The organism is Rhizobium fabae (genome assembly GCF_003985135.1).
In the GTDB taxonomy this organism is placed as follows: Bacteria; Pseudomonadota; Alphaproteobacteria; order Rhizobiales; family Rhizobiaceae; genus Rhizobium; species Rhizobium pisi.
The window spans coordinates 88,545-312,902 of record NZ_ML133645.1 but is presented as its reverse complement, the minus strand read 5'-3'; the positions used below and the strand labels follow the sequence as shown (position 1 = coordinate 312,902).

The window sequence follows — 224,358 nt, the reverse complement described above, 5'->3', positions numbered from 1 at the left end:
GTGACGGCCGGCATCGAGGAAATCGCTATCGCCGAGCGTTTCGAACGCGCCAACGACGACTACTCCTCGATCCTCGTCAAGGCGCTCGCCGACCGCTTCGCCGAAGCCTTTGCCGAGCGCATGCACGAGCAGGTGCGTCGCGACTATTGGGGCTATGCCAAGGATGAGACGCTCAGCAACGAGGATCTCATCACCGAAGCCTATGCCGGCATCCGCCCGGCGCCTGGTTATCCCGCCCAGCCCGACCACACCGAAAAGGCAACGCTCTTCAAGCTGCTCGACGCGGAAAAAGCCGCCGGCGTGAAGCTGACGGAGAGCTATGCGATGTGGCCCGGCTCGTCTGTATCCGGCCTCTATATCGGCCATCCCGACTCCTATTATTTCGGCGTCGCCAAGGTGGAGCGGGACCAGGTGGAAGACTATGCCAAGCGCAAGGGCATGGAGGTTTCCGAAGTCGAGCGTTGGCTCGGACCGGTGCTGAACTACGTGCCGCGCAAGGTGGACGAGGAGATCGAGGACGCCGCGTAGAGACCCGCTCGCCGTTCTTAATGCGATGAATCAAGAGATGATGAAGCCGGAAAGTGATTCACTTTCCGGCTTCATCATTTTGATATGGTTCGATAATTTTCCGAACTGGCCAGTCGGGCTATGTCACCCCGATCGTCAACTCGGCCACGAAATCATAAGCGTCGCCGCGATAGAGCGAGCGAGTGAATTCCACGGCGCGGCCGGAGCCGAGATAGGAAATGCGCTCGATCGACAGGCCGGCGGCGCCGACGGGGACGCCGAGAAGCTGGGCGTCGGCTTCTTTCATATTGGTCGCGGAAATGCGCTGCACGGCGCGCACGGGGCGGACCTGGAGGCGTTCGAGTTCGGCATAGAGCGAATTGGTGACGGCCGACGGATCCGGCAGGAATTCGCCGGAGACGCTGGCATTTTCGATCGCCAGCGGCTGGTCGTCGGCGATGCGCAGACGGGAGAGGCGCGAAACCTTCACGTCGGCGGCGAGGCCGAGGATCATCATCTCGTCGGGCGAGGGGGTGTGGATGCCCTTGTGCAGCCATTCGGAGCGCGAGGACATGCCGCGGCGCGCCATGTCCTCGGTGAAGGAAGTGAGCTGCGACAGGCGCTGCTCAACCTTGGAGACCGGTTTGGCAACGAAGGTGCCCGAGCCGTGGCGGCGCACCAGCAGGCCATCGGCGACGAGTTCGTCGATCGCCTTGCGCACGGTGACGCGGCTGACGGCGGCAAGTTCGGCGATGTCGCGCTCCGGCGGCAGCGCATCGCCGTGGCCGAGCGTGCCGGTGCGCACGGCTTCTTCGAGCGTGCGGCGCAGCTTGACATAGAGCGGGCCGGTGCCGGCGGCCTGCAGGCGCTCCAGGGACAGGATAGTCGCGAGGTCGTCGCTCATGCCGCACCTCTCTGCCGGTCGTTCAGAAGTTTGACCGCAAGTTCCACCGCGCCATGCAAAGCATCGTTCTTCGGTTTGGCGAGCAGCGGCCTGTAGCGTTCGGAAAGCCACGGTTCATAGGCTTGTGCAAGGCCGCCGAGCAGGCAGATCGACGGGCATTCGGGCCAGAGGAGTGCGTCGAGACTTTCGCCGATCGCCGTTGCGGCATCCGTGACGATGCCGACAGCGACGGCATCGCCGTTTGTCGCATGTTCGAAGACGGCGGGCGCGTAACGGGCGAAATCCGTCGGCCGTGCCGAATGGGCGAATTCGACGATGCGCTCGGGGTCGTTGCCGTATTCGGCCATAACAGCCTCGGTGATCGGCGATGCCGGGCGCACCCGGTCATGGGCGAGTAGTGACCGCTCCATGAGGTCGCGGCCGAGGCGGGCGCCGCTCGCCTGGTCGCCCACGACGAACCCCCAGCCGCCAATGCCATTCAGTCGGCCATCCCTGCGGGCATTATAGACCGAGCCGGTGCCGAAGGCGCCGACGATGCCGTCGGCATCGCCGAGCGCACCCTGGAGCGCGATCAGCGCATCGGTGACGACGCGGCCTTCGGCAAAGGGCAGGGCTCTTTCTATCCGCTGGCCGTAATCCGTGACATTGGCGCCGGCGACGCCGACGACTGATACAACGGAGGAAACCGCTTCAGCGTCGAGCCCCGCATCGCGCAGCGCCTGGCGGGCGGATTCGACGATGTTGAGAAGAGAGTTTTCGAGATTCGACAGGATATTGGCAGGGCCTGATTTGCCGCGGCCGATGACATTGCCGCTCCTGTCCGCCACTGCGGCCCGGCAGCTCGTTCCGCCGCCGTCTATGCCGATTGCAAACTCCGTCATCGGACCTCCGAATACGACTGTTCCCACATGTTTTTAATACAATACCAAAAAAATACCATTTACCAAGTGGGAATGAGGAGGAAAATCAGGCTTTTTATCATATTGATTTTATTGGATAAAATTTTTTAATGAATTTTTGGCGGCGAAAAAGTTAAATTCGGCTGGACAATTGGTATTTTTTTGGCCTTAATTTGATCAAAGGGAACAGCGTTTCGAAGCCCACGAAATCTGGCAGCAAAGCCAAGCCGGAACCGCTTCGAGGATGATTGCAAGAATACCCGCCGGCCCGTGTGGTCAGTGGTTGAGTTCAGGCATCCATCGGCTTTCCCAGTCATTTCGCCACGCCCGGTGCAGGCCACCGGGAAGGCGCGCAGTCCGGCCGCAGGCGATCCGTCTTTGCGTCCGTCGAGCTTTCGGGGCCGGCAGTCGTTGGCGGCCCTCAAGGGGCGTTGGGTGTTTCCTCAAGCACGCCAACCGCTTGTTTCAGATCGAAAACGGCGCCTTCCGGCGCCTGAAAACAGGAGAGGGAAATGAAAAACACTGCTCTGAAAAGCTTCCTGCTTGCCTCAAGCCTGCTGACATCGGCAGGTCTCGTCCATGCCGCCGACGTCACGCTGACTGTGGAAAGCTGGCGTAACGACGACCTGCAAATCTGGCAGGAGAAGATCATCCCGGCTTTCGAAGCCAAGAACCCGGGCATCAAGATCGTCTTCTCGCCGACCGCGCCGACCGAATACAATGCTTCGCTGAACGCCAAGCTTGATGCCGGCTCCGCGGGCGACATCATCACCTGCCGTCCGTTCGATGCTTCGCTCGAACTCTTCAACAAGAAGCAGCTCGTCGACATCACCAGCCTGCCCGGCATGGAGAACTTCTCTCCGGTCGCCAAGGCCGCCTGGTCGACCGACGACGGCAAGTCGACCTTCTGTGTGCCGATGGCTTCGGTCATCCACGGCTTCATCTACAACAAGGACGCCTTCGACAAGCTCGGCATTTCCATTCCGAAGACGGAAGACGAGTTCTTCGCAGCCCTCGACAAGATCAAGGCCGACGGCACCTATATTCCGCTCGCCATGGGCACGAAGGACCTCTGGGAAGCCGCTACCATGGGCTACCAGAATATCGGCCCGAACTACTGGAAGGGTGAGGAGGGCCGCGAAGCCCTGATCGCGGGCAAGCAGAAGCTGACCGATGCCGACTGGGTCAAGCCCTATGAAGAGCTTGCCAAGTGGAAGCCCTATCTCGGCGACGGTTTCGAAGCCCAGACTTATTCGGACAGCCAGAACCTCTTCACGCTCGGCCGTGCAGCCATCTACCCAGCCGGTTCGTGGGAAATCTCGCTGTTCAATACCCAGGCTCAGTTCAAGATGGGCGCCTTCCCGCCGCCGGTTCCGAAGGCTGGCGATACGGGCTACATCTCCGACCATCCGGATATCGGCGTCGCCCTGAATGCCAAGAGCAAGCATGCCGAAGAAGCCAAGAAGTTCTTGAGCTGGGTCGCTTCGCCCGAGTTCGCCGACATCTACGCGAACTCCCTGCCGGGCTTCTTCAGCCTGAACTCCAACCCGGTCAAAATGTCCGATCCGCTGGCCCAGGAATTCGTTTCCTGGCGCGGCCCGTACAAGTCGACCGTGCGCTCGACCTACCAGATCCTGTCGCGCGGCAAGCCGAACCTCGAAAACGAGACCTGGGTCGAATCGGCCAACGTGATCAACGGCACGGATACGCCGGCGGTTGCTGCCGAAAAGCTCCAGAAGGGCCTCGACAGCTGGTACAAGCCGGCCAAGTGATGTGATTGAGGGGCGGCGTCTGCTACCCCTCATCCGGCCTGCCGGCCACCTTCTCCCCGCTTGCGGGGAGAAGGAGACTCGCAGCGACCTCCCAGCCCGACATGACATCTCAGCAGGGCGCGTTCCTTCTCGTATACGGAGAGAAGGTGAGGGTGAGGCGCAACGTATCCATCTGCGCTGCGCCTTGCGGCCAGTCGACTAGAACGGGCAAAAGCCATGAGCCAAACCGACAACGCGGCCGATATCGTCCCGATCAAGCGCCCGGTGCGCTGGCACATCTTCGTCTTCATGCTGCCGGCAGTGATCGTCTATTCCGCCGTCATGGTGCTGCCACTCATCGAAACGCTCAGGCTTTCGCTCTACAACATGGTCGACGGACAGCCGGCCTTCGTCGGCCTTGCGAATTTCAAGGTGCTGTTCGGCGATCCGCGCTGGGCGCATGATTTCTGGAACGCGCTCGTCAACAACCTGATTTTCTTCGTCATTCACATGTGCGTGCAGAACCCGATCGGCGTGGCGCTGGCCGCCCTGCTTTCGGTGCCGAAGCTCAGGGGCGTTGCCTTCTACCGCACGGCGATGTTCCTGCCGACGCTGCTCTCCTTCGTCATCGTCGGCTTCATCTGGAAGCTGATCCTTTCGCCGATCTGGGGTGTCGCGCCCTGGATGCTCGATCTCGTCGGCCTGAAATTCCTGTTCGCACCCTGGCTCGGCAAGCCGGGCTCGGCGCTGATCGCCGTGTCGCTGATCTCCAACTGGCAGTATATCGGCATTCCGATGATGCTGATCTATGCAGCGCTTCTCAGCATCCCCGAAGAGGTGATCGAGGCAGCCGAATGCGACGGCATCACCGGCTGGGCACAGTTCTGGAAGATCAAGCTGCCGCTCATCCTGCCGGCGATCGGCATCATCTCGATCCTGACCTTCGTCGGCAATTTCAACGCCTTCGACCTGATCTACACCGTGCAGGGCGCGCTTGCCGGGCCTGATATGTCGACCGACATTCTCGGCACGTTGCTCTACCGCACTTTCTTCGGTTTCCAGCTGCAGCTCGGCGACCGTTCGATGGGCGCAACGATCGCCACGGTGATGTTCCTCATCATCCTCGCCGGCGTCTCGCTTTATCTCTTCGTCATCCAGCGGCGCATGCGTCGCTACCAGTTCTGAGGAGCGCGCATGTCCAAGGCACGCACATCTCTCATCCGCACCGGCCTCGTGCACCTGGCGCTCAGCGCCTACACGCTGGTCGCGCTGTTTCCCGTGTTCCTGACCATCGTCAACTCGTTCAAGGATCGTGCCTCGATCTTCCGCGAGCCGCTGATGATCCCGACGCCGTCGACCTTCAGCCTCGTCGGCTACCAGACGGTGCTCGGCCAGGGCGATTTCGCCACCTATTTCCAGAATAGCTTCATCGTCACGATCGTCGCGATCCTGCTGGTGCTGCTCTTCGGCGCGATGGCTGCGTTCGCGCTCTCGGAATATCGCTTCCGCGGCAATACGTTGCTCGGGCTCTATATGGCGATCGGCATCATGATCCCGATCCGTCTCGGCACGGTGGCGATCCTTCAGGGCATGGTGGCGGCCGGCCTCGTCAACACGCTGACGGCGCTGGTCCTCGTCTACACCGCGCAGGGCATCCCGTTGGCGATCTTCATCCTGTCGGAATTCATGCGCACGGTTTCGGATGATCTGAAGAATGCCGGCCGCATCGACGGGCTTTCCGAATATGCGATCTTCTTCCGCCTGGTGCTGCCGCTGGTGCGTCCGGCCATGGCGACGGTCGCCGTCTTCACCATGATCCCGATCTGGAACGACCTGTGGTTCCCGCTGATCCTGGCGCCCGCCGAAGCGACCAAGACGGTGACGCTCGGCTCGCAGATCTTCATCGGCCAGTTCGTCACCAACTGGAATGCGGTGCTGGCGGCGCTGTCGCTCGCGATCCTGCCGATCCTCGTCCTCTACGTCATCTTCTCGCGGCAGCTGATCCGCGGCATCACGTCGGGAGCCGTCAAGTGAACCAGGAAAAACCGATCCGCGTCCTCGTTGCCGGCCTCGGCAACATGGGCCGCAGCCATGCGCTCGCCTACCATAACAACCCCGGCTTCGAGATCGTCGGTCTCGTCAACCGCTCGACGCCGGAATTGGCGCCGGAGCTGCAGGCCTACACTGTTCATCCAGACTTCATGACGGCGCTTGCCGAACTGAAGCCGGACCTCTGCTCGATCAACACCTATTCCGACAGCCACGCCGACTATGCTGTCGCCGCCTTCGAGGCCGGCTGCCATGTCTTCGTGGAGAAGCCGCTGGCGACCACGGTTGCCGATGCCGAGCGGGTCGTCGCGGCGGCTGAGAAGGCAGGGCGCAAGCTGGCAATCGGCTATATCCTTCGCCATCACCCGTCCTGGATGAAGCTGATCGAGGAGGCCCGCAAGCTCGGCCCGCCTTACGTCTTCCGCATGAACCTTAATCAGCAGTCCAGCGGCCCGACCTGGGCGACGCACAAGTCGCTGATGCGCACGACCTCGCCGATCGTCGATTGCGGCGTCCATTATGTCGACGTCATGTGCCAGATCACCGATGCGCGGGCCGTCGAGGTACGTGGCATGGGGCTGCGCATGTCGGAGGAGATTGCCGCCGACATGTATAATTACGGCCACCTGCAGGTGCTTTTCGAGGACGGCTCGGTCGGCTGGTACGAGGCCGGCTGGGGGCCGATGATCTCGGAGACCGCCTTCTTCGTGAAGGATGTGATGTCGCCGAAGGGCGCTGTGTCGATCGTCATGGATCCGAACGCCAAGTCGGACGATATCGACACCCACACCAAGACGTCGGTGATCCGTCTGCATACGGCCGAGACCGGCCCGGACGGCAAGTTCATCCGGCCCGACCAGGATATGCGGATGACGGGCGAGCCCGGTCATCAGGCGCTCTGCGACCTGGAACAGGCCTTCATGCTGAGGGCGATCCGCGAGGATCTGAACCTCGATCGCCATATGGCGGATGCAGTGGCGTCGCTGCGCATCTGCCTTGCCGCCGACGAGAGCGTGCGTACCGGTCAGCCGGTCAGATTGTAAGGGAAAACCAGTGGGATCGCTTCAACTCAAATCCATCCGCAAGACCTATGGCACGCATGAAGTGCTGAAAGGCATCGACCTCGAAGTCAAGGACGGTGAATTCGTCATCTTCGTCGGGCCGTCTGGCTGCGGGAAATCGACGCTGCTGCGCAGCATTGCGGGCCTTGAGGACGTTACCTCGGGCGCTGTGGTCATCAACGGCCGCGACGAGACGCTGACGCCACCGGCCAAGCGCGGCATCGCCATGGTGTTCCAATCCTACGCGCTCTATCCGCACCTGACGGTCAAGGACAATATGGGGCTTGGCCTCAAGCAGGCCGGTACGGCCAAGGACGAGATCGACAAGCGCGTCAGCAAGGCGTCCGGCATGCTCTCGCTGGAACCTTATCTGGCGCGGCGGCCGGCCGAGCTTTCCGGCGGCCAGCGTCAGCGCGTCGCGATCGGCCGCGCCATCGTGCGCGAACCGGAACTCTTCCTGTTCGACGAACCGCTGTCGAACCTCGATGCGGCGCTGCGCGTCCAAACCCGGCTTGAGATCGCCCGGCTGCACCGCAGCCTGAAGGCAACGATGATCTACGTCACCCACGATCAGGTCGAGGCGATGACGCTTGCCGACAAGATCGTGGTGCTGAACGCCGGAGCGATCGAGCAGATCGGCTCGCCGATGGAACTTTATAACCGCCCGGCCAATGTCTTCGTCGCAGGCTTCATCGGCTCGCCGCAGATGAATTTCATTGCGGGCGACAAGGTCGGCGATCACAGCGCCAAGACGATCGGGGTGCGCCCCGAACACATGACGCTGTCGCGCGAGCAGGGGACCTGGGCTGCGAAGGTCGTGCATGTCGAGCATCTCGGCGCGGACACGATCATCTATCTGGAATCCGACCAGTGCGGCCTGCTGACGGCGCGCCTATTCGGCGAGCACCAGTATGAGCCCGACGAGATCGTCCATGCGACGCCGGACCAGGCGCACGTGCATCGCTTCGATGCCGACGACCGCGCGATCCGCTGAGCGGCTGACAGAGCAAAAAGCCCGGCCAACGTGCCGGGCTTTTTGCTTCCCGTCGGCGTGCGGGCTCGATCAGCCGAGCACTGGCCGCATGAAGCTACGTTCATAGCTGACGATACTGCGGTTGCGTTTGTCGAGTTCAAACGCGGCCTGGCATTCCGGATCGCTTGCCATGCGCGTGCGATAGTCTTCGTAGGCGGCAAGGCTTGGGAAGGAAAACAAGGCCACGGCAATGTTGTTGGCGCCTTCGGACGGCAGGAAATAACCGTGATGGGTGCCGCCCATCCTGTTGACGATCGGAATCCAGAGCCGGGCATATTCCTCGAATTCGGCAAGCTTGTATGGATCGATCACATAGCGCAGGTGGCAGGTAATCATTGCAATATCCCATCGTGTAAAATGCCAGGCGGAGAGTTGCCCGGCTCATTTTGTTTGCTCAACTTCTGGCACGGAGCCAGGAGCGTTCAAGTGCTTCGCAGTGATGGCTGCATCACATTTTCTGACAGTTCTGGCGGCCTGAAATGAAAAAGGCGCCGCGTCGGCGGCGCCTTTCGGACGAGGTCGTGTTGCCGGATCAGTCGCGGATGATCAGCAGGTCGGCTGCCATGAAGCGCAGCGTCACGGTTTCGCCGGACTGCGGCGGGGTGGTGCCCGGGCTGTTGAACATGTCGAACGAGATGACGTTGCCGCCGACGTTCATGCGGGTGCGGATGACCGAACCCAGGAAGTGAGCCGAGACAACCTGACCGGTCAGCGCGGTATCGCTTCTGGCGCTGTCGGAGAGCGAGCCTGCTTCCGGGCGCAGCGCCAGAGAGATGGTCTCGCCGGCCTTGTGGGCCGCGACCGACTGTTTCAGCGTAATTTTCTGATCGCCGATCTGGATGAGGTTGGTGTCGGGGTCGATGACCTTGGCCTCGATGAGGTTCAGCGTGCCGACGAAGGAGGCGACGAAGCGCGTCGCGGGCGTGTTGTAGATCTCGAAGGGCGAGCCGATCTGGTCAGCCTTGCCGGCATTCATAACGACGATGCGGTCGGAGATCGACAGCGCTTCTTCCTGGTCGTGGGTAACGAAAACAGTGGTGATGCCGAGCTGCTGCTGGATCTGCCGGATTTCCTCGCGCAGCGATACGCGGATCTTGGCATCGAGTGCTGAGAGCGGTTCGTCGAGCAGCAGGACCTGCGGCTTGACGGCAAGCGCGCGGGCAAGGGCGACACGCTGCTGCTGGCCACCCGACATCTGGTAGGGGTAGCGGTCGGCCAGGTGATCGAGCTTGATCAGGCCGAGCATTTCCTTGACGCGGGCGTCGATATCAGGCTTCGGCGCGCCGGCGACCTTGAGGCCGAAGGCGACATTGTCGTGGACCGTCATGTTGGGGAACAGGGCATAGGCCTGGAAGACCATGCCAATATTGCGCTGGTTCGGTTTCAGCGAGCTCTGATCCTTGCCGTTGATGGTCAGCGTGCCGCCGGTCGGTGTTTCGAAGCCGGCGATCATGCGCAGGACGGTCGTCTTGCCGCAGCCAGACGGTCCGAGGAAGGAGACGAACTCGCCCTTCTCGATGTTCATGTTGAAGTTCTTGACGACCTGAACTGGGCCGAAGGATTTCTGAATGTTGGTCAGCGTGAGAAAGGACATGAGTCAGATACCTTAAGCCTTTGCCGGGGCGGCTTTGCCGAAGCGGGAAACGAGGTTGAGCAGGCCCATGCTGAGCCAGGTGATCGAGAAGGCGATGACGGCGAGCGCCGAAGGCTCGTACGCCTTGTTGGCACCGACGAGCTGCAGGTAAGGACCGAAGGCCGGACGGTTGAGCAGTGCGGCGAAGGTGAATTCGCCCATGACGATCGCGAGCGTGATGAAGGCGCCTGAGAGCACGCCGCTCATGACGTTCGGGAAAATGCACTTGAACAGGATGGTCGTCCAGCGGGCGCCGAGGCTCTCGGCTGCCTCCGTCAGGGTGCGGACGTCGATCGCGCGCATGGCGGTATCGACCGCGCGGTACATGTAGGGCAGGGACAGCGTTATATAGGAGAAGACCAGCAGGATGTTAGTGCCGGTCGTCGAACCCGTCAGCGGCAGATAGGACGACGAGTTGTACATCCTGAGGTAACCGAAGACGATGACGATCGCCGGAATGACGAGCGGCAGCAGCGTGATGAATTCGACGACGGGGCGCATCTGCGGCAGGCGCAGCCGCACCCAATAGGCCGTCGGTACGACGAGCAGCATGCCGAAGACGATGGTCAGCAGCGCCATCAGCATGGAATAGCCGAAGGTCTCGCGGAACTGAATGTCCGAGAAGACCGATTCATAGGCATCGAAGCTGTATTCTCCGCGGCGCATGCGCAGCGAAAACTCGATCGTGCCGATCAACGGAATGACGAAATAGGATGCGCCCAGAATGACGGCGATCCAGGCTCCGAGACGTTGAGCTTTCATTTCTGCCACCGTTCGGCGCGCATGCGCAGCATGAGGTAAAGGACATTGGAGACGCCTGTTATAACGATCATGCCGAGCGCGATGGCGTAACCAAGGTTGGCATTGTGCAGGACGTCGCCGCGGATCTGCGCATAGAGCAGGATCGGCACGATGTTCAGCGAGCTACCGGTCAGCGCGAAGGCGGTGGCGATGGCGCCGAAGGCGTTAGCGAAGAGCAGCAGCGTCGTGCCGAGCAGGCTCGGCCAGAGGATCGGCATTGCGACCATCGTCCAGTATTGACGGTTGGTCGCGCCCAATATCTGCGAGGCTTCACGCCATTCCTTCTTCATGCCATCGAGAGCGGGCGTCAGGATCAGCACCATCAGCGGGATCTGAAAATACATGTAGGTGATGGTGAGGCCGAAGAAGGACAGCAGGTTGAAACCGGTGCCGTAGAGATTGAAGCCGAACCATTCGCGCAGGAGGAACGTCACGAGGCCGGTGCGGCCGAGCGTTGCGAGAAAGGCGAAGGCGAGCGGCACGCCGGCGAAATTCGAGGCGACGCCGGAAAAGGTTAGCAGCGTCGAGCGCACGGAGGAGGGCAGACCGCCGAGCACGACGGCCCAGGCGAGAAAGAAGCCGATCAACGCGCCGCCGAGGGCCGACGCCACCGAGACGCGGATACTGATCCAGTAAGCGCTTATGATCGATGGGGTAAAGAGATCGCCGATATTCTTCAGCGTGAGGTCGCCCTCGGGCGTCAGGAACGCGCCTGCCACAAGATAAAGCGTGGGGATGATCAGGAAAAGCAGGGAGAAAATGATGAAGGGTGCAATGCCCAGCCAGTCGATCACACGGTCTCGGTTGATCAAGGGGGCGCTGCTCACCATAGGCGTTGACACGGTGCTCATGGAAAAGCTCATCCTGGGGCGTCGGAGTGAGAAAACCTCCCCGCCTTTTGGGCGGGGAGGCTGGATCGGAGATTACTTGACGGCGGCGCCGACGACGGAATCCCAGTTCTTGGTGATGGCTTCCTTGCCGGCAGCCTGTTCTTCGAGCGTCGGGAAGACAGCCTTTTCATAGGCTGCTGCCGGCGGCAGCTTGTCGAGCAGATCCTTCGGGATCTTGTTCTTCTTGGCAAGATCGTTGAAGCGGATCGGGTGGCAATAGCCCTTCAGCCAGCCGAGCTGACCTTCGTCGGAATAGAGGTATTCCATCCAGAGCTTGGCAGCGTTCGGGTGCGGAGCGAAGGCGGAGATAGCCTGGACATAGACGCCGGCAACGACGCCGGTCTTCGGAACGACGACCTCAAACGGAGGGTTGCCCTTCAGGCTTTGACCCCAGGAGAGAGCATTGTAGTCCCAGGCGACGATGATCGGCGTGGAGCCCTGCGCGAACGGAGCGGCCTTGCCGACGACCGGTACGAAATTACCGCTCTTGTTGAGTTCGGCGAAGAACTTCAGGCCTTCTTCGCCTGCCTTGGCGGCGTTACCGCCGGATGCGGAAAGACCAGCGGCATAAACGCCCTGGACAGCCTGGTTGGCTGTGCGCGGATCGCCAGCGAGGGCGACGGTGTTTGCGTAGTCGCTCTTCTTCAGATCGGCCCAGTCGGCCGGCGACTGCTTGACGAGGTCCTTGTTCACGAGGAACGAGAGGACGCCGTAATAGTCGCCGTACCAGAAGCCGTCGGCATCCTTTGCGGTGTCCGGGATCGAGTCCCAGGTCGATACCTTGTAAGGCTGGATCAGGCCGTCCTTCTTGGCGGACGGACCGAAGGAGAGGCCGACGTCGATGACGTCAGGAGCCTGCGGGCCGGTGTTGCCCTTGTTGGCCTTGATGGCTTCGACTTCGTCGCCCGAACCTGCATCCGGGTTCAGTTCGTTGACCTCGAGGCCATACTTGGCCTTGAAGCCGGCAATGACGTCACCGTAGCCGCACCAGTCGTGCGGAAGAGCGATCGTCGTCAGGGTGCCTTCCTTCTTGGCGGCAGCGATAAGTTCAGCGCTCGGCTCAGCAGCGGCAATCGCGGTCGAAGCCACGATCATCGCAGTAGAAAGTGAAAGCAGTCGAGAAAGGTTAGAGATCACTGTTGTTCTCCTTCAGGTTTCAGTGTCTGGCGATGCTGTTAATGAGCTTGCATGAAGCTTGTGTGACACTTGGATGACGTTAATTTTGCCATGAATGGCAAGCGTTTGCGACAGATGGTTTATTTGCGACAGCGCCATCGGTTTTCGCGAAAAGCCGTCATTGTTTTTCCTTTGTTTTAGCCGCCCTCCTACCCCGGTTTGCGGAAAAGCTTGGTCTGCTCGAACAGGCCTTCCAGCGTCTTCATGCGCTCCTTCGTCTCGTCCCAGGTCGAATTCTGAACAGCCTCGATCAGCGCTTCGACGATGAAGAGAGTGACGACGGAAGAATCCCAGGCGGACGGCGCCTCGATCCGGACGCGGAAGGCATGCCTGGCAAGCTTGGCGGCAGGCGAGCCCCACTGATCGGTGAACACCACGATTTCGGCGCCGCGCTTGCGGGCGGCGGTGGCAAGGCTCACCATCTCCTGCTCGTAGCGGCGGATATCGAAGATGATCAGGACGTCGCCGGCATTCATGTTGAGGACATATTGCGGCCAACTGCTGGAATTCGACGACAGCAGCGTCGTTGCCGGCCGGATCACCTGCATATGAGTGAAGAAATATTCGGCGAGCGCGCCGGTGATGCGGCCGCCGGCGAAATAGAGGCCGCGCTTACGGTCCGACAGCAGCGCGGCGACGTTGTCGAAGGTCGCGGTGTCGAGATCGGTCAGCGTCTGGCGCAGGTTGCCCATGATGGCATCGGCGAAACGGTTGAGGATATGCGTGCCCGGCGCGTTCTGCGCCCAGCGATCGTGCTTGGCTATCGGGTTGGAGATCGTCGCCTCGACTTCCTGATGCAGATGCGCCTGGAAATCGGGATAGCCCTTGAAGCCGAGCTTCTGGACCATGCGCACGACGGTCGGCGTCGAGACGCCGGCATTCTCGGCGATGGTGGTGATGCTGCCGAGGCCGGAAACCGGATAATTGTCGAGAAGGCTTTCCGCCAACTGCTTCTCGGCGCGTGTCAGCACCGCAAGATGCGAGTGGATGACGTCCGAAACCGTCTTCGACGCAGTTGTCACTTGACTTTGCTCCCCGGGATGGTCTGGCGCCACTTTCCCAACCAAAGTTAACAACGCTGTCATAATCCATGTCAACAGCTGTCATGAAAAGAAATTTTCAGCGGATGCTTGACAGCGGTCGAAAGCTGAAGAATTCTTTTCTTATAAATATTTTATTAAGGGATAGGAGTGGCGCCTTTGGTGCTGGCCCAGCCGAAAATCCTCAGCGAAGCGGACGGCGAATGCGTCGGGATCGAGCGTATTGGCGGCCGCAGCCCGGTGCTGCTCGTCTGCGAGCACGCTTCGAACGCGCTTCCTGCCCGGTTCGGCGATCTCGGCCTGTCCAGCGAAGCGCTCTCGAGCCATATCGCCTGGGATCCGGGGGCCTTAGCGGTTGCGCGCGGCATCTCCAAAGCGCTCGACGCCACGCTTGTCTATCAGCGCTTCTCCCGGCTGATCTATGACTGCAACCGTCCGCCGAGTTCGCCCGGCGCCATGCCGGAGACGAGCGAGATCTACGCCATTCCGGGCAACAAGGATCTGACCGACGAAGAGCGCCTTGCGCGCACGGATGCACTCTACGTGCCTTTCCACGACGCCATTCGCGAGCTGATCCGCGATCGCCGGGCGAGGGGGCAGGACAGCGTCATCGTGACGATGCACAGCTTTACGCCGGTCTATCACGGCCGCCAACGCGCCGTCGAACTCGGCATATTGCACGACGAGGACAGCCGGCTCGCCGACCGGATGCTTGATGCTGCGGCCGAGGCGCCGCTCTACCGAACGGAACGCAACGAGCCTTACGGGCCCAAGGACGGCGTGACCCACACGCTGATCCTGCACGGGCTTTCGAACGGCTTGCGCAATGTAATGATCGAGGTCCGCAACGACCTCCTCACAGACGATAGCGGCCAAGGGGTCATGGCCGACTATCTGACAGGACTTCTCCAGCAAAGCCTGGAAGCCTGATAAAAAAGAAGACCCGAGGGAGCAGTTTATCTGCGGAGTCCGCACGGCGCAAATGCCGCGGACAATTGGCACTGGACCGGCCCGCAATCCCGCGGCCGGGCGGCTAACAGGGGGAAGTCATGTCTGACTATACCGATCAGGATAAGACGCAGGACGTCCATGTCCTGCATTCCATGGGCTACGCCCAGGAACTCGAACGGCGTATGAGCTCGTTCTCGAATTTCGCAATTTCGTTTTCGATCATCTGCATCCTTTCGGGCGGCATCAATTCGCTCGCACAGGCGACGTCGGGTGTTGGTGGTGCCGCGATCGGCATCGGCTGGCCGGTCGGCTGCATCATCTCGCTGTTCTTTGCGCTCGGCATGGCGCAGATATCGTCCGCCTATCCGACGGCCGGCGGCCTCTATCACTGGAGTTCCATTCTCGGCACCCGCTTCACCGGCTGGCTGACGGCATGGCTCAACCTGCTCGGCCTCATCACCGTTCTCGGCGCCATCAACATCGGCACGGCGCTCTTCCTCGGCGGCACGTTCGGCGCCCAACTCGGCATTGCGGATGCCAGCGGCGTCGTCTCGCCCGGCATGCAGGTCGTCCTGGTCGTGCTCTTCACGATCGTCCAGGCGGCGATCAACCATTTCGGCATCGGCCTGACGGCAAAACTCACCGACTTCTCCGGTACGCTGATCCTCGTGACCGCGGCCGTGCTGACGATCGCTTGCTTCTATTTCGCTCCGACGCATGATTTCTCGCGCCTGTGGACCTTCACCAATTATTCCGGTGATGCCGGCGGTGCGGTTTGGCCGCATTCGGACAGCATGTGGTATATTTTCGGCCTCGGCCTGCTCCTGCCGATCTACACGATCACCGGCTACGATGCCTCCGCCCACACGTCTGAGGAAACCAAGAAGGCAGCTCTTTCCGTGCCGCGCTCGATGGTGTCGGCCGTCATCTGGTCGTCGCTTGCCGGCTGGGTGATGCTTTCGGCTTTCGTCATTGCCATTCCCGATATGGCCGAAGGCGCCAAGCAGGGCTGGAGCGTGTTCTTCATGACCGTCAACGCCATCATGCCGGCCTGGCTGGTGACGCTGCTTTACATCGCGATCTTCATCTCGCAGTTCCTTTGCGGACTTGCGACCGTTACCTCCTGCTCGCGCATGATCTTTGCCTTCTCGCGTGACGGCGGCCTTCCGGTCGGTTCGAAGGCGCTTGCCAGCGTCAGCCCGAAATTCCGCACGCCGGTTGCGGCGATCTGGACGGGTGCGGCTCTCGAAAGCCTGTTCGTCTGGGGCGCATTGTTCATCTCGGTCGGCGAGGCGAGCCTCTACGTTACCGTGGTCAATGCGACGCTGATCTTCCTTTTCCTGTCCTTCCTCTTCCCGATCGTGCTCGGCATCTTCGCCTATGGCACCAAGAAGTGGCCGGCACCCGGACCGTGGAACCTCGGCAGCGGTGTCTACAAGGCGGTCGGGGTTCTCGCAACGCTCGGCATGATCCTGATCATCTACATCGCGATCCAACCGCCGAACGACAAGGTCTTCGGCGTAACCCTGGGCTTCATAGTGCTGGCGATCGTCATCTGGTTCGCGGTTGAGAACAGACGCTTCCAGGGTCCGCCGATCGGCGACATGATCGCCAAGCGGCAAGGCGAGATTGCCGCCGCGGAAGCCGCTGTCGGCGAAACCGGTACCGTCGCCGTTCCCGGCGAATAATCGACGTATTGAGAAGAAACGGGGCCGCATCCTGTGGCCCCGTCAGCGGTCCAACGAAAAGGCATCCGGCCGGAAAATTCCAGCGATGGCATGCCGTTTCGTTGTCCCGATTTCCGATTTTCCCTTTTCTCGTTCAGGCGGATCAATCATGAGCAGCAGCTACACAATCGACGATCTCAGGAAGGATGTTGCCGAAGGGCGCATCGACACGGTTCTGGCCTGCCAGGTGGACATGCAGGGCCGGCTGATGGGCAAGCGCTTCCAGGCGGAATATTTCGTCGAGAGCGCGTGGAAGGAAACGCACAGCTGCAACTACCTGCAAGCGACTGACATGGAGATGGAAACGGTCTCCGGCTACAAGGCGACGAGCTGGGAGAAGGGCTACGGCGACTATACGATGAAGCCGGATCTGGCGACGTTGCGCCGCATTCCCTGGCTGGAGGGCACGGCGCTCGTGCTCTGTGACGTGCTCGACCATCACACGCACGAAGAGGTCGCCCATTCGCCGCGGGCGATCCTGAAGAAGCAGGTGAAGCGCCTCGAAGACATGGGCATGAAGGCCTACATGGCTTCCGAGCTCGAATTCTTCCTGTTCGACCAGACCTACGAGGCGGCGCAGGCTTCCGGCTACCGCAACCTCAAGCTCGCCAGCGCCTATAACGAGGACTATCACATCTTCCAGACCACCAAGGAGGAAGAGGTGATGCGGGCGATCCGCACCGGGCTGCAGGGCGCCGGCATTCCGGTCGAGAATTCCAAGGGCGAGGCTTCGGCCGGCCAGGAGGAAATCAACGTGCGTTATGCCGACGCGCTCGCCATGGCCGACCGGCATGCGATCATCAAGAACGGCTGCAAGGAGATCGCCTGGTCGAAGGGCAAGGCCATCACCTTCCTTGCCAAGTGGAACTATAATGCCGCCGGCAGCTCTTCCCACATCCATCAGTCGCTCTGGAGCCTCGAGGAAAAGCCGCTGTTCTTCGACCATGCCGGCAAATACGGCATGTCGCCGCTGATGCACAATTACGTTGCCGGGCTTCTCTCCCATGCGAGCGAGATCACCTATTTCCTGGCGCCTTATATCAATTCCTACAAGCGCTTCATGGCCGGCACCTTTGCGCCGACCAAGGCGATCTGGAGCAAGGACAACCGTACCGCCGGCTATCGCCTCTGCGGCGAGGAAACCAAGGGGATCCGCATCGAATGCCGCGTCGGCGGCTCCGATCTCAATCCCTACCTCGCCTTTGCCGCGCTGCTTGCCGCCGGCATCGACGGGATCGAGAACAAGCTCGAACTCGAAGCTCCCTTCGTCGGCGACGCTTACGGCGGCAAGGACATTCGCGAGATCCCGCGCACGCTGCGCGCGGCTTCGGCCGCGATGACGGAATCGGCGATGCTGCGCAAGGCCTTCGGCGACGACGTGATCGACCATTACACCCGAGCTGCCGAATGGGAACAGGAAGAATACGACCGCCGCATCACCGATTGGGAAGTGGCGCGCGGTTTCGAAAGAGCTTAATAGGCATTTGCGGGTTTGCCCCTCACCCTAACCCTCTCCCCGCTTGCGGGGAGAGGGGACTTGCCACACGGATCGCTTGAGAGTGCGGAAAACGGTGCGGCATAACCCCTTCGCCCCGCGAGCAGGGAGAAGGTGCCGGCAGGCGGATGAGGGGCTATGACCCTCGACGAAATTTTTGATCAATACGAGGACGGAAATCGATCATGGCAATGATCCAATGCATTTCACCGGTCGACGGATCGGTTTACGCCGAACGACCGGCACTTTCACTTGACGCTGCCAAGGACGTTGTGGCGCGTGCCCGCAAGGCGCAGAAGGCCTGGGCGAAGCGACCGCTCGAAGAGCGTGTCCAGCTTGTGCTGAAGGGTGTCGCGCGGCTGAACGAGATGTCCGACGTCGTCGTGCCCGAGCTTGCCTGGCAGATGGGCCGGCCGATCAAGTACGGCGGCGAATACAGGGGCTTCAACGAGCGCTCCAACTATGTCGCCTCGATCGCGGCGGATGCGATGGCGCCTGTCGTCGTCGAGGAGAGCGACCGTTTCGAGCGGCGCATCGAGCGCGAGGCGCATGGCGTCGTCTTCGTCGTCGCCCCATGGAACTATCCCTACATGACGGCGATCAACACGATCGCCCCGGCGCTGATGGCCGGCAATACGGTGGTGCTGAAACACGCCTCGCAGACGCTGCTTGTGGGTGAGCGGCTGGTGCAGGCCTTCGTCGAGGCCGGTGTTCCCGAAGACGTGTTCCAGAACGTCTTCCTCGATCATGAGACGACGTCGGCGCTGATTGCCGCGGGCAGCTTCAACTTCGTCAACTTCACCGGATCGGTCGAAGGCGGGCGGTCGATGGAGCGGGCCGCTGCCGGCACCTTCACGGGTCTCGGCCTCGAACTCGGAGGCAAGGATCCGGGTTATGTCATGGAAGACGCCGATCTCGAAGCGGCGGTCGATACGCTGATGGATGGCGCCACCTACAATTCCGGCCAATGCTGCTGCGGCATCGAGCGCATCTATGTGCATGAGTCGCTCTATGACGCCTTCGTCGAGAAATCGGTCGCCTGGGTGTCGAACTACAAGCTCGGCAATCCGCTCGATCCGGAAACCTCGCTCGGGCCGATGGCGAACAAGCGTTTCGCCAAGGTGGTGCGCGAGCAGATCGCCGATGCAGTTTCCAAGGGCGCCAAGGCGCTTGTCGATCCCAAGCTTTTCCCTCAGGATGACGGCGGCGCCTATCTTGCGCCGCAGGTTCTCGTCGATGTCGACCATTCCATGGCCTTCATGCGCGAGGAGACCTTCGGTCCGGCGGTCGGCATCATGAAGGTGAAGAGCGACGAGGAGGCACTGGCTTTGATGAACGACAGCCAGTACGGGCTGACGGCTTCGCTCTGGACCAAGGATGTCGAGCGGGCTGCTCGTCTCGGCCGTGAGATCGAAACCGGCACCGTTTTCATGAACCGCGCGGACTATCTCGATCCGGCGCTTTGCTGGACCGGCGTCAAGGAGACGGGCCGCGGCGGTTCGCTGTCGATCATCGGCTTCCACAACCTGACTCGTCCGAAATCCTTCCATCTGAAGAAAGTCACAGCATGAGCAGCAACATCACCGCAAACTGGAGCTACCCGACATCGGTCAAGCTCGGCCGGGGCCGCATCAAGGAACTGGCCGACGCCTGCAAGAGCCTCGGCATCAAGAAGCCGCTGCTTGTGACCGACCGCGGCCTCGCCTCGATGGCGATCACCAAGAATGCGCTCGATATCCTCGAAGATGCCGGTCTTGGCCGGGCGATCTTCGCCGATGTCGATCCGAACCCGAACGAGAAGAACCTCGAAGCCGGCGTCAAGGCCTTCAAGGACGGCGGCCATGACGGTGTCGTCGCCTTCGGCGGCGGCTCCGGTCTCGATCTCGGCAAGTGCGTCGCCTTCATGGCCGGCCAGACGCGGCCGGTCTGGGATTTCGAAGATATCGGCGACTGGTGGACGCGCGCGAGCATCGAGGGCATCGCGCCGATCGTCGCCGTGCCGACGACGGCGGGCACCGGTTCGGAAGTCGGCCGCGCCAGCGTCATTACCAATTCCGAAACCCATGTGAAGAAGATCATCTTCCATCCGAAGTTCCTGCCCGGCGTCGTCATCTCCGATCCGGAACTGACGGTCGGCATGCCGAAGATCATCACGGCCGGCACCGGCATGGATGCCTTCGCCCATTGCCTGGAAGCCTATTCTTCGCCCTTCTACCACCCGATGTCGGCCGGGATCGCGCTCGAAGGCATGCGGCTGGTCAAGGAATTCCTGCCGCGCGCCTATAGGGAGGGCACCGATCTCGAAGCCCGCGCCAACATGATGGCGGCTGCCGCCATGGGCGCGGTCGCCTTCCAGAAGGGGCTTGGCGCCATCCACGCCCTGTCGCACCCGATCGGCGCCGTCTACAACACCCATCACGGCATGACCAATGCTGTGGTGATGCCGGCGGTGCTGCGCTTCAACCGCGCTGTTATCGAGGAGAAAATCGGCCGGGCGGCCGCCTATCTCGGCATCTCAGGCGGTTTCGACGGCTTCTACGACTACGTGCTGACGCTGCGCTCCGATCTCGGCGTGCCGGAGACGCTGACGGCGATGGGAATCGCCCCCGACCGCATCGACGAATTGTCGGCCATGGCGATCGAAGATCCGAGCGCCGGCGGCAACCCGGTTGCAATGACACTCGAAAATACCAAGGCCCTTTTCCGGGATTGCTTCTGACAATTGAAGGCGGACCTGCAGACTGGCCCGGAAGGCTTTGGCTTTCCTGGCCTTTTTCGTTTCAAGGCATTCCTAATTTTAGGGATGTGAAAAATAACAGGCTGCAATTTCGGCGGGCGCGTTTGGAATTTGTTAACCATGATTGTAAAGGATGGCTTAACCGCACGATGCTCCGAGAGTGCGCAAAAGAGCGATGCCGGCTCGCATCATTGCCTTCCGAGGAACGAACATGCCTGTCATTACTTTCGCAAATACCAAGGGCGGCGCCGGCAAGACGACCGCTGTTCTCCTGCTCGCGACCGAGCTTGCCCGCAAGGGTTACCGCGTCACCATTCTCGACGCCGATCCGCAGCACTGGATTTCGCGCTGGCATGAGATATCAGGTCATGTGCCCAATGTTTCGGTGATCGATTTCGTGACCACGGCCTCGCTGCCGCAGCATATCAGCGAGAACAAGCATAATACCGACTACTTCATCGTCGACCTGCCGGGTGCGCGCAACCCGCTGCTCGCCACCGCCGTCGGCCTTTCCGACCACGTGCTGATCCCGATCCAGGGCTGTGCGATGGATGCGCGCGGCGGCGCTCAGGTGCTCGAGTTGCTGCAATATCTGGACGAGAAGGCCGGCATCAAGATCGGCCATTCGGTGGTGCTGACCCGCGTCAACTCGATGGTGACGACGCGGGCGTTGCAGCTCGTCAAGTCGCTGCTCAGCGAGCGGCACGTGCCGGTGCTTGATACCGCCATCATCGAACGGTCGGCTTTCCGCGACATCTTCGACTGCGGCGGCACGCTGCACACGATTGACCCGACGCGCGTCAGCAATCTCGACAAGGCGCGTGAAAACGCCACCTGTTTCGCCGAGGAAATGATGCGCAAGCTGCCGGTCAAGCTGACGGCATCCGCCCGGATGGCGACGGCAGCCTGACAGTTACCGCATCCTTGAACGACATGCGTCCGGTTCGCACCGCGACGCATTTCGTTTTTCAGGCGCTTGCCGTGCGGGTGCCGTCGTGGAGAGAATGAGCCAGAAGGTCGGAAAGACGCCTTTTGACTTCGGCCAATTCGTCCGACATGCGATTGCGTTGCCGCGGCAAGCCTACCTCGACCACCTCCAGAATGCGTCCCGGCCAAGGGCGCATCACGACGACGCGATCCGCCAAAAAGGCTGCCTCTTCGATATCGTGCGTGACGAGCAGCATCGTCGTGGCATTCACGCGCCATAGATCGATCAGATGATCCTGGAGCTCGACGCGCGTCATCGCATCGAGCGCGGAGAAGGGCTCGTCCAACAGGAGCAACGCCGGCTTCGTCACGAGAGCGCGTGCCAAGGCCACGCGCTGCGCCTGCCCGCCTGATAGTTCCTTGATCCAGCGCTTCTCGTAGCCGCGAAGGCCGATCTTCTCCAGGGCCGCCGATACCTGCTCATCCCGTTCGCGGCTTGCCAGATGACGCAAGCCGAAACCGATATTGTCCGCGACAGTCAGCCAGGGAAAGAGCCGGGGCTCCTGGAAGACGATATTCACCAATGAGTCCGGCTCCCTCAGCAGCCGTCCCTCCAGGCTTATTTCGCCCTGCGTAGAAGCTTCCAGGCCCGACAACATCCTCAGAAGGGTGCTCTTGCCGCAACCCGATCCTCCGATGACCGCGACCAACTCCCCCTTTCCGATATTGAGGGAGAAGTCTTGCAGCGCATGCGTACCGTTGGGATAGATCTTGGATAGAGAGCGGATATCGAGCATGTCAGATCCTGCTTGCATGGCTGTCGCGCCAGCGCAGGAACGGCGCGCTCGCAATCAGAAGCAGACTGTCGGTCGCCTTGCCGACAATGGCAAAGATCAAAATAGCGGCAAAGATCTGGTCCGGTTTTCCGAGTTGCTGACCATCCACCAGAAGATATCCCAGGCCTTCAGATGCGCCCATGAACTCCGCCGCAACGACGAACATCCAACCGAGACCCAAGCCTGCGCGCAAGGCGAGGATAAAGTCCGGAAGGACCGCCGGCAGCAGGATCAGACGAATGAGCTCGAAGCCTGAAAGCCGAAAGACGCGGCCGACCTCGACGATGCGCCTGTCAACGCCGGTAACGGCGCCATAGACCCCGAGATAGACCGGGAAGAAGACGCCCACAGCAATCAGGGCGACTTTGGAAGCTTCGAAAATACCGAACCATAGGATGAACAGCGGCACCCAGGCAATGGAGGGAATTGCCCGCAGAGCCTGCAGGGTCGGATCCAGCAGGCGTGCGAGCAGTTTGGAGTAACCGGTCAGCGCCCCAAGCGCGGTTCCCACCAGCGACCCGAAGGCGAAACCGATCGTCACTCTGCGCAGCGTCGCGCCGACATGTGTTGTCAGATCTCCTGATGCCGACAGCGCATAGACTGTAGAGAGAATTTTCGAGGGTGGGGGCATCAGGCGACCGCCGACTATTCCCGCTCGGACGAGGATCTCCCAGGCGGCAAACAACGCGAGCGGAAACACGATTCCGACGATCGGATGATCGAAAGGCGAAACCCGGCGCCGCCGGGTCTCCCTTGCTGTTTCCGTCTTTTGCCATGACAGCGCGATGTCCACCAATGACATGGGGAATGCTCTTTCTATTGCTTCACTGGCCGAGAGCGGCGGAGGCGTAGCTGGGATCGATCAGCGCCGAGACGGTTTTGGCGACATCGACATCCGCCTTGATGACATCGGCCTTTTGCAAGGCGAGACCCGCGGCTTCGATCGTCTCGCGCTGCGCATCGCCGATCACGGAATAGGTGAGGTTGGTACGCTCCAACTGGCGGTCTATCACGCTATCGGGCAGCTTGGTGGCGGCGACGAGGGCGGCCTTGAGCTTGGCCGGATCTTTCAGAGCTTCGGAGCGCGCCTTCTCATAGGATGCAAGCACGCGTTTGACGAGATCGGGATGGGCGGCTGCAAACTCCTCGCGCACATTGAGCACGCCCCAGCTGTTGTTGTCAGGCTTGCGATAGAAGAGCACATCGCCGTCTTCAATCTCGGCGGAGGCCATGATCGGATCGAGGCCGGCCCAAGCGTCGACGTCGCCACGCTTCAGCGCAAGGCGGCCGTCCGCGTGCTGCAGCAGAACCAGCGAAACATCCTTTTCGGTCAGCCCTGCATCGGCCAGGGCACGCACCAGGAAAATGTGCGGGTCGGTGCCGCGCGTCACGGCGATGGACTTGCCCTTGAGGTCCTGGACCTTGGTAATGCCGGTATCCTTGCGGGTGACGAGCGCGGTCCATTCCGGACGCGAATACACATAGATGGATTTGATCGGGTTGCCGTTGACGCGGCCGATCAATGCAGCCGCACCCGCGGTCGAGCCAAAGTCGAGAGAGCCGGCATTCAGGAATTCCAGGGCTTTGTTGGAGCCTGCGGACTGGACCCAGGTTATCTTGATACCATCCTTTTCGAATTCCTTTTCCAGGATGCCTTCATCCTTCAGAATGAGGCTGACCGGATTGTAGGTCGCCCAATCCACGCGAATTTCCGAGACATCGGCAGCCTGTGCCGTGCCGACGGCGACAAAACCCGCCAAAACGCTCAAAGCCAATCGAACAAGCGATTTCATACGACCTCCAAAATGTTAGGAGGTGAAATCTACAGATTTAATAGCTTTTTTGCGTGCTTTCAGGTTCCAAACTTTAGGACGGCAGAGCAAATTTGAACTGCCGCCGCAGCTCGCGCTAGATTGTTGTGTCAAAAATGCTGTCGGTTACCGACCTCGGCCGGTCCCAGCCGTCTGGCATGACGCGGTGTTTTGGTCAGTCGACGAATTCGACCGTCACGCCCGGCTTGACCATCTTGGCAAGCTCGGTGGCATCCCAGTTGGTCAGACGGATGCAGCCATGGCTCTGGGTGCGGCCGATCTTGGAGGGCTCGGGCGTGCCGTGGATGCCGTAGGTCGGCTTGGAAAGTGCCATCCAGACGGTGCCGACCGGGCCGTTCGGGCCTGGCGGAATGTTGAGGATCTTGTCGTTGACGCCCTGCTGGAAATTGATCTTCGGATTGTAGGTGTAGCCGGGATTGAGAGCGACGCGCTCGACAGTCACTGTGCCCGAAGGGGAGGGCGTGTCGGTGGAGCCGATCGAAGCCGGGTAGGCGGCGAGGAGATTGCCGGCGGCGTCATAGGCGAAGACCTGCTTGCGGCCCTTGTCGGCGATGATGCGGGCGACGTCACCGCTTTTCGGCTCACCGGGATTGACGACCTTGATGACGGTGCCGGGAACGCTGAAATCGGCGCCGGGGTTCATCTCCTTGAGGAAGCCCTCATCCATGTGGAAGCGCTCTGCGAGCATTTCCGTGGTGGAGGTATAGGCGAGCGACGGCAGCAGCGCCTTTTGCGAATAATCTTCCGGGATCTGGGCGACGAAGGGGCCGGCGGCATCGGCCGGGGTGATCGTGTAGCTGACGACGGGCAGGCCGCCGTTCATGCGCAGTTCTTCCAGAATGGCATCGGTGTCGTTCGGGTCGAGCTTCGACCCGGTCATCTGGTCATAGGCATAGATGCCCTTGGTGACGTTCGAGCCCATATGACCGTCGATGACGCCGGGGGAGATGCCGGCGCGGTCGAGGAAGACCTGCAGTGCGACGATCTCGGGCTTCGACTTGTTCTTCAGCGTGATGACGGGCTCTTCCGGTGCCGCCTTCGGTGCGTCGGCGGGCGGAATCTGCTGATCGGGATCGATCGAGGCATAGTCGTCGCCGGGCTGCGGATTGCCGATGCTGTTATCGTTGGGATAGGGCTGCTCGCCGAGCGGCTGGCGTTCGATCGCCGCATCACGCGGGATACCGCCGGTCACGGCCCCGCGCTCGGAGTAACGCGTATCGCCATTGTTACCGTCGTCGGCATAGTAGGGATCGTTGCCGGATTGGTTGCTATAGACCTCGCGGGGGCCGGGGCGCGGCGGATAATAGCCGCGGGCGCGCATCTCGGTGGCGACGATGTTGCCGTAGGCATCGATCAGCACGCGGTTGCCGCTGCGGTCCCGGGCATAGGCAACGCCGGGGGGGAGGTAGTCGAGGATTTCGCCGTTCGGCGTGACCAGCACGACATCGCTCTGGCGGCGGTCGCGGAACTGCTGCGCGCCTGCCTCAGGCGCTGCGGCGGCAAGGGCTGCCAGCACGACCACAAGCGAAAATGCCGATTTCAAAAAGCGATTCACGTCTCAAACCTCGAACGGTGACTGGGCAGACACACACCCGTCAATTTTGACGCTAGTGTGGAATTTATGAAACTGTGCTGAACAAAATATGAAAATCACTAAGATTTCCTTTTACTCATAAACGTTTGCGTTCTTGTGTCCGTTCCGCAAAATCCACCGTTGCGGTGAAAACGCAAGATGGAGGCGGCGCCGATTGACGAAGAGTAGAGCAAAACCTAACCCTACGGCGGCCGATAAATCCTCGAGGAGACTGCGATGATCGAATTTGCCGCCGCAAGCGGGCCGCGCCTGATGCTGGACGAAACATCGGTGCTGGATATCGGCGGCTGCATCATCGACGGCGTCGATATCGCGCCGAAGCGGGCCATTCCCGATGACGGCGATCCGCGAATCGATCATTCGCTTGAAGGCTTCCTCTTCACCTGCGGACCGGACCATATCCGCCACCGCCAGCCGATCCCCGGCCGGTCGGACGGCAAGGTCTATCCGTTGCACGGATCGGCCTCCGGCCATGCGGCGAAGGTGCTGTGGACGAAATTCGAGAACGGCAATGCCGAATGCCGCGCCGATATCGACATCGTGACCGTCGAGGGCCTGTCGCAACGCATCGAGCGGCTGTGGCGGATCGAGGGGGCGACCGGCGAGGTGCGGCTCGAGGACCGCGTCGTCAATACCAGCGACCGGACCGTGCCGACCTTCCTGATGTATCACATGAACACCGGCGGCAAATGGCTGGACGAGGGCACCCGGCTCGAAGGGCGGATGCTTGCGAATGGCGGCTTTCCCTGGACCTTCGGCGAGGAGCCGGGCGGCATTTTCTGCCTCCCCGCGCAGGCGACGGAGGAGGGCTTTGCGGAGGTCCGGCTCGGGCCGATCGCCGCGATCGGCGGCAGGACGCTTCGCGTGCGCTTCCGTGCCGATACGCTGCCTTATCTGCAGGTCTGGCGGAACCAGAAGGCGCCGGCCCATATCATCGGCATCGAGCCCGTTTCGCACCGCTGGGTCTTGCGCGACGAGCTTGAGGCGGCCGGAGAGTTCAACATGCTGGCGCCTGGCGAGAGCCGCAGTTATGCGCTGACCTTCACCTTCCTGTGAGCGAAGTGTTGTTGACGCCTGCCGGCCTGCGTCGTAGACCTTCAGCCCATGATTTTTAGGAGACAGGACGATGGATATTCGCCAGATCGACGATGAATATTCGGTTTCGGGTCAGATCACGCCCGAGGACCTCGACGAGATCAAGGCGCTGGGCTTCAAATCGATCGTCTGCCATCGCCCCGACCAGGAAAGCCCGGACCAGACGCCGTTCTCGGTCATCGAGGCGCGCGCCAGGGAGCTCGGCCTCGATATCGCGCATGTGCCTGTGGGACCGATGGGCGTGACCGAGGAAGCGGTGCAGGGCATGGTCGACGCGCTCGACGAATTCCCGCGACCGATGCTCGGCTATTGCCGCTCCGGCGCACGCTCGACGGCGATCTATCAGAAGACCCATCATATCCGCGGCTAAGCCCGGCTCCGGAGCCCGATTTTCCGGCGCTGTCCCTCAGCGCCGCCACTTTCCATTCACTGAGGAGACTATAATGAGCATCAAGCGTATCGACGTCGGCTCGCGCATGAGCGGCGCCGTCATTCATGGCAACACGGTCTATCTCGCAGGCCAGGTCGGCGAGGGCGAAAGCGTCACGGATCAGTGCAAGTCCTCGCTTGCCGAAGTCGACCGCCTGCTGGCTGCATCAGGCAGCAGCAAGTCGAAGATCCTGCAGACGATCATCTACCTCTCCGATATCGCCTATTTCGCAGAAATGAATGCGGTCTGGGAAAGCTGGATCGATCCGGCCAATCCGCCGGCCCGTGCCACCAGCGAAGCAAAGCTCGCTGCGCCGAAATACAAGGTCGAGTTCATCGTTACGGCAGCGATCGACTGAGTTCGCGTCAGTTCTGTCTCTGAAAGCCGGTGGGGAAACCTACCGGCTTTTTGTTTGAGCGATTTCCGAGAGCGTGCGCGTCGGCGTGATCGCTTCCGGATCGAGCTTGACCTCGATGATCGCGGGCTTGCCGCTGGCGCGCGCCCGCTCGAAGGCCGGGGCGAATTCCTCCGTCTTCTCCACCGTCTCGCCATGGCCGCCATAGGCGCGGGCAAGGGCTGCGAAGTCGGGATTGGTCAGATCCGTGCTGCTGACGCGGCCGGGATATTCGCGCTCCTGATGCATGCGGATCGTGCCGTACATGCCGTTGTTGACGACGACTGATATGATCGGCAGGCCGTAGCGGATGGCGGTGGCGAATTCCTGGCCGTGCATCATAAAGCAGCCGTCGCCGGCAAAGCAGATGACCTCGCGCTCGGGAAAGAGATGCTTGGCGGCGACAGCGGCCGGCAGGCCGTAGCCCATCGAGCCGGAGGTCGGGGCGGACTGCGTGTTGAAGCGGCGGAAACGATGGAAGCGGTGCACCCAGGTCGCGTAATTGCCGGCGCCGTTGGTGAAGATCGTCTCCGGCCCGGTATTGGCCTCCAGCCATTCCATGATCGGCCCCATCTGGACTGTGCCCGGGCCGGTTGCCGGCGGCTTCGACCAGCCGAGATAGGCCTGGTGCATACGCTCGGTGCGCTCGGCCCAGCGCGGCTCGGCCGGCGCTTCCAGATCGGCAAGTGCGGCGACGAATTCGGAGGGTGCGGCGCAGATGGCGAGATCCGGACGGTAGACGCGGCCGAGTTCGGAAGCGTCGGGATAGACGTGCACCAGCGATTGCTGGGGGTAGGGGATATCGATCAGCGTATAGGACGAAGACGGCATTTCCGACATGCGGGCGCCGAGCAGGATGAGCAGGTCGCTCTCCTTGACCTCTTTTGCCAGGGCAGGATTGATGCCGATGCCGACGTCACCGGCATAGCAGGGATGGAGATGATCGAACAGCATCTGCCGGCGGAAGGAGCAGCCGACCGGCAGGCTGAAGCGTTCCGCGAAGCTCTGGAAATCGGCAACGGCATCGGCATCCCATCGCGTGCCGCCGAGGATCACCATCGGCCGCTCGGCTTTCAAGAGGCGCAGATAGAGGTCGTCGATCTGGCTGCGGCCGGGATGAGCCTCGACGCGCGCGTAGCGTCTGGCGCGGGGCGCCTCCACCTCATCGCGCAGCATATCTTCCGGCAGCGTCAGCACGACGGGGCCTGGGCGGCCGGAGGTCGCGATCGCAAAGGCGCGGGTGACGAATTCGGGAATGCGGGCGGCATCGTCGATTTCGCCGACCCATTTGGCGAATTCGGTGAAGGCGCGGCGGAACTCGACCTCCTGGAAGGCTTCGCGCTCGCGCGCTTCCCGCTGCACCTGGCCGATGAAGAGGATCATCGGGATCGAATCCTGTTTTGCGATATGCAGGCCAGCAGACGCGTTGGTGGCGCCGGGGCCGCGGGTGACCATGCAGATGCCGGGTTCGCCGGTCAGCCTGCCCCAGCAATCCGCCATCATCGCCGCTCCGCCTTCCTGGCGGCAGACGAGGACGTCGATATCGCTGTCGCGCAGCGCGTCGAGGACGGCAAGGAAGCTCTCGCCGGGCACGCAGGAGAGGCGCTTGACGCCGTTTGCCTTCAACGCCTCGACGATCAGTTCCCCGCCGGTCTTCTTCATGACGATGCCTTCCTCTCGTACGCGGCGAGTTCCGCCAGAATTTCATCCCTGTGTTCGCCGAGGCGCGGGCTCGGCCTGGTGTAACGCAATGGCGTCTCGGACATGACGACCGGCGTCCTGACCCCCGGGATCATCGTGCCTGCGGCATCCGCAAGATCGATGCGCAGGCCGCGGGCCTGCACCTGCGGATCGGCGAACATTTCCTCGATCGTGTTGATCGCGCCTGATGGAACCGCATTCTCCTCGCAGGCTTTCAGGAGATCCGCCTTCTGCCATTTCAGCGTCTCGGTAGAGATGAGGCGGCGCACCTCGCCGCGATTGGCGACGCGAGCCTTGTTGGTGGAAAAGCGCTCGTCGCCTGACATCGCCTCCAGGCCGAGGATGGTGCAGAGGCGGCGGAACTGGCCGTCGTTTCCCACAGCAAGGATGAGATAACCGTCAGCCGCCGGCACGACCTCATAGGGCGAAATGTTGGGATGAGCATTGCCGAGGCGGGTCGGTGCGGCGCCGGAAATGAGGTAATTCATGTTCTGATTGGCAAGCACGGCCGACTGTACGTCGAGCAGGGCCATGTCGATGAGCTGGCCTTCGCCTGTTTTCAGCGCGTGGATCAATGCGGCCTCGATTGCCGAGACGGCATAGATGCCGGTGAAGATATCGGCGATCGCCACACCCGCCTTCATCGGCTGGCCGTCAGGCTCTCCGGTGATCGACATGAAGCCTGAGATGCCCTGGACGATATAGTCGTAGCCGGCGAAGCTGGCATAGGGGCCGGTCTGGCCGAAGCCGGTGATCGAGCAATAGACGAGCTTCGGGTTCACCTTCCGCAGGCTGTCGTAATCGAGCCCGTATTTGACGAGGCCGCCGAGCTTGAAATTCTCGATCACCACATCGGCGGTGGCGACGAGCCGGCGGACGAGATCCTGGCCTTCGCCGCTCTTCAGGTCGGCGGTGATGGAGCGCTTGCCGCGATTGGTGGCGTGATAATAGGCGGCCGAGAGATTTTCGCCGTCGGCGCCTTCGACGAAGGGCGGTCCCCATTGGCGGGTATCGTCGCCGCCATCGGGATTTTCGACCTTGATGACGTCGGCGCCGAGATCGGCAAGCATCTGTCCTGCCCAGGGGCCGGCCAGCACGCGGGCAAGCTCGATCACCCGGATGCCGGCAAGCGGCGGCTTTTTCGTCACGGTTTCCGTCATATTCCTCCGGAAGGCGGTTACGGCGCCAGCGTCGCCTCAGATGTATCGGATACGGGTCTGGATGCAAAGCGGCGCTCGCGCCAGAGGATGTAGAAGCCCGACGCCATGATGATCATGATGCCGAGCCATTTGACCGCATTCGGAAAGTCGCCGAAGACCAGCCAGGCGAAGATCGTCGCCGATACGATCTCGAAATATTGCAGCGGCGCCAGCGTCGAGGCCGGTGCGGCGCGATAGGCATAGACCCCGAAGATACCAGCGGTTGCCGCCGTGGCGCCGACGCCGGCGAGATAGAACCAGACATTGCCCTGCGGCATGACGGGATCGAGGAGGTCGGAACCCGTTCCCTCGCCGAAGAAGAGCAGGATGGCGCAGAAGAGCAGGCCCCAGACGCCCATCTGGAACTGCATCGCCCAGGGGTCTTCCCTGTGCGAGAGGACGCGCGTCATCAGCACGAAGGTTGCGATGCAGAGCGCGCTGAGGACGGGCAGAAGCGCGACATAGCCGACCTCCTCGAAGCTCGGCTGGATGATCAGCATCGCCCCGAAGAAGCCGACGCCGCAGGCGGTATAGCGCCGCCAGCCGATCGTTTCCTTCAGGAAGATGCCGCCGAAGATCGTCACGATGATCGGCTCGACGAAGAAGATCGCAATCGCGTCGGCGACCGCCATGTATTTCAGCGTGGTGACGAAGGAGATCATCGAGACGGTGATGATCGCGCCGCGGATGGCATGGAACAGGCTCTGGCTCCAGGAGAAATCGGTAAAGCTGCGCCGCCACAGCACGATCGGCAGCATGCAGAGCGCCTGGATGGCGAAGCGGGCGGCGGTGACCTCGGCGGATGGAATGGTGACGACGGCAAGCTTGGAGAAGATATCGATGAGCGGCGAGACCATCACCGATAGAAACATCAGCGCAAGCCCGGTCGTCACTTCGGAGGCGGACGAAACTGTGCGGGAGGAGGTGCTGCTCATGATGGAATCCCTGTGGCTCAGGCTCTTGCGACGGCCCTGGCGCACCAGTCCGCAAAGGCCGCGGTCGCCGCATCCGCGCCGATCTCGTTCAGCGTTTCGTGCCGCATATCCTGATATATCAAGGTGCTGATACGAGAGAAGCCTTGGCCTTTCAAATGGTTTGACAGCCAGAGGATGGCTTTTCCACGCTCCGTTGCTGGATCTTCTCCGCCGCCGACCAGATGGATCGGCATGTCCCGCGCCAGCCGGTCGAGATGGACCTTCTGCGGCGCGCGGAAGGTCATCTCGAAGAGATCGAGCCAGAGGGAGACGGAGGCATCGAAACCGCAAAGCGGATCGGCGACATATTTGTCGACCTCTCCGGGAATGCGCGACAGCCAGTCGAATTCGGTGCGGTGGCCGGGAACGGATCTGCCCCAGGTGCCGAAGGTGAGCTTCGGCAGCAGGCCGCTCGGCACGTCGGAGCCTTTCAGCATGCGCTCGGCAAGGAGGATCGCCTGGGCGGCGCGGCCGGCAAGGCCGACGGCGAAATTCGAATTCCAGACGGCGATGGCATCGAAATCGGCCGGGGCCGTGACCGCCGCGTTGAGAGCGATGAGGCCGCCCATCGAATGGCCGAAGAGGATGACCGGCAGGCCGGGGTGGCGGGAAGCGGCATGGGCGCGCATGGCGATGACGTCGCCGATCACCTTTTCGACGCCGCCGCGCCGGGCAAAACGGCCGATCGGCGCGTCGGGCGCCGTCGTCTCGCCGTGGCCGCGGTGATCATGGGCATAGACGTGATAGCCGCGTGCTGCCATCGTCTCGGCAAAGGCGCGGTAACGTTTGGAATGTTCGGCGAGCCCGTGCGATATCAACAGGATGCCGCGCGCCGGGCCGGCAGCCTCGGCATGATGATAGGCGAGCGACGCCTCCGGCACCGCGAGCCTTCGCGTTTCAGAAAACATGCAGGTCCTCCTTGCGGCAACAGACCAGATCGCCGGGCAAATGCAACAGAGGCGTTTGATTTATCCGATAACAATTTGCGATGCTGTTGCGATTCAGGGTTGCGGGCTTTCGATCTTCATGCTTATTTGTTCCCGTATTGTTCTTTTGGGGGTTGAAATGAGCAGCATGCAGTTGCGTACCTTGGCGTTCGCCTTGTCGATGGTTCTTGCCGGCGCCGCCACGGCGCAGGAGGGTGGCGGGCGCACCCGCTTCATTCTGGCGGCGAGCTGGCAGCCCGCCTTCTGCCAGACGAACCAGAAGAAGGCCGAATGCGCCAGCCAGACCGGTGAGCGTTCCGACGCCACGAACTTCTCGCTGCATGGGCTCTGGCCGATGAAGCAGGATTATTGCGGCGTCAGCGCCGAGCAGAAGGCCGCCGATAAGGACGGCAAGTGGAACGAATTGCCGGAAGTCACGCTCTCGGCGGAGGCAAAGTCGGCGCTCGCAAAGGCGATGCCCGGCACGCAGTCCGGCCTGGAGCGGCATGAATGGGTGAAGCACGGCACTTGCACGAAGATGAGCGCGGAGGATTATTTCGGCGTCGGCATGCATCTCGTCGAGGCGCTCAACGCGTCGGCCGTGCGCGATCTCTTCGCCTCCAATATCGGCAAATCAGTCAAGGCCGATGCGATCAAGGCGGCTTTCGACAAGAGCTTCGGGCCGGGCGCCGGCGACCGCGTCAAGATGAGCTGCCGGCGGGCCGGTAGCGTCAGGGTGATCAGCGAGCTGACGATCGGGCTTTCTGAGGATGCAGGAACGGCGTCTGCGAAAAGTGCCGTGCTCGCCGATCTGATCCAGGGGGCGGGAAAAACCTCTTTCGGCTGCGATGAAGGCGTCGTCGATGCTGCGGGTTTCTGACCGGAAATCCTGAGTAAACCGGGTTTCGGCGTTGCTCGCAGGCGCTGTTTCGCCTACATAGCGGCACGATCGAAGTTTCCCGCCCGGAGCAGCGCAGTATGGCACGTCAGTTCATTTATCACATGTCCGGCCTCAACAAGGCCTATGGCAACAAGAAGATCCTGGAGAATATCCACCTTTCCTTCTATCCGGATGCCAAGATCGGTATCCTCGGGCCAAACGGCGCCGGTAAATCCACCGTGCTGCGCATCATTGCCGGCCAGGACAAGGAATATACCGGCGAAGCCTGGCTCGCCGAAGGTGCGACGGTCGGCTACCTCGAGCAGGAGCCGAAACTCGATCCCAACAAGACGGTGTTCGAAAACGTCATGGAGGGCGTTGCCTCCAAGACGGCTGTGCTTGAGCGCTATAACGAGTTGATGATGAACTATTCCGACGAGACGGCGGAAGAGGGTGCCAAGCTCCAGGATATCATCGACAGCCAGAACCTTTGGGATCTGGAAAGCCAGGTCGAGATGGCGATGGAAGCCTTGCGCTGCCCGCCGCGCGACGCCGAGGTTACCAGCCTCTCGGGTGGTGAGCGCCGCCGTATCGCGCTTTGCCGCCTGCTGCTGTCGCAGCCGGACCTGCTGCTGCTCGACGAACCGACCAACCACCTGGACGCCGAGACGATCGCCTGGCTCGAAAAGCACCTGCGTGACTATCCAGGCGCCGTGATGATGATCACCCACGATCGCTACTTCCTGGATAACGTCACCGGCTGGATCCTCGAACTCGACCGCGGCCGTGGCATTCCCTACGAAGGCAACTACTCGGCTTACCTGCTCGCCAAGGCCAAGCGCATGCAGCAGGAAAACCGCGAAGAGGCAGGTCGTCAGAAGGCGATCAGCCGTGAACAGGAATGGATCGCCTCCAGCCCGAAGGCCCGTCAGGCCAAGTCCAAGGCGCGTATCAAGTCCTACGAGCAACTGGTGGAAGCCGCCGAGAAGCAGCGCCCCGGCGACGCGCAGATCATCATTCCGGTCAGCGAGCGTCTCGGCCAGGTGGTCATCGAGATGGAAGGCATCACCAAGGGCTTCGAGGGCCGTACGCTGATCAACGACCTGTCGATCAAGCTGCCGCCGGGCGGCATCGTCGGCATCATCGGTCCGAATGGCGCCGGCAAGACCACGCTGTTCCGCATGATCACGGGCCAGGAGAAGCCGGACAGCGGTTCGATCCGCATCGGCGAGACCGTGCATCTCGGTTATGTCGACCAGAGCCGCGACGCGCTTGCCGCCGACAAGACGGTCTGGGAGGAAATCTCGGGCGGCGCCGAAATCATCAAGCTCGGCAAGTTCGACATGAACTCCCGTGCCTATTGCGGCGCCTTCAACTTCAAGGGCGGCGACCAGCAGCAGAAGGTCGGCAATCTCTCGGGTGGTCAGCGCAACCGCGTTCACCTTGCCAAGATGCTGAAGGCCGGCGGCAACGTTCTGCTGCTCGACGAACCAACCAACGACCTCGATACGGAAACGCTCGGCGCTCTGGAAAGCGCGCTGGAAGCATTTGCCGGCTGTGCCATCATCATCAGCCACGATCGCATGTTCCTCGACCGTCTGGCCACGCACATCCTCGCTTTCGAAGGCGAGGGCCATGTCGAATGGTTCGAAGGCAACTTCGAGGACTATGAGCAGGACAAGGTCCGCCGCCTCGGCCCCGACGCCCTCAACCCGGGCAGCCAGGCCCACAAGCGCCTGACGCGCTGATCGCAGCAGGGCGCTGGGGGATTTACTCGCTGGGGATATTTTCACGAGAGTTTGGCTGAATACCGTCGCCGCAAAACTTGATTTTGCGGCGACGTAAAATCAATATTGCAGCAGTTGTATATTGCGGCGATTGCAATGCGTGAGATGCCTGGGTGGCGCCTGACTGCGTGTGGCGTGCGTCCTCCCAATTTTCAACGAGCCTAACGATTTTGCTATGGCCCCTGTGAAAAGCGAATTTCCCGCCCTTCTAACTGATCGACTCCACCTGCGTGAACCGGTTTTCGATGACTGCGGCGACGTCCACGACTTGCTTTCGATTCCGGAAGTCACCCGTTTCTCGAACTGGTCGGATGCGCCGAAGAAAGCGCAAACCGAGCGCGTGATGAAATGGATGTGCGGCGCATTCGCCAAGGGAAAGGGCTGCGCGTGGATCATTGAGGACCGCGCCTCAGGACGGTTTTTAGGAAGCATACGGTTCAACAGCATCGATAAGCACTCAAAATGGGCTGAGATCGGCTACGAATTGCACCCATCGTTCTGGGGGAAGGGACTGATGAGCGATGCGGTGAGAGCAGTCGCTCGATGTGGGTTCGATGACTTTTCCCTGAACCGGATCGAAGCCTGGACTCTGCCGGGAAATCCGGCGTCGGACCGGGTTCTGGAAAAAGCCGGGTTCCGGCATGAAGGGACACTTCGCCAGAAGGCTTGGTTCAAGAACGCCTTTCATGATTTTCGAATGTTTGGCCGCCTAGCCGGTGAACTGCCTGACCTGAAAAAATCCTGAATTTAGAAGCAGAACGACCGTCCTTTGCGAGATCGGTGCTCCATATTTTGGCCCGGCATTGACGGTTCGGTCGGTGTTTTTTTGCCCAACGAGCCTTGTCGCAATCTGAGCAGCCAATTTCGCGGAGAGCGCAAATTGACGCTTGCCACCTCCCTTCAAATCACATAAAGATATCTTTATATCTTGATTGGGCTGGAAATGAGCGAACCCTTGAAGCTAGGACTGGATGGGCTGGTGGACGTCTTGAAGGCGGCCGGCGAGCCTACGCGTCTGCGTCTTCTGGCACTTCTCGACGGCGGTGACCTGACGGTTACCGATCTTACCGAAATCCTCGGCCAATCCCAGCCCCGCATCTCCCGCCACCTGAAGCTGCTCGGCGAGGCCGAGCTGATCGAGCGCTACCAGGAAGGCGCCTGGGCTTATTTCCGGCTCAAGCAGGACGGCAAAGCAGCCCTGCTCGTGCGTGCGCTGTTGAAGCATGTCTCCGAGAACGATCCGACCATCCTTCGCGACGGCGAGCGGCTTTCGCAGGTTAAGCGCCAGCGGGCCGAGCGGGCGCAGGCCTATTTCAGCCGCAACGCCGCCGAATGGGACGAGCTTCGCCGCCTGCATGCGGCGGACGAGGAGGTCGATGCCGCCGTCATTCGGCTGCTCGGCAACCAGCCGATCGATTCGCTGCTTGATCTCGGTACTGGCACCGGCCGTATCCTCGAGCTTCTGTCCGGCCTCTACCGCCGCGCCATCGGCGTCGATGCCAGCCGCGACATGCTGAGCGTGGCGCGCGCCAATCTCGACAAATCCCGCATCACCAAGGCGACGGTCCGTCACGCCGACATTCTGAACCTTCCTTTCGAGGGGCAGGATTTCGATCTGGTGACGATCCATCAGGTGCTGCATTTCTTCGACCAGCCGGAAATTGCGATCGCGGAAGCGTCGCGCATGCTTCGGCCGGGCGGCAGGCTCGTGGTCATCGACCTCGCGCCTCACACGCTCGAATATCTCCGCGACGAGCATGCCCATGTCCGTCTCGGCTTTTCGCACCAGGCGATGTCCGACTGGCTGCGCAAGGCCGGGCTCGACGTCGAGCAGGTCGTCGATCTTCATCCGGGTCAGCAGGGCGGGCAGGGATTGACGGTCACCGTCTGGCTCGCGCGCGATCCGAGGCGCCTCATGGCTTCGCAGACGAGCGAAGGCGCCGAACCTACATTTGCCGGGAGAGTATGACATGGCTTTGAAAAACGAAGGACGCGGGCGCAACATCGGGATTTCCTTCGAATTCTTCCCGCCGAAATCGGAGGAGATGGAAGGGCAGCTCTGGGATACCGTCAGCAAGCTGCAGGACTGGGATCCTGATTTCGTGTCGGTGACCTATGGTGCTGGCGGCACCACCAAGGCGCCCACGCTCTCCGCCGTCACCCGTTTCCTTTCGCAGACGCCGCTTGCCACGGCTTCGCACCTGACCTGCGTCGGCGCGACGAAGGAAGAAACGCATCATATGATCGATACGTTTCGCAAGGTCGGCGTAAAGCATTTCGTGGCGCTGCGTGGTGATGCGCCCGGCGGCGCCGGCGCACCCTATCAGCCGCATCCCGGTGGTTACGCCAATGCGGCGGAGCTGGTGGCCGGCCTCAAGTCGGTCGGCGATTTCGAGATTTCGGTCTCCGCCTATCCGGAAAAGCACCCGGAGAGCCGCGATACGGCCGCTGATATCGACATGCTGAAGCGTAAGGCCGACAATGGCGCCGACCGGGCGCTGACGCAGTTCTTCTTCGACAACGACAATTTCGAGCGCTACCTGGAGCGGGTGCGCGCTGCCGGCATCACGATCCCGGTTGTGCCCGGCATCATGCCGATCCAGAACCTGACGCAGTTGAAGCGTTTTGCCGGCGCCTGCGGCGCGGTCATCCCCGCATTCCTCGACGAGCGCTTCGAGGGCTTCGACGACAAGCCCGAGGAGCGGGCGAAGGTCGCGGCCGACGTTGCCGCCGAGCAAATCGAGGATCTCGTTCGGCGCGGCCTCGACGAGTTCCATCTCTATACGATGAACCGCGCGCCGCTCGTTTCCGCCGTCCTCGACAATCTCGGCTTCTCCCGCCGGGCGCAGAAGAGTGCCGGCGCGGCAGCCTGATCCTCTCGGCACGGCTCAAATGTGAAAAGCGCATGTCGGGCGGGACATGCGCTTTTTTATTGGCGGATTGATCAGCTATTGGGGAGTGTAGGCACTATCAGTCATTTCACCTTCGTGATCCGGCTCAGATAAAGAGCATGGACAGGACGAAAACAAACGCTGCACTGACCAACAGAACATTCAAGGATTGCGTGAGTCCCATGTCTGTCTCCTCGCGTTAACCGTCAAATATTATGACCGAAATATGTCGGTTGGAAAGCAGATTCTATGCTGCAGTGCCGAACCGGTCAGTGGATAAATGAAAACGTGATTCTGTAACTAATTGAAATTATTTTATAATTTTGAATAAATTTTTGTTCACAGAATTTAACATGCCGTTAAATCGGGCGATTGCGGATTTACCTATGCGCCCAAAACATGGCGGACGCGCAAGCGGTTGAAAACATAGAGGAACCACAACCGGTTTTCAGGCTGTTCGCGCCAACCGACGATAGGCGCGGCCGTCGAGGATGACGAGGCCGAAACCGATGAGCGCCATTCCGGCGTATTCGGCGGCACTGAGCCTCTCACCGAGAAAGAGTACGCCGAGAAGGATGGCGCTCGGCGGCACCAGAAGCGTGACGAGGGAGGCGTTGGTGGCTCCCGCCGCAGCCATGATCCTGAAATAGAGGATGTAGCCGAAGGCGGTCGATAGCAGCGCCAGCGCCAGGATCGCGAAGATCGCATCGAGCGGCGGTACTGCAAGCGTCCAAGGGCGATCGGCGAGCAGCGACAGCGGCAGTGCGATCAGCGAGGAGGCCGTCAGTTGGCCGGCCGACGTGACAGGGGCGGGGACGTCCCTGAAACGTTTGCCGTAGGTGGCGGCGAAGCCATAGGAGACGGCGGCGAGCACCGGAAGCAGCAGCGCCCAGAGCGGCGCCTCGCTGCCGGTAGAGATGCCGGGGCCGATCAGTACGATCGTTCCGGCGAGGCCGGCGAGGCAGCCTGCGATCTTTGCCGCGGACAGCTTCTCGTCCGATGTGAAGTAGTTGGCGATGAGAACTGTCCAAATCGGCGTGGTCGCGTTCAAAATCGCCGCAAGGCCGGCCCCGATGCGGGTCTGGCCGAAGAAGATCAGCGCGTGCGGGAGCGCATTGTTGATGAGGCCGAGGATCAGGAATTCGCGCCAGCGGGCCTTGAGGATCGGATAGATGTCGAAACGGCCGGCGATATAGATATGCAGCGCCAGCGCCGCGAGGAACAGCCTGAGAAAGACGAGGGTCAGCGGCGGCACATAATGGACGGCGATACGGGCAAAGAAGAAGGAGCCGCCCCAGATCAGGCCGAGCAGGACCAGCAGACCCCAGGTCCAGGCGTTCATTCTGCTTTCCACGCCGCTTCCTCCACCGCAAATCGCATCGCCGCCGGAGTTCGTCGAAAACTGGCGGCTTTCACCACGAAGTCTTAGCGCAAGCGGGAAACGGCGCCACCCGTTTCTTGCGGAACGGATGGCGGAAGACCGTCAGCGATGGTCAGAGAGCGTTGAGAAGGGCAGGGGTCGCCCAGCCGTCGGCCGGCATGCCCAGGCGCTGCTGTTCCTTCTGGATCGCGATACGCGTGCCGGAGCCGAGGATGCCATCGATCTCGCCGACATCATGGCCGAGCGACTGCAGCTTGTTCTGCAGCGTCTTCATCTGGTCGTTGGCGAGCCCTTGTTCCGGTGCGCCCTTGAGATAGGTCGGGGCGCCGGAAAGGCGGGTCCCGAAATAAGCGGCCGAAGTCGTGTAGATGAACGACTTGTTCCACTCGAGATAGATCTTGAAATTCGGATAGGCGATGAAAGCCGGTCCCATGCGGCCTTGCGGCAGCACGAGATCGCCTTCGAGATTGGCGAAGGCGGTGTTGTCGTCGCGCGGCTTGACGCCGAGCGCGAACCATTCGCCTGCTTTCATCGTGCCGCCGAGGCCGGATTTCTCCCAGGGCAGATTATCGGGCACGGTCACTTCCTGCAGCCAGGGCTGACCGCGCTCGAAGCCGAGATGCTGGATGAATTTCGCCGCCGTCAGGATGGCGTCCGGGCCGCTTTGCTTCAGGCGGATGTGGCCGTCGCCGTCGCCGTCCATGCCATAGGCGATGATGTCGCGCGGCAGCATCTGCACCTGGCCGATCTCGCCGGCCCAGGCGCCGGTGTTGGTCGCCGGGTCGAGATCGCCGTGCTGGACCATCTCGATGAGAGCGATCAGCTGCGGGCGGAAGAGTTCCGGGCGGCGGCAGTCGTGCGACAGTGTCACCAGCGCGTTGCGGGTGTTGAAATCGCCCTGGACGGCGCCGAAATCGGTCTCCATCGCCCAGAAGGCGGTGATGACGCCGGAGGGAACACCGAATTCCTGCTCGGCGCGGGCAAAGACGTCAGCATATTGCTTCATCTTCTGGCGGCCGATGTCGAGACGGGCCTGGCTGACGGTGCGCTGCGAGAATTCGAGGAAGGTCTGCTTGAAGACGCCCTGGGCGCGATCGCGGCTCAGGACCTTGGGATCGATCTCGGCGCCGGCAAGCGCTGCGTCGGCGGCTGCCGCACTTGCGCCTGCGGCAACCGCATCGGCCTTGACGCCTTCGAGGAAGGCCGTGAGATCGCCGCCGCAGGGTGCTGCCGGGGCTGTTGGATCTGCGGCCGGGGCCTGCTGGGCGGCCGCGCCGCCTGCAAGGGCGAGGGCAAACAGAAGGGCGAGTGCAGAGCGGCTTGCGAGCGAGCGGTGCATGAATGCGGTCCTTATATCAAACGGATGTCCGTCGCTTTCCCAGAGGAATGTGACGGAAGCAAGAAACATCGAAAGACGTTACTAAGAATTTCTATCCTTGGAAACGGCCGCGACCCAATTGTTCCAGTTCTTTGCGCTGCCGGCAAAGACGTTGATATCGGTCGGCCCCTTGATACCGGGAATAACGCCGGTCGAGGTATATTGCCAGAAGGCCCAGCGGCGGTCGGAATAGGTCACTTCCGGGTGTTTCGCCACAGAGCGGACCCAGAAATGATAGTCCTGGAAGTAGCCGGCGAGATTGTCGCGGTGGAAATCGACCGAGGTATAGATGATCGGGCGCTTGCCGTAGTAAGCCTCCAGCCGGTCCATGAAACGCTGCATTTCGGAGCGCACCGTTTCCGGGTCGGGCCGGTAGCGGCAGGTCTTCGACTCGGCGTTCCATTCGACGTCGAGCACCGGCGGCAGGCGCATGGCCTCCTTCGGCACGTTGCGGATAAACCAGTCGGCCTGCTCGTCGGCCGAAGAGCAGAAATAATAGAAATGATAGGGCGCGTGCGGGATGCCGGCGGCGCGGGCCTCGCGCCAATATTCGTCGAAGCGGGGATCGACCCTGTCTTTGCCTTCCGTCGCCTTGATGAAGGCAAAGCCGACGCCGGAGCTCCTCACCGTGCTCCAGTCGATATCGCCCTGCCATTTGGAAATATCGATGCCATGGATGGCATTCAGCTGGGGATGCTTCGGACCGAAATCCTGCGGATCGGTGTCCTTGAAGCGCATCTTCGGCTTGATCGACGCGGTTTCCAGATAGTCATGACCTGCTGAAGAGCAGCCGGCCAGGAGGATGGCCAAAGGCAGAACGCAAAACAAAAGCCGGCGCATGGGTATCCCGTCGTGAACCGAATGATCTCTTTGCCCCACAGCCTGACCTTCGAATATGACGAGCCCAGCAGAGGAATAACCCTCTTTTCACCATATCAACGTAAAAAATCGGTTAGTTTCAAGCGAATTATGAGCGCTTGCTGATAATAGCCGCCCGCCAGGCATAACCGCCGCCGACGGTTTCGAACAACAATCTCGCGTTGTTTTCATGGGCTTGCGCCTCCAGCACCTCGCGCAGATCGGAGCGCGGGGTGACGTGGAATTTCGCAAGCCAGGACTGCAGCATGCGGCGGAACCAGCGCGGCAGGCCTTCCTGCTGGCCGAAATCGACGATGTGCAACTGGCCGCCGGGTTTGAGCGCGGCGATCGACGCGTCGACGGCGCGTTCCCAATCCGGGATCATCGACAACGCATAGGAGATCAGGATGCGGTCGAAACCGCTGACGCCGAATTCGCGCGGGGTAAACGCGGTGGCGTCGGCGACTCGGAATTCCGGGATCGTCGCCTTGGTGGCGAAGGTCTTGCGCGCCGAGATCAGCATTTCCTGGGAAATGTCGAGGCCGAACAGCTTGGCGGTCGGGAAATGCTTGTGGGCGAAGGCCATGTTGCGGCCGGTGCCGCAGCCGACTTCGAGCAGGGTGCCGCCCTCGGGCACGTCGAGATTGCGGATCGTACTGTCGCGGCCGAGAAGATAATATTTGCGGGTGAGGTCGTAGATATGGCGCTGGTAGCGGTACATGCCATCCATGAGGCTGGCATGTTCACCGCTCTTTTCTGCCGTCTCGGTGCCGACCTTGCTCACGCCTTCTTCCCGTAAATGTGGAAGCCGCCATAAATCGCCGAGCGATCGAGCGCGGTCAGTTCACGCGACTTCTCCTCGAAGTAATCCCACTGGTCGCGGATCGAGGGCGACAGGCGGCCTTCGATGATGCTCTTCTCGGCAGCGGTGCGGAAGATCACACGGGCGCCATCGCGCGCCGTGCGGGTGATTTCCCGCCAGACGTCGTTGAGCTGCGTGTCCGTCATCCAGTCCTGCGCGTCGAGCAGGATATAGCGGTCGCGCGAGGCGGCCGGTTCGCGCGCCAGAAGCTCGGTGAAGCTTGCATGGTGGACGTTGACGCGGTCGACATTGGCGCGGATCACCTCGTAATGCTCCGGCTTCAGATAGGTCGGCAGCGGCCCTTCCTTTTCGGTGCCGTAGCGCCGGCCGAAGGCCTGCCAGGCGAAATAGTTGTCGCTCATCGGGAAATGGCAGGCGAGCTTTTCCAGGCGATGCTTCAGCACCGGCGCGATCGAATGATCGTCTGCAAGGCTTGCGAGCTCGTCATATTGCTGCGGCGGAATGCCGAGGCCGAAAAGCGAGCTCTTGCGGCCGGTGATCCACCGCACTACCGGCTTTTCGAACAAGGGCGCGATCTGTTCGTCGAAGAACTGGCGCTGTTCGCGGATCGTGCGGGTCTTGGTCATTTCGCGCAGCTTGACGCCGTGCAGGCGGGCAAGAAGATGGGCTGCGCCGATGAAGCGGCCGAGCAGGCCCGTTTCATAGATATTGCGGTCGAAGACGGTGACGCGGCGGCGGCCGAACTTGCGGCCGTTCCAGTAGTTGCGGGTCGTCTCGTCGAGCTTGGCGGAGAGGTGCCGGTCGAAGGCGCGGCTGTTCGACTTCTCGTTCGGCATCGCCAGGAAGCGGACCAGATCGGCATGATCGGGGAGATGCTTGAAGGCGGCGAGCTTCAGGCGGTTCAGCGCGATATGGTGCGGGTTGAGATCGACCACGTCGATCGAGGCCGGCGCCTTGGAGAGATAGGCGAGCATGTTGCAGCCGCCGGAACCGATGGTGACGATGCGATGGTTTGGCTTCAGCTCCATCGCCTGCATGTCGAGATCCGGATCTTCCCAGATCTGCGGATAGACGAGGCCGGAGAAGAGAAGGCCGAAGAGGCGCTCGGAAAAACCGTCCTTCGAAAAAGCCTTGTGGCGGAGAAGGGCGTCCTTGAGTTTCCGGTTCTTGCGGAAGCCGGCATCCGGTGCAAATTCTGACATGAGTCTGTCACCTTTTTAGCGTTCAGGGCGTGTAACGCGCCTCTGCTACAGTTTGATGACGCGGGCTGTGGGCCTTCCGTTCTCGATGCATCCTCCTCCTCGGAAAGTGATCGGGGGGATGGGCCTTCTTTGCGCCGCCCTCTTTCCGGCGAGCGCAATTCCTGCTTCTCTCCGGGCATTCGGAGGAATGCCATGCGATTTGTTCTGCGTGTCCTGAAGGCGCTTGCTCTCCTTCTCGTTCTCGTCGTCATCGCCGGCGCCGGCTGGCTCTTCGTGCAGCCGCCGGAGCTCTTGCGCGTCGGGGACGGTTACGCCGCCAAGATCGTCTGCTCGAATGTCTTCATCGCCAGCCGCGAGGCGGACGAGGTGCTTCGTGACGATGTTCAGGCGCCCGGAAATCCGTTGCTGCGGCTGATGCGCGTCGGCGTCGACCGCGACAACGACCGTGTGACGGCGCGTTTCATGGGGCTGTTTGCGCCGAGCTATGCGCTCTATCGCAGCGGTCTCGGCTGCACGACCGTGCCGGACGGCGATTTCGAGGCGGCGGCGAAAGCCGTGCCCTTCGATGCGCCGCCCAGGATGGAGGCAAGCGACGCATTGTGGCCGGAGGGTGAGGGCGCCGGCAATGAGCCGGACAAAACGATCGCCGCGCTGCTGGCCGATGCCCGGTTGGCCGGGCCGACAATGCGGGCGATCGTGGTGGTGCGCAGCGGCCGCATCGTCGCTGAAGCCTATGGCCCCGGCTTCTCGGCGAAGACGCCGCTGATCGGCTGGTCGATGACGAAGACGGTGAATGCTGCGATTCTCGGCCGGCTGATGCTCGACGGCAAGATCTCCTTCGACGACGATCATCTGCTGGCGCAGTGGAAGAACGACGAACGAGCCAGGATCAAGGTGTCCGACCTGCTCGGCATGGAGAGCGGCCTTTCCTTCAACGAGGATTATGGCGATGTCGCTGACGTGACGCGCATGCTCTATCTCGATCCAGACATGGTCTCGCTGCCGGCCAACGCGCCGATGGAGGCCGCACCCGGCCAGCTTTTCCGCTATTCGAGCGGCACGGCCGTGCTCTTGTCGCGTATCTGGATGGACAGGGTCGGCAACGCGCAGGCCGCCTTTTCCTATCCGCATGACGCGCTGTTTTCACCGCTCGGCATGACGAGCGCCGTCTTCGAAGTCGACGCGCGCGGCACGTTTGCCGGCAGCTCCTATCTTTATGCAACGGCGCATGACTGGGTGCGATTCGGGCAATTCCTGCTGCAGGACGGTGTGTGGAACGGCCGGCGGCTGCTGCCGGAGGGTTTCGTCGGCGCCATGCGCACTCCGACGGCGGCTTCGAACGGACGGTATACGCAGGGCCAGGCCTGGCTCGCCCCCGGCGGACCGAGCGCTGCGTTCGGGCTGCCGGAGGATACGTTCTGGCTGACGGGCCATGACGGGCAGAGCATGGCGATCGTGCCTTCCGCCGGGCTGGTCGTCGTCCGGCTCGGACTGACGCCGGGCTGGCTCGGCTATCAGCCGCAGCCGCTTGTCAAGGCGATCCTGGCAGCCTTGCCGGAAGTGGGAGAGCCGCAACAGCAGGCCGGATCGCAATAGCGCACACCAGCGCAGCCATAAGCAGGCTTCGTTTCAGACTTCGTCGTCAGAAATTGCCCGGTTTCAATAATTGCCTTGGGCGACGTCGGTCATGCCCTTGCGCTTGGCGTCGTAATAATAGCCGCGCGCATAGAGGCGGACGGCGTCGTCTTCCTTGTTGTCGGAGACGAGCCAGGCGCCGCGCAGATATTTCGCGGCATATTTGATGTTGGTCTCGGCGTCGAAGAGGCCGCCCGGCGCACCGTCATAGCCCATGGATTTGGCGGTGTTGTACTTGATCTGCATCAGGCCGAAATAGCCGCGCTTGTTATAGGCCTTCGGATTGTAGCGGCTTTCGCGATGGACGATGCGGTGGAGCAGTGTCTCGGGAATTTCGTAGATCTTCGAATATTTCTGGATGAGCTTGGTGACGAAGCTCTTCTCGACGGTCGGCGCGTCGTCGGTGTCGTCGTCGCTGAACATCGGCGGCGCGGTCGGCGGATCGATGGGCCCGGATTCGTCGAAGCCGTAATCCATGGAGCGCGGGGTGGTGTCGACAGCGGCGAGCGCAGCAAGGGCGCTGTTCTGCGGCGTTGCCGCAAAGGCAAGCTGCGTCGTCGGCTGCGCGGGCGTGCCCGGACGCGGCGTCGGCACGACGGACTGGATCGCCGTCATCTCGGGCGTCAGCGGGATTTGTGCATAGGCTGTCGGCTGGATGCCGAGATCGGCGGGCTGGGACGCCGTGGCAGCCGGCATCGCCGTTGCGGTCAGCGAAGGAGTTGTCTGCGTCTGGGGAAGAACGGCGCCGGCCACTGCCTGGCCGGGAGCGCCCTCGGCCGTCGGGATCGCGGCGAGTGTTGCATCCTCGCCGGGTTTCGGCATCGGTATCACGGTTTGAGCGGCTGTCAGTTCGGCCTGGGAGGTGTATTCGACGCTCGAGCACCCCGTTACCACGCCGCAGCAGAGCATCGTGGAAACGACAAGACCGCGTTTTAAGCCGGACAATCCGATCGCTACCATTCCGTCACTTTCGTGAAATCGCGCCGCCCCGGCAGCGTATAAAAGTTACTAAGTACCTTAAGCCCCGCTGACCGCATTAACCTATTCGTGGCTTTCCGGCAACCACGGAATGTTACTAAGCTGCAATACGGCGATACCCGGCCGTTACGGCGCCTGCGGCGATCAGCAAAGTGCCGCCTGTGCGGTTTACGGCGCGCTGGACGCTCGCCTTGCGAATCAGTCCGCGGGCGGCATGGGCGAGAAGCGCATAGGTGGAGGCGTTGAGGATCGCGAGTACGAGGAAGGTCGCTTCCATGATCGCCATCTGCCCGAAAAAGGGCAGGGCGGGGTTGAGGAACTGCGGCACGAAGGCGACGAAGAAGACGATGCTCTTCGGGTTGAGGGCGGTGACGACATAGGCGTGAAGGAAGATCTTGAGCGACTTCTCTTCCGGCAGATTGTCGTTGTCGGCAACCGGCTCGCCGATCACGGGAGCCCGCCAGAGCTTGATTCCCAGCCAGATCAGGTAGGCGCCGCCGATCCACTTCAGGACGGTGAAGAGGGCGGCGGAGGTGGCGAGCACCGCGCCGAGACCGAAGAGGGAAGCCGTCATCGCCGTGAAGTCGCCGAGCGCCACACCGCTCACCGTCGCGAACGCAGTCCTGCGGCCATGACCAAGCGCATAGGAGACGACGAGCAATATCGTCGGCCCCGGTATGGCCAGCATGATGGCGGATGCGGCCGCAAAAGCGACCCAGGCTTCAACCGACATGGTGTCTCCTCCTATTCCTCAGGAAGAAGCAAAGACATCATATTAACGATCCGTCAATCACGCTTCCTTGTATTTCTGCCCTATATTGTCCATGACTTCGGCAAACCATGCCGTCGAAAGGTCGAAAGCCTTGCCGCCCTTGATGCGCGGGAATTCTATAGTGCGCAATTTACCGTTCTGCGCTTCATCGTGACCGGTGACGCCGGAGACTTTATTAAGAGCGCTTTCGACGGCGAGATCGACCATGCTCTGGATCAGCCTGAGGTCGTCGCCATTGGCCGGAGCCGAACGGGCGAAGTAGCCCGATTTCTGCACGAGGGAACGTTCGGCGTCGAGCAGATTGGCGAACTGCTTCTGGAACCATGCGCCGACATTGATCGTGTCGATCTTCACATGACCGAAAGCGTCGCGCTTGACGGTCTCGCCGGCGGCTTCGCGCTCCGCGACGATGGCGTCGAGGCAGGCGCCTTCCGAGACGAAGACGGTGGCATGGCCGGTGCGGTCCATGATGTCCTTCAAGCGGGCGGCCTCGGCATCGAGGTCGAAGGCCATCTCGGGCAGGTAGACGGCGTCGATGCTCTTCAGATGCGCATCCATCATGAGGCCGTCGACATACTGGTTGCGGCTGGTGCGCTGGAGATAGGCGCGAGCGGTGGCGGCCGTCAGCCAGCCGCAATGGCGGCCCATAACCTCGTGGATGACGAGGGTGCGGGGCGCTGCCGTCTGCTCGTTGCTGACATTGTCGAAGAAATGCGCGCCGACTTCGGCGGCCGTCCAGGCGCCAAGCGACTGGCGGATCGGCACCACGTCGTTGTCGACTGTTTTCGGCAGGCCGACGACGGTAAGATTGTAACCGTTGGCGGCGAGGTAGGCGGCAAGGTCGGCAGCCGTGGTGTTGGTGTCGTCGCCACCGATCGTGTGGAGAATGGTGATACCGTCGTTGGCGAGGCGTTCGGCGGCGACCCGGAGCGGGTTCTCGCCTTCCTTGACCAGGCCGCGCTTGACGCAGTCGGCGGCATTGGTGAGCTTGACGCGGCTGTTGCCGATCGGCGAGCCGCCGTAGCGGTGCAAGAGCGGCGCCTTTTCACGCATATCGCGACTGATTGCGATGCTGTCGCCGAGCAATACGCCCTGGTAGCCCGACTTGTAGGCGACGAGGTCGATCTCGGGTGCGACGTCGCTGTAGCGTTCGATGAGGCCGCCGACGGCGGAGGAAAGACAGGGCGCCAGGCCTCCGGCGGTCAGCATTGCGACTTTCTGTTTGGCCATGGATCCCTCCTGCGGTGTTTCTGTGCGGCAGCGTAGCTAGCGCATGGATGCGGCAGGGAAAGGGCCCTGTAAAGTAAAGAATTTACGAAAAACGCGCCTTTCTGCGGCCGCCGACAGCGAAGGCTGATGGAACCGCCGATATAATCGTTTCAAGCCCGGCCTGTGCGTCCGGAAGCTTTTGTGGAAATCGTCGACGTGGCGAACCGGGAGCCATGCGAAGTGGAGCAGGGGCGCTTGCTGCGATGCAATAATTACCGAATTGTGAAAACTGTTTTCGATCCTACGACCAATAGTCGCCTTGCAAAGGCTCGGATTCTTTGGTCAAGCTGTTTGTTATAACGGCAAGCGTGCGAGAGATCTTCGATGTCCTTCTGGGAAAAACTGTTGAATGCCATTGGCAATACCGCGGGCAATGCGCTCTCCGCGGTGGTCGAGGCTATCCGCACGGTTTTCGAAGGCGATCCGGAGACGCGGCGCAAGGTGGCCTTCTCCGTGGCGATCATCGCGCTTTCGGCCAAGATGGCCAAGGCTGACGGCATCGTCAGCGAGAAGGAGGTCGAAGCCTTCCGCGAAATCTTCGAGTTTCCTGCGGACCAGGCAAAGAACGTCGCCAGGCTCTACAATCTCGCGCGCCAGGACGTCGCCGGCTACGAAGCCTATGCCGAGCGGCTTTCTTCGCTCTGCGTTACCTGTGCTGCCAATTGCCCGGTGCTCGAAGACGTGCTCGACGGCCTCTTCCACATCGCCAAGGCCGATGGGCTGGTCCATGAGAAGGAACTGAATTTCCTGCGTCATATCGCCGAGATCTTCCAGATGAGCGAGACCCGCTTCGAGCAGATCGCCGCCCGCCACGTCTTTTCCGGCGGCGATCCCTATAAGGTGCTTGGCGTGTCGCCATCCGACGATTTTCTGACGATCCGCCGCCGCTACCATGGCCTCGTGAGCGAACATCACCCCGACCGGCTGATCTCGCGCGGCGTGCCCAAGGAGTTCCATGTGATCGCCAATGAGCGCATGGCGGCGCTGAATGCGGCCTATGCGGCGATCGAGAAGGAACGCCGCGCCGCATGACCTCTTTCGAGGCCGATTATCGAAGCGCATCCGTGCGTCCATCGCCGAACCATGGCGAGCGGGCGGACGGGCGCGATCCCGATATGATCCTGCTGCACTATACCGGCATGCCGACGCCAGAGGGCGCGCTCGACTGGCTCTGTCGCGCAGAGAGCCAGGTTTCCAGCCATTATTTCGTGCATGAGAACGGTGACGTGGTGCAACTGGTGCCGGAAACGCGGCGCGCCTGGCATGCAGGAAAGAGCAGCTGGCACGGCGAGACGGATATCAATTCGCTGTCGATCGGCATTGAGATCGCCAATGCCGGCCATCCCGGCGGCCTTCCCGACTATCCGAAAGAACAGATCGCGGCGGTGATCGAATTGTGTCGCGACTGTGTCAAACGTTGGTCGATCGCGCCGGAAAGGGTGCTTGGTCACTCCGATGTCGCCCCTGTCCGCAAGGTCGATCCGGGCGAAAAATTCCCCTGGGGCGAGCTTTGCCGGGCGGGTGTCGGGCACTGGGTCGAGCCGGCAAGGATCACCGGCGGGCGCTTCTTCCAGCGTGGCGACGCCGGCCAACCGGTCGAAGCGCTGCAATCAATGCTGTCGCTCTACGGTTATGGCACTGAAATCACGGGTGAATTCTCCGAAAAGACGGCCGGCGACGTGGAAGCCTTCCAGCGCCATTTCCGCCCCGAACGGGTGGATGGGATCGCCGATTTCTCGACCATCGACACGCTGCATCGGCTGCTGTCGGCGTTGCCGCGTTATTCCTGACGGTAGAAGCCGGATTTTTCGGCGGTTTTCCCGTGTTGGGCGAGAAATCTGCCGCGCCACATCATTTCCCTACTATCTCCTCATTGCGATGGTCTAAGAACGCCCGCTGAACAGCGCTCGCGGCTTATTTAAAGTGTAACGACGAGCGCAAAATGAAACGATAAGAATTGCTGCGGACGCGATCAGTCCTTGATCGCGTATGACCGGATGACGGCGAGGCGCGCAGTCCTGCAATTCTTTGGGTCGGAGTAAAGAGACTATATGAAGAATTTGATTATTGGCGCTGCGGCGTGCTTCGGCATGCTGCTGGCAGGGTATAACTTTGCCTCGGCGAATGATGACTGGGGTGTCAGGGCGCAAACCATCTCGCTGAAGACCGTTGATCGCCAGAGCGGCTATGCGATGCCCGACTTCTCCACCGCCGCCGTTCCCTATGCTGCGCTGATCAATAAATATGCCGCTCAATACGACGTCCCCGTCGCACTCGCCCAGGCCGTCGTTCGCGTCGAGAGCAATTTCAATCCGAACGCGCGCGGCAGCGCCGGCGAAATCGGCCTGATGCAGATCAAGCCGGCAACGGCCAGGATGATGGGGTATTCCGGCACGAGGAAGGGCCTGTTCGATCCCGAGACCAATATCAAATTCGGCATGAAATACCTGGCGGCCGCCCACCAGCTCGGCGGCGGCGAGACCTGCAACACCATCCTCAAATACAATGCCGGCCATGCCGCAACCCGTATGAACCCAGTGTCGAAGACCTATTGCGGCAAGGTGCTGGCAATGCTCGACTGAGCACGGCCGCACAAGCGCTTTCGAGAACTCTTGCGGCAATTTTGCGATATGAATCAGTGCGCTTGCCGTGATATCCCAGCTTGAAACGAGGTGGGCCACCTCGCAATGAGGTGGAAATGGCAGTCGATTTCAGGTTCATCGTCATCGGGCGCGGCATGATGGGGGCGGCGGCCGCGCGGCATCTCTCCTCGATGGCCGACGGCATCGCGCTGATCGGCCCGCGCGAGCCGGAAGAGCGAAAGACGCATGACGGCGTCTTCGCCAGCCACTATGACGAAGCGCGCATTACCCGCACCTTCGACGCCAATCTGGCCTGGGGAACCTTCGCCGCGCGGGCGCTCGACCGCTACCGCGAGATCGAAGCAAAGAGCGGCATTTCCTTCTATTCCGAGGTCGGCTGCCTCTATGTCGGTCCTCAGAAGGCCGAGGAGGACTTTTTCCGCGACGCCGTGGCCGTCAGCCGGACGCTCGGCAGCGATATCGAGGCCATCGCGCCGGCGGAACTCGGCCGGCGTTTTCCCTATCTTGCCGTCGATCCCGATTTCACAGGATATTTCGAGCGTAGGCGTGCCGGACATATCAACCCGCGGGCGCTGGTGCGGGCGCAGGTGAGCCTTGCCGAGCAGGGCGGCGTTTCTCTGATCGAAGAAACCGTAACCTCCGTTCGCGACGCCGGTTCGCATGTCGAGGTGACGGCCGGCGGCAAAAGCTACAGCGCCGGGCGTGTGCTGGTCGCGGCCGGCGGCTTCAGCAATTTCCATACGCTGTTGCCGCGCCCTATCGATACCAGGGTGATGGCGCGCACGGTCGTCTTCTACGAAATGGGCGAGCGCGAGATGGCGATCTTCGGCGATATGCCGTCGACCATCGTGCTCGGCGACCGGGAGGAGGACCACATCTATATCCTGCCGCCGGTGCGTTATCCCGATGGCAAGACCTATTTGAAGCTTGGCGGCGATACCGAGAGGCTTTCCTTCCAGAATCTGAAGGATGCCGGCGCGTGGTTTCGTTCCGACGGGAGTGCGGCCGAGCGTGATCACCTCTCGCGCATCGCCCTGCAGCTGATGCCGGAACTTGCCGGCTGCCCTGTTACCTCAGGCCCGTGCGTGGCGAATTTCACGCCGACCGGTTATCCCTATGTCGGCTTCGCACAGTCGCCGCGCATCGGAGTGCTCACCGGCGGCAATTTCGTCGCGGCCAAATCCTCCGACGAACTCGGGCGGCTGGGAGCCGTGCTTCTGGCGGAAGGACGGCTCGGGGATGAGGATTTCGGCCGGGAGCTGACGCCCGTTTTCGCTGCGGCATAACTCCTTAAACCCGAGAAGACGCGCGGCGCTGTAGAGAGGGAAATTCCATGGCAGTCGATTTCAAATACATCGTCGTCGGCCGCGGGCTGATGGGAGCCGCCGCCGCGCGGCATCTGGCGCGGCAGGCCGATGGCGTGGCGGTGATCGGCCCGGACGAGCCTGATGATCGCAGGGCGCACGAAGGTGTCTTCGCCAGCCATTACGACGAGGGGCGCATCACCCGCACCATCGATCCCGACCGCAACTGGGCGCTGCTCGCCAACCGCTCGATCGGCCGTTACGGCGAGATCGCGAGCGAGAGCGGCATCGATTTCTATCGCGAGGTCGGTTGCGTCGTCGTCGCGCCCGATGGAAGCGACTATCTCGCGAGAACCCGGCAGGCCGCCGCCTCTCTCGACGTCGAGACCAGCCTTCTCGACGAGGCAGGGCTGAAAGCCGCCTTTCCCTTCTTCGCCTGTCCATCAGGCAGTGCAGGTGTCTTCGAAGCGAAGGGCGCCGGCCACATCAGCCCGCGCAAGCTGGTCAAGGCGCAGTCGCTGCTGGCGGAAAGGGCAGGCGCCACCGTCATCCCAGATCACGTCATCTCGATCCGCAGCGAGGGCGGGTCGGCTGTCGTTCAGACCGCTGGCGGGCTCACCTATCGCGCCGAAAAGGTGCTGCTGGCGGCGGGCGGATTTTCCATTGCGGAGAATCTGTTGCCGCGACCGGTTGCCATGACGGTTTATGCCCGGACCGTGACGCTGTTCGAGGTCAGTGAGGCCGATGCGGCCCGCCTTGCCGGGATGCCTTCGCTCATTCTCGAAACCCCCGGCTTTCATATCTACCTGCTGCCGCCGATCCGCTATCCCGACGGCAAATTCTACCTGAAGATCGGCGGCGACCCCGACGATCTGATCCTCCACGACGAGGCGGAAATGCGGGCCTGGTTCAAGACCGAAGGGCGTGAGACCGTGCGTGCGCATCTGCAGCGCATCGTCGCCGGCCTCGTGCCCGATATAACGCCGCTTTCGATTTCGACGGCGGCCTGCGTCGTCTCGTATACGCAAGGCGGCTATCCGATGATCGGCTATACCTCATCGCCCGCAATCGCCGTACTGACGGGCTGTGCCGGCACCTCGGCCAAGAGCTCGGACGAAATCGGCAGGCTCGGGGCCGAGCTGCTTTTGTCAGGCAGAATCAGCGGGCAGGGCTACTCCACGGAATTCACACCACAATTTCGGTAAGTAAATTTTGATTTTTATAGCAATTGCGATTTCTCTCGTTTATGGGAGCCCTGCCAGTTGGCCGGGCAGCCGCGCTTTACCAATGCCGAAAGGCGGTAGGGTGAGGAAAGTCCGGGCTCCACGGAAACACGGTGCCGGATAACGTCCGGCGAGGGCGACCTCAGGGAAAGTGCCACAGAAAGCAAACCGCCTGCGTTCGCGCAGGTAAGGGTGAAAGGGTGGGGTAAGAGCCCACCGCGTCTCCGGCAACGGAAATGGCACGGTAAACCCCACCGGGAGCAAGACCGAATAGGGATGACGCGGCAGGCCGAAAGGCCTTCCGGCTGGTTTCCAGGCCAGTCATCCGGGTGGGTTGCGAGAGGCAGCGTGCGAGCGCTGTCCCAGAGGAATGGCTGCCACGTTCCGGTTCACGCCGGAGCCATACAGAACCCGGCTTACAGGCCAACTGGCGATTCATATTTTGTGGCGCAGAGATCCGAATCTTCACCGTAAGTCGCTGAGAGAGGCTGTTTTCAAGCGAATATTCATGCAGCCGCCGGGTGGATTTTTTTGCGGAACCACCACTGCGTGTCCCCTGTGAAGGCGGTCCGCTAACCCTTTGTTAAACTTAACGGCTTATAAATTTTTGATTATGCGTCCGTTGCAAAATGGGCGTATCCCATTGACGCCCATATGGTCCCATGCTATCCCAAATGTGCACTGCATCAGGGCAATCATCTGCCCGTTCATCGCAAAGCAAAGGCGGCTCCCTCTCCGGGAACGTCGGATGGTTTTTTGCTCATTCGGCTTGCGAAGCTGTGCCTGATATTGGGACTTTCGGGCGTCTTTTGGTCCGGATCCCTGCGGGAACGGATGTTTCGTGTCATGAACCGCTTCCTTTCGAACGCGACCAACAGGATCGATGCCAAGGGCAGGGTTTCCGTGCCTTCGGCGTTCCGTTCCGTGCTGGCGCAGCGCAACGTCCAGGAGCTCTACTGCTTTCAGGACTTTGTGTTTCCGGCGATCAGCGTCGGCGGCCCGGATCTTCTCGAAAGATTCGAGCGGCAGATTGCTGCGGAAGACCCGTTTTCGCCGGATGCGAACGAGATGTCGCTTCTGATTCACGGGGGCGGGGTCTTCATGAAGCTCGATGCCGAGGGGCGGTTGATGGTCACGGATTTCATTCGCGACTTCACCGGTATCTCGGACGAAGTGGCCTTCGTTGGTCGGGCGGATCATTTTCAGCTGTGGCAGCCGAAGGCATTTCTGGCGGCGCAGACGCAAGCACGAGGGGAGCGCAAGCTGGCGGGCAAGCGTTCCTGAAAGGACGAGGGAACGGAATGGCGGCGAATCCTGGCGGAGGTTCAACTGATGCCGGTGGCGGACCGGTTCGTCACATTCCGGTTCTTCTCGAAGAGGTGCTCGCGGCTTTGGCACCCGCGCCCGGCAAGCTCATCCTCGATGGCACATTCGGTGCGGGCGGTTACAGCTCGGCCATCCTTGCGGCCGGTGCCGAGGTGATCGCGCTCGATCGCGACCCGACGGCGATTGCGGCGGGTCAGGCGATGGTCGCGGCCCATGGTGGCCGCCTCAGGCTCATTCATTCGCAATTCTCGCATCTTGCCGAGCATGCGCCGGAAAGCGGGCTCGATGGCGTGGTGCTCGATATCGGCGTTTCCTCCATGCAGATCGACGAGGCCGAACGCGGCTTCTCCTTCCAGAAGAGCGGGCCTCTCGATATGCGCATGTCGGCCGAAGGCGTTTCGGCCGCCGACGTCGTCAATCGCGCCAAGGTCGCCGATCTCATCCGCATCTTCCATTTTCTCGGCGAAGAGAGCCAGGCGCCGCGCATCGCGCATGCGATCGAAAAGCGCCGCGAGGAAAAGCCGTTCGAAACGACGCGCGATCTCGCTGGCCTCATCGAACTCGTCACTCCCCGCAAGATGAAGGACAAGATCCATCCGGCAACGCGCGTCTTTCAGGCCCTGCGCATCTTCGTCAATGATGAGCTCGGCGAGCTGGCCCAGGCGCTGTTTGCCGCGGAACAAGCGCTGAAGCCCGGCGGGCGGCTCGTTGTCGTCACCTTTCATTCGCTTGAAGACCGCATCGTCAAGAAATTCTTCTCCGACCGCGCCGGCAAGGCGTCTGGCTCGCGGCACCTGCCGGTCGCTCATGAGCGGGCGGCGACTTTTGCGGCGATCGGCAAGCCGATGGTGTCGGCAAGCGAGGCGGAGGCGGAAGCCAATCCGCGCGCCCGCTCCGCCAAGTTGCGCGCCGGCCTGAGGACGGAGGCCGCGGCCGAGGCTGCCGATATGTCGCTCTTCGGATTTCCCAATCTTGCCACTCTCGGAAAGCTTGGAGGTTGATATGCTGAAAACGTTCGATCTCGTGCTCATTGGCGTCATGACGGCAGCGGCTGCCGTTACCTACACGATCAAGCACCGCGCCGAATTGAAGCTCGAGGAGGTTCATCGCCTCGAAACCGAGATCAAGCTCGAGAAGGATACGATCGACCTTTTGAAGGCCGACTGGGCGCTGCAATCGCAGCCGAACAGGCTGGAGCGGCTGGTCAAGGCCTATAATGACGAGTTGCAGTTGCAGCCGACGGAATCGACTGCGCTCGTGCATGCCAAGGAATTGCCGATGCTGAAATCCGAGGTTCCCGTGCCCGATGTGACGGAGGCCAAGGCCGGCGGCGCGACCGGAGCCGCCGCCAAGGGCGCGACCGTTGCCTCCAAGGCCCAACCCGTTCCGACGGCTGCACCGCGCGGCGCAGCGGAGCCGCGCGGTGCAGTTGATCCGCATGGCGTAGTGGAGCCCGGCGGCGGGGCGGAGGATGACGTAGACGCAGACGAGATCGAAACGGGGTCGGTGGAATAATGTCGTTTCTTTCCCGCATCATGGTCCTGAAGAGCCAGGCGCATTTCTCCGCCGGCGTCTATAACCGTTTCGGCGGTCCTTCCGCCGGCATGGCGATCGAGGGGTCGCGCAAGAAGAAATCCGGACAGGCGAAAAGCCGTGTCGGTCTGCTGATCATGGGATTCATGGGCGTCTATGCCGTCATCGGCGGCCGTCTCGTCGAATATGCGATGAAGGATCAGGAGGTCGTCTCCAGCATCCTGCCGCCCGACCGGCTGATGGCCTCGCGCCCCGATATTGTCGACCGTAACGGCGAGGTGCTGGCCACCGATATCCGCACCGTCTCGCTGTTTGCCGAGCCGAACAAGATCGTCGACGTCGACGAGGCGGTCGAGAAGCTTTCCTCCGTCCTGCCCGAACTCGACGCCAAGGACACCTATAAGAAGCTTTCCCTCAAGACTTCGCATTTCGCCTGGCTTCGCCGGCAGCTGACGCCGAAGCAGCAGAGCCAGATCCTGGCGCTCGGCATTCCCGGCATCGGCTTCAGGCCGGAGAAGCGCCGCTTCTACCCGGGCGGATCGACCGCGGCCCACATCCTCGGCTACGTCAATATCGACAACCGCGGTGTCGCCGGCATGGAGAAATTTATCGACGACCAGGGGCTCGCCGATCTCGCCTCGGTCGGCATGACCAGCGACCAGCCGCTCGAGCCGGTGCGGCTTTCGATCGATCTGCGCGTGCAGAACATCGTCCGCGACGCCGTCGTCAACGCCGTCAACAATTTCCAGTCCAAGGGTGCCGGTGCGGCTGTCATCGACGTGCACACCGGCGAGGTGATCGCCATGGCATCGGCGCCGGATTTCGATCCGAACGATCCGCAAGAGGGCGCCAAGGACGGTTGGCTCAACCGCATGACCAACGGCACCTTCGAAATGGGGTCGACCTTCAAGACCTTTTCGCTGGCGATGGCGCTCGACACCGGCAAGGTGAAGATGACGGACACGTTCGATGCCAGCAAGCCGATCTATATCGGCGGCTTCACCATCCACGATTTTCACGGGCAGCGCCGCTGGCTGAGCGTTCCCGAAATCTTCCAGTATTCCTCGAACATTGGCACGGCGCGCGTCATCGACATCGTCGGCATCGACGCGCAGAAGGATTACCTGAACAAGTTCGGCCTGCTGACGAAGATGCAGACCGAACTGCCCGAAGTGAAGATGCCGAGCCAGCCGCGTGTCTGGAAGAAGATCAATTCGATCACGATTTCCTTCGGCCATGGTGTCTCGACGACGGCGCTGCAGACGGGCGTGGCGGCCGCCGCCCTCGTCAATGGCGGCAAGCTGATCGAGCCGACATTCCTCCCGCGCACGCGCGCTGAGGCCGATGAGGTCGCAACGCAGGTGATCAAGAAGTCGACTAGCGACCAGATCCGCTATCTCCTCGACGTGAACGGTTTCAAGGGCTCCGGCCGCGTCGCCCGCGTGCCGGGCTTTGCCGTCGGCAGCAAGACCGGCACGGCCGACAAGGTCGTGAACGGGCGTTATTCGGCGACGTTGAACTTCAATTCCTTTATCGCCGCATTCCCCATCAACGATCCCAAATACGCCGTGATCACCTTCTGCGACGAGCCGAAGACCGGCGAGAAGCAATATGGTGGAACGATCTCCGCCGGTACCGCAGGCCCGATCGCCCGCGAGATCATCAGCCGTGCGGCCCCCATTCTCGGCATCGAGCCGAAATTCGGGGAGGGCGGTTCGGCCTTGCTGGTGTCTTATTGAATGTGAATGAATACCGACGCCGATTCGCAAGGTGCGGACCGGCTACAAGAGGGAAAAGTGCATTCGATGAAATTGCGAGACCTGGCCGGAGATCAGTTTCCGGAACTTGAAGCACAGCTCGAAGGCCCGGCTGGCCTGCTTGATATTTCAGGCCTGTCTTCGGACAGCCGCAAGGTGGCGCCGGGCAATGCCTTCGTCGCAGTCGCCGGTACCAAGGCGGACGGCGCGGGCTTCATCGCCGATGCTGCCGGTCGGGGTGCTGCCGTCGCGATTGCCTCCCAGGCCGTCGATGCCTCCATTCCGGTGCTTGCGGTCAGGGAACCGCGCCGATTCCTTTCCATCGCCGCCTCGCGCTTCTTCGGCAGGCAGCCCGAGACCATGGTCGCGGTCACCGGTACGGCAGGCAAAACCTCCGTCGCTTCCTTCACCAGGCAGATCTGGGCGCATGCGGGCCATCCGGCCGCGATGATCGGCACGACGGGCGTCGTTTCACCGACGCGCAACGAATATGGTGCGCTGACGACGCCAGATCCGGTGTCGCTGCATCAGTTGCTCGCCGAACTTGCCGGCGAGGGCGTCACGCATGCCGCGATGGAGGCGTCCAGCCACGGCCTCGACCAGTGCCGGCTCGACGGCGTGAAGCTTGCCGCTGCCGCCTTCACCAATCTCGGCCGCGACCACATGGATTACCACCCGACCGTCGAATCCTACATGGCCGCCAAGATGCACCTTTTCGATACGCTGCTGCCGAAGGGTTCGCCGGCGGTGATTTTCGCCGACGATCCGTGGTCGGCGCAGGCGATCAAGGCGGCGGCCGATGCCGGCCACGATGTTCGCACGGTCGGGCGCAAGGGCGATTATCTGACGCTGAAACGGGTCGAGCATTTCCGTCACAAGCAGACGGCCGAGATCCATGTCGGCGACGAAATCTTCGAGGTGGACATTCCGCTGGCCGGCGATTTCCAGGTCGCCAACGCGCTTGTTGCGGCAGGACTTGCGATGTCGACCGGCGTTTCGGCGAAGGTCGCGATGGCAGCGCTTGAGAAACTCGTCGGCGCATCGGGCCGTCTCGAGCTCGTCGGCCATACCAAGGACGGCGCGCTCGCATATGTCGATTACGCCCACAAGCCCGATGCGCTGGAAAACGTGCTGAATTCGGTCAGGCCCTTCACCACGGGCCGCGTCGTCGTCGTCTTCGGCTGCGGCGGCGACCGCGACCGCGGCAAACGGCCGATCATGGGTGAAATCGCCTGCCGCCTTGCCGATGTCGTCATCGTCACCGACGACAATCCGCGTTCGGAGGAGCCGGCCTCGATCCGGGCGGAGATCATGGCGGCAGCAAGCTGCGCCTCGGAAATCGGCGATCGCGCCACGGCGATACGCGAGGCTGTGGGCATGCTGAAATCGGGCGACACGCTGATCGTTGCCGGCAAGGGGCATGAGGAAGGGCAGACGATCGGGAGCGTCACATTGCCGTTCTCCGATCATGCTGAGGTGCGCAAGGCCTTGGAGGAACTGAAATCTTGAGCTGGCTCTGGACGACCGAAGACATGATCGCAGCGATGGCGGGGCGCCCCTTCGGCACTCCGCCTGAAGGCATCACCGGCATTTCCATCGACAGCCGCTCGATCAGCCCCGGCGAGGCTTTTTTTGCGATTAAGGGTGACCGTGTCGACGGTCACGACTATGCGTCCATGGCAATGGCGAACGGCGCTTCCCTGCTCGTCGTCAGCGAAGCGCGACTTCCCGCCATGGGCCGCCTGACGGTGCCGATGATCGTCGTGGAAGACGTGCTTGCGGCGCTCGGGCGTCTGGGGCAGGCCTCCCGCGAGCGTTCGCGGGCGAAGATCATCGCCGTCACAGGTTCCGTCGGCAAGACCACCACCAAGGAGATGCTGCGGCACGTTTTGTCGCCCTCCGGCAAGGTGCATGCCTCCGTCGCCTCCTTCAACAATCATTGGGGCGTGCCGCTGACACTGGCGCGCATGCCTGACGACACGGATTACGGCGTCTTCGAAGTCGGGATGAACCATCCGGGCGAGATCCGGCCGCTGGTGGCGATGATCCGGCCCCATGTCGCCGTCATCACGACGATCGCGCCGGCCCATCTCGGCAATTTCAAGAGCATCAAGGAGATCGCTGCCGCCAAGGCCGAGATCTTCGAAGGGGTCGAACCGGGCGGCCATGTCGTGCTCAACCGCGACAACGACCAGTTCAATTTCCTCGACCGAACGGCACAATCGCTCGGCGTCGAGCATGTCCATTCCTTCGGCCAGCACGCCAAGGCCGAATTCCGGCTCGCCGAATTCAACGGATCGGACGAGAATTCGACACTGTGGCTGACGATTGGTGGCGAGACGCTGGAGGCCGCGATCGGTGCGCCGGGCCGCCATATCGCCGAGAATGCGCTTGCGGCCCTCGGGGTCGTCAGGATCGTTGGCGCCGATATGCAGAAAGCGATCGAGGCGCTTGCGACGCTGAAGCCGGAAAAGGGCCGGGGCAAGCGCCACCGGCTTGCGATCGGCGGCGGCCGCGGCAGCTTCACGCTGATCGACGAGAGCTACAATGCCAATCCGGCCTCGATGCGCGCGGCGATCGCGCTGCTTGCGGCCTCCGAGCCGGCCGGCCGCGGACGCCGTATCGCCGTGCTCGGCGACATGCTCGAAATGGGCGAATATGCCGAGAAGGTTCATACCGATCTCGCAGGGCCGCTGCTTGCGGCCGGCATCGAACATGTCTGGCTCGCCGGAGCCGAGATGGCTGCGCTGAAGGAATCACTGCCGGAAAGCGTCCATGTCGAGTACCGCGAGAACACCAGCGAATTGACGGACTACGTGTTGAACTCGGTCGCTCCGGGCGACGTGTTGATGGTGAAATCGTCTCTGGGCATCGGTTTCGGCAGGATCGTCGCCGCGCTTCTTGACAAGTTCCCGGCATTTTCCGACACGCAACGCGAACTTTGACCGGGTAACAAGGGGCCCTGAATGCTGATCTGGCTTGTCGAACTGTCGGAATATTTCAAATTTCTGAACCTGTTCAGATATATTACCTTCCGCACGGGCGCCGCTCTCTTCACCTCCGCACTGATCGTCTTCCTGTTCGGGCCGACGATCATCAATTCGCTGCGGATCCGCCAGGGCAAAGGCCAGCCGATCCGCGCCGATGGGCCGCAGACGCATTTCAAGAAGGCCGGCACGCCGACCATGGGCGGGCTGATGATCCTTGCCGGCATCATCGGCGCGTCGCTGCTCTGGGCCGATCTTTCCAACGTCTATGTCGTCGCCACGCTGTTGGTGACGCTGGGTTTCGGCGCGATCGGCTTCTATGACGATTATCTCAAGGTGACCAAGCAGAGCCACAAGGGCTTTTCCGGCAAGGCGCGTCTCGGCATCGAGTTCGTCATCGCCGGCATCGCCGTCTATTTCATGATGCGCACCGCCCTTGCCTCGGGAATAGCAGGCTCGACCTTCGGCTCTTCGATCGCCTTTCCCTTCTTCAAAGACTTCATGATCAATATAGGTATCATGTTCGTCGTCTTCGGCGGTTTCGTCATCGTCGGCGCCGGCAATGCCGTCAACCTGACCGACGGCCTCGACGGGCTTGCCATCGTGCCTGTGATGATCGCCGCCGCCTCCTTCGGCGTCATCGCCTATCTCGCCGGCAACGTCGTGTTTGCGAACTACCTGCAGATCAACTTCGTGCCCGGCACGGGTGAGCTTGCCGTCGTGCTCGGCGCTGTCATCGGCGCCGGCCTCGGCTTCCTCTGGTTCAACGCGCCGCCGGCCGCCATCTTCATGGGCGACACGGGGTCGCTGGCGCTCGGCGGCACGATCGGCACCGTCGCCGTCGCCACCAAGCACGAGATCGTCATGGCGATCATCGGCGGCCTTTTCGTCATGGAGACGCTCTCGGTCATCATCCAGGTCGGCTTCTTCAAGATGACCGGCCGGCGCGTCTTCCTGATGGCGCCGATCCACCATCACTTCGAGAAAAAGGGCTGGACGGAGAGCCAGGTGGTGATCCGCTTCTGGATCATTGCCGTCGGCCTTGCCATGCTCGGTCTCTCGACGCTGAAGCTGCGGTGAGGCGGCGATGATCCCGGTCACGACGCTCAAGGACAAGAAGGTCGCGCTCTTCGGGCTCGGCGGCTCCGGCTTTGCCACCGCCCGCGCGCTGATTGCGGGCGGCGCCGAGGTGACCGCCTGGGACGACAATCCCGACAGCGTCGCCAAGGCCTCGGCGGAAGGCATCCGGACGGAGGATCTGCACACTATCGACTGGAGCCAGCAGGCGCTGTTCGTGCTGTCGCCCGGTGTGCCGCTCACCCATCCGAAGCCGCACTGGACCGTCGATCTTGCGCGCGCGGCGGGCGTCGATATCGTCGGCGATGTCGAACTCTTCGTGCGCGAGCGTCGCGCCCATGCGCCGGATTGCCCTTTCATCGCCATAACAGGCACCAACGGCAAGTCGACGACGACGGCGCTGATCGCCCATATCCTGAAATCCTCAGGCTACGACACGCAACTCGGCGGCAATATCGGCACGGCCGTATTGACGCTCGATCCGCCGAAGACGGGCCGTTATTTCGTCGTCGAATGCTCTTCCTACCAGATCGATCTGGCGCCGACGCTGAACCCTTCGGCCGGTATCCTGCTCAACCTGACTCCGGATCATCTCGATCGCCACGGCACGATGCAGCACTATGCCGACGTCAAGGAGCGGCTGGTCGCCGGCAGCGATGTGGCGATCGTCGGCATCGACGACAGCCATTCGGCGCTGATCGCCGACCGCGTCGAGCGGGCAGGCGTCAAGGTGGTCCGCATTTCGCGCCGCAACGTGGTGGCATCAGGCATCTATGCCGAGGGGACCAAGCTTGTTCAGGCCGCCGGCGGCGCCGTGCTGCCCTTCGCCGATCTCGACGGCATCCAGACGCTGCGCGGTAGCCATAATGCGCAGAATGCTGCCGCAGCCGTCGCCGCCTGCCTTGCCGTCGGGATTTCCGCCGACGACATTCGCGCCGGCCTTGCTTCGTTCCCCGGCCTCAAGCACCGCATGCAGCCTGTGGGCAAACGAGGCCGCGTCGTCTTCGTCAACGATTCCAAGGCGACCAATGCCGATGCCGCGGCACCGGCCCTTTCGAGCTATGATCGCATATACTGGATTGCCGGCGGCTTGCCGAAATCAGGCGGCATCACGACGCTTGCGCCCTATTTCCCGCGCATCGCCAAGGCCTATCTGATCGGCGAGGCGGCGGCGGAATTTGCCGCGACCCTCGGCGAAGCCGTGCCGTACGAGATTTCGGGTACGCTGGAGCGCGCCGTCGCACATGCGGCAGCCGATGCGGAACGTGACGAGGCCGCCGCTTCAGCCGTGATGTTATCCCCGGCTTGCGCAAGCTTCGACCAGTATAAGAACTTCGAAGTCAGGGGCGATGCCTTCGTCGGCCACGTGGCGGCACTTGACGGAATGACGATGCTGATCGGTCCGGCAACAGGAGAGAAATGACATGGTAAGCCGCGCGGAACGTGGGCCTCTGGCCGATTGGTTCTGGACCATCGACCGCTTCTTCCTGGCGATGTTCATCTTCCTGATGGGCATCGGCTTCATGCTGTCCTTCGCGGCATCGCCAGCGGTTGCCGAGCGCATCGGGCTCGAGCCCTTCCACTTCGTCAAGCGCCATGCGGCCTTCATGATCCCCTCGATCGCCGTCATGCTCGGGCTGTCTTTCCTGACGCCGCGCCAGGTGCGGCGCACCGCGATCCTGCTCCTGATCATCTCGCTCGCGATGATGGTGCTGGTGCTGTTCGTCGGGCAGGAGGTCAAGGGCGGCAGGCGCTGGATCTGGATCGCCGGCCTTTCCATTCAGCCGTCGGAATTCATGAAGCCCGCCTTCGTCGTGGTCTGCGCCTGGCTGTTTGCCGAACATGCGCGACAGCCTGAGATCCCGGGCAATCTCTTTGCCATCATCCTCTTCGGCATCGTCGCGGCCCTTCTCGTGGCGCAGCCGGACCTCGGCCAGACCATCCTGACGACGGCGGTCTGGGGCGGCATGTTCTTCATGGCCGGCATGCCATGGATCTGGATCATGCTGCTCGGCGTCGGCGGCGCCGGGGGCCTGCTCGGCGCCTATTACGTCTTCCCGCACGTCGCGCTGCGAATAGACAAGTTCATGACCGGCGAGGGCGACACGTTCCAGATCGACACGGCCCGCGAGGCGATTATCCGCGGCAGTTGGTTCGGCCAGGGCCCGGGCGAGGGCATCGTCAAGCGCATCATTCCGGATGCGCATACCGACTTCATCTTTTCCGTCGCGGCCGAAGAGTTCGGCATCGTCTTCTGCATGGCGCTCGTCGCGCTGTTTTCCGTGCTCGTGCTGCGCGGGCTCTCGCATGCCTATCGCGAGCGGAACGATTTTAACCGGTTTGCCGTTGCAGGCCTGGTGCTGCAGATGGGTATCCAGTCTATTATCAATGTCGGCGTCAATCTCGAGCTGCTGCCGGCCAAGGGGATGACGCTGCCGCTGATTTCCTACGGCGGCTCTTCCATGGTGGCGATCTGCGTCACCGCCGGCTTCATTCTGGCGCTGACGCGCCATCGGCCGGAAAAGCGTGCGCAGGACCGGAGCCTCTTCCGCGTCCCGCACGGCATGCCGGCGGAGTAAAAGCTTATGAGCAAGGGCATCGTGCTGCTTGCCGCCGGGGGAACCGGCGGCCATGTGTTCCCGGCGGAGGCGCTGGCCTTCAAGCTGAAGGAGCGCGGCTATTCGGTGCATCTCGTGACCGACAGCCGGGCCGAGCGTTATGCCGGCAAGTTCCCGGCCGAGGAAATCCATGTCGTGCCGTCGGCAACGATCGGCTCGAAGAACCCGGTCGCCGTCGCCCGCTCGCTGTGGACGCTCTGGAGCGGCATGCGGGCGGCGAAAAAGCTGATCCAGCGGCTGAAACCCGTCATCGTCGTCGGTTTCGGCGGTTATCCCACCGTGCCGCCGCTGCTTGCCGCGACACGGCTCGGCGTGCCCTCGATGCTGCATGAACAGAATGCCGTCATGGGGCGCGCCAACAAGGCCCTGGCGCCGCGCGTGAAAGCGATTGCCGGCGGATTCCTGCCCGAAAGCGGCGGTGCTTTCTCCGACAAGACGATTGCAACGGGAAATCCCGTGCGTCCGGCGATCCTTGCCGCGGCCGAACAGCCTTATCTGCCTTCCCGTGCCGGCGAGCCGTTCAATCTCGTCGTCTTCGGCGGCAGCCAGGGCGCGCAATATTTCTCCAAGGCGATGCCGACGGCGATCAGCCTGCTCGACGACGTACTGCGCGAAAGGCTGCGGATCACGCAGCAGGTGCGCCCCGAGGATATGGAGATGGTGCGCGGCTGCGCAGCGCAGCTGCAGATGAGCGCCGATATCGCGCCGTTTTTCAATGATATGGCGGAACGTCTTGCGAAAGCGCATCTGGTGATCTGCCGCTCCGGCGCTTCCACGGTTTCGGAAATCTCCGTCATCGGGCGCCCTGCCGTGCTGGTGCCGTATCCGCATGCACTCGACCATGATCAGGCGGCCAATGCCGCAGCACTCGCCGCGACCGGCGGGGCGAAGGTGATCGTGCAGGCGGAGCTTTCGCCTGAACGCATCGCCTCCATTCTGAGCCATGTGATGAACGATCCGGAAAAGCTTGCCGGCATGGCGGCTGCGGCCAAGCTTGCGGGAAAACCGGATGCCGCGAACTTGCTTGCCGACATGGTTGAGGCTATTGCCGCCGGCAAGACAGTCTCCGAATTCAAGAGGACACGCGTATGAAACTGCCGAAGGCGATCGGTCTCGTCCATTTCATCGGCATCGGCGGCATCGGCATGAGCGGTATCGCCGAGGTGCTGCACAATCTTGGCCATAGGGTGCAGGGATCGGATCAGGCCGACAGCGCCAATGTCCAGCGGCTGCGCGACAAGGGCATCGAGGTCTCCGTCGGCCACAGGGCAGAAAACCTGGGCGATGCCGAAGTTGTCGTCGTCTCGACGGCGATCAAGAAGAGCAATCCCGAGCTCATCGCCGCGCGCGAAAAGCTGCTGCCCGTGGTACGCCGCGCCGAAATGCTTGCCGAACTGATGCGCTTCCGCAATGCGATCGCCATCGGCGGCACGCATGGCAAGACGACGACCACCTCGCTGGTCGCGACCCTGCTCGAAGCGGGCGGGCTCGACCCGACCGTCATCAACGGCGGCATCATCAATGCCTATGGCACCAATGCCCGCATGGGCGAGGGCGAGTGGATGGTAGTGGAGGCCGATGAATCCGACGGCACGTTCCTGAAGCTGCCGGCCGATGTCGCCGTCATCACCAATATCGACCCCGAGCATCTCGACCATTACGGCAATTTCGATGCGGTGCGCGCCGCCTTCCGGCAGTTTGTCGAGAACGTGCCGTTCTACGGCTTCGGCGTCATGTGCCTCGACCATCCCGAGGTGCAGTCGCTGGTCGGCCGCATCGAAGACCGCAAGATTATCACTTACGGCGAGAACCCGCAGGCCGACGTGCGCTTCAAGAATGTGCGCATCGACGGCACGCGCTCGATCTTCGACGTCGAGATCCGCCGCCGCCGTACCGGCCAGGTGATCGAGCTCAAGGGTCTGGTCATGCCGATGCCCGGGCGTCATAATATCTCCAACGCCACGGCGGCGATCGCCGTTGCCAACCGCCTCGGCATATCGAGCGCCGATATCGCCAAGGGTCTTGCCTCCTTCGGCGGCGTCAAGCGCCGCTTCACGCTGACCGGCGAATGGAACGGAGTGCAGATCTTCGACGATTACGGCCACCATCCGGTCGAGATCAAGGCGGTGCTGCGCGCCGCCCGCGAAGCCTGCAAGGGCCGGATCATCGCGGTTCATCAGCCGCACCGCTACAGCCGCCTTGCGAGCCTGTTCGAGGAATTCGCTGCCTGCTTCAACGATGCCGACAGCATCTTCCTCGCGCCGGTCTATGCGGCAGGCGAGGATGCGATCGAGGGCATCGATTCCATGTCGCTCGTCTCGCGCATCAAATCCGGCGGTCATCGCGACGCCCGCTTCCTTGCTTCGGCAGAGCTTCTGCCGCAGATGGTCGCGGAGGTTGCAAAGTCTGGTGATTTCGTGGTTCTGTTGGGGGCTGGGAGCATTACATCCTGGGCAGCGGCGCTGCCCAAGCAACTGGAAGGCCTATCGGGAAAGTCCGCATGAAACAGGTGAATGGGGAAAAGCTTCTCGCGTCTCTCGGAGACGGTGTAAAGGATATCCGCGGTCGTATCACGCCGGATGCCCCCATGGACCGTGTCACCTGGTTCAGGGCCGGGGGGCTTGCCGAGCTGATGTTCCAGCCGCATGACATCGACGATCTCGTCGCCTTCCTGAAGATCCTGCCGGAAGAGGTGCCGCTGACGGTGGTCGGCGTCGGTTCCAACATCCTGGTGCGCGACGGCGGCATTCCCGGCGTTGTGCTGCGCCTATCGGCAAAGGGCTTCGGTTTCGTCGAGCTTGCCGGTGAAAACCGCATCCTTGCCGGCGCCATCTGCCCGGACAAGCACCTTGCGGCAATGGCGATGGACAACGGAATCGGCGGTTTTCATTTCTTCTACGGCATTCCCGGCAGCATCGGCGGCGCGGCGCGTATGAATGCCGGCGCAAACGGCGTCGAGACGCGCGAGCGGCTGATCGAGGTCAACGCGGTCGACCGCAAGGGCAATAAGCATGTGATTTCCAATGCCGAGATGGGGTATTCCTACCGGCATTCCACGGCATCCGCCGACCTGATCTTCACCTCGGTGCTGTTCGAGGGCTATCCTGAGGACCGCGCCCAGATCCGCGCCGAGATGGACGCGGTACGCAATCACCGCGAGACGGTGCAGCCGGTGCGCGAGAAGACCGGCGGCTCGACCTTCAAGAACCCGCCCGGCCATTCGGCCTGGAAACTGATTGACGAAGCCGGCTGCCGCGGCCTCGTCATCGGGGGGGCGCAGATGTCGGCGCTTCACTGCAACTTCATGATCAACATGGAGCAAGCGACCGGCTACGATCTCGAATATCTCGGCGAACAAGTACGCCGCGAAGTCTTCGAGAAAGAAGGCATCAAGCTCGAATGGGAAATCAAGCGCCTCGGCGTCTTCATGCCCGGCCGCGAAGTGCGCCCGTTCCAGGGTGTGACCAGCGAATAAAGGTCATCTCACTGCCAGTTTCAAGCCTTCGCGCGGCGTGACGACGGGCGACCAGCCGAGAACGTCGCGCGCGTGGGATATGTCGACCTGCAGCGAGCCGCAAAGGCGTTGATAGACCGCTTCCTTCCCCACCAGCTTTGTCGCCATGTGCAGCAATGCGGGCGGGAAGGGGAGCAGCACCGGCTTGACGCCCAGCCCTGCGGCAATTCCCTTGATGAGTTCCGGCGTTGAAAGATCCTCACCATCTCCGGCAAGGAAAGTCTCGTTTGCTGCGGCGGGATGCGCCATGCAAGCGATGATCAGGTCGACGAGATTTTGCACCGCGACCAATGTGCGGCGGTTCTTCAGCGAAGCGAAGGGGAGCGGCAGCTTTTTGCGCACAAGGCTGGCGAGCAGGGCGAAGTTGCCTCTTGCACCCGGGCCGTAGACCAGCGGCGGTCGGATGATGACGGCTTCCATGCCGGTGCGTGCCGCGATGTCGCGTAAGCCAATTTCGCATTCCAGCTTCGAAATGCCATAGGGATCGATGGGCTTCGGCGTGTCGTCGTGCCGGAATGGTCGATCGTTCTCTTCGCCGTTGACCTTGATGGTGCTGATGAACACGAACCTTTTTATGCCGGCGCGCGCAGCCTGTTCGGCGAGATTCAAAGTGGCGGCGGTGTTCGTTCGGCGGAATTCCGCAAGCGGATCGGCCGCTTGGTCGTTCATGATGTGAACGCGGGCGGCGAGATGAACGATGACATCCATGCCCTCGAGAGCCGGCGTCCAGTCGGTCGCCTCGGTCATTTCGACAGGAAAATGCCTAATATCCCCAGGGAAGGCGGAGGCCTGAGATCGCGTCGTCACCGAAAGCTCTGAGATGCTCTCCTTGTGCAGTCTTTCGACGAGGGGACGGCCGACGAACCCGGCTGCGCCAGTGATGAGGCATCGCATGATCTTTTCCCTGTGCTGAAGCAGAATTCTGGCTAACCGGAACGGACGATCGCATCAATAAAAAACCGCGGCGATTCACGCTGACGGCCCGACATGCGCAACCGTCCGATCCTTGCGTGAGGCTTGCGGCGACGGCGCTCCCCAACTTGACCGGAATCGAATTGCAGCAGATTCATCCTGAACTTTCTGGTTGAGGTGGAGGGACTGCGCATGCAAAAGAGCCTTGTGGCCGAATTTTTCGGCACGTTCTGGCTGGTCTTCGGCGGATGCGGCAGTGCCGTGCTCGCTGCTGCCTATCCCGAGCTCGGGATCGGATTTACGGGTGTGGCGCTGGCGTTCGGCCTGACCGTGCTCACCATGGCCTGTGCCGTGGGCGGCATATCGGGCGGTCATTTCAATCCGGCCGTTTCCCTCGGCCTTACGGTTGCGGGCCGGTTTCCTGCCGCGCGTCTCATTCCCTACGTCGTCGTGCAGGTGATCGGCGCCATCGCAGCTGCCGCGCTGCTTTATCTCATCGCCAGCGGTAAGGCGGGTTTCGAACTCGGCGGCTTTGCCGCCATATGGCGATCATTCCCCGGGCGGCTATTCGCTGTTTTCGGCGCTGCTGATCGAAGTGCTGCTGACCATGTTCTTCCTGATCATCATCCTGGGATCGACCGGCAGCCGGGTGCCGGCGGGCTTTGCGCCGCTTGCGATCGGCCTCGGGCTGACGCTGATCCATCTCGTGTCGATTCCCGTGACGAATACCTCGGTCAATCCGGCCCGTTCCACCGGCCAGGCGCTGTTCGTCGGCGGCTGGGCGCTGCAGCAGCTCTGGCTGTTCTGGATTGCGCCGCTGGTGGGCGGGGCGCTCGGCGGGCTCGTTTGGAGGTTTATCGACGAGGCCGAGTGACTGCCGGATACAGAGCTATCCCATTGAGCCCGCGCGGTTTTTCCGCGCGGGCTTTTGCATTTCCGCGGATCGGCGGGCCTGTTCGCTCTGATCGCCCCGAAAAAGCGAAGGTTAAAAAATCAGGGGCGCGGCAAGACGGAGTTAACGAAAGTAAACACTTCATTAACCATAATGATGCTCTAATGCGGGCCGGTCGGACAAAGGCCTGAAACGGCGCAGACAGCTTCGCGCAAGCGTCGATTTCAAAAATGTAAGTTATTTTTGGGGGTGTTGATGAGTCGCAAGCATGTCGCTGTCCTGATGGGCGGATTTTCCTCGGAAAGGCCGGTCAGCCTTTCCTCGGGAAAGGCTTGCGCAGAAGCCCTCGAAGCCGAAGGCTTCGATGTGACGGTGATCGATGTTGCCCGCGACGTTTCCGAGAAGCTCGCCGCGCTGAAGCCTGATGTGGTCTTCAATGCGCTGCATGGCCCCTTCGGCGAGGACGGCACCATTCAGGGCATCCTCGAATATCTCCAGATCCCCTATACGCATTCCGGCGTGCTTGCCTCGGCGCTGGCGATGGACAAGGACAAGGCGAAGCTGGTCGCCGCCGCCGCCGGCATTCCGGTTGCCGAATCGCAGGTGATCAATCGTTTCGCATTTCCCTCGACCCATCCGATGAGGCCGCCTTATGTGGTGAAGCCTGTGCGCGAGGGGTCGAGCTTCGGCGTCGTCATCGTCACGGAAGATCAGGCGCATCCGCCGCAGGTTGTGAGCTCCCCCGAATGGCGTTACGGCGAAGAGGTTCTCGTCGAGCGTTATGTCTATGGCCGTGAGCTCACCTGTGGCGTCATGGGCGATACCCCGCTTGGTGTCACGGAAGTGGTGCCGCAGGGACACAATTTTTATGATTACGACTCCAAGTACGCGGCCGGCGGTTCAAAACACGTCATCCCGGCGAAAATTTCACCGAATATTTACCAAAAAATACAAACATTGGCCCTAAGGGCGCATCAGGCAATCGGTTGCCGCGGCGTCAGTCGGTCCGACTTTCGTTACGACGATCGTTTCTCCGAAGACGGCGAAATCATCTGGCTGGAGGTTAATACCCAGCCTGGCATGACTCCAACCTCGCTCGTGCCCGAAATGGCCGGTCATGCCGGCTATTCATTTGGTCAGTTTCTCCGGTGGATGGTGGAGGACGCGTCTTGTTTGCGTTGACGGTCAAGAGAATTGGGCGCCCCAGCCATCATGCCGTGCTTCCGATAGTGGAAGCCGAAGAACGATTCGTACTGCCGCGCCCGTTGCGCCGCGTTACCCGCTTCCTGATCAGCCTCTGCAGCGGCCGCATCCACATTCCGGCTCACGCGGGCACAGTCTCGGCGCTTGCATTCCTGGCGGCGACGGGTCTCTACGGCATGTCGCTCGGCGGTCATACGGAGGCCGTCGCGCAGGCGACGACGACGGCGGCGGGTTTTGCGATCGAGGACGTGAAGGTCTCCGGCAATTCGGAGACGTCGGAAATCGAGATCCTGCAGCTGATCGGCCTTGACGGCACGACGTCGCTGGTTGCGCTCGACGTCGATGCGGCCCGGCAGAAGATCGCGCATCTTCCCTGGGTGGAGAGCGTCGAGGTTCGCAAGGTCTATCCCAAGACGATCGAGGTGAAGCTCAAGGAGCGCCAGGCCTACGCGATCTGGCAGCACGGACAGGAGCTTTCCCTGATCGAGAAGAACGGCAGCGTCATTGCGCCGCTGCGCGACAACAAGTTTTCGTCGCTGCCGCTCGTCGTCGGCCGCGATGCGGAAACGGCAGCGGCCTCGCTCGACGACGCCTTCTCGAAGTGGCCTGATGTGAAGGCCCGCGTGAAGGCCTATGTCTGGATATCAGGTCGTCGCTGGGACCTGCACATGGATAACGGTGTCGTGGTCAAGCTGCCGGAAGATGGCATCGACCAGGCGCTCGCGACGCTTTCGAAGTTCGACAAGCAGCAGCAGCTCCTGGAGCGGGATATTGCGGCGGTCGATCTGAGATTGCCTGACAGGACCGCGATCCAGCTGACGCCGGAAGCGGCGGTCCGCAGGCAGGCGGCAGTGACTGAGCGTACGAAAGAATTGAAGAAGGCGGGGCAGAGTATATGAGCTTATTCGGTTCATCCCATTTCGGATTGCCGCGCCTGAAGCCGCTTTCGTCGAAGCGGTCGCATATCGTTTCGGTGCTCGACATCGGCTCGACCAAGGTGGTCTGCATGATCGGCCGGCTGACGCCGCGCGAGGAAAGCCAGATTCTCCCGGGTCGCACGCACAATATCGAGATCATCGGCATCGGCCATCAGCGTTCGCGCGGCATCAAGACCGGCGTCATCGCCGATCTCGACGCGCTGGAAGGCGTTATCCGTCTCGCCGTCGATGCGGCGGAGCGCATGGCGGGGCTGACCGTCGAGAGCCTGATCGTCAACCTGACGGCCGGCCGCCTGGGCAGCGATATCTACACCGCGACGATCGATCTCGGCGGCCAGGAAGTCGAACTCAACGACCTGAAGAAGGTGCTGTCGGCAGCCTGCCAGCAGTCGCTGCGGCAGGACCGCTCGGTGCTGCATTCGCTGGCGACCGGCTTCTCGCTTGACGGCGAGCGCGGCATCCGCGATCCGCTGGCGATGTACGGCGATGCGCTCGGCGTCGACATGCATGTCGTCACGGCGGAGCGCTCGGCGCTGAAGAACCTCGAACTCAGCGTCAACCGCGCGCATCTCTCGGTCGAAGGCATCGTCGCAACACCTTATGCGTCGGGCCTTGCCGCTCTCGTCGACGACGAGGTCGAGCTCGGCTGTGCCGCGATCGACATGGGCGGCGGCACGACGACGATCTCGGTCTTCGCCGAGGGCAAGCTCGTTCACACCGATGCCGTCGGCCTCGGCGGCCATCACGTGACCACGGATCTGGCGCGCGGCCTTTCGACCCGCATCGAGGATGCGGAGCGGCTGAAGGTCGTGCACGCCTCGGCGCTTCTGAATTCCTCCGACGAGCGCGAACTGATCTCGATCCCGCCGATCGGCGAGGATGATCGCGACCAGCCGTCGCAAGTGCCGCGGGCGCTGGTTTCGCGCATCGTGTCGGCCCGTATCGAAGAGACGATGGAATTGATCCGCGACCGTATCCAGCGCTCCGGCTTCAGCCCGATTGTCGGCAAGCGCGTCGTGCTGACCGGCGGTGCCAGCCAATTGACCGGCCTTGCCGAAGTGGCCCGGCGCATCCTTGCCCGCAACGTTCGCATCGGCCGCCCGATGGGCGTCTCGGGATTGCCGACGGCGGCCAAGGGCCCGGCCTTTTCGACGGCCGTCGGCCTGATGATCTATCCGCAGGTCGCGGACATGGAGACACATGCGTCACAGAGCGGTCTGCTCATGTCGCTTGGGGGAAATAACAGCCGCATTGCCCGCATGGGACAGTGGCTGAAGGAAAGCTTCTGAAGTTTCAGTAATTGGCCGGCGTGGCGATGCGGCCAGAGAGAGAAGGAACAGGTACCATGACCATCAAGCTGCAAAAGCCTGACATCACAGAGCTGAAGCCGCGCATCACCGTGTTCGGCGTTGGCGGCGGCGGCGGCAACGCCGTCAACAACATGATCACCGCTGGTCTCCAGGGCGTCGATTTCGTCGTCGCCAACACGGATGCGCAGGCGCTGACGATGACGAAGGCCGAGCGCATCATTCAGCTCGGCGTCAACGTCACCGAAGGCCTCGGTGCTGGCTCGCAGCCGGAAGTCGGTCGCGCTGCCGCCGAAGAGTGCATCGACGAGATCGTCGATCACCTGAACGGCACGCATATGTGCTTCGTCACCGCTGGCATGGGCGGCGGCACCGGCACCGGTGCTGCTCCTGTTGTCGCGCAGGCCGCCCGCAACAAGGGCATCCTGACGGTCGGCGTCGTCACCAAGCCGTTCCATTTCGAAGGCGGACGCCGCATGCGGCTGGCCGAAATGGGCATCCAGGAACTGCAGAAGTCTGTCGATACCCTGATCGTCATTCCGAACCAGAACCTCTTCCGCATTGCCAACGACAAGACGACCTTCGCCGACGCCTTCGCCATGGCTGACCAGGTTCTCTATTCGGGCGTTGCCTGCATCACCGACCTGATGGTGAAGGAAGGCCTCATCAACCTCGACTTCGCCGACGTCCGCTCAGTGATGCGCGAAATGGGCCGCGCGATGATGGGCACCGGCGAAGCCTCCGGCTCCGGCCGCGCGCTGCAGGCAGCCGAAGCGGCAATCGCCAACCCGCTGCTCGATGAAACCTCGATGAAGGGTGCCCAGGGCCTGCTGATCTCGATCACCGGCGGTCGCGACCTCACCCTCTTCGAAGTCGACGAAGCCGCCACCCGCATCCGCGAGGAAGTCGATCCGGACGCCAACATCATCCTCGGCGCCACTTTCGACGAATCGCTCGAAGGCATCATCCGCGTATCGGTCGTGGCGACCGGCATCGACCGGGCGATGAACGAAGCTGCCGAGCGCAACCTTCAGCCGGCGGCAAGGCCGGTTATCCGTCCCTCCGCGGCTGTTGCTCCGGCAGCGGCCGCAGTTCAGCCTGCCCCCGTAATGCAGGCACCGAAGGCCATCGATCCGATCGCGCAGACCATCCGCGAAGCCGAGATGGAACGCGAGCTCGAGATTCCGGCCCCGCGTGCCGCCGCACCGCTCCAGCAGCCGGTTGCACAGCAGGAAACCTTCCGCCCGCAGAGCAAGATCTTCGCGCCTGCACCGGAAGCTCCGGCCATGCGTCCCGCACCGGTGCAGCAGGCTCCGGCCCCCGTCATGAGCCAGCCGGTTATCCAGCAGCAGCCGATCCGGCAGGAGCCGATCATCCGCCAGGCGCCGGAACCGATGCGTATGCCGAAGGTCGAGGATTTTCCGCCGGTTGTTCAGGCCGAACTCGACCACCGCACGCAGCCGGCTTCGGCGCATCAGCAGGAAGAGCGCGGTCCGATGGGCCTGCTCAAGCGAATCACTAATTCGCTTGGCCGCCGTGACGACGACGCCGTCGCCGCCGACATGACCGCCGCTCCGCCGGCCGCTTCGCAGCAGCGCCGTCCGCTGTCGCCGGAGGCAAGCCTCTACGCTCCGCGTCGCGGCAACCTCGACGACCAGGGCCGCGCGGTTCCGCAGGCCCGCATGATGCAGGAAGACGACCAGCTGGAAATCCCGGCATTCCTGCGTCGCCAGTCGAACTGATCAGGCGAATCGCCGCCGTTTATGCCCGGGATCAAGGTCCCGGGCATTTCCGTTTTGAAGCCTGAAATTTCAGAGCGATTTCAATCATATGACTTCGTAACAAAACGAAAGAAACAGTGATTTGGATTGGAGCGCCGGCGCACGTAAGTATGGTGCAAGGAAACTGCCCCAGGAGTCCCTTCAAAGGCTCCTTTTGCAGAACGAACGATAACCGCGCCGAACGGACAGCCGCTGGTGCGGAAGAATAAAGGCAGAATTAATGGCAATTGGCTTGCTGGGTTTTCAAACGACGGTATCGCGTCCCGTGTCGCTCACGGGCACCGGGGTTCATTCGGGCGCTGAAGTCTCGATCACCCTGAACCCGGCCGAGTCGGATACTGGCGTCGTTTTCCAGCGCCTGCATAGCAATGGCGACATTACCGAACTCAAGGCCGTCTCCTCGCAGGTCGGCAATACCGACCTCTGCACCGTGCTCGGCTTTTCGCCCGTCCATTCGGTTGCGACGATCGAACATGTCATGGCCGCCGTCTATGCACTTGGCCTCGACAATGTGGTGATCGAGGTGCAGGGCGCCGAAATGCCGATCATGGACGGCAGCTCTCTGCCCTTCGTCGAAGCGATCGAACAGGCCGGTCTTGTTTCTCTCGGCGTCAAGCGCCGCTACATCCGCATCACCAAGCCGGTTCGAATCGAACATGGCGGCTCCTGGAGCGAATTCCGCCCCTATGACGGCACGCGGTTCGAGGTCGAGATCGATTTCGAATGCCCGCTGATCGGCCGGCAGAAGTGGGCCGGCGACATGAGCGCTTCCGTCTTCAAGACTGAGCTTTCCCGCGCCCGCACCTTCGGTTTCATGCGCGATGTCGAGCGTCTCTGGGCATCGGGCCACGCACTCGGCTCCTCGCTCGAAAATTCTGTCGTCATCTCGGACGACAACACCGTCATCAACGTCGAAGGGCTGCGTTACGCCAAGGATGAATTCGTGCGCCACAAGACGCTGGATGCCGTCGGCGATCTCGCGCTTGCCGGCGCCCAGTTCATCGGCTGCTATCGCTCCTATCGCGGCGGCCACAAGATGAATGCCAATGCTCTGAAGGCTCTGCTCAGCGATCCCACCGCCTACGAGGTTGTGGAGACGTCGACGCCGCGCCAGCGCGTCGCCGCCCGCGAAATGATCGCGGTCAGCGCGTCGGAATTCGCTCCCTGGTCGGCATGACCTCCAGCATATTCTTAAGACCAGGCCGCCTCTTTCCCGGGGGCGGTTTTTTTATGTGCCGATATGTCTGCAGCGACGGGCCGTCTTTCAGCTGCTCCATTTAAGGAATGGCGCATGAAATCCGATCGCGCAGTTCGGCATCATGCTTTCGCTGCCACAGGTCGGGAAAGAAGATGAAAAGCCGGATATTCCGGCCGCCGCTGCCACAAAAATGCGTTAATGCCTTATCATTGCGTTGCTCTTGATGCACATTTATGGCTAGAAACGCCAGCGAGGCGTGGCTGCCGTGGAGAGAGCGGCGGCAGTGGGGTTCTTTTGAATGGGTTATGCAGGATCTGAAGGTATGATGAAGACAGCGCGCGCTTTGTTGGCATCGCTTCTGGTGCTCAGCGCAGGCGCCTCGATATCCGGCTGCCAGTCGGACCCCGATATCGACATCACCAAGCTCGGTCTCGAAACCGATCCGCCTGACGTGCTCTACACCCAGGGCCTTGCCAACATGAAGGCCGGTAACATGGCCGAAGCGGCGCGCAAGTTCGATGCGATCGACCGCGAGAACCCGTTCTCCGAATGGGCGCGCAAGGCACTCGTAATGAGCACCTTCGTCAAATACCGCCAGGGCCGCCTGGACGATGCGCTTGCATCAGGCAACCGCTACATGGCGCAATATCCGAAGTCCCAGGATGCCGCCTATGTGCAGTATCTCATCGGTCTCACCTATTCCAAGCAGATCGTCGACGTAACGCAGGATCAGCGCGCCTCGGCCAAGACGGTCGAAGCGATGCAGGCCGTCATCGACAATTATCCGAACTCCGAATATGTCGACGACGCGCAGGCCAAGATCCGTTTCGCCCGCGACCAGCTCGCCGGCAAGGAAATGCAGGTCGGCCGCTACTATATGGAGCGGAAGGAATATCTCGCCGCGGTCTCGCGCTTCCGCATCGTCGTGGAGAAATATCCGAACACGAACCAGATCGAAGAGGCTTTGGCGCGTCTCGTCGAAGCTTATTACGCGATGGGCATCGTTGACGAGGCGCAGACGGCGGCTGCCGTTCTCGGCCACAATTATCCCGACAGCCAGTGGTACGCCGATTCCTACAAGCTGCTGCAGACCGGCGGCGCCGAGCCGCGTGAAAACAAGGGCTCGTGGATCGCTGCGGCAGGCAAGAAACTCCTGCTCGGTTCATAAAACCAATGCTGATCCAGCTTTCGATCCGCGATATCGTCCTGATCGAGCGGCTGGATCTTGCCTTCGAGACCGGTCTTTCCGTGCTGACGGGCGAGACCGGGGCGGGCAAATCCATCCTGCTCGACAGCCTGTCGCTGGCGCTCGGCGGACGCGGCGACGGAGGCCTGGTGCGCCATGGCGAGGACAAGGGCCAGGTGACGGCCGTGTTCGACGTCGGCATGGACCACGGCGCCCGCGCGCTGCTGCGTGAAAACGGAATCGACGACGAGGGCGACCTGATCTTCCGCCGCCAGCAATCGGCGGACGGGCGCACCAAGGCCTATGTCAACGACCAGCCCGTCAGCGTGCAGCTGATGCGCCAGGCCGGCCAGATGCTGGTCGAGATCCACGGCCAGCACGACGACCGCGCCCTTGTCGATACCAATGCCCACCGCACCCTGCTTGATGCCTTCGCTGGCCTCACCGACGAGGTTTTAGAGGTGGCCCGGCTTTACCGGCTGTGGCGCGACAGCGAGCGGATGCTGAAGAAACACCGTGAGAAGGTGGAGAGCGCCGCGCGCGAAGCCGATTACCTCCGCGCCTCCGTCGAGGAGCTGGAGAAGCTCTCGCCGCAGGATGGCGAGGAAGACGAGCTCGCGGATCGCCGGCAAAAGATGATGAAGGCCGAGCGGATCGCCGGCGATATCGCCGAGGCCTCCGAATTCCTCAACGGCAATGCCTCGCCGGTGCCCCATATCGCTTCGCTGGTGCGCCGGCTGGAGCGCAAGAGCCATGAGGCGCCGGGGCTGCTCGAAGAGACTGTGGCGCTGCTCGACGCCGCGCTCGACCAGCTCTCCAACGCGCAGATGGAAGTCGAGGCGGCGTTGCGGAAGACAGAATACGATCCGCGCGAACTGGAGCGGGTGGAGGAGCGGCTTTTTGCGCTGAGGGCAGCCTCGCGCAAATATTCCGTGCCGGTTACCGAGCTGCCGGCGCTTGCCGTGCGCATGATTTCCGATCTTGCCGATCTCGACGCCGGCGAGGAGAGGCTTGCGCGGCTTCAGGCCGAAGTCGGGCAGGCGCGAGAGAGTTATGACGCGGCGGCGCGCGCGCTGTCCGACAAGCGTCACCACGCCGGCACGGCGCTCGCCGAAGCCGTGATGGCCGAGCTGCCGGCCTTGAAGCTCGAACGCGCCCGCTTCATGGTGGAGATCACCACGGATGCGGGAGAGGCGCTCGCCGAAGGCATCGATGTCGTTGAATTCCATGTCCAGACCAATCCCGGCACGCGGCCGGGCTCGATCATGAAGGTCGCCTCCGGCGGCGAGCTGTCGCGTTTCCTGCTGGCGCTGAAGGTGGCGCTTGCCGATCGCGGATCGGCGCCGACGCTCGTCTTCGACGAGATCGATACCGGTGTCGGCGGTGCCGTGGCCGATGCGATCGGCCAGCGGCTGAAGCGGCTGTCCGAGCGGGTGCAGGTTCTGTCGGTCACGCATGCACCGCAGGTTGCGGCGCGGGCGGCGACCCACCTCTTGATCTCCAAGGGGCCGGCGGCAGACGGCTCTGAAAAAATCGCCACGCGGGTTGCGACGATGGCGCAGAAGGACCGCACCGAAGAGATCGCCCGCATGCTCGCCGGCGCCTCGGTGACCGAGGAGGCGAGGGCGGCGGCGAAGCGGCTGCTCTCCGGCAACGGCTGATTTCCAGCACTGCCGTCGGTGGCGAGCACCTCGCTTCGCGCTATCCGTAACATTCCGATCAGCGACGATCCGTTGCCATGCGCCTTTTCCATTTCAGCAACGATCCGGATATCAAAGTGTTCGAGCCGCGTCCGGTTCGCATTCCTTCGATCCGTCCGGCAGGCCGGGAATGGCTGAACGGTCCACTCGTCTGGGCGATCGATGACGACCATGACTTCATGTATCTCTTTCCGCGAGATTGCCCGCGCATCCTGATCTGGGCGACACCCGAGACGCCGGAGGCCGAGCGCCGGCGCTGGCTGAGGGATTGCCGAGCCGCAGCCTATGTCGAGCGTCGCTGGCTGGAAAGGCTCGAAGGGGAGACGGTCCATCGCTACGAGTTGCCTGTCGCGGATTTCGAAAATCTCGGCGATGCGGGCATGTGGGTGGCTCGAAAGAAGGTGGTGCCGCTAGAACATGTCGCCAAGTCGCAGCTCGATCGGGAGTTTGCCCCGCGTGGCGTGGAGCTCAGAACGGTCGACAGCCTGCAGCCGCTGAAGAGCCTCTGGGACACCGGCCTGCATGTCAGCGGCATCCGGCTGCGCAATGCGGGCGATTGGGAATAGGCCAAGCAGCCCAATCTTCTCGATAAGGCATGCGCGGCCTCTCTTTTCATCCGGCGATTTTGCTCTAAAAACAATGCAGATTTCTGGCCAGATTCTCTGGAGTGCTGTTCCATGTCCACCGAAGGTTCCGCCGTCGACACGTTGACGTTCGAAGAGGCTGCCGCCGAGCTTGAACGGCTGGCAAAGGAGATTGCGCATCACGATGCGCTTTATCACGGCAAGGACCAGCCGGAGATTTCGGATGCCGATTACGACGCGCTGAAGCGCCGCAACGATGCGATCGAGGCGCGCTTTCCCGAGCTGATCCGTGAGGATAGCCCGTCGCGGCATGTCGGTGCAGCGCCCTCTGTCACCTTCGCGCCGGTCGTTCACGCGCGGCCGATGCTGTCGCTCGACAACACCTTTTCGCAGGAGGACGTGCAGGATTTCGTGGCCGGTGTCTATCGTTTCCTCGGCCGCCTGCCGGACCAGTCGATCGCCTTTACCGCTGAGCCGAAGATCGACGGCCTCTCGATGTCTATCCGCTATGAGAACGGCAGGCTCACGACGGCCGCCACGCGCGGCGACGGCACGACGGGGGAAAACGTCACTGCCAATATTCGGACCATTGCCGAAATCCCGAACGAGTTGCCGAAGGGCGTTCCGGCGGTCGTCGAGATCCGCGGCGAGGTCTATATGGCCAAGAGCGATTTCCTGGCGCTGAACCGGCAGATGGAGGCGGAGGGCAAGCAGACCTATGTCAATCCGCGCAACACGGCCGCCGGGTCGCTGCGCCAGCTCGATGCCAAGGTGACGGCGAGCCGCAAGCTGAAATTCTTTGCCTATGCCTGGGGCGAAATGTCGGAAATGCCGGCCGATACGCAATTTGCCATGGTGCAGACTTTCAAGGATTGGGGTTTTCCGGTCAATCCGCTGATGAAGCGGCTGAATTCGGTCGCCGACATCCTGGCGCACTACGACGAGATCGGCCTTGAGCGCCCGGACCTGGATTACGACATCGACGGCGTCGTCTACAAGGTCGACAGCCTCGAACTGCAGGGCCGCCTCGGCTTCCGCTCGCGTAGCCCACGCTGGGCGACGGCGCACAAGTTTCCGGCGGAGCAGGCCTTTACCGAAGTCGAGAAGATCGAGATCCAGGTCGGCCGCACCGGGGCGCTGACCCCGGTGGCGCGGCTGAAGCCGATCACGGTCGGCGGTGTCGTCGTCACCAATGCGACGCTGCACAATGAGGACTACATCAAGGGTATCGGCAATAGCGGCGAGCGCATCCGGCCGGAGGAACACGATATCCGCGAGGGCGATACCGTCATCGTCCAGCGCGCCGGCGACGTCATTCCGCAGATCCTCGACGTGGTGATGGAGAAGCGGCCGGAGGCGGCAAGGCCCTATGAATTTCCGAAGACATGCCCGGTCTGCGGTTCGCATGCCGTTCGCGAGGTGAACGAGAAGACCGGCAAGATGGATTCCGTGCGCCGCTGCACCGGCGGCTTCATCTGCCGGGCGCAGGCGACGGAGCATCTGAAGCACTTCGTCTCGCGCAACGCCTTCGATATAGAGGGGCTCGGCGCGAAGCAGATCGACTTCTTCTTCGAAAACGAGGACCCGTCGCTGCAAATCCGCACGGCGCCCGAAATCTTCACGCTGGAGAAGCGCCAGCAGCAGTCGCTTACCAAGCTGGAGAATATAGACGGCTTCGGCAAGGTCAGCGTCGGCAAGCTCTATGCGGCGATCAACGAGCGGCGCAGCATCGCTCTCCACCGCTTCATCTACGCGCTCGGTATCCGCCATGTCGGCGAGACCACGGCGAAGCTGCTCGCGCGCTCCTACGGCACCTATGAAGCCTTTGCGATCGCGATGAAGGAGGCCGCACCGCTTTCCGGCGACGCCTGGAGCGATCTCAACGCCATCGAGGGCATCGGCGAAGTCGTGGCGCGCGCCATGGTCGAGTTCTACAAGGAGCCGCGCAATATCGAAGTGATCGGCCGCCTGCTCGACGAGGTGATGCCCGAGGAGGCCGAACAGCCGGTCACCTCAGGCAGCCCGGTCGCCGGCAAGACCGTGGTCTTCACCGGCTCACTTGAAAAATTCACCCGCGACGAGGCGAAGGCGAGAGCCGAAAGCCTCGGCGCCAAGGTGGCGGGATCGGTTTCCAAGAAGACCGACATCGTCGTCGCCGGTCCCGGCGCCGGTTCGAAGCTCGACAAGGCCCGCGAGCTCGGGGTCCAGACGATGGACGAGGACGAATGGCTGGCGCTGATAGGCGGGTAAGCCGAGACTGGCCTGGAGCCTCGCGGTTTACTCAGCGTCATCCTCGGCCTTGTGCCAAGGATCTGCTACCGTTGCAGATGCTCGGGACAAGCCCGAGCATGACGGAAGAGTGCTTGGTTGCCATTGCAGATAAACTAAGGCCGGCATTAGCCTGCCTTTCTGTTTCAGGCTCTCAGCCGCGCCATCGTATAGGCGTCGACATATTGACCGACGCGGTAGCCGAATGAGCGCAGAAGCCCTTCCTTCTCGAAGCCGAACTTCTCGTAGAGCCGGATCGCAACCTCGTTGTCGGTGTAGACGGTCAATTCCAGCCGTTTGACGTCGAGCCAGTCGTCGGCGGCATCGACCATGGCGCCGAGCAGGATGCGGCCGAAGCCGCGGCCGGTGAAGTCGTCATGCACGCCCATGCCGATGCTTGCGACATGCTGCCTGCGTCCGGCGAGGCGATTGAGGCCGCAATTGCCGACGATCTTGCCGTTCAGGGTGACGACAAGGCTGAGCGCGCCCGGCGACGGATTCTCCATGTGCTTGCGAACCTCTTCGATCCGCTGGTACGGCGGCCGCAGGGTGCCGGCCCGGTAGGCCGGCAAATTTATGAGATCGGTGATCTCTTCGGCATCGGAAAGACGTACGGCACGCACGACGACGCCGTCCGGCAGGCGCGCTCGGTCGCGTGCCTCATTCTCTTCGCTGTCAGACATTGGATGCTCTCCTTGGGTTTCAGGAGGAGAGCCGGATTTCGAAAACCCTGCTCGCCTCGGCAGGGTTCTCGGGATGATCGGACGGCTAGTGACGCACCATCGCTCCCGCGTACCCTGGAAGGGTCGTGGCGATATGATGCATGGTTGATGTCACAGAGTTGATCATGTGTGGAAGTTTCCCCATCCGCGTGCAGATGTCAACAGGCCGGAATTTGCCTTCGCTTGCGGCTATGATTATTCCGGTAGGGCAGACGATTCGGATATTTGCTTTGAAGACCATCGCCATCGATTTCGAGACGGCCAACGAGCAGCGCGGCAGCGCCTGCTCGGTCGGGCTTGCCTGGATCGAGGAGGGCAGGGTGACGCGTGTCGAAGAGCGGCTGATCCGGCCGCGCGATATGCGCTTTTCCGGGATGAATATCGCGATCCACGGCATCCGGCCGGAGCATGTCGAGGATGCGCCTGAATTTCCCGAGGTGATGGACGAGTTCCACGACGATATCCGCGGCGCGACGATGATCGCGCACAACGCCGCCTTCGATTTCAGCGTCTGGCGTGCAAGCCTCGATCTCTACCGGCAGTCCTATCCTGAATTGACCTATCTCTGCAGCCTGAAGATGGCGCAGCGGATCTGGCCGCATTTCCTCTCGCATCGGCTGAACCTGATCGCCGAGCATCTCGGTCTGCGCTTCATACACCACAACGCCGCCGAAGATGCGGCGGTCTGCGCGGCGGCGGCGATCGAGATGGCGAAGGCGGTCAAGGCGAAAGCCGTGGAAGCGATCCCGGCGCTGATCGGCATGACGCCGGGGCGGCTGACGGCGAAGGGCTATGCGCCCTGCACCTGCCGCAAGGCCTGAGCCTTCTCCCGCACCAGCGATTTCTTGCAAAGCATGGGCGCATACTTATCTAGAAAGCGCCGATTCAAAGCGATAGAGCGCCTTTGGCACGTCCCGTCGGACGCGCGGCGCTCCAGGGAGCCGCCATGTCCAAGCCGCGCAATCTTTTCCTTGCCGCCCTGTCTTTCCTGGCCGTCTCGGCGGGCGCCGCCCCGGCCGAAGTCGTCGGCAAGGTCGGGGTCGACTGGATCGGCAACGATATCATTGTCGAGGCGGTCTCCGATCCCGAGGTCAAGGGCGTCACCTGCCACGTCACCTACTTCGATCGCAGCCTGATCGACCGGTTCAAGAACGGCAACTGGTTCGAGGATCCGTCCAACAATTCCATCGCCTGCCGGCAGACGGGGCCGATCGAGATCGGCAATATCGACCTGTCCAAAGACGGCAGCGAGGTGTTCCGCCAGGGCATGTCGCTGATCTGGAAGACCCTTGTCGTCAACCGCATCTACGACAAGGCGAACGATACGCTGATCTATCTCGCCCATTCACGCGAGCTCACCGACGGTTCGGCCAAGATGTCGATCTCGACCATTCCGCTCTATGGGCAGAACGTGACCTGGAAGAATGGGAAGCCGTAAAGGGTCTTTGGAGCTTGCGATGAAAAGACCCCGCCCCAAACCCCTCCCCACAAGGGGGAGGGGCTTAACTTGCCGCACCCGCTTTCCAGATCTGCGACGTTTCGGAAGGAGCGAGGCGGGTGCTCCGGGTTAGTCCCTCCCCCTTGTGGGGAGGGGTTGGGGAGGGGTCTTCTTAAAGGCTGATCCGACGCCAGCTTTACCTCCACTCAAACAAAAAGGCCCGGACGAGCCGGGCCTTTGAAACTGGAGATCGGCAGCGCTCAAGCAGCCTGCGTCAGTTCGTCGGCGATAACGGTGTCGAGGTTCAGGAAGCAGACCATGGTCTTTTCAAGCGCGACGATGCCGCGGCAGAAGGCGCGCTGGGCTTCCGGGATGATTTCCGGCGGCGGCTGCAGGTCTTCGCTCTTGATGGTCATCATGTCGGAAACCTGCTCAACCAGCAGGCCGACCAGCTTGCCGGCGATGTCGGTGACGATGATCGCCGAGCGCTCGGAGGGCTCGGTCATCTTCATGCCGAGGCGGCAGGCCATGTCGATGACCGGGATGACCGCGCCGCGCAGGTTGATGAGGCCGAGCACGTAGGGCGGAGTGTGCGGCATCGGCGTCACCGGCGCCCAGCCGCGGATTTCGCGGATGGCCATGATGTCGATGCAGAATTCCTGGTCGCCCAGGTGGAACGAAACGATTTCGAGATAGGCGCCCGACTGCTTGATGGCGTTGTTGTTCATGGTCAGAATTCTTCCCAGTTGTTCCCGGCGGGAGAGGCGATGGCTGTGGCGGCAGAACCGCCGTTGAATGCGCCCGCGACTTTGCCGATCAGGCTGCGTGCGGGAGAAGGTCTCGAATGCGAGGCCGGCGTTGCCTCTCGCTGCGTTTGCCGGGCGGTCATGCCCTCGCCGATTTTGAACTGCTTGACCAACTGCGTCAGGTTTTCAGCGTCGATGGCGAGCCTATGGCTTGCGGCATTCGCCTCTTCCACCACGGCCGCGTTCTTCTGCGTGACCTGATCCATCCGGCTGATCGGTGTATTGATTTCGCTCAATCCAACCGATTGTTCGCGCGCAGAGGTTACGATTGATTTAACGTGTTCGTCGAGCTGGCGAAGCGCTCCACCGGCCGCCGTCACCAGGTCACCACCAATCTTCACTTCCTCGCCGGATTTCCCGATCAAAGCCTTGCTATCCCCACGCCGAGCGTCCTCGGCAGACTTCATGTCAGAACGGCACGAACCGGCCGCACGCACTGCTAAATATAGATATGACGGCTTAAGTCTTTCCTAATGATATGCATCGCGCTATTGCCGGTCGGTCTCGAAAGCAAAGCGTTCAAAACATGATGTTTTTTGATCCGTACTGATGACGGCGCGCAGATTTTGCGAAAACCGCGGCGGTGGTCGCTGAGACAATTAATCACGGGTCAGAAAACATATTCTTGAATTGCGTGCATCTGGTCGAGACTATAATCACCGGAACGCGCAGGGGTGGGCGGCGCATATCCGCCCGGATCGAGGTTCATGCCATGAAGACATTCCGCATCGTCATCTGGGTTGCCGTGCTGTTTATCGCCGGGGTTCTCGGCGTATTGACGCTCTATCCCATGAAATCTCGGGAGGTCGTGGCGGAAGCGCCCTTCGGCGTGCCGTTCACCTTGGTCTCCCAGAGCGGGCAGCCGATCACCGAACAGGCGCTGCGCGGCAAGCCGACGGCGCTGTTCTTCGGTTTCACGCATTGCCCTGAGGTCTGCCCGACGACGCTTTTCGAGCTGAACGGCTGGATGGAGAAGGTCGATCCCGACGGCACCAAGCTGCAGGCCTATTTCGTGACCGTCGATCCGGAGCGCGACACGCCCGAAATCATGGACCAGTACGTTTCCAACGTTTCCAAACGTATCACCGGCATTTCAGGCCCGCCTGACAAGATCGCCGAGGTCATCAAGGGTTTTCGCGTTTACGCCAAGAAGGTGCCGGTCGACGAGAAGAACCCGAACGGCGACTATACGATGGATCACACCGCCTCGGTCTTCCTGCTCGATTCCGCCGGGCGTTTTTCCGGAACGATCGCCTATGGCGAAAACCCGGACACAGCGATAAAGAAGCTGGAGAATCTCGTCAGCAAGGGGTCATAGGGCGCTGGCCCGACCGGCGGCGGGCAAGGAAAACGGGAAAGACCGCCTATCGTGAGTGAAATCCGCCTTTACGTGTCGACGACCGAAAGCAAGGCCGAGGAGATTCTCGACCTTCTGAGCGAGGTCTTCGGCGAAGAAGACTTTGCCATCGGCACCACCGAGATCGACGAGAAGAAGGACATCTGGGAAGCCTCGATCTATATGATGGCCGAGGACGAGGCGGACGTACGTTCCCGCGTCGAAGCGGCGCTGAAGAGCGCCTTTCCCGAGGCTCGGCTGCAGCGCGAAGTCATCCCCGATGTCGACTGGGTGGTGAAATCTCTGGAGGGCCTGAAGCCCGTCAGGGCAGGGCGTTTCCTGGTGCATGGGTCGCATGACCGCGACAAGGTCCGCCCCGGCGATATTGCCATCGAGATCGATGCCGGCCAGGCTTTCGGCACCGGCCATCACGGCACGACGGCCGGCTGCCTTGAAGTGATCGACGCTGTGGTGCGCTCGCGCCCGGTCCGCAACGCGCTCGATCTCGGCACCGGCAGCGGCGTGCTGGCGATCGCGGTGCGCAAGCTCAAGAACATACCGGTGCTGGCGACCGATATCGATCCGGTCGCAACGAGGGTCGCGGCCGAGAACGTGCGCCGCAACGGCATCGCATCCGGCATCGTCACACGGACCGCGCCGGGCTTTCATTCGACGGCTTTTTCCGAGCACGGCCCCTTCGATCTCATCATCGCCAACATCCTCGCCCGGCCGCTGATCCGCATGGCGCCGCAGCTCGCGATGCATCTTGCGCCCGGTGGTTCGGTCATTCTTTCCGGGATCTTGGCCGCGCAGCGCTGGAAGGTGATTGCCGCCTATAGCGGCGCGAGGCTTCGCCATGTCAGGACGATTTGGCGCAATGGCTGGGTGACCATCCACTTCGACCGGCCTTGACGAGGGAGAGAGTTGGGGCTGACGGTGCGGCAATTTCCCTCTTCTACCCAGCGGGGAGAAGATGCCCGAAGGGCAGATGAGGGGGTGAGCGGCGAAGAGCCGCGAATGCGCTGAGCGCAAGCGAAGGGCAATGAATGGTGTGCCGCGCGGCCCCCCTCATCCGCCTGCCGGCACCTTCTCCCCGCCGGGGAGAAGAGGCATGCCGCGACCTCGGTCATTCCACAGGACACATTTCACGTGCCCTCACCAACACAACAAAAAAGGCGGTGCCGATGGCACCGCCTTGGACCGGTCTATCCGGTCAATGCCCGCGAGCTCGAAGGAGGAGGAGCGCTCGAGCGGGCTCTACTGCATTCCAATAGGCCGGTCCGGGAGGGAGGAGACGGACGGGCTTTCAGACTTAGAACGCGTAGCTGGGAGCGCCCTTGTGGCGCGTGGCGCGCTGGCCTGCACCGAGCAGCTTGAGGCTGTCTTCGTTCTGCGGGCGGCGGGCGCCGATGACGTGACGCACGGTCTGGCGTTCGCCAGCCTGCACCGGGCTGCTGTATGCGAAGCGCGAGAGAGAGGCGGTCATTTCAAAAATTCCTTTGTTTGCTGGTTCATCCGAACCGTTCGATGGCGTCTATATAGCTATTCTGAAATCCGGAGGCAGGGGGTTTCGCTCATGGGAGCCATGCGGCTAATGCATAAAGCGTGCCAAATTAACTTTTGCTGTCACAGTTCTGTCAAAATATTGAGCGGGCTCAGCGGTTTCGACTCGTTTCGTCGCTTTTTCTCCCCATCGATTGAAATTTCGCTAACATGGCGACCATCCCATTAACCGGATTCGTCTCAACCATTCGGGTTTCCAGCATGTTCCAGTCCTTCGACGTCACCTCCACGCCGCAGTTCGGCAGGGATCGGGTATCGGCGCTGCGCGCTACTTTCGATTCGCTCGGCATCGACGCCTTCCTCGTGCCGCGCGCCGACGAATTCAACGGCGAATATGTTCCGGCCTGCTCCGAGCGCCTGGCATGGCTGACGGGCTTTACCGGTTCGGCGGGCATCGCGCTCATCCTGCGCACCCAGGCGATCGTCTTCGTCGACGGCCGCTATGTGACGCAGCTTGCCGAACAGGTCGACGGCTCGGTCTTTTCGGGCGGCGATCTCGTCAACGCGCCGCCGCATGTCTGGCTCGCTGCAAACGGAGCCAAGGGCTTGCGGCTCGGCATCGATCCCTGGCTGCATGCGGGCGCGGAGGTGCGCCGTCTGGAAAGGGCGCTTGCGGAGATCGGCGGTACGCTGGTCTTCCTGCCGCACAATCCGCTCGACAGGCTCTGGAGCGACCGGCCGGCCGAGCCTTTGGGCGCAGTCACCATCCAGAATGTCGCCCAGGCCGGCGTGCTGGCGAGCGACAAGATCGCGACTGTTGCCGCCGATCTGTCGAAGAAGAAGCTCGCGGCGGTGCTGATCGCTGATCCCTCGTCGGTCGCCTGGACATTCAACATCCGCGGCGCCGACGTGCCGCACACGCCGCATCCACTGGCGCGCGCCATCATCCATGCCGACGGGCGGGCCGAACTCTTCCTCGACAAGCGGAAGACCGGCATCGAGCCGGAGGCCTATCTCGCGCAGATCTCGACGCAATTGCCGCCCTCGGCGCTGGAGGAGAGGCTTGCCGCCGTTTCCCGGGATGGCGGCCGCGTGCTGATCGACCCCGATATCGCTTCCCATGCGCTTTCCGAGATCATCCGCAAGGCGGGCGGCGAAGTGGTGGAAGGCACCGATCCGGCCAAGCTGCCGCGCGCGGTGAAGAACGACGTCGAAATCAACGGCTCGTCCGCAGCCCACCTGCAGGACGGCGCGGCGATGGTGGAATTCCTCTATTGGCTGTCGCAGGAAAAACCCGGCACGGTGAGCGAGATTGCCGCTGCCGAGCGTCTCGAAGCGGCGCGCGCCCGGGTCGGCCAGAACATGCAGAATCCGCTGAAGGACATTTCCTTCGACACGATTTCGGGTGCGGGCGAACATGCGGCGATCATGCACTACCGCGTGACGACCGAAACCAACCGGATGATCGAGGCCGGCGAACTCTTCCTGATCGATTCCGGCGCGCAATATATCAACGGCACGACCGACATCACCCGCACCGTCGGCATCGGCACGGTGTCGGAGGAGCATCGTCGCTTCTTCACGCTGGTGTTGAAGGGCATGATCGACATCAGCACGGCGCGTTTCCCGAAGGGCACGCGCGGCTGCGACCTCGATCCGCTGGCGCGCATCGCGCTGTGGCGGGCAGGGGCCGATTTTGCTCATGGCACGGGGCATGGCGTCGGCTCCTATCTCTCGGTGCACGAGGGACCGCAGCGCATCTCCAGACTTTCGACGCAGGAACTGCTGCCGGGCATGATCCTCTCGAACGAGCCGGGCTATTACCGGCCCGGCAGCTTCGGCATCCGTATCGAGAATCTGATTTATGTCCGCGGAGCCGAGGAGATCGAAGGCGGCGACATGGCGATGCTCGGTTTCGAGACGCTGACCTTCTGCCCGATCGACCGTAGCCTCGTCATTCCGGAGCTTCTGACCCATGACGAGCTGCATTGGTTCAACGACTACCACCGCCGCACGCGCGAGGCGCTGATGCCGCTGATCCATGATCGCGACGCCAGGGCATGGCTCGAGAACGCGACGCTGCCGCTGGAATATTAGACGAACGGCGTCTGAGCATCGGCGTCGAGCCGGTGCTCAGAGCCCGCCGGCATGGCGCCAGATCATCACGACGATCCAGGCGGCGACCAGCATCCATGTATGCGAGATGCGCAGGCCGACGAAGAGGGCGACGACCAGCGCCAGTTTCGATTCCCAACCGCCGATGAAGAAGGCGGGTGCGACGAGCGTCGTCAGCACGGCGGCCGGCACGGCATTCAGCGCCGCCTCCATGCGCGGCGGAATGCTTTTCATTCGGGTGATGAGGATGTAGCCGCCGATGCGGGTGGCGAAAGTGGCGACGGCTGCGGCAATGATGACGAGCGCCATGTGAAGATCGAATTCCATCGCTCAGACCTCGTGCACTTCGGATTGAAGGGCGTCGGCTTCGAGATCAGGTTCTTGCGGCGGCAGCGGCAGCAGGGCGGCAAGCACGATGCCGGCAGCAGCACCGAGGCTGACATGCCAGGGCGAGCCGACATAGCGATAGGCGAATACGGAGGCCACGGCGCTGACGAGCGCCACGGGCAGGAAATTGTCGCGCTTGCGGAAGCCAAGGACGATGCCGAGGAAATAGGCCGGCAGCAGGATATCGAGGCCGATCGCCTTGGGATCGCCGATGAAGCCGCCGAGCAGGCCGCCGGCGATGCTGGTCAGTATCCAGGGAATGTAGATGATGATGGCGAAGCCGAAATACCAGGCGAAGGTGAGCGGGCGGCCGGCCTCGCCGCGTTTCACTGCCGCGGCAAATTGCGGATCGACGAGCAGGAAGAAGGTGAAGAATTTCTGCACCGGCGTGAAATGGCCGATATAGCGCGCCAAGGCCGCCGAATAGAGCACGTGGCGGAAATTGACGGCGAGAATCGACAGCACGATCAGCCAAGCCTGGACATGGTGGCCGAAGAGCTCGATGCCGACCATCTGGCTGGCGCCGGCATAGACAGTGGCGCTCATGAAGGCGGCCTCGGAGAGGGACATGCCGTTCTCCACCGCCAAGGCTCCGAAGAGAGCGCCAAAGGGCGCCGATGCCAGTGCAACGGCAAAGCCGCCTCGCAAACCTTCAAGAAAGTCGGCGCGATTCATCTGGGTGATCCTGTTGGAAATTCAGGTTTCCCTTATGGTCTATGGCTTGTCACGGCAATTGAATTTCGTTGATTGACCAATCGATTTCGCTGAAGCATCAAGGTCCTGAGCGCTGTCGGCGGAGGGGGGGCATGAAGAAGATCGAATTTTCGAAGGAAGAGAAGGCCGAGATCGTTTCGCGCATCCGTACTTATTTCGACCGGGAACTCGATCCCATCGGCGCGCTGCCGGCGGAATTCCTGCTTGATTTCTTCGCCGAGGAGGTCGGGCCATACTTCTACAATCGAGGGCTGAGAGATGCGCATGCGGCCCTGTTGAGAAGATTGGAGGATGTGGGCGAGGATATTCATCTTCTTGAAAGAGAGGAAAAGTCCTAAAGCGCGTGGCGATCTTTCAGCCTTAGCTTTCCGAAATCAAACCGGAGCCGACACTTAACGCCAAATTATGTCGGTGCCGATACAGTCGTGATCCTTTCGTTCACCGGGTTGCGCGTTGTTTGGCCTTGATTGTTTCTGCTATCGATGAACCTCGATCCGCCAGGCTCGGCAAGGCGTTGATCTTTATGGTCTGGCTTGCGCTGGCGTCTGCCCTTTGCTGGTCCGAAACGGTGTGGCGTGACGAGGTTCGCGCCTTGTCATTCGCCATTCAGGGGGACAATTTCATCGATATGCTTCGGCTGATGCGGGGTGATGGTCATCCTGCCGTCTGGCATATCTTGCTGCGCGCCGCCTACGTCGTGGTCGGCTCACCTGTCGTCCTGAAGATCGTCGCACTGACGATCGCGGCTGCTTCGGCCTATCTTCTTGTTTTCAGGCTGAAGCTGCCGATTTCTATCATGCTGCTATCGTTGTTCGGCAGCTTTTCGATTTTCGAATATGCCGCGATGTCGCGAAATTACGGCATTAGCATGCTGGTGATCTTCCTGATCGTCCTGAGTTGGGAGAAAGGGGCACGCAACGGCATATTGCTCGGCCTGTTGTTCGCCTTGTTGGCAAATACCAACGTCCATTCGGTCGTTCTTGTCGGCGGTTTCCTTGCCTATTGGTTTTTCGATTTGGTTCTGACGCGACCAAGGCCTGCCCTGACGGCATATCGGGCCTTTGCGACAGCCGGCGCCATTGCCGCTGTCGGAATTGTTTTATGTTTCCTGACGGTCTATCCGACCTTCAATGATGCGGCGCAGAACGATCTCAGCGGCGAGAACTTCGCGTTGCTTGTCCTTCGCGCTTTCGTCGCGCCCGGCTCGCATTTTTTGGCGTTCTATCCCGACGCCGTTATAGAACTCGTCGTTGCCTATCCGGTGGCCTCTCGTCTTTTAGCGGCGTTGATGTCCGTGCTGGTCTGCGGCAGCCTGTTGACTTTGGCGAACCGGCTGCCGGCGCTGATCGCCGCCGCGCTGGTTCTTTCGGGGTTTTTGCTGCTTTTTACGCTGGTCTATCCCGGCGGATACCGGCATCAGGCGCTATGGCTGGTTTTCATGATCGCGATCATCGCCTTGACGCAGCGCAAGGCGGCGGGCGATGCTGGCAATGAGGCTGCCAGCGGCATCATAAAGTTCGGGCGTCTGTGCTTCCTGATATTGCTGACGCTGCAGGTCGTGTCCGGTATCGAAAAGGTCAATCGGGCGTTCGTGGCGGAAATACCGCTGAGCCGAAGCAAGGAACTCGGTGCGTTCATTCAATCGCGTCCTGATCTCAAGGACGCGATCATCATGGCTGATCCTGACTATCTCGTGGAAGCCTTGCCGTATTATGTCTCCAATCGCACCTATCTTCTGCGGGAGGAGCGGTTCGGCGCCATCGTTCGATTTACCCGGAACGTCCGGCTTTCGCTGAGCCTTGCCGATATTCTAGAAACCGCCCATCGATTGCAGGAGAGCGAGCATGCGCCCGTCGTCATTCTTCTGTCGCAGCGGCTCGATCAGGTTAGCGCACCCGTTTCCGTGCGTGAAAGTTACGTTTGGTGGCTATCTCTCACGCCTGATGACATTGCTGCCTTCCAGAGCGCGACAAACCTCGTCAGACGCTTCGGCCCGGTTGCCGGAAGCGATGAGACGTACGATGTCTACGTCGTGAAATAAGCAGCCTATTCGCGCAACACGTCCGCGCTTTTGATCACTGCGATGTCGTGGGCGCGCATCTCCTCGATTGCGGCGGCCACACCTTCGGGGGTGATGCCGCGGCTTGCATCTTCGATGAAGCGCACGCGCACGCCTGGCATCATCTCCAGCGCGTCGAGCGCGGAGAATTTGACGCAGTAATCGGTCGCAAGGCCGCAGACGTCGAGATCGGTGACGCCCTGGTCCTCGAGGAAATCGGAAAGGCCGGTCGAGGCATCCCGGTCATTGTCGCGGAAAGCCGAATAGCTGTCGATCCTGGGATCTTCGCCCTTCTGCTGGATCAGATCGATCTCCTCGGATTTGAGCGCGGGATGCAGCTCGGCGTCAAGCGTGCCCTGGATGCAGTGGTCGGGCCACATCATTTGCGGCTTGCCGGAGAGTTCGCCCATCTCGAAGGGGACGGTGCCCGGATGGGCGGAGGCGAAACTGCCATGGCCCGGCGGGTGCCAGTCCTGCGAAGCGACGATCAGATCGTACTTGCCGCTGTCGATCAGGCTGTTTGCGACGGGAACCACCTTGTCGCCATCGGGTACCGGCAGATTGCCGCCCGGACAGAAGCCGTTTTGAATGTCGACGAGCAGCAGCGCTTTCATCAAGGCCAATCCCTTCGCTTTAAATTCAAGATGCAAATGCACTGGATGCATCAACTAGTGAATTTCCGGGCGCGCGCTTGCAAGTGTTAATTCTGGCACTTGCGGTAGTAAGTGGCTGAAACAGAAGGCTCTAATTCAACTATAAGAGGAGTTTTGATTGGTCCGTATGTCGAAATGGAAGGGAAGGTTCTGAAGTAATCAGGAAGCAACAAGCCGTGGCGACGGCGGCAATCGCCGCCAAATTCGGCCCGCTCGCATAGGCGTTTTTTGCGCTGTCGATGATCGAGGCTCCCCCGGCGGAGCCTCATCTCGGCCCGTCAGGCCGCGGTATCGGTTGCTGCGGCGGAAGCGCCGTAGGTATTGCGGTAGGCCTGGAGGGCCGTCTGCATGTCAGTCTGGACCTTGGTGAGAAGCGGATCGCTGTCGCCGGAGGCCTTGATGCTGTTCGGACCGGCGGCGAGGAATTCGGACTCGGTCAACTTGCCGTCGCCATTCTTATCCATCGCGGCGAAGACGCCTTTGGAGGAGGAATCGTTCTGATCGCTGCCGTCGCCCTGATCGTCGCTGTCGTCGGTTTTCTGCATGGAGAGCATCAGCGACAGGATGTCGGCGGTGATCTTCTTGATAACATCGCTGCTCTTGTCGTCGCTGTCCGTGGCGGCCGCGCTTGAGGTCGAGGACTGCGAAGCGGCGGCCAACTCGTCCGCCGAAATCACGCCGTCGCCATTCTTGTCGAGACTGGAAAGCGGGGACTGGTACTGCGTCAATGTGCTGCCGAGGGATGAAACACTGGTCACTTGAACCTCCTTTGAAAAGTTCGTCGTGAAGCCCGCCTTTCATGGGTGGGCAATATCGTCGCTAAGCTGATTTGCGCATAGCGTCAAAGCGAGGTTTTGACAGGGCAGAAGTGCGATTGACGAGGCGGGGCGACGCACGTTAACCTTTCGGTTACCAAAGTTATTTCATTGAAATTGTTGGGTCTATTCGCCGCCGATTTGCTCGGGCGAGCGACAATTTACGCCGCTGGTTGCGTGAGGCGGGCTGTCACAGCTTGCTGGACGGGCAGGGAGCGGTTCGCCCGGCCCCTGTGCCACTGCGGCATTTCGTCCGGCTTCAATAACGTGCTCTGCCAGGTCCACCTTGCCCCCGGTCGCGATTTCTGCCTTTCTTAGCCTCAGAAGCGGGAAGCGAAGTCATGTCCGAGCCCGGTCCAGATGAAAAAATCGATGCGACGTTCCGCAATGGCTCGCTGACGGCGGCCGGGATCATCCTTGGTTTCTCACTCAACTTCATCAGCGTCTGGGTTTCCAATCCCAATGACTGGAGCCGCATCGATATCCTGCCGATGCTGTTCCTCGTCGCAGGCATAGCCATTCAGGTGAAGGTCTTTGCCGATCTGCTGGCGCGAGACTCCCTTGTCGCCGTCAAATATGACCGGTCGCGCAAGCTCTTTTTGATCGGATTGGGAATAGTCGCCGCGGGCATGGGCATCGCGCTCGTCAACGATATTCTCGGGCTTGGAAAGATGCGGATGCTCGGGTGAGCGTTTTCGCGGCGCGCAAATACGAGCTCAGACGCGCTCCACAAATCCGTCCAGTACCCGCTTCTGTCCAGCCCGGTCGAACTCGATCGTCAGCTTATTGCCTTCGATGCCGGTGATGTTGCCGTTGCCGAATTTCAGGTGGAACACGCGGTCGCCGAGGGTGAAACGCGACGGTTCCGACGAGGTGGATTTCGCCACCAGCTCGCCGTCGATCGTGCGCCCTTTCGGGCCGCTTTCGCCATAGCCGATGCGTTCGACGGCGTGGCCGGAGCGGGTGCCCCAGTTGTCGCGGGTGGCGTCTGATTTGTTCGCCTGGGCGCGTTTCCAGCCAGGGGTGGAGTAGGAATTGGCGAAGGGTTCGGCCTTGTCGAAGCGCGACTGGCCGTAGCCGCCGCGGCCGTAACCGCCGTAGCTCTGCTCCATCTCGGCGACCTCGACATGGGTTTCCGGCAGTTCGTCGAGGAAGCGCGAGGGCAGGGTCGATTGCCAGAGCCCGTGGATGCGGCGGTTGGAGACGAACCAGATGTGGCAGCGATGCTTGGCGCGGGTGATGCCGACATAGGCGAGGCGGCGTTCTTCCTCCAGGCCGGCGCGGCCGCTTTCGTCAAGCGAGCGCTGGTGCGGGAAGAGCCCTTCTTCCCAGCCGGGCAGGAAGACGGTGTCGAACTCCAGGCCCTTGGCCGAATGCAGCGTCATGATCGAGACGGCGTCGAGGTTCTCGTTGGTTTCTGCGTCCATGACGAGCGAGACGTGCTCGAGGAAGCCGCGCATCGACTCGAAGCTTTCCATCGAGCGGATGAGTTCCTTCAAGTTTTCGAGGCGGCCCGGCGCTTCGGCGCTCTTGTCGTTTTTCCACATGTCAGTATAGCCGGACTCTTCGAGGATCTGCTCGGCAAGTTCGGTATGCGGTGTGTTTTCAAGCAGTTCCTGCCATCGGCGGAAAGATTGAATCACGTCGAAGAGGGCTTTTCGCGCCTTCGGCTTCAGCTCGTCCGTCTCGATGATATCAGCGGCTGCCGCAAGCATCGGAATGTCGCGGGCGCGCGCATAATCATGCAGCGCGCGCACCGTCGTATCGCCGAGGCCGCGCTTCGGTGTGTTGATGATGCGCTCGAAGGCGAGGTCGTCGGCCGGTTGCGCGACCAGGCGGAAATAGGCCATGGCATCGCGGATTTCGAGGCGCTCGTAGAAGCGCGGGCCGCCGATGACGCGGTAGTTCAGGCCGAGGGTGACGAAGCGGTCTTCGAATTCACGCATCTGGAAGGAGGCGCGCACGAGGATCGCCATGTCGTTCAAGAGATGCTTCTGGCGCTGGAGCTGCTCGATCTCCTCGCCGATGGCGCGGGCTTCCTCCTCCGAATCCCAGGAGGCGTGGACCTGCACCTTGACGTCGTCAGGATCGGAACGATCGGTGAAGAGCGTCTTGCCGAGGCGGCCTTCATTGTGGGTGATGAGATGGGCGGCTGCACCGAGGATATGGGCCGTCGAACGGTAATTGCGCTCCAGCTTGATGACCTTGGCGCCGGGGAAATCCTTTTCGAAGCGCAGGATGTTGTCGACCTCGGCGCCGCGCCAGCCATAGATCGACTGGTCGTCGTCGCCGACGCAGCAGACGTTCTGCGGCTCGCCCTTGGGGCGCTGGGCGAGGAGCCGCAGCCACATATACTGGGCGGTGTTGGTGTCCTGGTACTCGTCGACGAGGATGTAGCGGAAGCGGCCGTGATATTCCTTCAGGAGATCCGGGTTCTTGCGGAAGATCGCGATCGGATGCATCAAGAGGTCGCCGAAATCGCAGGCGTTCAGCGTCGAGAGGCGCGCCTGATAGGCGAAATAGAGGTCGCGGCCCCGGCCATTGGCAAAGGCGCGGGCATCGCCCTCGGGGATATCGGCGGGGCCGAGGCCCTTGTTCTTCCAGGTGTCGATCATGCCGGCGAACTGCTTGGCCGGCCAGCGCTTGTCGTCGAGTCCCTCGGCCTGGATCAGCTGCTTGATCAGTCGGACGACGTCGTCGGTATCGAGAATGGTGAAATCGGAGCTCAGGCCGACGAGTTCGGCGTGGCGGCGCAGAAGCTTGACGCCGATCGAGTGGAAGGTGCCGAGCCAGGGCATGCCTTCGACGGCGCCGCCGACGAGCAGCGCGATGCGCTCCTTCATCTCGCGGGCGGCCTTGTTGGTGAAGGTGACGGCGAGGATCTGTGAGGGGAAGGCGCGGCCTGTGTTGAGGATATGGGCGATGCGGGTCGTCAGCACGCGCGTCTTGCCGGTGCCGGCGCCGGCGAGCACGAGCACCGGGCCTTCCAGCGTTTCGACGGCTTCCGTCTGCTCGGGGTTCAGCCCGGCGAGATAATCCGGCCGCTTGCCGCCGTCGCGGGCGGCCATGGCGCGAGCGGCGATGCCGCCACCAGCGGCGGGTACCCTTCCGGCGGGTGCCTGAGGGGATTGCTGCTTGCGCGGCGCCTCGCCCGGCTCTTCGTCGAAGAAGGGAATATCGTCGAAACTATTGCTCATGGCGCGTAATGTAGTGATTCGGGAAGGAAAGACCAGAAAAGATGTTCTGCTTTCATTCCTGAACCGGCGCTATCCAGCGGCTATTGCTCAGGCAGCCTGCTGCGGGGTTAGCGCGAGGCCGAGCGAGACAACGGCAAAGAGCGGCGGCAGCGCGAAGCACCAGGTTCCCACGATAGTATAAAGCAGGGCGGCCAGGCCGCAGCCGAGCGCGAAGGCGGAAACCGCGATCACCATGCGGCCGAGGCGTCCGCGCAGGGTCTTGCCCGTGTCTCCGTCCGCGCCGTTGGCGAGGTCGGCGAGATCGATCATGATCTGTGTCGTGGTGCCGGTCATCAGCGTCGACGGCGGGGCCTGCGGCAGGTGGATGCGGTGGGCGGCGTTCTGGATCGCCATGGCGACGACCAGCAGCATGCCGGTGAAGACGAGCGGAAAGCCGTCCGGATTGGTGAAGGGTGCAAGAGCGATGGCGCAGGCGCCCCCGACGATCAGGAAAACCAGTTTGAAGGCCAGCAAGATCTTCAGGCTGCGCTGATCCGGCACCTCGAAGCGCCGGTTGACGTAACGCAGCACGAGGACCGTCAGGCAGAAGACTGGCAGCGCCAGCAGCTTGGCGATGATACCAGACGTGCCGTGGGCAAGGGCCGCGCCGAGCGTCACGAAATTGCCGGTGACATGGGCAGGGAAGAGGCCGCCGAGGGCGAGGAAACCTGCTGTATCGACATAACCGCCGGTCAGGCTCAGCAGGACGGGAAGGGCTGGGCGCATCGTCGTGTCCGTTTCGCGAGGGCAGGGATCGGTTCGGATTACTTTGCCGCGACGGTGTGGATTTCGGCAATATAGCCGCCGGGGAATTCCACCATCGCCGCCCTGCGATCGCCCGACTGGTAGGGTTCGACGAGGATCTGGGCGCCGCTCTCCTTCGCCTTGTCAAGCGTCGCATTGAGATCTGAAGTCTCGTAGCCGGTCGTGTCTCGGCCATAGGGGAAGGGCAGGTGGCCGTCGGTGACGAGCACGGTCATGCGGCCGAAGACGGATTCGATGCGCAGGCGATGGAAGGTCTCGTCCGGCCGGCCGATCTCGATGCCTGGTGCCTTCGGATCGTCGGAGACCACCTTGCCATGGGAGAAGGCGATGAAATCATGGGTGAAGGCGGCGACACGCTCAGCCGAGACATAGATCCGGTTTTCCGGGATCGTCGTCAAAGCCGGATAATTGGCCGCCGTCGTGTGCCAATAGAGCTGCATGTTGACGCCGCCCGGCCACTGGATGACGGCGTCGCGGCCGATCGGATCCTGGAAAGGCGCAACGATGATGTCGGCGCCGGCCGACTTTGCCGCAGCGACCGCCTTGTCGAGATCGGTAACGAGATAGCCTGATCGTTCAGCGCCGAAGGGATAGGGGATCGGCGTCTTGAAGCCGAAGAGCGAGACGGCGCCGACCGGCGTCCGCAAGAGTTGCGAGGTGGTGCTGCTCGGTGTCGGCGTGACCGTTGCCGTCACCTGCTTGGTGCTGGCGCCGCCGAAGGTGGCGAGGAAACTCTTGACGAAGGCGTCCACGTCGCCGGGCGCGACATAGACATGGGTCGTGTCATATTGCGCGCCGACGCCGAATTGCGGGGTGACGGCGAGAGCAGGAGAAGCGGCCAGACCGAGAAGAGCAACAAGGGTTAGCGGCAGGCGAGGCATGCGAGATCTCCTTTGACACGGGTGCCCAGCGCATAGCCGCGAAAACCGGAATCGATTCTCGGAAAGGATTCTGCGCAGTGCCAGGGCGTCCTTAGCGCGTCTTTCTCTTTTTGGCGACCGTCGTCAGGGTCGTCGAGGCGGCGAAAGCAGGATGAAAATTCCAATGGCTGGGGTGTCGGGATCGGGGCGGCGGGAACGTCCTTGGAGCATCGGACAGCGGTCCGGATCAATGCCCGTCAACAAGGAGACTGTTTCATGCCGAAGGTCGTTTCAAATCTCTGGTTTGCGGAGGAAGCCCGCGAAGCCGTCGAATTCTACGTGTCCGTCATCCCCGATTCCAGGATCGGCCGCACCACCATCCTGCCGGCGGAAACGCCGAGCGGGCCTCCCGGCAGCGTCGAGCTGATCGAGTTCACCCTCGGCGACCAGGCCTTCCTGGCGATGAAGGCCGGTCCGCTCGACAGCTTCAACCATTCCTTCTCAATCGCCATTCTCCTGGAAAGCCAGGCCGAGATCGATCGGATATGGGATGCCTTCCTTGCCAATGGCGGCACGCCCGAGGCCTGCGGTTGGCTTAGGGATCGCTGGGGTCTTTCCTGGCAGATCGTGCCGCGCGCACTCTCTGAAATGATCGCCGGCGACGATCGCGAGCGGGCAAAGCGCGTAACCGAGGTGATGCTCGGCATGGTCAAGATCGATGTTGCCGCATTGGAGAAGGCGTTCAACGGCTGAGAGGCGGCGGCAGAGAATCAGAATAGCGGGCGCATGATCGTCATGCGCCCGCTTCCTAATAGAATATCCCCAATTTCAGGGTGCCGCATGGCCTCGCACATCGCTGCCGGCCCGGTCGAGGCGGCCTTACAGGCTGCCGATCGCTGATTTTTCGAATTCTCGAATCACGGGCGACATTGCACACCTTTTCGATCTTCTTGTCACGTCGTGAAATGTGCTGATACCGCGACTACGCCTTTCTCAACTATACTGATCAACAGTTTCGTAGAGTAAATAAAGAACCGGTGGATGCACAATTTCGTGCATTGCTAGAAACGGCCGGTGAGCGTGGAATATACTAACGAAACTATTGATTCTCAGGAACGTCGTGGCCATCTCGATGGTTATAGGGACACCTGAAGCCTGTGGCATAACCTTGATGGAGGGCCCATGCTGAGCGAATCCGTATTCGATGCGTTCACCCGCAGTTATGAAGCGCGCCGCGAGGCCGACATGTCGGTCGCGGAATATCTCGATCTCTGCAAGAAAGAACCGATCGCCTACGCCAATGCGACCGAGCGTCTGCTCGCCGCGATCGGCGAGCCGCAAATGGTCGACACCGCCAAGGACGCGCGCCTCGGGCGGATCTTCATGAACAGGACCATCCGGATCTATCCGGCCTTTGCCGGCTTCCACGGCATGGAAGAGACGATCGAACGCATCGTTTCCTTCTTCCGCCACGCCGCGCAGGGGCTCGAGGAGCGCAAGCAGATCCTCTATCTCCTCGGCCCGGTCGGCGGCGGCAAGTCGTCGCTGGCGGAGCGGCTGAAGCTTTTGATGGAAATCCATCCGATCTATGTGCTGAAAGCGGGCGACGAGATCAGCCCCGTTTTCGAAAGCCCGCTCAATCTCTTCGACCCGGAAACCATGGGGTCGCTTCTCCAGGAGCAATACGGCATTCCGCTGCGGCGCCTGAACGGGCTGATGAGCCCGTGGTGCCTGAAGCGGCTCGATGATTTCGGCGGCGATATTTCCCGCTTCCGCGTCGTCAGGATACAGCCGTCGCGGCTGCGCCAGATCGCGATTGCCAAGACCGAGCCCGGAGACGAGAACAACCAGGATATCTCCTCGCTGGTCGGCAAGGTCGATATTCGGAAGCTGGAGACGTATTCGCAGAACGATCCCGATGCCTACAGCTATTCGGGAGGTCTCAACCGCGCCAACCAGGGCATCCTCGAATTCGTCGAGATGTTCAAGGCGCCGATCAAGATGCTGCATCCGCTGCTGACGTCGACGCAGGAAGGCAACTATATCGGCACCGAGAATATCGGCGCCATACCCTTCTCCGGCATCGTCCTTGCGCATTCGAACGAGGCGGAATGGCAGACCTTCAAGGCCAACAAGAACAACGAGGCCTTCATCGACCGTATCTGCGTGATCAAGGTGCCTTACTGCCTGCGCGTGACGGAAGAGCAGAAGATCTACGAAAAGCTGATCGAGGGATCGGAACTCGCGGACGCGCCATGTGCGCCGGCGACGCTTGAAATGCTCGCCCGCTTCTCCGTGCTTTCACGCCTGCGCAAACACGAGAATTCGACCTTCTTCTCGAAGATGCGCACCTATGACGGCGAGAGCCTGAAGGAGACGGATCCGCGCGCCCGCAGCGTCCAGGAATATCGGGATGCGGCCGGCATCGATGAGGGCATGGACGGCATATCGACGCGCTTCGCCTTCAAGGTGCTCGCCTCTACCTTCAACCACGACACCACCGACATCGGCGCCGATCCGGTTCATCTGATGTATGTGCTGGAGCAATCGATCCGCCGCGAGCAGTTTTCCGACGACGTCGAGAAGCGCTATCTGGAATTCATCAAGGCCGATCTTGCGCCGCGTTACGCAGAGTTCATTGGCAATGAAATCCAGAAGGCTTATCTTGAATCCTACGCGGACTACGGACAGAACCTGTTCGACCGCTATGTGGATTATGCCGATGCCTGGATCGAGGACGTGGACTTCAAGGATCCCGATACCGGCCAGCTTCTCGATCGCGAGCTCCTCAACCAGGAACTGACGAAGATCGAAAAGCCGGCGGGGATCGCCAATCCGAAGGATTTCCGCAACGAGATCGTCAAGTTCTGCTTGAGATCGCGGGCAGCCAACGGCGGAAAGAACCCGTCATGGACGAGTTACGAGAAAATCCGGGAGGTCATCGAAAAGCGAATGTTCTCGCAGGTCGAGGATCTTTTGCCGGTCATTTCCTTCGGATCGAAGAAAGATTCCGAAACGGAAAAGAAGCACAGCGAATTCGTCTCGCGCATGGCCGCGCGGGGTTACACCGAGAGGCAGGTTCGACGCCTTGTGGAATGGTACATGCGCGTCAAACAGGCAAGCTAATGCGGAGCCATTATGCACATTGTCGACCGGCGGCTAAATCCGCGCGGTAAAAGTCTGGAAAATCGGCAGCGGTTCCTTCGACGCATGAAGGGCGCCGTGCAGCAGGCGGTAAAACGTTCTCTGCAAAACCGTAACATCCGTGATGTGCTCGACGGCGGGGAAATCAGCCTGCCGATCGATGGAATGGCCGAACCGAGCTTGCGTAGGGGCGACGGCGGCATCCGCGATCATATCCTGCCTGGAAACAGGGCCTTCGTCGAAGGCGACATTCTTCCGCGCCCGCCCGGCAGCCGAGGCGGAAAACCCAAGGATGCGGGCGAAGGCGACGGCGAGGACGGCTTCCGTTTCGTGCTGACGCGCGAGGAATTCCTCGATGTGTTCCTGGACGATCTGGAACTGCCCGACCTTGCCAAGCGGCGCCTGGCAGAAACCGAGGAGGAAACGCCCTTCCGGGCCGGCTATTCCGTGTCGGGATCGCCGGCCAACATCGCCGTCGGTCGCACGACCAGGCTCGCGATGATGCGCCGTGTCGCGCTTCATCGTCCGCGCCGCGAAGAAATCGAAGCCCTGCAACGGCAGATCGAGGAATGCGAGGACGACGAGAGCCGCCTGGCGCTTGAGGCAAAACTCAAATCCCTGACGGAAAAAAGCCGGCGCATTCCCTATATCGATCCGCTCGATGTCCGGTATCGCCGTTTCGAAAACGAGCCGAAGCCAGTGGCAAAGGCGGTGATGTTCTGCCTCATGGACGTCTCCGGCTCCATGTCGGAACATATGAAGGACCTCGCCAAGCGGTTCTACCTGCTGCTCTACCTCTTCCTGTCGAGGCGCTACAAGAAAGTGGAGATCGTCTTCATCCGCCATACCGACAGGGCCGAGGAGGTCGATGAGGAAACCTTTTTCTACGGTCCGGCGACGGGCGGCACGCTGGTCTCCAGTGCGCTGGCGGCAATGCGGGCGATCATCGCGGCGCGTTTCGATCCGGCGGAGTGGAACATCTACGGCGCCCAGGCCTCGGACGGCGACAACGCCCATTCGGACGGAAACCTGACCGGCCATCTGCTGCAGGAAATTTTGCCGCTCTGCCAGTATTTCGCCTATATCGAAGTTGGCGAAGAGGGCGGCGACTCCTCGATATCCCGGTCGCCTCTCTGGCTGCTCTATGAGGGGATCCGGTCCGATCTCCTGCCGCTCTCGATGCGCAAGGTCTGCCGGCGAGGCGAGATATTCCCCGTCTTCCACGATCTCTTCCAGAAACGTGACGCACAGTCGAGGGTGACGCCATGACAACCACGCTGAGGCCGAAAGAACTGCGTCTGTTCGAAGGTGCCGACTGGGACTTTTCAACGCTGCAGCGCATCCACGATGCCTGCGAGGAAATCGCGCTCGGCGAACTCGGCCTCGATGTCTACCCGAACCAGATCGAAGTGATCACGTCGGAGCAGATGCTAGATGCCTATTCATCGACCGGCATGCCGCTCTTCTACCGCCATTGGTCCTTCGGCAAGCACTTCGCCCATCACGAAACCTTCTACCGCCGCGGTATGCGCGACCTTGCCTACGAGATCGTCATCAACAGCTCGCCCTGCATCTCCTATCTGATGGAGGAAAACACGGCGACGATGCAGACGCTCGTCATCGCGCACGCCGCCTTCGGCCATAACCACTTCTTCAAGAACAACTATCTCTTCAAGCTCTGGACCGATGCGGAGGGCATCCTCGATTATCTCGATTTCGCCAAGGGCTATATCTCCCGCTGCGAGGAACGTTATGGCGAGGTGGCCGTGGAGCGCACGCTCGACGCGGCGCATGCGCTGATGTCGCACGGCGTGCATCGATATGCCGGCAAGAATACCCTCGACCTTCGCCAGGAGGAGAAGCGGCTGCAGGAGCGCCGCGCTCATGAGGAGCAGATGTTCAACGACCTGTGGCGCACGGTTCCCGTCGGCAAGACCAAGAAGGCGGGCGACTTAGGGCTTGAAAAGCGCCGCGCCGCCCTCGGTCTCCCACAGGACAACATCCTTTATTTCCTCGAGAAATCCGCGCCGCGGCTGCAGCCGTGGCAGCGCGAAATTCTTCGCATCGTCCGCCATGTCGCACAATATTTCCATCCTCAGCGGCAGACCAAGGTGATGAACGAGGGAACCGCCACTTACGTCCACTACCAGATCATGAACCGGCTTCACGCAAGCGGGCAGATCAGCGATGGAAACTTCCTCGAATTCCTGAAGTCGCATGCCAATGTCGTGTTCCAGCCGAACTACGACGACCGACGCTTCTCAGGCTTCAACCCCTATGCACTCGGTTTTGCAATGATGCAGGACATCGAGAGGATCGTTACGAAGCCGACGGAAGAGGACCGCGCGTGGTTTCCCGATATCGCAGGACGCGGCGACGCGATGGGCGTCCTGCGCGACATCTGGGCCAATTACCGGGACGAGAGTTTCATCAGCCAGTTCCTGAGCCCCAACCTTATCCGACAGTTGCGGCTGTTCCATCTCTATGACGATCCGGATCAGACCGAAGGGGTGCTGGTTTCGGCAATCCACAACGAGCGCGGCTATCTCCGCATCCGCCGCCAGCTCTCGCGCGAATACGATATCGGCTGGACAGATCCGGCAATCGACATCGTCGACGTCGACCTCGCCGGCGACCGCCGCCTGCTCTTGCAGCACATCGTCGTGAACGACTGCTATCTCCAGGAAGCCGACATGAAGCTCGTGCTGCAGCATCTTGCCGATCTCTGGGGCTACGACGTATTGCTCCAGGAAATCGACGGTTCCAACGTCGTGGCAAGAGAGCACACGGCGAGCCCGCGCAAGATCGTTCAGTGATCGGCTGAAATTTTCGCTGAGACGTCTCGCTTTTGATGGCTGCCAGTTGATGGTCACATCGCGATAGCTATCATGAATGTAACGATGGGACCGTAGACGTTCCGTCCGTTTCATTTTGGAGGAGACGCAGATGGACCGGTTCACGGGCGGCTGTCTGTGCGGCAATGTCCGGATTGTGGCATCGGGGCGCCCGTACCGGGTCGGCATTTGTCATTGTCTTGATTGCCGCAAGCATCATGGCGCGCTTTTTCACGCTTCCGCGATATTCCCTCAGGATGCGGTGACGATCGAGGGCAAAACGCGCGATTATGCCGGGCGGTTTTTCTGTCCCCGATGCGGCTCGTCGGTTTTCTCTCGCTCCGCTGATGAAATCGAAGTGAACTTGGGATCCCTCGACGCGCCTGACCAACTGATGCCGACTTATGAACTTTGGACGGTTCGTCGCGAGTCCTGGCTGCCGCCGTTTCCGCTTGCCCGACGATACGACCACGATCGCGACGCCACGGGACGCTTCGAGGAATAGGCCCCCGCGATCGCTGCAACGGCGTCGCGAGGGAACCGAGGCGTATGGCCTTGCCGCCGCTACTTCAGAATGACAACGGCTTCGACTTCGAAGAGCATCGGGTCGATTGCCAGCTTCGGGACGGGAATGAGGGTCTGCGCCGGCAGCCTCTCGCCGAACATGTCCTTGACGTTTCTGGTCAGCACCTCAAGCTTGGACATGTCGTGATCGACCACGAAGACCGTGAGTTTGGCGACCTGATCCGGCTTCGCGCCGAGCGCATCGAGGGCCGCGTGCAAATTCGCGTAGGCCTGTTTCACCTGGACGGCGAAGTCGGGCGATAAGGCTCCGGTGCTGTCCTGGCCGCCCTGTCCGGAGATGTAGGCCAAGCGGGCTTCGCTGGGCACAATCACCGCCGTGCTGTAGCCGTTCGGCGTCGGGTCGTAGAGGTTTTGCGGATTGACGATGGTCAGCTTGAGATCATTCTCGCTCGCTGTCGCCGCATTGAAAACTCCCATGGTCATGATGATTAGCCCTCCGATGAGCAGATGCTTGATTGCGCGTGACATGATTTCCCCTTGGTTCTGAGGGCCGCGGGCAAGATACCCCCGCGGCTGCAGGATTGAAGTTAATCGTACACTGTACCATCAATTATCTCGTACGCCGTACGAGTCAACTGTTCGGGATCGACAATCCCCGTGTTGTCGGCTTAAATCGGCTCCGGATCGGCAGGGAAGATGGATGGCAGGCAAACGCAGCGGCGCTCAGAGCAAGCGGTCTCAACGGACACGGTCCGCCGAGCAGCCGCGCCATGATCCGGCTCTCTCCCTGGAACGGATCGTGGCGACCGCGGTGGAACTGCTGGACGCCCATGGTATCGATGGATTGACGATGCGCCGGCTCGCCGATCGCCTCGGGTCTGGCGCAATGAGCCTGTATTGGCACGTCGACAACAAGGAGCAAGTCTTCGATCTGGCGCTCGACTCGGTGCTCGAATATCGCGAGCCGCCTGAAATAGCTCCCTCTCAAGGCTGGCGCGGGGAAGTCGTTCATATGCTTCTGGACTGGCGCGCCGGCATGCTGCGCCATCCCTGGTCGGCATCGCTGCTGCCGCGCCGGGCGCTCGGGCCGAACATCCTCAGGCGCCTGGAAATGCTGAGCAGGACCTTGTCAGGAGCCGGCGTCGCCGACGCGGATTTGAACGTCGCGATATGGTCGCTCTGGAATTATGTGATCGGCGCTACCGTCACCCGGGCGAGCTTCGATCTCTCGGACGACGATATGGCCGCCGCGCAGCAGCGCCTTGCGCTCCTCAGCGAACACTACCCGACAATCGAACGCTCTCGTCTGCTGCTCGATGATGATTGGGATGGCGTTTTCAGGAAGGGTCTCGACTTCCTGCTCGATGGGCTCGCTCCGAAATATTGAACGCCGCAGCCAACGCTGCATGCCGCATCGACGCCCAGCAATTATCGGTAGCAACGAACACAAAGGCTTAGTAACCTAGCACCGCTGCAATCGCCCGCATGATTTCCATTCAAGCAGGTTCGGCCTTTGCAGTGATCTTTCCGGAGCGGATGGCGCGGGGGCGAAAGACCATGGATGAAACGCGGCGCAAGCTCACGACGATCTTCTGTGCTGACGTGCAGGATTACACACGGCTGATGGGCGCCGACGAGGAGGGGACGCTTGCGAGCCTGAAGCGTTGCCGGGAGGCGATGGGGCGCCTCATCGAAAGCCATGGCGGCCGTGTCATCAACACCTGGGGCGATGGGCTGATCGCCGATTTCCCAAGCGTCGTCGAGGCGGTGCGCGCGGCTGTCGATACGCAGAACGAACTGGCCGGCTTCAACGCCAGCCGCCCGAGCGACGGGCGCATGCTTTTCCGCATCGGCATCAATCTCGGCGACGTGATCGTCGAAGGCGACGACATTTATGGCGACGGCGTCAACATCGCCGCGCGGCTGCAGGCGTCGGCCACGGCCGGCGGTATCGTCATTTCGAGTACCGTCTACGACCAGGTTCGCAACAAGGTGGCTGTCGGTTTCGAGTTTCTCGGGCCGCTGGCGGTGAAGAACGTCGATGAGGGCGTGCCGAGCTATGCGGTGAGAATTGGCGATGCAAGCAACGACGTGCAGCCTGCAGAACGGTCCGCCGCGCGACCGCCGCGGCCGGCCGCCGTTATGACCGAACCGCAGCCGGTGCCGCAGAGGCGCAGATCGTTTGCCGTGCTCGGCGTCGTCTCCGCCGCGCTCATCGGCATCAATCTCCTGACGTGGGACGGCGTTTTCTGGGCGCACTTTCCGGTGCTTGCCTTCGCTGTCATTGCAGCGCTTGCCTGGAATCGTTCCCAGACGCGTTTCGATCGCAGGTTGGCCGCGCTCACGATCCTGGCGCTCGGCTTCATCTGCATCAACCTCTTCACCTGGAGCGGCACGTTCTGGGCGGTGTGGCCGATACTGGGGGTGGCCGCGGTGAGCGGCCTGCGCTGGTCGATGCGCCGATAGATTTCCGCACGATATTCGCCGATAAACCGGCGGCGTCGAAGACGTTTGCGCGGTTCGATCAAGCAAAAGTGAGCGGCCGGGTTATTTCCATTCTTCGCTGATATTACAAATCGGTAATGCGGGTGCTTATGCTTGCCGCTAAGCTGCAAAAGCGCGATATTGTCGCACCCGGTGGATAACCTGGTCCCGCAGCGCCTCTTTCGACCGACCCTGGTCCAACCTCGAGTCCCTCCGGAGACGTGAATGGCTTTTTGGAAGCAGCTTGCACTTTCGCTCATCGTCATCATTGCCGGTTTTTCCGCGTGGGTTTTCTTTGCGCCTGACGCAGGCGACACGATGCGCAATGCCGGCATTCCCGATAGTCTCGTTTCCAAGATTGCGCCGAAAGCCAAGGAGAATGCGGATGCCGGCGGTTCTCCGCGGGCCGAAGGGCAGCAGCAGGGACAGGGACAGAACCGCCGCAGCGGCGGCGGGCGCAGCAGCGCCATTCTGGTCGCGACGCAGGCGGTCGTCCAGGGCGTCGTCAACGACCGGCTGAACGCCATCGGCACGGGGGATGCGATCCGCTCGGTCGCGGTGACGCCGCAGGCAACGGGCACGATCCGCGAGATCCTGATTAAATCGGGCGACATGGTGAAGGCCGGCCAGGTGCTCGCCAAGCTCGACAGCGAGGAGCAGGTGATCGCCCGCGGCCAGGCAGACGTGGCGGTGAGGGCTGCCGTCGAGAAATCCAATCTCTATCACAACATCAAATCCAGCGTGTCGCGCATGGATGTCTTCGATTCCGAGATTGCCGAGCAGGGCGCGCGGCTGCAGCTGCAGGCCGCCGAACTCAATCTCGCGCGGCGCAACATCATAGCCCCGATCGACGGCATCGTCGGAATCGTGCCCGTCAATATCGGCGACAATGTCACGACGACGACGCAGATCGTCACGCTCGACGACCGTTCGGAAATCCTCGTCGACTTCTGGGTGCCGGAGCGTTTCGCCAATACGGTAAAGGTCGGCCAGCCGGTCGACGCCATGTCGGTCGCAAGGCCGGGGCAGATGTTTTCAGGCGCGGTCGAGGCCGTCGACAACCGCATCGACGCGGCAAGCCGCACGCTGCGCCTGCGCGCCCGGATCGACAATTCATCGGATGAGCTGCGCGCCGGCATGTCCTTCAACGTCAGCATGAAATTTCCCGGCGACAAATATCCGGCGGTCGACCCGCAATCCGTGCAATGGGATTCTCAAGGCTCCTTCGTCTGGCGGGTGACCGACGACAAGTCGCACAAGGTGCGGGTCAGCATCGTGCAGCGCAATCCCGATTTCGTGCTCGTCAACGCCGACCTCAAGGATGGCGACAAGATCGTGACGCAGGGCCTGCAGCGCGTGCGTGAGGGTGGGGCGGTTCGCGTTTCCGCCGATGTCGCCTCGAACGGCGAGGTGACGACCCAATGAGCGTGACCGAGATGCCTCAGGATAGGGCGTCGGGCAAGCAGAGCTTCACCGCGCTTTTCGTTCGCCGGCCGATCCTCGCCCTGGTGTTCAATACGCTGATGGTCGTCGCCGGCCTTGCGGCTTATATCGGCGTCGAAGTCCGCGAATTGCCGGATGTCGACCGTCCCGTCGTTACCGTGCGCACCACATTCGACGGGGCATCGCCGCAGACGATCGACCAGGAACTGACCAAGGTGATCGAAGGTGCGGTGGCGCGCGTCAGCGGGCTGAAGTCGATCTCGTCGACCTCTTCCTTCGGCCAGAGCCGGGTGACGCTGGAATTCTCCGATGCGATCGACCTCTCGGTCGCCGCCAACGATGTGCGCGATGCGATCGGCCGCATCACCCAGAACCTGCCCGATGAGGCGGATGCGCCGCAGATCGTCAAGGCGGATTCGGATTCTTCGGCGATCATGCGCCTTGCCGTCACCTCCACCAAGCTCAACATGGACGACCTGACGCAGCTCGTCGAGAACGAGGTGGTCGATCGGCTGGCTTCCGTCGACGGCGTCGCCGACGTCGAGGAATATGGCGACCAGGAGAAGGTTTTTCGCGTCGATGTCGACCAGGGCGCACTTGCAAGCCGCGGGCTCACCATCGGCGATCTGATCAAGGCGCTCGACAATGCGGCGCTTGATGTTCCGGCCGGCTCGCTGAAGAGCAATACGCAGGATATCGTCGTGCGCGCCACCGCCAACCTGCAGACACCGGCGGATTTTTCCAATGTCATGCTGCAGGACCGCGTCCGGCTCGGCGACGTTGCGACCGTGACGCTCGGGCCCCGTGACGGCGAGACGGCGCTGCGCTCGAACGGCAAGCCGGGCATCGGCCTCGGGATCATCCGCCAGGCGCAGTCGAATACGCTGAATATCTCGACCGGCATCAAGGCTGCCGTCGAGCAGCTGTCGAAGACGTTACCCGAGGGCACGACGATCGCGATCACCAGCGACGACGCCGTCTTCATCGATGGTGCGATCCATGAGGTAGTGCTGGCGCTGGTACTCGCCGCCGTCATCGTCACCGCCGTCATCTATCTCTTCCTGCGCGACTGGCGGGCGACGCTGATCCCGGCGGTCAGCATGCCGGTAGCGCTGATCGGCACCTTGGCTGCGATCTACATGGTCGGCTTCTCGATCAACATCCTGACGCTGCTCGCCATCGTGCTGGCGACCGGCCTTGTCGTCGACGACGCGATCGTGGTGCTCGAAAACATCGTGCGCCGGCGCGCGGAAGGCATGGGGCCGCGCGCGGCCGCCGTGCTCGGCACGCGCGAGGTGTTCTTCGCTGTCATCGCGACGACGGCGACGCTGGCGGCAGTCTTCATCCCGCTCTCTTTCCTGCCGGGGCAGGTCGGCGGCCTCTTCCGCGAATTCGGCTTCGTGCTCGCCTTCTCGGTCGGCCTGTCGTCGATCGTGGCGCTGACATTGTGCCCGGTGCTTGCCTCTCGCATGCTGACGAAGCCGATGATCGAGGATCACGGCGCGCTCGGCCGTGTCGGCGGCGCTTTCGCCAGCCTCTACAAATGGGCGCTGCACGGCTGCCTCAACGCGCCTTTCGTCGTCATCCTCTTCTCGGTGATGTTTGCCGGCGCGGCCCTCATCGCCTTCTCGACTGTCAAGAGCGAGCTGACGCCGGAGGAGGACCGGTCGATGGTGATGATGCGGCTGACGACGCCGCAGGGATCGAGCCTTGAATATACTCGCGACAAGATGCAGCTCCTCGAGGAATATCTGCAGCCACTCGTCGACAGCCGCGACATCCGCAACGTCTTCTCGATCTCCGGCCAGGGCGGTTCTTTGAATAGCGGTTTCATGGTGCTGACGCTTGCGCCCTGGGGAGAGCGCCACCGGACGCAGGCTGAGATTGTCGGCGACATCAACCAGGCGGCCGCGAGGGTGCCGGCGCTGCGCGGCAACGCCATCTCCTCCAACAGCCTGCGCATCCGCGGCGCCGGCAGCGGCGTGCAGATGGCGCTTGTTGGTAACGACCACGAGGCGCTGACGGCGGCTGCCGCCAAGCTGGTGCAGGCGCTCGACGCCACCGGCCGGTACGATACGCCGCGCCTGACCAACGAGCCTACCCAGGCGCAGGTGTCGGTTGCGATCGACCGCGAGCGCGCCTCGGATCTCGGCATCGACATCACCGGGCTTTCGACGGCGATCCAGTCGCTGCTCGAAGGGCGCTCGGTGGTCGACGTCTTCGTTGGCGGCGAATCCTATCCCGTGCTGCTGACTTCGACGACGCGGCCGATCGACGACCCGACCGACCTCGAAAACGTGTTCCTGAAGACCGGCGACGGCAAGATCGTGCCGATGTCTGTGATCGCGACGATGACGGAAGGGTCGGTCGCGCCGCAGCTGAACCGCGAGCAGCAGCTCGCCTCCGTCGCGATCACTGCCGGTCTCAAGAATGGGATGTCGCTCGGCGATGCCGTGAAACAGGTGACCTCGCTTGCCGAGCCGCTGCTGCCGCCGGGCTCACGCCTGGTGCCGCTTGCGGAAGCCGCGACGCTGGAAGAGAATTCGAACGGCATGGCGCTGACCTTCGGCTTCGCCATCGTCATCATCTTCCTGGTGCTCGCCGCGCAGTTCGAGAGTGTCTTGTCCTCGCTGATCATCATGTCGACGGTGCCGCTCGGCCTTGCCTGCGCCGTCTTTGCGCTTGTTATCACCGGATCGAGCCTCAACATCTACAGCCAGATCGGCCTGGTGCTGCTGGTCGGCGTCATGGCGAAGAACGGCATTCTGATCGTTGAATTCGCCAATCAGCTGCGCGACCGCGGCGAGGATGTGCGCTCTTCCATCGAGAAGGCCTGCGCGCTTCGCCTGCGCCCGGTGATGATGACGATGATCGCGACCATTCTTGGGGGTGTTCCCTTGGTCTTTGCGCATGGGGCCGGTGCGGAAGCGCGCGTGGCGCTCGGCTGGGTGATCGTCGGCGGTCTCGGCTTTGCGACGCTGGTGACGCTGTTCATCACGCCGGTCGCCTATCTCCTGCTTGCCCGCTTCGCCAAGCCGCATGCCCATGAGGAAGCGCGCCTGCACGAGGAGATGTCGATCGCCACGCGCCCGCGCGCGGCAGCCGGCAAAGAACAGCTTCAGGCGGCCGAATAAGGCTTTGCATCGATTTGAAAGAACGCCGCCGGATCTTTTCCGGCGGCGTTTCTCATGGTGTACGAAGTCTTGCGAAATAAACTAAATTAGCTCTGAAGATTAGCCGTTTTTTAAGCATAACCCGCAATGATTGTTACCAGCAACCGACGGGTCTTCTTCGTTTCCTGAAGGCCGATGCGCTGGGATTCCAGCGGCCCAGGACATGAGTGTCCGCGCGGCGCGGTTCATTTTTTGTGCAGTTTGCGTTTGTTGTGTTTTGGAGTTTAGTTCCGTGAGTATTTATCAGCGCACCTCCGTGGATGCGGCGCTTTACGTGCTGCGCGATACCAATCGGAAGATGACGGTTACGCAGAACCACATCACGACGGGCATGCGCGTCGCCAAAGCCAGTGACAACGCCGTCTACTGGTCGATCGCCACCACCGCACGCACCGACAATAAGGCGCTTTCGGCAGTCCAGGATGCGCTTGGCATGGCGGCCGCCACGATGGGGACGGCCTATACCGGTGTCCAGAACGTCATCGACGTCGTCTCCGAGATCAAGGCCAAGCTGGTTGCCGCAACTGAAGATGGCATCGACAAGAACAAGATCAACGAAGAGATCAAGCAGTTGCAGGAGCAACTGCGCAGCGTGTCGGAATCGGCGACCTTCAACAGCGACAACTGGGTGATCCTGAACGACGACGCGACGCCGACGCAGCCGCGCCAGATCCCGGCCTCCTTCATCCGCAATTCCGACGGGACGGTCTCTGTGGGTATGCTCAGCTACCATATCGACACGACGCCGGTCGGGGCCACGTCCTCCAAGGATGCGCGCTATCTGATCGACGACCGCGCCACGGGGTCGGGCGAATACGGCGTGCTGACATCGGCCTATTTCGCCACCGAACTCGGCGCTTCGCAGGACTATGTGCTGATGACGAGCAAGAACGGCACCACGACAGGCCAGGTAGTGATCTCGGTGGCGTCAGGGATGACGAAGGGCCAGATCGGCCAGATGATCAGCGTCGTCGATGCCGCGCTGTCACAGCTGACGACGGTCGGTTCGGCCTTCGGTGCGCTGGAAAGGCGCATCAACCTGCAGAACGACTTCGCCACCAAACTGCACGACAACATCACCGCCGGCATTGGCCGGCTCGTCGATGCCGATATGGAGGAGGAGTCCAGCAAGCTCAAGGCGCAGCAGACGCAGCAGCAACTCGGCCTGCAATCGCTCAACATCGCCAACGCCTCGTACGACACGGTCAGGCAGCTGTTCCAGAACTTCTAACCTTCGATCACCCGGCCACCCGCCCTCATGGTTCGAGACGGCCCCCGGTTCGTCACTGCAATCGATTCACTGGATCGATTGCACCGCTCCGCGGACCGTTCCTCACCCTCACCATGAGGGCTGATCGTCGCACCCTGCCGGCGCGTGAGCCCCGCCGATCCACTAAAACTGGTGATATCAGCGCATTGCTGCAACATGGCTGCTGTTTTGGCGCCTAAAATTCCCCTATCAAGAGAAGATCTTCATTTTCTTGCCGTAATCCTTGCCATTTGCTCGCATCAGTTTTGAACGGAGACCGTCCTGTCCATGATCAAGAAATTCGTACTTCTGGCTGTCGTAGCAAGCTATCTCAGCGCCTGCACGACGACCGATCCCTATACCGGTGAGCAGAAGGTTTCCAATACCGCGGGCGGCGCGGCGCTCGGCGCGCTCGGTGGCGCCCTCGTCGGTGTGGCCGTCGGCGGCGGCGGGCACGGCAAGCGCAATGCGGCGCTGATCGGCGCCGGCATCGGGGCTCTGGCCGGCGGCGCGATCGGCAACTACATGGACCAGCAGGAAGCCGAGCTTCGCGCCCAGCTCGAAGGCACCGGCATTTCGGTGACCCGCAACGGCGACAACATCATTCTCAACATGCCTTCGAACATCACCTTCGATGTCGACCAGGATGCGGTGAAGCCGGGCTTCTATCCGACGCTGAATTCGGTAGCGATCGTACTGCGCAAGTTCAACCGCACGCTGATCGACGTCAACGGCCACACGGATTCGACCGGCAGCCTGCAGCACAATCAGGACCTGTCGCAGCGCCGCGCGCTTTCGGTTGCCGATTATCTCGGCGGCCAGGGCATCGACCAGCGCCGCGTCTCGGCCGTCGGCTTCGGCCCGTCCCAGCCCGTCGCCTCCAATGCGAGCGAAGCTGGCCGCGCCCAGAACCGCCGCGTCGAGATCCAGATCGCTCCGATCACGCAGGGCTGATCCTACGCTTTTCAGACGACAAGAAGGCCGGGTCATTGCCCGGCCTTTTTCATCTCCAACATTCCGTCAGTGCTGCATCGTTGCGCCCTTGGTGATCTTGTCGACGATCTTCTTTTCGGCGCGCAGCGCAATGCCGACGACCTTGGCGTCTTCGGGCGCATATTCGGCAAAGACGGCGCGGTTGGCCGTGTCGTGGCCGGTTGCAAACATCTCCTCGATGAAGAGCGATGCCGTGACATCGCGTTCCAGCGTGCGGCGATGGATGGACGATATCGTCGCCTCATCGGCGGAAAGCACGATGATCGGCTGGATCGACAGCGGATTGTAGAGATTGCCGGCGCGGTCCCTATAGGGTTCGCCGATGATTTCGGGATGGCTGCCGGCAATGCCTGTCATCAGGAAGGCGGTGACGTTCAGCTTCTGCCAGCCGGCAAGATTGTTTCGCAGGACGACGGCAATTTTGGTATCAAACATCGGACGGTCTTTCACCTCTCAACGGGGCATGGAGTTTGAGCCAGGATCTACATCCGCAGGTCTTCGAAGGTCTTGAACGTTTGTGCGCGGCGCCATCGGGCAACGGCATCCTGACGGCGCCTGCCTTTCCCGGCATCGAGCGCATTGGCGCGCAGTTCTCGGGCAATGCCTTTGAGCCGCACCGGCATGATACCTATGCGCTCGGCGTGACGCTGAAGGGCGTGCAAACCTTCCGCTATCGCGGTAAGCGGCGTTTCAGCCTGCCGGGGCAGGTAATCGTGCTGCATCCCGATGAGGAGCATGATGGCGGGGCAGGGACCGAGGACGGTCTGCAATACCGGATGCTCTATCTCGAGCCGTCGCTGCTGCTCGAATGCCTGGAGGCGGACGGTGTCGGCCTGCCTTTCGTGGACGAGCCCGTCATCGGCGATCCCGCGCTGGCGGGTGTGCTGCTTGCCGCTCTCAGTGAACTCGATCGCGAATTGGACGAGCTTTTCGTCGACGATTTCGTCAGCCGGGTGACCGGCGGGCTGTCGCGGCATGCGCGCCTGCCACGCCGGCCTCTCGGCGGCGTCGCCTGGCGGCAGGCGCGGGCGGCGCGGGATTATCTCGAAGCGCATGCAACGCGGGCGGTGCATTCCCTGGAACTGGAGGCGGTGACAGGGCTCGACCGTTTTGCGCTGTCGCGGCATTTCCGGGCGGCCTTCGCCACCAGCCCGCACCGCTACCTTCTGATGCGGCGGCTGCAACAAGCGCGCGCGATGATCGGCGCGGGCGAGGGCATATCCGACGTGGCGGCGGCAACCGGCTTTGCCGACCAGAGCCATCTCAACCGCCATTTCAAGAAGGCCTACGGCATGACGCCCGGCCAATGGGCAACCCTCGCGCATAACGCTGAGCGGCGCTTCAGGCCGGGTTTTCCGCAAGGCCGGAGCGGCGGGCGATGAAGCGGGCGAGTGTCGGGCCGATCAGCAGAATGACAAGGAAGCGGCCGGTCTGCATTGCCATCACGAAGGGCACGTCGACATTGCTTGACGCGGCGATGATGGCGACGGAATCGGCGCCGCCGGGGCTGGTGGCGAGATAGGCGGTCAGCGGATCGATGCCGGCGAAGACGTGAAGTGCCGCCGCCATGCAGCCGCAGAGCGCCATCAGCAGCACGATGCAGGCCGATACACGCGGTAGGGCGCGCGCCACATGCTTGAGGATCGAGCGGGTGAAACGCAGGCCGATGCTCCAGCCGACGAGCGCGTAGGCGATGGCAAGCAGCCACATCGGCAGCTCGATCTTCAAGAGGCCGATGCCCTGCAGGAAGGCACCGAGAAAGAGCGGCACGATGATCATGCCGCCCTGGATGCGCAGGCGGCGCACGCCATAGGCGCAAAAGCCGGCAAAGACGATGGTCGCCGCAAAGGCCGGCCAGTCGACCGCGGGAAAGAGGACAAGCGGCGGCGGCTCAGTGCCGTCGGCCGCCACCCACAGGCGCGAGATCACCGAAGCGCCGACGGCGACGAAGACGACGCGCAGATACTGCATGAAGGCGACGAGACGGGCATCGGCGCCATAGGCTTCCGACATGATGACCATGGCGGAGGCAGCACCCGGCGAGGAGCCCCAGACGGCGGTCGTTCCCGGCAGCACCTGCCAGCGCGTCAGGAGCCAGCCGAGGCCGGTGGCGATGGCGATGACGGAGAAGACGAACAGCAGGAAGAGCGGCGCGTCCTTCGCCATGGCGCCGAGAATATCGGGAGTGATGGTGCGCGCCATCATGAGGCCGACGAGGACCTGGCCGAACTGCAGCGGCAGTAGCGGCACGCGAAGCTTTCCCTTGCCGACGGTCAGCGCGAGAAGGATGGCGGCGACCATCGGCCCGATCAGCAGCGAAGCGGGCAGGGCGAAGAGTTCGAGGAAGACGGTGAGGGCGGTGGAGAGCGCAAGCAGCAGCGCCCATTTCGGCAGGCCCGCGTCGCGCAGCAGGCGGCGTGTGTCGCTGAGTGGCATGATCCTCGTATCTTTCCTGGCCGGTGCCAAGCCCTGAGGCTGGAGATGGGAGGACGCTCCGGCATGACGAAGAGAGGCCGGCCGCAAGGGCCGGCTGGCGCAGTTTCGGTATAGGCGGGTGCGACAAACCCGGTCAATTGCGAAATCTGGCTTCCCGGCGGCCTGCCATGCGAATTTGGTTCAAGCGGCTGCCTTCAAGTCATTGTTTTCTCATCAGAGGCGTACATGGCCGGCGAGGAAATCGAGCAGGGCTCGCACGCGGGCCGGCAGCGGACCGCCCTGGCCCATATAGAGGGCGTGAAATTCCTCGATGTCGCCGGGATTGGCCTCTTCCATCACCGTCATCAGCCGGCCGGCATCGATATCGGCGCGCACGGTGAAGGTGGCAAGACGGGCAAGGCCGGCGCCTGACAGCGCGAGGTGGCGCATGGCTTCGCCGTCTGCGACCTGCACGCCCGGCGTGATCGGCACCGTCACCGTTTCGCCGTCCTCGCGCATCGGCCAGCCCTCGACGGCGCGGGCATAGGAAAAGCCGATGCGGCAGTGGCTGCGGAGATCGGCGAGCGTGCGCGGCTCGCCGTGGCGCTTGAGATAATCGGGAGAGGCGACGATGCGCTTGCCGGTGGCGCCGAGCTTGCGGGCGATCAGGCTGGAATTCTTCAAGGGACCGGCGCGGATCGCAACGTCGGCACGCTCCTCCATCAGGTCGACGATCCTGTCGGTGTGGGAAATATCGAGCGTCACGGCGGGATGAAGCGCCATGAAGGCGGGCACGAGCGGCGCCAGCACATGATTGCCGAAGGAGCCGCTGGTGTTGATGCGGATGCGCCCTGAAGCCTCTTCGCCCGATGATGCCTGCCGTTCGGCCTCGGCGATATCGGCAAGGATGGCGATGCTGCGCTCATAGAAGGCGCAGCCTTCCGGCGTCAGCTGCAGCTTGCGGGTCGAGCGATTGACAAGGCGGGCGCCGAGGCGCACCTCCATTCGGGCGACGAGCTTGCTGACGGCCGACGGCGTCATGCGCCGGGCTGTCGCGGCCGCGGAGAAGCCACCGCGCTCGACGACGCTGACGAAGACTTCCATTTCCCCGGAACGGTTGATGTCCTGACGACTCATGATGAATTCAAGTCACAGATGATTTTCTTTCAGGCAATCTATATCAACGATGGCGTCGGGTCTATCTCAGAGGAAACAAAGGAGACAGATCCATGGAATATAGAAATCTCGGCGCATCCGGCCTCAGAGTGCCGGTCTTGAGCTTCGGCGCGGGCACGTTCGGCGGCAGCGGTCCGCTGTTCGGCGCCTGGGGCAACACCGAAGGGGAGGAGGCACGGCGGCTCGTCGACATCTGCCTCGAAGCCGGCGTCAATCTCTTCGATACGGCCGACGTCTATTCTGCCGGCGCTTCCGAAGAGGTGCTCGGCCAGGCGATCCGCGGCCGGCGCGATGCCGTGTTGATCTCGACGAAAACAGCGCTGCCGATGGGCGAGGGTCCGCAGGACTGGGGCACGTCGCGGGCGCGGCTGATCCGGGCGACGGAGGATGCGCTGCGCCGGCTCGGCACTGATTACATCGACCTGCTGCAACTTCATGCTTTCGATGCCTCGACGCCGGTCGAGGAAGTGCTGTCGACACTCGACGGCCTCGTTGCCTCAGGCAAGATCCGCTATGTCGGCGTTTCCAACTTTGCCGGCTGGGAACTGATGAAGTCGCTCGCAGCCGCCGAGCGTCACGGGTATCCGCGTTATGTCGCCCATCAGGTCTATTATTCGCTGGCGGGGCGCGACTATGAATGGGAGCTGATGCCACTCGGCGCCGACCAGGGTGTGGGCGCGCTCGTCTGGAGCCCGCTCGCCTGGGGTCGGCTGACCGGCAAGATCCGTCGCGGCGAGCCGCTGCCCAAGGCAAGTCGGCTGCACGAGACGGCGCAATACGGCCCGCCAGTCGACGACGAGAAGCTGTTCGACATCGTCGAGGTGCTCGACGCCATTGCGGCGGAGACCGGCAGGACCGTGCCGCAGATCGCCATCAACTGGCTGCTCGGCCGGCCGACGGTGTCGAGCGTCATCATCGGGGCGCGCAACGAGGAGCAGCTGCGGCAGAACCTCGATGCGGTCGGCTGGAGCCTGTCGAAAGACCAGATCGAAAGGCTCGATGCCGTCAGCGCGGTCACTGCGCCCTATCCCTATTTCCCTTATCGGCGACAGGAGGGCTTCGCGCGGCTCAATCCGCCGATTGTCTGAGCCGGAGTCTTTGCACAGCCGGGGTTGAGGCCGTGCGGCCTCAGTCCCGTCCCGTTAATTGAACTGCCCATCAGTTGAAACTGGATGTCTTCAGGAATTCCGCGAGACGCTGCGTCTTTGGCTGCGCGAACATTTCCTTCGGATCTCCTTCCTCGCAGATCACGCCCTGGTTCATGAAGATCACGCGGGAGGAGACCTCGTAGGCGAAGCGCATTTCGTGCGTGACGAGCAGCATGCTCATGCCGTCGGCGGCGAGCCCCTTGATGACCTGCAGCACCTCGCCCACGAGCTCAGGGTCGAGCGCCGACGTGACTTCGTCGAACAGCATCAGCCGCGGGTTCATGGCAATGGCGCGGGCGATGGCGACGCGCTGCTGCTGGCCGCCGGAGAGCTGGCCAGGATAATTGTCGGCGCGGGCGGCCAGGCCCACGCGGTCGAGCCACTTTTCTGCGACCGCTCGCGCTTCGTCGCGCGGCATCTTCTTGACCTTGACGAGGCCGAGCATGACGTTGCGGGCGGCCGTCATATGTGGAAACAGGTTGAACTGCTGGAAGGCCATGCCGGTCAGCGCCCGCTGACGGGCGATTTCCTTTTCGCTCTTGCGCCGGCGCACCCCGCCGGACTGCTCATAGCCGATCTCTTCGCCATCGAGCCGGATGTGGCCGCCCTGGAAGTCCTCCAGCATGTTGATGCAGCGCAGCATCGTCGTCTTGCCGGAGCCGGAGGAGCCGATGATGGAGATCACCTCTCCCTGTTGCATGGTGCAGTCGACGCCCTTCAACACCTCGACGGGGCCATATTGCTTGTGAAGCCCCTGAATTTCGAGAAGTACCTTGCTCATGATCGAGCCCTCACGATGGAACAACGGTCTTGCGCTCGACATATTTGCCGAGGCGCTCGATGCCGTAATTGATGACGAAGTAGAGAAGCCCCGCGAAGAAATAGAACTGGAGGCTCAGGAAATTGCGCGAGATGATCTCCTGCGTGCGCAGCAGCAGCTCGGCCACGCCGATGACGGAGAGTAGCGTCGAGGCCTTGACCATTTCGGCGGCTGTATTGACCCAGGCGGGCAGGAACTGGCGCAGCGCCTGCGGCCAGAGAACATAGGCGAAGGTCTGGCGGAAGGTGAGGCCGATCGCCTTGGCCGCTTCCGTCTGGCCCTTGGGGATCGCCTGCAGGCCGCCGCGCACGATCTCGCCCACATGCGATGAGCAGAAGATCGCAAGAGCGAGCACGCCGGCCTGGAACGGGCCGAGCTCGATGCCAACAGTCGAAAGCACGTAGTAGCTTGCCAGCACCAGCACCAGAACCGGCGTTCCCCTGATGAAATCGGTATAAGCTCGCACGACCAGGCGCAAAACGCGGTTGCCGTAGACGAGGGCGAGACCGACGAGCACGCCGAGCAGCGATCCGGCGACGATTGCCAGCGACGAGATCGAGACCGTGACGCCGAGCCCTTTGAGGATCACGAAGCGGGCGATCCAGAGCTGGTCGAGAAAAGCAGTAAGACCCGTCATGACATCACCTCGGAACGGCAAGCCGGCGCTCGACGACGCGCATCAGCGCGGCGAGCACGGAGCAGGTTACGACATAGAGGCCGGAGGCGACGATCCAGGTTTCGATGACGCGGAAGGTCTCGACGTTGATCTTGCGTGCCTCGAAGGTGAGTTCGGGCACCGCGATCGCGGCGGCGAGCGAGGTGTCCTTGAACAGCGAGATGATCGTCGAGGACAGCGAAGGCAGGACGTTGCGCAGCATCAGCGGCGTGATGATCGAGACGCGGATCTGCATCGGCGTCAGGCCGATCGCAAGGCCCGCCTCCGTCAAGCCTTTCGGAATGGAGAGCAGGCCCGCCCGGAACACCTCGGCCAGATAGGCGCCGGAATAGATCGACAGCACCGCGATGAAGCTCTGGATCTTGCCCATCCGCACGCCGAGCTGCGGCAGCGCGAAGAAGGCGAAAAGAACGAGAACCAGGATCGGCAGGTTGCGGATGATCGTGACGTAGAGCGCTGCCGGGCGCTGCAGCCATCCGCTCTTCGAGGTCAGCGCAAAGGCAACGATGAGGCCGAGCGCAGCACCGATGAGGATGGAAATGAAAGCCAGGCCGAGGCTGAGCAGCAAACCTTCGAGCAACTGGTCGAAGCTGCGCCAGACGGCGGCGAAATTCAGCGTATAACCCATGGCGCAATCCTGCAATCAAGGGTGAAGAACGGGCGGAAGGAAACCTGCCTGGCAGGAGACCCGCCTGGGCAGGAGACCTTCCGGGGAAGGAGCCTCCGGAGGGGAGATTTCCCCGGAGGCCTCTTCCGTCCCAGGCGGCCTTACTTGTACTCGACGGGGAAGCCGATCTGGGGCGGCGTCAGATCCTTGCCGAACCAGGTCTTGAACGACTTGGCGTAGAAGTCGAATTCGACGCCGGTCATCGCCTCGTGCAGAGCCGTGTTGACGAAATTCAACCAGTCCTGATCGCCGCGCTTGACGCCGCAGGCATAGGTTTGCGGGTTCCAGCCGTAGCCCGCATCCTTATAGCGGCCGGGATTCTGCGTCATGTACCAGGCGAGCGACGACTGGTCCGTGGCCACAGCGTCGGCGCGGCCCGATTCCAGCGCCTGGTAGATCAGGTCGACGGATTCATACTGGTCAACGGTTGCTTCCGGCAGGGCGGCATGCACCATGGTTTCGGCATAGACGTTCTGCAGCACCGACACCGTGACGGACGAACCGGCAGCCTTCAGCGCGGCATAGTCGGCATATTTGCCGTCGGACTTCAGCATCAGGCCGACACCCTCGCGATAGTAGGGAATGGTGAAGGCGATCTGCTGCGCGCGTTCGCCTGTTACGGTCATGAACTGGCAAGTGATATCCACCTTGTCGGTGGTGATGTTAGGAATGCGGGCGTCGGACGACTGGTTGACGAACTCGATCTTCTCGGGATCGCCGAACAGCGCCTTGGCGACGATGCGGCCCATATCGATGTCGAAGCCCTGAAGCTTGTCATCCGCGCTCTTGAAGTGCCACGGCGCGTTGGTGCTGCCGGTGCCCATGACGAGATGGCCGCGGGCCAGCACCTCATCGAGCTTGCTCTTGGCCTCCTCAGCGGCGGCGGGCATGGCGGAAAGAACGAGAGCGGTTGCCAGCGAAAGCGCGCTGGTGCGGAGCGAGACGGTCATGATGGTTCCCCTTGTTTGACGCTCTGAATTTGATCCAATATATTGGACACGTGTCTTGTTTATTGGATTTGCATATCGAGCGACATCGCCGGTGACTTGTCAATAGGCAGGTCCAAGAAAAAGGCATGGGCACGAAGCGGCCAGCGGACGGACAGGCCGTGCGCCCTGAAAGGCGGCGCGCGCCTATAACAAAGGGGGAATGAAATCTTCTCCTAATCTTAACTGGACAGCAGCTTTGACTTGCCGCATACCCGGCCTATCTGCGGGAATAGATGGGCATCCGTGGAATGGCAGGGAGATCAAAGGGATGGCGTTGAAGGACGCGAAGGCCGGCTTACGCAACGAGGCGGGCATCTCCGCAGTGCTCGGAATTCTCAAGCAGAGCTTCGGCGAGCGTTTCCAAACCGGCCAATCCTTCCGGGCCCAGCATGCCCATACGACGACCTATATTCCCGCGCAGCTGCCCGATGGCGTGCTCTTTGCCGAGAGCGCCGAGGATGTGAAGGCGGCGGTCAGAGCCTGTGCCGCCCATAAGGTGCCGGTGATCGGCTTCGGCGTCGGTACGTCGCTGGAGGGCCAGGTCAACGCCGCCAATGGCGGGATTTCGATCGATTTCAGCCGTATGAACCGGGTGCTCGAAGTCAATCCCGAAGATCTCGACTGCACGGTCGAGCCCGGGGTGACGCGCGAGGCGCTGAACATCCACCTGCGCGATACCGGCCTGTTCTTCCCGATCGATCCCGGCGCCAACGCTTCGATCGGCGGCATGGCTTCGACGCGGGCCTCCGGCACCAATGCCGTGCGCTACGGCACGATGAAAGACAATGTGCTCGCCGTCACCGCGGTCACCGCCAATGGCGAGGAGATCCGCACCGCCCGGCGCGCCCGCAAATCCTCGGCCGGCTACGACATGACGCGGCTTTTCGTCGGTGCGGAGGGCACGCTCGGCATCCTGACCTCGGTGACGCTGCGCCTGCAGGCGATCCCGCAGAAGATCGCCGGCGGGGCCTGCGCCTTTCCGAGCATCAAGGCCGCCTGCGACGCCGTCATCATGACGATCCAGATGGGCATTCCGGTGGCGCGCATCGAGCTGCTCGACACGATGCAGATGCGGGCCTGCAACGCCTATTCCGGGCTTTCCTACGCCGAAAGCCCGACGCTTTTCCTCGAGTTCCACGGCACCGACGAGACCGTGCCGCTGCAATCGGCGGGTTTTGCCGAGATCGCGGCGGAATGCGGCGGCGGCGAATTCCTGTGGACCGCCAATGCCGAGGAGCGAACGAAGCTCTGGAAGGCGCGCCACGACGCCTATTGGGCCGCGCGAGGGCTGGCGCCCGGGCTTGCCGCACTTTCGACCGATGTTTGTGTTCCGATATCGAGACTTGCCGATTGCGTTTCCGAAACGCAGGCGGATATCGAGGAGCATGGGCTGCTAGGCCCGATCGTCGGCCATGCCGGCGACGGGAATTTTCATGTGCTGCTGCTGTTCGACGACAAAAGCGCCGAGGACATCGCCAAGGCCGAGAGCTTCGTGGAGCGGCTCAGCCGCCGGGCGCTTGACATGGACGGGACATGCACCGGCGAACACGGAATCGGGCAGGGCAAGATGGCGTTCCTGGAACAGGAGCTCGGCGGCACGGTGGATCTGATGCGACAGGTGAAGCGGGCGCTCGATCCGGACGATATCTTCAATCCCGGCAAGATTTTCCACCAAGGCTGAAAACGGAATATTCTCATGAACTTGGGCCTTGCTCTCGAATCCCGTTCTTCATTAAAGAGTTAGAGCATGATGTCGCCCGAAAACCGCTCACACTTTTCGGCACCATGCTCTAGTGTCGGTAACAGAATCCCGAATGGAGAATCCTTGCATTGGTAGGCCGGTTCCTCGTCTTTCTGGGGGGAGTGATCGTCGCGGCGCTCTTTGTGGCGCTGCTTGCGCCGCTGTTCATCGACTGGACGGATTTCCGCAAGAATTTCGAGGACCAGGCAAGCCGCATCATCGGCAAGAAAGTCACCGTCCACGGCACGGTGGATGCCCGCCTGCTGCCCTTTCCCTCGGTCACGCTGCACGACGTGCGCGTCGGCCAAGAGGCGGACGGCACGCCGATCGTCAAGATCGAGCAGTTCTCCATGGATGCCGAGCTTGCGCCTTTCCTGTCGGGCGAGGCGCTGATCTTCGACATGCGCGTCGTCAAGCCGAAGGTGCGCCTGAGATTGCTGAAAGACGGCACGCTTGACTGGATGCGCGGCAGCCGCCCGGAAATACCGGCAAAGACCGTCGTTCTCGAAAACGTGCATGTCAGCGGCGGCGAGGTCGAGTTCATCGACGACCAGTCGGGCCGCTCGCGCCACATCACCGGCCTCGATGCGGAAATGTCGGCCAAGTCGCTGGCCGGTCCCTGGCGCATCGAGGGTGATGCAGCGCTCGACGGCGAGCACGGCAATTTTTCGATTTCCAGCAGCCAGCCGGACGAGAAGGGCGCGCTGCGCGTGCGCACGAAGCTCTCGCCGGACAAGCACCCTGTCAGCGTCGATCTCGACGGCGAGTTGAAGCTCGTCGACAGCAAGCCGAATTATCAAGGCCAGCTTTCGGCAGCGATCGAAAACGGCAACAGCGCCAAGCCCGCCGACAAACGTGTTCAACCACCGCGCGTCAAGGGCCGCTTCGAGCTCACCAACGAACGCATCCGCATCCCCGAATACCGGATGGAGATCGGCTCGACCGACGATCCCTATGTCATTACAGGCGAGGCGACGCTCGATACCGGCAATGCGCCGGTATTCCTGCTGACCGCCGACGGACAGCAGATCGACGTCAACCGCATCGGCAATCAGGGCGAGTCCGGCAAGACAACGCGCGATGCGGCGGTTTCGGCGCGCGAGCGGCTGAGTTCGCTGATCGATATCGTCGGGCAGGTGCCGATCCCGCAGGTGCCGGGCAAGGCAAGCGTCAAGCTGCCGGCGATCGTCGCCGGCGATACGACGCTGCGCGATGTGCAGCTGGAGCTTGAGCCGGCCGGCACGGGCTGGATGATCGACAGCGCCACCGGCACGCTGCCTGGGCGCACTCAGGTGGAAGGCAAGGGCAAGCTCCTGCTCAAGGGTGATCCCTCGTTCAACGGGCAGATCGTGGTGGCCTCCAGCCAGCCGACCGGGCTTGCCTCCTGGCTTGCGGGCTCGGTCGATCCCGCCATCCGGCAATTGCGGCAGGCGGGCTTTTCGGCCAATGTCAGCCTGACCCACGAATTGCAGCGTTTCGAAAATCTCGAAGTCGCCATCGGTCCGGCGACGCTGAAGGGGCGGCTGGAGCGGCAGGCGATCTCCGGCCAGACACCGACATTGTCGGTGGCGCTGAACGGCGATACGCTCGATCTCGATGCGCTGCAGGCGCTGACCGGTCTGCTGACCGGACAGGATGCCGGCGATAATGTGCTCGACCACAAGATCGCCGCCCAGCTCAAGGCCGACAAATTCAATGCCTTCGGCGTCAGCGCCGAGAATGTCGAAACCACGTTTACGATCGCCGACGGCGCGCTTGCCGTCGACCGGCTGTCGATCAAGAATATCGCGGGCGCCGAGCTGACGGCGACGGGCAGGGCGGAAGGCTCGCTGCTCGACTATAAGGGCACCGGCGAGATCACCTTCAAATCGGCCGATCCTGGCGGCTTCTTCACTATGCTGCGCGAGCACCTGCCGCATCACCCGGTGCTCGACCGGCTGGTGCGCAATGCCGGCTGGTACGGCAATACGGCGCTGCGCGGCGCGCTGACACTCGGCGGCGACGAGGGCAATGCGCTGACCGTGACGCTTGCCGGCGTCTCGAACGGCAGCCGCGTCAATCTCGACTACCGCATGTCCGATCTCCTGGCGCTGACCGGCAACGGCACGACCAGCCTGGAAGCGACGCTGGAAAATGCCGTGCCATCAGTCCTGTTTGGCCAGGCCGGGCTCGATCCGCTGCCCGTCGATGTCGGCGCCAACGGCCGCCTGACGCTCAAGGTGCAGGCATCGGGCAACGACCCCGCCGAGGCGGCACTGACCTTCGCCACCGACCGGACCTCGTTCACCGCCAACGGCAAGGTCGATGTGCGGCCGGAAAGCTTCATGAACGGGAAGATCGCGCTTTCGCTCGACAGCGCCGATATCGACCCCTACCTCATCATGAACGGCATCGCTTTGCCGCAGACTGGGGCAGGGCTGCCTTTCGGCCTGCAGGCCAAAGCCGCCGTCAACGGCGACAAGATCGTCTTTTCCGATCTGAAGGGCCATGCGGCCGACAATGAATTTTCAGGCGCGCTGACCTTCGACCGGAAGGCGGCGAAGACGACGGCAAACGGCGAGCTGACGCTTGCCAAGGCCGATGTCGGCTGGCTCGGCGAAGCGGTGTTCGGCCAGATCACCGATCCCGCCAAAGGCACGCTGACGACGGTGCCGCTGGGGTTGCCGATCTTCAAGGATCTCGACGTCAACGTGAAGGTCTCGGCCAAGCAATTCTGGCCCGGCCTGCCGGACACGGCGGTTTCCGACTTCACCAGCAACGTCGCCTACAAGGGCGACGAGCTGCAGCTCAACGACATGGCCGGCACCTGGGACGGGGGCAAGCTTTCCGGCAACCTGCTCTTCACCAATGCTGACGGCACTGGCTTCCTGCAGACGAAGCTTTCGCTTGCCGATTCCGATCTTGCCGGCGTTGTCTGGCTGCGCGACGGTGCGCCGATCGCCAACGGCAAGTTCGGCCTGTCGCTGTCGATGGAGGCCTCGGGCAAGACGATCGGCGAGATCGCCAGCTCGCTCAACGGCTCGGGTGAACTGAAGCTCGGCGAGACCAGCATACGCGGACTGAACCTTGCCATCCTGCCGCCGCTGCTTGCCGCAACCGATACGATGCAGGAGCAGATCACCGCCGGCAAGGTGCATCCGATTGTCGAGACGCTGCTCAGCAACGGGGAGGCCAAGCTGCCGCCGCTCGGTATTCCCTTCAACGTCACGGACGGGACGCTGAGAGTGCAGAACGTCGCCATCGCCAACGATCTTGCCCACATCAGCGCCGATGCGCAGATCGCGCTGCCGGAGGAGCGGATCAGCGCAACGCTCGGCGTCGGGTTCAATCCGGGCCAGGAGGCGCTTTCCGGCGCCGAGCCGGCGCTCCGGCTGAATTTTTCCGGCATGCTGCCGTCGCCCGGCAAGACGATGGATGTGACCGATATTACCAGCTACCTGTCGCTGCGCGCCTTCGAGCGCGAGCGCCGCCGCGTCGAGCGGCTGCAGGCGATCGTGCTCGAAAAGCAGCGGCTGCGCCGCGAGGTCGCGCTCTACCGCTTCAACGCCGCCGAGCGCGTCAAGGCGGCGGAGATCGAACGGCAGCGGCAGGCGGAGGAAGAGCGCCTGCGCGCTCTCGCGCAGCAGGCGGCCGAAGAGAAGGCCGCCGCCGATGCCGCCCGCGCGGCAGCCGAGGCGAAAGCCAAGGTGGATGCCGATGCGAGGGCGGCGGCCGAGGCGGAAGCGGCGCGGCGCAGCGGGCAGGCCCAGCCCGGTCCGCTCAATTTCGACCAGGTGCCGGGCGTTCAGGCGCAATAACAGCGCGGCACAAAAATCCGATTCAGGCGACAGGCTTCAAGCCCTTGTTTTCATGCATGCCGTCGCTCACGGCTGGGCGGCTGGCGCCGTCCTTCGCCCAGGCGAGCACGTGGAGCCTGAGCGCCGAGGAGAGGTTGCTGTCCGGCGGCCGGTGGTCGTCGATCTCGGAAATCAGCGCGGCAAGCGGCATCGAACGGCTTGCGGCGATCGTCTTCAGCTCGGCCCAGAATTCGTCCTCCAGCGAAAAGCTGGTGCGATGGCCGTGCAATGTCGCCGAATGCTTACGGATCATGAAGCGGCGTCTCGGTTGAGTTTTTCGCGGATTGATTCAAGGAAACTGCATAAGTGGTTGATTGCAGATTCCATTCCGGCTCTTCAAGCTTTGCTTGAGGGCTGACAGCGCCACAGGTCTTTTCAGTCGTGCAAAGGACGCTGCTTTTCGGGCCGATGGGTCAGGCGCCGTCGTCATCCGTCTCGATCCGGCCGGCGTGATGGGCTTTGTCGGCTTTCTCGTTCAGGGCGCGGGTGAGCTGCTTTTCGGCCTTGGTGCGGCCGAAGGAAATGCGGTTCTGCTCGGCCTGCTTCTCCTTTTCGGAGCGGGCCTGCTTCTTGCGGAACTGGCGCAGGTTGACGATTTCGGCGCTCATGCGGTGCCTGTCTTCCTCATGAAAAAGGGAGGCTTGGCCTCCCTTGAAATCACTGCTTCTTGCGGAAGGAGTCGAGCGAGACGACGGAGCCCGGTTTCTTCTCCTCGCCGTCCGCGGGCTTTGTCGCGGCGTCATCGGGCTTTCCGGCCGCATCCACCGGATAGGCGGTGATTTCGCCTGACGGCAGCTCCTCGCCATCGGCGAGCGGTACATCGAATTCGAGCTCGAAATTGACGGAAGGGTCGTAGAAGCCGCGGATGGCATTGAACGGGATGACCAGCTTCTCAGGAACGTCGGAGAAGGAAAGGCCGATCTCGAAATGCGTCTCGGTGATCTTCAGGTCCCAGAACTGGTGCTGGATGACGATGGTCATCTGCTCGGGATATTTCGACTTCAGGTGCTGCGAGATGCGTACACCGGCCGCACCGGTGAGGAAAGTGATGAAGAAATGATGGTCGCCGGGCAGACGGCCCGTCGTTCCTACCTCCGCCAAAACCTTGCGGATGACGCCGCGAAGTGCATCCTGCGCCAGAATGTCGTAGCGGATATGATCCTGCCCCATGCTTTTCCTGTCTTTCGTCGGTTCTAAAGTCTTTTCACAAGGTATATGCCACGTTCAGGCGCCTTGGGAAAGTCCGGAGCCGAGTCACGCTAATAACGAGCATACATGATTATTGCGGCAGGGAGAAGGTGAAGGCTTCTGTTGCCAGGTGCCTTCGGACCCCGCCTAGAGGTGCGAACCACTAGGACTTTGATTGAAGTGTCACACCGCGATTAAGCAGCGAGACGAGCTTCCGCATAGTTGTCGTTTGCAACTACAATTTTAGCCCGATAACGGCGGTACAATGCCGAGCAAAAATACGATCTTTACACCCTTGTCGATCCTGTTTCGCCCCCATCAAAAGCCGGCCTTCAAGACCGCCGGTTTTTGGTGGAGGCGCCGGGTACCGCCCCCGGGTCCAATAGGTTTATTACACCGCTCATTTATCGCCATAGCCGGCCCGAAAGCCGGCACGGCTGATATAGGGGTTTCCTCTGCCCAAGGAAAGGGCAAACGTCATAAAAGCTTTATCTCCCGGCAGAAATTGCGGGAAAACGCGCGGGGGGCTGGCTTCCCGCCGCCGAAGACTTAAAATCAGGCGAAACGGAATCAGCGCGCCATGAAGCAATATCTCGATCTCCTCAGTCATGTGATGGAAAAGGGCTCCGACAGGGGCGACCGCACCGGCACCGGCACACGCTCGGTCTTCGGCTACCAGATGCGCTTCGACCTCGAAGAGGGCTTCCCGGTCCTCACCACGAAGAAGCTGCATCTGCGCTCGATCATCCACGAGCTGCTCTGGTTCCTGAAGGGCGAGACGAATATCCACTATCTCAAGGAGAACGGCGTTTCGATCTGGGACGAGTGGGCTGATGAAAACGGCGATCTCGGGCCGGTCTACGGCGCCCAGTGGCGCTCCTGGCCGGCGCCCGACGGCGGCCATATCGATCAGATCGCCAATCTCGTCAAAGGCATCGTCAACAATCCGAATTCGCGCCGTCATATCGTTTCGGCCTGGAACCCGGCCGAGGTCGACCAGATGGCGCTACCGCCCTGCCACTGCCTGTTCCAGTTCTACGTGGCCGACGGCAGGCTTTCCTGCCAGCTCTACCAGCGCTCGGCCGACATCTTCCTCGGCGTGCCGTTCAACATCGCCTCCTATGCGCTGCTGACGATGATGGTGGCTCAGGTGACCGGGCTGAAACCCGGCGATTTCGTCCATACGCTCGGCGACGCCCATCTCTACCACAACCATTTCGACCAGGCGAAACTGCAGCTGGCGCGCCAGCCGAAACCGCTGCCCTTCATGCGCATCAACCCCGATGTGAAGGATATCTTCGGTTTCACATTCGAGGATTTCGAGCTGGTTGGCTATGAGGCCGAGGCCAATATCAAGGCGCCGATCGCCGTCTGATCGGAGAGATTTCATGGCCGACATCCGCAAGACCATTGTCGTCGCCGTTTCCCGCAACGGCATCATCGGCCGCGACGGCGATATGCCCTGGCGGCTTTCGAATGACCTCAAGCGTTTCAAGGCGCTGACGCTGGGCAAGCCCGTCGTGATGGGCCGCAAGACATACGATTCGATCGGCAAGCCGCTGCCCGGGCGGCCGAACGTCGTCATATCGCGGCAGGCGGCGATCGATCATCCCGATGTCAGCATGGCGCATTCGCTGCCCGAGGCGATCGCGCTGGCCGAAAGACTGGCGGTTGAGGCCGGCGTCGACGAGGTCTGCATTGTCGGCGGCGGGCAGATCTATGCGCAGGCGATCGGCCTTGCCGACCGGATGTGCGTCACTCATGTCGAGGTCGACCTCAAAGGGGATGCGGCGTTTCCGGCGATCGATCCCGACGTCTGGCAGGCAGGGGAGGCGCTCGCGGTGCCGGCCGGGGAGAAGGACAGCTATCCCACCCGCTACGTCGTGTATGAACGCCGGCACGCCTGAAAACGAACTATTTTCCAATTAAATTGACCAAGTTTCTCACGCTGCGTTGAAAGCCGGTGCGGCGATACCTATAACGGTCACGATCGCATCCGCCGGTCGGCCCCCACGGTCCCGGATGCGTGGAAGACTTAACGAACAACGAGGTTTTGATGCCCTGGAGCAATCAGAATGGCGGCGGCGGCCCTTGGGGCGGCGGCGGCGGTAATAATCAGGGGCCATGGGGCCAGGGGCCGAACCGCCCGCGCGGCGGCGGCAACAAGGGCGGACCGCCCGACCTGGAAGACATTATCCGGCGCGGCCAGGACCAGCTGCGCAACATCATTCCCGGCGGCTTCAACGGCGGCGTCGCCGCGATCGTCGCGGCGATCGTTGCTGTGTTCTGGCTGATCCAGTGCGTCTACACCGTCCAGCCGGACGAACGCGGCGTCGAGCTGCGCTTTGGCAAGCCACGGGACACGGTATCGATGCCGGGCCTGCATTTCCATTTCTGGCCGATGGATTCGGTCGAGATCGTCAAGGTCACCGAGCAATTGCTGAACGTCGGCGGCACGCAGGGCAGCAGCAACACGGCCGGCGGCCTGATGTTGTCTGGCGACCAGAACATCCTCAACGTCCGTTTCAACGTGCTCTACCAGATCAGCGATGCGCGCGCCTATCTCTTCAACGTCGAAAGCCCGGCGCAGACGCTGCAGCAGGTTTCCGAAAGCGCGATGCGCGAAGTGGTCGGCCGGCGCCCGGCGCAGGACGCGTTCCGCGACCGGCGCCTGGAGATCGCCAGCGAAGTCGCCAACATCATCCAGGATACGATGTCGCGCTATAGTTCCGGCATCTCGATCAACAAGGTGACGATCGAGGACGTGGCGCCGCCGCGTGAAGTGGCCGATGCCTTCCAGGAAGTGCAGCGCGCCGACCAGGACAAGCAGCGACTGGTGGAAGAGGCCAACCAGTACGCCAACCAGAAGCTCGGCCAGGCGCGCGGCGACGGCGCCCGCATCCGCGAAGATGCCGCCGCCTACAAGGACCGCGTCGTCAAGGAAGCGGAAGGTGAAGCGCAGCGCTTCATCGCCATCGATGAACAATATTCGAAGGCGCCCGACGTCACCCGCAAGCGGCTGTTCCTGGAAACGATGGAACAGGTGCTCAAGAATTCCAAGAAGGTCATCATCGACGAGAAGCAGGGGGTCGTGCCCTATCTGCCGCTCAACGAGATCACCAGACCCTCGCAGCAGGGAGGTTGAGCCATGACTTCGAACAGGCTTCCCGTCATTCTCATCATCCTCGCGGTTCTGCTGCTCGGTCTCTATTCCTCAGTTTTCGTGGTCAATGCCCGCGAGCAGGCGATCGTCGTGCGCTTCGGTGAAATCCAGTCGGTCAAGACCGAGCCCGGCATCTACTTCAAGCTGCCGTTCAGCTTCATGGATGCCGACCGCGTCCAGCTCGTCGAAAAGCAGAAGCTGCGTCTCGACCTCGACAATATCCAGGTGCAGGTCAAAGGCGGCGCGACCTTCGATGTCGACGCCTTCGTGATCTACTCGATCAACGATGCCCGTCGCTTCCGCGAAACCGTCTCCGGCGACCGCGATTCGGCTGAAGCACGGCTGCGTACCCGTCTGGATTCGGCGCTGCGCCGCGTCTACGGTCTGCGCGAATTCGATGCCGCACTTTCCGACGAGCGCGTATCGATGATGCTCGAAGTGCGCGACGATCTGCGTCCCGACGCCGAGCTTCTGGGCCTCAACATCGAGGACGTGCGCATCCGCCGTACCGATCTGACGGCCGATGTGGCGCCGAACACCTATAACCGCATGCGCTCCGAGCGCCTGGCCGAAGCCGAGCTGCTGCGCGCCCAGGGCACGGAAGACGGCCTGCGCCGCCGTGCGATCGCCGACCGCCAGGTGGTCGAGATCACCGCCGATGCCCAGCGCGACGCGGAAATCTTGCGCGGTCAGGGTGACGCGGAACGCAACCGCGTCTTCGCCGACGCCTTCTCCAGGAACCCTGCCTTCTTCGAGTTCTATCGTTCGATGGCAGCCTATTCCTCGGCGCTGTCTTCGCAGGACACGACGCTGGTGCTGTCGCCGAATTCGGAATTCTTCCGCTATTTCGACAATGCCGATGGCGTCCTGCGATCGCCGGCAAACCCGGCAGCGACTGCTCCGGCAGTGCCCGGGGCAACTGCTCCGGCAGCGCCGGCCCAGCCGGCGAACTGACGGTAAGGGATGCCTTCCGCATCCCGGAAAATTCAAAGGGCCGGCCGTGCGCCGGCCCTTTTTTCATGGAATGATTGCGGTAATCCGGCTTTTGCGAGGACTTGTCAGATTGCACGGGGATTTCGCGAAAAGGTGATTTCGCCCTCCATCATTCCGCCTTATGCTGGTGCTCAATGTGCGCATTTACCCCCTTATGAGGAAGCTTGATGGCCCCCACGATACGCTCGCCCTTCAGACGAACGCTCGCGCTACTGGCCAGCGCCGCAATCCTGGCGCAAGCCGGCGTGAGCGGGATTGCCCATGCGCAAACCGCTCCTGAAGCTGCTGCACCAGGGATGGCCACGCCTCCTGCCGCCGCGCAGACGGCTCCGGCGCCTGCAGCACCACAGCAGGTCCCGCCGATCCAGTCCACCGTGCCCAACAACGGTCCGGCTTCCGTCGCCGACCTTGCCGAAGGTCTGCTCGATGCCGTGGTCAATATCTCGACCTCGCAGAACGTGAAGGACGACGAGGGCGCGGGGCCTGCGCCGCGCGCGCCCGACGGCTCGCCTTTCCAGGAGTTCTTCAACGACTTCTTCAACAAGAAGCAGGGCGACAAGGGCGGCAATCACAATGTCAGCTCGCTCGGCTCCGGCTTCGTCATTGATCCCACAGGCTATATCGTAACCAACAACCACGTGATCGAAGGCGCCGACGATATCGAGATCAATTTCGCCAATGGTTCGAAGCTCAAGGCGAAGCTGATCGGCACGGATACGAAGACCGATCTTTCGGTGCTGAAGGTCGAGCCGAAGACGCCGCTGAAATCGGTGAAGTTCGGCGATTCCAGCAAGATGCGCATCGGCGACTGGGTGATGGCGATCGGCAATCCCTTCGGCTTCGGGGGGTCGGTGACGGTCGGCATCATTTCCGGGCGCGGCCGCAACATCAATGCCGGCCCCTATGACAATTTCATCCAGACAGATGCGGCCATCAACAAGGGCAACTCAGGCGGCCCGCTCTTCAACATGAAGGGTGAGGTGATCGGCATCAACACGGCGATCATCTCGCCGAGCGGCGGCTCGATCGGCATCGGCTTCTCGGTGCCGTCGGAGCTTGCCTCCGGCGTCGTCGATCAGCTGCGCGAATATGGCGAGACGCGGCGCGGCTGGCTCGGCGTGCGCATCCAGCCGGTGACCGACGATATCGCCGACAGCCTCGGGCTCGATTCCGCCAAGGGAGCGCTGGTTGCCGGCGTCATCAAGGGCGGGCCTGTCGACGACGGCTCGATCAAGGCGGGCGACGTCATCCTGAAATTCGACGGCAAGACCGTCGCCGAAATGCGTGACCTGCCGCGCGTCGTGGCGGAAAGCGCCGTAGGCAAGCAGGTCGATGTCGTCGTGCTGCGCGACGGCAAGGAGCAGACCGTCAAGGTGACGCTCGGCCGGCTCGAGGACAGCGATCAGCCGGGCGGAACTGACGATGCCGCACCCGACGGTTCGCAGGATGATGGCGTGATCACGCCGGATCCCGGCGAGAACAACGATATGGACCAGCCTGACACCGGCGATCAGGCCAAGCCCGCGCCCGACCAGCATCAGGGCCAAGGTCAGGGACAAACGGCGCCGGATGCGGCAACGCCGAAGAATGTGCTCGGCCTGTCGCTCTCGCTCCTGAGCCCCGAGACGCGCAAGGCTTTCGGCATTGCCGAGAGCGTCGACGGCGTCGTGGTGACCGAGGTGACGCCCGGCTCCGCTTCGGCTGAAAAGGGGCTGAAGCCTGGCGATGTGATCGTCGAGGTGGCGCAGGAATTCATGAAGTCGCCGGATGCGGTGGCCGCCAAGGTGCAGTCATTGAAACAGGAAGGCCGCCGCAACGCCCAGCTGATGATCGCATCGGCCAATGGCGATCTGCGGTTCGTCGCAGTGCCGATGGAGTGATAGAGTTGCGGCGGTGGTGATTTAGCCGCCGTCGTCTCCAACTCTCCCTCATTCCTGTGCTGGTCACAGGAATCCAGTGCGCCCAAGTCTTTGGGCGCAGGAGATCCTTTTCTTCCGGCGTAGATCATTCACCGCGCGGACGCGCGGTGGCTGGATTCCTGTGACGAGCACAGGAATGAGGGTGGAGAAAGTTCCCCCGTCGGTCTTCAAACCGTGACGAAATCCGTCTTCCGGTAGCCTTGGATATAGAGCAGCGCGGTCAGATCGCCGTGGTTGATGCGCATCTGCGCTTCGGCGGCGACGGCGGGCTTGGCGTGGAGGGCGACGCCGGAGCCGGCGAGGTGGAGCATGCCGAGATCGTTGGCGCCATCACCTACGGCGATCGCCTCCTTCGGCGAAATGCCGAGCTTGGCCGAAATCTCGTTCAGCGCATCGACCTTCGCCTGCTTGCCGAGGATGGGTTCGGCGACGAAGCCGGAGAGGATGCCGCTGTTTTCCAGCAGCGTGTTGGCGCGGTTCTCGTCGAAGCCGAGGGTGGCGGCGATGCGGCTGGTGAAGACGGTGAAGCCGCCGGAGACGAGGGCGGTGTAATGGCCTTTCGACTTCATGGTGGCGATCAGCTCCGGCCCGCCCGGGGTCAGCGTGATGCGCTTGGCGATGACCTCGTCGACGACCGAGAGCGGCAGTCCCTTCAAGAGGGCGACGCGTTCGCGCAGCGCAGGCTCGAAAGCGATCTCGCCGTTCATGGCGCGGGCGGTAATGGTGGCGACCTTTTCCTTCAGGCCGACTTCGGCGGCGAGTTCGTCGATGCATTCCTGGCCGATCATCGTCGAATCCATGTCGGCGATCAGCAGCTTCTTGCGGCGGCTGTCCTGCTCCTGGATGACGAGATCGATCGGCGCGCCTGATATGACGGCGAGGAGATTGGCTTCGGCCGCTTGCGCATCCGTGCCGTCGCGCAGGGCGATATCGCAGGCAATGCCGTCGGCCAGCCAGTAGAGGCCGGACGCCGCAACGGCCTCGGCCGCCCGTTCGGCGATGCCAGGGGTCAGCACGGGATTTGACGGATTGGCAACAAGCGTGGCAACGAGGGCCATGATGGAAAACCTTCTGAGCATAGAGAACGCGATCCTGATAACCGGGCCGACCGCCAGCGGCAAGTCCGCGCTCGCCGTTGAATTGGCGAGGCGCCACGGAGGCGCGGTCGTCAACGCCGACAGCATGCAGGTCTACGACACGCTGCGGGTGCTGACCGCGCGCCCGTCGGAAGAGGAGATGCAGGGCGTGCCGCATCATCTCTACGGTCATGTGCCGGCGGGGGCGGCCTATTCCACAGGCGCCTGGCTGCGCGATGTCTCGGCGCTGCTGCCGGCGCTCCGCGCCGCCGGGCGACTGCCGGTTTTCGTCGGCGGCACCGGGCTTTATTTCAAGGCACTGACCGGCGGCCTCTCCGATATGCCCGATATTCCTGAGGCATTGCGGGAAGAGCTGCGGGCTCGGCTCGTGGCGGAGGGGCCGGACGGGCTTCACGCGGAGCTTGCCGAGGCCGATCCTGCCATGGCGGCAAGCCTCAACCGCCAGGACGGGCAGCGCATCGTCCGGGCGCTGGAGGTGATGAAGGCGACCGGGCAATCGATCGCCGATTTCCAGGGCCGGTCTGGGCCTGTCGTGATCGACGCCGCCAAGGCCCGCAAGATCGTCGTGCTGCCGGATCGAGCCGTGCTGCATACCCGTATCAACGGCCGTTTTGAAAAGATGCTGCGCGAGGGCGCGGAAGACGAGGTGAGGGCGCTGCTTGCGCTCGGCCTGCCCGCCGAGGCGCCTGTCATGAAGGCGATCGGCGTCTCGCAGATCGCGGCAATGCTGAGCGGCGAGATGACGCGCGACGAGGTGCTGGAGAAAGGTGCCGCGGCAACGCGGCAATATGCCAAGCGACAAATGACATGGTTCCGCAACCAGATGGACGAGAGCTGGGAGCGGCTGACGGTTTAGCCGAGGGCCAGCCCGTCAGCCGCCGCCTCTATGTCGGGGGCGCCGCTGGCATAAGGCCGTGACGGCGCATGATTTCCGCCATCTTGGCCCGGTCCGGCGGACCACCTGCCGCCGCGTTGAGCACCGCGAAAGCCTCGCGGAAATACTCCGGTCCGATCGCTGCCGGCGTGACCACGCAGAGCGCCTTCACGTCCTGGCTGCCGTTGTTGTCGAACCGATGAACGGCGCCACGCGGAATGCAGAGCGCTTGCCCCGGCCCGACGTCGATCTGTTTTCCGTCGACCGTCCAAGTCAGCACCCCCTCGATGCCGTAAATCGTCTCTTCGTAGTGATCGTGGCTGTGCGCCGGCGCCGGCAGTCGCAGCGCGGCCGGGACCATGAGCTCGAAGGCGGCAACGCTGCCGTTCGAGTCGTCCGCAGTCAGCAGGAAGCGAACCGCGAAGCCTTTGGTGCCAATGGTTTCATCGGAAGGATTGACGCGAGGATCAATGGTTCTCTCTGGCATTTTGGAAACTCCTCCGGTAAACTACGTTTACTACTCATTAGTAAACTCAATTTACCGGATCGTCAATGCCGTCATCCAGGAAAGCCTGCCAGTGAGAACCGAAGACATGCTGATCGGCGCCCTGCTGCGCGTGCCGGCCCAGGCGATCCAGCGCCGGCTGATCAAAGGGCTGAACGCCGCCGGTTTTGACGAGTTGCGTCTGCCGCATATGGCGGTTCTGCAGTTTCCAGGCCCGGACGGAGCGCGGCCGGGCACGATCGCCGAGCGCGCCGGCATGAGCAAACAGGCCATCAACCAGCTGCTCCGCAGCCTCGAGGGTTTCGGCTACATCGTCCGCTCCGACGTTCCGGGTGAAGGCAGCGCGCGCATCGTCCGGTTTACGGAACGTGGACACGCCGCGTTCTCTGAGATGGTCGACATATTGCGCGACATCGAGGACGAGTGGCGCGCCGAGCTTGGGCCGGAGCGTTTCGCCCAACTCAAGGCGCTGCTGTTTGTCGTCTGGGACAGTCCATTGGCGCGCTAGCCGAAGCCATCTGCAAATTCGTCACGCATTCACAGTGGCCTATGCCGCTTGTCCGCCGTTTCACGAAGTCTCAGCAGTCTGGCGAGTTCGCCGACCGCGGCTTGCAACTGCTCCGGCAGGAAGCCGCCGAAGCCCAGCATCAGGCCGGGGCGTGCGGGCTGGCCGGCATACATGGGGGAGATCGCACGGACGGCGATGCCGGCCGAAAGCGCCCGGGCTGCGAGCCGCACGTCATCGGTTCCTTCGGGCAGCCACAGGAGAAGATGCATGCCCTGGTCGCTCGGCTCGACGCGGAAGCCTTCGGGCAAGGCGCGTTCGAGGGCCGACAGCAGGATTGCGCGGCGTTCGGCATAGAGACCCCGGATGCGCCGGATATGGGCTTCGAAATAGCCCTCCTTCATGTAGGCCGCGAGAACGTGCTGCTCTGTCGTCGGCGAATGCCGGTCGAGAATGGCGCGTGCGCCGGCGAAGGCTTCCGCAAGCTGTGAAGGGGCGATGACGTAGCCAAGGCGCAGGGACGGAAAGAGCACCTTGCTGAAGGTGCCGAGATAGATGACGCGTGACGGACGCAATCCCTGCATCGAAGGGAAGGGGTGTCCAGCATACCGCAATTCGCTGTCGTAGTCGTCCTCTACGATCCAGGCTCGGTTCTGGTCGGCCCAGGCGATCAGGGCGTTGCGCCGCGCCATGCTGAGCGGCATGCCGATCGGATATTGATGCGACGGCGTCACGAATGCGGCGCGCGCCTGCGGGCAGAGTTCGATGCCGCGTTCCACGTTCATCCCCTGCGCATCGACGGGGACGCGATGCGTGCATACGCCGAGATCGTCGAGCACGGCGGTCAGGCCGGGATAGGCCGGATTCTCGGCCCAGACGGGATCGTCGCGCGATAGAAGCACGCGGCCGGCCATGTAGAGGCCTTGCTGGGTGCCCGACGTGACGATGACCTGTCCCGGCTCGCAGTGCACGGCCCGTGCGCGGCGCACATGTTCGGCAATGGCGACGCGCAGCTCGAGCAGTCCCATCGGATCGTGATAGCTCGAGGGCGCCGCCTGTTTCCAAGCGCGCACGCGGTTGCCGAGACGGCGCCAGTTGTCGTCGGGGGCGATGCCGGAGGCCGGGACGGCGATGGCGAAGGGAACGGGCGGGTGAGGCGCGAGCGCGCGGGCAATCGCGATCAGCCGGGCCGCGGGGGGAGGCAGGTCGATGGCAGCCTCGGCCGCCTGCGCCGCCCGCTCGGGCGGGAGCGCCGGCGGCGGGTCCCTCAGGGCAGCGGTAACGCGGGTGCCGGCTCCGACCTGCGCTTCGAGATAACCTTCGGCGGTCAGCTGATCGAACACCTCGACGATGGTGCCGCGCGCGATCTTCAGGGTGGCCGAAAGGGTGCGCGTCGAGGGAAGGCGTTCGCCCGGCCTCAACTCGCCGCTGGCGATTGCGCTCCTGAGGGCCTGCGCGAGCTGGCGGCCGACATGGGCCGTTCGGTCGATCGCGTTGAGAGACGGGATTTCGATGGTGCTGCGTCGCTTGGACATCGCGAAATGGTCCACGAAGATTCTTGAAAATGGTGCTTCATGATGGACCAATTTTCGAGGAGAAGAAAGCGGATTGGCGGCTCCCCCCGTTCGGGCGGTGTCCGCGCAGATGGCCAAACCTCGGGAAAAGCAATGCAGGATCTTATCGTCGTCTACATCGCCTACATGATTGCCGCAGGCAGTCCCGGGCCAAGCAACATGGCCATCATGAATGTGGCGATGAGCCAGGGACGCCGACCCGCACTTGCCCTTGCCGCCGGGGTCATAACCATGTCGACATGCTGGGGGCTGATTGCGGTCACGGGCATCTCGACGCTGCTCGTGCGCTATGCCCATGCGCTGCTGTTCCTCAAGATCGCAGGCGGGCTCTACCTTCTCTGGCTTGCCTGGAAAGCGGCCCGCTCGGCAGTTCGGGATGCGCCGGCAAGCGAGGTGATCCGGCCTGCCGTCGAGCTCGGCGCGCTCTATCGCCGCGGCATCCTGATGCATCTCGGAAATCCGAAGGCGGTTCTCGCCTGGGTGGCGATCATGTCGCTCGGCCTCAAACCCGGCGCTTCGCCTCAAATGGCCATCACGGCCTTCGGCGGCTGCGTGCTCCTCGGGATCTCGATCTTCGCCGGTTATGCCTTGATCTTCTCGACGGCGCCGATGGTGCGCGGTTATGCCAGGGCGCGCCGCTGGATCGACGGAAGCCTCGCCGTCTTCTTCGCGGGTGCCGGATCGCGCCTGCTGTTTTCCAACTGATCGTTTTTCAGGATCGCATCATGTCTTCTTCGCCGTTTCATGGCCTCTCGGCCTTCCCGCCAACGCCTGCCGACATCCATGGCCGGGTCGATACGCAGGCCCTCAGCCGCCTGCTGGAACGCCTGTGCGAGGCAGGCGCCGCCTCCATCGGCCTTCTCGGCAGCACGGGGATCTACGCCTATCTCACGCGCGAGGAGCGGCGGAGGGCCGTCGAGGCGGCGGTCGAATGCGTTGGCGGCCGTGTTCCGCTTGTCGTCGGCGTCGGGGCTCTGAGGACGGACCATGCGAAGGATTTCGCCAGGGATGCCGAGGCAGCGGGTGCAAATGCTCTTCTGCTTGCGCCGGTGTCCTACACGCCGCTGACCCAGGAGGAAGTCTACCAGCATTTCCTCGCGGTGGCGGAGACGACCAGGCTTCCGCTTTGCATCTACAACAATCCCGGCACGACGCACTTCACCTTCACCCGGGAGCTTCTGCAGCGCCTGTCTCACATAGAGACGATCAGGGCCGTGAAAATGCCGCTGCCGGCGGACGGTGATTTGCGAGGGGAACTCGCGACATTGCGGGAAAAGACCAATCTCGCGATCGGCTACAGCGGCGACTGGGGTGCGGCCGAAGCGCTGCTTTCAGGCGCTGACGCCTGGCACAGCGTCATCGGCGGCTTGCTGCCGCGCACAGCTCTTGCCCTGACCAAGGCTGCCATGTCCGGCAATGGCGATGAGACGCAACGGCTCGCCGGGCTCCTGCAGCCGCTCTGGGAAACGTTCAAGGCATTCGGAAGCATCCGCGTGGTCTATATGCTCGTCGAGCATCTCTCACTCGGCCGCGCGGAGCTTCCGCGGCCTCTCCTGCCACTCAACCCTGTGGACCGGCAACGCGTGCTCGACGCCGCCCGGCCGCTGATCGACTACGAGACGGGGCTGACGCATCAATCCTTGTTGTAAAGGCTGCTCAGCGGTTTTTTCAGGATGCTTTCGCGCAGCGATGTGCCGGGCTCCCGGCGGGAGATCGCCGGCTGGTCGGTGGGCGGCGCCGGGCGGGGAAAGACCGGTTCCTCGCGGCGCATCTCGCGGCGCAGCGCATCGAGCCGCGGGTCGATCGAGGGAGACGCGGCCGGATCCAGCCGCGGCGCCTGCGGCAGCAATTCGCGCCGGTAGGATTCGAGCGGCGCGGTGGCTGGGTCGGGCGGCGTATAGGGCGTGGCGTCGAGATCCTCGTCGGCGGCATCCGGCTCGTCGAAGCCTACCGCAGATGCGGCCATGCTCTGCTGGAAGTTCGAAATATCCGGTCCGACGGTCACCGCCCGCATGCGGGTGACGATCTTGCGCAGATCGACCGTATCCGGATCTTCCTCGCTATGCTTGCTGTTGGCGCCGTGCGCCTTCGGCAGCAGGCTCTCGTCGACGCGGGAAAAGCGCATGCGCATCGGTACGCTGATCGCCTCGCCGAAGGCGATCGCCTCGCCGTTGCCGATCGAGGAGATGAAGCTCGTCGTCGAGATCGACGAATTCGGGATGGCCGAGCGTATGATTTCCTGGTCGCGGTCGTTGGCAAGCCGCATGGCAAAAAGCGTCGAGCACTGCGACAGGATCGTCTGGTCGAGTTCGCCCGGCCGCTGGGTGATGATGCCGAGCGAGACGCCGTATTTGCGGCCCTCCTTGGCGATGCGGGCGATCGCCTGGCGCGTCGGCACGAAGCCGAGACTCGGATCGGAGGGGATGTAACGGTGGGCTTCCTCGCAGACGACGAGCATGTGGATGGCGCCTTCGCTCCAGAGCGCCACCTCGAAGGCCATGCGGCAAAGCACTGACGCGACCGAGTTGACGACTTCGGACGGAATGCCGGCAAGCTGGAAGGTGCAGATCGGCTTGCCATCGCCGGGGATGCGGAAGATCTGCGCGATCGTTTCGGTGATCGTGTCGCTGATCGTATTGTTGGAAAACATGAAATGATAGCGCGGATCGTTGATCGCAGCGATGAGGCGCATCTTCAGCGACCGCAGGAAGGGCTTTTCCGAGCGGCCCTCCAGGCGGCCGATGCGCTCGTCGATCAGCGCCAGCAGATCGGCCATGCGGTAGGGGACCGGCGTATCAGCGGTGATCGAGCTTTTTTCCGTCGTGCGGCGCACCAGCGAGTTGTCGCTGCCGCGGAAGGCGCGCTTGGCCTCCGGCAGGATATCGCGCAGCATGTCGAGTTCGTCGGGTACAGGCGGGCGGCCACGGAAGACGACTTCGGCGAATTCTTCGAGCCGCATCAGCCAGAAGGGCAGGTCGAGCGTATCCGTGTCGATGGTGACGGCATGCTTGGGAAAGGCGGCGGCGAATTCATTGTGCGGATCGAGGATCAGCACGCGCAGCTTCGGGTTCGCCGCGATCGCCTTGTGCAGCAGCAGCGACACGGCCGTCGACTTGCCGACGCCGGTGGAGCCGACGACGGCGAAATGCTTGGAGAGCATCGAGGGGATGTGGATCGCCGCATCGATGCTTTCGTCCTGCGTCAGCTTGCCGATGACGGCTGTCGTGCCTTCGCCGGCATCGTAAATGCGGATCAGGTCGGCGGAGCGGATGCGGTGGGCGATGGCGCCGAGATAGGGATAGCATGAGATGCCGGTCGAGAATTCCTCGGTGCCGTCCTCATCGACGCGAACTTCGCCGAGAAGCTCAGTCTCGATCTTGAAATAATTGTCCTCGCCCTCACCCCAGGCATGGCTGCCGGTGTTCATCTGATAGACAAGGGCGACGACGCGGTTGCGGCCGACGCTGATCGAAATCAGCCGGCCGACGGACCAGAGTTCGGTGAGATCGGTGCCGCCCTGCTCGGCGACGGCGGCAATGGTTGCCCTGGAGCCGCTGCATGCAACGACGCGGCCGAGAAAGCGATTTCCCGGCGCATGGCCATCGCGGCGATCATGCTCGCCTGCCTTGCCAGACGTGCGCAAGTCGTTGTTGAGCAAAGGGCTACTCCATGCGGTAGCGTATAAGAATAAAGTCGATCCTTTAACAAATCCTTCATCCTATGGATTTTCGGGGATGCAGGCGTGGGGCAGTTTTTATTGCGGCATGCGTTGACGCTGCGAAATTTTCTGTCTATCACTGCCGACCATGAAAATCGCAACGGCTCTTATCGTGGTGGGAAAGCGCATGGGCAGGATGGTGTAACCATCCGGCGATAGCCACCCATGCGCTAGATGACAGGCTCCTCCGGGGCCTTTTTTTATGCCCGAAATCAGGGCTTCCGGCCACAAACGCAATCCCAGCATCAAACGGAACAGACAGATGAGCACGGACAATCAGGCGGCAGGCAATCGGATGACGGGAGCGGAGATCGTTCTCAAGGCGCTGAAGGACAATGGCGTCGAACATATCTTCGGCTATCCCGGCGGCGCGGTCCTGCCGATCTATGACGAGATCTTCCAGCAGGACGACATCAAGCACATCCTCGTCCGACACGAGCAGGGGGCCGGCCATGCTGCCGAAGGTTACGCCCGCTCCACCGGCAAGGTCGGCGTCATGCTGGTCACCTCGGGTCCGGGCGCGACCAATGCGGTCACGCCGCTGCAGGACGCGCTGATGGATTCGATCCCGCTCGTCTGCCTGACAGGCCAGGTTCCGACCCCGCTGATCGGCTCCGACGCCTTCCAGGAATGCGATACAGTCGGCATCACCCGGCCCTGCACGAAGCACAACTGGCTGGTCAAGGATGTCAACCAGCTCGCCGCCATCATTCATGAGGCTTTCCGCATCGCTCAGTCCGGCCGTCCGGGGCCTGTCGTCGTCGATATTCCGAAAGACGTGCAGTTTGCGACCGGCACCTACACGCCGCCCGCCGACTACCCGGTGCAGAAGAGCTATCAGCCGAAGATCCAGGGCGATCTCAACCAGATCCATGCGGCGATCGAACTGATGGCGAGTGCGCGCCGTCCGGTCATCTATTCCGGCGGCGGTGTCGTCAATTCCGGCCCGGAGGCTTCCAAGCTGCTGCGCGAACTGGTCGAGCTCACCGATTTTCCGATCACCTCGACGCTGATGGGCCTCGGCGCCTATCCGGCTTCGGGCAAGAACTGGCTGAAGATGCTCGGCATGCACGGCTCCTACGAGGCCAACATGGCGATGCATGACTGCGACGTCATGGTCTGCATCGGCGCCCGCTTCGATGACCGCATCACCGGCCGTCTCAATGCCTTTTCGCCGAACTCGAAGAAGATCCATATCGACATCGATCCGTCCTCGATCAACAAGAATGTCCGTGTCGATATCGGCATCCGCGGCGACGTCGGCCATGTCCTCGAAGACATGGTTCGCCTGTGGCGGGCGCTGCCGAAGAGGCCGGAGAAAAACCGCCTGGAGGATTGGTGGAGCGATATCGCCCGCTGGCGGGCGCGCAACTCCTTCGCCTATACGAAGAACAGCGACGTCATCATGCCGCAATATGCGCTGGAACGGCTGTTTGCGCATACCAAGGATCGCGACACCTACATCACGACCGAGGTCGGGCAGCACCAGATGTGGGCGGCACAGTTCTTCGGCTTCGAACAGCCGAACCGCTGGATGACCTCGGGCGGCCTGGGGACGATGGGCTACGGCCTGCCGGCAGCACTCGGCGTCCAGATCGCCCATCCCGACAGTCTCGTCATCGACATTGCCGGCGACGCCTCGATCCAGATGTGCATCCAGGAAATGTCGACGGCGATCCAGTACGATGCGCCGATCAAGATCTTCATCATGAACAACCAGTACATGGGCATGGTGCGCCAGTGGCAGCAGCTGCTGCACGGCAACCGCCTGTCGCACTCCTATACGGAGGCGATGCCGGATTTCGTCAAGCTGGCGGAAGCCTATGGCGCCGTCGGCCTGCGCTGCGAGAAGCCGGAGCATCTCGACGACACCATTCTGGAGATGATCGAGGTCAAGAAGCCGGTCATTTTCGATTGCCGTGTCGCCAATCTCGCCAACTGCTTCCCGATGATCCCCTCGGGCAAGGCGCATAACGAAATGCTCCTGCCTGACGAAGCCACGGATGAAGCTGTCGCCAATGCGATCGACGCCAAGGGCCGCGCGCTCGTCTGACATTTTAATTTGCGCATAATGCTTTCTGAAAATCGCTTCCGATTTTCGAGGGTTATGCGGCAGGGAAGAGGAAACTCAAGACCATGAACGCACATCTACAGCCCACGGGCTCCGCCTATTTCATCTCGCCGGAAACGACGGCGGTCGAAAGCCACACGCTTTCGGTTCTCGTCGACAACGAGCCGGGCGTTCTTGCCCGGGTCATCGGCCTGTTTTCCGGGCGCGGCTACAATATCGAGAGCCTGACGGTCTCCGAGACCGAGCATCAGGCGCATCTTTCCCGCATCACCATCGTCACCCGCGGCACGCCGCACGTGCTGGAGCAGATCAAGGCGCAGCTCGAGCGCATCGTGCCGGTGCACCGCGTCGTCGATCTCACGGTGCGGGCCCGCGAACTCGGTCAGGACCGCCCGATCGAGCGTGAAGTGGCGCTGGTCAAGGTGATCGGCGAGGGCGATATGCGCGCCGAGACGCTGCGCCTTGCCGACGCTTTCCACGCCAAGGTGGTGGATGCGACGGTCGGCCACTTCATCCTGGAGATCACCGGCAAATCTTCGAAGATCGACCAGTTCGTGGCGATCATGAAGCCGCTCGGCCTCATCGAGGTCTGCCGCACTGGCATCGCCGCGATGAACCGCGGCGCGCAGGGGATGTAAAAGTCGGATTCCGTCATGCCTGATGTAGCATGACGGAATCTGCCGAGCTCAGACAATGCCGGGCCACTTTCCTAAACCGCGGAAGTTCCGATGGGTGCGGATCGTCGGCTCGGCATAAATCACCGATCTTTCTTCGATAGTACCACCGTCGCCATGTAAGGCTCGTGGGGTCTGGGGTCTTTCGACAGGCGATGCTCGAAACGGCTAAACAGCTCGTCGACAAATACGGTCTGCTTTCGCGAGTGTGGCGCCACGCTGGCAATCAGCGGGCCGCTCCATGCGCGCGTCCCATTCGCATGATGCCTGGCGAACGCCAATCTGTCGCCGCTGCCATCGAATTCGGGCCAGAATGCATCGCTCACTTTCACCAGATCCAGGTGTTCCAGCGTGAGGTCTGCGAAAGATCCGGATTGTCTGAAAGGGGCCTGAATATCCTCCAGGGACCGAAGGCCGATTGGTATGGTAATCTGCTCCTCTTCCCGTTCCGAGAGCAAACCATCCTTTCTCATGTCTCCGACCGCCGACCACAGTTCGCCAAGCAGCCACTCCCAGCCGGTGTCAGCTTCCGCGCGGGCGGTGAACCCGGCCACGAGTTTCGCACCTGGCCGCATCTCCCGTGATCGCTGGGTCAGAAAACATTCCCAATCGCGCGCTTGCTGCGCCGCGACCGCAGCGGCAACGGCTGGTGAACTGCTCATTCCTGCTAGGATATGATCTGGCGCATCAATTGTGTTGGTGCTCATCCACTGCAACGCCCAGGTCGACCAGCCAAGGTGCACGCGGCCAGGCGATAGCAACGGCGCAAAATATGATTTGCCGATCGCCAGAGGAAAAACATCGGAGGTTCCCGTCATGTAGCTATTCGGGTCTGAAATCAGCGTTTCGAACAGGGACGAGAAATCGTTGGATGGAAGGTCGGTGTGGACGACTTCGATGGGAATGATTGCGCCCGCTCTGAAACGCAGGACGTCAATCGCCTTTCGCATCGGGATCATCGAATTTCGGCCTTGCGAGCAGCCATAATCGACGATGGTCACTGGGCCATCGCTGATGTCCACGGTCCGGCACGCGGCTTCCCATACGGGAAGCAGAGCGGCAATACCGGCGGCCTGCATGGCGGAATGCCTGTTATAGAAGCCGCCCCCTTGCATAGCTGCTAAATCACTTCGCGTCGGACCGCCTGGCATGGGATTGCCTCGCTTGGTGTCCGCAAAAAATTATCAGGCTTTTTTCGGTATAGCGAGCCAATTCCCTTGCACCGCTGAAGGTCAAAGCATCTCCAGCGACCTTTTGCCTGTCGGCGGTGGGAAGGCCGCGTCGAGCGCCTTCCAGTCCTCGTCGGTAATGTCGAGGGAGACGCAGTCGCGGTTTTCGCGAACGCGCTCGACATTGGATGTCTTCGGTATGACGAAGACGCCGCCGCGTTCCAGCAGGAAGGCGAGAGCCACTTGTGCGGGTGTCGCCTGATTGGCCTTGGCGATGCGGATCAGCTCGGGATGGTGCAGGATGCGGCCCTGTTCGATCGGCGAATAGGCCATGAGCGGGATGTCGTGGCTCTGGCACCAGGGCAGCAGATCGAATTCGACGCCCCGGCGGGAAAGATTGTAGAGCACCTGGTTGGCGGCGACATTGGCCCCGTCAGGGACGCGGAGCAGTTCCTGCATGTCGTCGGTATCGAAGTTCGAGACGCCCCAGGCGCCGATCTTGCCCGTTGCCTTCAGTGTCTCGAAAGCTTCGACCGTCTCGGCGAGCGGATAGTTGCCGCGCCAGTGCAGGAGATAGAGGTCGATGCGGTCGGTGCCGAGCCGTTCGAGGCTGTTTTCGCAAGCTTCGACCGTGCCTTTCAAGCTGGCGTTCCAGGGATAGACCTTGCTGACGATGAAGACCTCGTCGCGCCGTCCTTTGATCGCCTGGCCGACGATCTCCTCGGCGCCGCCGTCGCCGTACATTTCGGCGGTGTCGATCAGCGTCATGCCGAGATCGATGCCGGCCTTCAGGCTTTCGATCTCGGCTTTCGCGTAACCGGCATCCTCGCCCATGGCCCAGGTTCCCTGGCCAAGTGCCGGCACCTCAGCGCCGTTCGGGAATTTGACTGTCGGGATCGGATCATCTTGCATGATTTTTTCCATTTTGCAGGAGATTGCGCGGCGTTCTTATCTTTCAAGTAATCCTGTCACCATGGCAATGATGTAATGGCATCAAGAGTTTAGGGCAGCTATGCTGACCTAAATAAGCAGGTTGAGGAAATGCCGACTTTGGAGGTCGCATGCCGCCGGATACGTTTTTAGCTCTCTTTCTCTTCGCCTTCACGACGTCGATCACGCCGGGGCCGAACAATTTGATGCTCTTTGCATCGGGCGTGAATTTCGGCTTCCGCAGGACGATCCCGCATATGCTCGGCATTGGCGCAGGCTTCTTCTCACTGCTCATCGGCGTCGGTCTCGGGCTCGGCGCGCTGCTGCACACGGTGCCCGTGGTCTACACCGCGCTGAAATTCGCCGGCGGCGCCTATCTCGTCTGGATCGCCTGGAAGATTGCCTCCTCGCGTTCGCTCAGCGAAGGCAAGAGCGGTGCAGCGCCAATGTCCTTTCTCGCGGCGGCGGCCTTCCAGTGGGTCAATCCGAAAGCCTGGGTGATGGCGGTCACGGCGATGGCGACCTATACCAATCCCGAGCTCTATCTTATCAGCGTGCTGATTGTCGGCCTGGCTTTCGCAATCGTCAACGTGCCGAGCGTTTCGACCTGGGCGGGCTTCGGCTCGGCGTTTCGGGAATGGCTTTCCGATCCGGTGCGGCTGAAATGGTTCAATATCAGCATGGCCGTGCTTTTGGTGGCGAGCCTCTGGCCGATGCTAAAATAGGGTGATCGACGGTTTGGTCAGCATCAGCCAGAAAATGCCGACGACGGCGAAAAAGGCTGGAAAGCCGCAGGCGAACCAGATGCGATAGAGGCCGTAATAGCTGGGCGGGAGGGCGCTTCCCGAGCTTGCTGCGGCGCGGGCGAGATCGCGCAGGCGGATCTGGATCCAGACGACCGGCAGCCAGAACAGGCCGGTCACGACATAAAGCAGCAGTGACAGCGCAATCCAACCTTCCCAAAGGTCCCAGCCGATCGATCGCGCCAGCAGATAGCCGGTGATTGGCTGGAGAATGGCAGCGGTGGCGGTGAAGACCGTATCGGCGATGACGACGGTTGCCGCGACATGGGCGATCACTATGGGATCGTGTGTGCGATGCGCCATCACCATGAAGAAGGCGATGCCGGCGCCGGTGCCGAAGAGCACGGTCGCGCCGATCACATGGGCAAGCAGCAGCAGTTCGGCAAGCATCAGCGTTCGTCCAGAATGGCGAGAGCGGCGAGCGTCAGCAGGATCGACGTTAGCACCTTGACGAGGGGGCCGAGCGGATCGAGCCAGAGCATGGGTTCGAGAAGAGTGGCCCCGGCGAGATAGGCGAGCGAGACGGCCAGCATGCCGAGAAGGGCGCGTCTGGCGAGCGGGCGGACAAGGACGGCTGCGCCGAGCGCGATATCGATCAGGCAGGTGATGATCGTCAGCGCCATGGCGGCGCCTGCGGGCATGAAGGGAAGGAAGTGGGCGCTTGCCTGCGCTGGCGCCAAAAGTGGGATGAGGCCCGATAGTAGCCAGAAGAGCGACAGACCCGATATGACGAGCGGCTTCAGGAGATAGAGCCGGGCAAACCAGAGATCCTGCACGCCGGAAGGATTGGCCGCGAGCGTTGCGGCTGCGGATGTCGCGGCGATACCGCTTCCGGCTTTCACGCTTCTGATGCCTTCCGACATGACCGTCATCGCCGTCGAACGCAGCGGCGAGCGCCAGCCGAGCAGGCCCGCCATATCCGCGAGCCACGTTACGGGCCTCGCAAGCCAGGGGGCAAGGGCGATCACGCGGGCAGGCGGCAGGCCCAGCCACTGCCGATGCAAGCGGACGAGTTCGGCGAGCGTCAGCGCCTCGTCGGCGGCGAGAACGATGTCCCCGCGGAGATCGCCTGCAACCGCCCGCGATACCGCTTCCGCCACGTCATCCACGGAAAGCGTTTCGACCGGGCTTTCAGCGTGGACGAGCGGCAGCGCCAGGGGGAAGGCGGCAAGTGCGCGCAAGAGCGACGAGCCGCCGTGGGCATTGCGGCCGAGAACGAGGGCGGGGTGCAGGATGAGATGAGGCAGGCCGCTTGCCGCCAGCGCCTCGTCGGCCCGTCGCTTGGTGGCGAGAAAGGGCAGGTCGCCCGCCGGGCCTGCTGTCCTTGCGGATATCTGCACGATCAGAGGGCGCGTGCGTTTTGCGGCGGAATAGAGCGCCAGCATCGCTTCCGCCTGGGTGGCCGCCAGATCGTCCGACATGCCGTCCTGCAGGGCGCCGGCACAATTGATGACGACATGCTGGCCTTCGAGGAGATCCTCCCAGTCCTCGGGCTTTGTCATGCGGGAGAGATCGGCCTGGCGCCAGCCGATCGCAGGCTGCTTCAGCCGTGCACGCGCCGGATTGCGCCCGAGCCCGGTCACGGCGTGGCCGTCAGCGACGAGCCGGGCCGCGACGACGGAGCCTATGAAGCCGGTTGCGCCGAGAATCAGGATGTTCATTGCGGGAGATTAGCGGAAAAGCGTGAGTGGGATAGAAGGGCTTGGCGGGCGTGTGGTGTGTGTTTAGAAAGAGGGGAAGGCGTTTTCAGGAAAGTGAGACGCCGCCACGATTCCGCTTCTCCCCAGCGGGGAGAAGATGCCGGCAGGCAGATGAGGGGGTGAGCGGCGAAAGCCGCGAATGCACGGAGCGTAAGCAGAGGGCAACAATGATGGGCGTGCCGTATGGCCCCTCATCCGGCCCTTCGGGTCACCGACCGGGGTTGAGCCACCGGTCTCAATCCGTCCTTCGGACCCCCGCCGGGGGGAAGAGGTAACAAGTCGCGAACCCTGCCCATCTTTCACGCCGCCGTTTGGGAGAACATTGCCTTGCACGACCATGACCATCATCACAATCACGCCCACGGGCACGAGCACGACAACCACTATTCCGACATGCAGGCGCGCGTGAAGGCGCTGGAGACGTTGCTGACGGAGAAGGGGTTGATCGATCCGGCGGCGATCGATGCGATTGTCGAGACCTATGAGACGAAGGTGGGTCCGCGAAACGGTGCGCAGGTCGTCGCCAAAGCCTGGAGCGATGCCGATTTCGCCGATTGGCTCAAGCGCGATGCGACGGCGGCGATCGCGAGCCTTGGGTTTACCGGCCGGCAGGGCGAACACATGCGCGCCGTCTTCAATACGGCAGAGACCCATAACCTTGTCGTCTGCACGTTGTGCTCCTGCTATCCCTGGTCGGTGCTCGGCCTGCCGCCGGTCTGGTACAAGGCGCCGGCCTATCGCTCGCGCGCGGTCATCGATCCGCGCGGCGTGCTTGCCGAATTCGGGCTGACGCTGCCCGAGGAGAAGAAGATCCGCGTCTGGGATTCGACGGCGGAGCTGCGTTATCTCGTGATCCCCGAACGCCCGGCGGGCACGGAAGAGATGGACGAGGCCGCACTTGCGGGCCTCGTCAGCCGCGACGCGATGATCGGCACGGCCATTGCCGGCAGTCCGGAGGCTCTGCCATGAACGGTCCCCATGATCTCGGCGGGCAGATGGGCTTCGGGCCTGTCGCGCCTGAAAAGGACGAACCCTCTTTCCATGCCGAATGGGAAAAGCGGGCGCTCGGCATCACGCTTTCCTGCGGCGCTTTCGGCGCATGGACGATCGATGAAAGCCGGCATGCTCGCGAGAATATTCCGCCGGCTGCTTATCTCGCCGTCAGCTATTACGAGCTCTGGATCCGCGGCGTCGAGACGCTGCTGAAGCGGCACGGCTTTGCGACGGGCGAGGAGCTTTTGTCCGGGCGGAAATTGCAGGATGGGACGGCGCCGAAGCGGGTGCTGAAGGCGGAGATGGTGCCCGCGGCTCTGGCGAAGGGTGGGCCTTGCGATCGTCCCGTCGAGACCGCGCCGCTCTTTGCGGCCGGCGAGCGCGTGAAAACGAAGAATTTCAATCCGGCGACCCATACGCGGCTACCGCGCTATGCGCGCGCCAGGACCGGTGTGGTCGAGGCGGTGCAAGGCTCTTTCGTTTTCCCCGACGATAACGCACATGGCAAAGGCGAGAACCCGCAATGGCTCTATACCGTCGTCTTCGACGGTGCGGAGATCTGGGGCGAGGGGGCCGACCCGTCACTGACGGTGTCGATCGATGCGTGGGAGAGCTATCTTGAGCGCGTGTGAAATATCCTCTCAGCTCTCGCAATCGCCGGGCCTGCCGAAGTCGCCGGAGGGCGATCCCGTTTTCCCAGAGCCCTGGGCGGCCGAAGCTTTCGCCATGACCGTGCACCTGCACGAAAAGGGCGTCTTCACCTGGAGCGAATGGGCGGCTTCCCTCTCAAGGGAGTTGCACGGAGCCGGCCGAGCCGAAGACGGCAGCGATTATTTCGATTGCTGGGTGGAGGCGCTTTCGGCCCTGCTGGTCAGTCGCGGCGTGGCGGATGCATCCGTCATCATTGACCTGCAGAAGAGCTGGCAGCGGGCTGCCGAAGCCACGCTGCATGGCAAGCCGATCGAGCTTGGCAACGATCCGCTGCGGGAATTGCGCTAGGACGGGAACTGCCGGTAGCATTCCTCGGCCACGGCGCGCAGCGTCTCGCGCGAGATTTCGCCGGTGACGGCGTAGCCGAGTTCACCGTCGATCCAGTAGAAGGTCTCGAGATTGCCTGAGGAGGCGAAGCGGAAGCTCGTGGTGCGGTTTTCCGTGTTGCGGCCGACCATGACGGTCAGGCGCTCGCCGGCCTGGTTCTCATACATGAACATCGCTCCCGGCCTGCCGTCGACCGGCAGCAGGCGGCCGCCGACCAGCTTGAAGCCGAGCGGCTGCAGGGTCGGGATCTTGAGGTTTTCGATCGCTAGGCGCTTGCCGAGCCAGGCGGCAAGATGCGCCTCCTCATCGGCGAAGACCTCGACGGGGTGGCGGACCTCGGCGGCATAGACCATAAAGGCGGTCTCGGCCTGTTTCGGCAGGGTGTCGGAGCCGGCAAGCTGCAGCGCCGGCTTTTCCAGAAGCGCCGGGCCATAATGGCCGCTGACGGCACCGAGCGCGAAGACGAGGAGGGCAGCGGCAGCGACCGCCCAGCGTTTTGTTCGCGGCGAGACGGTGTGCGGGGGCGTCACGAGCAGCGGATCGGTATCCCTCGCCCTTTCGTAATCTGCAAACAGCGACCGGATGGCCCCGTTCTGCGCCTGCCAGCCGGCGATCGCCGCCGCTTCGTCGGGATTGTCGGCAAGGAAGGCCTCGACTCGGGCGCGTGCCGATTCCGGCAGCTGGCCGTCGGCATAGGCGTGGAGATCGGCTTCGGTGACGATCGGGTTGGCGTCGTTCATTTCGGTCTCCGAAGCGTAATGATGTTATCGGCCTTCAGTTGTTCCGCGACGCGCCGGCGGGCGCGCGACAGGCGGGACATGACCGTGCCGATCGGGATATCGAGAGCAGCGGCAACCTCGCCGTAGGTGTATCCCTCGATGACGACGAGCATCAGCACAGCGCGGTGCTCCTCCGAAAGGCTGTTCAGCGCATCGTTGAGACGGGCGCGCTCCAACGGATCGGCCGGCGGTTCGGGGGCTGCCATATCCTCGGCTGCATCGAGCTCGACCAGGCCGTCGCGCGTCCTGCCGCGCCGGCCGTTGCGGTAGAGATTGGTCATGATGGTCAGGACCCAGCCGCGCAGATTGAGGCCGCGCCATTGGCCGCGGCGGGTCAGGATCTTCTCGACGCAATCCTGGAGCAGATCCTCGCCATCGGCATCCGAGCGCGTCAGGCTGCGCGAATAGCGCCTGAGCGAGGGCAGGAGGGCCAGGATCTGGCCCTCGAAGGTTTCGGGTGCGGGTGTTTTCACGCCGGCAGCTTTCTCGTGATCAGGGATCCTGGGATCAGGGTTTGGCGAGCTCCCAGTTGCCGCCGACGCCATCGCCGGTGATGTCGCCCATCTTCGTGTCCTTGACCCAGAAATAGAGCGGCATGCCGTCCTTGGCCCATTGCTTCGTGCCATCCTTGCGTTCGATGATCGAATATGCACCATCGGCCTTGGCATCGGAAGCCGCCTTCAGCGGAGGCCAGTTCTTGGCGCAATCGCCGTTGCAGTTGGAAACGCCCTTGGCGTCCTTCTTGAAGGTATAGAGGGTCATGCCGTTTTCACCGGCCAGAACCTTGCCTTTGGTAGAATCGACTGTCTTGACGGGAGCGGCGGCAAAGGCAGCGGTCGCGGCAAAAGCGCCAGCCGCCACGATGGACAGGAATTTCACGGATTTCATGGTGTGTCTCCTCAGGTTGGGCACGCAATCCTGCGATACCTCCCATGAGACACGGGTCGAGGCGGTTTTATTCCAGACGCGGGAAAAGTTTTGACGGTCGAGGCGGAATGAACCGCCTTGCCCGCGCATGGTGCGCTTCGTTACTGCCCCGAGCCGGCCGCCGCCATGTCGGCAAAGAGCGCTTCGAATATATGGCCATCCGGGTCCTCGAAGGCGCGGTTGTAGAGCCAGCCCATATCGGTCGGCGGGCGCGGATCGGCCTTGCCGCCGGCTCCCGCCGCCGCTTCGACGATCGCGTCCACCTCTTTACGGCTCTCCATCGTCAGCGCGATCAGCACTTCGCTCGACTTTTCTGCCTCTGCGACCGGCTTTGGCGTGAAGGTCGCGAAGAAATCGCGCGTCAGCAGGTGCAGGAAGATGGCGTCGGACCAGACCATGCTTGAGGCCTGGTGGTCGCTGAACTGCTCGTTTTTGCGGCAGCCGATCGCTTCGTAAAAGCGGGTCGCAATGGCAAGGTTTTTCACCGGCAGGTTCACGAAGATCATCTTGGTCATTGCGGTTGTCTCCTCTTCCATTGTCCTGGCCTTCGGCCTTGTTCACACAAATTCCTGCACGATCGTATCGCTGGCATGAATGCAGACGACTTCGAGCCGTCCCGTGCCGATGTTCTCGAAGCGGTGCGGTGTGTTGGCGGCCACGACGACAATATCGCCGGGGAAGGCGCGGGTCTTGATGTCGCCCACGGTGAACTCGGCTTCGCCCTTCCTGACGGCCCATGTCTCGGAATAGGGGTGGACATGCAGATCCGGTCCCTGGCCCGGTTCGTTATCGACGATGAAGAGGGATATGCCGCCGCCATGGTCATGGCCCTCGAAACGGACCGTGCGGCTCTGGCCGGGCTGCGGCTCCTGGTGACGAAGAATCTTGAACATCATGTGCCTCCCGCATGTCGTCGAGTTATCTTCACGAGAAGATATATTTCGAAAACTATCTTCTCGTCAAGATATTTCCATGGCTCGGCCTCGGCGGAAAGTGTATGTGTCGGCGCTGTCACCGGTGCGTGAGGCAAAAATGACGGACGGAATTGAAAAAGAGGATCATGTCGATCGGCTGCAGCGCCAGTGGGCACGCGAGCTGCCGGACCTCGATACGCAGCCGATGACGATCCTGGGCCGCGCCTATCGGCTGTCGAACCTCGTGCGCCCCAGTATCGAGGCGACCTTCGCCGATTTCGGCCTCGACCGCGGCGAATTCGACGTGATCGCGACGCTTCGCCGTTCCGGACCGCCGTACCGGTTGACGCCGACCGACATGTATTCCGCGCTGATGATCTCCTCCGGCGGCCTGACCCACAGGCTCGACCGGCTGGAGAAGGCGGGCCTGATCCGCCGGGAAAGATCGCCGCGTGACGGGCGAAGCGTGCTGGTGGCCCTGACGGAGGCCGGCGCAGCACTTGCCGAAAAGGCCATCCGCACCGACATGGCGAGCGAAGCCTCGTTTCTGCAGGGCCTTGACGCGACGGAGCGTGAGACGCTGGCGGCCTTGCTGCGCAAGCTGATCGCCGGCATTGAAAGGGAGCTGACGCCGAGCGGAGAAGAGATCAAGACTGCGGGCTGAGCGGTAACGGGAGCCGGCGTCAATCGTGCCGGCACGGCAGCAAGAGGCTGCTTTTGCGGATCATTTACATCGTCTCGCTTTGTGGATATCATATATCCTTAATTCCGTTCGCGGACCAGCCAATACGAGTTGCCGAATGATCCTGAAAAGCCAGGTCGAGTGGGCGCTGCACTGCTGCGCCATTCTCGCGGGCCTGCCCGAGGGCAGGTATCTCTCCACCAAGGCGCTCGCCGAGCTTCACGGCTTGCCAAAGGAATATCTCTCCAAGGCGCTCCAGAGCCTTTCGCAGGCCTCGCTCGTCGAGACCACGCTCGGCCCGACCGGTGGCTACCGGCTGGCGAGGCCCGCGTCCGAGATCAATTTCCTCGACATGGTCGAGGCAGTCGAGGGAAAGGCACGCAGTTTCAACTGCACGAACATCCGGGAGAACAATCCCTGCCGGCCGCAAGAGTATTGCGACAGCAAGCCTTGCGCGGTCGCCCGCATCATGTGGGAGGCGGACGAGGCCTGGCGGACGTCGCTGAGGCGCGTCCGGCTCTCCGATCTCGTCGATACCTTGTCCGAGGAGGTGCGGCCCGACGTCTGGCAGAGCACGTTCGAATGGGTGCTCAAGCGCGCCGGCTGAGAAGTCTGTCAAATTATGCCCTGAAGATGGTCCTGATGGTCTTCAGGATGGCGTGCGCGCTACGGGCATGTTCCGGGGGCAGGGCGCCGCCGTCGCGGAAGCGTTCGGCGCGGCCGGCGAGGTCTTCGGCGATCTCTTCGGCCAGTGCGGGGCGTTGGCTCAGCAGCGGCGCGAAGGCCTCCTGATCGATTTCATAGACCGTGGCGGGCGTGAGTGCTTCCAGGGTGCAGACTTCCTGCATGCCGGCGAGAAGCCCGGTCTCGCCGAAAAAATCGCCGGGCGCAAACCGTCCGCGCTCTTCGCCTGCGCGCCGCGCTGCGATGATGCCGGCGCGTACCATCATCAGCGACGGCAGCATTTCTCCCTCCCGCACGATCACGTCGCCCTTGCGGAATTCCCGGATAGTCGTGGTTTCTGCGAGCTTCTCTCTTTCCTCTGATGTCAGCGTCGCAAAGATCGGAATGGCCTCGATCAGCGCCAGCGGCGTCACGCTTGGCGGCTGCGCGGTCTCCTCGGTCGGCAGATCTGCGGTCAGGATCGTGGCGGAGGCGGGAAGGGCGAGCAGCAGGCCCGCTGATTTGCAGTGACGATAGACGAGATCGAGCACCTCGTTTCGCGCCGTCGCGCGCTGGCTGGGGCTCGTGACCTTGAACAGCAACTCGACTTCGAGCGCCGTGGCGTCCAGCCCCTTCAATGCGACGACCGGCGGCGGCTCTCGCACGATCGAATTGCAGCTGGCGAGCGCCGTGGCCATGACCTGCCGGATCGATGCCGGCATCCGCGTCGGGGCGACGCGGATGGTGAGGACCAGGAGATGGGTCTCGTCAGGCCGGCTCACATTCGTAACGCCGAGCTTCGCCAGGAAGCTGTTCGGCAGGACGACGACGTTGTTTGCGCCGGTCAGGATATGCGTCGCGCGCCAGTTGCTTTCGATGACGCGCCCTTCGGTGCCGTCGCTCAAAAGGATCCAGTCGCCGATGACATAGGGCCGGCCGAGGGTCAGAGCGATGCCGGAGAAGACGTCGGCGAGCGTATTCTGAAGCGCAAGGCCGAGGATGATCGCGACCACGCCCGAGGTCGCGACGAGGGTTCCGATCGGCACGCCGAAGACGAAAGCCAGGATCGACAGCGCGATGCCGATATAGACGACGCCGATGACGAGATCCTGGAGCAGGCGGGCTTCCCGCGGGCTGCCCTCCAGCACCAGATAGAGCCTGATGAAGCCGATGACGGCCCATGCGAGGTGAACCCACCAGAGCGATTTCGCCAGGATGACGAGCAGGGCCTGCGGATCCTCAGCCTGATATCCCTGAAACCGGTGGGGTTCGATGCCGCTCCTGACGAGGATCAAGGTCATCAGGCCAAAGAAGAGGATCTGCACCACCAGCCGCGTCGTCGGCCGCTGGCTGGAGAGGAAGAACCAGACGACGATGCCGGCAAAGCCGACTGTAACAAGGGATATCAAAGGCTTGCCGAAGAGCGCGTCGTAGATCATCTCTCAGTCTCCGGGAGGGGCGGGCGGCACAAGATCCAGCATGTCGGCCGCCCGCGCAAGCATCGAGGCTTCGCGCGGCACGGCAAGACAGATCGTCACTTCTTCAGCGGGTAGGTCAGCTCTTTCTGGCTGGTGTCGACGACGAAGACGGCGAGCAGGCGGGCGGGCTTGGTGTCGCTGCCGTTGGCGCTGACGCCGTGACGGTCGCCCGGCATTTCGGAGAAGCTTTCCCCGGCTTGATAGACCTTGATCGGGCCGTCATTGACCTGGCTGCGGATCGATCCTTCGAGCACGGTGGCGTAGATGAAGGCCGAGTCGGGATGGGTGTGGCCTTCGGAGAAGCCGCCCGGACCGTATTCGACCAGCACACCCTTCATGCTCTTGCCGGGCACGTTGGGAAGTTCGTGCTCATAGACGAGCGTGACCTTGGCAGCCTTGCTGCTGTCATGCGCGCCGGCGCCGGTGGCGGCCAGAAAGGCGAGAGCGGCGGCGAGGAATGATTTTCTGATCATCGGAATCTCCTTGAATCTGGGTTGGGAAGGACCAGGCCCCATCACTTTGGTTGGGCGGACTTTGCGAACCACTGCTCGAAGGTGATCGAGCCGAGCCGCGGATTGTCGTCGGAGACCAGCGACTGGTCGTTGAGCCGTGCGCCGAAATATTTCGCTTCGGCATCGGCCTCGACGGTGCGCGGATCCTTCATCGCTGTCAGATATCGGGCGACGAGGTCGCTGAGGCGGACCCGTTCAGGACCTGATATCTCCACAGTCGCATTGGCAGGGGCGGAGAGCGCCACGTCGGCCATGGCGTCGGCGACGTCGTCGGAGGCGATCGGCTGCACATAGGCCGGCGACAGGTGGACCGTCTGGCCGACGGTGCCGGATTGGGCGATGCCGCTCAGGAATTCCATGAACTGCGTCGAATGTACGATCGTATAGAGAATGCCCGACGCCTTGATCAGCTTTTCCTGGGCGAGCTTGCCGCGGAAATAGCCGCTTTCCTGAAGGCGCTCGGTGCCGACGACCGACAGCGCGATATGGTGCTTCACGCCGGCGACTTTCTCGGCGGCGAGAAGGTTGCGGCCGGAGGTCTCGAAGAATTCGAGCACGGCCTTGTCCTCGAAGGAGGGCGAATTGGCAAGGTCGAGCACGACTTCGGCGCCCGCGAGTGCCTCGGCCAATCCTTCGCCGGTGATCGTGTTGACGCCGGAATTCGGCGAGGCGGCAATCACGTCATGTCCCCGCTTGCGCAGGCGTTCGACAGTCTTCGAACCGATGAGGCCGGTTCCGCCGATGATAACGATTTTCATAATAGATCTCCCGTTCGCTGCCGCGATGCGGCAGCGTCAAAGTTGAATCTTCTCAATGAATTGCGAGGGTTAGTTCAGGCCTGCCTTGTCGAGGCCGTAAGCCTTGTCGGCCGAGCCGGGCACCGTCTTGAAGCCGACATTGACGCGGTTCCAGGCATTGATCGCCATGACGACGAAGGTCAGGTCCGAAATTTCCTTCTCCGAAAGCTGGCCGCGAACCCGTTCGTAGATCTCATCGGGAACGCCGCCTTCCGGCAACTCGGTCAAGGCTTCGGTCCAGGCAAGGGCAGCGCGCTCGCGAGGAACGAACAGATTCGATTCCCGCCAGATGGCGACGTGGTGGATGCGCAATTCGCTCTCGCCGAAGATCTTCGCCTGCTTCACATGCATGTCGAGGCAAAAGCCGCATCCGTTGATCTGCGAAGCGCGGATCTCGATGAGGGCCTGAAGCTTTTCGTCGATCACGCTGTTCTTCAGCGCCATGCTGAATTCCATGAATTTCTTGAAAAGCTCGGGGGACTGCTGGGCATAGTTCAATCGCTGGGTCATGTCATTTCTCCTCTAATTAAGGATATAAAATGTCCTTATGGACAAAAGATATCCTTAATCTCTGGACTGTAAAGCCATTCCAGCCTAGTCTGGCCGCATAAAGCCTATGCACAAAAGTATGAGGGGTGGGGATGGATATCGTTTCGGCATTGCGGACTTTCCTGCGCGTCGTGGAGACGGGCTCGTTTTCGGCGGCGGCGCATGATCTCGACGTGACGCAACCGGCGGTCTCGCGGCAGGTCGCAGCCCTCGAGGGTCATTTCAACACCCGCCTCCTGCATCGCACGACGAGCGGCCTGTCGCTGACGGCGGAGGGGGAGCGGATGATGCCGATGGCGCTCCGGATTCTCGAAGCGGTGGAGGAGCTCGGCGATGCCGCCGGATCGGGTGGCACGGTGGCCTCCGGCAAGGTCCGGATCAGTGTTCCCGCGCCGCTCGGCCTCTTTCTCAGCGAACGGCTGGGCGATCTTCTTGCCGCCCACCCCAAACTCTCGGTGGAGCTGATGTTCAGGGAGCAAAGCTCCGGCATGATCGAGGAGCGCCTGGATCTCGAAGTCCGGTTGGGTTCGGTCGCAGACAGCAGCCTCGTCTGCCGGCGGATCGGCTGGACGACGGCCTTCCTGGTGGCGTCGCCCGCCTACCTCGCGCGCAAGGCGCCGCCGCGCCAGCCGCGGGATATCAAGGACCATGAATGCCTGTGCTACAACAGGGCGGGCGAGGCCAATGCATGGTCGTTCTCGAACGGCTCGGAAGACATCTCCGTCAGGATCTCACCGCGGCTGACCGCCTGCAGCGCGGTTGCCATTCACAGGGCAGCCCTTGCCGGCGCGGGCCTCGCGGTGCTCTCCCACATCATCGCCGTGCCCGATATCATCGCCGGCCGGCTGATCCCCGTGATGGAGGGCTTCCAGCCAAGCCGGCTGCCGATCACCGTCGTCTACCTCTCCAGACGCAACATGGCGCTGCGCGTCAAAATAGTCCTGGATTTCCTGACCGATACGATCGGGCAGGACCCCTCCATGTGCGCGAGCGGCGCGGACCGACCGTGGAACGGATGATCGTCCGGGCGGGCGGACTCGGTGCGCGCACGGGGATCTTGCCGTCCTCGGCCATGCCGCGTCAGTTTCCGCCTTGCCTAATACAGGCGAATCCTGCCAAGTCCTGCGATCATGCAATTTGCGCCGCAACAAGACGAAGCCCTGAAGGCTGTTTCGAAATGGCTGAAGGAAGGGCGCTCGCCGCTCTTTCGCCTGTTCGGCTATGCCGGAACGGGGAAGACGACGCTTGCCAGGCATTTTGCCGAGAATGTCGATGGCGATGTGCTGTTTGCCGCCTTCACCGGCAAGGCCGCGCAGGTGCTGCGCTCGCGCGGCGCCTCCAACGCCAAGACGATCCATTCTCTGATCTACCGCCCGCGCGGCGAGGAAGAGGTGGAGAACGAGGAAACCGGCAAGACCTCGATCGCGCCGATGTTTTCAATCAACCGGCAGAGCCCGGTCGCCAAGGCCGCGCTGATCATCGTCGACGAATGCTCGATGGTGGATGAGGCGCTCGGCAAGGATCTGATGAGCTTCGGCACGCCGATCCTGGTGCTCGGCGATCCCGGCCAGCTGCCGCCGGTCAGCGGCGGCGGCTTTTTCACCAATGAGGAGCCGGACTATCTGCTGACCGATATCCATCGCCAGGCGCGCGACAATCCGATCATCAAGCTCGCCATGCAGGTGCGCGAAGGCAATGAGGTGATGTACGGCGATTACGGCACGGCCAAGGTGATCTCGAAGAACGAGGTGACGCAGCAGCTCGTGCTCGATGCCGACCAGGTGCTCGTCGGCACCAACAGGACAAGGCGGCGCTACAATCAGCGCCTGCGCGAATTGAAGGGCTTCAGCGCCGATTATCCGCAGACCGGCGACAAGCTCGTCTGTCTGAGGAACGATCCGGCCAAGGGCCTGCTCAACGGCTCGCTCTGGCAGGTGATGACTTCATCCAAGGAAACGACGAAGCCCGGCATCAACCTGCTCGTCCGCCCTGAGGACGACGACATGGACCGCGGGGCGGCCAAGATCAAGCTGCTCAAGCAGGCCTTCGAGGATGTCGAAGGCGAGATCCCCTGGAACACGCGCAAGCGCTACGACGAGTTCGATTACGGTTATGCCCTGACCGTTCACAAGGCGCAGGGTTCGCAGTGGAACGACGTCGTGCTCTTCGACGAGAGCTGGGCCTTTCGCGATACGCGGGAGCGCTGGCTCTATACCGCAATCACCCGCGCGGCCGAGACGCTGACGATCGTGCGCTGATCCCGATCACGTCAGAAATGCCCATCACATCAGTGATGCGGTCAGCGAGGGAAGGGACGGTGGCGGCCGTCGGGGAATGCCTCAGGCCTGCACGATGCCGAGCAGGACTGCCTTGGCGATCGCCTGGAAGCGGTTGTTGGCGCGGAATTTCAGGATGATTCCGGCTTCGAGATCCCTGGTCTCGTCATGCTTCAGGTCGAGCGCGCGGGCGATTCGCTGGGTGGAATAGCCCTCTGCCATCAGTTCCAGGCAGCGAAGCTCCCGCGGGGTCAGGCTGGAACTGTCCTGATTGTCGTTCAGCGGCGCCATCTCCATGCCGCCGTCGAAATCCAGGAGGTCGCCGACCTGTTGGAGCTGGCGGTGCAGCGTCGACATCTCGGCCGTCAACTCGCGCTTGCGCACCTGCAGGGCCTCGCGGAACATGGTCTCGGCCGATTCCTGCGAATCGGCCTTGCGAAGCTCGTCCATCAGTTCCTGGATGACGGCGATCGGCATGCCCGTCTCGCGACAGACGGTGATGACAGCCATGCGCATCACGTCGTCCTGGCCGTAAACCCGCATCAGGCCGATGCGATTGGCGGAGATTAACCCCTTTTCTTCGTAGAAATGCAGTGTCCTGTGCGTAACGCCGAATGCGTTGGCCATATCGGCAATGGGCACGGGACCGTCTGGTAGGTCCGGCGGCAGCGCAGCCGAAGGCAGAAACCGGTATTTCGACCGGGCCTCCGAAGCAATACCGGCGGTGGCAAACAGGCGTTTGGAACCGTCTGGCATGAACCCTCCTGGGGCATCTTGTTGCACCTCATGCGGTTTTGCCAGTTGCTTCCCGGGCGCGGCGAGTGGGGTTTCCTCTAGGCGTTCTTATCATTGGGAAAGAAGCAGTACGCGGCCTACCAACGCGATACGATGTCCAGGTTATGCGGGAACGATCTTTTTTATAAGTGCTAAAAATAATCTCTTTTAAATGGGATAGCAACGTGACGGCCTAATTTACCAAGGCTTTAAGTGTGCTGCAGCAAAACATGCGCTGCATTGCGGCATTGGTTGGTCGTCTTTCGGGGCGACGGGAATTACTATCTGCGGTACGCCGGTGCCATCGAATGCTCCGGCCAAACGCAATGCCCATCAGCGATCGGCATCGCATCCATCTGCGAATCTCGTTGGTCATCGTACGGCACTTGGCATAAAAGCAGGGCCTCCCGTTTCCGTGACCGATGGATGCCAGCCATGCCCGCCAAGCTCTCCGTGAACCTCAACGCCATCGCCATGCTGCGCAATCGGCGCGACCTGCCCTGGCCGAGCGTCGAAGCGCTCGGGCGCATCGCGCTTGCCGCGGGGGCCAGCGGGCTGACGGTGCATCCGCGCCCCGACCAGCGGCATATAAGATTTTCCGACCTGCCCGTCATCCGCAACCTGATCGACGACGAATTCCCCAAGGCCGAGTTCAACATCGAGGGTTATCCGACGGAGGAGTTCTTCGATCTCTGTGCCGGCGCCGCCCCCGAGCAGGTGACGCTGGTGCCCGACGATCCCGCGCAGGCAACCTCCGACCACGGCTGGGATTTCCGCAAACATCAGGCATTCCTGACCGTTGCCGTCGCGCGGCTGAAGGCGATGGGATGCCGTGTCTCGCTGTTTGCCGATGGCGACGGGGATGCGGAAGCGGTCAAGATCGCCAAGGCGGTCGGCGCCGACCGGATCGAGCTTTACACCGGCCCCTATGGCGGCTGCTACGATGCGCCGGAGCGGGCCGCCCCGATCCTCGAAGCGCTGGGACAGACGGCGGATGCGGCGCTCGCGATCGGCCTTGCCGTCAACGCCGGCCACGACCTCACCGTCGCAAACCTGCCAGCGCTGGTAAAGCGCATTCCCGATCTCGCCGAAGTCTCGATCGGCCATGGGCTGACCGCCGATGCGCTGGAATATGGTATGGCCGAGACGGTGCGGCGGTTCTGCAGGGCTTGCGGGCAGGCGGTTTGACGGCATCGTCGATCGGCGATACGGCGGTATAAACTGGGGCTTGCTGCCGGACTGGCAGTGCCTGGGGCACCCCCCTCTGCCCTGCCGGGCATCTCCCCCACAAGGGTGGAGATCGGCAAGATGCTTGACCATCGCTCCCTCTCAGACGGCACCGACGACCACAATGCTTGAGTTGTTTGGGGAAGCCGGTGCGCCCAGCCAATCTCCACCCTTGTGGGGGAGATGCCCGGCAGGGCAGAGGGGGGTGTCACACGGCACGCCCTCTCCTCATTCCTGTCCTCAGGGCTTTGCCCCGAGGATGTCACAGGAACCCACCCAGGGCGCGTCCGCGCCGTGGGTGACCCATCTGTCTGACGTGATGACATTTTCGCATTCAAAATCCAGCCGCTCATCCCCGCGGCAAGCGCAGGGATGAGCGGAAGGCTCAATGGCCTCCGGCGTTGCCTGAAGCCGTCAGGGCTGCCTTGTGTGCCACGCAGAAATCCTTCAGCGGCTGCGGCTTCCTGCCGGTCAGCTTGGTGAAATCTTCGGTGACGATGGCGAATTTGCCGGCGCGGGTGTTGGCGTCGGCTGAAACCAGCATATCGGCGACAAAGCCGGGGAGGCCGGCGCCGCGGATGCCTTGGCCGAGCTGCTCGTCATTGACGTCGACCACGTCAAGCGGCTTGCCGGCGACTTCGGAGACGATGGCGGCGATCTGCCGGTTGTTCAGCAGCTCGGCCCCGGTCAGCGTGTAGGTGGCGCTCTCTGAAGTTCCGGAGGCGAGGGCGGCTGCGATCGCCAGCGCGCAGTCGTCGCGCGAAATGGTCGAGATCTTGCCGTCGCCCGTGGCGCTGTACCATTTGCCGCCCTGGAGATTGTGCGGCATGCCGTGCAGGTAGTTGTCGTGATACCAGGCGTCGCGAATGATCGTGTAGGCGACGCCGCTCGCCTTGATGGCGTTTTCGGTGCCGAGGTGGTCGGGTGCGAAGGTGACGAGCGAATCGTCGGGCGCCGGCATCGAGGTATAAGCGATGTGCTTGACGCCTGTCTTGGCGGCGGCGGCGACGGCGGCCTTGTGCTGGGCGAGACGCTTGCCGGGAGTATCGAGCGCATCGGTGCTGATGATCAGCAGCCGGTCGACGCCGGCGAAAGCCTTCTCCAGACCGGCCGCATCATCGAAATCGGCCTTGCGGGTGACGACACCCTTGTTTGCGAGCTCGGCAAGCTTTTCCGGGCTGCGCGTTGCCGCGACGATGTTGCCGGGGGCGACCTTATAGGTCTCGATCAGGTGATGGATGACACGCTGGCCGAGCTGTCCGGCCGCGCCGGTGATCAGGATGGTTTCGCTCATACGTCGTTTCCTTCTGCGTTCCGATGGTAGTCTCAAAAAGAGAGTAACACTAGAATAGGAATTGACTTCGCGGTGTAAAGGAGGCAGTTTTTCGGCTGTACGTTACCAAAAGGGAACCAGCAGATGAGCGGCGCAGTCGTCAGTCTGAAGAACAGGACGCCGGGGATGCGGCGCGAGATCGATCTCGCCGATCTCGATTTTTCCAATTGCCCGGTCCGGGACATGATGCAGCAGATCGGCGGCAAATGGTCGACGCTGCTGCTCGAGGTGCTGGCGGCCGAGCCCCGTCGGTTCGGTGAGCTGCGGCGCATGCTACCCGATATCTCGCAGCGCATGCTGACGCAGACGCTACGCGACCTGCAGAGGGACGGTTATGTCAATCGTGAGGTCTTCCCGACCAAGCCGCCGAGCGTCGAATATTCGATGACAGATCTCGGCCGCTCGCTTTACCAGCCGCTGTCGCAGCTTCTGAACTGGGCGGAAGCAAACCACGATGCCGTTCGCGCCGCCCGCTTGCGTTTCGATTCTGTCGACAGCTAGTGGCGTCAGCGATCATTTCGTCGGTCGCGTAAACAGAGCGCGGAACAATTCCTCCGATCGCCGCAATCCTTCGTCGCTGAGGACGACGGACTTTGCCTTGCCCGCGGGATCTTCAATCAAGCCCTTCCGATGCAAGCGGTCCATCACGTCCCAGTCGAAACCCTTCCAGGCACGGTCTCCGTCATGCAGCGTCAGCCATAGCAATGCGAGAACGGCGTCGTCGATCTTCTCTTCGTCCATGTCCATGTTGGAAACATCCCACAAAAACGAAATTCTTGAGCGGTGAGCGGGAGTGTGCCCGCTCACCGGATGGCTGCATTTATAAGCCCGCATTGAGGATTTGGATATCGGGTCTCAGATTTTGCCTGCCTGCTTGCCGCGCCCTTCCGTCAGGAACAGGAGGAAGGCCAGTGCGGGGAAGCAGAAGCCGATCCAGGCCGTCATCGTCCAGCCGCCGGTCGCATAGGCCCAGCCCCCGAGCGCCGAGCCGAGCGCGCCGCCGGCAAAGAAAGTGGCCATGAACAGGCCGTTGAGCCGGCTGCGGTGTTCCGGATTCAGCCCATAGATGGCGCGCTGGCCGCAGACGAGATTGGTCGTCACGCCGAAATCGAGAAGGATCGCCGCCGCCGTCAAAAGCAGCAAGGCGGTGAGCGAGCCATCTGTGGCGAAATGGCTGATCAGGAAGGAGGCCATGCCGAGCAGCATGGCGATCGTCGAGGCGATCTTCGTCATGCCGCGGTCGGCAAGCCGGCCGGCGATCGGCGAGGCGACGGCGCCGGCAGCACCGGCAAGCGCAAAGAGGGCAATGCCGTTCTGCGTGAGGCCGAAGGCCGGGCTTGCGAGCAGCAGCGGCGTCGTCGTCCAGAACAGGCTGAAGGCGCCGAACATGCCGGCCTGGTAGAGGGCGCGGCGCTGCAATACGCGCGAGGTCAGTGCCAGATGGGCCATGGAGGCGAGCAGCTCGCCATAGCGCAGCTTCGTCTTCGGCAGGCGGACCGGCAGGTTGGCGCGCAGCACGATGGCGAGCACGATCATCAGCCCGGCGGTGAGATAATAGACGACGTGCCAGGACGAGGCCTCGGCGACGAAGCTTGCGAAGGGGCGGGCGAGCATGATGCCGCAGAGCAGGCCGCTCATGACGTTGCCGACGACCTGGCCGCGCGTGGCATCCGGCGCCATGTTTGCCGCAAAGGGCACCAGCACCTGAACGGCGACCGAGGCGAGGCCGATAGAGAGCGAGGCGGCGAGGAAGGCGGCAGGCGTAGTCGACAGTGCTGCGCCGATCAGCGCAACGGCGGAGACAGAAATCAGCAGCAGGACGAGGCGACGGTTTTCGGTGAGGTCGCCGAGCGGCACGATCAGCAGCAGGCCGAGGCCGTAGCCGATTTGCGTCAGGGTGACGATCAGGCCGGTGGCGGCGGGGGTGAAGCCGAGATCGGCGCTGATCGGGCCGGCAAGCGGCTGGCCGTAATAGAGATTGGCGGCCACCAGCCCGCAGGCGGCGGCGAAAAGGAAGGTGAGCCAGGGCGATAGCGCTCGTGGGATAGCCTTGTCCGGCGTGGTGGCTGAAATGCTCATCGGAAACTCCGGTGTCCAAAGATTTTGGGGATTGAATGCAAAAATGCTGGCTACGGCCACCCGATCCTTGACCGGGTGTCGTTATTTTCGATCGTCTGGGGCGCGGCCATAAAGCGCGCCGCAATCTTTCAGATTGGCTCCCCGCGCATGTCGTGATCGCAAAAGCGCTGCACGGTTTTGCGCGAGATGCTTCAGGTCACGAGCTTCATCGCCGCTTCGGCTGCGGCGACCATCTCCTGCCTGCTGCGTCCTGTTTTGCCGATGACGCGCAAGCCCTTGGTGAAGCAAAGAAAGGTGAGTGCGGCGGCATCCGCCGCCACCGTCTGCGGAATGCTGCCATCGGCCTGGCCGATGCGGATGAGGTCGGCCATCAGCTTCTCGTCGGCGGCAAAGGCAGCCGCGACATGGGCGGCCGATTCCTCGTCGAGCAGGGAAAAATCGTTGGCGCCGCCCACGACGAGGCAGCCTTTGCGGCCGTCATCGCCATAGGAGCGGTCGGTGTAATACATCACCATCTGGAAGACTTTCTCGCGGCCCGTTTCCGCTGACGCGATCATCGCTTCCAGGCGCCGCCGGCCGAGTTGCCGGTAACGGGCAAAGGCTGCGAGAAAGACGCCGCGCTTGTCCTTGAACGCCTTGTAGATGCTGCCTGAGGTCAGGCCCATTGCCTCGGTCAGATCGCTGATCGAGGTCGCGTGGTAGCCGCGTTCGGAAAAGACCTGCAGGACAGCATCAAGTGCGACATCCATATCGAACTCGCGCGGACGGCCACGGCTGCGGACTTTTTCATCTGATGTGAGGTTGGCAACGGTCATGGCCGTTAATTAGGGAATGATCGTTTCCAAATCAAGCGAAATTTTTGCGACGCAACAATCGCTGGACGAGATCAGAGGGTCAGAACCCAGTTCTGGCCGTTCGCCTCGGGGCCGAACATGCGATGTCTCTCCTCGGAGATAAGGCGGAAGCCTGCTTTGACGTAGATGGCGCGGGCGGTCTCCAGCATGTCGTTGGTCCAGAGTGAAAGCTCGCGGTAGCCCTTCTGCCTGGAGAAGCGGATGCATTCGTCGACCAGCAGCTTGCCGAGGCCGAGGCCGCGGGCCGATTTGTCGACATAGAGCAGGCGCAGCTTGGCGATGCCGTCGCCGCCATTGGTGACGAGGACCGAGCCGACATTGACGCCGCCGCGCTCGGCGATCCAGCAATATTCCAAGGACGGATCGAAATTGGCGAGGAATTTTCCCGCGACTTCGGCAACCAGCGCCTCGAAGCGCAGGTCCCAGCCATATTCCTCGGCGTAGAAGCGGCCCTGGCTTTGGACGATCCAGCCGATATCGCCGGCGCGATGGGCGCGGATGACCGCTGGCGCAGGCTTGGCCGCCGGATCGAGCAAGGCGCGGATCGTGCCCATGGCGCGGATCGCCGCCTCCGGCTCCCCGGCCGCGAGATTGTCGAAACGGGCGGCGATCTGCGCATTGGCGCGCCGGCCGAGTTCCTCGAACTTCTCTCGTCCCCGGTCGGTGACAATGATGACCTGGCTGCGCAGATCGACCGGATCGGGACTGGTTTCAATCAGTCCCTCGGCGCGGAAACGCTTGAGGATGCGGCTGAGATAGGCCGGGTCGAGATGCAGGTCGCGGACAAGTGCCGTGGCGGCGACGCCATCGTGCGAGCCGATTTCGAACAGGATGCGGGCGTCCGTCAGCGTAAACGGCGAGTCGAGATAGGCCTTGTTGAGAAGGCCGAGGAAATTCGTATAGAAGCGGTTGAAATCGCGGGCGGTTTCAATGAGAGCGGTGTCGGACATGGCAAAGGTCTCCAGGTGGAGATTCTTGCCAATTTGCTGACAAACCTCGCTCTTTGCTCGGCGTCATCCCAGGCCTTGTGCCGAGGATCTGCTCCATCTCAACCGGCTGCAGATGCCCGGGGACAAGCCCGAGCATGACGAAAGAGAAGCTGGCCGACCTGTCAGCAGTGCGGCAAAGGTCTCCGAATGAAGACCTTTGTCCTGCATTTAGTTGACTGAGTCAACTAAATTGTCAATTCAAGCGGCTTCCTCTTCGGCCGCTTCCTCGGCGCCGAGCGCGAAATCGACCGCCGCGCGCGCATGGATCGCAGTCGTATCGAAGCCCGGCAGCGGCAGGCGGTCGGGATCGAGGATCAGGCAGATCTCGGTGCAACCGAGGATGATGCTGTCGGCGCCGCGATCCACGGCGCGGTCGATGATATCAATCAGCTTTTCGCGCGAGCTGTTGTGCACTCTGCCGGCGCAGAGCTCGTTGAAGATGATGTCGTGCACGGTGGTGCGGTCGCTCGCATCAGGCACCATGATGTCGAGACCGAGGCTCTTCATGCGCTCGGCGTAAAAGCCGTGCTCCATCGTGTAGCGGGTAGCAAGCAGCAGCGGGCGCTTGCGGCCGGCGGCATGCAGCGATTTCGCCGTCTCGTCGATGATGTGGATCAACGGCACGGAGATCTTCTTCGCAACCTCATCGGCGATCAAATGCATGGTGTTGGTGCAGATGAGGACGCAGCTGGCACCGCCTACCTGCAGGCGCAGAGCCACGTCGGCGAGGCGACGGGCGGCCATATCCCAGTTACCGGCCTTCTGAAGGGCGACGATCTCCTCGAAATTGACCGAATGCAGGATGAGCTCGGCAGAGGCGAGGCCGCCCCTGCGGGCACGCACCATCTCGTTGACGAGGCGGTAATAGACCGCCGAACTTTCGAAACTCATGCCGCCGATCAGACCGATCGTTTCCATCTCTTCATGCTCCCATGCTTGAACTTCGAAAATGATGCCGCATTCCCGGCGCGGCGTGTTTGCGTTGTTTGTCCCTCATGCGAGGAGTGTGCTACTATTTTGCGTGATTTGGTAATATTATGCAAAATAAAGGCGCGAGGTTGACTTCACACACATGCTGGACGATCGCGACAGACGCATTCTCGACATGCTGCAAAAGGATGCCGGCATATCCGTGACCGACCTTGCCGAGCGTGTGGCGCTTTCGGTATCGGCCTGCTCGCGGCGCATCCAGCGGCTGGAGGAGAGCGGCCACATCGCCCGACGCATCGTCGTGCTCGACCGGGAGCGGATGGGCGTGCCGACGACGGTCTTTGCCCTCGTCAAGACGGCGCATCATTCCGACGAATGGACGGAAACTTTCCGCAGGATCATCGGCGACATTCCCGAGATCGTCGAGGCGCACCGGCTGACCGGCAATCACGATTACATCCTGAAGATCGTGCTGCCGCGCGTCGAGCATTACGACGTGATCTACAAACAGATCGTGCGCAAGCTCGAACTCTTCGACGTCTCGGCGTCGATTTCGATGGAAGAATTGAAACATGGAATGGCGATACCCGTGGGTTACGCACGGTGACCAGGGGATGAGCGCCTGGTATCCGGTCTTGTCTGGAAAAGGCAAGGTTGGATCGCTGGAGGAGCCGATAATCCTCAGCGCCATCGCCAGCGATTAATTTGTCTCTCTACGGAACGTTTTTCGACATATTGCGTTCACCTTTGGTTCAGGAGGAGAGGAAGATATTGCCTCCACTTGGAGGAGGAGAGGAGAACGGTCATGAGAAAGCTAACCGTCGCTGCGTTATGCTTGATCATAGGTGCCCCCGGCATCACGCCGGCTCAAGCGTTTCCGGCTATCAACCCACCCCGGATCGATGCGCAGCAGCAGATAGAGCAAGTGCAATGGCGCGGCCATGGCGGCGGTCACTGGGGTGGCGGCCACTGGGATGGCGGCCATTACGGAGGCGGGTATTACGGCCATCATCACCATGGATCGGGCTGGGGCTGGGCCTTGGGTGGTCTGGCCGTCGGCACGATCATTGGCGGGGCATTGGCACAGCCCTATTACGGCGGCTATTATGGTTCACCCTACGGCGGCTATTACGGCTCGGGCGGCTATTACGGCTCGCCCTACGGCTATTACGGATCGCCTTACCGCTATTATGGCTCGCCCTACCGCTATTATGGACGGCCCTATCGGGCCTATGCGTCGACTGCCTATTATGGAGGGGGCAGCAGCCACGAGAGCTGGTGCTATGCGCGCTATCGCTCGTATAGGGCGTTCGACAATACCTTCCAGCCCTATTACGGACCACGTCGCCAGTGCGTCGGTCCCTATTGAGGGTACGTTTCGTATCTGCGCTGTGAGCCGGTTCCTGACCGGCTATCGGTCGAACGGCACGTCTGCATTGCAGCCCAACCGAAGCTCGGTCTGGGCTGCATAACTGCGCCTGACTTCCATTCCACAAGTTTCGCAGGGTCGGACTACCGGAGGAGCGGATAATCTGAGCGCCACCGGCTGCCGGTGGCGCAGGGCAGGCATGCCGAAACGGCGGTTGCAACCTTCGCGGCAAAGGCCACATTGGCTTTCAGCGAAATGGCGCAAAGGGGCAGGTCATGGGCGATCATCATGTCGTCGTTGTCGGCGGCGGTTTCGGCGGGCTGCAGCTCGTCAACGGGTTGAAGGGCGCAGGCGTGAAGATCACCCTCGTCGACCGGCGCAACCATCATCTCTTCCAGCCGCTGCTCTATCAGGTGGCGACGACCATTCTCTCCACCTCTGAGATCGCCTGGCCGATCCGCCGCCTCTATGCGGACCGGCCCGACGTGACGGTGCTACTTGGCGAAGTCACCAGCGTCGACAGCGGCGCGAAGACGGTTTCGTTACGCAGCGGCATGACTCTCGGTTATGACACGCTGGTGCTGGCGACCGGGGCGACGCATGCCTATTTCGGCCGTGACGAATGGGAGCCGGTGGCGCCCGGCCTGAAGACGCTGGAGGATGCGACGACGATCCGCAGGCGCGTGCTGCTCGCCTTCGAAAAGGCGGAGATGGAGGCCGATGCCGCCGTGCGCGATGCGCTCCTGACCTTCACCATCGTCGGCGCCGGGCCGACCGGCGTCGAGCTTGCCGGCATCATTGCCGAGCTTGCGCATTTCACGCTGCCCAAGGAATTCCGCAACATCGACACGCGCAAGACCCGCGTCGAGCTGGTCGAAGCCGGCCCGCGCGTGCTGCCGACCTTCGCCGAAGAGCTTTCGGCCTATGCCGAAAAGGCGCTGAAGAGGGTTGGGGTCGAGGTTCTTCTCGGCAGGCCGGTGACCGATTGCAGCGCCGACGGCGTGCAGATCGGCGAGACCTTCATCCCGAGCCGGACGATCGTCTGGGCGGCCGGCGTCACCGCCTCGCCGGCGGCGCAATGGCTCGGCGCACCCGCCGACCGGGCAGGGCGCGTCGTCGTCGAAAAGGATCTGAGCGCGCCTGGCCTGCCCGACGTCTTCGTCATCGGCGACACCGCCTCGGTTCTGCGGGAAGACGGCAAGCCGGTGCCGGGCATCGCGCCCGCCGCCAAGCAGCAGGGCGGTTATGTCGCCAAGGTCATCCGCGCCCGCCTGTCGGGCAAACCGGCGCCGGCGCCTTTCAGATATTGGCACCAGGGGAGCTTGGCGACGATCGGCAAGAGTGCTGCGATCATCGATTTCGGCCGGATCAAGCTGAAAGGCTGGCTAGCCTGGTGGATCTGGGGCATCGCCCACATCTACTTCCTCATCGGCACCCGCTCGCGCTTCTCCGTCGCCTGGAGCTGGCTATGGATCTATCTCAGCGGCCAGCACAGCGCCCGGCTGATCACCCAGCGGGAGACGATGCGGGAGGAGGGGTAGGGCTCCTTCTTTCGGGTCAAGCCGGTGAAGAGAGGGCGTGCCGTGTGGCACCCCCCTCTGCCCTGCCGGGCATCTCCCCCACAAGGGTGGAGATCGGCTGGGCGCGATGGCTTCCCCAAACAACCACCGCATGGTTATTTCGATACGGCAGAGAGGGACGGATGACCCAGCCTCTTGCCGATCTCCCTCCTTGTGGGGGAGATGCCCGGCAGGGCAGAGGGGGTAATCCCACGGCACTCCGACACAGGAGACCACAATCGGCGCGCCGCACCGCAAATGCAATACACCCCACGCTTGACATATCTCCGCACACACCCTTAGCATTCCACCCGCGTCTCCCACCACCGGGAGTTACGCATCCAAGCCGTAACAACGGGTAGAGGTTCCAATGCGCCGATTCACTTCTCACGAAAATCACATCCGAATTTCCGAGAAGTTGGTGGTTTATGCGCACTTTGAATCTGGGCATCCTCGCCCATGTGGATGCAGGCAAGACTAGCCTTACCGAAAGACTGCTTTTTAACGCCGGGGTGATCGACAAGCTCGGCAGCGTCGATACCGGCAATACACAGACGGACACTCTCGAACTCGAGCGGCAGCGCGGCATCACGATCAGGGCCGCGGTGGTGTCTTTTGCGATCGGCGACAGGATCGTCAATCTGATCGACACACCCGGCCATCCCGATTTCATCGCGGAGGTCGAACGGGTGCTGGGATTGCTGGATGCTGCGGTCGTTGTCGTTTCGGCAGTCGAAGGCGTGCAGGCGCAGACGCGCGTGCTGGTGCGGGCGCTACGGCGGCTCGGCGTCCCCTTCGTCTTCTTCGTCAACAAGGTCGATCGTCCCGGCGCGCGTTTTCAGGATGTGATGGAGGCCCTTGCTGCGCAGCTGGCGGTCCGCCCCATCGCCATGTCCTCGGTCATCGATGCCGGAGCCAAGCTTGCCCGGGTGGAGGCGCTCTCTCCGGGAGGCGAGCCGCTCTTTTCGGCGCTCTGTGAGACGCTCGGGGAAAATGACGAGGCGCTGCTCGATGACTATGTCGTCGCTCCCGACCGGCTGACGGAGGAAATGCTCGGGCGCTGCCTGGCCGATCAGGTGGCGAGAGGGCTTGTGCATCCCGTCTTCGCGGGCGCTGCGATGACCGGCGTCGGCATTCCCGCTTTGGCATCGGCCATTGCGACGATCCTGCCCGCGCGGCGGCCCGATCCGGATGGTCCGGTCGCCGGCAAGATCTTCAAGATCGAACGCGGCTGGGGCGGGGAAAAGCTCTCCTACATCTACCTGAACTCAGGCACGGTGCGGCTCCGGCAATCTCTGGACTTGCCCAAAGGCCCGGAACGGGTGACCGCGATCCATGTGTTCGAGGCTGGCCGGGTTCATGGCGCCGAGAGCCTCCGTGCCGGGCAGATCGCGCGCGTCAGCGGCCTTGCCGGCGCCCGTATCGGCGATGCGGTGGGCGGAGATCCCCAGGGCGGGCGGGCTCACTTCGCGCCGCCCACGCTCGAAACCCGCGTTTTTGCCCGCCGCCCTTCCGACAAGGCGGCGCTCTGGCTGGCGCTGAACCAGATGGCCGAACAGGATCCCTTGATCAATCTGCGCCGGAACGAGGAGGCGGACGAAGTCTTCGTGTCACTCTACGGCGAGGTGCAGAAGGAGGTGATCCAATCGACGCTGCAGACGGATTTCGGCCTCGAGGCACGGTTCGAGGAAAGCACAGTCATCCTGGTCGAGAGGCCCTTGGGGATCGGGGTCGGCCTGCAGATCCTCTTCAAGGAGCCGAATCCGTTTCTCGCGACCGTCGGCCTGCGCGTCGAACCGCGCGCCCCTGGAGCGGGCAACAGCTTCGCGCTCGAAGTCGATGTCGGCCAGATGCCCGTCGCCTTTTACCGAGCGGTCGAGGAAACCGTGTTCGAGGCGCTGAAGCAGGGGATTTTCGGCTGGCAGGTCATCGATTGCCACGTGGCGATGACGGCCGCCCGGCACAGTGCGCCCGCAAGCACCGCCGCCGATTTCCGGCAGATGACGCCATGGGTGCTGGCAACGGCGCTATCGGCCGCGCAGACCGTCCTCTGCGAGCCGATCGACCGCTTTCATCTCATCGCACCCATGGAGAGCTTGAGCGCCGTGCTCACTCTGCTTGCGAAATCAGCCGCGGCGACGACGGATTCGGTGATCGCTGATGGCGTCGCCCGGCTCGAGGGGACCATGGCGTCTCAGATGGTCCAAAGCGTTCAGCAGCAATTGCCCCGCCTGACGAGCGGGGCGGGGACCATGGAAACTTCCTTCGATCACTACGCCCCGATCGCAGGCCCGCCGCGCTTGCGCGGACGCTCGGGGCCTGATCCGTTCAACGGCGCCGAATATCTGCTGCGCCTGCGGGGGAGTGGTTAAGGGGGTTGTACTGAACCCTGGGGATGAGCGCAAAAATCAGGAAGGAGAGGGTATGCCGTGGGGTTACCCCCTCTGCCCTGCCGGGCATCTCCCCCACAGGTGGGGAGATCGGCAAGTGGCCAGGGCTTCCCCAAACAACTGGCCGTCACATGAACCGTAAATTTGGGGCGAAGCATGGCTTCCTGCCGATCTCCCCCCTTGTGGGGGAGATGCCCGGCAGGGCAGAGGGGGGTGGCCACGGCACGCCGGTATAGGATCAAGCCATCGCGCGTCCGCACGAGGGCCGATGGAGGGTGCCGCTCGTTATCAAAAAAGGCGGCCCCCGAAGGAGCCGCCCCTCGTTCCTCAGGCCGCCAGCGAGGCGATGTCGATGACGAAGCGGTAGCGGACGTCGCTTTTCAGGACGCGCTCATAGGCCTCGTTGACCTGCTGGATGTTGATCTTCTCGATCTCGGAGACGATGTTGTGCTTGCCGCAGAAGTCGAGCATTTCCTGGGTTTCCTTGATCGATCCGATCATCGAGCCGGAGATGCTCTTGCGGCCGGGGATGATCGAGAAGGCATGCACCGGGATCGGGTGTTCCGGCGCGCCGACGACCACGAAGGAACCGTCCACCTTGAGCAGGCCGAGATAGGCGTTCCAGTCGATCCCGGCGCTGACGGTGCAGATGATCAGGTCGAACGTGCCGGCGAGCTTCGTGAAGGTTTCCGGGTCGTTGGTGGCGTAATATTCCTTGGCGCCGAGCTTCAGGCCGTCTTCCTTCTTGGAAAGGGTCTGGGAGAGCACGGTGATATCGGCGCCCATGGCCGAACCAAGCTTGACGCCCATGTGGCCGAGGCCGCCCATGCCGAGGATCGCGACCTTCTTGCCCGGGCCGGCATTCCAGTGGCGCAGCGGCGAATAGAGCGTGATGCCGGCGCAGAGCAGCGGCGCGGAGGCATCGAGCGGAAGGTTGTCAGGGATGGACATGACATAGCCCTCCTTGACGACGATGCTATCGGAATAGCCGCCCTGGGTGCGTGTCTTGCCGTCGGCTTCGAAATCATTGTAGGTGCCGGAAAGGCCCGGCATGTACTGTTCGCGGTCGAGGTCGCGTTCGGCGCAGCCGATGCAGGAATCGACGAAGCAGCCGACGCCGACGCGGTCGCCGACCTTGAACTTGGTGACGGCGGAACCGACGGCCGAAACGATGCCGGCGATCTCATGGCCGGGCACGATCGGGTAGACGGCGTTCTTCCACTCGTTGCGGACGGTATGGATGTCGGAATGGCAGATGCCGGCAAACTTGATGTCGATGACGACGTCATCGGGGTTCGGGTTGCGGCGCTCGAAGGTGAAGGGGGTGAGCGGCTTGGAAGCGTCGGTGGCGGCGTAGCCTCTTGCAATAGGCATGGGAACCTTCCTTTTGATCATGGAGTGGGGGTTGAACGGGATGCTGGACTATTGCCCGGAACCGCGCGAGAGGGTTAGAGCGATCCTCCGAGCTTTTTGCACGATCCTGCAAAAGTGAGAGGCCGGCCTGTTTGCGAAATGGCGAAGGCACTCTAGATAGAGGCGGTATCGCCGGCGTCAGACAATTGACAGAAAGAGTTGCCGCATGACCTTGCCCTTCAGCCCCTATCAGGAAATCGTCGACATCTCGATGCGCTTCGCACCTCACGACGGCGGGTTCTCCACGGCGATCGGCAATCTACACATCAGCCGCCGATCCAGGCCCAGCGACCCGCTGCACAGCAGCTACCAGCCGTGTTTCGCCTTCGTGCTGCAAGGGGCCAAGAGCCTGCGCCTCGGCACGGAGCAGATCAGCTATGGAACCGGGGACTATCTTTTGACCTCACTCGACCTGCCGGTCGCCTGGCGCGTCACGGAGGCGAGCCCCGAGGTTCCGCACCTCTGCCTGGGGCTGGCAATCGACTCCGAAAAGCTGCTGGAGCTTTTGAGCCGCATCGATATTCCGCGCCCGGCCGCCCATACCGACGGGCAGCGCGGGATGGCGGTGAATGTCGCTCCGCCGGAACTGCTCGACGCCGCTGTCCGCCTGATGCGCTTGCTCGATCGTCCAGCCGATATTCCGGCCATGGCGCCGCTGATCGAGCAGGAAATCCTCTACCGGGTGCTGACCGGGCCGGATGGCGCGCGGCTGATCAATATCGCCACGGCAGACAGCCACAGCAACAGGGTCGCGCGCGCGGTCGCGTGGCTGAAGGAAAACTTCGCACGGCCGCTGCGCATCGAAGACCTTGCCGAGCGCGTCAGCATGAGCGTGTCGTCCTTCCATCACCACTTCAAATCGGTGACGGCGATGACGCCGGTGCAGTATCAGAAGCAGCTTCGCCTGCATGAGGCGCGCCGTCTGATGCTCGTCGAGCGGCTCGATGCCGGCACGGCCGGCCACCGCGTCGGCTATCAGAGCCCCTCGCAGTTCAGCCGCGAATACAGCCGCCTCTATGGCGCATCACCCGCCCGCGATATCGACGGCGCGCGCGAAATCATGGCGGCGGAATAGAGCGCGGCGCGTCCGCCAAGATGCCGGCGCGGTTTGCTATTAAAGGATGTTTGACGTTTCGCAGCTAGGCTTGTTCGAAACACCAAGCACTGATGGCGGCATGACGCAAACACCATTTCTTTCCATCGTCGCGCCTTGTCACAACGAGGAAGAGGGTCTGCGCGAATTCTGCCGTCGCGCGGTGGCCGCTGCTCGCAGCGTTGCCGGCGATGCCTTCGAGCTCATTCTCGTCGATGACGGCTCGTCCGACGGCACCTGGGAGATCATCTCGGATCTGGCGGCTGATGTGCCCGAGGTGCTCGGCATTCGCCTCCTGCGCAATCACGGCCACCAGCTGGCATCGACGGCGGGTCTTGCCGCGTCCCGGGGCGAGCGTGTGCTTTTGATCGACGCCGATCTTCAGGATCCGCCCGAACTGCTTTTGATGATGATGCCGATCATGGAGCGCGGCGCCGACGTCGTCTACGGCCAGCGCACGCGCCGCGAGGGTGAAACCTGGTTCAAGCTCGCCTCGGCTTCGCTCTTCTATCGCGCCCTGTCCAGGCTCGCTTCGGTGACCATCCCGCGCGATACCGGCGATTTCCGGCTGATGCGACGGCGCGTCGTCGATATCCTGCTCGCCATGCCGGAGCGCGATCGCTTCATTCGCGGCATGGTCAGCTGGATCGGCGGCAGGCAGGTGGCCCTGCCTTATGAGCGTGACGCCCGCTTTGCCGGCACCACGAAATATCCGCTGCGCAAGATGATCAATTTTGCGCTCGATGCGATCACCAGCTTTTCGACGACGCCGCTGCGTATCGCCACATGGCTCGGAGTGGTCAGCGCCGGTGTCGCGATCGCGTTGCTCGTCTATACCTTCGTGCGCTGGCTGGAAGGCGAAACGGTTACCGGCTGGTCGTCGATCATGGTTGCCGTCAGCGTCTTCAGCGCCATCCAGCTGATCTGCATCGGCATCATCGGCGAGTATCTCGGCCGTCTCGTGCAGGAGAGCAAGAAGCGGCCGATGTTCATGATCGAGACGATCCGGCGCGGCAGCGAACAGGCCGAACTGCCGGCCGTCTTTTCCGAGATGAGCGCGAGCGACAGACGCGCCGCGCTGGATGCGGTCTTTGCATCCGGTGAGCCGCCGCGGTCGCAAAAGACCAGCCGGATCGGATAATGGACCAGATTGCGGCGCCTGCCTCGGCCAAGGCCAGGCCTGAAGAATCGGCTGGCAGGCAGGATTCCACCATCGCGATCGCCGCTTTCGTCGCGCTTGCCGCGGCCCTGGTGGTGCTGTTTCCCTTTCCGCCCATTCTCGATTATGCCAATCACTACGCCCGTCTCTGGCTTCTTTCGGGTGGAATAGGCGAGCAGCCGTTTCCTGAGATCTATGCGGTCGATTGGAACCGCACCTTCACCAATGTGGGAATGGATCTCCTGGCCGTCTGGCTCGGACCGCTCATCGGCGCGGATGCGCTCGCGCGGGCATTGCTTTTCCTGGCGATCGTTCTGCCGCCGCTTGGCGCGATCTGCCTGCACCGCGCGCTTTTCGGAGGCCGGCACTATTGGCAGATCGCCATGCTGTCGCTCGGCTGGTGCGCCACCATGATCGGCGGCTTCATCAACTTCCAGATCGGCCTCGGCATGGCGCTCGCCTTCGCCTGCGTCGATCTGCGGCTGCAGGGGCGAAATCCCGCTCTGGTTTTTGCCTGGCGGCTCGCCGCCGCACTGGCGCTGACGGTGATGCATATCTTCGCGCTCGGCTTCTATATGACGATCGTCTGCGGCCTCGAATTTTCCTGGCGCATCGACATAGTGCGATCGAAGTCGGGCCTGTTCAGACTTGCCGGCCGGTTGGCACTGGCGCTTGGCGCCTGCGTTCTGCCGCCGCTTTCGCTCTATCTCCATACGGCGGCTTTGCCCAACGCCGCCGGCAATGGCCTCGGCCTCGTCTGGAACGACAGCATCCTCCTGACCGTCCAGAATTTACTCTCCGCCATCATGACCTATGTCCCGGTCGTGGATGTCGTGCTGGTTCTGCCGCTGATTTTCATCTGCACGCGGGCAGCGCGCGCCGGCGACATTCGTATTCATGCAGGGCTTGCCGTCGCCGCCTCCGGTCTTCTGCTTCTCTCCTGTATTTCGCCTCGCCACGCGCTCGGTACCGGATGGATCAGCTGGCGCTTTCCAATCATGGCGGTGCTCGTCGCCATGGCAATGGTGTGTCCCTTCGCCAATCTCACGCGCCGGCAGGCGCTGTTGCTGGCGCTCATCGTCAATCTCACGGTGTTCGGCCGCACCGGCTGGATCGGTTGGAACTGGTGGCTGGCGCAGAAGGATGTTGCCGCCGTTGAGAGCGTTCTCAAGAAGATATCGCCCGGTGCGGCCGTGCTGCCTCTGGAGCACAAAGCGGGTAAGGAAAGCGGCCTTGCCCACTCCAGCCGGAATTTTGTGTGGGGACTGGCTACCTACCGGCATCTGCCGGCGCTTGCCCTGCCTTTCTCCCATGCTTTCGTGCCGACACTCTTCACCGCAAAAGGCAAGCAGCCGCTCTCCGTCCTGCCGCCATGGTCTGAGATCGCGGCTCCCGAGAGCAGTCTCGTGTCGATTGGCGTGCTTTCCTGCCCGGCATTGATGCAGGAGTTTAAAGCCGATCCGTCTTATCTGTACCTGTCGGATTGGCGCAGGCGGTTCGATTTCGTCCTGGTCGCCAATGCCGATGTTACCGACGACTATGTCGGCAACGTCATGCCAGCCGGCCTGACGCTCATCGAGGATGCCGGTTTCGCGAAGCTATACGCGATCGACAAGACGATGCCGGAAGAATCTCCGCCGATCCCTGCCGGCTGCGCTGCGGCATCAATTGCCCTTGGGTCATGATCGCGCCGGCCTTCCAGTTTTTCGGTTTAGGCTCCGATCAGCCTGGAGATTTCAGCGCCTTGTCGGCACGGCATTTGGCGAGCTTCAGCTGGCGGAAGGAGAGGATTTTCGTGATGCGATCCTTGCCGTCGGTCTCGACGCCCATGCAGGCGCAGGCATAGCCATAATTGCCGTTGGTCCTGACGTAATCGTGTTCTGAGATGTCGGGGATCAGGTCCATGCCTTCCACCGCATCGACATCCTCGCCCTGGGTCATGATCGTCCAGGTGTTCTCCGCATCCTGCAGCCACCAGTTGGCGGGCGTCGGATTCTCGATCCAGCCGCAACGCGTCTCGGCGGCCTGTGCATTCGCCGCGATGGTCACGGCTGCGGTGATGATGGCCGCGGCTACCCAGTATTTCATTGGCTTTTCCTCGTCGCCGGATTTCAATTGTTGATCGCGATGATCGCCCAATGGCTGTCCTGGCAGGCATTGTCGTCGCAGACCGCGCCCATCCAGACGGCGCCGTTCGCGAGCATGACGCCGTCGCTGTTGACGAAGAGATCCTGATATTGCTGGCGCCCGACAGTGCGGCGGGTCTCAGCCGTCACCAGATCGTCGAAATTCTCGACGAAATCCTCGGCATTCTCGACATCGTAGGTCTCGCCGTTCGCCTTGACGGTGAGCGGGTATTCGACAAGGCCGGCGATAGCCTCGGCATCGCCCGAGCGCATCGCGCGGACGAGCTGGCGCAGCGGCCGGTCGAAACCCGCGGCATCGCCGTGCAACTCCTCGATCTTGTTGTAGACGTCGTTTTCCGACTGCGCGAAAGCGCCGATGGTCAGGGGCGTCGTTGCCAGGAGCAGTGTTCCGGCTAGAAGAAGGGCGGCGGGCAGGCGCGGCATGGAAGGCTCCCGGCAAATGGCGTGGCGCGACATTATGCGATTCCCGGGCGGGCGCGCCTATGCAATTCTGGCGTTTCGCCGGGATATCGGTCATAAAAAAATCCGCCGGGGCTTCTTGACGTCCCGATCGGTTTGCCGCATATAGCTCACGAACCGTACCGTACGGTACTTTCAAAGGGAGCCATGGCCGTGTCCGTCGATACCGCAGAGCCGAGCGAATTTTCGCCGCGCCAGAACGCCGTTCTGGAGCAGGCGCTGCAGTTGCTCGTCGACGGCGGCGAAAAGGCGCTGACGACCTCGGGGGTCGCGCGCGCCGCCAACTGCTCCAAGGAAAGCCTCTACAAGTGGTTCGGCGACCGCGACGGGCTGTTGTCGGCGATGATCGCCTACCAGGCGAGCAAGGTGCGCACTTTCGAGCGCAACGGCGAGCGGCTGACGGCGGCGAGCCTGCACGACCATGTCGTCATCTTCGCGCGCGACCTGCTGGAGGTTCTGGCCGGCGACGTCTCGCTGGCGCTGAACCGGCTGGCGATCGGCCAGTCGCACCGTGACGGCTCCAAGCTCGGCAAGCTGCTGCTCGAACGCGGCCGCCGCCAGATCGACCGGCGCGCCATGGCGCTGATCGATGCCGGAAAAAGGGCAGGGCTCCTTCGGTTTTCCGATGCCGACGAGGCCTATCACACGCTTTACGGCCTCGTTGTCTCCGACCTGCATGTGCGCATGCTGCTCGGCGAGCCCGGCCTCAAGGATACCGCGCGCCAGGCGGAGAGGGCGGTGACCGCCTTCCTCCGGCTCTACGGCACGGACAAGGTTCTCGCGGAGATGCCGGCTCTCGGCTGACCCGCTTTCATGACAGTCAACAAGACAAGCAAAGGGAAGGAACTTCAAATGCGCGTCTATTACGATCGTGATGCCGATCTCAACCTCATCAAGGCCAAGAAGGTCGCCGTCATCGGTTACGGTTCGCAAGGCCGTGCCCATGCGCTGAACCTCAAGGACAGCGGCGCCCAGAACCTCGTCATCGCGCTGAAGGCCGGTTCGCCCACGATCAAGAAGGCCGAAGCCGACGGCTTCAAGGTCATGACGGTTGCAGAAGCCGCCGCCTGGGCCGACCTGATGATGATGGCGACCCCGGACGAACTGCAGGCCGAGATCTACAAGGCCGACATCGCCGGCAATATCCGCGACGGCGCAGCCATCGCCTTTGCCCACGGCCTCAACGTTCACTTCGGCCTCATCGAGCCGAAGGCTTCGGTCGACGTCGTCATGATCGCCCCGAAGGGCCCGGGCCACACGGTTCGCGGCGAATACCAGAAGGGCGGCGGCGTTCCCTGCCTCGTCGCCGTTCACCAGAACGCTTCCGGCAACGCGCTTGAACTCGCTCTCTCCTACGCCTGCGGCGTCGGCGGCGGCCGTTCCGGCATCATCGAAACCAACTTCCGCGAAGAGTGCGAAACCGACCTCTTCGGCGAACAGGTCGTTCTCTGCGGCGGTCTCGTCGAGCTCATCCGCGCCGGCTTCGAAACGCTCACCGAAGCTGGTTACGCTCCGGAGATGGCCTATTTCGAGTGCCTGCACGAAGTGAAGCTGATCGTCGACCTGATCTATGAAGGCGGCATCGCCAACATGAACTACTCGATCTCCAACACGGCCGAGTGGGGCGAATACGTCACGGGTCCGCGCATCATCACCGAAGAAACCAAGGCCGAGATGAAGCGTGTCCTCAAGGACATCCAGACCGGCAAGTTCACCTCCGAGTGGATGCAGGAATACAAGTCGGGTGCGGCCCGCTTCAAGGGCATCCGCCGCGTCAACGACAGCCACCAGATCGAGGAAGTCGGCGCCAAGCTGCGCGGCATGATGCCCTGGATCGGCAAGAACAAGCTGGTCGACAAGTCCGTCAACTAAGCACTTTCCGGAGCGCGCCGCATCGAACCTGGTTCATGCGGCGCGCTTCGGTCTTTATTCTGATATTTGTGGTTACGCGGTCCTGATCTTGCGGATGCGCGTCGAGCACCACCGCCATGCGGGCGCGACGGCAAAGCTGACGGTCGGGATCATCGCCAGCCCAAGGGCGATGCCGATGAGGCCGGAGCCGGCGGCCTGAACCAGCCAGGAAGCCAATCCGCCAACCGCCGGGATCGCATGGGCAGCACTTTCTCCGGCATCATGGAGAAGGTGGCTCGGCCAGCCGAACCCGAACGCCTCGGCGCCGTGCACGATGATGCCGCCGCCGACCCATATCATCGCTGCCGTCCCGACCGCACCCAGCACTTTCAAAAGATAGGGCATGCCCTGCACGAGGCCGCGGCCGAGCATGCGCGGAAGTGCGCCCGCTTGAGACGGAGGCGAGCGCTGGGCGAGCCAGAGCCCGACATCATCAGCCTTGACGATCAAGGCGACGACACCGTAGACGCCGGCCGTGATCGCAATGCCGACGATGGCAAGGACCAGCGCCTGCGTTGCCAAGCCGGCTTCAGGAACTGAGCCGAGAGTGATCGCCATGATCTCCGCCGAGAGGATGAAGTCGGTCCGGACGGCGCCCGCCACTTTTTCATCCTCGAAGGCCTTCGGATCGACGCTGCCCGCATCGAGCTCGGCCTCGTGGGCGTGCGCGGCATGGGGAAAGGCAAGCTCGTAGACTTTTTCAGCGCCCTCGTAGCAGAGGTAAAGCCCGCCGAGCATCAGCAGGGGCGTGATGGCCCCGGGCAAGACAAGGCTCAGGATCAGCGCGGCCGGCAGGAGGAACAGGATCTTGTTCTTGAGCGAACCGAGCGTGATTTTTGCAATGACCGGCAGTTCGCGTGCGGGCGAAAAGCCGGTGACATAGCGCGGCGTGACGGCCGTATCGTCGATCACGACGCCTGCGGCCTTTGCGCCGGCCCTGCCGGCCTGGGCAACCACATCGTCAAGCGAAGCGGCCGCAGCCTTGGCAATCGCTGCGACATCATCAAGAAGGGCAATCAGGCCGACACTCACGGGGAACCTCTCATTTGGGCGGTAGCGACGATGAAACTATAGAGCCAGGCGGCCGGCCGGGAAGGGGCGATAGTGGCATGACGGCCGCTATCAGGCCTTGCCGATGGCCTCGACCGCAAGCTCGGCCATGGCGAGCGCCGCCTCGCGGGTCCTAGCGGCGGCGATGAAGCGGCCGTTGTGGCAGAAGCTTGCTCCGCTCACGCCGCAGGCAGCCTCCAGCTCGCCATTGGTGAGGCCCGCCCAGGCGGCGGGCAGATCGGCCCTCAGCTCGAAGCCTTCGTCGCCGCGGCGGATGCCGGTCACGCACCAGTCCTTTTCGCGCGGGTGGACGACGAAGAGCAGGTGATCGGCGCCCGCCTTCACGATGGCAGGGCGGAAGGGCATTCCCATCGGCAGCTCGAGGACGCGTCCCTCGCCAGTATCCAGGATTGCCCGATGGACCAGGGCCTCGGCCCGCAATTTCGCGGCGCTCTGGGCGATCTTTGCCTCGACGAAGCTGCGGGCAACGGCAAGTGCTGCATGGAATGCGCGATCGTCGGCCTCGGGATCCCGATCGTCGAAAACCGGCTTCAGCGTTTCCAGTAGGGCGGGCAGGGTGAGAGCGCCGAGCGGCCCGGAGGGGCTGAGCGCGCCATTGTCCGTCAGATCGATCGGCAGCACGAAGCTTCGATCGAAGGAGCCATGCACCGCCTCGATATGCTCTTCGGGAAGGCCTGAGGCTGCCAGATAATCATGGCCATAATGCTTCCAGATCAGCCCGAACGAGCTGTAGGGCTGGCCGTCTTCCCTCAACGGCGCGCCGCGCTGATGGTGATCGAAGATCCCCGCCTCGGCGTCATAAGCGCCGCCGACATCGTAGATGACACGGTCTGCCCCCGGCGTGATCCATTCCGGCGCCCGGCTGCGGACGATGCGAGCCTGCGGGAAAAGCCGGGTCAAGATGACGCTCGACAGCAACTCGTCGGCATGGAAGCCACCGGAATGGGTGACGAGGAAATCTGGGATCATGCTGTGCAGCCTTGTCTTTTGCGGAGGACCCGCTTGAGGTTTGCCTGAGATAGCCGTTGCCGGACGCTATCTCAACCCGTCATTCGCGCATTGAAGGTTTGGCCCGCACGTCATGGATGACCAAGCGACGGGCGCGCCTTACGAAATTGTATAGTTCGGGCGAAGTCCCCGTGAGTTTTCGAGCGCAGGCTTGGTGGAATCGTAATTACCCAAGTCGAGGCGAGTTCTCATGAATATGCATGCCACAGCTGCCGATGTCGTTTCGGCCGTTCATCCGGTCAGCCTGCGGATCAATACCTATCTCATCAATCTCGACCGGGCGGAGCTTCGCCGGTTTCGCATGGAGCGCCTGCTCACGGAGATGGGCATGGAATTCGAGCGCGTGGCGGCTGTCGACGGTGTGAGCATTGCCTTGCCGCGTCGCGATTTCGACGCGAAATCCTATCTGCGCCGGCACGGCCGCAGACCGAATCCCTTCGAGATCGGCTGCTATCTCAGCCATGTCGAATGCGCGAGGAAGTTCCTTGCCAGCAAAGGCGAATTCGCTCTCATTCTCGAAGACGACCTCGACTTCGACGACGACTTCGCCGAGGTGCTTGCCGCTGCCCTCGAGCGCCAGGATTCCTGGGACATCCTGCGTCTTTCCACTGTGAACAGCGGGCGCAAGCATAAAGTGGGACCGCTCACGGCGTCCCGCTCGCTGGCGATCGCGCTCACCCGCGAGAAGGGATCGGGCGCCTATCTCATCAATCGCAAGGCTGCCGGCTGGATTGCGGATATGCTTCTTCCCATGCGGCTGCCCTACGATATCGCGCTCGATCTGGAGTTCGACGAGGGGCTCAGGGCCTGTTTCGTCGATCCGGTTCCGGTGAGCCAGCGGGCGGATGCGCATTCCCAGATACAGGCCGGCCTCTCGACCTACCGGATTGGCCGCAGCCGCCGGCCGTGGAGCGTTCTGCCATATCGCATGGCGGCTGAAGTGCGTCGGTTTGCGGTCCGCTTCGTCAGGCTCGCTGCGTGGAGGGTGAGAGGGCCGGCAGCAGCGGGAAGGCTATCGAAATAATGAGGCCCGGATGGTGTTCCCCCATGGCGATCTCGGCCGAGTGCAGGTCGGCGATTGCCTTGACCAGGCTCAGGCCAAGACCGCTTCCTGTCGTCGTGCGGCTCTTGTCGAGGCGATAGAGACGCCGGAAGACCTTGTCCCGCTCTTCGGCGGGAATGCCCGGGCCGTTATCGGCGACCGACAATATGGCGCGATCGTCCTGTCGTCGAAGCGACAGCGTAATGACCGTTCCGGCCGGGCAGTGATTGATGGCGTTCTCGACCAGATTGGCGAGCATCTGCGTCAGCAGATCGCGGTCGCCCCAGATGACCGCAGGCCCGTGGTCGGAGATCGCCAGAGACTGGCCGGCGTCTTCCGCGACGTCGGCATAGACTTCGGATATGACCGCAAGCACATCGTCGATATCGGTCGCCTGGAAACGCTCCCTGCGGGCGCCGGCCTCGATCTGGGAGATGCGCAGCAGCGCCTCGAAAGTTGCGTTGATCCGGTCGCTCTCGTTTCTCGCTTCATCGAGAAGGCTGGAAACGTCGAGTTGCTGGTCGTTTCGCGTCACCGCGGCATCGAGCGTCAGGCGAAGTCTGTTGAGCGGGGTCTTGAGATCGTGGGCGATGTCGGCGCTCACCTGCCGCATGCTCTCGACCAAAGTCTGGAGCCGCTCCAGCGCGGCGTTGATCTGGATTGCCACCGTGTCGATATCGTCGCCGTTTCCGGTGACCGGAATGCGGGCCTGGAGTTCGCCGTGCGAGACGTCGTTCATGGTGCGGGCGACCTTGTCCAGTCTCGCCTGGGCGCGAACGGCGAGAAAGACGCCGCCGCCGATGGCGGTCGCCACCACGATCGCGGCGGCCCATTCGAAGCTCACGAGGACGATTCTTAGCATTTCGTCGATGTCGTTGAAGTTTTCGGCGACCACCAGCGTATAGGGGCCGATCGTGGAGACCTGCATCCGGTAGCGTTCGTGCCCCTTCAGTCCAACATCCCTCGACGTGACGGTATAGACACCGTTCGGGATGCGGGGGGCGGCGAAATTGCCGGCAAGTTTGTGGCCCCCGGCGTCCGTCAGGGAGTAAAGCCCGTCGGAGGTCGACTGGAAGCTCGCATAGTTGTTCAGCGTGTTGACGAGATCCTCGGTGTCGTGCGCCTCGTAGGCGGAGGCGATCAGCGAGTTCATTTCATGCAGCGACTGTTCCAGGTCGCGCTCAAGGCCGGCGCGCAGCATGTGGTACATGATCGCGCCGCTGAGGATGAAGGTGACGACGAAGAGGACGCCGAAGGTGACGGCAAGCCGGAACGGCGTGCTCCTGCGCAGCTTAGCGAGGCGCATGCAGGCTGTATCCGGTATTGCGGACCGTATGGAGAAGCTGCGTCTCGAACGGTTTGTCGACCTTTGCCCTCAGCCGGCTGATATGGGTCTCGACGACGCTGGTCTTCGGATCGAAATGGAAATCCCAGACCCGCTCCAGCAGCATCGTCTTGGTGATGACGCGGCCTTCGCCGCGCATCAGCACCTCGAGCAACGTAAACTCGCGGGGCTGCAGCTCGATGACCTGCCCGGCGCGGCGGGCCTCCCGCCGAATGAGATCGAGCTCGAGATCGGCAACCTTCAGCACGGTCTTCTGTTCCCGCACGGGCGGCCGGCGGCCGAGCGCATTCACGCGGGCGAGAAGCTCCGAGAATGCGAAGGGTTTGACGAGATAGTCGTCCCCGCCCGCCTCCAGCCCCTCGACGCGGTCATCGACGCCGCCGATCGATGTCAGAAACAGCGCAGGCGTGCCGATCCTGGCGGCGCGAAGCGAGCGGACGATGGCAAGACCGTCGAGACCCGGAAGCATGCGGTCGACGACGATGACGTCATAGGCCTCCCGCTGCGCCTGAAAAAGACTGTCGCGACCGTCGGCGAACACGTCACAGACATGCCCGGCCTCGGAGAAGCCTTTGGAGACATAATCCGACGTCTTGGTATCGTCCTCGATAAGCAGGATTTTCATCGGCTGGGTCGTTTCCGCATCTGTGGAGGGGTAAATCTAGCCGATAGGGCGGTTCGATCACAACATACGGATTGGTAAGGTAGGGCGCTTATCGCTCCGAGCTCACCGTCAGCCAGCGGGTCGGCTTGCCGTCGTAGCCGCCGCCATCGTGCTCGGCGATGGCAAAGTCGTGCCAGCCGCCTTTCGTCAGAAGATCCGACAGCCATTCGGGGGAGGGGTAGTTGTAATAGCGCCCGAGGCCGTCATGGCCTTCGGTTTCGCCGGCCTTGAAGCTCGCGTGGAGGAGGCCGCCTGGTCTCAGCGCGCGGTGGATGCGGGCGAAGACGTCGGGCAGTTCGGGTCGGGGGACATGAAGAAGGCTCGCATGCGCCCAGACGCCGTCATAGATGCTTTCGGCGTCGAGGTCCTGGAACAGCATCACCTGGACGGGCTTGCCGAGCCGTGCCTCGGCCTGTCTTGCAAGCTCGGCCGAGCCGTCGGTCGGCGTCACGTCGAAGCCCTGCGACAGCATATAGGCGCTGTCCTGCCCGCCGCCGCAGCCGAGTTCGAGGATGGCGGCGCCTGGCGCAAGCCGGGCCAGGAAGGCATCGAGCTGATGTTTCGGCAGGTTGCGCGCCCGGTTGGCATATGCCGTTGCGTTGTCCCGGTAGAAGGCGGCGGTGCTGTCACTGGGCATGCGGGTCGGATGGTTTCGGCCGGCGGTTGGATTGAAGGTGTCTTTCGGGAAGCCGGTCGGCACCGATGATGTCGATGACGAGGATGCCTTCCGGTACTTCGCGGTAGAAGGCGACATGGCGCATGTGGAGGAGGCGGCGAAGGCCGGCGCCGAGCTCCTCGCATTCGTCTCCCATGGAAGGCACGCGCGAAAGAAGAATGAAAATCCTGTCCCAGTCGAGAAGATAGGCATCGGCCTGCGCCTCGCCGAAATGCAGGCTGGCATATTCGTCGATGCCTGAGAGTACGGCGTCCGCGGTTCGGGTCAGGCTATAGGTAGTCACGCAGCTTCGCCTTCGTTTCCAACAGGATATCGGGAATGCGCCGGTCGCTGACGCCGCTCTCCTCGGCCAACCTCAGAATGTCACGCAGTTCATCGTCATCGAGCTTGCGGTGGTCCTGGTCCTTCACGATCAGTTCCGCCAGGAACGCGTCGGCACTGTCGTACCTGCCGCTTGCGACACGGCGCGCGACGTAGTCCGCCAGATCATCCGGAAGCGAGATCGTCATTTTCGCCATTGAATTCGGTGCCGTCCGCACATGCCGGTTTTCAGCTGTCCCTGATGCCAGATTACCATTCCCCCCGCTGTGATAGAAGCGTTGATCGGTGCCGTCGAGCACTTGGGTCACATGCAGGTCAGTCTTTTTTATCGATATGGACGACGCGCTCGAGGCCCTTGAAATGGGCGTCGCATGTCAGGATATCGGCATCGTGGCGCTCGGCCGTCGCGTAGATGATCGCATCGGCGGTAGCGAGCTTCAGAGTTGCGGATATTTCGGCGGCGCGGCGGGCGAGGACCGTGTCGAGGGGCACCACGATGCATCTGGCGGTATAGGCGATGAAGCTGTCGACGGCTTCGTCGTCTTTTTCGCGTGCCAACCATTTGGAAAGCTCGAGCTGGACGATCGTCGGGACGATACATTGATCGCGTGGCGGGATTTCAGCCTCAAGGCGGTTTCCCGTCACACTTTTCGTCAGCCATTCCACCCATGCGGAGCTGTCGACCACGCGCATCAGAAGCGATCGTTCCGGTCGCGATAGTTTTTCTTGTCCGCACCCTCGGCCATGCCGTGAAGGTCGGCAAGTGTGGGGACCGGCATCAGCAGCACGCCTTTGCCTTTCGGTATAAATACGAATTCCTGACCTGCCGACCAGTGCTGCTCATCGCGCACTTCCTTCGGAATGGAGATCTGGAATTTTGCAGAGAGGGTTACGGTTGCCATTCTTACCTTTCCTCTATCGATTGATAGAAGGTAAGAAATGAACTGGCGTCGGTCAATGGCGAACCGTTTTTCTGATTTGATCACAAAAAACCGGGCGGTGCGCCCGGTTTCGAAGTTGTCGATCTATGTCCGCCCGTCGGGAACGCTGCGGCGTGCCTGATATTCGGATTTCAGGCCGGGATAAGGCGCGTCCAGCCGCGCTCGTCATTCGTTACGCCCTTCTGCAGGCTGACAAGCTGCTGGCGCAATTCGGTGGTCAGCTTGCCGGTCTGTCCGTCTCCGACCAGGAACTCGCCGCCGGCATGTCGAACCAGGCCGATGCCCGCAAGGACCGCGGCCGTGCCGCAGGCAAAGGCTTCGACGAGCTTGCCGCTGGCAGCGTCGGCCTGCCATTCCGCGAAGGAGTAGGGACGCTGCTCGACGCGCAAGCCCTTTTCTCCGGCGAGCGTGATCACCGAGGCCCGGGTGATACCCGGCAGGATCGTGCCGCCAAGCGGCGGGGTCACCACCGATCCGTCATTCATGACGAAGAAGACGTTCATGCCGCCGAGTTCCTCGACCCAGCGATGCTCTGCTGCATCCAGGAAGACGACCTGGTCGCAATCCTTCTTCGCGGCCTCGGCTTGCGCCACGAGGCTGGCTGCATAGTTGCCGCCGCATTTTGCAGCACCCGTGCCGCCGGCGGCCGCACGGGTATAGGTGGTCTCGACCCAGAGCGAGACCGCCTTCGCGCCACCCTTGAAGTAGGCGCCGACCGGAGAGGCGATGATGCAGAAGATATATTCCTGAGCCGGACGAACACCGAGAAACGCCTCGTTGGCAAACATGAAGGGGCGAAGGTAGAGGCTGGCGTCGCCGGATGGAATCCAGGCCTTGTCGACGCGGACCAGTTCTTCGACTGCCTTCAGGAACAGTTCTTCCGGCACGGCAGGCATTGCCATGCGGGCGGCCGACTGGGCGAAGCGGCGGGCGTTCTCTTCAGGCCGGAAGAGCAGGATGCGGCCATCGTCTGCCTTGTAGGCTTTCATGCCCTCGAAGATTTCCTGAGCGTAGTGCAGCACGGCGCTGGCAGGATCGAGTTCCAGCGGGCGCCGCGGCGTAACCTTCGCATCGTGCCAGCCCTTGTCGGCAGTCCATCGTGCCAAAACCATATGATCCGTGAAGACCTTGCCGAAGCCGGGCGCCTCCAATGCCTTGATGCGGTCGGCATCCGAAACGGGAGACTTGTGGAGTTCGATTTTGATTTCAGGAGAGGCCGACGTCACGGTCATTGCTGGCACCTTGATAGTACATTGAATTGTGGCGGCGACACTACTGCCGCCGAGCTGGTCTTGGAAAGAGCTGAATCAGCCGGTTTCGGCTTTGATCAGAGGAATAACCGCTCGATGTGGCTGACGTCGAGCCGCAAATTCGGGATCGAGCCTCTTCCCGGAAATTTCATCCCTATCGGAAAGACGCTCGCGGATCTCCCGGAAAGGCTTTGGAATATAAAACTTCCAAACTTGTCACTGCGACAAGAAAATAGGTCAGTATTGTTGACATAAATTTTCCCGCGTGGTCTGGTGGCAATGCCAAAAAAATATGAGGAAACCCCATGCTGAACTGGGACACCATGTTTGCGTCGCGCTCCTCGCGCATGCGCGCATCCGAGATCCGCGAGCTGCTGAAGCTTCTCGACCGGCCCGACATCATTTCCTTTGCCGGCGGCATTCCGGATCCGGCGCTGTTTCCGGATCAGGAATTCAAGCAGGCTTATGCCGATATTTTCGAAAGCACCGCCGTCAATTCGGCGCTGCAATATTCGGTCAGCGAGGGCTACAAGCCGCTGCGCGAATGGCTGGTCGGGCAGATGGCCTCGCTCGGCATTCCCTGCGAACTCGACAATGTCTTCATCGTCTCCGGCTCGCAGCAGGGGCTCGATTATCTCGGCAAGCTCTTCCTGTCGCCAAACGATACCGCACTCGTGACCTGGCCGACCTATCTCGGCGCGCTGCAGGCCTTCAACGCCTACGAGCCCGCCTACGAGCAGCTGACGCCGAGCGGCAACCGGACGCCGGAGTCCTATCGCGTCGCTGCGGCCGCTGCCGGCGGCAAGGTGAAGTTCGCCTATCTCTCCGCCGATTTCTCCAATCCCACAGGCGAAACGGTCGATCTTGCCGGCCGCAGGAAGGTGCTGGCGCTCGCCGAAGAACTCGACATCGCCGTCATCGAGGATGCCGCCTACCAGTCGCTGCGCTACGATGGTGAACCGATCCCGCCGATCCTGGCGCTTGAAATCGCCGAGAAGGGCCATATCAACGATACGCGCACGATCTATTGCGGCAGTTTTTCCAAGACGCTGGCGCCCGGCCTTCGCGTCGGCTTCATCGTCGCCAATGCGCCCGTCATCCGCAAGCTGGTGCTGATGAAGCAGGCGGCAGACCTGCATTCCTCGACGATCAACCAGATGGCGATTTCAGATGTGGCCGAGCGCGGCTTTGACGCACAGGTCGCCAAGATCAAGGCTGTTTATGGCAGACGGCGCGATTGCATGCTGGCAGCGCTGCAGAAATACATGCCTGATGGTACCAGCTGGACGAAGCCGGAAGGCGGCATGTTCATCTGGATCACGCTGCCGGAGGGCATGGACGGCGCCAAGCTGCTCGCCAAATCGCTTGAGACCGCCAAGGTCGCCTTCGTGCCCGGCAAGGCCTTCTTCGCCGACGGCTCCGGCGCCAACACCTTCCGCGTCAGCTTCTCCTGCGCCAACGAACAGATGATCGAGAATGGCATCAGCCGGCTCGGCAAGCTGATTGCAGACGAGATTGGTGGCTGAGCAGGGTTAGGTGGGGAGCGGGACGCTGCCACGATTCCGCTTCTCCCCAGCGGGGAGAAGATGCCGGCAGGCAGATGAGGGGGTGAGCGACGACAGGAGCGAATGCACGGAGCGTAAGCGAAGGGCAACATGAAGGTTGTGCCGAGCGGCCCCCTCATCCGACCCTTCGGGCCACCTTCTCCCCGCTGGGGAGAAGAGGGGAGCGAGCCGCTTGCCCTCCGTCACTTTTATAAGCGTTTTACGGCCAGCCAGCCGGAACCCCCATCAAAATATCGTCGTCCAACCTTCGTTCGCCGTCTCGCTTTTGCCGTAGCCGACGCGGTCGGCCACCGCCCCGTCGCCGTTGCGCAGGATGATGTCGCCGCCTCGGTTGGCGAGTTGCGGGCCGCCGGCTGCGGCGTTCAGGGCGATGGTGCGCAGTTCGCCGGCGGCAAGGGTTCCCGACAGCGTCTGGGTTCGGCCGTTTTCGTCCTCCAGCTTCCAGCCGTCGAGTGATACTGACATGTCGGAGCGGTTGATGAGCGTCACCGTTTCGGCTTCCACGCCGCCTTCGCCGTTTACCGGGTTGATCAGCGCGGCGATGATGCGCAGCGAGGAGGCGACGACCGGCTGCGGCCGGCGCGTGCCTTCGCCGCGGCCCTGGCCGCCGCGGTTCTCGGAGACGGGATGGCCGGTCGCCGCATCGGTGTTCCAGTTCTGCGACTGGAAGCAGAGGAAGATCGCCACCCATTCGTCGGTGTTGTTGAAATGGACCAGCAGCGCGCCGTCCTGGTTCGGCGCATTGGTGGCCTTGAAGCTGCCGCCGTCGCCCTGGTTCATGTGGATATCGTGGATGCCGTTGCCGGGTTCGAAATGGAAATATTCGTCCGGCTTGTTGTTTTCAGGTCCCCAGGCCTCGCCGAAGGCGTAGAAATGCACGTCGGTATCGGCAATGCCTTCCTGGACGATCGGCTCGATGAAATCGCGAAGGTCGTTCTTCGGGCCGGAGAGCTGGAAGGGTGCGACATTCATGTCCTCGCGCTCGATCAGCCCGCCGCGGACATAGTCGATCGCAAGCTCCGGATGATCCTTGCGGATGTCGGTCAGGCCCATCGGCAGGGCTTCGAGCGCCTCGGTCAGCGCTCCATGCTTGAAATCGACGATGTTGGCATAGAGTAGGTCGTGCGGCGATTCCTTGGAGCGGACGTTGAGCGCGATGCGGTAGCTGACGCCGTTCGCCTCGATGCGGATCTCGATATGCGGATCGTTGTCGTCATCGAGGGCGAGCGCGCTCGCCGTACCCTTCAGGACCTTGTAATTCTTCAACATGGCGAGCCTCCCTGGCGATGCGGGATCTCACGATAGCACGGCGAAAGTGCATCTTTTGTGACGTATCACTTTCACCGTGCAATGCCGTAACTGCTTTATTGCTTGATATGCGGGCCGAAAAGCTCGAGGTCGGCTTCACCAAACCTGTCGCTCGCCGTGTTCAGCTGGTGCCAGTAGGGATAGATCACCGGCGGCAGGCTGACGGCGTCGAGGCGCTTGCGCTCCTCTTCCGTGAGCTTCAGTTCGGCGGCGGCGATGTTGTCGCGGAACTGGGCCTCGGTGCGTCCGCCGATGATGACCGAGGTGACCGCCTTGCGGCCGATCAGCCAGGCAAGCGCCACCTGTGCGGCCGAGACACCGCGTTCCTCGCCGATCGCGACCAGGGTGTCGACGATGTTCCAGAGGCGGTTCTCGTCGCGGATCGGCGGCTCCGGCCAGCCGGCGAACTGGCGTGTGCCTTCGGGCGCCGCCTGGTTGCGGCGGTGCTTGCCGGAAAGCAGGCCGCCGGCCAGCGGGCTCCAGACCAGCACGCCGAGGCCCTGGTCGATCGAAATCGGCAGCAGTTCGTATTCGGCGTCGCGGGCTTCCAGCGTATAGTGGATCTGCTGGCTGACGAAGCGCTGGTACCTGTGCTCATTGGCGATACCGAGCGCCTTCATGATGTGCCAGCCGGAATAGTTCGAGCAGCCGACGTAACGCACCTTGCCTTGCCGGATCAGCGTGTCGAGCGCTTCCATCGTCTCTTCGAGCGGCGTCTGGCCGTCCCATTCATGCACCTGGTAGAGGTCGATGACATCGGTCTTCAGGCGCTTGAGACTCGCCTCGCATTCGCGGATCAGGTGGTAGCGCGACAGGCCGCTGTCGTTCGGGCCTTCACCCATGCCGAAGCGGGCCTTGGTGGCGAGAAGCACACCCTGCGGCCGCTTGCCGGCCAGAACCTCGCCGATGATGTTTTCGGATTCGCCATTGGAATAGACATTGGCGGTGTCGATCAGATTGATGCCGGCGTCGATGCACATGTCGATCATCTTCTTCGCCTGGGTGACGCCGAGATCACCCACCATCTTCGCCCAGCCGACGCCGCCGAACGTCATCGTGCCCATGGTCAAAGTCGAAATCTTCAGGCCCGAACGGCCAAGCAGACGATATTCCATTGAAACTCCTCCTTCATAGAAAACACGATTGACGTACCTCAGTGCGGCGGAATGGCAATGGCCGCGTATTCACGCCTGCGTGAGGGTCAGGCAAGATTGTGGGCGCCGGCATCTTCCGGCCGCGTGGCGGCCATGGTCGATCGCGCATGCCGGCGGCAGGGCGCCGGCAGAGGGATGGTACAATATGTCATCGGCTTGTCGACGGAAATTGTTCCGGCGCGGCGACGGTCGTCAGGCCTCGTCCTTCTTCCGAATATTGTCGCGGATGGACGCGATCGTTTCTCGAATTTTGCCGACGGTCGCCGCGTCGAGGCCGACAGCTTTTCCGATGCAGTCGAACACATGAGCCGCACGGCCCTTCAGGGCGTGCCCTTTCGTCGTCAGGCGCAGCAGGACCTGGCGCTCGTCGGCGGGATTTCGATTGCGGGTGACGAAGCCGACATTCTCCAGCCGCTTCAGCAGCGGGGTGAGGGTGCTCGAGTCGAGAAACAGCGTCTCGCCCAGATCCTTCACCGTGCGGTCGTCACGCGCCCACAATGCGGTCATCACCAGGAATTGCGGATAGGTGAGATCCAACTCGTCGAGCAGCGGGCGGTAAAGCTGGTTAAAGGCGTGGCCTGCCGAGTAGATTGAAAAGCAAAGCATTTCATCGACCTTCGGCACGTCGGCGAGATCATCTGATGTGGCGTTTGTCATCACATTCTCCTCAGGCTTCAATATAATTTGTGCGCGATCTATTTGCAAGCTATTGACGTCTCGGCGGAAGCGACCTATTTAGATCGCGTACAAGTAAATCGCTTACAAATTAAATGTTGGGAATGCGAGTGAACCGCCTGCCGCGTCAAGAGATGCGGAAACAAGTGATCCTCCTCTGCCTGCTTCACCATGCCTAGTGAAACTCAACCGACGAAAGGAAATGACCAATGTTCAAGTTTGCTGCTGTCGTCGCCCTGGCGGGCGCCCTTCTTTCCGGTACTGCCGTTGCCGAGACGGCCAAGCCGACCATCGTCCTCGTCCATGGCGCATTTGCCGATTCATCCAGCTGGAACGGCGTCGTCGAAATCCTGCGCAAAGACGGTTTCCCGGTCGTTGCCGCCGCCAATCCGCTGCGTAGCGTTTCCAATGACGCCGCCTATGTTTCCGACGTGGTCAGCAGCATCGCCGGCCCGGTCGTTCTCGTCGGCCATTCCTATGGCGGGCAGGTGATCTCGACCGCCGCAAACGGCCATGACAACGTCAAGTCCCTGGTCTATGTCGCAGCCTTCGCGCCTGATGCAGGGGAATCGGTTGCCGATCTTGCCGGCAAGTTTCCCGGCGGCACGCTGGGCGCAGCGCTTGCACCCCCGGTGAAGCTCAGCGCCGGCGGCGTTGATCTCTATATCGACCAGGCGAAGTTCCATGACCAGTTCGCCAGCGACGTGCCGGCTGAACAGGCTGCCCTGATGGCGGCGGCTCAGCGACCGGTCACCGAGGCAGCCCTTACTGAAAAGTCGGGCGAGCCCGCTTGGAAGAAGCTGCCGTCGTGGTTCGTCTACGGCACCGGTGACAAGAACATCCCGGCCGCAGCCCTCAGCTTTATGGCCGAGCGGGCAGGGTCGAAGGGGACCGTCGTGGTCGACGGCGCTTCCCACGTCGTGATGGTTTCGCAGCCACAGAAGGTGGCAGACCTCATTGAAAAGGCCGCGAAATAACGTTCGATCAGGGTCACGGCGCGCAAGTGCCGTGACCCCGCTTACTGCTGCGCGAGGATGATCAGCCGGTCGGCTTCGGCGAAGGCTAGAAGATCCGATTTAGCAGGATTGACGACGACGCCGGCGAGATTGCGGGCGTCGACATCGCCCGGCCGCTGACGGCGATAGCCGATGGCGACTTCGCCACGGCGCAGCGCCGCCAGGCAGATCGTATAGAAGGTCACCGGCCTGTCGATGGACACATAGTCCGTGACCGGGCGCATGTAGATCTCGGAACCATCCTCATCGAGCAGTTCGTCGAAGATCGCCGCCATCTGGGCGTTCTCGGAGGCCTGCGCCAGCATCAGGCTGACCAGCTTGTTGCTGACGACGAAATCGTCGGCGCGGGTGACGGCGGCAAGCTCGCGGTTGCGCACATCGATCATCTCGCTGACGATGCCGATGTGGCGGCCGTTCGTCTCGGCGATCCGGCGCAGCTGCAAAAGCGTGACGAGCGTGCGCGTATCGGCCGGCTGCGCGGCCATGTGGTCGGAATAGCCGAGCACCAGCACGTGGTCGTAGGCCGGAATGCCGAGGCCGTCGAGTTCGGCGCGGCTGCTCGTATCGGTGACGCGGCAGGTGACCTTCATGTTGTCGCCGGCAAGTTTCAGGCCGCGGACCTCTTCCTCGATGCCAGGTGTATCGGCGGCGACGGTAAGCTCGGAGCCTGCGGCGACATAACGCGACAGCTCATGGGCGATGATCGGGCCGCGGCGGTTCCACCCGAGCATCAGCGTGCGTTCGGCCTTCGCCTCCCGTGTCACCGGCGCGACGATCGCCTCCTTGTCTACGCGCATCTCGACCGCGCCGCTTTTGATCGCCGCATCGTCCTCGGCGATGATGATGGCGCGCTCGCCGGGCTGGAAGATGCGGTTTGCCGGCGGGTTGAGATAGACTTCGCCTTGGGTGTCGCAGTAGCCGATCAGCGTCGAGGTCTCGTACATCATCACCGCGGCGCCGAAGCTCTTGCCGGAGAGTTCGGGCTGGTCGAGCGTATAGATCTCGCAGCCGTCGAAATCGAGCAGCTCGGAATAGACGCCTGACAGTCCCGACTGGCGGCTCGAATGGGCGACGATGCGGGAGATCAGGTCGTCGGCCAGGACCAGCTGCAGCTCCTTGCCGCCAACGATGCGTGCTACCTCAGCGTTTTTCGCATCGCGGATCTCGGCGGCGATCTGGTAGGGCTGCGCGCGCCGGCCCGGATCGTTGACGAGGGCGAGCACTGTCTTGATGACCTCGGAGTCGGCATGGCCGCCTTCCGGCGACAGCACGATGATCGAGCGGGAGGTCTGCGGATTGACGATGTTGATGTCGTAGAGATCCGTGGGATCGCCGCTGCGGCAGATGATGCGGGTATTTCTGAGATCGCCGATCTTGTCGGCAAGCTCGTCCTCCATCTCCACCTTGTCCTTGGCGGCCATGATGACGATGCGCGGGCGGCGCCGGCTGGCATTGGCGATAACAAGCTCGGAGATGACGTCGAAGATCGAGGGCGACCAGTTGAAGATGATCGTATGGTCGTTCTCCAGCACCTGCGAGCGGCCCTTGCGCAGGTCGTCGAGCTTTTCTTCGAGACCCGAGCTTAGCACGCCGATGAGGGCGGAGAAGACGAAGATGCCCGATATGGTGACGACGAGCGAGACGCTGCGGAAAGGCCAGCCGAGATCGCCGCCCATCGTGCCGGCGTCCATGGTGCGCATCAGCGATTCCCAGGCGCCCTCGACGAAGCTCATATGCTCGCTGCCGTCGGGCGCAATGCCCGTCAGCGCCAGTACCAGCCCGGCGGCGATGATGACGACCAGCGATATCACAGCCAGCCAGCCGATCAGCGCGATCGGGCCGGCCGCCATGCTCTTGTCGAACTGGTAGCGCAGGCGCGCACGCCAGGGTGTTCTTTTCATTCCGCCGTCCCCTCGAATCGGCCCGGACGGGCCGCATTCACAGGCGATTCCAGAAATCCGGAGGGCGATCAACTGTATTGTCGGCGGCGCGGACGAACGGCGAGGGAAGGTTGTGGGAATGGCGTCTGGCGGCTGCGGCGTGCTGTCACATGTCTGTCAACGGCCCCTAATATGGGAGGGGTAACGAAATCGAGGATCTTCCCATGAAAACGATCGTTTCCGCCGCAGCGCTTCTCGCCGCGAGCCTCTTCGCCATTCCAGCGTCCGCCGCAAACCTGGTTCTCTACACCAGCCAGCCGAATGAAGACGCGCAGGCGACGGTCGACGGCTTCATGGCCGCCAATCCCGATATCAAGGTCGACTGGGTCCGCGACGGCACGCCGAAGATCATCGCCAAGCTGCTGGCCGAGATCCAGGCCGGCAATCCGGTCGCCGACATTCTCCTGATCGCCGACATGGTGACGCTGGAGCACCTCAAGGAGGATGGCAAGCTTCTCGCCTACAAGTCGCCGGAAGCAGCCCATTACGACGCCGCTCTCTATGATGCCGACGGTTACTACTACTCCACCAAGCTGATCACGACAGGCATCATGTACAACACCTCTGCGGCGATGAAGCCGACGAGCTGGAAAGACCTGACGAAGCCGGAGGCCAAGGGCCTCGTCACCATGCCGAGCCCGCTTGCCTCGGGCGCGGCGCTGATCCACGCCCAGACGCTCGCTGCCGTTCCCGGCCTCGGCTGGGATTTCTACAAGTCGCTTGCGCAAAACGGCGCGATCGCGGCCGGTGGCAACGGCGCCGTGCTGAAGTCGGTCGCCTCGGGCGAAAAGGCCTATGGCATGGTCGTCGATTACCTGCCGATCCGCGAGAAGGCCAAGGGCGCTCCCGTCGAGTTCGTCTTCCCGAGCGAAGGCGTTTCGGCCGTCACCGAGCCGGTCGGCATCCTGGCCAGCACCAAGAATGCAGATGCCGCCAAGAAGTTCGTCGATTACGTGCTCTCCGAAAAGGGCCAGGAAGGCTTCCTGAAGCTCGGCTACATCCCGGCCCGCAACGGCATGAAGCTGCCGGAAGGTTTTCCGGCGCGCGACGCCATCAAGGTCCTGCCGATCAAGGCGGCTGAAGCATTGAAGAATACCGACCAGGATCTGAAGACCTTCTCGGGCATCTACGGCTCGAACTGATCCTTCCATGCAAGGATATGTCAGAACAGGAAACAGCCAGCCCGCCTGGCTGTTTCCTTTTATCGTCACCACAGTCCTGATCCTCAGCGTGCTGCCGCTCGCCCGCCTTGCCATGGTCGGGATCGCGGCTTTCGCCAGTGGCGGCGTGATCGATGTGTTGAGTGAGCCGTCGCTCTGGTCGGCGACCTATTACACTGTCGTCACCGCGGTTCTCGGCACCGTCATCTCGCTCGTCATCGGCTGCCTCTTCGCCTTCCTGCTGACGCTGACCGATATTCGCGGCAAGGGGGCGCTCAGCTTCTTCTTCGTGCTGCCGATGATGATCCCGCCGCAGGTGACGGCGCTTGCCTGGGTGCAGATGTCGGGTCCATCAAGTCCGCTGCTGAAGGCGCTCTCCATCGCTCCGCCGCTCGGTTCGCCGCAGCCGCTCTATTCTGTCGGCGGCATCGCGCTGCTCTATGGCGTGCAGCATGCGCCGCTGGTCTATCTGGCGCTCAGGGCAGGGCTGATGACGCTGCCGCGCGACGGCGTCGAGGCGGCGCGGCTTTCCGGTGCCTCCAGCCTGCGGGTGTTCCGCGACATCATCCTGCCTTTGTCGCTGCCCGGCATCATCGCGGGAGCGGCGATCTCCTTCGTCTCCTGCACCGGCAATTTCGGCATTCCGGCCATTCTCGGCATTCCGGCTTCGATCTTCACGCTGCCGACGTTGATCTTCACCAAATTCTCGGCCTTCACCAGCCGCACCTTCGGCGATGTCGCCGTGCTCTCGGCGATTATTGCGATGATTTCGGTCGCGGGACTGATGATCCAGGATCGGGCACTGCGCGGCCGCGACTACCGCGTTATCGGGCTATCGGGCGCGAATGCCGCCTTCGAACTCGGCGCCTGGCGCTTGCTGTTCACGCCGCTGCTCTGGGCGATCCTCTTCTTCATGCTGGCCGCCCCCTTCCTGGCGCTCGTCGCCGGCGCGCTGGTGCCGGCCTATGGCGTGCCGCTCACTTTCAAGACCATTTCGCTGCATGCCTTTCAGGAAATCCTGTTCCGGCAGGCGGTAACGCGCACGGCTTTCGTCAATTCACTGTCGCTCGCCGGCGCAACGGCACTTGGTCTCCTCGTGCTGACGGTGCTTGCGGCCTATGTGCTGACGCGGCGCAGGGATGCGGCTTCCCGCGTTGTCGCCAGCCTGATCGAGATACCCTATTCGCTGCCGGGCATCGTCATGGCGGTGTCCTTCATCCTGGTCTTTGCTGCCCCCATTCCGGTCCTCAACGTCTCGCTCTACGGCACGATCTGGATCATCCTGATCGCCTATTTCTCCTCCTTCTTCGCCGTCAGCCTGAAACCCGTCGTCAGCGCCTTTCATCAGCTCGACCCGGCGCTGGAAGAGGCCGCGCGGCTTTCCGGCGCCGGCTTCTTCCGCCGGCTTTTCGATATCATCGTGCCGCTGATTGCGCCGGCCGCCGGCGCCTCCGTCATCCTCGTCTTCCTGATCGCCTGCAACGAGCTAACGATCTCGGCGCTGCTCTGGTCGGCCGGCACCCAGACACTCGGCGTCGCCATCTACAATCTCGACGACAGCGGCAGTTCCGACCTTGCCTCGGCGCTCTCGGTGCTCATCGTCCTCATGGTCGTTCTCATGATGCTGCTGCTCGAACTTCTAGCGAAACGTCTGCCGAAAGGGGTGGTCCCGTGGCGCAACTGATCCTCAACCGGCTCGCCAAGGATTTCGGCGCCGGGCGCGCCGCCGTCAGCGATTTCTCGCTCGACGTGCGCGAGGGCGGTTTCCTGGCGCTGCTCGGGCCTTCCGGCTGCGGCAAGACGACGGTACTGCGCATGATCGCCGGTTTCGAGACGCCCTCCGACGGCTCGATCCATCTCGGTGAGCGGCTGCTGGCCGATGCTTCGCAATCGCTGCCACCCGAGAAGCGCAACATGGCGATGGTCTTCCAGTCCTACGCGCTCTGGCCGCATATGAGTGTCGCCGACAATGTCGGCTATCCCCTGAAAGTGCGCGGCGTTTCAGGCGAAGCCTACCGGGCGAAGGTGCGCGACGCCCTCGGCACCGTCCGGCTTGCCGATTACGCCGAGCGGCGGCCGGCCGATCTCTCCGGCGGTCAGCGCCAGCGCGTGGCGCTTGCCCGCTGCCTGGTAACCTCGCCCGACGTGGTGCTGCTCGACGAGCCGCTCGCCAATCTCGACCGGCACCTGAAGCAGGAGATGGAGGAAACGTTCCGCGAGTTCCACCAGCGCTCGGGTGCTGCGATGATCTATGTCACCCACGACCAGAGCGAAGCGATGGCGCTCGCAACCGACGTCGCCGTCATGTCCGAGGGCCGTCTGCTGCAGGTGGCGCCGCCGGCCGAAATCTATGCCCGGCCGGAAGGGCGCATCGTCGGCGGCCTGATCGGACGCGGCGCGATCCTGACGCTGCCTGTCATGGGCGGTGAACGCCAGCTCGAGTGGGACGAGCTTCAGGATGCGCTTCAAGCCGCCAATACCGATGGCGCCGATATTCTGGTGCGGCCGGAGGATGTGATCATCGGCGGCGAGGGGGCTCGGGCAACCGTCGAATCCGCGCTTTTCGAGGGCGAGCGTTATGCCGTGAAACTCACGCTCGGCAACGGCCAGACGCTACGCGCCTACAGCCGCGTGGCTGTCGAGACCGGCGAAGCGGTGCGCGTCATCATCCACGCCGGCTGGCGGCTTTGATGGAGGGAAGGCGTTTATTCGCCGCCCGAACATTGCCAGCGGATGACGCGGCAGCTGCCGGTCTGCCTGCTGCAACTGCCGATCGCCTGGCGCTGCGCCTCACGCTTGTCGTAACCCCAGCCGGAGCCCCAGCCGCCGCGATAGCCGACCGCGACCGCGCCACAGCCGTTGCGGAACCAGATGGCGATGCGGCAGTCATTGGCGCTCTCGTCGCAATTGCGCCTCGCGACGGTTTCGGCGGCGCCGCGATTTCCATAGGCATAGGACCAGCCGGTGGCGCCTGATGACGGCGAATAGGCGATAGCGCCATAGGTGTCGGCGAGCGCCGGGCCGGCGCCGGCAAGGAGTGTCAGAACTGCAAGCGATGCCAGAATTCGTTTCATGAAATGCCCCCCGCGTGCGAATCGGCGATTGCCGTCCGGCAAACTATCAGAGGCCTGTGGCGGAATGTCAGCAGCCTAAGTCGCAGACGCTTTCGATTTCAAAAGCCTCGGCTGTTCGCACTTTTCTTGGCCGTGCCATCTTTTCCTGCCGCTTCTGCTGGTTAAGGTAGCGCCTGCAACCGGACTCATTCCATGTCGCTTCGCCTCGCCACCTTCAACGTCGAAAATCTACTGACCCGTTTCGATTTCACCGGCTTCCGCAACCAGCTGCGCCAGGACCGCGTCATCAAGCTTTTCGAGGTGTCGAGCGAAGGCGTCTATCAGCAGTTGGAGCAGGCGCGGGTGATCGCCGCGACCGACGATACGCGGCAGATGACGGCCTTGGCGATCGCCGATGCGGATGCCGATATCCTCTGCCTGCAGGAAATCGACAACATGGCCGCGCTTCAGGCCTTCGAATACGGCTATCTCTTCCGCATGGTCGGAAACGGCTACCGCCAGAAATTCCTGGTGGAGGGCAATGACAGCCGCGGCATCGATGTCGCCGTGCTGATGCGCGAGGAAACGCGCGACGGCCAGAAGATTGAGCTTCAGGACATCCGCAGCCATGCGATGACGACCTATCGCGATCTCGATCTTTTCGACGAGGAGCTGGCGCTCACCAACCGCATCGACGACAAGATCTTCAAACGCGATTGCCTGGAACTCGACCTTCTGATCGGCGGCCGGCCGTTTTCGCTCTATGTCGTGCATTTCAAATCGATGGGCAATCCGCGCGAGGGGCTCGACGGACGGCAATCAACCATGCCGATCCGCCGTGCCGAGGCGCGCGCCGTGCGCCGTATCATCGAGGACCGCTTTGGCGCCGGCCAGACGGATAAGAAGAGCTTCGCCATCTGCGGCGACATGAACGATTACCAGGAGCGCGTCGACGTCATCGGCCGCCGCGGCGCCGGCTATCGTTTCGAGCATCAGGACGAGGCCGAAAGCGCGCTCGACGTCTTCAGCCATGACGGCTTTGCCGAAAATGTCGTGCGCCGCCGCGAAGCCCTCGACCGCTGGACGCTCTATCACACACGCGGGCCGCAGGAGCAGTGGCTCTGCCAGCTCGACTATCTCTGGCTCTCGCCCGCACTCGCCGCCCACAATGCCGGCCGCCTGCCGGAGATCATCCGCAATGGCCAGCCCTATCGCACCATCTTTCCGCCCGGGCAGGAGGTGGAGCGCTATCCCCGCACCGGCTGGGACCGGCCGAAGGCCTCCGATCACTGCCCCGTCGTCATGACACTGGATCTCCCCTGAGAACGAATATGAAAACCAATTTGAACGTGAATTTTCCGAACACCGATTTTTCCGATGATTTTGCCGGCTGGCCGCCGGAGGCCACGGTCTTCCCGATCGCCGGCGTCGATCTCAAGGTCCTGCCCGGCACCCATCCCTTCGTCGCCGCCGAGGAAACGGCGATCCGCGAGAACTGGGTGAAGGAGACCGCCGCCAACCCGGCGCTCTTCGACGGGCGTCTCGTCTTCCAGCGGCAGCTATCGTTTGGTGAGGATGGAATCTCGGGCGAGGGCTACGTCGTTCCCTTTTCCGCCTTCATGTGGTGGCGGCGCCAGCCTGAGCGCCAGGGCGGCATTCATATCTTCGCCTATCCGGTGCTCGAAAGCTCCGACGGCGCGCTGGTGGCAATCCGCATGGGCGCCCATACCGCCAATCCCGGCCAGGTCTATTTCGCCGCCGGTTCGCTCGAGGCCGAAGATATCGTCGACCACAGCTGCGACATCGAAGCCAACATGCGCCGCGAGGTCCACGAGGAGACTGGGCTCGATCTCGCCCAATCCGTGGCGGGGCAGGGGCTCTACGCCACGCATGCCAGGCGAACAGTGACGCTCATCCGGCTCTTCCGCTTCGACATGACGGCCGACGAGATGGTGAAGCGGATCGAGGCCCACATGCTGGTGGCCGAGGACAAGGAGATCGCCGGTGCCGTGGCGATCCGCTCGGCCGATCACGCGGCCCATCCTTACAACATCGCCATGCTGCCGGTGATCGACTGGTATTTCGGCAAGGCTGGTGCGTGAGGGGTAGAGGACAAGATGGCATGGGTTGAGGCCTCTCGGATGCACCATGCCTGGGTTCCTGGGCACCGCCGTGCCGTGTGGAACCCCCCTCTGCCCTGCCGGGCATCTCCCCCACAAGGCTGGAGATTGGCAAGGAGCTTGACCATCGCTCCCTCTCAACCGGCATAGACAATCACAATGCTTTAGTTGTTTGGGGAAGCCGTCACACCCAGCCGATCTCCACCCTTGTGGGGGAGATGGCCGGCAGGCCAGAGGGGGGTGCCACACGGCACGCCCTCCTTTGACAGCCATGCGTTCGCACACGCTCCACCGCCGCTCCCCAAAAATCGAATATAGTTTTCATTAACAATCACGCATAAATCCAGGAGTGCCGGCGTCTCCGGCCGGGGATGCGTTGTTCTTACTGGACTTACTGCCTTGCACTCGACCGTCTGGTCGGGCAGGTTGGCGGCGCGATGACCGATTCAAGGAGGCCGATGTGGCGCGAAGCTACAGCGTCTATGACGTGTTCACCGATCGAAAGCTTGCCGGCAACCCGCTGGCGGTGATCTTCGACGGCGACGATCTCAGCGACGAGGCGATGCAGGCGATCACCCGGGAGATCAATCTCTCCGAGACGGTGTTCGTGCAGCCCGCGACCAATCCCGCCTATGCGGCGAAACTCAGGATATTCACGCCGGGCCGCGAACTGCCCTTTGCCGGCCATCCGACGGTCGGCACGGCGGTGGCGCTCGCCGAATGGACACACGGCGCCACGACCCGCGATCTCGTCACGGTGCTCGAAGAAAATGTCGGGCCGGTGCGCTGCGCGGTGCGGCTCAGGGAGGGCGAGGCCAGCTTTGCCGAATTCGACCTGCCGCGCAAATCGCAGCAGGCCGTCATGCCGCTCGACAGGCTCGGCATCGCCGACGCGCTGTCGCTGAAGACAAGCGAGATCGGCTTCGAAAATCACGTTCCCGCGATCTGGAGCGCCGGCGTTCCCTTCCTGCTTATTCCGGTCCACGATGTCGGGGCGGCGCAACGGCTGGAGTTCGATCCGCAGCTCTGGGAAAAGATCGTGCCCTTCGTCGACGGCGCGCTCGCCTCTGCCTATGTCTATTGCCGCGGCGGCGTCAACCATGTGGCGAAGTTTCATGCGCGCATGTTCGCAAGCGGCATGGGCATCGTCGAGGACCCGGCGACCGGCTCGGCGGCGGCCGCCCTTTCCGGCGCGATCCACTATTTCGACCGGCTGACGGACGGGCATCACCCGATCCTGATCGAGCAGGGCGTGGAGATGGGCCGGCCCTCCTTCATCCACCTGCATATCGACGTCGACGGCGGGGTGATCTCCAACGCCCGGATCGGCGGTCAGGCAGTGCGGCTGGCGAGCGGTACTCTCGACCTTTGATTTCATAGAGCGCCGCGCGTCCGGACGGACGCGCCAAGGACGCTCTATCACTTTGAATCGGCGCATAATCCTTTCCGAAAATCGATTCCGATTTTCGGGCTTATGCGCTGCATTTCAGCCATGCGGAAAAATCTTTGAGATTAACCAAAGAATTTTCGCCGATGCGCTGGACAAGCCTGCCGATCCTGTTTATACGCCCCGTCACACCGCACAACCAAGCGCGGACGGGTGATTAGCTCAGTTGGTAGAGCAGCTGACTCTTAATCAGCGGGTCGTAGGTTCGAGCCCTACATCACCCACCAAATCTCTTGATAAGATTGATGATTTGACGTCGGGCCGGATTTTCCGGCCTGTCGGAAATCGTTCCGGAAACGGGCGATACGGTCCGCACTGGCCGCATCGGTGCGCTCGCCCTATCTTCCTCTCATAAACTGGAGGGGGCCATGAGAAGCGTCATCTTCGCTGTCGCCTTGTCTCTGCCGCTGCCGGCTTTTGCCGCCGGAGTGATGCAGGTCAAAGCGGCCGATCACAGCTGCGGTGAGATTGCGCAGATCATCCGTCAGAACAAGAAGGTCTTTGTCCGCGTCGGTTTCGGCGGGCGCAGTTTTCGCTATCCGCCGGCTCAATGCAGCTTGGGCGATATGCGCAGCACTGCCAGTTTTCGCGACGGCGGGGGAAAGCAGTGCGTTCTCGATTATGCCTGCGTCTACGACCCGGCGTCCTCCTATAATTTTCCCTGATGGTTCAGCGGCAAAGGCAGTGAGCGCAGTGCGTCAATCGCGTTCAGTCGGCTTCACGCCGATGAGCCAGAGACCTCCGAGGATGAAAATCACCAGGGCCGTCGCTGCCATTGGCGGTCCGTACTCCGAAAGAGAGTAGGAGGTGTTGAGCGCGGCAAAGTGTATGGCCGCAATGGCAAGCTTTGCGGCAATCAGAAGGGCAAGGGCACCGTTTCTGACGTATCGCCCGATACTGCGCCAGTCGTAAGGCGCATCCCTCTTCGGAACCGGAGCGGCCTCGATCCGCTTTCGTTCAGGTAACGCGGGGCGCCTCTGTCCAAACGTGGGTTTCATGACCGGCAGGATAGATGAAACATCTTAACGGATCGGAGGTTGCGTGATCATTTCCACGCCGGTTCGATCGCCGCAGCTCGCTGGGTTGCGGACGAGGCCGACAATGATCGTCAGGATTGAGGCTCCGCTTCCTCCGAAGCGCCCCGGGCGCTTTGCGTTGAGGCGACGTCCAATTGAATCCTGCGGTTGAAAATTTCTCGTTTGGCGTATTGACTCTTGCGGTATTCGGAACAAAATAAGAACATATTTTCGAACAGCTTAGTAAAAGCGCTGGGGTGATAAAGGAAAGGGTAGCGATGGCCAGTCTTATCGGGGCATTCCGGACTGGTCGGATGAAGCTCACACTCTAACTTTATTCGCTCACATCAGGAGTGAGTATGAAAAGCGTCGTTCTGGCTTTTGCGGTGCTGCTTCCGTCCGCGGTCCTTGCGGCCCCGGCGGTGGAGGTCAATGCCAGGGATCACAGCTGCGAGGAGCTTGCGCGGATCATCCGTCAGGACAAGGCGGTGTTCGTGCGCATGGGCTTCGGCGGCCGCAGCTTCCGTTATCCGCCGGCCAGGTGCAATCTGGGGGACAAGTACGACACGGCGAGGGTGAGGGATGCCAGCGGCAAGCTCTGCCTCCTCGACTACGAGTGCGTCTACGACCCTCAATCCTTCTATAACAGAATTCCCAAGTAGTTCCGCCCGAACATCGCCAAGCCTGCCGCGCCTGAGAAGGCGCGAACGGGATCGGCTTGTCCGGTCACACGGTGGCGAGGCGGCCGGAAGAGCCGGGATGGAATGAATGAAATCAGTGGTTTATGGCAAAGGTTGAACCCTTCGACCTTCATTTGGGGAGACGTATCATGCGCAAGTTTGTTTTCGCAGCAGCGATGCTGATATCAGGCGAGGCCTTTGCCGGCTGCGAGCTCATCTCCGGTCCGTGCTGGACGCAGGGCCGCGATACCTACACGATGGAGCGGAATTCCGGCGGCAGCTACAACACCTATCGCAACGGCGATCCCTATTCGCAGACCCAGCAGAATCTCGGCGGAAACTATCGCGAAACCATCTATGGAGGCGGTTCCCGCACCTATAATTACGACCCGTATAAGGGCTTCGACAGCAAGAAAAAGAGCAATGGCTGGTGATGCCGCGAACGGCTGATTGCCGTTCGATTTGCCCCGAAAGAGGTGCGCCATCCAGCTGCATCCATTCCCGCCAATCGCGGCGGGCAGCGTTGCCGATGGGGGCGAAAGCCGAAATCCAGGTGAGGGCAGGCGATCGATATCGATTTCGCCAATCCTGCCGCCAGCTCTGCTCATTCGGGAGTGATAAGGGTAAGAAAAAAGGCCGGGCGAAATTCGCACCGACCTTCCTCGATCTGCCTCAACGGCGGCTGCCAGTACATCCGTGGTCAGCCGTCGGAGACAAATTGTATGAGTGATATTTAATATTCGCCTGAAGAGGTTCAAGGGCCACGCAGTAAAAAAGATGCCCAGGGTGGCACATGACGGCGGGAATGGAGACCGGCATTCCCCAATGCGCCAGTATATTGAACCGTCCCCGGAGTGGCGTGTCCGACACGCCAGGGACGTTCCGTTCCATGTGCCGAGCAGGGTTACTGCTGGGCAGGGGCAGCCGGCGTAGCCGGAGCCGGAGTTGCTGGCGCCGGTGCGGATGTTGCGCTGTTGTCGGTCGGAGCGATCGGCTTGACCGGTACCGGCTCGGATTGAGTCGTGGAGGCCGTCGTATCCGGGGATGTGCCGGGCGGTGTGCTGCTCCACTGCGAATAGGCGAATGCAGCGACAGCGATCACGGCCAATGCAGCGACCCAGACCACCCAGTTATTGGCGCTGCGCATGCTCGGCGTCGTGCGCAGGTCCAGATTCGGGTTCAGCGGGCGGTTCGGATCGTTAGGGCTATTGGGGTCGTACGTCATGGTACTTTCTCCTCTTTCGGTGAGAGAGAAATGGCGAAGCGGGCTTTTTGTTCCATTCTGGGCCGGAGGGCCTGTGTTGTCAGGGCTTTTGGGCTGCGAAAGGTTCCCTAGGCGCTTTCGTTTCCCGGACGACAGAAGGGATTTGCCGCAGCGTCTCGATCCCCCTTCTCCCCGGCGGGGAGAAGGTGCCCGTAGGGCGGATGAGGGGGCGGCGCGGCGTGCCGCTGATTGCCCTGCGCTTGCACTTCGTGCATTCGCTCCTATCGTCGCTCACCCCCTCATCTGCCTGCCGGCACCTTCTCCCCGCTGGGGAGAAGGGGAATCGTGGCGACGTATCGCCCCGGCATCTTCACTTCGTTCTTCAAAATTTCTCAGTGAACATCTCGGATGACAGCTGCCCAGCATCCCATGTCGACGCCAAGCCGCGATCTAATGCGCTTGACATCGCACGGGCAGTTTGCGCATGATTTTGCCATGGGGTCGCGATCACCCCACGAGGCGTCATGCTGAAGAATCGCGTCCAGTAACCCGATCAACGGAGGACGCGTCATGCCGTCATTTCTTGAAATTTCTCCCGACAAGCTCAACCGCCTCATCGGAACGCCGGGTGCGCCCTGCATCATCGACGTCCGCACCGAGGAGGATTTCGCGCTCGATCCGCGCCTGGTGCCGGGCTCGATCCGGCGCAGCCATGCCGACGTCGCGGCCTGGGCGGGCAGCGTCGATGCCGATGCCGTCGTCGTGGTCTGCCAGAGGGGCGCCAAGCTCAGCCACGGCGTGGCCGCTTATCTCAGACATGCCGGCATCGAGGCGGAAAGCCTCGAAGGCGGCTTCGAAGCCTGGGTTGCGGCGGGACCTGTCGTGCCCGAGGCGAAGCTGCCGCGCCGCGATGTCGAAGGGCGCACCGTCTGGGTGACGCGGGCGCGTCCGAAGATCGACCGCATCGCCTGTCCCTGGCTGATCCGGCGCTTCGTCGATCCGGACGCCGTCTTCCTGTTCGTGCCGACGCCGGAGGTTTTGGCCGTCGGCGAGCGCTTCGGGGCTGTGCCCTTCGATATCGAAGACGTATTCTGGAGCCATCGCGGCGAACTCTGCACCTTCGATGTGATGGTCGAGGAGTTCGGGCTGACCTCGGAGCCGCTCCTGCATCTCGCGCGGATCGTCCGGGCGGCCGATACGGCAAGGCCCGATCTCGCGCCCGAGGCATCAGGCCTGCTTGCCGCCTCGCTCGGCCTGTCCCGCATGTATTCCGACGATCTGGAGCAGCTCGAGGCCGGGATGCTGCTCTACGACGCCTTTTACCGCTGGTGCCGCGACGCGACCGAGGAAACCCACAACTGGCCCGCGCCGAAGAAGAGGCCATGAGATGGCCGAGATGACAGGCCATGCGCCCGCCGGGCAGGCGGGGGAGAAAGATGCTGGCGAAGGGCATCGTCACGGCGTCTCGTTCGGGGAGGCCTTCCGGGTGTGGCTGCGCGTTTCGGCGCTCAGCTTCGGCGGCCCGGCCGGCCAGATCGCCGTCATGCACCGGATCATCGTCGACGAGAAGCGATGGATCGGCGAGCATCGTTTCCTGCATGCGCTGAATTATTGCATGCTGCTTCCCGGGCCCGAGGCGCAGCAGCTCGCCATTTATATCGGCTGGCTGATGCACCGCACCGCCGGCGGTCTCGTCGCCGGCATATTGTTCGTGCTGCCGGGGTTCCTGTCGATCCTCGGCCTCAGCTATATCTATGCGGCATACGGCAGCGTCGGCCTCGTCGCCGGCCTGTTCTTCGGGCTGAAGGCGGCCGTGCTTGCCGTCGTCGTGCAGGCCGTCATTCGCATCGGCGGCCGGGCGCTGAAGAACCGCGTGATGGTCGCCATCGCTGCCGCTGCCTTCGTCGCCATCTTCTTTCTGCACATGCCGTTCCCGCTGATCGTGCTTGCCGCCGGTCTTGGCGGTTTCTTCGGCGGCAGGTTGGGGCTTGCCGCCTTCCAGACGGGCGGCGGGCACAAGGCGGGAAGCGGCCCGGTGCTGTCGGATGCGGAGTCGGCGCTTGGCGAAGACATACCGGCGCATGCGCGCCCGAATCTCGGCTGGTCGCTGCGCATGTCGGCAGTGCTGCTTGCCCTCTGGCTCGTGCCCGTCGCCACACTCTACATCGCCTTCGGTGCGGGCAATGTCTTTACCGAGATCGGGCTGTTCTTCAGCAAGATGGCGGTCGTCACCTTCGGCGGCGCCTATGCCGTACTCGCCTATGTCGCGCAGCAGGCCGTGCAGCATTTCGGCTGGCTGAAGCCCGGCGAGATGCTCGATGGTCTCGGCATGGCCGAGACGACGCCGGGGCCGCTGATCATGGTCGTGCAGTTCGTCGGCTTCATGGGCGCCTACCGCAATCCCGGATCGCTCGATCCGATGCTTGCCGCCACGCTTGCCGCGATCCTGACGACCTGGGTGACGTTCGTGCCGTGTTTCCTTTGGATCTTCCTCGGCGCACCCTTCATCGAAAAGCTGCGCGGCAACGCCGCGCTCGCCGGCGCGATGTCGGCGATCACGGCGGCGGTGGTCGGTGTCATCCTCAACCTCGCCGTCTGGTTCGGCGTGCACACGCTGTTTGCCGAAGTCGCCTCCGTTCGGCTCGGCGGGCTGCAGCTCGATATCCCGGTGCTGCAATCGGCCGTGCCGGCGGCAATGGCGCTGTCGGCCGCCGCGGCGATCGCGATCTTCCGCTTCAAGGCTTCGGTCATCGCGACGCTGCTTGCCTGCGCGGCGGCGGGCGTGCTTTGGACGCTGGCTGTCGGTTAGGTTTCGGCTAGCTTTCGGCCCCGTCCGCGGGGATGCGCATCGCCAGGATCTTGTCGATGCGCATGCCGTCCATGTCGATCACCTCGAAGCGCCAATCTTCGAAGAGGAAGGTTTCTCCGGTTTCGGGGATGTGCTGGAGCTGATGCAGGGCAAAGCCCGCCAGCGTATGGAAATCGGCATCCGGACGTTCCCGGAGGCCTAGCCGTTCGAAGGCGTCGAAGGCCGGCATCATCGCATCGATCAGCAGCGAGCCGTCCTCGCGGATGATGATATCGGGCTCCTCGTCGGCCCCCGGCAGATCGCCGGCGATGGCTTCGAGCAGGTCGGTCTGGGTGACGATGCCCTCCAGGCTGCCATATTCGTCGATGATGATGGCAAGGCGCACGGGCGAGGCCTTGAAGCTGTCGATCACGCGCACGACCGAGGTGCCCTCGTGCAACACCAGCGGCTGCTTGATCACCGCCATCGGCCGGACCTTGCCGCCGTCGAGCACCTGGTCGAGAAGATCCTTCTTCAGCACCATGCCGATCGGCTCGTCGATCGAGCCGCGGGCGACCAGCAGCTGCTCGTGGGTGCATTCGCGGATCGTCTTCAGGATCTCGGCCTCGCTGTCGTCGGCATCGAACCATTCGATGTCGAGACGCGGCGTCATGATGTCGGAGATCGGCCTTTCGCCGATGTTGAATACCCGCTCGACGAGTTGCTGCTGCACCTGGTTCAGGAGGCCGGCCTCGTGGCTCTCGGCGACGAGCAGCTTCAGCTCCTGCGGCGAGTGGAACGACGATTCCCCTGTTCCTGCGCGAAGGCCGACGGCGCGCAGCACGAAGTTGCCCATGCCGTTGAGCGTGAAGATCGCCGGCTTGAACAGCACCAGGAACAGCCCGAGCGGGCGCACGACGGCAAGCGAGGTGGCCTCGCTGCGCTGCAGCGCCAGGCTCTTCGGCGCGAGCTCGCCAAGGACGATGTGCAGCGCGGTGATGATAACGAAGGCGATGACGATCGCGACGGTGTGGGCGCCGGTCCTCGCCCATTCTCCGGGCAGCCACGCGAGCAGAGGCTCGATCAGGTGGGCGAGCGCGGGTTCGCCGACCCAGCCGAGGGCGAGAGAGGAAATGGTGATGCCGAGCTGGGTGGCCGCAAGGTTGGCGTCGAGATTGTCGACGGCGCGCTGAAGGGCGGAGGCATTCATGCGCCCCGCGGCGGCAAGTTCCGTAACGCGGCTGCGCCTCACAGACACCAGCGCGAATTCGGCAGCGACGAAGAAGCCATTGGCGGCGACGAGAAGAAGCACGGCGAGTATCCCGACATAGTCGTAGACCCCGCCCGCGGATTCGGACATGTTTTTCCTTGCCTCTGAATTGATGCGAGTCCGAAACTACACGCTCGCGCTCGGCTGGCAAGGCGCGGCCGCCATTCTAGCCATGAGCGATGTCGATGCCGGCCTGCCTTGGCCGCGATCACGCGTCCCGGGCCGGACGGCCGATGCCTTTACTTCTTCGGCGCTTCGAAAAGTTCGATCGGGTTTCCGGCCGGATCTTCGAGCAGGATTTGCTTGCCGCCGACACCCTGCACAATCTCGTTGCGGAAACGCGCGCCGGCCTTGCGCAGCGTCGCGACTTCCGCTTCCAGATCCTCGACTTCGATATGGATGCGGTTCCATCCGCCGGGTTCCGGCTTTCGCCCGTCGGGCATTGGCTGGGAGGCTCCACCCGGTCCGGTCATGCCGCTGATGAGCAGACGAAAGCCATCCCTGGTCAGGATGGCGAAGCTGGGGGCGGGGCGAAGCGCGACCGAAAAGCCGAGATGTCTGGTGTAGAATTCCACCGCGGCGTCGACGTCGTCGACGATATAGCGCATGCTGATGCCGGGCATGGTTTCCTCCATTGTGCTTTCCCAAGGTGCTTTCATTGTCCCGGGCGATCCCGGTGAGATGCTCGATGACTTTGAATCTGCGCCCGAACCTTGCGAAAATCGAATCCGATTTTCAGAACTAGGCGCCCATCGCGCCGCGCAGGGCACAGCTTGCCGCGAGCAGGAGGACGATGGTCCAGGGCGGCGCTTTCCAGACGGTGAGCAGCAGGAAGCTGGCAAGCGCCAGCGCGAAATCCGGCGGCGAAAGCACTGCGCTCGTCCAGACCGGGCTGTAGAGCGCTGCGCCGAGAATGCCGACCACGGCGGCGTTGGCGCCGCGCATGGCGGCCTGCATGGCCGGGCGCGAGCGCAGCCCGTCCCAGAAGGGCAGCATGCCGTAGACGAGAAGCAGGCCTGGCAGGAAGACGGCGACAAGCGCGATGGCGGCGCCTGCCAATCCGTTCGGCGCCGGCTCCATCACCGCGCCGAGATAGGCCGCGAAGGTGAAGAGCGGCCCGGGCACCGCCTGCGTCAGGCCATAACCGGCGAGGAAGGATTCGTTCGTCACCCAGCCGGGCGCCACGACCTCCGCCTGGAGCAGCGGCAGCACGACGTGGCCACCGCCGAACACCAGCGCGCCCGAGCGGTAGAAGGCATCGAAGAGCGCGATTGCCTGATGGCCGGTCGAACTGGCGAGGAAGGGAGGGACGAGGAAGAAGGCAGCAAAGAGGGCAAGCGCGATCGCGCCGCTCCTGCGCGAGACGGGAAAGCCGAGATGGCCGGCAACATCAGGCGCTTCGGAACGGCAGAAGAGCAGGCCGGCGGCCGCTCCGAGCGCGATCGCGCCGACCTGTCCAAAGGATCCGCCTGTGAAGACCGCAATGGCGACCGCTGCGAGTGCGATACCGGCGCGCGGCCGATCCGGAGTGAGGCTCTTCGCCATGCCCCAGATCGCCTGCGCGACGACGGCGACGGCAACGAGCTTCAGGCCGTGGAGGAGACCTTCCGCTACCGGGCCGGTGAAGGCGGAGGCGCCGAGCGCGAAAGCAAGGAGGATGAGCGCCGACGGCAGCGTGAAGGCGCACCAGGCGGCAAGCCCGCCGGCAAGGCCGTTGCCCCGGAGGACGCCGAGCGAGAAGCCGACCTGGCTGGAGGCCGGCCCCGGGAGGAACTGGCAGAGCGCGACCAGATCGGCATAACCCGCCTCGTCGATCCATTTGCGCCGCAGCACCAGTTCGTCGCGGAAATAGCCGAGATGGGCGATCGGCCCGCCGAAGGAGGTGAGGCCGAGCTTCAGGAAAACGCGCAGAACTTCGAGCGGCGAGCCCTCGGCGGGACCGGCAAGGGGCAGGGCATCGTCACGGGTGTTCATCGCCACCTCGGGTATCGGAGCGCCATGGCTGGGCAGATCCTGGTGGTCTCGTCGTCATCCCCGGCCCGCGTCCTCGAAAATCGATCATGATGGGCGACTGTATGGATAATCGGCCTGAGGTCAACGGTGTGCGCACGCCGGCGATATGTGGGCGTATAAGGCTTGTCTAAAATATTAAAAGATGACCGTAGGCTATGGATTTCATTACTGAAGTTTAATTTTTATTTCAGTTTCGGTTCATCTTCCCGGCCCTAGTTTTCTCCCGTGCCCAACACGAGGAACCGCACATGAAAAAGATCTTCGCAGCCCTTCTTTCCGCTTCCTTCCTCCTTTCGCCGATCGTCGCCTCCCAGGCGAGCGCGGGTGATTTTCGTCACCCGCCTGCTGTCGTCGAGAAGAAGGTGATCGTCGAAAAAACAGTCGTCCGGCCGCATTGGAAGAAGGGATACCGCGTCACTGCCAACGACCGCCGCCGGTTTTCCGACGTCCACGACTACCGCCGCTACCGCCTGGCGCCTCCGCCGCACGGCTATCGCTGGGTTCGCGCCGACCACGACTTCCTGCTGATCGGCGTCACCAGCGGCGTCATCTCCAACATCATTGCCGGGCGTTGATCGATGGATGAGGGCGGCTTCGGCCGCCCCTTCTTCCGACTTTAAGGCGGGCAAGCGATACCGTCTCGATAAGCATGTCGCTCTCCTCTCCACCCTCATTCCTGTCCTCGGGCTTGACCCGAGGGATGTCACAGGAATCCAGCTACGGCGCGTCTGCGCCGTGAATGACGCCCATACGAGCAAATGAGTCTCCCGCGCCCAAGGACTTGGGCGCACTGGATTCCTGTGACAGGCACAGGAATGACGGAGAGCGGGGCGGCGTTTGCACCAAACTCGCCGTGTCGGCTGTGGCCGCCGCTTCAGCCCAGCCGGCGCAAAGGCATCACATGTTCGGCAATGATGCCGAGAAATCCCTTCGACTTGGAGGCTTCAGCCTCAGCGTCCGGTTCATGCGTCAGCGGATGCAGCCCCTCGATCGGCGGCAGTGGCTCGCACTCCGTGCAGACGCAACGGGAGCGCCGGATTGCCGTCGCCTTCATGCCGCCTGCCTGTTCCAGTTGGCGAATGGGTCGGGCAGGTTGTGCCAGCGCTCCGGCGTGAAGGCCTTGGCTTCGACCAGACAGGCGTCGAGTTCCTTGCGGATCCAGGCCTCGTCCATCGGGTCGGCGCCGATGAAGACGATTTCCTGGCGGCGGTCGCCCCAGACGGGGTCGAGATAGGGGCTCAGGGCGCGTAGGAAGCCGGGCTCCTCCGGCCATTGTTCACGCGGCACCGCGGCCCACCACAGGCCCATCTTGCCGGTGCGGACGATCGCGCCGGCCTGGCTAATCTCGCCGACATGGTGCGGGCGGGTCGCCAGCCAGAAGAAGCCTTTGGCGCGCACAACGCCCGGCCATGTTTTGTCGAGAAAGGCCTGCAGCCTGGCCGGATGGAAGGGGCGCTTCTCGCGGTAGACGAAGGAGCGGATGCCGTATTCCTCGGTCTCCGGCACGTGGTCGCAGAAACCGTGCAATTCCTTGTACCAGAGCGGATGGGTCTCGGCCTTGTCGAGGTCGAAACGGCCGGTACCGAGCACCTCCTTCAGCGCCACCCTGCCGAAATTCGCCTCGATCAGCTTGGCATCCGGGTTGAGGCCGATGATGATTTTTCGCGCGGCGTCGCACTGTTCCTCACTTGCCGTGCCGATCTTGTTCAGCACCACGACATCGGAAAATTCGATCTGCTCGACCAGCAGGTCGACGATGGTCCTGTTGTCACCGTCGCCTGCCGTTTCTCCACGGTCGGCGAGGAAATCGGCCGAGGCATAGTCGGTAAGCAGATTGGCGGCATCGACGACAGTCACCATCGTATCCAGCCTTGCGACGTCCGACAGGCTCTGGCCGTCCTCGTCGCGGAATTCGAAAGTGGTGGCGACGGGCAGCGGCTCGGCAATGCCTGTGGATTCGATCAGCAGGTAATCGAAGCGACCCTGATCGGCGAGCTGGCGGACTTCCTTCAACAGATCATCGCGCAGCGTGCAGCAGATGCAGCCATTGGTCATCTCGACCAGCTGCTCCTCGGTGCGAGAGAGATTGGCGCCGCCGTCGCGCACCAGGCTGGCGTCGATATTCACCTCGCTCATGTCGTTGACGATGACGGCGACGCGCAGGCCCTCGCGATTGGCGAGCACATGGTTGAGCAGGGTCGTCTTGCCGGCGCCGAGAAAGCCTGAAAGCACCGTGACCGGAAGTCTGTTGTCCATGGGAACCTCTTTAATATTAATGTTATATCATTACATTTGCGGAGCAGAAAAAAGGCGGAACGGGGGTGTCGCCGCCTTCTTCCGCCTCAACTCTCCCAAGCTCTGCGGGTCCGGAAGGACACGCGGAGCGGCGCGTGAGGGGTCATGCGCTGGAGAGGCAAGCCTTCATGCTGTCGGCAATGCCGCGCATGAGGGTGAAGTAGAGATCGGGACCGGCCTTCAGCGTTGCTGCTTCCGGATCGAGCACGCCGGATTTTGCCCGGGTGCCCTCGATGACGACATCGATCAGGCGCGGCTCGAACTGCGGTTCGGCAAAGACGCAGGTTGCGCCGAGGTCGCCGACCTTGCGGTGGATCTGCGAAACCCGCTCGGCGCCGGGAATGGTTTCCGGGCTGACGGTAATGGAGCCGGCGACGCGGATGCCGTAGCGATGCTCGAAATACTGGTAGGCGTCGTGGAAGACGACGAAGGGCTTGTCCTTGACGGGGGCGACGGTGGCGGCGATCTCCTTGTCCAGCGCATCCAGCCTGTCATCCAGCGTCTTGGCATTGCCCTGGTAGGTCAGCGCATTGGCGGGATCGGCGGCGACCAGCGTCGTGGTGATCATGGCGGCCATGGCTTTCGCATTCATCGGGTCGAGCCAGAGATGCGTGTCGAAGGTGCCGTGCTCGTGGTCATGATCGGCTTCGGCGTGATCGTGAGCCTCTGCAGAGGCATTATCGTGCTCCGCGGGGGAAGCACTATCGTGCTCGGCGGCGTCGCCGTCGTCATGCGGCTCGAAGGCGCCGCCTTCGCGGAAGGGCAGCTTGACGAGGCCCGGCGCATTGTCGAGTTCGACGACGCTGGCATCGGCGCCCAGCGCCTCAAGCGGCTTTTGGAGAAAGGCTTCGAGGCCGGGGCCGACCCAGAAGACGACCTTGGCCTCCTGCAAGGCCCGCGCGTTCGAAGGCTTCATATTGTAAGTGTGCGGGGAGGCGGCACCATCGACGATCAGCTCCGGTTCGCCGACACCCTGCATGATCGCCGAGACCAGCGAATGGATCGGCTTGATCGAGGTGACGACGACGGGCGCGTCTGCCGCCCGCATGGTTCCGGCAAAGAGGAAAGCGGGGATCGCAAGGGCCGGGATGGCGAGGACGGCCGGAATTCGAAGGGCCAGGGTTTTCAGGGCAGGCCCCAGGGCACGTTTCATCATAGGCTCCGCTTGAATTACAAATGTTATGTTATTACATCAATTGCGTTATGCTATAACGTGTGCGATAGCAGGACGCAACAGACTTTCGGAAAAATTGATGCTCTCTCCCGCAAATGCTCCCGCTGATGTCAGGGGCGAACCGCTGGTTTCGCTCGAGGATGTCGGCGTTCTCCGGAACGGCCGCTGGCTGGTGCGCGGCGTCGATTTCTCCGTCTCGCGCGGCGAGATCGTCACGCTGATCGGGCCGAACGGCTCCGGCAAATCGACGAGCGCGAAGGCGGCGATCGGCGTGTTGAAGCCCGACGAGGGCAGGGTGGAGCGCAAGGCCGGTCTCAAGGTCGGCTATGTCCCGCAGAAGCTTTCGATCGACTGGACGCTGCCGCTGACGGTGCGCCGGCTGATGACGCTGACCGGCCCGCTGCCGGATCGCGACATGCATGCGGCACTCGATGCGGCTGGTATTGCCCATATGCTCGATGCGGAGGTGCAGCATCTCTCCGGCGGAGAATTCCAGCGGGCGCTGATGGCCCGCGCCATCGCCCGCAAGCCCGACCTGCTGGTGCTCGACGAGCCGGTGCAGGGGGTGGATTTCGCCGGCGAGATCGCGCTCTACGACCTCATCAAATCGATCCGCAATTTGAGCGGCTGCGGCATCCTGCTGATCTCGCACGATCTCCACGTCGTCATGGCCGAGACCGATACGGTGATCTGCCTGAACGGCCATGTCTGCTGCCGCGGCACGCCCGAAGCTGTCAGCCGCAGCCCGGAATATGTGCGCCTGTTCGGCAGCCGGGCGGCGCAGACGCTCGCCGTCTATAGCCATCACCATGATCATACGCATCTGCCGGACGGGCGTGTGCGCCATGCCGACGGTTCGGTGACCGATCACTGCCGCCCCGATGACGGGCATCACGCTCATGCCCCGCATGAGCACCCGCATGACCACGATCATGACCATGACCACGATCATGCACATGATGCCCATGCGCATAGCGATCAGCACGCGCACGATCATGCGCATGAGCACGCCCATTCCCGCAGCGGGGAGGGCCGCCATGCTTGACGATTTCTTCGTGCGGGCGATCCTTGCGGGGGTCGGGCTGGCGCTGACGACCGGGCCGCTCGGCTGCTTCATCATCTGGCGGCGCATGGCCTATTTCGGCGATACGATCGCCCATTCGGCGCTGCTCGGCGTTGCCTTGTCGCTGCTCTTCGAAGTCAACCTGACGCTGGCCGTCTTTGCCGTCGCCGCTCTGGTATCGGTGCTGCTGCTCTTCCTTCAGAAGCGCCAGGCGCTGTCGGCCGATGCGCTGCTCGGCATCCTCTCGCATGCCACACTCGCAATCGGCCTCGTCATGGTCGCCTTCATGAGCTGGGTCAGGATCGATCTCATCGCCTTCCTGTTCGGCGATATCCTTGCCGTTTCCACCACCGATATCGCGCTGATCTGGGGCGGCGGGCTCTTCGTGCTCGCGGCGATCGCCTGGCTCTGGCGGCCGCTGCTTGCGGCAACCGTCAATGCCGAGCTTGCCGAGGCCGAGGGGCTGAAGCCGGAGCGGGCGCGGCTCTTCTTCATGCTGCTGATGGCCGTCGTCATCGCGATCGCCATGAAGATCGTCGGCATCATGCTGATCACCTCGCTGCTGATCATTCCGGCGGCCGCGGCGCGCCGCTTCTCGGTCACGCCGGAGATCATGGCGGTGCTTGCCTCGCTGATCGGGGCGGCAGCCGTCGTCGGCGGGTTGTTCGGCTCGCTCACCTACGATACGCCGTCGGGCCCCTCGATCGTGGTCGCAGCGCTGATCCTTTTCCTTCTCAGCCTGCTTCCCAGGCGCCACCGCGCGGTTACGCAAGGACAAGGCACATGACAACACCGCAACTCACCAAGAACCAGTCGCTGGTCTTTGACGTGCTGGAAAAGGCCGAAGGACCGCTCAGCGCCTATACCATCCTCGACAAGCTGCGCGATCACGGTTTTCGCGCGCCGCTGCAGGTCTACCGGGCGCTGGAAAAGCTGCTCGAATACGGCGTCGTGCACCGGCTCGAAAGCATCAATTCCTTCGTCGCCTGCGCCCATCCCGGCGACGATTGCCACAGCCACGGCATCGTCGCCTTCGCCATTTGCGAAAGCTGCGGCCAGGTGATGGAATTCCACGACCACGAGGTCGACCACCGGCTGATGGCCTGGGTTCGCGGGCAGAAGTTCAAGCCCGAGAAGACGACGATCGAGATCCGCGGATTGTGCGAGGCCTGTGCGGCGTAAGACGCGCGGGCCGGAATGAGGTCGTTTCACCTTCCTCATTGCGATGCTTGTCGCAGGAATCCAGCCACCTATCTTCCTGAAAGTGGTGGAGTCGACGGAAACTCAACCTGACAAAAGATGAGGCCGGAAACCGGCCTCATCTTTGCATTCTTTCGCTGGTCGAGTTCAATCCCGGCCGGCACTAGGTCAGCCCTTGTTGCCGCCCTTGCCCGGGTTGCCGTTGTCGCTCTTGCCCTGGCCGTCGTTGTCGCTCTTGCCCTGGCCGCCATTGTCGCTCTTGCCCTGGTCGCCGCTGTCGCTCTTGCCCTGGTCGCCGCTGTCGCTCTTGCCCTGGCCGCCGCTGTCGCTCTTGCCCTGGCCGCCGCTGTCGCTCTTGCCCTGGCCGCCATTGTCACTCTTGCCCTGGCCGCCATTGTCGCTCTTGCCCTGGCCGCCATTGTCGCTCTTGCCCTGGCCGCCATTGTCACTCTTGCCCTGGCCGCCATTGTCACTCTTGCCCTGGCCGCCGTTGTCACTCTTGCCCTGGCCGCCATTGTCACTCTTGCCCTGGCCGCCGTTGTCGCCCTTGCCGTGGCCGTCGTTGTCGCCCTTGCCGTGGCCGTCGTTGTCGCCCTTGCCGTGGCCGTCGTTGTCGCCCTTGCCGTGGCCGTCGTTGTCGCCCTTGCCGTGGCCGTCGTTGTCGCCCTTGCCG

214 protein-coding genes, 1 tRNA gene, 2 other RNA genes and 3 pseudogenes (1 of these 220 cut by a window edge) are annotated in these 224,358 nt (G+C 62.4%); 122 read left to right on the top strand and 98 right to left on the bottom strand.

From position 1 onward, the window contains the following. Positions 1–528, top strand: partial view of a methionine synthase gene (metH, locus tag EFB14_RS01595; RefSeq protein WP_126822130.1) — the 3' end only. Its footprint begins 3,246 nt before the window's first position; only the last 528 of its 3,774 coding nucleotides appear in the window; its start codon lies off the left edge, out of view; it ends in the stop codon at positions 526–528. Positions 529–646: 118 nt separating this feature from the next. Here metH and EFB14_RS01590 read toward each other — a convergent pair whose 3' ends face one another. Together EFB14_RS01590 and EFB14_RS01585 are read right to left on the bottom strand one after the other, a co-directional pair. Continuing rightward, positions 647–1,411: a GntR family transcriptional regulator gene (locus EFB14_RS01590; RefSeq protein WP_125843525.1), complete on the bottom strand. Its 765-nt coding sequence runs from the start codon at positions 1,409–1,411 to the stop codon at positions 647–649. Continuing rightward, positions 1,408–2,292, bottom strand: a complete 885-nt coding sequence (locus EFB14_RS01585) for a glucosamine kinase nucleotide-binding domain-containing protein (protein WP_126822128.1) — start codon at positions 2,290–2,292, stop codon at positions 1,408–1,410. The genes EFB14_RS01590 and EFB14_RS01585 overlap by 4 nt, the downstream gene beginning before the upstream one ends. Positions 2,293–2,822: 530 nt before the next feature. On the opposite strand from EFB14_RS01585, the gene EFB14_RS01580 reads away from it, so the two are divergent. The 5 genes from EFB14_RS01580 to EFB14_RS01560 all read left to right on the top strand — a co-directional run bounded on the left by EFB14_RS01580 (position 2,823) and on the right by EFB14_RS01560 (position 8,165). Continuing rightward, entirely contained in the window at positions 2,823–4,082 is a 1,260-nt protein-coding gene (locus EFB14_RS01580; RefSeq protein ID WP_125843527.1) for an ABC transporter substrate-binding protein, read from the top strand. A 216-nt stretch (positions 4,083–4,298) separates the two neighbouring features. Further along, the gene (locus tag EFB14_RS01575) at positions 4,299–5,246 is read left to right on the top strand and encodes a carbohydrate ABC transporter permease (protein WP_126822125.1); all 948 of its coding nucleotides are present in this window, start codon (positions 4,299–4,301) and stop codon (positions 5,244–5,246) included. A 9-nt stretch (positions 5,247–5,255) separates the two neighbouring features. Continuing rightward, positions 5,256–6,095, top strand: coding sequence for a carbohydrate ABC transporter permease (locus EFB14_RS01570; protein WP_126822123.1), 840 nt, complete (start codon positions 5,256–5,258; stop codon positions 6,093–6,095). Next, positions 6,092–7,153 carry a Gfo/Idh/MocA family protein gene (locus EFB14_RS01565; protein WP_126822121.1) on the top strand — a complete coding sequence of 354 codons (1,062 nt, stop codon included), beginning with the start codon at positions 6,092–6,094 and terminating at the stop codon, positions 7,151–7,153. The genes EFB14_RS01570 and EFB14_RS01565 overlap by 4 nt, the downstream gene beginning before the upstream one ends. Positions 7,154–7,163: 10 nt before the next feature. Then, positions 7,164–8,165 carry an ABC transporter ATP-binding protein gene (locus tag EFB14_RS01560; RefSeq protein ID WP_126822119.1) on the top strand — a complete coding sequence of 334 codons (1,002 nt, stop codon included), beginning with the start codon at positions 7,164–7,166 and terminating at the stop codon, positions 8,163–8,165. A 69-nt stretch (positions 8,166–8,234) separates the two neighbouring features. On the opposite strand, the gene EFB14_RS01555 is transcribed toward EFB14_RS01560, so the two are convergent. The 6 genes from EFB14_RS01555 to EFB14_RS01530 all read right to left on the bottom strand — a co-directional run bounded on the left by EFB14_RS01555 (position 8,235) and on the right by EFB14_RS01530 (position 13,726). Beyond that, entirely contained in the window at positions 8,235–8,540 is a 306-nt protein-coding gene (locus EFB14_RS01555) for an NIPSNAP family protein (RefSeq protein ID WP_012758329.1), read from the bottom strand. 196 nt (positions 8,541–8,736) lie between these two features. Further along, positions 8,737–9,798, bottom strand: coding sequence for an ABC transporter ATP-binding protein (locus tag EFB14_RS01550; RefSeq protein WP_126822117.1), 1,062 nt, complete (start codon positions 9,796–9,798; stop codon positions 8,737–8,739). 12 nt (positions 9,799–9,810) lie between these two features. Continuing rightward, the gene (locus tag EFB14_RS01545; protein ID WP_126822115.1) at positions 9,811–10,599 is read right to left on the bottom strand and encodes an ABC transporter permease; all 789 of its coding nucleotides are present in this window, start codon (positions 10,597–10,599) and stop codon (positions 9,811–9,813) included. Beyond that, on the bottom strand, positions 10,596–11,489 hold the full coding sequence (locus tag EFB14_RS01540) for an ABC transporter permease (protein ID WP_097620932.1): 894 nt from the start codon (positions 11,487–11,489) through the stop codon (positions 10,596–10,598). Before EFB14_RS01540 ends, EFB14_RS01545 begins: the two co-directional genes overlap by 4 nt. 72 nt (positions 11,490–11,561) lie before the next feature. Further along, complete coding sequence (locus EFB14_RS01535) at positions 11,562–12,665, bottom strand: ABC transporter substrate-binding protein (RefSeq protein ID WP_126822113.1); 1,104 nt, start codon at positions 12,663–12,665, stop codon at positions 11,562–11,564. A 188-nt stretch (positions 12,666–12,853) separates the two neighbouring features. Beyond that, positions 12,854–13,726, bottom strand: a complete 873-nt coding sequence (locus EFB14_RS01530) for a MurR/RpiR family transcriptional regulator (RefSeq protein ID WP_126822111.1) — start codon at positions 13,724–13,726, stop codon at positions 12,854–12,856. A gap of 177 nt (positions 13,727–13,903) precedes the next feature. On the opposite strand from EFB14_RS01530, the gene EFB14_RS01525 reads away from it, so the two are divergent. From EFB14_RS01525 to EFB14_RS01500, 6 genes are all read left to right on the top strand, one after another. Beyond that, on the top strand, positions 13,904–14,674 hold the full coding sequence (locus EFB14_RS01525) for an N-formylglutamate amidohydrolase (protein ID WP_126822109.1): 771 nt from the start codon (positions 13,904–13,906) through the stop codon (positions 14,672–14,674). A gap of 119 nt (positions 14,675–14,793) precedes the next feature. Continuing rightward, complete coding sequence (locus tag EFB14_RS01520; RefSeq protein ID WP_126822107.1) at positions 14,794–16,383, top strand: amino acid permease; 1,590 nt, start codon at positions 14,794–14,796, stop codon at positions 16,381–16,383. Between the two features lie 148 nt (positions 16,384–16,531). Then, complete coding sequence (locus EFB14_RS01515) at positions 16,532–17,899, top strand: glutamine synthetase family protein (protein WP_125843539.1); 1,368 nt, start codon at positions 16,532–16,534, stop codon at positions 17,897–17,899. Positions 17,900–18,102: 203 nt separating this feature from the next. Continuing rightward, positions 18,103–19,488, top strand: coding sequence for an aldehyde dehydrogenase family protein (locus EFB14_RS01510; protein ID WP_126822106.1), 1,386 nt, complete (start codon positions 18,103–18,105; stop codon positions 19,486–19,488). Further along, positions 19,485–20,636: an iron-containing alcohol dehydrogenase gene (locus EFB14_RS01505; RefSeq protein WP_126822104.1), complete on the top strand. Its 1,152-nt coding sequence runs from the start codon at positions 19,485–19,487 to the stop codon at positions 20,634–20,636. The genes EFB14_RS01510 and EFB14_RS01505 overlap by 4 nt, the downstream gene beginning before the upstream one ends. Before the next feature lie 229 nt (positions 20,637–20,865). After that, on the top strand, positions 20,866–21,564 hold the full coding sequence (locus EFB14_RS01500; protein ID WP_245438192.1) for a ParA family protein: 699 nt from the start codon (positions 20,866–20,868) through the stop codon (positions 21,562–21,564). A gap of 58 nt (positions 21,565–21,622) precedes the next feature. Here the strand turns inward: EFB14_RS01500 and EFB14_RS01495 are convergent, their stop codons facing one another. From EFB14_RS01495 to EFB14_RS01480, 4 genes are all read right to left on the bottom strand, one after another. Next, positions 21,623–22,378, bottom strand: coding sequence for an ABC transporter ATP-binding protein (locus EFB14_RS01495; RefSeq protein WP_126822100.1), 756 nt, complete (start codon positions 22,376–22,378; stop codon positions 21,623–21,625). Between the two features lies 1 nt (position 22,379). Next, positions 22,380–23,219 (bottom strand): ABC transporter permease, encoded by an 840-nt coding sequence (locus tag EFB14_RS01490; protein WP_126822098.1) that lies wholly within the window; start codon positions 23,217–23,219, stop codon positions 22,380–22,382. Between the two features lie 22 nt (positions 23,220–23,241). Next, the gene (locus EFB14_RS01485; RefSeq protein ID WP_126822096.1) at positions 23,242–24,210 is read right to left on the bottom strand and encodes an aliphatic sulfonate ABC transporter substrate-binding protein; all 969 of its coding nucleotides are present in this window, start codon (positions 24,208–24,210) and stop codon (positions 23,242–23,244) included. A gap of 193 nt (positions 24,211–24,403) precedes the next feature. Continuing rightward, positions 24,404–25,804, bottom strand: a complete 1,401-nt coding sequence (locus EFB14_RS01480) for a L,D-transpeptidase (RefSeq protein ID WP_126822094.1) — start codon at positions 25,802–25,804, stop codon at positions 24,404–24,406. A gap of 255 nt (positions 25,805–26,059) precedes the next feature. On the opposite strand from EFB14_RS01480, the gene EFB14_RS01475 reads away from it, so the two are divergent. The 3 genes from EFB14_RS01475 to EFB14_RS01465 all read left to right on the top strand — a co-directional run bounded on the left by EFB14_RS01475 (position 26,060) and on the right by EFB14_RS01465 (position 27,726). Next, a complete protein-coding gene (locus tag EFB14_RS01475) occupies positions 26,060–26,899 on the top strand; it encodes an aldose 1-epimerase family protein (protein ID WP_126822092.1) in 840 nt (279 codons plus the stop codon). Positions 26,900–26,969: 70 nt separating this feature from the next. After that, on the top strand, positions 26,970–27,308 hold the full coding sequence (locus EFB14_RS01470) for a protein tyrosine phosphatase family protein (protein ID WP_125843549.1): 339 nt from the start codon (positions 26,970–26,972) through the stop codon (positions 27,306–27,308). A gap of 73 nt (positions 27,309–27,381) precedes the next feature. Then, complete coding sequence (locus EFB14_RS01465) at positions 27,382–27,726, top strand: RidA family protein (RefSeq protein ID WP_126822090.1); 345 nt, start codon at positions 27,382–27,384, stop codon at positions 27,724–27,726. Between the two features lie 39 nt (positions 27,727–27,765). Here the strand turns inward: EFB14_RS01465 and EFB14_RS01460 are convergent, their stop codons facing one another. The 4 genes from EFB14_RS01460 to EFB14_RS01445 are packed head-to-tail and all read right to left on the bottom strand — an operon-like array spanning position 27,766 to position 32,544. Continuing rightward, positions 27,766–29,424, bottom strand: coding sequence for a thiamine pyrophosphate-binding protein (locus EFB14_RS01460; protein WP_126822088.1), 1,659 nt, complete (start codon positions 29,422–29,424; stop codon positions 27,766–27,768). Continuing rightward, the gene (caiB, locus tag EFB14_RS01455) at positions 29,421–30,623 is read right to left on the bottom strand and encodes a succinate--glutarate CoA-transferase (RefSeq protein WP_126822086.1); all 1,203 of its coding nucleotides are present in this window, start codon (positions 30,621–30,623) and stop codon (positions 29,421–29,423) included. Before caiB ends, EFB14_RS01460 begins: the two co-directional genes overlap by 4 nt. A 17-nt stretch (positions 30,624–30,640) precedes the next feature. Next, a complete protein-coding gene (locus EFB14_RS01450; RefSeq protein ID WP_126822084.1) occupies positions 30,641–31,597 on the bottom strand; it encodes a DMT family transporter in 957 nt (318 codons plus the stop codon). A 17-nt stretch (positions 31,598–31,614) separates the two neighbouring features. Further along, positions 31,615–32,544: an alpha/beta fold hydrolase gene (locus EFB14_RS01445; RefSeq protein ID WP_126822082.1), complete on the bottom strand. Its 930-nt coding sequence runs from the start codon at positions 32,542–32,544 to the stop codon at positions 31,615–31,617. Between the two features lie 157 nt (positions 32,545–32,701). Between EFB14_RS01445 and EFB14_RS01440 the strand changes: the two genes are divergently transcribed. From EFB14_RS01440 to metF, 5 genes are all read left to right on the top strand, one after another. Next, on the top strand, positions 32,702–33,442 hold the full coding sequence (locus EFB14_RS01440) for a ribonuclease T2 family protein (RefSeq protein ID WP_126822080.1): 741 nt from the start codon (positions 32,702–32,704) through the stop codon (positions 33,440–33,442). Positions 33,443–33,540: 98 nt separating this feature from the next. Continuing rightward, entirely contained in the window at positions 33,541–35,190 is a 1,650-nt protein-coding gene (gene ettA, locus EFB14_RS01435; RefSeq protein WP_126822078.1) for an energy-dependent translational throttle protein EttA, read from the top strand. 214 nt (positions 35,191–35,404) lie between these two features. Beyond that, entirely contained in the window at positions 35,405–35,974 is a 570-nt protein-coding gene (locus EFB14_RS01430; protein WP_126822076.1) for a GNAT family N-acetyltransferase, read from the top strand. Between the two features lie 198 nt (positions 35,975–36,172). Further along, positions 36,173–37,198 carry an ArsR/SmtB family transcription factor gene (locus EFB14_RS01425; protein WP_126822074.1) on the top strand — a complete coding sequence of 342 codons (1,026 nt, stop codon included), beginning with the start codon at positions 36,173–36,175 and terminating at the stop codon, positions 37,196–37,198. A gap of 1 nt (position 37,199) precedes the next feature. After that, the gene (gene metF / locus EFB14_RS01420; protein WP_125843559.1) at positions 37,200–38,102 is read left to right on the top strand and encodes a methylenetetrahydrofolate reductase [NAD(P)H]; all 903 of its coding nucleotides are present in this window, start codon (positions 37,200–37,202) and stop codon (positions 38,100–38,102) included. Between the two features lie 466 nt (positions 38,103–38,568). Here the strand turns inward: metF and EFB14_RS01415 are convergent, their stop codons facing one another. The 5 genes from EFB14_RS01415 to EFB14_RS01395 form a co-directional block, all read right to left on the bottom strand. Next, the gene (locus EFB14_RS01415) at positions 38,569–39,474 is read right to left on the bottom strand and encodes a DMT family transporter (RefSeq protein ID WP_126822072.1); all 906 of its coding nucleotides are present in this window, start codon (positions 39,472–39,474) and stop codon (positions 38,569–38,571) included. A 139-nt stretch (positions 39,475–39,613) separates the two neighbouring features. Further along, positions 39,614–40,840, bottom strand: a complete 1,227-nt coding sequence (locus tag EFB14_RS01410) for a lytic murein transglycosylase (RefSeq protein WP_126822070.1) — start codon at positions 40,838–40,840, stop codon at positions 39,614–39,616. 81 nt (positions 40,841–40,921) lie between these two features. Next, positions 40,922–41,719, bottom strand: a complete 798-nt coding sequence (locus EFB14_RS01405; RefSeq protein ID WP_126822068.1) for a glycoside hydrolase family 25 protein — start codon at positions 41,717–41,719, stop codon at positions 40,922–40,924. Between the two features lie 127 nt (positions 41,720–41,846). Beyond that, positions 41,847–42,521, bottom strand: coding sequence for a class I SAM-dependent methyltransferase (locus EFB14_RS01400; protein WP_126822066.1), 675 nt, complete (start codon positions 42,519–42,521; stop codon positions 41,847–41,849). Then, positions 42,518–43,762, bottom strand: coding sequence for a BtaA family protein (locus EFB14_RS01395; protein ID WP_125843564.1), 1,245 nt, complete (start codon positions 43,760–43,762; stop codon positions 42,518–42,520). The genes EFB14_RS01400 and EFB14_RS01395 overlap by 4 nt, the downstream gene beginning before the upstream one ends. A 192-nt stretch (positions 43,763–43,954) precedes the next feature. Here EFB14_RS01395 and EFB14_RS01390 point away from each other — a divergent pair, with 192 nt between their 5' ends. Further along, positions 43,955–45,358: a serine hydrolase domain-containing protein gene (locus EFB14_RS01390; RefSeq protein WP_126822064.1), complete on the top strand. Its 1,404-nt coding sequence runs from the start codon at positions 43,955–43,957 to the stop codon at positions 45,356–45,358. Between the two features lie 63 nt (positions 45,359–45,421). On the opposite strand, the gene EFB14_RS01385 is transcribed toward EFB14_RS01390, so the two are convergent. The 3 genes from EFB14_RS01385 to EFB14_RS01375 form a co-directional block, all read right to left on the bottom strand. Beyond that, entirely contained in the window at positions 45,422–46,357 is a 936-nt protein-coding gene (locus tag EFB14_RS01385; protein ID WP_126822062.1) for a lytic transglycosylase domain-containing protein, read from the bottom strand. 115 nt (positions 46,358–46,472) lie between these two features. Continuing rightward, on the bottom strand, positions 46,473–47,108 hold the full coding sequence (locus tag EFB14_RS01380; RefSeq protein WP_125843567.1) for a LysE family translocator: 636 nt from the start codon (positions 47,106–47,108) through the stop codon (positions 46,473–46,475). 57 nt (positions 47,109–47,165) lie between these two features. Then, on the bottom strand, positions 47,166–48,377 hold the full coding sequence (locus tag EFB14_RS01375) for a pyrophosphate--fructose-6-phosphate 1-phosphotransferase (RefSeq protein WP_125843568.1): 1,212 nt from the start codon (positions 48,375–48,377) through the stop codon (positions 47,166–47,168). Positions 48,378–48,740: 363 nt separating this feature from the next. Here EFB14_RS01375 and EFB14_RS01370 point away from each other — a divergent pair, with 363 nt between their 5' ends. From EFB14_RS01370 to murB, 18 genes are all read left to right on the top strand, one after another. Further along, positions 48,741–49,448 carry a J domain-containing protein gene (locus EFB14_RS01370; RefSeq protein ID WP_126822060.1) on the top strand — a complete coding sequence of 236 codons (708 nt, stop codon included), beginning with the start codon at positions 48,741–48,743 and terminating at the stop codon, positions 49,446–49,448. After that, positions 49,445–50,206 (top strand): N-acetylmuramoyl-L-alanine amidase, encoded by a 762-nt coding sequence (locus EFB14_RS01365; RefSeq protein ID WP_125843570.1) that lies wholly within the window; start codon positions 49,445–49,447, stop codon positions 50,204–50,206. Before EFB14_RS01370 ends, EFB14_RS01365 begins: the two co-directional genes overlap by 4 nt. 261 nt (positions 50,207–50,467) lie before the next feature. After that, entirely contained in the window at positions 50,468–50,998 is a 531-nt protein-coding gene (locus EFB14_RS01360) for a lytic transglycosylase domain-containing protein (RefSeq protein ID WP_126822058.1), read from the top strand. A gap of 116 nt (positions 50,999–51,114) precedes the next feature. Beyond that, complete coding sequence (locus EFB14_RS01355) at positions 51,115–52,305, top strand: NAD(P)/FAD-dependent oxidoreductase (protein WP_126822056.1); 1,191 nt, start codon at positions 51,115–51,117, stop codon at positions 52,303–52,305. A 47-nt stretch (positions 52,306–52,352) separates the two neighbouring features. Continuing rightward, the gene (locus EFB14_RS01350; protein ID WP_126822054.1) at positions 52,353–53,528 is read left to right on the top strand and encodes an NAD(P)/FAD-dependent oxidoreductase; all 1,176 of its coding nucleotides are present in this window, start codon (positions 52,353–52,355) and stop codon (positions 53,526–53,528) included. Positions 53,529–53,581: 53 nt separating this feature from the next. Continuing rightward, positions 53,582–53,981: RNase P RNA component class A (gene rnpB, locus EFB14_RS01345), an RNA gene on the top strand. A 411-nt stretch (positions 53,982–54,392) separates the two neighbouring features. Continuing rightward, positions 54,393–54,830: a division/cell wall cluster transcriptional repressor MraZ gene (mraZ, locus tag EFB14_RS01340; protein ID WP_164737476.1), complete on the top strand. Its 438-nt coding sequence runs from the start codon at positions 54,393–54,395 to the stop codon at positions 54,828–54,830. 17 nt (positions 54,831–54,847) lie between these two features. Beyond that, positions 54,848–55,873 (top strand): 16S rRNA (cytosine(1402)-N(4))-methyltransferase RsmH, encoded by a 1,026-nt coding sequence (rsmH, locus tag EFB14_RS01335; protein WP_126822050.1) that lies wholly within the window; start codon positions 54,848–54,850, stop codon positions 55,871–55,873. Position 55,874: 1 nt separating this feature from the next. After that, positions 55,875–56,387: a cell division protein FtsL gene (gene ftsL, locus EFB14_RS01330; RefSeq protein WP_126822048.1), complete on the top strand. Its 513-nt coding sequence runs from the start codon at positions 55,875–55,877 to the stop codon at positions 56,385–56,387. Beyond that, entirely contained in the window at positions 56,387–58,144 is a 1,758-nt protein-coding gene (locus tag EFB14_RS01325; RefSeq protein WP_125843577.1) for a peptidoglycan D,D-transpeptidase FtsI family protein, read from the top strand. Before ftsL ends, EFB14_RS01325 begins: the two co-directional genes overlap by 1 nt. 6 nt (positions 58,145–58,150) lie before the next feature. Beyond that, a complete protein-coding gene (locus tag EFB14_RS01320) occupies positions 58,151–59,671 on the top strand; it encodes a UDP-N-acetylmuramoyl-L-alanyl-D-glutamate--2,6-diaminopimelate ligase (protein ID WP_126822046.1) in 1,521 nt (506 codons plus the stop codon). Then, positions 59,668–61,107: a UDP-N-acetylmuramoylalanyl-D-glutamyl-2,6-diaminopimelate--D-alanyl-D-alanine ligase gene (locus EFB14_RS01315; RefSeq protein WP_126822044.1), complete on the top strand. Its 1,440-nt coding sequence runs from the start codon at positions 59,668–59,670 to the stop codon at positions 61,105–61,107. Before EFB14_RS01320 ends, EFB14_RS01315 begins: the two co-directional genes overlap by 4 nt. Positions 61,108–61,128: 21 nt before the next feature. Then, positions 61,129–62,229 (top strand): phospho-N-acetylmuramoyl-pentapeptide-transferase, encoded by a 1,101-nt coding sequence (gene mraY / locus EFB14_RS01310; protein ID WP_125843580.1) that lies wholly within the window; start codon positions 61,129–61,131, stop codon positions 62,227–62,229. 7 nt (positions 62,230–62,236) lie between these two features. Continuing rightward, entirely contained in the window at positions 62,237–63,649 is a 1,413-nt protein-coding gene (gene murD, locus EFB14_RS01305) for a UDP-N-acetylmuramoyl-L-alanine--D-glutamate ligase (protein WP_126822042.1), read from the top strand. 1 nt (position 63,650) lies between these two features. Continuing rightward, positions 63,651–64,805 (top strand): putative lipid II flippase FtsW, encoded by a 1,155-nt coding sequence (gene ftsW, locus EFB14_RS01300; RefSeq protein WP_125843582.1) that lies wholly within the window; start codon positions 63,651–63,653, stop codon positions 64,803–64,805. A gap of 6 nt (positions 64,806–64,811) precedes the next feature. Further along, complete coding sequence (gene murG / locus EFB14_RS01295) at positions 64,812–65,936, top strand: undecaprenyldiphospho-muramoylpentapeptide beta-N-acetylglucosaminyltransferase (protein ID WP_126822040.1); 1,125 nt, start codon at positions 64,812–64,814, stop codon at positions 65,934–65,936. Continuing rightward, entirely contained in the window at positions 65,933–67,348 is a 1,416-nt protein-coding gene (gene murC, locus EFB14_RS01290; protein WP_126822038.1) for a UDP-N-acetylmuramate--L-alanine ligase, read from the top strand. The genes murG and murC overlap by 4 nt, the downstream gene beginning before the upstream one ends. Further along, positions 67,345–68,319 carry a UDP-N-acetylmuramate dehydrogenase gene (murB, locus tag EFB14_RS01285; RefSeq protein ID WP_125843585.1) on the top strand — a complete coding sequence of 325 codons (975 nt, stop codon included), beginning with the start codon at positions 67,345–67,347 and terminating at the stop codon, positions 68,317–68,319. Before murC ends, murB begins: the two co-directional genes overlap by 4 nt. Before the next feature lie 3 nt (positions 68,320–68,322). On the opposite strand, the gene EFB14_RS01280 is transcribed toward murB, so the two are convergent. After that, complete coding sequence (locus EFB14_RS01280) at positions 68,323–69,252, bottom strand: UDP-glucose 4-epimerase family protein (RefSeq protein WP_126822036.1); 930 nt, start codon at positions 69,250–69,252, stop codon at positions 68,323–68,325. Between the two features lie 210 nt (positions 69,253–69,462). Here EFB14_RS01280 and aqpZ point away from each other — a divergent pair. The 10 genes and pseudogenes from aqpZ (at position 69,463) to ligA (ending at position 82,309) form a co-directional block, all read left to right on the top strand. Next, a pseudogene (gene aqpZ / locus EFB14_RS01275) lies at positions 69,463–70,144 on the top strand (aquaporin Z). Positions 70,145–70,417: 273 nt separating this feature from the next. Continuing rightward, positions 70,418–71,344: a D-alanine--D-alanine ligase gene (locus tag EFB14_RS01270; RefSeq protein WP_126822034.1), complete on the top strand. Its 927-nt coding sequence runs from the start codon at positions 70,418–70,420 to the stop codon at positions 71,342–71,344. Next, positions 71,332–72,264, top strand: a complete 933-nt coding sequence (locus tag EFB14_RS01265) for a cell division protein FtsQ/DivIB (protein ID WP_126822032.1) — start codon at positions 71,332–71,334, stop codon at positions 72,262–72,264. The genes EFB14_RS01270 and EFB14_RS01265 overlap by 13 nt, the downstream gene beginning before the upstream one ends. Next, positions 72,261–73,592, top strand: a complete 1,332-nt coding sequence (ftsA, locus tag EFB14_RS01260) for a cell division protein FtsA (RefSeq protein WP_011426086.1) — start codon at positions 72,261–72,263, stop codon at positions 73,590–73,592. Before EFB14_RS01265 ends, ftsA begins: the two co-directional genes overlap by 4 nt. Positions 73,593–73,648: 56 nt before the next feature. Then, positions 73,649–75,352, top strand: a complete 1,704-nt coding sequence (gene ftsZ / locus EFB14_RS01255; protein ID WP_126822030.1) for a cell division protein FtsZ — start codon at positions 73,649–73,651, stop codon at positions 75,350–75,352. 259 nt (positions 75,353–75,611) lie between these two features. Further along, entirely contained in the window at positions 75,612–76,568 is a 957-nt protein-coding gene (gene lpxC / locus EFB14_RS01250) for a UDP-3-O-acyl-N-acetylglucosamine deacetylase (protein ID WP_125843591.1), read from the top strand. 319 nt (positions 76,569–76,887) lie between these two features. Then, a complete protein-coding gene (locus EFB14_RS01245; RefSeq protein ID WP_183604840.1) occupies positions 76,888–77,757 on the top strand; it encodes an outer membrane protein assembly factor BamD in 870 nt (289 codons plus the stop codon). Between the two features lie 5 nt (positions 77,758–77,762). Further along, entirely contained in the window at positions 77,763–79,436 is a 1,674-nt protein-coding gene (gene recN, locus EFB14_RS01240) for a DNA repair protein RecN (RefSeq protein WP_126822028.1), read from the top strand. 77 nt (positions 79,437–79,513) lie between these two features. Then, positions 79,514–80,041: a DUF6886 family protein gene (locus EFB14_RS01235; protein ID WP_126822026.1), complete on the top strand. Its 528-nt coding sequence runs from the start codon at positions 79,514–79,516 to the stop codon at positions 80,039–80,041. 111 nt (positions 80,042–80,152) lie between these two features. Further along, on the top strand, positions 80,153–82,309 hold the full coding sequence (gene ligA / locus EFB14_RS01230; protein WP_126822024.1) for an NAD-dependent DNA ligase LigA: 2,157 nt from the start codon (positions 80,153–80,155) through the stop codon (positions 82,307–82,309). Between the two features lie 164 nt (positions 82,310–82,473). Here the strand turns inward: ligA and EFB14_RS01220 are convergent, their stop codons facing one another. Next, positions 82,474–83,010 (bottom strand): GNAT family N-acetyltransferase, encoded by a 537-nt coding sequence (locus EFB14_RS01220; RefSeq protein WP_126822022.1) that lies wholly within the window; start codon positions 83,008–83,010, stop codon positions 82,474–82,476. Between the two features lie 269 nt (positions 83,011–83,279). Here EFB14_RS01220 and EFB14_RS01215 point away from each other — a divergent pair, with 269 nt between their 5' ends. Continuing rightward, positions 83,280–83,870 carry a 3'-5' exonuclease gene (locus tag EFB14_RS01215; protein ID WP_126822021.1) on the top strand — a complete coding sequence of 197 codons (591 nt, stop codon included), beginning with the start codon at positions 83,280–83,282 and terminating at the stop codon, positions 83,868–83,870. 125 nt (positions 83,871–83,995) lie between these two features. After that, positions 83,996–84,487: a CreA family protein gene (locus EFB14_RS01210; RefSeq protein WP_126822019.1), complete on the top strand. Its 492-nt coding sequence runs from the start codon at positions 83,996–83,998 to the stop codon at positions 84,485–84,487. A gap of 260 nt (positions 84,488–84,747) precedes the next feature. Here the strand turns inward: EFB14_RS01210 and EFB14_RS01205 are convergent, their stop codons facing one another. Beyond that, the gene (locus EFB14_RS01205) at positions 84,748–85,215 is read right to left on the bottom strand and encodes a chemotaxis protein CheW (protein WP_017965084.1); all 468 of its coding nucleotides are present in this window, start codon (positions 85,213–85,215) and stop codon (positions 84,748–84,750) included. Positions 85,216–85,217: 2 nt separating this feature from the next. Continuing rightward, positions 85,218–85,736 (bottom strand): annotated as a pseudogene (locus EFB14_RS01200) (methyl-accepting chemotaxis protein); the annotation flags it as partial. 269 nt (positions 85,737–86,005) lie between these two features. Here EFB14_RS01200 and EFB14_RS01195 point away from each other — a divergent pair. Next, positions 86,006–86,611, top strand: coding sequence for an SCO family protein (locus EFB14_RS01195; protein WP_126822017.1), 606 nt, complete (start codon positions 86,006–86,008; stop codon positions 86,609–86,611). A gap of 51 nt (positions 86,612–86,662) precedes the next feature. Beyond that, a complete protein-coding gene (locus tag EFB14_RS01190) occupies positions 86,663–87,541 on the top strand; it encodes a 50S ribosomal protein L11 methyltransferase (RefSeq protein ID WP_126822015.1) in 879 nt (292 codons plus the stop codon). 400 nt (positions 87,542–87,941) lie between these two features. Here EFB14_RS01190 and EFB14_RS32765 read toward each other — a convergent pair whose 3' ends face one another. Next, positions 87,942–88,115, bottom strand: a complete 174-nt coding sequence (locus EFB14_RS32765) for a hypothetical protein (protein ID WP_003541368.1) — start codon at positions 88,113–88,115, stop codon at positions 87,942–87,944. Positions 88,116–88,393: 278 nt separating this feature from the next. Between EFB14_RS32765 and EFB14_RS01185 the strand changes: the two genes are divergently transcribed. Next, positions 88,394–90,229 (top strand): aminopeptidase P family protein, encoded by a 1,836-nt coding sequence (locus EFB14_RS01185; protein WP_126822013.1) that lies wholly within the window; start codon positions 88,394–88,396, stop codon positions 90,227–90,229. Positions 90,230–90,265: 36 nt separating this feature from the next. Here EFB14_RS01185 and EFB14_RS01180 read toward each other — a convergent pair whose 3' ends face one another. Next, on the bottom strand, positions 90,266–90,574 hold the full coding sequence (locus EFB14_RS01180) for an AzlD family protein (RefSeq protein WP_125843603.1): 309 nt from the start codon (positions 90,572–90,574) through the stop codon (positions 90,266–90,268). Between the two features lie 3 nt (positions 90,575–90,577). Further along, complete coding sequence (locus EFB14_RS01175; RefSeq protein ID WP_245438198.1) at positions 90,578–91,282, bottom strand: AzlC family ABC transporter permease; 705 nt, start codon at positions 91,280–91,282, stop codon at positions 90,578–90,580. Here EFB14_RS01175 and EFB14_RS33310 point away from each other — a divergent pair. The 3 genes from EFB14_RS33310 (at position 91,203) to EFB14_RS01165 (ending at position 93,389) form a co-directional block, all read left to right on the top strand. Further along, on the top strand, positions 91,203–91,385 hold the full coding sequence (locus EFB14_RS33310) for a hypothetical protein (RefSeq protein ID WP_245438200.1): 183 nt from the start codon (positions 91,203–91,205) through the stop codon (positions 91,383–91,385). The two genes, EFB14_RS01175 and EFB14_RS33310, sit on opposite strands and share 80 nt — an antisense overlap. 55 nt (positions 91,386–91,440) lie before the next feature. Beyond that, on the top strand, positions 91,441–91,686 hold the full coding sequence (locus EFB14_RS01170; protein ID WP_126822009.1) for a DUF2164 domain-containing protein: 246 nt from the start codon (positions 91,441–91,443) through the stop codon (positions 91,684–91,686). A gap of 119 nt (positions 91,687–91,805) precedes the next feature. Next, complete coding sequence (locus EFB14_RS01165; protein ID WP_126822007.1) at positions 91,806–93,389, top strand: hypothetical protein; 1,584 nt, start codon at positions 91,806–91,808, stop codon at positions 93,387–93,389. Between the two features lie 5 nt (positions 93,390–93,394). On the opposite strand, the gene pncA is transcribed toward EFB14_RS01165, so the two are convergent. Both pncA and EFB14_RS01155 read right to left on the bottom strand, forming a co-directional pair. Then, positions 93,395–94,021 carry a bifunctional nicotinamidase/pyrazinamidase gene (gene pncA / locus EFB14_RS01160; protein ID WP_126822005.1) on the bottom strand — a complete coding sequence of 209 codons (627 nt, stop codon included), beginning with the start codon at positions 94,019–94,021 and terminating at the stop codon, positions 93,395–93,397. Between the two features lie 317 nt (positions 94,022–94,338). Then, positions 94,339–94,818: an EF-hand domain-containing protein gene (locus EFB14_RS01155; protein WP_126822003.1), complete on the bottom strand. Its 480-nt coding sequence runs from the start codon at positions 94,816–94,818 to the stop codon at positions 94,339–94,341. Positions 94,819–95,216: 398 nt separating this feature from the next. Here EFB14_RS01155 and EFB14_RS01150 point away from each other — a divergent pair, with 398 nt between their 5' ends. Then, positions 95,217–95,564 (top strand): hypothetical protein, encoded by a 348-nt coding sequence (locus EFB14_RS01150; protein WP_126822001.1) that lies wholly within the window; start codon positions 95,217–95,219, stop codon positions 95,562–95,564. 27 nt (positions 95,565–95,591) lie between these two features. Here the strand turns inward: EFB14_RS01150 and EFB14_RS01145 are convergent, their stop codons facing one another. From EFB14_RS01145 to EFB14_RS01135, 3 genes are all read right to left on the bottom strand, one after another. Then, the gene (locus tag EFB14_RS01145; protein WP_126821999.1) at positions 95,592–98,072 is read right to left on the bottom strand and encodes an ATP-dependent helicase; all 2,481 of its coding nucleotides are present in this window, start codon (positions 98,070–98,072) and stop codon (positions 95,592–95,594) included. 87 nt (positions 98,073–98,159) lie between these two features. Next, complete coding sequence (locus EFB14_RS01140) at positions 98,160–98,837, bottom strand: YoaK family protein (protein ID WP_126821997.1); 678 nt, start codon at positions 98,835–98,837, stop codon at positions 98,160–98,162. A 38-nt stretch (positions 98,838–98,875) separates the two neighbouring features. Next, a complete protein-coding gene (locus EFB14_RS01135; protein WP_126821995.1) occupies positions 98,876–99,757 on the bottom strand; it encodes a glyoxalase in 882 nt (293 codons plus the stop codon). A gap of 255 nt (positions 99,758–100,012) precedes the next feature. On the opposite strand from EFB14_RS01135, the gene EFB14_RS01130 reads away from it, so the two are divergent. The 5 genes from EFB14_RS01130 to EFB14_RS01110 all read left to right on the top strand — a co-directional run bounded on the left by EFB14_RS01130 (position 100,013) and on the right by EFB14_RS01110 (position 106,219). After that, positions 100,013–100,489 (top strand): VOC family protein, encoded by a 477-nt coding sequence (locus tag EFB14_RS01130; protein WP_126821993.1) that lies wholly within the window; start codon positions 100,013–100,015, stop codon positions 100,487–100,489. A gap of 429 nt (positions 100,490–100,918) precedes the next feature. After that, positions 100,919–102,862, top strand: a complete 1,944-nt coding sequence (locus EFB14_RS01125; RefSeq protein ID WP_126821991.1) for a PrkA family serine protein kinase — start codon at positions 100,919–100,921, stop codon at positions 102,860–102,862. A 12-nt stretch (positions 102,863–102,874) separates the two neighbouring features. Continuing rightward, positions 102,875–104,149 carry a YeaH/YhbH family protein gene (locus tag EFB14_RS01120; RefSeq protein ID WP_125843615.1) on the top strand — a complete coding sequence of 425 codons (1,275 nt, stop codon included), beginning with the start codon at positions 102,875–102,877 and terminating at the stop codon, positions 104,147–104,149. Beyond that, the gene (locus EFB14_RS01115) at positions 104,146–105,696 is read left to right on the top strand and encodes a SpoVR family protein (RefSeq protein ID WP_126821989.1); all 1,551 of its coding nucleotides are present in this window, start codon (positions 104,146–104,148) and stop codon (positions 105,694–105,696) included. Before EFB14_RS01120 ends, EFB14_RS01115 begins: the two co-directional genes overlap by 4 nt. 130 nt (positions 105,697–105,826) lie before the next feature. Beyond that, positions 105,827–106,219: a GFA family protein gene (locus tag EFB14_RS01110; RefSeq protein ID WP_126821987.1), complete on the top strand. Its 393-nt coding sequence runs from the start codon at positions 105,827–105,829 to the stop codon at positions 106,217–106,219. A 59-nt stretch (positions 106,220–106,278) separates the two neighbouring features. Here the strand turns inward: EFB14_RS01110 and EFB14_RS01105 are convergent, their stop codons facing one another. After that, positions 106,279–106,767: a RidA family protein gene (locus tag EFB14_RS01105; protein WP_125843619.1), complete on the bottom strand. Its 489-nt coding sequence runs from the start codon at positions 106,765–106,767 to the stop codon at positions 106,279–106,281. Positions 106,768–106,939: 172 nt separating this feature from the next. Between EFB14_RS01105 and EFB14_RS01100 the strand changes: the two genes are divergently transcribed. The 6 genes from EFB14_RS01100 to EFB14_RS01075 all read left to right on the top strand — a co-directional run bounded on the left by EFB14_RS01100 (position 106,940) and on the right by EFB14_RS01075 (position 115,542). Further along, positions 106,940–107,626 carry a TetR/AcrR family transcriptional regulator gene (locus EFB14_RS01100; protein WP_126821985.1) on the top strand — a complete coding sequence of 229 codons (687 nt, stop codon included), beginning with the start codon at positions 106,940–106,942 and terminating at the stop codon, positions 107,624–107,626. 170 nt (positions 107,627–107,796) lie between these two features. Further along, on the top strand, positions 107,797–108,705 hold the full coding sequence (locus EFB14_RS01095) for an adenylate/guanylate cyclase domain-containing protein (RefSeq protein WP_126821983.1): 909 nt from the start codon (positions 107,797–107,799) through the stop codon (positions 108,703–108,705). A 243-nt stretch (positions 108,706–108,948) separates the two neighbouring features. Next, on the top strand, positions 108,949–110,148 hold the full coding sequence (locus EFB14_RS01090) for an efflux RND transporter periplasmic adaptor subunit (RefSeq protein WP_126821981.1): 1,200 nt from the start codon (positions 108,949–108,951) through the stop codon (positions 110,146–110,148). Further along, positions 110,145–113,300, top strand: a complete 3,156-nt coding sequence (locus EFB14_RS01085; protein ID WP_126821979.1) for an efflux RND transporter permease subunit — start codon at positions 110,145–110,147, stop codon at positions 113,298–113,300. The genes EFB14_RS01090 and EFB14_RS01085 overlap by 4 nt, the downstream gene beginning before the upstream one ends. A 271-nt stretch (positions 113,301–113,571) precedes the next feature. Further along, positions 113,572–114,570: a flagellin N-terminal helical domain-containing protein gene (locus EFB14_RS01080; RefSeq protein ID WP_125843624.1), complete on the top strand. Its 999-nt coding sequence runs from the start codon at positions 113,572–113,574 to the stop codon at positions 114,568–114,570. Positions 114,571–114,876: 306 nt separating this feature from the next. After that, positions 114,877–115,542: a YiaD family glycine zipper/OmpA-like lipoprotein gene (locus EFB14_RS01075; RefSeq protein WP_125843625.1), complete on the top strand. Its 666-nt coding sequence runs from the start codon at positions 114,877–114,879 to the stop codon at positions 115,540–115,542. Between the two features lie 66 nt (positions 115,543–115,608). Here EFB14_RS01075 and EFB14_RS01070 read toward each other — a convergent pair whose 3' ends face one another. After that, positions 115,609–116,016 (bottom strand): DUF2000 family protein, encoded by a 408-nt coding sequence (locus tag EFB14_RS01070; RefSeq protein WP_126821977.1) that lies wholly within the window; start codon positions 116,014–116,016, stop codon positions 115,609–115,611. A 35-nt stretch (positions 116,017–116,051) separates the two neighbouring features. On the opposite strand from EFB14_RS01070, the gene EFB14_RS01065 reads away from it, so the two are divergent. Continuing rightward, positions 116,052–116,963: an AraC family transcriptional regulator gene (locus EFB14_RS01065; protein ID WP_126821975.1), complete on the top strand. Its 912-nt coding sequence runs from the start codon at positions 116,052–116,054 to the stop codon at positions 116,961–116,963. Here EFB14_RS01065 and EFB14_RS01060 read toward each other — a convergent pair. Both EFB14_RS01060 and EFB14_RS01055 read right to left on the bottom strand, forming a co-directional pair. Continuing rightward, the gene (locus EFB14_RS01060; RefSeq protein ID WP_126821973.1) at positions 116,923–118,017 is read right to left on the bottom strand and encodes an AbrB family transcriptional regulator; all 1,095 of its coding nucleotides are present in this window, start codon (positions 118,015–118,017) and stop codon (positions 116,923–116,925) included. The two genes, EFB14_RS01065 and EFB14_RS01060, sit on opposite strands and share 41 nt — an antisense overlap. Positions 118,018–118,230: 213 nt before the next feature. After that, on the bottom strand, positions 118,231–119,133 hold the full coding sequence (locus tag EFB14_RS01055) for a LysR family transcriptional regulator (RefSeq protein ID WP_126821971.1): 903 nt from the start codon (positions 119,131–119,133) through the stop codon (positions 118,231–118,233). A 92-nt stretch (positions 119,134–119,225) separates the two neighbouring features. Between EFB14_RS01055 and EFB14_RS01050 the strand changes: the two genes are divergently transcribed. Next, positions 119,226–120,260 carry an aldo/keto reductase gene (locus EFB14_RS01050; protein ID WP_126821969.1) on the top strand — a complete coding sequence of 345 codons (1,035 nt, stop codon included), beginning with the start codon at positions 119,226–119,228 and terminating at the stop codon, positions 120,258–120,260. Positions 120,261–120,330: 70 nt separating this feature from the next. Here the strand turns inward: EFB14_RS01050 and EFB14_RS01045 are convergent, their stop codons facing one another. From EFB14_RS01045 to EFB14_RS01030, 4 genes are all read right to left on the bottom strand, one after another. Next, the gene (locus EFB14_RS01045) at positions 120,331–121,101 is read right to left on the bottom strand and encodes an amino acid ABC transporter ATP-binding protein (protein WP_126821967.1); all 771 of its coding nucleotides are present in this window, start codon (positions 121,099–121,101) and stop codon (positions 120,331–120,333) included. Between the two features lie 10 nt (positions 121,102–121,111). Then, positions 121,112–121,777: an amino acid ABC transporter permease gene (locus tag EFB14_RS01040; protein WP_126821965.1), complete on the bottom strand. Its 666-nt coding sequence runs from the start codon at positions 121,775–121,777 to the stop codon at positions 121,112–121,114. 4 nt (positions 121,778–121,781) lie between these two features. Then, a complete protein-coding gene (locus EFB14_RS01035; RefSeq protein WP_126821963.1) occupies positions 121,782–122,444 on the bottom strand; it encodes an amino acid ABC transporter permease in 663 nt (220 codons plus the stop codon). Positions 122,445–122,584: 140 nt separating this feature from the next. Then, positions 122,585–123,433, bottom strand: coding sequence for a transporter substrate-binding protein (locus tag EFB14_RS01030; protein WP_126821961.1), 849 nt, complete (start codon positions 123,431–123,433; stop codon positions 122,585–122,587). Positions 123,434–123,740: 307 nt separating this feature from the next. On the opposite strand from EFB14_RS01030, the gene EFB14_RS01025 reads away from it, so the two are divergent. Next, positions 123,741–125,153 carry an FAD-binding oxidoreductase gene (locus EFB14_RS01025; protein WP_126821959.1) on the top strand — a complete coding sequence of 471 codons (1,413 nt, stop codon included), beginning with the start codon at positions 123,741–123,743 and terminating at the stop codon, positions 125,151–125,153. Positions 125,154–125,302: 149 nt separating this feature from the next. Continuing rightward, positions 125,303–129,010, top strand: a complete 3,708-nt coding sequence (locus EFB14_RS01020) for an AsmA family protein (RefSeq protein WP_126821957.1) — start codon at positions 125,303–125,305, stop codon at positions 129,008–129,010. A gap of 22 nt (positions 129,011–129,032) precedes the next feature. On the opposite strand, the gene EFB14_RS01015 is transcribed toward EFB14_RS01020, so the two are convergent. The 4 genes from EFB14_RS01015 to ssrA form a co-directional block, all read right to left on the bottom strand. Then, a complete protein-coding gene (locus EFB14_RS01015) occupies positions 129,033–129,302 on the bottom strand; it encodes a ribbon-helix-helix domain-containing protein (RefSeq protein ID WP_126821955.1) in 270 nt (89 codons plus the stop codon). A 160-nt stretch (positions 129,303–129,462) separates the two neighbouring features. After that, a complete protein-coding gene (locus EFB14_RS01010; RefSeq protein WP_126821954.1) occupies positions 129,463–129,657 on the bottom strand; it encodes a DUF4169 family protein in 195 nt (64 codons plus the stop codon). 49 nt (positions 129,658–129,706) lie between these two features. Beyond that, positions 129,707–130,219 (bottom strand): SspB family protein, encoded by a 513-nt coding sequence (locus EFB14_RS01005; RefSeq protein ID WP_126821952.1) that lies wholly within the window; start codon positions 130,217–130,219, stop codon positions 129,707–129,709. A 127-nt stretch (positions 130,220–130,346) separates the two neighbouring features. Then, positions 130,347–130,709, bottom strand: a transfer-messenger RNA (tmRNA) gene (gene ssrA / locus EFB14_RS01000). A 108-nt stretch (positions 130,710–130,817) separates the two neighbouring features. Between ssrA and EFB14_RS00995 the strand changes: the two genes are divergently transcribed. The 5 genes from EFB14_RS00995 to EFB14_RS00975 all read left to right on the top strand — a co-directional run bounded on the left by EFB14_RS00995 (position 130,818) and on the right by EFB14_RS00975 (position 136,273). Continuing rightward, positions 130,818–131,612 carry a thymidylate synthase gene (locus EFB14_RS00995; protein WP_126821950.1) on the top strand — a complete coding sequence of 265 codons (795 nt, stop codon included), beginning with the start codon at positions 130,818–130,820 and terminating at the stop codon, positions 131,610–131,612. A 13-nt stretch (positions 131,613–131,625) separates the two neighbouring features. After that, on the top strand, positions 131,626–132,144 hold the full coding sequence (locus EFB14_RS00990; RefSeq protein ID WP_126821948.1) for a dihydrofolate reductase: 519 nt from the start codon (positions 131,626–131,628) through the stop codon (positions 132,142–132,144). Between the two features lie 149 nt (positions 132,145–132,293). Then, on the top strand, positions 132,294–133,382 hold the full coding sequence (gene hflK, locus EFB14_RS00985; protein WP_125843644.1) for an FtsH protease activity modulator HflK: 1,089 nt from the start codon (positions 132,294–132,296) through the stop codon (positions 133,380–133,382). Between the two features lie 3 nt (positions 133,383–133,385). Continuing rightward, positions 133,386–134,354, top strand: coding sequence for a protease modulator HflC (hflC, locus tag EFB14_RS00980; protein WP_126821946.1), 969 nt, complete (start codon positions 133,386–133,388; stop codon positions 134,352–134,354). 206 nt (positions 134,355–134,560) lie between these two features. Beyond that, positions 134,561–136,273 (top strand): Do family serine endopeptidase, encoded by a 1,713-nt coding sequence (locus EFB14_RS00975; protein WP_126821944.1) that lies wholly within the window; start codon positions 134,561–134,563, stop codon positions 136,271–136,273. Between the two features lie 206 nt (positions 136,274–136,479). Here EFB14_RS00975 and serB read toward each other — a convergent pair whose 3' ends face one another. Beyond that, positions 136,480–137,370 (bottom strand): phosphoserine phosphatase SerB, encoded by an 891-nt coding sequence (serB, locus tag EFB14_RS00970; RefSeq protein WP_126821942.1) that lies wholly within the window; start codon positions 137,368–137,370, stop codon positions 136,480–136,482. Between serB and miaA the strand changes: the two genes are divergently transcribed. Beyond that, entirely contained in the window at positions 137,369–138,265 is an 897-nt protein-coding gene (gene miaA / locus EFB14_RS00965) for a tRNA (adenosine(37)-N6)-dimethylallyltransferase MiaA (RefSeq protein WP_183604841.1), read from the top strand. The genes serB and miaA overlap by 2 nt on opposite strands. A gap of 28 nt (positions 138,266–138,293) precedes the next feature. On the opposite strand, the gene EFB14_RS00960 is transcribed toward miaA, so the two are convergent. After that, on the bottom strand, positions 138,294–138,770 hold the full coding sequence (locus EFB14_RS00960; protein WP_126821941.1) for a cupin domain-containing protein: 477 nt from the start codon (positions 138,768–138,770) through the stop codon (positions 138,294–138,296). 91 nt (positions 138,771–138,861) lie between these two features. On the opposite strand from EFB14_RS00960, the gene EFB14_RS00955 reads away from it, so the two are divergent. Further along, positions 138,862–139,296, top strand: a complete 435-nt coding sequence (locus EFB14_RS00955; RefSeq protein WP_245438191.1) for a MarR family winged helix-turn-helix transcriptional regulator — start codon at positions 138,862–138,864, stop codon at positions 139,294–139,296. 29 nt (positions 139,297–139,325) lie between these two features. Here EFB14_RS00955 and pdxR read toward each other — a convergent pair whose 3' ends face one another. Further along, a complete protein-coding gene (gene pdxR, locus EFB14_RS00950; RefSeq protein WP_126821939.1) occupies positions 139,326–140,828 on the bottom strand; it encodes a MocR-like pyridoxine biosynthesis transcription factor PdxR in 1,503 nt (500 codons plus the stop codon). A 132-nt stretch (positions 140,829–140,960) separates the two neighbouring features. On the opposite strand from pdxR, the gene EFB14_RS00945 reads away from it, so the two are divergent. Then, positions 140,961–141,572 carry a LysE family translocator gene (locus EFB14_RS00945; protein ID WP_126821937.1) on the top strand — a complete coding sequence of 204 codons (612 nt, stop codon included), beginning with the start codon at positions 140,961–140,963 and terminating at the stop codon, positions 141,570–141,572. 17 nt (positions 141,573–141,589) lie between these two features. After that, complete coding sequence (locus EFB14_RS00940) at positions 141,590–142,516, top strand: dihydrodipicolinate synthase family protein (protein ID WP_126822597.1); 927 nt, start codon at positions 141,590–141,592, stop codon at positions 142,514–142,516. Here EFB14_RS00940 and EFB14_RS00935 read toward each other — a convergent pair. After that, positions 142,501–144,525, bottom strand: coding sequence for an ATP-binding protein (locus tag EFB14_RS00935; RefSeq protein WP_126821935.1), 2,025 nt, complete (start codon positions 144,523–144,525; stop codon positions 142,501–142,503). The genes EFB14_RS00940 and EFB14_RS00935 overlap by 16 nt on opposite strands. Positions 144,526–144,847: 322 nt before the next feature. Between EFB14_RS00935 and EFB14_RS00930 the strand changes: the two genes are divergently transcribed. Then, on the top strand, positions 144,848–146,638 hold the full coding sequence (locus tag EFB14_RS00930) for an acetolactate synthase 3 large subunit (RefSeq protein WP_126821933.1): 1,791 nt from the start codon (positions 144,848–144,850) through the stop codon (positions 146,636–146,638). A gap of 83 nt (positions 146,639–146,721) precedes the next feature. Continuing rightward, positions 146,722–147,294 carry an acetolactate synthase small subunit gene (ilvN, locus tag EFB14_RS00925; RefSeq protein WP_125843655.1) on the top strand — a complete coding sequence of 191 codons (573 nt, stop codon included), beginning with the start codon at positions 146,722–146,724 and terminating at the stop codon, positions 147,292–147,294. Positions 147,295–147,413: 119 nt separating this feature from the next. On the opposite strand, the gene EFB14_RS00920 is transcribed toward ilvN, so the two are convergent. Further along, entirely contained in the window at positions 147,414–148,331 is a 918-nt protein-coding gene (locus EFB14_RS00920) for a class I SAM-dependent methyltransferase (RefSeq protein ID WP_245438190.1), read from the bottom strand. Between the two features lie 231 nt (positions 148,332–148,562). After that, entirely contained in the window at positions 148,563–149,411 is an 849-nt protein-coding gene (locus EFB14_RS00915; RefSeq protein WP_126821929.1) for an aldo/keto reductase, read from the bottom strand. A 149-nt stretch (positions 149,412–149,560) separates the two neighbouring features. Between EFB14_RS00915 and EFB14_RS00910 the strand changes: the two genes are divergently transcribed. Then, on the top strand, positions 149,561–150,154 hold the full coding sequence (locus EFB14_RS00910; protein ID WP_126821927.1) for a LysE family translocator: 594 nt from the start codon (positions 149,561–149,563) through the stop codon (positions 150,152–150,154). On the opposite strand, the gene EFB14_RS00905 is transcribed toward EFB14_RS00910, so the two are convergent. Then, positions 150,146–150,622 carry a DUF2269 family protein gene (locus EFB14_RS00905; protein ID WP_126821925.1) on the bottom strand — a complete coding sequence of 159 codons (477 nt, stop codon included), beginning with the start codon at positions 150,620–150,622 and terminating at the stop codon, positions 150,146–150,148. The genes EFB14_RS00910 and EFB14_RS00905 overlap by 9 nt on opposite strands. Then, positions 150,622–151,893 (bottom strand): SDR family oxidoreductase, encoded by a 1,272-nt coding sequence (locus EFB14_RS00900; protein ID WP_126821923.1) that lies wholly within the window; start codon positions 151,891–151,893, stop codon positions 150,622–150,624. The genes EFB14_RS00905 and EFB14_RS00900 overlap by 1 nt, the downstream gene beginning before the upstream one ends. 366 nt (positions 151,894–152,259) lie before the next feature. Between EFB14_RS00900 and nthA the strand changes: the two genes are divergently transcribed. The 3 genes from nthA to EFB14_RS00885 are packed head-to-tail and all read left to right on the top strand — an operon-like array spanning position 152,260 to position 153,924. Beyond that, positions 152,260–152,901, top strand: a complete 642-nt coding sequence (gene nthA, locus EFB14_RS00895) for a nitrile hydratase subunit alpha (protein ID WP_126821921.1) — start codon at positions 152,260–152,262, stop codon at positions 152,899–152,901. After that, positions 152,898–153,557, top strand: a complete 660-nt coding sequence (gene nthB / locus EFB14_RS00890; RefSeq protein WP_126821919.1) for a nitrile hydratase subunit beta — start codon at positions 152,898–152,900, stop codon at positions 153,555–153,557. Before nthA ends, nthB begins: the two co-directional genes overlap by 4 nt. Continuing rightward, on the top strand, positions 153,544–153,924 hold the full coding sequence (locus EFB14_RS00885) for a nitrile hydratase accessory protein (protein WP_126821917.1): 381 nt from the start codon (positions 153,544–153,546) through the stop codon (positions 153,922–153,924). The genes nthB and EFB14_RS00885 overlap by 14 nt, the downstream gene beginning before the upstream one ends. Here EFB14_RS00885 and EFB14_RS00880 read toward each other — a convergent pair. The 5 genes from EFB14_RS00880 to EFB14_RS00860 all read right to left on the bottom strand — a co-directional run bounded on the left by EFB14_RS00880 (position 153,921) and on the right by EFB14_RS00860 (position 156,565). Then, positions 153,921–154,703, bottom strand: coding sequence for an anti-sigma factor family protein (locus EFB14_RS00880; RefSeq protein WP_126821915.1), 783 nt, complete (start codon positions 154,701–154,703; stop codon positions 153,921–153,923). The genes EFB14_RS00885 and EFB14_RS00880 overlap by 4 nt on opposite strands. Then, on the bottom strand, positions 154,700–155,215 hold the full coding sequence (locus tag EFB14_RS00875; RefSeq protein WP_126821913.1) for an RNA polymerase sigma factor: 516 nt from the start codon (positions 155,213–155,215) through the stop codon (positions 154,700–154,702). Before EFB14_RS00875 ends, EFB14_RS00880 begins: the two co-directional genes overlap by 4 nt. Positions 155,216–155,249: 34 nt before the next feature. Then, a complete protein-coding gene (locus tag EFB14_RS00870) occupies positions 155,250–155,630 on the bottom strand; it encodes a COG4315 family predicted lipoprotein (protein ID WP_126821911.1) in 381 nt (126 codons plus the stop codon). Between the two features lie 140 nt (positions 155,631–155,770). Further along, complete coding sequence (locus tag EFB14_RS00865; RefSeq protein WP_126821909.1) at positions 155,771–156,184, bottom strand: VOC family protein; 414 nt, start codon at positions 156,182–156,184, stop codon at positions 155,771–155,773. 42 nt (positions 156,185–156,226) lie between these two features. Continuing rightward, positions 156,227–156,565 carry a cupin domain-containing protein gene (locus tag EFB14_RS00860; protein ID WP_125843667.1) on the bottom strand — a complete coding sequence of 113 codons (339 nt, stop codon included), beginning with the start codon at positions 156,563–156,565 and terminating at the stop codon, positions 156,227–156,229. A gap of 136 nt (positions 156,566–156,701) precedes the next feature. On the opposite strand from EFB14_RS00860, the gene EFB14_RS00855 reads away from it, so the two are divergent. Both EFB14_RS00855 and EFB14_RS00850 read left to right on the top strand, forming a co-directional pair. Further along, positions 156,702–157,247 (top strand): MarR family winged helix-turn-helix transcriptional regulator, encoded by a 546-nt coding sequence (locus EFB14_RS00855; RefSeq protein WP_126821907.1) that lies wholly within the window; start codon positions 156,702–156,704, stop codon positions 157,245–157,247. 136 nt (positions 157,248–157,383) lie between these two features. After that, positions 157,384–157,872 (top strand): RrF2 family transcriptional regulator, encoded by a 489-nt coding sequence (locus EFB14_RS00850; protein ID WP_126821905.1) that lies wholly within the window; start codon positions 157,384–157,386, stop codon positions 157,870–157,872. Between the two features lie 13 nt (positions 157,873–157,885). Here EFB14_RS00850 and EFB14_RS00845 read toward each other — a convergent pair whose 3' ends face one another. From EFB14_RS00845 to EFB14_RS00830, 4 genes are all read right to left on the bottom strand, one after another. Further along, positions 157,886–159,367, bottom strand: a complete 1,482-nt coding sequence (locus EFB14_RS00845; protein ID WP_126821903.1) for a cyclic nucleotide-binding domain-containing protein — start codon at positions 159,365–159,367, stop codon at positions 157,886–157,888. Between the two features lie 95 nt (positions 159,368–159,462). Next, positions 159,463–159,879, bottom strand: coding sequence for a cupin domain-containing protein (locus EFB14_RS00840; RefSeq protein ID WP_125843671.1), 417 nt, complete (start codon positions 159,877–159,879; stop codon positions 159,463–159,465). A 41-nt stretch (positions 159,880–159,920) separates the two neighbouring features. Next, on the bottom strand, positions 159,921–160,676 hold the full coding sequence (locus EFB14_RS00835) for an SDR family oxidoreductase (RefSeq protein ID WP_126821901.1): 756 nt from the start codon (positions 160,674–160,676) through the stop codon (positions 159,921–159,923). A 69-nt stretch (positions 160,677–160,745) separates the two neighbouring features. After that, positions 160,746–161,225 carry a carboxymuconolactone decarboxylase family protein gene (locus EFB14_RS00830; protein ID WP_125843673.1) on the bottom strand — a complete coding sequence of 160 codons (480 nt, stop codon included), beginning with the start codon at positions 161,223–161,225 and terminating at the stop codon, positions 160,746–160,748. Between the two features lie 131 nt (positions 161,226–161,356). On the opposite strand from EFB14_RS00830, the gene EFB14_RS00825 reads away from it, so the two are divergent. Beyond that, positions 161,357–162,283, top strand: a complete 927-nt coding sequence (locus tag EFB14_RS00825; protein ID WP_126821899.1) for a LysR family transcriptional regulator — start codon at positions 161,357–161,359, stop codon at positions 162,281–162,283. A gap of 111 nt (positions 162,284–162,394) precedes the next feature. After that, positions 162,395–163,522: an ATP-dependent DNA helicase gene (locus tag EFB14_RS00820; protein WP_125843676.1), complete on the top strand. Its 1,128-nt coding sequence runs from the start codon at positions 162,395–162,397 to the stop codon at positions 163,520–163,522. An 81-nt stretch (positions 163,523–163,603) separates the two neighbouring features. Here the strand turns inward: EFB14_RS00820 and EFB14_RS00815 are convergent, their stop codons facing one another. Beyond that, complete coding sequence (locus EFB14_RS00815) at positions 163,604–164,296, bottom strand: MerR family transcriptional regulator (protein WP_125843677.1); 693 nt, start codon at positions 164,294–164,296, stop codon at positions 163,604–163,606. A gap of 453 nt (positions 164,297–164,749) precedes the next feature. Here EFB14_RS00815 and EFB14_RS00810 point away from each other — a divergent pair, with 453 nt between their 5' ends. Then, complete coding sequence (locus tag EFB14_RS00810; RefSeq protein WP_126821897.1) at positions 164,750–165,502, top strand: pyridoxine 5'-phosphate synthase; 753 nt, start codon at positions 164,750–164,752, stop codon at positions 165,500–165,502. A 424-nt stretch (positions 165,503–165,926) separates the two neighbouring features. Here the strand turns inward: EFB14_RS00810 and EFB14_RS00800 are convergent, their stop codons facing one another. After that, complete coding sequence (locus EFB14_RS00800; protein WP_126821895.1) at positions 165,927–166,835, bottom strand: SDR family oxidoreductase; 909 nt, start codon at positions 166,833–166,835, stop codon at positions 165,927–165,929. Positions 166,836–166,958: 123 nt separating this feature from the next. Between EFB14_RS00800 and EFB14_RS00795 the strand changes: the two genes are divergently transcribed. Beyond that, on the top strand, positions 166,959–167,375 hold the full coding sequence (locus tag EFB14_RS00795; protein WP_126821893.1) for a winged helix-turn-helix transcriptional regulator: 417 nt from the start codon (positions 166,959–166,961) through the stop codon (positions 167,373–167,375). Positions 167,376–167,387: 12 nt separating this feature from the next. On the opposite strand, the gene EFB14_RS00790 is transcribed toward EFB14_RS00795, so the two are convergent. The 5 genes from EFB14_RS00790 to EFB14_RS00770 form a co-directional block, all read right to left on the bottom strand. Then, entirely contained in the window at positions 167,388–167,621 is a 234-nt protein-coding gene (locus EFB14_RS00790) for a DUF6429 family protein (RefSeq protein ID WP_126821891.1), read from the bottom strand. Between the two features lie 108 nt (positions 167,622–167,729). Next, positions 167,730–168,953: an MFS transporter gene (locus EFB14_RS00785; protein WP_126821889.1), complete on the bottom strand. Its 1,224-nt coding sequence runs from the start codon at positions 168,951–168,953 to the stop codon at positions 167,730–167,732. 191 nt (positions 168,954–169,144) lie between these two features. After that, complete coding sequence (locus EFB14_RS00780) at positions 169,145–169,768, bottom strand: TetR/AcrR family transcriptional regulator (protein ID WP_126821887.1); 624 nt, start codon at positions 169,766–169,768, stop codon at positions 169,145–169,147. Between the two features lie 71 nt (positions 169,769–169,839). Further along, entirely contained in the window at positions 169,840–170,757 is a 918-nt protein-coding gene (locus EFB14_RS00775) for a bifunctional helix-turn-helix transcriptional regulator/GNAT family N-acetyltransferase (protein ID WP_126821885.1), read from the bottom strand. A gap of 237 nt (positions 170,758–170,994) precedes the next feature. Beyond that, positions 170,995–171,714 (bottom strand): aspartate/glutamate racemase family protein, encoded by a 720-nt coding sequence (locus EFB14_RS00770; RefSeq protein WP_125843685.1) that lies wholly within the window; start codon positions 171,712–171,714, stop codon positions 170,995–170,997. Between the two features lie 154 nt (positions 171,715–171,868). Here EFB14_RS00770 and EFB14_RS00765 point away from each other — a divergent pair, with 154 nt between their 5' ends. From EFB14_RS00765 to EFB14_RS00745, 4 genes are all read left to right on the top strand, one after another. Further along, the gene (locus tag EFB14_RS00765) at positions 171,869–172,333 is read left to right on the top strand and encodes an Lrp/AsnC family transcriptional regulator (RefSeq protein WP_126821883.1); all 465 of its coding nucleotides are present in this window, start codon (positions 171,869–171,871) and stop codon (positions 172,331–172,333) included. 198 nt (positions 172,334–172,531) lie between these two features. Further along, a complete protein-coding gene (locus EFB14_RS00760; protein WP_126821882.1) occupies positions 172,532–173,095 on the top strand; it encodes a BA14K family protein in 564 nt (187 codons plus the stop codon). A 275-nt stretch (positions 173,096–173,370) separates the two neighbouring features. Continuing rightward, entirely contained in the window at positions 173,371–174,636 is a 1,266-nt protein-coding gene (locus tag EFB14_RS00755) for an NAD(P)/FAD-dependent oxidoreductase (RefSeq protein ID WP_126821880.1), read from the top strand. A 446-nt stretch (positions 174,637–175,082) separates the two neighbouring features. Further along, positions 175,083–177,026, top strand: a complete 1,944-nt coding sequence (locus EFB14_RS00745) for an elongation factor G (RefSeq protein ID WP_126821878.1) — start codon at positions 175,083–175,085, stop codon at positions 177,024–177,026. Between the two features lie 345 nt (positions 177,027–177,371). Here EFB14_RS00745 and EFB14_RS00735 read toward each other — a convergent pair whose 3' ends face one another. Continuing rightward, the gene (locus tag EFB14_RS00735; protein ID WP_126821875.1) at positions 177,372–178,418 is read right to left on the bottom strand and encodes an NAD(P)-dependent alcohol dehydrogenase; all 1,047 of its coding nucleotides are present in this window, start codon (positions 178,416–178,418) and stop codon (positions 177,372–177,374) included. 205 nt (positions 178,419–178,623) lie between these two features. Between EFB14_RS00735 and EFB14_RS00730 the strand changes: the two genes are divergently transcribed. The 3 genes from EFB14_RS00730 to EFB14_RS00720 all read left to right on the top strand — a co-directional run bounded on the left by EFB14_RS00730 (position 178,624) and on the right by EFB14_RS00720 (position 182,394). Further along, entirely contained in the window at positions 178,624–179,532 is a 909-nt protein-coding gene (locus EFB14_RS00730) for an AraC family transcriptional regulator (protein ID WP_126821873.1), read from the top strand. A gap of 100 nt (positions 179,533–179,632) precedes the next feature. Beyond that, positions 179,633–180,691, top strand: coding sequence for a glycosyltransferase family 2 protein (locus tag EFB14_RS00725; protein ID WP_126821871.1), 1,059 nt, complete (start codon positions 179,633–179,635; stop codon positions 180,689–180,691). Beyond that, the gene (locus tag EFB14_RS00720; protein WP_126821870.1) at positions 180,691–182,394 is read left to right on the top strand and encodes a hypothetical protein; all 1,704 of its coding nucleotides are present in this window, start codon (positions 180,691–180,693) and stop codon (positions 182,392–182,394) included. The genes EFB14_RS00725 and EFB14_RS00720 overlap by 1 nt, the downstream gene beginning before the upstream one ends. Before the next feature lie 37 nt (positions 182,395–182,431). Here EFB14_RS00720 and EFB14_RS00715 read toward each other — a convergent pair whose 3' ends face one another. Next, on the bottom strand, positions 182,432–182,797 hold the full coding sequence (locus EFB14_RS00715) for a DUF4087 domain-containing protein (protein WP_125843695.1): 366 nt from the start codon (positions 182,795–182,797) through the stop codon (positions 182,432–182,434). A gap of 23 nt (positions 182,798–182,820) precedes the next feature. After that, complete coding sequence (locus EFB14_RS00710; RefSeq protein WP_125843696.1) at positions 182,821–183,279, bottom strand: hypothetical protein; 459 nt, start codon at positions 183,277–183,279, stop codon at positions 182,821–182,823. A 183-nt stretch (positions 183,280–183,462) separates the two neighbouring features. On the opposite strand from EFB14_RS00710, the gene EFB14_RS00705 reads away from it, so the two are divergent. Next, positions 183,463–184,119, top strand: coding sequence for a TetR/AcrR family transcriptional regulator (locus tag EFB14_RS00705; protein ID WP_183604842.1), 657 nt, complete (start codon positions 183,463–183,465; stop codon positions 184,117–184,119). 48 nt (positions 184,120–184,167) lie between these two features. Next, positions 184,168–185,187, top strand: coding sequence for a ketol-acid reductoisomerase (gene ilvC, locus EFB14_RS00700; RefSeq protein WP_126821868.1), 1,020 nt, complete (start codon positions 184,168–184,170; stop codon positions 185,185–185,187). Positions 185,188–185,259: 72 nt separating this feature from the next. Here the strand turns inward: ilvC and EFB14_RS00695 are convergent, their stop codons facing one another. Both EFB14_RS00695 and EFB14_RS00690 read right to left on the bottom strand, forming a co-directional pair. After that, positions 185,260–186,258 carry a DUF808 domain-containing protein gene (locus EFB14_RS00695; RefSeq protein ID WP_126821866.1) on the bottom strand — a complete coding sequence of 333 codons (999 nt, stop codon included), beginning with the start codon at positions 186,256–186,258 and terminating at the stop codon, positions 185,260–185,262. Positions 186,259–186,348: 90 nt separating this feature from the next. Then, positions 186,349–187,266, bottom strand: a complete 918-nt coding sequence (locus tag EFB14_RS00690; protein WP_126821864.1) for an MYG1 family protein — start codon at positions 187,264–187,266, stop codon at positions 186,349–186,351. Positions 187,267–187,495: 229 nt separating this feature from the next. Here EFB14_RS00690 and EFB14_RS00685 point away from each other — a divergent pair, with 229 nt between their 5' ends. Continuing rightward, entirely contained in the window at positions 187,496–188,329 is an 834-nt protein-coding gene (locus tag EFB14_RS00685; RefSeq protein WP_126821862.1) for a glycosyltransferase family 25 protein, read from the top strand. On the opposite strand, the gene EFB14_RS00680 is transcribed toward EFB14_RS00685, so the two are convergent. The 8 genes from EFB14_RS00680 to EFB14_RS00645 form a co-directional block, all read right to left on the bottom strand. Beyond that, positions 188,271–189,653, bottom strand: a complete 1,383-nt coding sequence (locus tag EFB14_RS00680) for a sensor histidine kinase (RefSeq protein ID WP_126821860.1) — start codon at positions 189,651–189,653, stop codon at positions 188,271–188,273. The two genes, EFB14_RS00685 and EFB14_RS00680, sit on opposite strands and share 59 nt — an antisense overlap. After that, positions 189,640–190,317, bottom strand: coding sequence for a winged helix-turn-helix domain-containing protein (locus tag EFB14_RS00675; RefSeq protein WP_126821858.1), 678 nt, complete (start codon positions 190,315–190,317; stop codon positions 189,640–189,642). The genes EFB14_RS00680 and EFB14_RS00675 overlap by 14 nt, the downstream gene beginning before the upstream one ends. 88 nt (positions 190,318–190,405) lie before the next feature. Further along, on the bottom strand, positions 190,406–190,993 hold the full coding sequence (locus EFB14_RS00670) for a class I SAM-dependent methyltransferase (protein WP_126821856.1): 588 nt from the start codon (positions 190,991–190,993) through the stop codon (positions 190,406–190,408). Continuing rightward, positions 190,983–191,315, bottom strand: a complete 333-nt coding sequence (locus tag EFB14_RS00665) for a type II toxin-antitoxin system RelE/ParE family toxin (protein ID WP_125843705.1) — start codon at positions 191,313–191,315, stop codon at positions 190,983–190,985. Before EFB14_RS00665 ends, EFB14_RS00670 begins: the two co-directional genes overlap by 11 nt. Next, entirely contained in the window at positions 191,302–191,550 is a 249-nt protein-coding gene (locus tag EFB14_RS00660; RefSeq protein WP_126821854.1) for a ribbon-helix-helix domain-containing protein, read from the bottom strand. The genes EFB14_RS00665 and EFB14_RS00660 overlap by 14 nt, the downstream gene beginning before the upstream one ends. Before the next feature lie 118 nt (positions 191,551–191,668). Continuing rightward, on the bottom strand, positions 191,669–192,046 hold the full coding sequence (locus tag EFB14_RS00655) for a type II toxin-antitoxin system VapC family toxin (protein WP_125843707.1): 378 nt from the start codon (positions 192,044–192,046) through the stop codon (positions 191,669–191,671). Beyond that, complete coding sequence (locus tag EFB14_RS00650) at positions 192,046–192,255, bottom strand: AbrB/MazE/SpoVT family DNA-binding domain-containing protein (RefSeq protein ID WP_126821852.1); 210 nt, start codon at positions 192,253–192,255, stop codon at positions 192,046–192,048. Before EFB14_RS00650 ends, EFB14_RS00655 begins: the two co-directional genes overlap by 1 nt. Positions 192,256–192,425: 170 nt before the next feature. Then, positions 192,426–193,526, bottom strand: coding sequence for a branched-chain amino acid aminotransferase (locus tag EFB14_RS00645; protein ID WP_125843709.1), 1,101 nt, complete (start codon positions 193,524–193,526; stop codon positions 192,426–192,428). Positions 193,527–193,849: 323 nt separating this feature from the next. Between EFB14_RS00645 and EFB14_RS00640 the strand changes: the two genes are divergently transcribed. After that, a complete protein-coding gene (locus EFB14_RS00640; RefSeq protein ID WP_126821850.1) occupies positions 193,850–195,070 on the top strand; it encodes an aminotransferase-like domain-containing protein in 1,221 nt (406 codons plus the stop codon). A 264-nt stretch (positions 195,071–195,334) separates the two neighbouring features. On the opposite strand, the gene EFB14_RS00635 is transcribed toward EFB14_RS00640, so the two are convergent. The 3 genes from EFB14_RS00635 to EFB14_RS00625 form a co-directional block, all read right to left on the bottom strand. Then, positions 195,335–196,378, bottom strand: a complete 1,044-nt coding sequence (locus tag EFB14_RS00635; protein ID WP_126821848.1) for a DUF2278 family protein — start codon at positions 196,376–196,378, stop codon at positions 195,335–195,337. A 95-nt stretch (positions 196,379–196,473) separates the two neighbouring features. After that, positions 196,474–197,532, bottom strand: a complete 1,059-nt coding sequence (locus tag EFB14_RS00630; protein WP_126821847.1) for an aldo/keto reductase — start codon at positions 197,530–197,532, stop codon at positions 196,474–196,476. Positions 197,533–197,763: 231 nt separating this feature from the next. After that, a complete protein-coding gene (locus EFB14_RS00625) occupies positions 197,764–198,228 on the bottom strand; it encodes a MarR family winged helix-turn-helix transcriptional regulator (protein WP_126821846.1) in 465 nt (154 codons plus the stop codon). A gap of 227 nt (positions 198,229–198,455) precedes the next feature. On the opposite strand from EFB14_RS00625, the gene EFB14_RS00620 reads away from it, so the two are divergent. Continuing rightward, a complete protein-coding gene (locus EFB14_RS00620) occupies positions 198,456–199,223 on the top strand; it encodes an alpha/beta fold hydrolase (protein ID WP_126821845.1) in 768 nt (255 codons plus the stop codon). 41 nt (positions 199,224–199,264) lie between these two features. Here the strand turns inward: EFB14_RS00620 and EFB14_RS00615 are convergent, their stop codons facing one another. Next, positions 199,265–201,163 carry a CASTOR/POLLUX-related putative ion channel gene (locus EFB14_RS00615; RefSeq protein WP_126821843.1) on the bottom strand — a complete coding sequence of 633 codons (1,899 nt, stop codon included), beginning with the start codon at positions 201,161–201,163 and terminating at the stop codon, positions 199,265–199,267. Between the two features lie 203 nt (positions 201,164–201,366). Between EFB14_RS00615 and EFB14_RS00610 the strand changes: the two genes are divergently transcribed. Genes EFB14_RS00610 through EFB14_RS00600 form a run of 3 tightly spaced genes read left to right on the top strand, consistent with a single transcriptional unit; the run spans position 201,367 to position 205,053 of the window. Beyond that, a complete protein-coding gene (locus EFB14_RS00610; RefSeq protein WP_126821841.1) occupies positions 201,367–202,344 on the top strand; it encodes an ABC transporter substrate-binding protein in 978 nt (325 codons plus the stop codon). Positions 202,345–202,351: 7 nt separating this feature from the next. Then, positions 202,352–204,046, top strand: a complete 1,695-nt coding sequence (locus EFB14_RS00605; protein WP_126821839.1) for an ABC transporter permease — start codon at positions 202,352–202,354, stop codon at positions 204,044–204,046. Continuing rightward, positions 204,034–205,053: an ABC transporter ATP-binding protein gene (locus tag EFB14_RS00600; RefSeq protein WP_126821838.1), complete on the top strand. Its 1,020-nt coding sequence runs from the start codon at positions 204,034–204,036 to the stop codon at positions 205,051–205,053. Before EFB14_RS00605 ends, EFB14_RS00600 begins: the two co-directional genes overlap by 13 nt. 14 nt (positions 205,054–205,067) lie before the next feature. On the opposite strand, the gene EFB14_RS00595 is transcribed toward EFB14_RS00600, so the two are convergent. After that, positions 205,068–205,436: a DUF4189 domain-containing protein gene (locus EFB14_RS00595; RefSeq protein WP_126821836.1), complete on the bottom strand. Its 369-nt coding sequence runs from the start codon at positions 205,434–205,436 to the stop codon at positions 205,068–205,070. A gap of 192 nt (positions 205,437–205,628) precedes the next feature. On the opposite strand from EFB14_RS00595, the gene EFB14_RS00590 reads away from it, so the two are divergent. The 7 genes from EFB14_RS00590 to EFB14_RS00550 all read left to right on the top strand — a co-directional run bounded on the left by EFB14_RS00590 (position 205,629) and on the right by EFB14_RS00550 (position 211,112). After that, positions 205,629–206,738, top strand: coding sequence for an endonuclease/exonuclease/phosphatase family protein (locus tag EFB14_RS00590; protein WP_126821834.1), 1,110 nt, complete (start codon positions 205,629–205,631; stop codon positions 206,736–206,738). Between the two features lie 8 nt (positions 206,739–206,746). After that, complete coding sequence (locus EFB14_RS00585; RefSeq protein WP_126821832.1) at positions 206,747–207,517, top strand: NUDIX hydrolase; 771 nt, start codon at positions 206,747–206,749, stop codon at positions 207,515–207,517. A 478-nt stretch (positions 207,518–207,995) separates the two neighbouring features. Then, positions 207,996–208,907 (top strand): PhzF family phenazine biosynthesis protein, encoded by a 912-nt coding sequence (locus tag EFB14_RS00575; protein WP_126821830.1) that lies wholly within the window; start codon positions 207,996–207,998, stop codon positions 208,905–208,907. Positions 208,908–209,133: 226 nt separating this feature from the next. After that, positions 209,134–209,209, top strand: a tRNA-Lys gene (locus EFB14_RS00570). Positions 209,210–209,350: 141 nt separating this feature from the next. After that, positions 209,351–209,647, top strand: coding sequence for a hypothetical protein (locus EFB14_RS00565; RefSeq protein WP_126821828.1), 297 nt, complete (start codon positions 209,351–209,353; stop codon positions 209,645–209,647). Between the two features lie 710 nt (positions 209,648–210,357). Next, positions 210,358–210,660, top strand: coding sequence for a hypothetical protein (locus EFB14_RS00555; RefSeq protein ID WP_126821826.1), 303 nt, complete (start codon positions 210,358–210,360; stop codon positions 210,658–210,660). 167 nt (positions 210,661–210,827) lie between these two features. Beyond that, positions 210,828–211,112: a hypothetical protein gene (locus EFB14_RS00550; RefSeq protein ID WP_126821824.1), complete on the top strand. Its 285-nt coding sequence runs from the start codon at positions 210,828–210,830 to the stop codon at positions 211,110–211,112. A gap of 470 nt (positions 211,113–211,582) precedes the next feature. Here the strand turns inward: EFB14_RS00550 and EFB14_RS00545 are convergent, their stop codons facing one another. Next, a complete protein-coding gene (locus EFB14_RS00545) occupies positions 211,583–211,903 on the bottom strand; it encodes a hypothetical protein (protein WP_126821822.1) in 321 nt (106 codons plus the stop codon). A gap of 549 nt (positions 211,904–212,452) precedes the next feature. Here EFB14_RS00545 and EFB14_RS00540 point away from each other — a divergent pair. Then, positions 212,453–213,268: a chromate resistance protein ChrB domain-containing protein gene (locus EFB14_RS00540; RefSeq protein ID WP_126821820.1), complete on the top strand. Its 816-nt coding sequence runs from the start codon at positions 212,453–212,455 to the stop codon at positions 213,266–213,268. Between the two features lies 1 nt (position 213,269). Further along, positions 213,270–214,691 (top strand): chromate efflux transporter, encoded by a 1,422-nt coding sequence (gene chrA, locus EFB14_RS00535; RefSeq protein ID WP_126821818.1) that lies wholly within the window; start codon positions 213,270–213,272, stop codon positions 214,689–214,691. Between the two features lie 7 nt (positions 214,692–214,698). Here the strand turns inward: chrA (EFB14_RS00535) and EFB14_RS00530 are convergent, their stop codons facing one another. The 3 genes from EFB14_RS00530 to chrA (EFB14_RS00520) all read right to left on the bottom strand — a co-directional run bounded on the left by EFB14_RS00530 (position 214,699) and on the right by chrA (EFB14_RS00520) (position 217,914). Beyond that, on the bottom strand, positions 214,699–216,030 hold the full coding sequence (locus tag EFB14_RS00530) for a hemolysin family protein (RefSeq protein ID WP_126821816.1): 1,332 nt from the start codon (positions 216,028–216,030) through the stop codon (positions 214,699–214,701). Between the two features lie 149 nt (positions 216,031–216,179). Beyond that, a complete protein-coding gene (locus EFB14_RS00525; RefSeq protein ID WP_126822591.1) occupies positions 216,180–216,563 on the bottom strand; it encodes a VOC family protein in 384 nt (127 codons plus the stop codon). A 118-nt stretch (positions 216,564–216,681) separates the two neighbouring features. Continuing rightward, on the bottom strand, positions 216,682–217,914 hold the full coding sequence (chrA, locus tag EFB14_RS00520; protein WP_126821814.1) for a chromate efflux transporter: 1,233 nt from the start codon (positions 217,912–217,914) through the stop codon (positions 216,682–216,684). A 287-nt stretch (positions 217,915–218,201) separates the two neighbouring features. Here chrA (EFB14_RS00520) and EFB14_RS00515 point away from each other — a divergent pair, with 287 nt between their 5' ends. Continuing rightward, positions 218,202–218,528 (top strand): RcnB family protein, encoded by a 327-nt coding sequence (locus tag EFB14_RS00515; protein WP_126821812.1) that lies wholly within the window; start codon positions 218,202–218,204, stop codon positions 218,526–218,528. A 299-nt stretch (positions 218,529–218,827) separates the two neighbouring features. On the opposite strand, the gene EFB14_RS00505 is transcribed toward EFB14_RS00515, so the two are convergent. The 3 genes from EFB14_RS00505 to EFB14_RS00495 all read right to left on the bottom strand — a co-directional run bounded on the left by EFB14_RS00505 (position 218,828) and on the right by EFB14_RS00495 (position 221,401). Then, entirely contained in the window at positions 218,828–219,007 is a 180-nt protein-coding gene (locus EFB14_RS00505; RefSeq protein WP_126821810.1) for a hypothetical protein, read from the bottom strand. Further along, positions 219,004–220,209, bottom strand: coding sequence for a zinc metallochaperone GTPase ZigA (gene zigA, locus EFB14_RS00500; RefSeq protein ID WP_126821808.1), 1,206 nt, complete (start codon positions 220,207–220,209; stop codon positions 219,004–219,006). Before zigA ends, EFB14_RS00505 begins: the two co-directional genes overlap by 4 nt. A gap of 142 nt (positions 220,210–220,351) precedes the next feature. Further along, positions 220,352–221,401, bottom strand: a complete 1,050-nt coding sequence (locus tag EFB14_RS00495) for a zinc ABC transporter substrate-binding protein (RefSeq protein WP_126822589.1) — start codon at positions 221,399–221,401, stop codon at positions 220,352–220,354. Positions 221,402–221,501: 100 nt separating this feature from the next. On the opposite strand from EFB14_RS00495, the gene EFB14_RS00490 reads away from it, so the two are divergent. Genes EFB14_RS00490 through EFB14_RS00480 form a run of 3 tightly spaced genes read left to right on the top strand, consistent with a single transcriptional unit; the run spans position 221,502 to position 223,667 of the window. Beyond that, positions 221,502–222,467: an ATP-binding cassette domain-containing protein gene (locus EFB14_RS00490; RefSeq protein ID WP_126821806.1), complete on the top strand. Its 966-nt coding sequence runs from the start codon at positions 221,502–221,504 to the stop codon at positions 222,465–222,467. Continuing rightward, complete coding sequence (znuB, locus tag EFB14_RS00485) at positions 222,460–223,272, top strand: zinc ABC transporter permease subunit ZnuB (protein WP_126822587.1); 813 nt, start codon at positions 222,460–222,462, stop codon at positions 223,270–223,272. Before EFB14_RS00490 ends, znuB begins: the two co-directional genes overlap by 8 nt. Further along, on the top strand, positions 223,269–223,667 hold the full coding sequence (locus EFB14_RS00480) for a Fur family transcriptional regulator (RefSeq protein ID WP_085737688.1): 399 nt from the start codon (positions 223,269–223,271) through the stop codon (positions 223,665–223,667). The genes znuB and EFB14_RS00480 overlap by 4 nt, the downstream gene beginning before the upstream one ends. A 186-nt stretch (positions 223,668–223,853) precedes the next feature. Here the strand turns inward: EFB14_RS00480 and EFB14_RS33305 are convergent. After that, positions 223,854–224,358, bottom strand: a pseudogene (locus EFB14_RS33305) (hypothetical protein); the annotation flags it as partial.

Excerpts from the sequence above, each read along its gene's own strand:
- EFB14_RS00530 (WP_126821816.1), bottom strand. The coding sequence starts at position 216,030 with ATGTCCGAATCCGCGGGCGGGGTCTACGACTATGTCGGGATACTCGCC.
- EFB14_RS01555 (WP_012758329.1), bottom strand. The coding sequence starts at position 8,540 with ATGATTACCTGCCACCTGCGCTATGTGATCGATCCATACAAGCTTGCC.
- EFB14_RS01575 (WP_126822125.1), top strand. The coding sequence starts at position 4,299 with ATGAGCCAAACCGACAACGCGGCCGATATCGTCCCGATCAAGCGCCCG.
- mraY (WP_125843580.1), top strand. The coding sequence starts at position 61,129 with ATGCTGATCTGGCTTGTCGAACTGTCGGAATATTTCAAATTTCTGAAC.
- EFB14_RS00680 (WP_126821860.1), bottom strand. The coding sequence starts at position 189,653 with ATGCGCCTCGCTAAGCTGCGCAGGAGCACGCCGTTCCGGCTTGCCGTC.
- EFB14_RS01510 (WP_126822106.1), top strand. The coding sequence starts at position 18,103 with ATGGCAATGATCCAATGCATTTCACCGGTCGACGGATCGGTTTACGCC.
- EFB14_RS00540 (WP_126821820.1), top strand. The coding sequence starts at position 212,453 with ATGCCGTCATTTCTTGAAATTTCTCCCGACAAGCTCAACCGCCTCATC.
- EFB14_RS01180 (WP_125843603.1), bottom strand. The coding sequence starts at position 90,574 with ATGGAATTCGATCTTCACATGGCGCTCGTCATCATTGCCGCAGCCGTC.
- hflC (WP_126821946.1), top strand. The coding sequence starts at position 133,386 with ATGACTTCGAACAGGCTTCCCGTCATTCTCATCATCCTCGCGGTTCTG.
- EFB14_RS00515 (WP_126821812.1), top strand. The coding sequence starts at position 218,202 with ATGAAAAAGATCTTCGCAGCCCTTCTTTCCGCTTCCTTCCTCCTTTCG.
- EFB14_RS00800 (WP_126821895.1), bottom strand. The coding sequence starts at position 166,835 with ATGAGCGAAACCATCCTGATCACCGGCGCGGCCGGACAGCTCGGCCAG.
- EFB14_RS01440 (WP_126822080.1), top strand. The coding sequence starts at position 32,702 with ATGAGCAGCATGCAGTTGCGTACCTTGGCGTTCGCCTTGTCGATGGTT.
- EFB14_RS00725 (WP_126821871.1), top strand. The coding sequence starts at position 179,633 with ATGACGCAAACACCATTTCTTTCCATCGTCGCGCCTTGTCACAACGAG.
- ftsW (WP_125843582.1), top strand. The coding sequence starts at position 63,651 with ATGGTAAGCCGCGCGGAACGTGGGCCTCTGGCCGATTGGTTCTGGACC.
- EFB14_RS00615 (WP_126821843.1), bottom strand. The coding sequence starts at position 201,163 with ATGAAAAGAACACCCTGGCGTGCGCGCCTGCGCTACCAGTTCGACAAG.
- murB (WP_125843585.1), top strand. The coding sequence starts at position 67,345 with ATGAAACAGGTGAATGGGGAAAAGCTTCTCGCGTCTCTCGGAGACGGT.
- EFB14_RS00795 (WP_126821893.1), top strand. The coding sequence starts at position 166,959 with ATGAGCGGCGCAGTCGTCAGTCTGAAGAACAGGACGCCGGGGATGCGG.
- EFB14_RS01580 (WP_125843527.1), top strand. The coding sequence starts at position 2,823 with ATGAAAAACACTGCTCTGAAAAGCTTCCTGCTTGCCTCAAGCCTGCTG.
- EFB14_RS01450 (WP_126822084.1), bottom strand. The coding sequence starts at position 31,597 with ATGAGCAGCACCTCCTCCCGCACAGTTTCGTCCGCCTCCGAAGTGACG.
- EFB14_RS01210 (WP_126822019.1), top strand. The coding sequence starts at position 83,996 with ATGTCCAAGCCGCGCAATCTTTTCCTTGCCGCCCTGTCTTTCCTGGCC.
- EFB14_RS01495 (WP_126822100.1), bottom strand. The coding sequence starts at position 22,378 with ATGCTCGATATCCGCTCTCTATCCAAGATCTATCCCAACGGTACGCAT.
- EFB14_RS01370 (WP_126822060.1), top strand. The coding sequence starts at position 48,741 with ATGTCCTTCTGGGAAAAACTGTTGAATGCCATTGGCAATACCGCGGGC.
- EFB14_RS00975 (WP_126821944.1), top strand. The coding sequence starts at position 134,561 with ATGGCCCCCACGATACGCTCGCCCTTCAGACGAACGCTCGCGCTACTG.
- EFB14_RS00585 (WP_126821832.1), top strand. The coding sequence starts at position 206,747 with ATGAAAACCAATTTGAACGTGAATTTTCCGAACACCGATTTTTCCGAT.
- EFB14_RS00765 (WP_126821883.1), top strand. The coding sequence starts at position 171,869 with ATGCTGGACGATCGCGACAGACGCATTCTCGACATGCTGCAAAAGGAT.
- ettA (WP_126822078.1), top strand. The coding sequence starts at position 33,541 with ATGGCACGTCAGTTCATTTATCACATGTCCGGCCTCAACAAGGCCTAT.
- EFB14_RS01395 (WP_125843564.1), bottom strand. The coding sequence starts at position 43,762 with ATGTCAGAATTTGCACCGGATGCCGGCTTCCGCAAGAACCGGAAACTC.
- EFB14_RS01150 (WP_126822001.1), top strand. The coding sequence starts at position 95,217 with ATGTCCGAGCCCGGTCCAGATGAAAAAATCGATGCGACGTTCCGCAAT.
- EFB14_RS01085 (WP_126821979.1), top strand. The coding sequence starts at position 110,145 with ATGAGCGTGACCGAGATGCCTCAGGATAGGGCGTCGGGCAAGCAGAGC.
- EFB14_RS00810 (WP_126821897.1), top strand. The coding sequence starts at position 164,750 with ATGCCCGCCAAGCTCTCCGTGAACCTCAACGCCATCGCCATGCTGCGC.
- EFB14_RS01195 (WP_126822017.1), top strand. The coding sequence starts at position 86,006 with ATGAAGACATTCCGCATCGTCATCTGGGTTGCCGTGCTGTTTATCGCC.
- murG (WP_126822040.1), top strand. The coding sequence starts at position 64,812 with ATGAGCAAGGGCATCGTGCTGCTTGCCGCCGGGGGAACCGGCGGCCAT.
- EFB14_RS01515 (WP_125843539.1), top strand. The coding sequence starts at position 16,532 with ATGAGCAGCAGCTACACAATCGACGATCTCAGGAAGGATGTTGCCGAA.
- EFB14_RS00660 (WP_126821854.1), bottom strand. The coding sequence starts at position 191,550 with ATGGCGAAAATGACGATCTCGCTTCCGGATGATCTGGCGGACTACGTC.
- EFB14_RS00715 (WP_125843695.1), bottom strand. The coding sequence starts at position 182,797 with ATGAAATACTGGGTAGCCGCGGCCATCATCACCGCAGCCGTGACCATC.
- znuB (WP_126822587.1), top strand. The coding sequence starts at position 222,460 with ATGCTTGACGATTTCTTCGTGCGGGCGATCCTTGCGGGGGTCGGGCTG.
- EFB14_RS01460 (WP_126822088.1), bottom strand. The coding sequence starts at position 29,424 with ATGAAGAAGACCGGCGGGGAACTGATCGTCGAGGCGTTGAAGGCAAAC.
- EFB14_RS00545 (WP_126821822.1), bottom strand. The coding sequence starts at position 211,903 with ATGACGTACGACCCCAATAGCCCTAACGATCCGAACCGCCCGCTGAAC.
- EFB14_RS01465 (WP_126822090.1), top strand. The coding sequence starts at position 27,382 with ATGAGCATCAAGCGTATCGACGTCGGCTCGCGCATGAGCGGCGCCGTC.
- EFB14_RS00790 (WP_126821891.1), bottom strand. The coding sequence starts at position 167,621 with ATGGACATGGACGAAGAGAAGATCGACGACGCCGTTCTCGCATTGCTA.
- EFB14_RS00760 (WP_126821882.1), top strand. The coding sequence starts at position 172,532 with ATGAGAAAGCTAACCGTCGCTGCGTTATGCTTGATCATAGGTGCCCCC.
- EFB14_RS01025 (WP_126821959.1), top strand. The coding sequence starts at position 123,741 with ATGGCGTTGAAGGACGCGAAGGCCGGCTTACGCAACGAGGCGGGCATC.
- chrA (WP_126821814.1), bottom strand. The coding sequence starts at position 217,914 with ATGAACACCCGTGACGATGCCCTGCCCCTTGCCGGTCCCGCCGAGGGC.
- EFB14_RS00960 (WP_126821941.1), bottom strand. The coding sequence starts at position 138,770 with ATGCCAGAGAGAACCATTGATCCTCGCGTCAATCCTTCCGATGAAACC.
- EFB14_RS01485 (WP_126822096.1), bottom strand. The coding sequence starts at position 24,210 with ATGAAATCGCTTGTTCGATTGGCTTTGAGCGTTTTGGCGGGTTTTGTC.
- EFB14_RS00870 (WP_126821911.1), bottom strand. The coding sequence starts at position 155,630 with ATGAAATCCGTGAAATTCCTGTCCATCGTGGCGGCTGGCGCTTTTGCC.
- EFB14_RS01050 (WP_126821969.1), top strand. The coding sequence starts at position 119,226 with ATGGAATATAGAAATCTCGGCGCATCCGGCCTCAGAGTGCCGGTCTTG.
- EFB14_RS01380 (WP_125843567.1), bottom strand. The coding sequence starts at position 47,108 with ATGTCGGTTGAAGCCTGGGTCGCTTTTGCGGCCGCATCCGCCATCATG.
- EFB14_RS01545 (WP_126822115.1), bottom strand. The coding sequence starts at position 10,599 with ATGAAAGCTCAACGTCTCGGAGCCTGGATCGCCGTCATTCTGGGCGCA.
- EFB14_RS01115 (WP_126821989.1), top strand. The coding sequence starts at position 104,146 with ATGACAACCACGCTGAGGCCGAAAGAACTGCGTCTGTTCGAAGGTGCC.
- EFB14_RS00915 (WP_126821929.1), bottom strand. The coding sequence starts at position 149,411 with ATGCAAGATGATCCGATCCCGACAGTCAAATTCCCGAACGGCGCTGAG.
- EFB14_RS00495 (WP_126822589.1), bottom strand. The coding sequence starts at position 221,401 with ATGAAACGTGCCCTGGGGCCTGCCCTGAAAACCCTGGCCCTTCGAATT.
- EFB14_RS00840 (WP_125843671.1), bottom strand. The coding sequence starts at position 159,879 with ATGATCAGAAAATCATTCCTCGCCGCCGCTCTCGCCTTTCTGGCCGCC.
- miaA (WP_183604841.1), top strand. The coding sequence starts at position 137,369 with ATGATGGAAAACCTTCTGAGCATAGAGAACGCGATCCTGATAACCGGG.
- EFB14_RS01235 (WP_126822026.1), top strand. The coding sequence starts at position 79,514 with ATGCGCCTTTTCCATTTCAGCAACGATCCGGATATCAAAGTGTTCGAG.
- EFB14_RS01055 (WP_126821971.1), bottom strand. The coding sequence starts at position 119,133 with ATGAGTCGTCAGGACATCAACCGTTCCGGGGAAATGGAAGTCTTCGTC.
- EFB14_RS00730 (WP_126821873.1), top strand. The coding sequence starts at position 178,624 with ATGACCTTGCCCTTCAGCCCCTATCAGGAAATCGTCGACATCTCGATG.
- EFB14_RS01375 (WP_125843568.1), bottom strand. The coding sequence starts at position 48,377 with ATGGCCAAACAGAAAGTCGCAATGCTGACCGCCGGAGGCCTGGCGCCC.
- EFB14_RS00820 (WP_125843676.1), top strand. The coding sequence starts at position 162,395 with ATGCAATTTGCGCCGCAACAAGACGAAGCCCTGAAGGCTGTTTCGAAA.
- EFB14_RS01350 (WP_126822054.1), top strand. The coding sequence starts at position 52,353 with ATGGCAGTCGATTTCAAATACATCGTCGTCGGCCGCGGGCTGATGGGA.
- EFB14_RS00995 (WP_126821950.1), top strand. The coding sequence starts at position 130,818 with ATGAAGCAATATCTCGATCTCCTCAGTCATGTGATGGAAAAGGGCTCC.
- EFB14_RS01130 (WP_126821993.1), top strand. The coding sequence starts at position 100,013 with ATGCCGAAGGTCGTTTCAAATCTCTGGTTTGCGGAGGAAGCCCGCGAA.
- EFB14_RS01520 (WP_126822107.1), top strand. The coding sequence starts at position 14,794 with ATGTCTGACTATACCGATCAGGATAAGACGCAGGACGTCCATGTCCTG.
- pncA (WP_126822005.1), bottom strand. The coding sequence starts at position 94,021 with ATGAAAGCGCTGCTGCTCGTCGACATTCAAAACGGCTTCTGTCCGGGC.
- EFB14_RS01320 (WP_126822046.1), top strand. The coding sequence starts at position 58,151 with ATGAATACCGACGCCGATTCGCAAGGTGCGGACCGGCTACAAGAGGGA.
- EFB14_RS00605 (WP_126821839.1), top strand. The coding sequence starts at position 202,352 with ATGCAAGGATATGTCAGAACAGGAAACAGCCAGCCCGCCTGGCTGTTT.
- murD (WP_126822042.1), top strand. The coding sequence starts at position 62,237 with ATGATCCCGGTCACGACGCTCAAGGACAAGAAGGTCGCGCTCTTCGGG.
- EFB14_RS01360 (WP_126822058.1), top strand. The coding sequence starts at position 50,468 with ATGAAGAATTTGATTATTGGCGCTGCGGCGTGCTTCGGCATGCTGCTG.
- EFB14_RS00650 (WP_126821852.1), bottom strand. The coding sequence starts at position 192,255 with ATGGCAACCGTAACCCTCTCTGCAAAATTCCAGATCTCCATTCCGAAG.
- EFB14_RS00990 (WP_126821948.1), top strand. The coding sequence starts at position 131,626 with ATGGCCGACATCCGCAAGACCATTGTCGTCGCCGTTTCCCGCAACGGC.
- EFB14_RS01030 (WP_126821961.1), bottom strand. The coding sequence starts at position 123,433 with ATGACCGTCTCGCTCCGCACCAGCGCGCTTTCGCTGGCAACCGCTCTC.
- EFB14_RS01505 (WP_126822104.1), top strand. The coding sequence starts at position 19,485 with ATGAGCAGCAACATCACCGCAAACTGGAGCTACCCGACATCGGTCAAG.
- EFB14_RS00930 (WP_126821933.1), top strand. The coding sequence starts at position 144,848 with ATGAGCACGGACAATCAGGCGGCAGGCAATCGGATGACGGGAGCGGAG.
- EFB14_RS01405 (WP_126822068.1), bottom strand. The coding sequence starts at position 41,719 with ATGCGCCGGCTTTTGTTTTGCGTTCTGCCTTTGGCCATCCTCCTGGCC.
- EFB14_RS00620 (WP_126821845.1), top strand. The coding sequence starts at position 198,456 with ATGTTCAAGTTTGCTGCTGTCGTCGCCCTGGCGGGCGCCCTTCTTTCC.
- EFB14_RS01245 (WP_183604840.1), top strand. The coding sequence starts at position 76,888 with ATGGGTTATGCAGGATCTGAAGGTATGATGAAGACAGCGCGCGCTTTG.
- EFB14_RS00645 (WP_125843709.1), bottom strand. The coding sequence starts at position 193,526 with ATGACCGTGACGTCGGCCTCTCCTGAAATCAAAATCGAACTCCACAAG.
- EFB14_RS00855 (WP_126821907.1), top strand. The coding sequence starts at position 156,702 with ATGACGGACGGAATTGAAAAAGAGGATCATGTCGATCGGCTGCAGCGC.
- EFB14_RS00630 (WP_126821847.1), bottom strand. The coding sequence starts at position 197,532 with ATGGAATATCGTCTGCTTGGCCGTTCGGGCCTGAAGATTTCGACTTTG.
- EFB14_RS00720 (WP_126821870.1), top strand. The coding sequence starts at position 180,691 with ATGGACCAGATTGCGGCGCCTGCCTCGGCCAAGGCCAGGCCTGAAGAA.
- EFB14_RS00830 (WP_125843673.1), bottom strand. The coding sequence starts at position 161,225 with ATGACCCAGCGATTGAACTATGCCCAGCAGTCCCCCGAGCTTTTCAAG.
- EFB14_RS01280 (WP_126822036.1), bottom strand. The coding sequence starts at position 69,252 with ATGCGATGCCTCATCACTGGCGCAGCCGGGTTCGTCGGCCGTCCCCTC.
- EFB14_RS00525 (WP_126822591.1), bottom strand. The coding sequence starts at position 216,563 with ATGCCCGGCATCAGCATGCGCTATATCGTCGACGACGTCGACGCCGCG.
- EFB14_RS01090 (WP_126821981.1), top strand. The coding sequence starts at position 108,949 with ATGGCTTTTTGGAAGCAGCTTGCACTTTCGCTCATCGTCATCATTGCC.
- EFB14_RS00755 (WP_126821880.1), top strand. The coding sequence starts at position 173,371 with ATGGGCGATCATCATGTCGTCGTTGTCGGCGGCGGTTTCGGCGGGCTG.
- EFB14_RS00480 (WP_085737688.1), top strand. The coding sequence starts at position 223,269 with ATGACAACACCGCAACTCACCAAGAACCAGTCGCTGGTCTTTGACGTG.
- EFB14_RS01120 (WP_125843615.1), top strand. The coding sequence starts at position 102,875 with ATGCACATTGTCGACCGGCGGCTAAATCCGCGCGGTAAAAGTCTGGAA.
- metF (WP_125843559.1), top strand. The coding sequence starts at position 37,200 with ATGGCTTTGAAAAACGAAGGACGCGGGCGCAACATCGGGATTTCCTTC.
- EFB14_RS33310 (WP_245438200.1), top strand. The coding sequence starts at position 91,203 with ATGCCGTTCTCCACCGCCAAGGCTCCGAAGAGAGCGCCAAAGGGCGCC.
- EFB14_RS01145 (WP_126821999.1), bottom strand. The coding sequence starts at position 98,072 with ATGAGCAATAGTTTCGACGATATTCCCTTCTTCGACGAAGAGCCGGGC.
- EFB14_RS01325 (WP_125843577.1), top strand. The coding sequence starts at position 56,387 with ATGTCGTTTCTTTCCCGCATCATGGTCCTGAAGAGCCAGGCGCATTTC.
- EFB14_RS01095 (WP_126821983.1), top strand. The coding sequence starts at position 107,797 with ATGGATGAAACGCGGCGCAAGCTCACGACGATCTTCTGTGCTGACGTG.
- EFB14_RS00910 (WP_126821927.1), top strand. The coding sequence starts at position 149,561 with ATGCCGCCGGATACGTTTTTAGCTCTCTTTCTCTTCGCCTTCACGACG.
- EFB14_RS01005 (WP_126821952.1), bottom strand. The coding sequence starts at position 130,219 with ATGGGGCAGGATCATATCCGCTACGACATTCTGGCGCAGGATGCACTT.
- EFB14_RS01470 (WP_125843549.1), top strand. The coding sequence starts at position 26,970 with ATGGATATTCGCCAGATCGACGATGAATATTCGGTTTCGGGTCAGATC.
- EFB14_RS01270 (WP_126822034.1), top strand. The coding sequence starts at position 70,418 with ATGAGTCGCAAGCATGTCGCTGTCCTGATGGGCGGATTTTCCTCGGAA.
- EFB14_RS00555 (WP_126821826.1), top strand. The coding sequence starts at position 210,358 with ATGAAAAGCGTCGTTCTGGCTTTTGCGGTGCTGCTTCCGTCCGCGGTC.
- EFB14_RS00780 (WP_126821887.1), bottom strand. The coding sequence starts at position 169,768 with ATGACCGTTGCCAACCTCACATCAGATGAAAAAGTCCGCAGCCGTGGC.
- EFB14_RS01550 (WP_126822117.1), bottom strand. The coding sequence starts at position 9,798 with ATGTCCTTTCTCACGCTGACCAACATTCAGAAATCCTTCGGCCCAGTT.
- EFB14_RS00705 (WP_183604842.1), top strand. The coding sequence starts at position 183,463 with ATGGCCGTGTCCGTCGATACCGCAGAGCCGAGCGAATTTTCGCCGCGC.
- murC (WP_126822038.1), top strand. The coding sequence starts at position 65,933 with ATGAAACTGCCGAAGGCGATCGGTCTCGTCCATTTCATCGGCATCGGC.
- EFB14_RS01410 (WP_126822070.1), bottom strand. The coding sequence starts at position 40,840 with ATGCACCGCTCGCTCGCAAGCCGCTCTGCACTCGCCCTTCTGTTTGCC.
- EFB14_RS01075 (WP_125843625.1), top strand. The coding sequence starts at position 114,877 with ATGATCAAGAAATTCGTACTTCTGGCTGTCGTAGCAAGCTATCTCAGC.
- EFB14_RS01185 (WP_126822013.1), top strand. The coding sequence starts at position 88,394 with ATGTTCCAGTCCTTCGACGTCACCTCCACGCCGCAGTTCGGCAGGGAT.
- EFB14_RS01010 (WP_126821954.1), bottom strand. The coding sequence starts at position 129,657 with ATGAGCGCCGAAATCGTCAACCTGCGCCAGTTCCGCAAGAAGCAGGCC.
- EFB14_RS00815 (WP_125843677.1), bottom strand. The coding sequence starts at position 164,296 with ATGCCAGACGGTTCCAAACGCCTGTTTGCCACCGCCGGTATTGCTTCG.
- EFB14_RS01365 (WP_125843570.1), top strand. The coding sequence starts at position 49,445 with ATGACCTCTTTCGAGGCCGATTATCGAAGCGCATCCGTGCGTCCATCG.
- EFB14_RS01220 (WP_126822022.1), bottom strand. The coding sequence starts at position 83,010 with ATGTCTGACAGCGAAGAGAATGAGGCACGCGACCGAGCGCGCCTGCCG.
- EFB14_RS00635 (WP_126821848.1), bottom strand. The coding sequence starts at position 196,378 with ATGTTGAAGAATTACAAGGTCCTGAAGGGTACGGCGAGCGCGCTCGCC.
- EFB14_RS01385 (WP_126822062.1), bottom strand. The coding sequence starts at position 46,357 with ATGGTAGCGATCGGATTGTCCGGCTTAAAACGCGGTCTTGTCGTTTCC.
- caiB (WP_126822086.1), bottom strand. The coding sequence starts at position 30,623 with ATGACGGAAACCGTGACGAAAAAGCCGCCGCTTGCCGGCATCCGGGTG.
- hflK (WP_125843644.1), top strand. The coding sequence starts at position 132,294 with ATGCCCTGGAGCAATCAGAATGGCGGCGGCGGCCCTTGGGGCGGCGGC.
- EFB14_RS32765 (WP_003541368.1), bottom strand. The coding sequence starts at position 88,115 with ATGACCGCCTCTCTCTCGCGCTTCGCATACAGCAGCCCGGTGCAGGCT.
- EFB14_RS00590 (WP_126821834.1), top strand. The coding sequence starts at position 205,629 with ATGTCGCTTCGCCTCGCCACCTTCAACGTCGAAAATCTACTGACCCGT.
- EFB14_RS01425 (WP_126822074.1), top strand. The coding sequence starts at position 36,173 with ATGAGCGAACCCTTGAAGCTAGGACTGGATGGGCTGGTGGACGTCTTG.
- EFB14_RS01205 (WP_017965084.1), bottom strand. The coding sequence starts at position 85,215 with ATGAACAACAACGCCATCAAGCAGTCGGGCGCCTATCTCGAAATCGTT.
- EFB14_RS00845 (WP_126821903.1), bottom strand. The coding sequence starts at position 159,367 with ATGATCTACGACGCGCTCTTCGGCAAGCCTTTGATATCCCTTGTTACA.
- EFB14_RS01445 (WP_126822082.1), bottom strand. The coding sequence starts at position 32,544 with ATGTTTTCTGAAACGCGAAGGCTCGCGGTGCCGGAGGCGTCGCTCGCC.
- EFB14_RS01035 (WP_126821963.1), bottom strand. The coding sequence starts at position 122,444 with ATGGGTTATACGCTGAATTTCGCCGCCGTCTGGCGCAGCTTCGACCAG.
- EFB14_RS00775 (WP_126821885.1), bottom strand. The coding sequence starts at position 170,757 with ATGTCCGACACCGCTCTCATTGAAACCGCCCGCGATTTCAACCGCTTC.
- EFB14_RS01430 (WP_126822076.1), top strand. The coding sequence starts at position 35,405 with ATGGCCCCTGTGAAAAGCGAATTTCCCGCCCTTCTAACTGATCGACTC.
- EFB14_RS01045 (WP_126821967.1), bottom strand. The coding sequence starts at position 121,101 with ATGAGCAAGGTACTTCTCGAAATTCAGGGGCTTCACAAGCAATATGGC.
- mraZ (WP_164737476.1), top strand. The coding sequence starts at position 54,393 with ATGAACCGCTTCCTTTCGAACGCGACCAACAGGATCGATGCCAAGGGC.
- recN (WP_126822028.1), top strand. The coding sequence starts at position 77,763 with ATGCTGATCCAGCTTTCGATCCGCGATATCGTCCTGATCGAGCGGCTG.
- EFB14_RS01125 (WP_126821991.1), top strand. The coding sequence starts at position 100,919 with ATGCTGAGCGAATCCGTATTCGATGCGTTCACCCGCAGTTATGAAGCG.
- EFB14_RS01140 (WP_126821997.1), bottom strand. The coding sequence starts at position 98,837 with ATGCGCCCAGCCCTTCCCGTCCTGCTGAGCCTGACCGGCGGTTATGTC.
- EFB14_RS01105 (WP_125843619.1), bottom strand. The coding sequence starts at position 106,767 with ATGTCACGCGCAATCAAGCATCTGCTCATCGGAGGGCTAATCATCATG.
- EFB14_RS00595 (WP_126821836.1), bottom strand. The coding sequence starts at position 205,436 with ATGAAACGAATTCTGGCATCGCTTGCAGTTCTGACACTCCTTGCCGGC.
- EFB14_RS00735 (WP_126821875.1), bottom strand. The coding sequence starts at position 178,418 with ATGCCTATTGCAAGAGGCTACGCCGCCACCGACGCTTCCAAGCCGCTC.
- ftsL (WP_126822048.1), top strand. The coding sequence starts at position 55,875 with ATGCTGAAAACGTTCGATCTCGTGCTCATTGGCGTCATGACGGCAGCG.
- EFB14_RS00550 (WP_126821824.1), top strand. The coding sequence starts at position 210,828 with ATGCGCAAGTTTGTTTTCGCAGCAGCGATGCTGATATCAGGCGAGGCC.
- EFB14_RS01040 (WP_126821965.1), bottom strand. The coding sequence starts at position 121,777 with ATGACGGGTCTTACTGCTTTTCTCGACCAGCTCTGGATCGCCCGCTTC.
- EFB14_RS01390 (WP_126822064.1), top strand. The coding sequence starts at position 43,955 with ATGCGATTTGTTCTGCGTGTCCTGAAGGCGCTTGCTCTCCTTCTCGTT.
- EFB14_RS01570 (WP_126822123.1), top strand. The coding sequence starts at position 5,256 with ATGTCCAAGGCACGCACATCTCTCATCCGCACCGGCCTCGTGCACCTG.
- EFB14_RS00505 (WP_126821810.1), bottom strand. The coding sequence starts at position 219,007 with ATGAAGGCGACGGCAATCCGGCGCTCCCGTTGCGTCTGCACGGAGTGC.
- EFB14_RS00655 (WP_125843707.1), bottom strand. The coding sequence starts at position 192,046 with ATGCGCGTGGTCGACAGCTCCGCATGGGTGGAATGGCTGACGAAAAGT.
- EFB14_RS01110 (WP_126821987.1), top strand. The coding sequence starts at position 105,827 with ATGGACCGGTTCACGGGCGGCTGTCTGTGCGGCAATGTCCGGATTGTG.
- rsmH (WP_126822050.1), top strand. The coding sequence starts at position 54,848 with ATGGCGGCGAATCCTGGCGGAGGTTCAACTGATGCCGGTGGCGGACCG.
- EFB14_RS01475 (WP_126822092.1), top strand. The coding sequence starts at position 26,060 with ATGATCGAATTTGCCGCCGCAAGCGGGCCGCGCCTGATGCTGGACGAA.
- ftsA (WP_011426086.1), top strand. The coding sequence starts at position 72,261 with ATGAGCTTATTCGGTTCATCCCATTTCGGATTGCCGCGCCTGAAGCCG.
- EFB14_RS00745 (WP_126821878.1), top strand. The coding sequence starts at position 175,083 with ATGCGCACTTTGAATCTGGGCATCCTCGCCCATGTGGATGCAGGCAAG.
- EFB14_RS00685 (WP_126821862.1), top strand. The coding sequence starts at position 187,496 with ATGAATATGCATGCCACAGCTGCCGATGTCGTTTCGGCCGTTCATCCG.
- EFB14_RS01170 (WP_126822009.1), top strand. The coding sequence starts at position 91,441 with ATGAAGAAGATCGAATTTTCGAAGGAAGAGAAGGCCGAGATCGTTTCG.
- EFB14_RS00565 (WP_126821828.1), top strand. The coding sequence starts at position 209,351 with ATGAGAAGCGTCATCTTCGCTGTCGCCTTGTCTCTGCCGCTGCCGGCT.
- EFB14_RS00865 (WP_126821909.1), bottom strand. The coding sequence starts at position 156,184 with ATGACCAAGATGATCTTCGTGAACCTGCCGGTGAAAAACCTTGCCATT.
- EFB14_RS01070 (WP_126821977.1), bottom strand. The coding sequence starts at position 116,016 with ATGTTTGATACCAAAATTGCCGTCGTCCTGCGAAACAATCTTGCCGGC.
- EFB14_RS00710 (WP_125843696.1), bottom strand. The coding sequence starts at position 183,279 with ATGCCGCGCCTGCCCGCCGCCCTTCTTCTAGCCGGAACACTGCTCCTG.
- EFB14_RS00945 (WP_126821937.1), top strand. The coding sequence starts at position 140,961 with ATGCAGGATCTTATCGTCGTCTACATCGCCTACATGATTGCCGCAGGC.
- EFB14_RS01355 (WP_126822056.1), top strand. The coding sequence starts at position 51,115 with ATGGCAGTCGATTTCAGGTTCATCGTCATCGGGCGCGGCATGATGGGG.
- EFB14_RS00835 (WP_126821901.1), bottom strand. The coding sequence starts at position 160,676 with ATGAAAATCGTTATCATCGGCGGAACCGGCCTCATCGGTTCGAAGACT.
- EFB14_RS01100 (WP_126821985.1), top strand. The coding sequence starts at position 106,940 with ATGGCAGGCAAACGCAGCGGCGCTCAGAGCAAGCGGTCTCAACGGACA.
- EFB14_RS00670 (WP_126821856.1), bottom strand. The coding sequence starts at position 190,993 with ATGCCCAGTGACAGCACCGCCGCCTTCTACCGGGACAACGCAACGGCA.
- EFB14_RS00905 (WP_126821925.1), bottom strand. The coding sequence starts at position 150,622 with ATGCTTGCCGAACTGCTGCTGCTTGCCCATGTGATCGGCGCGACCGTG.
- ilvC (WP_126821868.1), top strand. The coding sequence starts at position 184,168 with ATGCGCGTCTATTACGATCGTGATGCCGATCTCAACCTCATCAAGGCC.
- EFB14_RS00675 (WP_126821858.1), bottom strand. The coding sequence starts at position 190,317 with ATGAAAATCCTGCTTATCGAGGACGATACCAAGACGTCGGATTATGTC.
- chrA (WP_126821818.1), top strand. The coding sequence starts at position 213,270 with ATGGCCGAGATGACAGGCCATGCGCCCGCCGGGCAGGCGGGGGAGAAA.
- zigA (WP_126821808.1), bottom strand. The coding sequence starts at position 220,209 with ATGGACAACAGACTTCCGGTCACGGTGCTTTCAGGCTTTCTCGGCGCC.
- EFB14_RS00690 (WP_126821864.1), bottom strand. The coding sequence starts at position 187,266 with ATGATCCCAGATTTCCTCGTCACCCATTCCGGTGGCTTCCATGCCGAC.
- lpxC (WP_125843591.1), top strand. The coding sequence starts at position 75,612 with ATGGCAATTGGCTTGCTGGGTTTTCAAACGACGGTATCGCGTCCCGTG.
- EFB14_RS01015 (WP_126821955.1), bottom strand. The coding sequence starts at position 129,302 with ATGATCCGTAAGCATTCGGCGACATTGCACGGCCATCGCACCAGCTTT.
- EFB14_RS01500 (WP_245438192.1), top strand. The coding sequence starts at position 20,866 with ATGCCTGTCATTACTTTCGCAAATACCAAGGGCGGCGCCGGCAAGACG.
- EFB14_RS00770 (WP_125843685.1), bottom strand. The coding sequence starts at position 171,714 with ATGGAAACGATCGGTCTGATCGGCGGCATGAGTTTCGAAAGTTCGGCG.
- EFB14_RS00825 (WP_126821899.1), top strand. The coding sequence starts at position 161,357 with ATGGATATCGTTTCGGCATTGCGGACTTTCCTGCGCGTCGTGGAGACG.
- EFB14_RS00610 (WP_126821841.1), top strand. The coding sequence starts at position 201,367 with ATGAAAACGATCGTTTCCGCCGCAGCGCTTCTCGCCGCGAGCCTCTTC.
- EFB14_RS01135 (WP_126821995.1), bottom strand. The coding sequence starts at position 99,757 with ATGCCTCGCCTGCCGCTAACCCTTGTTGCTCTTCTCGGTCTGGCCGCT.
- EFB14_RS00900 (WP_126821923.1), bottom strand. The coding sequence starts at position 151,893 with ATGAACATCCTGATTCTCGGCGCAACCGGCTTCATAGGCTCCGTCGTC.
- EFB14_RS01590 (WP_125843525.1), bottom strand. The coding sequence starts at position 1,411 with ATGAGCGACGACCTCGCGACTATCCTGTCCCTGGAGCGCCTGCAGGCC.
- nthB (WP_126821919.1), top strand. The coding sequence starts at position 152,898 with ATGAACGGTCCCCATGATCTCGGCGGGCAGATGGGCTTCGGGCCTGTC.
- EFB14_RS00625 (WP_126821846.1), bottom strand. The coding sequence starts at position 198,228 with ATGACAAACGCCACATCAGATGATCTCGCCGACGTGCCGAAGGTCGAT.
- ilvN (WP_125843655.1), top strand. The coding sequence starts at position 146,722 with ATGAACGCACATCTACAGCCCACGGGCTCCGCCTATTTCATCTCGCCG.
- ftsZ (WP_126822030.1), top strand. The coding sequence starts at position 73,649 with ATGACCATCAAGCTGCAAAAGCCTGACATCACAGAGCTGAAGCCGCGC.
- EFB14_RS01585 (WP_126822128.1), bottom strand. The coding sequence starts at position 2,292 with ATGACGGAGTTTGCAATCGGCATAGACGGCGGCGGAACGAGCTGCCGG.
- EFB14_RS00860 (WP_125843667.1), bottom strand. The coding sequence starts at position 156,565 with ATGATGTTCAAGATTCTTCGTCACCAGGAGCCGCAGCCCGGCCAGAGC.
- EFB14_RS00640 (WP_126821850.1), top strand. The coding sequence starts at position 193,850 with ATGCTGAACTGGGACACCATGTTTGCGTCGCGCTCCTCGCGCATGCGC.
- EFB14_RS01490 (WP_126822098.1), bottom strand. The coding sequence starts at position 23,219 with ATGTCATTGGTGGACATCGCGCTGTCATGGCAAAAGACGGAAACAGCA.
- EFB14_RS00490 (WP_126821806.1), top strand. The coding sequence starts at position 221,502 with ATGCTCTCTCCCGCAAATGCTCCCGCTGATGTCAGGGGCGAACCGCTG.
- ligA (WP_126822024.1), top strand. The coding sequence starts at position 80,153 with ATGTCCACCGAAGGTTCCGCCGTCGACACGTTGACGTTCGAAGAGGCT.
- EFB14_RS00850 (WP_126821905.1), top strand. The coding sequence starts at position 157,384 with ATGATCCTGAAAAGCCAGGTCGAGTGGGCGCTGCACTGCTGCGCCATT.
- EFB14_RS01540 (WP_097620932.1), bottom strand. The coding sequence starts at position 11,489 with ATGAGCACCGTGTCAACGCCTATGGTGAGCAGCGCCCCCTTGATCAAC.
- pdxR (WP_126821939.1), bottom strand. The coding sequence starts at position 140,828 with ATGTCCAAGCGACGCAGCACCATCGAAATCCCGTCTCTCAACGCGATC.
- EFB14_RS01060 (WP_126821973.1), bottom strand. The coding sequence starts at position 118,017 with ATGCCACTCAGCGACACACGCCGCCTGCTGCGCGACGCGGGCCTGCCG.
- EFB14_RS00880 (WP_126821915.1), bottom strand. The coding sequence starts at position 154,703 with ATGAACGACGCCAACCCGATCGTCACCGAAGCCGATCTCCACGCCTAT.
- EFB14_RS00785 (WP_126821889.1), bottom strand. The coding sequence starts at position 168,953 with ATGAGCATTTCAGCCACCACGCCGGACAAGGCTATCCCACGAGCGCTA.
- serB (WP_126821942.1), bottom strand. The coding sequence starts at position 137,370 with ATGGCCCTCGTTGCCACGCTTGTTGCCAATCCGTCAAATCCCGTGCTG.